Origin of the sequence: Streptomyces sp. NPDC050508 (genome assembly GCF_040655155.1) — a bacterium.
Lineage (GTDB): Bacteria > Actinomycetota > Actinomycetes > Streptomycetales > Streptomycetaceae > Streptomyces.
On record NZ_JBFAJJ010000007.1, the window covers coordinates 230,687 to 461,372 of the forward strand.

The following is a 230,686-nucleotide window of genomic DNA, read 5'->3' on the forward strand; positions in this document are numbered from 1 at the left end:
CGTATGCTCTGTTCATGACCGACAGCAGCGCGCTCGACCCCGAGGACCGCAAGATCGTCACCCTGGCCCGTTCGGCCCGGGCCCGTAATGGTGTGCCGGAGGGCGCGGCCGTACGGGATGAGACGGGGCGCACGTATGTCGCCGGGACCGTTGCCCTTGAGTCGCTGAAGTTGAGTGCGTTGCAGACGGCTGTGGCGATGGCGGTGGCTTCCGGGGCGAAGTCGTTGGAGGCGGCGGCGGTCGTGACGGAGGCGGAGTCTGCTTCGGCGGAGGACCGGGCGGCTGTACGGGATCTGGGTGGGCCGGAGACGCCAGTGCTGGTGGCTGCGCCGGACGGGGTTGTTCACCTCACGGTGACCGCCGGCTGAGGCGCTCCCCACCGACTGGCAGGAACCCTGTCCGGAAGTAACCCGTCCGGATTTCGCCCTTGCTCTCCCCGTGTCTCCCGCGCATCAATGGAACCGTAAGTTCCGACGGACCGTCAGATTCTCGCTCGCGTGGCGCACCGCACCGCGTCCGTGAGGTGTCTCTGAGGTGTTTCTCCCGTCCGTCCCCACATGGCATTCCCAGACACGGGAAGGGAACCAGACCCATGAAAGGCAAGCTGAGAAGCAAGCGAATCGGAACGGGTGCGGCATTGGCGACGGGGGTCCTCGCGGCCCTCTCGCTGGCGTTCGCGCCCAGCGCCCTCGCCGTCACTCCCCAGACGGCGACGATCACCGCGGACTGCGGCATCTTCGGCGGTGGCGCGGCCACGCTCACCGCCACGCAGGACGGCACCGCGGCCACCGTCACCATCACCTCCTCCATCACGGCGCCGCTCGCCCTGTCGCAGGACTCCATCGCTTCCACCTTCACGTTCGAGAACGCGAGCGGTGGTACGACCGTCTTCAGCGGGACGAAGAACCCGGCCATGGCGACGGGCGACGCCGTCACCGTCGGTCCGCTCGACGGGACCGTGGCCTCCGGCGACAGCCTGGAGGCGTACGGCGGGTCGCTGCAGATGACCATCTTCGGGATCGCCGTCACCTGCACGGCCACCGGACCGCAGTCACCGGGTCCGTTCGTGTTCGACTGAGAAGTCGCCCGAGAATTCCCCCCACGGGCTCAACTGGGCCGTCAGTTCCCGCTGTTGGGCGAGAACTGACGGCCCATCAGTTTGTTTCGCCGTGTCCATTGACTTCTCACGCAATCCCCACATCAATGCCCCCTGTCGGCGCAGAAGAGCCGCTGCGCCCACCGTCCTCAGGAGGGGGCCCATCCATGGCTTCGACAACCCGAAGACGCCGCTGGGCGTCGTTGCTCGGGGTGACCGCGCTCGCGGTCGCCACGGGCGGTGCGCTGGCCTGTCCGGCCGGTGCGTCCACGAACGTGGACTTTGCCACGCACTGCATCCCGCCGGCGGTCGCGGGCATCCCGCCCATCGACGGCACCACGACCGCCGCGATCACGGTGGACAACACCGCGCCGAAGGTCGGCGACACCGTCACCGTGACGTACACGGTGGTCAAGCCGGCCGCCAGCAACCCCACCGCCATCGCCCTGCCGGCCGACATCATGACGCCGACCGGGAAGGTGGTCCTCGGCGGTGCCCAGACCGGCAGCGTCACGGTGGCCGGGCCCAAGAAGAACGACCCGGTGCCGGGCAACGGCGCCTTCCCGTCCTTCTCCATGACCGGCACCTTCACGGTCACCACCCCGGGCGCGATCACCCTCTCGCCCGGCGACTACAACATCCACACCAGCTACATCCTGGAGCTGGACACCCCCTGCACGGTGACGACCCCGCCGGCGCCGGTCTCCGAGACCGTCACCGCGACCGCCACCACTCCGGTCAACACCCGTGCGATCAGCCTGGGTTCGGCCTCCGGGAACGCCGGTGCCAGTGTCACCGTGACCGGCAGCAACTTCACCCCGGGTGCCACCGTGACCCTGGCCGGGCGGTCCGGAACCGCCCAGACCGCGGACACGGCGACCGTCACGGCCAGTGCCAGTGGCGCCATCAGCGGTTCGCTCGTCGTCAATGACAAGACGACCACCGGGGTCGTGGCCTACGAAGGCAGTGCGTGGAGTACCGATCTGGGTGCCGGTCCTGCTGCCTACGTCGTCAACGACACCACGCCCGTTCCGCCGGGGAGTCAGAAGCTGACGACCACCGTCAAGGCGGGCACGCTGTCGATGTCACAGGCCGGGGACGCCGTGGGCCTCTCCGCGGTCGACTTCGGCAAGGGCGGTGCCTCCACGGGCGCCCTCAACACGGTGACGGTCCAGGACTTCCGCGGCGGACCCGCGGGCTGGTCCCTGACCGGCAAGGTCACCGACTTCACCGGTCCCGGCGCCAAGATCGGTGCCGGGGCGCTGAGTTGGACACCCGCCTGCGCCACCAAGGCGGGCAGCCCGAGCACCTGTGTCGCCGGTTCGGCGGGCACGGTGGGCAGTTCGGGAGCGACGCTCGCGTCCACGCCCGACGGCACGCTCACCGGCGGCCAGTTCACCGTCGACGCCGGACTCTCCCTGAACGTACCGGCGTTCACGCCTCCGGGCTCGTACTCCGGTGTGCTCACGCTGACGCTCACCTGACCGTCCCACTCATTTCCGGTGGCCGGGCGCTCGCACCCGCCCGACCGCCACACACCACGTCCGTGGGGGTCCGCACCCATGCGCAAGCTGTACGTCCTCCTCCTGAGCCTCTGCCTCGGCTGCTGCTTCGGTGTGCTCGCCGCGTCCTCCTCCTACGCGGCGGACAACGGCAGTTGGTCCGTGTACCCGGCCGCCTCGCAGATCGCCGCGCGGCCGTACTTCTATCTCTCCGCCGACCCCGGCCAGACCCTCCAGGACAAGGTGGTCGTCGCCAACAAGACGGCCGAGCCGCTGACTTTCCGGCTGTACGCGGCCGATGCCTACAACACCGCGCGTGACGGCGGGTTCGCGGTGCGGACCGTGAAAGAGACGATGCGTGGGGTGGGGGCGTGGGCGAAGCCCGCCAAGTCCCGGGTAACTGTGCCCGCCCACAAGACAGTTACCGTGCCGTTCACGCTGCACGTGCCCGAAGGCGCCGAACCGGGCGACCATCCGGGCGCGTTGGTCGCCCTCGACGAACGCGTCGACAAGGGCGACGGATCACTCGCCCTCGGCGTGCAACGGGCGGTCGGCGCCCGCGTCTACCTCCGGGTCAGCGGGCCGACGCTGCCCGCACTCGCCGTGGAACACGTGCATGTGTCCCATCACCAGCCGCTGGTACCGGGGTTGGGGGACAGCGCCGCGACGATCTCCTACACGCTGCACAACACCGGCAACGTCACCCTCGACCCGAAGGTGACGCTGAAGGCGCAGGGGCTGTTCGGCCGTACGTTGCTGTCGCGCGGACTGACGCGGATCCCGGCCGAGTTGCTGCCGGGGCAGAGCGTGAAGCTGAGCGAGTCGTGGAAGGGCGCGCCCCAACTCGACTGGGGCGACGTCACGTTGACCGCGAGTGCGCCGGGCACGAGGCAGTCGGCGAGCGCGTCGTTCTTCGCGCTGCCGTGGCTGGCGGCGGCGCTGCTGCTCGCGGTCGGGTTCGTCGGGGGAGTGCTGGCGGTCAGAGCGCGTCGGGGCCGCGCTCGCCCGTCCGTACCCGTACGACCGTCTCGACCGGGATCGACCACACCTTCCCGTCCCCGATCTTCCCCGTCTGCGCGGCCTTGACGATCGCGTCGATCACGGCCTCCGAGTCCGCGTCGTCGACGACGACCTCGATCCGCACCTTGGGGACGAGGTCGACGCGGTACTCGGCGCCGCGGTACACCTCGGTGTGGCCGCGCTGCCGCCCGTAGCCGCTGGCCTCGGTGACGGTCAGGCCGTGCACGCCGAGCTCCTGGAGCGCCGTCTTGACCTCGTCGAGGCGGTACGGCTTGACGATCGCGGTGATGAGCTTCATGCCTGGTTGCTGACCTTCTGAGCGGAGGTGGCGGAGGTGAGGGACGTGCCGACCGGGGCTCCGTGGCCCAGGACGCCGTGATCGTATGCGGTCTCGGCGTGCACCGTAAGGTCCAGACCCGTCTGCTCCTGCTCCTCACTCGCCCGCAGCCCCATCAGCCGGTCGAGCAGCTTGCCGATGCCGTACGTGACGAGGAACGCGTACGCCCCTACGGCGGCCACGGCCACCAGCTGCCTGCCGAGCTGGGCGAGCCCGCCGCCGTAGAGGAGGCCATCCGTCTTCCCGGTCAGTTCGGTGGTGGCGAAGACGCCGATCAGTAGGGTGCCGATGACGCCGCCGACCAGGTGGACGCCGACGACGTCGAGGGAGTCGTCGTAGTTCAGCTTGAACTTCCAGCCGACCGCGTACGAGCAGACGGCACCGGCGGCGAGGCCGACGACCAGCGCGCCGAGGAGGGAGACCGAACCGCAGGAGGGAGTGATGGCGACCAGACCGGCGACCGCGCCCGAGGCGGCGCCCAGGGTGGTGGGGTGGCCGTCGCGCTTCTGCTCCACGAAGAGCCAGCCGAGCAGGCCGGTGCAGCCCGCGGTGAGGGTGTTGAGGAAGGCCGCGGCGGCGAGGCCGTTGGCGCCGAGCGCGGAACCGGCGTTGAAGCCGAACCAGCCGAACCAGAGCAGGCCCGCGCCCAGCATGACCATGGGGAGGTTGTGCGGCCGCATGGCTTCGTGTTTGAAGCCTAGGCGGGGGCCGACCACCAGGCACAGGGCCAGTCCGGAAGCGCCCGAGGTGATCTCGACGGGGAGGCCGCCCGCGAAGTCGAGGGCGCCCAGGTGCGCCGCGATCCAGCCGCCCGGGCCCCATACCCAGTGCGCGACAGGAACGTATACGAGCAGCGCCCAGACGGGGACGAAGACCAGCCACGCCCCGAACCGGACCCGGTCCGCGACCGCGCCGCTGATCAGGGCGGCCGTGATGATCGCGAAGGTGAGCTGGAAGGTGGCGAAGAGGAGGGTGGGGACGGTGCCGTGGACGGCGTTCGGGCCGAGGCCTGCCATGCCAAGGTGCTTCACGCTGCCGATCAGGCCGCCGCCGATGTCGTCGCCGAACGCGAGGGAGTAGCCGGCGGCCAGCCAGACCACCGTGACCAGGGCGATCGACACGAAGCTCATCATCAGCATGTTGAGGACGCTCTTCGTGCGGACCATGCCGCCGTAGAAGAGGGCCAGGCCCGGGGTCATCAGCAGGACGAGGGCGGTGGCGGCGAGCAGCCAGGCGGTGTCGCCGGTGTCGATGCCTGCGGCGGCGAGGGTCACGGTCGTCTCCAACGGTGTGGGGGCTCGTCAGAGGGTCACCGGTGCTGGTTTCCGGTTGTGCACGGGGGTGTTTCCGTGACGTTTCGTTGCGGGAGGGTTTCCGAAAGCTCACGGTGGGGGGCGCGGGTGGACTGTTGTGCGGCGCGGGCTTGTGGATCAGGGACAATGGGCGCCATGAGCGTTCGTACCCCGTCATCCAAGCCGTCCGAGGCCCCCCACCGCGCCGGCTTCGCCTGCTTCGTGGGCCGCCCCAACGCGGGCAAGTCCACCCTTACGAATGCTCTGGTCGGCCAGAAGGTGGCGATCACCGCCAACCAGCCGCAGACCACGCGGCACACGGTGCGGGGTATCGTCCACCGGCCGGACGCGCAGCTGATCCTGGTGGACACGCCTGGGCTGCACAAGCCGCGCACACTGCTCGGGCAGCGGCTGAACGACATCGTGCGTACCACGTGGGCCGAGGTCGACGTCATCGGTTTCTGTCTGCCGGCGAACGAGAAGCTCGGCCCGGGTGACCGTTTCATCGCGAAGGAACTGGCGTCCATCAAGAAGACGCCGAAGATCGCGATCGTCACGAAGACCGACCTGGTCGACTCCAAGACGCTTGCCGAGCAGCTCATCGCCATCGACCAGCTCGGCAAGGAGCTGGGGTTCGAGTGGGCGGAGATCGTGCCGGTGTCGGCGGTCGCGGACCAGCAGGTGGATCTGCTTGCCGATCTGCTGATTCCGCTGCTGCCGGAGGGGCCGGCCCTTTACCCCGAGGGTGATCTCACCGACGAGCCCGAGCAGGTCATGATCGCGGAGTTGATCCGGGAGGCCGCGTTGGAGGGGGTGCGGGACGAGCTGCCGCACTCCATCGCCGTTGTGGTCGAGGAGATGCTGCCTCGCGAGGACCGGCCCGCTGATAAGCCGCTCCTTGATATCCACGCCTTCGTGTACATCGAGCGGCCCAGTCAGAAGGGCATCATCATCGGGCCGAAGGGCGCGCGGCTGAAGCAGGTCGGCATCAAGTCGCGTAAGCAGATCGAGGCGTTGCTGGGGACTCCGGTGTTCCTGGACCTGCATGTGAAGGTCGCGAAGGACTGGCAGCGGGATCCTCGGCAGTTGCGGAAGTTGGGGTTCTGAGGGCTTTTTCTCGCCCCCGCCGCCCCTACCCGTCCCATCCTTCTGGGGCTCCGCCCCAGGCCCCGCTCCTCAAACTCCCCCAGAGGGGGCACCCCCAAGGGGCTGGATTCAGCCCGTTGCGGGTCTCGGGGCCGGAGACATGTCCTGCAACCCCACCACCCGCAGCAGCTGCAGGCGTTCGTGTGACTCCGTGCCGGGGCGGGCTGTGTGGATGATGAGCAGGTGGTGGGCGTCCTGGTTCAGGAGGATCTCGCAGTCCAGCTCCAGGAGGCCGACCAGGGGGTGGCGGAAGCGCTTCGTGGAACGGCGCCGTACCGCCACCTCGTGTTCCTCCCACAGTCGCGCGAACTCCTTGCTGGACGACCGGAGTTCGGCCACCAGCGCGGCCGGCTCGGGGTCGTCGGGGCGGGCCGCGGCGACCGCCCGCAGGTTCGCGACGTGGGAGCGGGCGTGGTCCGGGATGTCCTCCGGGGGGAACAACTCCCGTGCCGTCGGGTTCAGGAAGAAACGGCGGAGCAGGTTGCGGTCCTGGGGTGGGCGGGCGAACACGTCGCCCGTCAGAGCTCTCGACATCGCGTTCTGCGCGATCATCTCGCCGCAGTCGCTCGACACGTGCGCCGGGGTGTCGTGCAGCCGGTCCAGGACCAGGAGGAGCCCCGGCCGCAGGTGCGCGGAGGTGCTTCCCCTGCGGGGCGGCTCCTCGCCGGTCAGGTGGAACAGGTGGTCGCGTTCGTCGTCCGTGAGCCGTAGCGCGCGGGCCAGTGCCGTGAGCATCTGGCGGGACGGGCGCGGGCCGCGGGCCTGTTCCAGGCGCGTGTAGTAGTCCACGGACATGCCGGTCAGCTGGGCCACCTCCTCGCGGCGCAGCCCTGGCGTACGGCGCCGGGCGCCGGGTGTGAGGCCCACGTCGGAGGGGTCCAGGCGGGCCCGGCCGCGGCGCAGGAAGTCGGCGAGTTCGGCTCGGTTCACGCATCCAGGGTGCGGCAGCCCACCCGGCTTATCCAGGGTCTGCCGATCCCCCGATCGGCAGGTCTCTCCCGGTACCGGCCCGCCCGCCCAAAGCTGGTCGGAGACGAGAGGAGCACAACATGTTGACACTGGTGACAGGCTCGACGGGGCAGGTCGGACGGCGCTTCGTACCGAGGCTGCTGGCGCAGGCCCGGCCGGGGGAGCGAGTGCGGGTCCTGGTGCGGGACGCGGCCCGCGGCGAGCGGTTCGCCGACCTGGGCGCGGAGGTCGTACTCGGCGATCTGCGGGACGAGGACGCCCTCGGCAAGGCGGTCGCCGGCGTGGACGCGGTCGTGAACGTCGCCGCGTCCTTCCGCGGCGTACCGGACGAGGAGGCCTGGGCCGTCAACCACGCGGCGGCGGTCGCCCTGGGACAGGCGGCGCTGGCCTCCGGCGTACGGCGCTTCGTCCAGGTCAGCACGGGGCTCGTGTACGGCACCGGGCGGGGCCGCCCCATGACCGAGGAGGACGAGAGCCGCCCCGGCGGCGAGATGTGGGGCGCCTACCCCGACGCGAAGGCGACGGCGGAACGGGAGTTGCTCGCCCTGGAGGGCATGGACGTCCGCGTCGCCCGACTCCCCTTCGTCTACGGCGAGGGCGACCCCCACCTCGCCAACTCCCTTCGCTGGGCCGCCCATTGGGCCTCGAACCAGCGCCTCCACATGGGCCACCACGCGGACGTCGCCCAGGGCCTCCTGCGCATCCTGCACGCCCCGGGAATCGCCGGCCGCATCTACAACATCGCCGACGACGCCCCGGTCACCGCGGTCGAACTCCACCTGCTCAACGGCGTCGAGATCCCCGCCGAACTCGCTCGACACACGGACTCCGACCCGTGGTTCGGCATCATGTCCACGGAACGCATCCGCCGCGAGCTGGGCTACCGTCCCCTGTTCCCGACGGCGTGGTCGGCACGGGACGCGGGCGTGCTCTAGCGACGGCTCACAGAGGGATGACCTTGACCCGCTGCCCGCCGCACAGCTTCGTCAGGTCGTCGACGTCCGAGGTGAGGATGGCGACGGGGCCGGGCTGGTCGAGCGCGGTGACTGCGACGGTGGCGTCGATCGCGTATTTGTGGCCGTGCAGGCCGGTGTCCTTGAGGAGTTTCGCAGCGGCTTTGGCGGTCTGGGCGGTCACGGGCTCGATCTTCACCTGGGAGAGCAGCCAGTTCAGACGAGGCATGTTCGTACCCGCATGGGTGACCTCGATGATGGTGTTGGCGCAGACGACGATGTCCGTCTTGTTCCGCTGAGCCGATTCGACGATCGAGCCGACCTTGCGGTACTCCTCGATCCAGGCGGACAGGCCTTCGAAATCCAGGACCAGGCTGGCGAGCTGTGTCACGCGGCGCGGTCCTTCGGAAGCGGGTCCCCGTGGAGCAGGGCGTCGGCCTCGGCCCGTTCCTCGTCGGTGAAGGCGCCGTGCTCCGCCTCGTAGCGGCGTACCTCCTCGGCCAGCAGGTCGTTGCGAATCTTGCGGGCGAACGCCTCGGCGACGTAACCGGAGACGTTGTCGGTGAGCTCGCGCGCAGCCTCCACGAGCTCTTCGGGCACGGTGATGGTGATCTTCTTGCTGGCCATACGTCGACCATACCGCGATATGGCATACGGCGTCCCTCGCCTCAATCCACCCCCCGAATCCGCCGCACCAGCAACGCCCCCGCCATCCCGATCACCGCCGACACCAGATACAGCACCCGGTATCCGCCCAGATACGTCACGATCGGCGCGGCGAGGGCGGGGGCCGCGACCTGGGGGAGGGCGTTGGCGACGTTGATGACGCCGAGGTCCTTGCCGCGGTCCAGGGCCTTGGGGAGTACGTCCGTCATCAGGGCGAAGTCGACCGACGTGAAGACGCCGAAGCCGATGCCCAGGACCGCCGCTGCGACGACCGCGCCCGGCCAGGTCTGCCAGCCCGCGAGGACCGCCGTCGCCACCGCCATCAGCACGCCCGACCAGAGCACGAACGGCTTGCGGCGGCCGACGCGGTCGGACCACACCCCGCCTACCACCACCGTGGCGAGGAGTGTCAGGCCGTTCACCGCCGTGAGGATCAGGACGCCCTGGTCGGGGTCGTGGTAGTGCAGGCGGTCGCGCAGGTAGTACAGGAGGTACAGCAGCACCAGCGCGTTGCTCAGGTTGATCAGGAAGCGGGTCAGCCACGCCCAGCCCAGGTCGGGATAGCGGCGCGGGCTCAGCCAGAAGCCCTTGAAGAAGCCCTGCCAGGACCACGGTGGGCGGGTCTCCGGCGGGAGTCGGAGGTCCTTGTAGCGGAGCACGTACGGCAGCACGCCCACCGCCGTGAACACCGCGCACGCCACATAGCCCGCCCCGATGCCCCCGGCCGCCGTCGCCAGGCCCGTGCCGCCGACCACGCCCAGGATCTGCGCGGCGCCCAACCAGCCGCCCACAGAGCCCCGTTGGAGCCGCGGCACCCGGTCAGGGACGGCCGCCGTGACCGCCGCGAAGGCCGCGTTCAGGGTGAGTTGGACCAGGCACCAGCCGGCCGCCATCGTCCACACCCCACCCGCGCTCGCGAGCAGCAGCAACGACAGCGCCCCGCCCGCCGACCCGGCCACGATCCACGGCGTACGGCGGCCCCACCGCGCCGTCGTACGGTCCGACAGCGCGCCGAAGAGCGGATTGGCGACCAGCGACACCAGCGCGCCCGCGCCCGTCACCCACGCGAGCATCGTCTCCTTGGACATGCCGGTGCCGGGCGCGAAGTCCTTGGCCTGGGAGGCGAGCAGGATCTGCAGGGGGCCGTACCAGCCCACCCAGATCGCCCCGTTGGCGAGCGAGAGCGCGGACGTCCAGCCCCGGCCCACGCGTTCGACGGGCTCGGCGAGGGCATCCACGGAAGAACTCCCCGTCGTCGTCATCTCTGCGCCCGGAGCATGCCCTGGAACCAGCCGTACGACGCCTTCGGAGTGCGTGTCAGCGTCTCGTAGTCGACGTGTACGAGGCCGAAGCGGCGCTCGTAGCCCTCCGCCCACTCGAAGTTGTCCAGCAGTGACCACACGAAGTACCCGCGTACGTCGACGCCCGCCTCCAACGCCCCGTGCAGCGCCCGGACATGGCCGTCGAGGTAGGTGATCCGGTCCTGGTCGTCGATGCCGTCGTAGGAGCAGCCGTTCTCGGTGATGACGACGGGCGGGAGGCGGTCGCCGTAGCGGTCGCGGAAGGTGGTGAGGAGTTCCGTCAGGCCCTCGGGGACCACCGGCCAGCCGAAGTCCGTCACCGGGACGCCCACGATCTCCCTTACGGAGAAGGGGAGTTCGGCGGGGAGGGTGAGGCCGCCGAACTCGATCTCCGCGCCTTGCGGGGCGCCCACCCTGCTCGGCGCGTAGTAGTTGACGCCGTACCAGTCGATCGGTTCGGCGATCACCTTCAGGTCGGCCTCGACGTCGCCCGGCATCAACTCGCCGAGGCCGGACGGGTATTCACCCAGGAGCAGGGGGTCGGCGAACAGGCGGTTCAGCAGCAGGTCGTAGAAGTCCGCCGCCTCGATGTCCTCCGGCTCCCGCGAGGCCGGCCAGGTCGGGCCGTGGGAGTTGGCGATCCCGATGTCGGTGGCACCGGCCGCGCGCAGGGCCCGTACCGCCAAGCCGTGGGCCAGGAGTTGGTGGTGGGCGACCGGCAGCGCGTCGAACAGGAGCGTCCTGCCCGGTGCGTGGGCACCCAGCGCGTGCCCCAACAGCGTTTGTTCCGCGGGCTCGTTGAGGGTGATCCACTTCTGCACGCGGTCGCCCAGCCGGTCGGCGACCACGGACACGTACTCCGCGAAACGCGAGGCCGTGTCCCTGTCCAGCCAGTCCTGCGTGACCGGGAGATCCCAGTGGAACAGGGTCGGGACCGGACGTACGCCCGCCGCGCACAGGTCGTCGACGAGACGGTCGTAGAAGTCCAGGCCGCCGGGGGAGTTCACCCGCGGCCAGGAGATCGAGAAGCGGTACGCGTCCACGCCCAGGTCGGCCAGGAGGGCCACGTCCTCGCGGTGGCGGTGGTAGTGGTCACAGGCCACCGCCGCCGTCGAGCCGTCCTTGATCCGGCCCGGCTCGGCCTCGAACGCGTCCCAGATGGACGGTTCGCGTTCGTCCGCCGCGCCCTCGATCTGGTGGGCCGAGGTGGAGACGCCCCAGAGGAAGCCGGCCGGGAACCGAGGTATCGGGTTGCCTGCATCAGTCGCCATGCGCCGGATCATCCGTACCGCTGGTAACGGGTGTCAACGGGCGGGCGTGAACAAGCAGTTACGCGCCTTCCTTCAACACCTTCGAGATCAACTCCCGTTGCTCGTCGGTGAGTCGGGGATCCGCGGCGTGCACCGTCTTCCCGTCCACCGTGATCTCGTAGTGGAAGCCGTCCGGGACGCCCGTCGTGCGCGTGCCCTGACCGGCGGCGACCGCCTGCTCGGCCAGGGCATGCCACTCGTGCGCGTCGGGCCGCGTCGAGGTGTCGACCTCGCCGCGGCGCTCGATACCGCCGAAACCACCTGTGCGCCGTACTCGAATACGCATGGGTCCTGTCTAGTACGGATCGCACCGGCGCGGCTACGACGTGGGGCTACGAGGTGGGCACTCCGACCTGTTCCCATGCCTTCTGTACGGCCTGGAGTTCCTCGCCGCCGTCCCCGAAGCGGGCCTTCGCGGCGGCGACCGTGAGTGTCGCGAAGTCGGTGAACAGGGCGTCCTTCTTCAGCTCGCCGCCGGTCAGGACGTCGTACCAGATCTGTCCGGCCTTCTCCCAGGCGTGCCCGCCGATCGCGTCGGCGACCAGGAAGAAGGCGTGGTTGGGGATGCCGGAGTTGAGGTGCACGCCGCCGTTGTCGCGCCCGGTCTTGACGAAGCCGTCCATCGTCGCGGGCTGCGGGTCCTTGCCGAGGGCGTCGTCGTCGTAGGCCGTGCCCGGGGCCTTCATGGAGCGCAGGGCGACGCCGGAGACGCGCGGGGCGAGCAGGCCCGCGCCGATCAGCCAGTCGGCGTCGGCGGCGGTCTGGCCGAGCGTGTACTGCTTGATGAGCGAGCCGAAGACGTCGGAGATCGACTCGTTCAGGGCACCGGACTGGCCGAAGTAGGTCAGGTTCGCGGTGTACTGCGTGACGCCGTGGGTGAGTTCGTGGCCGATGACGTCGACCGGGATGGTGAAGTCGAGGAACAGCTCGCCGTCGCCGTCGCCGAACACCATCTGCTCGCCGTTCCAGAAGGCGTTGTCGTAGTTCACGTCGAAGTGGACGGACGCGTTGAGCGGCAGGCCCTGGCCGTCGATGGAGTGGCGGTTGAAGGCGTTCAGATACAGCTCGAAGGTGGCGCCGAGACCGGCGTAGGCGCGGTTGGCGGTGGCGTCCTTGCCGGGCTCGGAGCCCTCGCCGCGGATCTTCTTTCCGGGCAGGTCCTGCTTGTGCTTGGCGTCGTAGATCGTGCGCTGCGGCTTGTCGGACGCGGCGGGCGCGGCGACGGTCGGTGCGCCGAGCACCGTGGTCAGCCGGCGGTGGGTGCGCTCGTAGGCGTCGCGCTCCAGGGTCTCGCGGGCCGGACCGGCGAGCGCGGAGTCCTCGTGCTGGGCGAGCTTGTCGAGGATGTGCGGCGGGACGATCGTGCAGAAGACGGGCTCATGGCCCCCGTGTGTCGTCATGCCCGGCACCTTGGCACTGAGTCATGCCGCTGTCACTACCGGCAACCATGATTGGCGAAATACAGGGACAATCGTCACGCGCCCGTAGCGGAGAGTGGTATATGGCGTGGCATAAGGCACTTTTTGTGCCTCTTCATTCCGTCTTGACGGGGCGATCCCGCATACTGATACGGCCCCCCGCACGGAGCATGACTCGGCTACTCTGCTGAGCATCATGCGTTTCGGGCTGCTTCTCCTTAGCTGCCGCGGCGAGGGCCTGTAGTCGTAGGCCGACCCCCTCCCCGCGGAGTCTGGCGTTGCGCCGTCGGCCGTCCTTCAGGACACCACGAGGAGCCCACGCATCATGGCAACCAGCCGCGTCAATCGCCAGCAGCCCAGTTCCATGCCGATCCACAAGTACGGCCGGTACGAGCAGGTCGACATCCCCGACCGCACCTGGCCCTCGCAGCGGATCACCATCGCCCCCCGCTGGCTCTCCACGGACCTGCGGGACGGCAACCAGGCACTGATCGACCCCATGTCACCGGCGCGCAAGCGCGCGATGTTCGACCTGCTGGTCAAGATGGGATACAAGGAGATCGAGGTCGGCTTCCCGGCCTCCGGCCAGACCGACTTCGACTTCGTGCGCTCGATCGTCGAAGAAGAGGGCGCGATCCCGGACGACGTCACGATCTCCGTGCTGACGCAGGCCCGCGAGGACCTGATCGAGCGGACCGTGGAGTCCCTGAAGGGCGCCAAGCGCGCCACGCTGCACCTCTACAACGCGACCGCGCCCGTCTTCCGCCGCGTGGTCTTCCGCGGCTCCAAGGACGACATCAAGCAGATCGCCGTCGACGGCACCCGCCTGGTGATGGAGTACGCCGAGAAGCTGCTGGGCCCCGAGACGGAGTTCGGCTACCAGTACAGCCCCGAGATCTTCACGGACACCGAGCTGGACTTCGCGCTGGAGGTCTGCGAGGCGGTCATGGACGTCTGGCAGCCCGGCCCGGGCCGCGAGATCATCCTCAACCTGCCTGCCACCGTGGAGCGTTCGACCCCGTCGACGCACGCGGACCGCTTCGAGTGGATGGGCCGCCACCTGTCCCGCCGCGAGCACGTGGTGCTCTCCATCCACCCGCACAACGACCGCGGTACGGCCGTAGCCGCCGCCGAGCTGGCCCTGATGGCCGGTGCCGACCGCGTCGAGGGCTGCCTGTTCGGCCAGGGCGAGCGCACCGGCAACGTCGACCTGGTCACGCTGGGCATGAACCTCTTCTCCCAGGGCGTCGACCCGCAGATCGACTTCTCCGACATCGACGAGATCCGTCGTACGTGGGAGTACTGCAACCAGATGGAGGTCCACCCGCGCCACCCGTACGTGGGCGACCTGGTCTACACGTCCTTCTCCGGCTCCCACCAGGACGCCATCAAGAAGGGCTTCGACGCGATGGAGGCCGACGCCGCCGCCAAGGGCGTGACGGTCGACGACATCGAGTGGGCGGTCCCGTACCTGCCGATCGACCCGAAGGACGTAGGCCGCTCCTACGAGGCCGTGATCCGCGTCAACTCGCAGTCCGGCAAGGGCGGAATCGCGTACGTCCTGAAGAACGACCACAAGCTGGATCTGCCGCGCCGGATGCAGATCGAGTTCTCCAAGCTCATTCAGGCCAAGACGGACGCCGAGGGCGGCGAGGTCACCCCGAAGGAGATCTGGGCGACCTTCGAGGACGAGTACCTGCCGAACCCGGACAACCCCTGGGGCCGTATCCAGGTGAAGACCGGCCAGTCGACCACCGACACCGACGGCGTGGACACGCTCAAGGTCGAGGCGAGCGTCGACGGCGTCGACACCGTTCTGACCGGCTCCGGCAACGGCCCGATCTCCGCGTTCTTCGACGCCCTGCAGTCCGTCGGCGTCGACGTACGGCTCCTGGACTACCAGGAGCACACGATGAGCGAGGGAGCCTCCGCGCAGGCCGCCTCGTACATCGAATGCGCGATCGACGACAAGATCCTGTGGGGAATCGGCATTGACGCGAATACGACACGTGCGTCTCTGAAGGCGGTCGTCTCGGCCGTCAACCGCGCTACCCGCTGAACCATCCTGACCGGCGGTTTACCCGTCGTCGAAGGGCCCCGCACGCCGGTCTCCGGCGGGCGGGGCTCCGTCGTTTCCCGGCCATTCCCTGTGCAGGTCACGGAGAGGTCTCGTCCGGGGTACTGACTCCGGCTCAACAATGTGGCTAACATCACGCCAGCGCGGCGATGTTGCCGCGGCGTTACGGAGGTGCGACGTGCTGCCTGAACGGGGACGAAACGGCCGAGTTGTCCATGACGGCCGTGCAGCGCGCGTGCTGGGCATCCGTACCGCGTGGACCAGCGTCGGAGACGGCGAGTTCTTCTGCCCCGGATGCGGGGGCGACCGCAACTACCAGCGGCTCACCGGACGCCGCCGCTTCACCCTGCTCGGCATGCCGGTGCTGCCACGCGGCGACACAGGGCCGGTCGTCGAGTGCGCCGCCTGCCAGGGCCACTACGGCACCGACGTCCTCGACCACCCCACCACGAGCCGCTTCTCCGCGATGCTCCGCGACGCCGTGCACACGGTCGCCCTCGCGGTCCTCGCGGCGGGCGGCACCTGCGCCCGTACGTCCCTGGAGGCCGCCGCCGGCACCGTGCGGGCCGCCGGCTTCCAGGACTGCACGGAGGACCAGCTCGGCGCCCTCGTCGAGGCCCTGGCCGCCGACACCGGCCGCGTCTTCGGCGAACCCAGCGGCGCGGGCCTCGCCATAGAACTCCACGAGGCCCTCGACCCGCTCGCCCCCCACCTCGCCCCCGCAGGCCGCGAATCGATCCTCCTCCAGGGCGCCCGCATCGCCCTCGCCGACGGCCCCTACACACCGGCGGAACGCGACGCCCTCGCGACCGTGGGCGCCGCCCTCACCATCTGCGCGGACGACGTGACACGGCTGCTGGCGGCGGCGCGGACACCGTCGTAGGCCGTGCCACTACTCCCCAGGGAGTAATACGGCCGCACGGACACCCCTGGCAGTAGTCCCGAACTCGCCCTCCCGCGCGACGACTCGCCCCTCCCGCGCCGGAAGTCTGGAGAGCGCAACCAGACATCCGCGCCGCGCCGGGAGGGGGCCCGTTCCATGGGGGCCGAACAGAGGAACAGCACAAGGCGACGAGCCATCCCCTGGATGGTGCTCGCGCTCTGGATCGGGGTGCTCGCGCTGGCCTCGCCGTTCGCGTCGAAGCTCGGCGACGTCACGCACGACCGGGTGACCGACTATCTGCCCGCGAGCGCGGACTCCACCCAAGTGGCCAAGATCCAGGAGGAGTTGCCGGGCGGCCAGACCACCGAACTGGTCCTCGTCTACCACCGGGACAGTGGACTCACGGCCGCCGACAGGTCCGAGGCCGCCCAACAGCTCGCGAAGATCGGCGCATTGCACCCGCTCGCCGCGACACCGCACGGCGTCCCGTCCGCCGACGGCACCACCCTCATGTACCCGGTCACCAGCAACTGGCCCGGCACCGACGAGAAGAAGCGCACCGCCCTCGTCGACGACATCCGCCAAGTCGCCCAGGACAAAGGCGGGTTGACGGTAGAGGTCGGCGGCCCCGGCGCGCTGGCCACCGACGCGGGCAAGGTCTTCGACTCGCTCGGCGGCCCGCTGCTCTACACGACCGTCGCCGTCGTCGCCATTCTGCTGATCATCATCTACCGCAGCCCGGTCCTGTGGCTGGTCCCGCTGGCCGTCGCCGGAGTCGGCGACTTCCTGTCCACAGGGATCGCATACGGTCTCAACCAGGCCTTCGGGACGACCATTTCGGGCCAGAGCACAGGCATCATGACGATCCTCGCCTTCGGCGCGGGCACCGACTACGCCCTGCTGCTCGTCTCCCGCTACCGCGAGGAACTACGACGCGTGGAGCGCCCCTACGACGCGATGCGCGCTGCTCTGCGCGGCTGCGGGCCCGCCGTACTCGCCTCCTCCGGCACGGTCGCAGCCGGCCTGCTGTGCCTGCTCGCCGCCGACCTCAACTCCAGCCGCGGAATGGGCCCGTTGGGGACCGTGGGCGTGCTGTCCGCACTCGTCGCGATGCTCACCCTGCTGCCCGCGCTCCTCGTCCTCCTTGGCCGCCGCGTGTTCTGGCCGCTCGTCCCGGCCTACGGCTCCACGCCCAAGGCCCGCCGGTCCCTGTTCACCGCGATGGGCAGTTCCGCCGGACGCCGACCCCTGCTCGTCCTCGTGGGCGGCGCCGCCCTGCTCGGCGCGCTCGCCCTGGGCACCCTGAACCTGCCCGGCTCCCTCAAACAGGACGACTCCTTCGTCGACCGCCCCGACTCCGTCACCGCGATGCGCATCCTCGCCGAGGCCTACCCCGAACGCTCCGCGCAGCCCATCGACGTCGTCACGCCTGCCGCCCGCGCCGACGCCACCCTCGCCGCGATCCGGGCCACCCGGGGCGTCGCGGGCGCCCAGCAGGGCCGTAGCGGACACGGCTGGACGGAGATCTCCGTCACCGCCGTAGGTGCCCCGCAGTCGGCGGCCGAGACCCGCACCATCGGCGACCTGCGGCACACGCTCAAGGGCTCCTACGTCGGCGGGCCCAGCGCCCAGCAGATCGACCTGCGGGACACCAACGCGCGGGACCGGCTCGTCGTGGTGCCGATCGTCCTCGCGTCCGTGCTGCTGATCCTGAGCGTCCTGCTGCGGTCGCTGGTCGCGCCGCTGATGCTGGTGGCCGCCGTGATCGCGGTGTGGGGCGCGGCGCTCGGCATCGGCGGGCTGGTGTTCGGGCCGCTGTTCGGATTCCAGGGGACCGACCCGGGGCTGGGGCTGCTCTCCTTCGTCTTCCTGGTGGCCCTCGGCGTCGACTACGGCATCTTCCTCATGCACCGGATGCGCGAGGAGTCGACCGGGGGCGCGGAGCCGGTCGCCGCCGCGCTGACCGCCCTGCGGACGACGGGCGGGGTCGTCGCCTCCGCCGGGCTCGTCCTCGCCGCTACCTTCGCGGTGCTGACGAACATGGGGTTGGTGCAACTCGTCGAGCTGGGCTTCGTGATCGCGGTGGGCGTGCTCCTGGACACCTTCCTCGTGCGGACGTATCTCGTGACCAGCGCGAGTGTGCTGCTGGGGCGGAAGGTGTGGTGGCCGGGGCGGCTGTCCCGGGAGCCCGAGGCCGTACGGCCGGAGCGGCAGCCGGAGCCGGTGTGAGGCCCTCGCGTCCGGTTGACGGAGGATGAACCCCGTGCGGGCAACCACGATGAGCGTCCGGCGGCAGGACGTGCTCCTCGCCGCCGGCCTCGCCGTGCTCGCGTCCGTCGTCGCCGTCACCTTCGGGAGTGGACGGCGGCCGGACGCGTTCGGCTGGACACTGCTGCTCGCCCTGCACGTCCCGCTGGCCTGGCGGCGCCGAGCCCCGCTGGCGGTGCTGGGCGTGATGATCCCGCTGATCGCGACCTTCCACGAGCACGACTACAACCACTCCGCGCCGACCGGCGCCTCCATGGTGCTGCTGTACACGGTGGCGGTCACCGGCAGCGTCCGGCGCACGGTGATCGTCGGCTGTTCGGTCATCGGGCTGATGGTGGCGCTCAAGCTCGGCGACGGCATGGCCGGGGTCGCCGAGAGCTTCCAGATCGCCGGCTGGGTCGTCTCCATGCTCGTCCTCGGCGGCTACCTCCGCGTCCACCGCCAGTTGACGGAGGCGGCCCTCGAACGCGCCGAGCGAGCCGAACGCACCCGCGAGGAGGAGGCCCGCCGCCGCGTCGCCGAGGAACGCCTGCGCATCGCCCGCGACCTGCACGACCTGCTCGCGCACAGCATCACCCTCATCGGCGTGCGGACCTCGGTGGCCGCGCACGTGCTCACCGAGGACCCCGACCGCCTCGACCGGGCCGCCGTCGCCAAGGCCCTCGACGACATCGCGGACACCTGCCGCAGCGCACGCGGGGAACTGCGTACGACGCTGGAGGTGCTCCGGGAGGACGGCCCGCCCGACGAACGCGGCCCGCTGCCCGGCCTCGACGGACTGCCCGACCTCGCCGCTACGGCCCGTGGTGCGGGCGCGAAGGTCGAACTGGCGGTGTCGGCCGACGCCGTCCCGGCCGCCGTGGGCGCCGCCGCCTACCGGATAGTCCAGGAGGCGCTCACCAACGCGGTACGGCACGGCGGGCGCGCCGACCTCAGCGTGCGGGTCGGCGTGCACGAGCGGGAAGGCGCCCTGTGCGTGGACGTCATCGACGACGGCGTGGGCAGCGGTTCCGCTCCGCCCGGCTTCGGTCTTGTCGGCATGCGGGAACGGGTGCGCAGTGTCGGTGGCACGCTGGACGCCGGGCCACGAGACGGGGAGGGCTTCGCCGTGAACGCCGTACTGCCCCTGCGGGTGCACAGCGAGGAGGGATCGCGGTGACCGCCATCCGCGTACTCCTCGCCGACGACCAGACGCTCGTACGGGCCGCGTTCGCCATGCTCGTGGAATCGGCGCGGGACATGGAGGTCGTAGGCCAGGCCGCCACCGGCCGCGAGGCCGTGGCGCTCGCCCGCACCTCACGCGCCGACCTCGTCCTGATGGACATCCGCATGCCCGACCTCGACGGCATCGAGGCCACCCGCCTCATCGCCGCCGACGAGGACCTCGCCGGGGTCAAGGTCCTCGTCCTCACCACCTACGACACCGACGAGAACGTCGTCGAAGCGCTGCGCGCCGGCGCCTCCGGATTCCTGGTCAAGGACACCCGTCCGGCCGAACTCCTCGACGCGATCCGCACGGTCGCGGCCGGAGAGGCGCTTCTGTCGCCGGGTCCTACGGCCCGGCTCATCGCCCGCTTCCTGCGCAGCCCCGCCGCGCCCGCCACCGGCGGCCCCGAATGCCTCTCCGCACGGGAACGCGGAGTGCTCGCCCTGGTCGCGCGCGGCCTCAACAACACCGAAGTGGCCGAAGCGTTGGGCCTGAGTCCGCTGACCGCGAAGACGCACGTCAGCCGCATCATGGGCAAGCTCGGGGCGCGGGACCGGGCACAGCTGGTGATCGTGGCGTACGAGTCCGGGATGGTGACACCGGGGAGGCTGTGACGGACAGACAGGTCGGCGTCGTTCCGCGAGGGGCGACCTCCGTGAGGGAGAGCGATGACCATCCTGAGCCGCACGCTTCTCGTAGCAGCAGTACTGGCCGCCCCCATCACTCTTGCCGGGCACGCGTCCGCGCGCTCCGGCTGCACGTCCTCCGTGCCCTACGTCTCCGGAGACGGCGGCTACGACACCTACCGCATCCCCGCGACCGTCACCACCGACCAGGGCACCGTCCTCGCCTTCGCCGAGGGGCGGCACAACGACGCGGGCGACACCGGCAACATCGACGTCGTCCTCAGACGCTCCACCGACGGCGGCTGCACCTGGGGTCCGCTGTCCGTGGTGGCCGCCGGGGGAGGGGACACCCGGGGCAACCCGGCACCCGTGGTCGACCCCCGCACCGGCGCGATCGTGCTGGTCACGTCCTTCAACAGCGGGGCTGTCACCGAGGGCCAGATCATGCGGGGCGAGGTCACGGCCGAGCAGAGCCGCCGGGTGTTCGTGCAGCGGAGCTGGGACGACGGGCGCACTTTTACGCTTCCGCGGGACATCACGGGGGAGGTGAAGCTGCCGAGTTGGCGCTGGTACGCGACGGGGCCCGGACATGCGGTCGCGCTGACGCGGGGTGCGCATGCGGGGCGGTTGGTGATTCCTGCCAATCACTCCGCCGCACCGAGCGCCGGGTCGAGTGACACCGGGCAGGAGGCCAAGTACTACGGCGGTCATGATCTGTACAGCGACGACGGGGGTGAGACGTGGCGGTTGGGGTTCGTGGACTCCACGTACGACGGGGTCGACAACGCGAACGAGTCGTCTGCTGCCGAACTCCCTGACGGGAGGCTGTACTTCAGCTCGCGGGATCAGCTGGGGACGAGTGCGGGGAATCGGCTCGACACGTACTCCGGTGACGGGGGTGTGAGTCTGGACCGGGCTTATGCGGTGCAGCACACGTTGGATGATGTGCCGGTGGTGGAGGGGAGCGTGCTGCAACTGGCGGGGGAGCGGGGGGCGTTGCTGTTTTCGGCGCCGTCTGTTCCCAACGTGCGGCAGGCCATGGCGATTTGGCGGAGTGGAGATGGTGGGGGGAGTTTCGTGAAGGCGGTCACGTTGTCGCGGGAGTGGGCTGGGTACTCGGACCTGGTGCAGGTGGGGCCGGACACGGTGGGGGTGCTGTACGAGACCGGGGCGACGGGGACGTACGACACGATCGAGTTCCGGCGCGTGTCGACGGCTGAGCTGGGCGGGGGCTGAGGTCCCTGGGGGCTCCGCCCCCGGACCCCCGGCCTGTGCCCACCCACCACCCGTTTACTGTCGGCCAAGAGGTGAACCTCAAAAGCGCCCGAGACGGGTGGGTGGGAAACGGGGGTCTGGGGGCGAAGCCCCCAGGCGTTCACCTGTCAACACGCAGCAAACGGGTGGGTGGGTGGGAAAAGTAGTTACAGCAACCCCGCCGCCGCCAAGAACTTCCCGACCTGACCCACCTCGTCCGCCGACAACGACACCTGCGGCTCCGCAGTCGCCGCACACTCGATCACTCCCCGCAGCTGCAGCGCAGCCTTGAACGCCCCCAACGCCGACGAGCTGCCCCCCATCCGCGAAGGATCACCCACGCCCACCAACCCGAACAACGCGCACAGCCGTTCCTGCTCAGCCCGCGCACGCGACCAGTCTCCGGCCCGGCACAGCGCGTCGAGACGGACGTACCCGTGCGGATCGACGTTGGCGAGACCAGGCACCGCCCCGTCCGCCCCGAGCGCCAGCGCGGAGTCGACGAACAGCTCCGACCCCGTCAGCACACTGAACCCGGTGATGTCCGGATGAACGCGCGCGCCGGTCACGACCGTACGGAACCCCCCGAGGTCCCCACTGGAGTCCTTGAGCCCGGCCAGAACCCCCTCGGCGGCGAGTTCGAGTACGAGGTCGGCGGGCAGCTTGGTGTGGACGGAGGCGGGGAGGTCGTAGGCAACGACGGGGACCGGCGACGCGGCGGCGATCAGGCGGTAGTGGCGGGCGATCTCGGCGGGATGGGTGCGCGTGTAGAAGGGGGCGGTGACCACCACCGCGTCCGCACCCGCGGCCGTCACCGCAGCGACATGGTCCAGTACCCGCGGTGTCGTCATGTCGATCGCCCCTGCCAGCACCGGCAGTTGACCCCCTACATGAGCCACCACCGCCTCGACGACGTACCGCCGCTGCCGGTCCGTCAGATACGCGGCCTCCGAGGTCGAGCCGAGCAGGAACAGCCCGTGCACCCCGCCCTCCACCAGATGGTCGACGAGCCTGAGCAGTGAACGGACGTCCACCTCGCGGTCCGGTGTCAGGGGCGTGCAGACGGGCGGTACGACACCGGTGAGCGGGGCGGGGAAGGTCATGAAGGCTCCATGGGGCGGCTTTGGCGAACGAGGTCGCGGGTGGACAGGTCCTCCTCTACAGGATGGTGGCAACGGTAGAAATGTCCTGGTGCCGACGCGGGTGAGAAGTCCGGCATCACAGAAGCGCACACCTCGTCCGCCTTCCAGCACCGCGTACGGAACGGGCATCCGCTCGGCGGACGCGTCGCCGACGGTACCGGCCCGACCAGCGGAATCGGATCGATGGGGTGCAACAAGCCGGGTGTCGCCGAGAAGAGGGCCCTCGTGTACGGGTGCCGCGCCCGGTCGGTGACCTCGCCGGCCGGGGTCTCCTCGACGATCCGGCCCAGGTACATGGTGATCACGCGGTCGCTCATCCGCCGTACGGTCTGGATGTCGTGGGACACGAACACCAGCGCCAGGCCCAGGCGTTCCTTCAGGTCGAGGAGCAGGTTGAGGATCTGGGCCCGGACCGACACGTCCAGCGCGCTCGTCGGCTCGTCCGCCACCACCAGGTCGGGGTCCAGCGCCAACGCCCGCGCGATCGCCACTCGTTGGCGCTGTCCGCCGGAGAGTTGTCCCGGGAGGCCGTCGGCCAGGGCGCGGGGCAGGCCCACCAGCGACATCAACTCCCGTACCCGGTCCTCGCGTTCGGCCTTCGTCCCCCGGCCGTGCACGTCCAGCGGATCCCGCAGTATCTGCCGGATCGTCAGGCGGCGGTTCAGCGCGGTCGACGGGTCCTGGAAGATCATGCCGATGCCGGTGCCCACGGCGGCCCGGCGTTCGCCGTCCGGCATCGACCACAGGTCGCGGCCCCGGAAGGACACCGTGCCGGACGTCGGCCGCTGTACGCCCACCAACACCTTGGCCAGCGTGGACTTTCCGCAGCCGGACTCGCCGACGACCCCGACCGTCTCGCCGGGTGCGATGGCGAGGTCGGCGCCGGTCAGGGCGTAGACCCGGTCGCGGGTGAACAGGCCGCCGCTGCGCGCCTTGTGGACGACATGGGCGTCCGACACATCGACGAGAGCACTCATGACACCGTCTCGCTCTCCGTCGTCACCAGGTCGATCGCCGGGTGGTGGCAGGCCGCCGTGTGGGTGCGCGGGCCGACCAGGTCCGGCGCGGTCGTACGGCAGAGGTCGCTCGCCAGCGGGCAGCGGTCCGCGAAGCGGCAGCCGGCCGGGAAGTCGGCGGGGGAGGGGACGACACCCTTGATCTGCGTCATCCGCTCGGCCGCCGATTCGAGGGACAGCACGCTGCCGAGCAGGCCGCGCGTGTAGTGGTGGGCCGGTGACTCCACCAGGTCGGCGGTCACGCCCGCCTCCACGATCTGCCCGCCGTACATCACCACCACCCGGTCGGTGACGTCGGCGATCAGTGCCAGGTCGTGCGAGACGAGGACGAGCGCGAAGCCCAACTCCTCGCGCAGGCGCAGCAGTAGCTCTATGACCTGCGCCTGCACGGTGACGTCCAGGGCGGTCGTCGGTTCGTCGGCGACGATCAGCTTGGGGTCGCGGGACAAGGCCATGGCGATCAGGACGCGTTGGCGCTGGCCGCCGGAGAGTTCGTGCGGGTAGCTCCGCAGGGTGCGGTCCGGGTCGAGGCCGACCATCGTCAGCAACTCGCCCGCACCACGGCGGCCTCCGCGCCGTATCACCTGCTTGAGCTGGGCGCGGATCGTCATCGCCGGATTCAGGGACGACAGCGCGTCCTGGTACACCATCGCCATCTCGTGGCCCAGCAGCTTGCGGCGCACCCGCATCGGCTCGCCCACCAACTGCCGCTGGTTGAAACGGACCTGGCCGCGCACCCGCGCGCCCTTCGGTTCCAGGCCCATCACCGCCAGCGCCGTCAGCGACTTGCCGCAGCCCGACTCGCCCACCAGGCCCAGGATCTCACCCGGCCGCACCTCGAAGCTGATGCCGTCGACGATGTCCACGCCGTGGTGCCGACCCTCGAAGCCGATGGCCAAGTTCTCGACCGCGAGGACTGGTTGGCCGTCCGGGTCGGGCAACGGCCGTGCGCGGGACCGGAGTCGTAGCGCCGCCTCCGTCAGGCCGGGGAGCGGGAGCACCTCGCCGCTGCCGGGCTCGGGCGCGTCGAGCGGGTCCTCGTCGTGCCGTACGTCCACCTCGCGCGGTGCCGGGGCCGCCCACGCGTCGGAGACTCCCTCGGACAGTATGTTCAGCGAGAGGACCGTGATCAGCATCAGCAGGCCGGGGAAGACCGTCGCCCACCAACCCCCGGTCAGCACCATGTTCTTGCCGTCCGCGATGACACTGCCCCAGGAAGGGTCCGGGGGGCGTACGCCCGCGCCGATGAACGACAGCGACGCCTCGAAGACGATCGCCTCGGCCACCTGCACCGTGCAGAACACCAGGATCGGGGCAGCGCAGTTGACGGCCACGTGCCGGATCACGATGTGCGGGGTGCGGGCGCCGATCACCCGCTCCGCGGTCACATAGTCCTCGCCGTACTGGTCAAGTACGTTGGCCCGTACGACCCTTGCCACCGGCGGGGTGAACAGGAACGCGATCGCGCAGATCAGCACGGTGATCCCGCCGCCGAAGACGGCCACCAGGACGGCCGCCAGCGCGATGCCGGGGAACGCCATCACCACGTCCAGGCAGCGCATCAGCGTCTCGTCGACGCCCTTGCGGGAGGTCGCGGCGACCGCGCCGATGAGCGCGCCGACGACGAGGGCCAGCGCGGTCGCCCCGAGCCCGATCGCGAGGGACCAACGGGCGCCGTACATAAGCCTGCTGAGGATGTCCCGGCCCAGGCTGTCCTGGCCCATCCAGTGGTCGGCGGAGGGGTGTCCGGTGCCGTCGACGGGGAGCTGCTGGTCGAGCGGGTCGTCGGGCGCGAGGAGCGGGGCGAACAGCGCGACCAGGACGACGACCGCCAGGAAGCACACCGCGACCTTCGACAGCAGCGGCAGCCGGCGCCGGCCGCGCAGCCGGATGCCGGGCCGGGACAGGGTCTCGGCGAGGCCCTTGCGGGAGAACCGGGAGAACCGGGAGAACCGGGAGAACTGAGTGAACATCAGGAAGCATCCCTCAGGCGCGGGTTGACCAGCAGATAGAGGATGTCGATGACGAGGTTCACGACGACGAACCCGGTCGCCGTCGTGAGCACCACGCCCTGGACGACGGCCGGGTCGCCGTTCTGCACGGCGTCGATCATCAACTTGCCCATCCCGGGGAGGGAGAAGATGGTCTCGATGACGACCGCTCCGCCGAGCAGGTATCCGACGCGCAGGCCCAGTACGGTCAGTGGGTTCATCAGCGCGTTGCGGAGCACGTTCCGGCCGACCACGACCCTCGGTGGCAGGCCGCTGCCGATCGCCGTCCGGACGTAGTCCTTGTCCAGCTCCTCGACCACCGACGTCCTTACGATGCGCGTGAGTTGGGCCGCCACCGGGAGCGAGAGGGCCAGCGCCGGGAGTGCCATCGTCTTGAGCCAGCCGGTGAGGGAGTCCGCCGGGTTGATGTAGCCGCCGGTCGGGAACCAGCCCTGGTCCACGGCCAGGTACTGGATCATCAGCAGCGCCAGCCAGAAGCCGGGCGCGGCGACCCCGGTGAGCGACACGACCCGGATGATCTGGTCCGGCAGCCGGTCACGGTAGATGGCCGCCGTCACCCCGCCCAGCAGCGACAGCACCACCGCGATCCCCAGTCCCAGGAAGGTGAGTTGAAGGGTGAGCGGCAGTGCGGTGGTGACCTGCTGGACGACCGGTGCCCGGGTCAGTGCGCTGGTGCCCATGTCGCCGTGGAGGAGTGCGCCGACGAAGTGGACGTAGCGGAGAGGCAGTGGATCGAGCAGGCCGTTCTGCTCGCGGAAGTCGTGCAGTTGTTGTGGTGTCGGGTTGGCGCCCTGGAAGAACGCGGACGCCGGGTCGACGTCCGAGAAGCGCATCACCACGAACACGAACAGCACGATGCCGAGCATCAGCGGCACGAGCAGGACGACACGGCGGGCCAGAATCCTGACGACGGTGACCATGGGCCAACTCCTGTACGGCTAGACCCACTTGGCCTGGAGGACGTTGATGCCGGGGTAGGGCTGTGCCCTTATCCCCGTGAGCTTCTTCGGGTCCCAGGCGGTCATCAGCTCGTTGTGGACGACCGGGTAGAGCACGGCCTGTTCGGCGACGATGTCGATGTAGTCCTGGATCATCGTCTTCTTCTTCGCCGCGTCCGGTTCCCGCGTCGCCTGGTCCATGTCCTTGAAGAGCTGCTTGGCGACGGAGTTCCCGGCCCAACGGGCGTAGCCCATCCAGAGGTTCCGGGGGCCGTAGTTGTAGTGCATGATCAGGTCGGCGTCGAGGCCGAACTGGTTGGGGTTGGAGGCGGCGGCGACTACTTGGTAGTCCTGCTTCTGGTCCATCTTGGTGAACACGGCCGTGGTCTCCTGCGGGGAGAGCGTCGTCCTCACGCCGATCGCGTCCCAGGACGCCTTGATGGTGGGCAGGCAGTCGACGATCCAACTCACGTTCACCGAGATGATGTTGACCTTCAGTCCGCTGACCCCGGCCGCCTTCAGCAGTGCCTTCGCCTTGTCGGGGTCGTAGTCGTAGACCGTCTTCGCGCGCCGGTAGGCCGGGTTGCCCTCGTTGAGGAAGGACGAGGACGGCTTTCCGTGCCCGCGCAGGGCCACCTGGACCATCTTGCCGGTGTCGATGGCGTAGCGGAGCGCCTGGCGTACCCGTACGTCGTCGAAGGGCTTGTGCTGGGTGTTGAACATCAGGAACAGGTTGTTCATCCCGGCCCCGCCCGCGACCGTCATCCCGCCGCTCCGCAGCCGCTGGATGTTGGCGTAGGGGATGTTGTCGGCGATCTGCGCGCCCGCGCTCGACCCGGAGATCTTGGCGACGCGCGGTGCCGCGTCGACGATCGTCAGCCAGTTCATCGTCTTGAAGGCGGGCGGACGCGGGCCGTTGTAGTCGGTGAACGCGGCGAAGGTCGTGTTGGACTTCGGGTGGTGCGCGGTCTGCCGGTACGGCCCCGAGCCGACCGCCTTGCCCTTGATCGCGTCGTCCCAGGCGCCCGGCTTGGAGAAGATGTGCTTCGGCATGATCTTCGCGAGGGTGAGGCGTGAAATCCCTTCAGGGAAAGGGAACTTGAGCACCAGCTCGACGTTCCGCGCGTCGATCTTCCGCACCTCCTTCAGCCAGCTGGCGAAGAAGCCCTGGGCGAGGGTCGCCGTCTTCGGGTCGAGGATGCGGTCGAAGACGAAGACGACGTCGTCGGCGGTGACCGGCTGCCCGTCGTGGAACTTGGCGCCCGCCCGCAGTGTGAACTTCCACGAGGTGCCGCCGGTGTCCGCGGGCAGGGCGGTCGCCAGCGCCGGGTACGGCGTGCGGGAGATCGGGTCGGTGTCGAGCAGCCCCTCGTAGATGTGATTGTTGGCCGCCATGCAGAACGCGGACGCCGTCTGGGTGGGATCCCAGCTGCCGTCGTTGCCGTAGCCGATCACCGCGGTCAGTGTCCGGTTCTTGCCGGTGCCCCCGCCGCCCGTGTCGTTCGTCGACTGCGGCCCGGACGAACAGGCCGTCAGGGACGAGGAGATCGCCGCCGCCGCGCCCAGCGCGCCGGAGTACTTCAGGAACGCCCGGCGGTGCAGCGCGGGCACGTTCCGGGTCACGTCGTCGCGCACGGTTCCTCCAGGAGGTACGACGTCCTACGTCCTGCGGTCAGCGCGACCATAAGAGCGGCCGTGGGGGTGGTCAAGGCATCGCACACGGATGGCGTAACTGCCAGAGGTTGGACCAATAGCCCGCCGGAACAGCCGATTTGACGCACCGTCCGACGGACGGGAACCCCGGTGCCGGCCTGCCCGGCGAGGTCCCGGCCGGGCCGGGCGGAATGCCCAACTCTGCCGGGAACAAGGCGGGTCCGGCGGGACACCGCACGCCTCAGACTGGACGCATGGTTACCCGCGCGGTCGTCTGGGGCACGGTGCTCTCCAGTGCCGTCGCGTCCGTCTTCGCCTTCTGGGCGCTGACGCTGCCCCGCCCCGGGCCGACGGGACCGCTGGCCTCTCCCGCCTACGTGATCACCGTGGGTGTGGTGACCCTGGCCGAGGTCCTGACCGGTGCGGTACTCGTCCTGCTGCGCCCCCGGAACGTGGTCGGATGGATCTTCCTCGGGGTGGGGGCGACCGCCTGCTGGGAGCAGGGCCTGGTCGCCTACGCGGTCCACGGGACGGTCGCCCACGCGGGCGGCGCCCTCGCCAACTCCCCCTGGCCCGGCGCGACTTCGGCCGCCGTCCTGGCCTCGGGACTCTTCGTCCCCGGCTGGGTGGCCCCGTCCACCCTCATGATGGCCTTCTACCCCGACGGGCACCTGCCGGCGCGCTGGTGGCGCTGGCCCGTGGCGGGTGCGGTCGTCGGCACCGGCACGCTGACGGTCGTGTCCCCCTTCGACCCGGACGTGCACGCCCTGATCTTCCCCGGCCGTACCGACCTGCCGATGATGCCTCCGGCCCTGTTCGACGGCCTCATGATGGGCGTGTGCCTTCCGCTGCTGGCCCTGTCCGCGCTCGCCATCTGGATCGGCACGGGCGTACGGCTGCTGCGCTCCCGCCCTCCCGAGCGCCAGTTGCTGGCCTGGCTGGTCTGCACCGAGGGGCCGACCATGATCGCGGGCTTCTGCTCCTCGGTCCTCATCCGGTCGGCGATCCCCTCCGCGATCCTGTCCTTCCTGGTACTGGTCGCGGTGGCCGTGGGAGTCCTGCGCTACCGGATGATGGGCATCGAGACCGTCCTGCGGCAGGGCCTGGTGTACGGGGTGCTGACGGCCGCCGTGATCGCGGTGTACCTGCTGGTGACCGTGCTCGTCGGTTCCGCCCTGCGCAGTCGCCCGCTGCCCGGCGTGCTGACGGCGGCCGTGGTCGCGGTCCTGCTGACCCCGGCCCGGGACCGGCTGCACCGGGCCGCGGACTGGCTCATCCACGGTGAGCGCAAGAACCCGCTGAGGGCCATCGCCCGACTCGGCGACCAGGTCGCCGTGACCGGCGAACAGGACCTCCTGCCCGCCGCGCTCGCCGCCGTCATCCGGGCCGTGCGTGCCCCGGGCGCCGTGGTCAGGACCCCCGGTGGGCAGCAGGTGTGCGCTCAGGGGACCGTGCCGGTGGGCCACGGCCCGGTGCTGCCCCTGAGGTTCGGCGGCCGTGACCTCGGCACCCTGAACGTGGCCGAACGCACCTCGGCGGCCTCGTACGACGATGCCGACCTCCAACTCCTGGCGGCACTCGCGTTACAGGTGGCCACCCTGCTGCGGGCGCTGGAACTCACCGAGGCACTGGAGACCGAACGGGACCGCGCGGTGTCGGCGACCCACGCGGAACGCGACCGGATCCGCCGGGACCTGCACGACGGTCTCGGGCCGTCCCTGTCGGGCGTCGGACTGGGCCTCCAGGCACTCGCCGACCTGCTGCCCGCCGACGAAACACCCACCGCCGGCGCGCTGTTGGGCCGGATCCGCGCGGAGGTCACCACCTCGGTCGGGGAGATCCGCCGCATCATCGACGGGCTGCGCCCCACCATCCTGGACACCCTGGGCCTCGGCGAGGCCATCCGTCAGCACGCCAAGACCGTCTCCCGCGCGGTCCCGGTCGAGGTCGACATCGCCGTCCTGCCGGCTGCCCTGCCACCAGGCCTGGAGGCCACCGCCTACCGCATAGTGACCGAGGCCCTCACGAACATGGCCCGGCACGCCGGAGCCGGTCACGCCCGGGTGTCCGTGTCGGCCACCGGCGGGCTGCTGCACATCACCGTCGCGGACGACGGCGTCGGCATCCCGGAGCAGGCCACCGCCGGCGTCGGACTGACATCCATGAGGCGTCGCGCCCAGGCGCTCGGCGGCACCTTCTCCGTCAGTTCCGTGCCAGGGGCCACCATCGTCGCCGCGACGCTGCCACTGGAGGCGATATGAACGCGAGAGACCCGGTACGGGTGGTCATCGCCGACGACCACCCCATGTTCCGCTTCGGTCTGAAGGCCGCGCTCGCCGCGACCGAGGAACTCGAAGTGGTGGGAGAGGCGGCCACCGGCGAGGAACTGCTCACCGTGGTCGGACATGTGCGGCCCGACATCGTCATCACCGACCTGGCCATGCCCGGGACCGACGGCGCGAGTGCCACGCGCGCCCTGCTCGCCCGTCACGCGGAGGTGGGCGTCCTCGTCCTGACCATGCACGAGGACGACGAGGCCCTCTTCGGCGCTCTGCGGGCAGGCGCCAAGGGATATCTCCTCAAGGGCGCCGACCGCACGGAGATCATTCGCGCCGTCCTCGCCGTGGCGGCCGGGAACGCCGTGTACGGCGAGGCCGTCGCCCGCCGCATCGTCGGCTTCTTCACCGGGGCGCACCAGCAGTACACGGCCCGGGTGTTCCCCGAACTCACCGAGCGGGAACGCCAGGTCCTCGAACTGGTCGCCACCGGACAGGGCAACCACGAGATCGCGCGGCAGCTGTGCCTCACGGAGAAGACCGTCCGCAACCACGTGTCCGCCATCATCACCAAACTCGGGGTGCGCGACCGGGCGGCGGCGGTCGCCAGGGCCCGCGACGCGGGCCTCGGATCTGCCGGATCTGCCGGATCTGCCGGATCTGCTGGCTCTCCCGGGTCTCCTGGGTAGACGGACCTCCCGGATCATCTGCCCGCTCATCTGTCCGCGAGCCGTGAGCCGCGGGCGAGGTCCCGGCACTCCCGGGCGGATCGCCCGGCCACCGGAGGACCGGTGCCTCAAGACGGCGCGCGGCAGGGCGCCCCAGGCTGGCGGTCAGACAACAGCAGACCACCGACCAAGGAGCATCCACATGGCTTCCGGAACATTCCAGTCGCTTCCCGTACCGCCTTCCGCACTCGACGGACGCATCAGCGCCGTCGTCGTCGATTCCGGCGGCGCCCCCGCCGACGTCGTCACCAAGGGGACCCCGCTGACCGTGGAGGTCGAGTGGACCGTCACCGGCTTCCTCGTTCCGCTGCTGGGCGGTTCCTGGAGCCTGAAGGTCGTCGTCGACCAGGTCGGCGGAGCCAACGACTTCTCGTTCCCGAACCCGCCCACGCTCATCCCCCTGACCGGCGGTTCCGACTACAGGCAGATCATCGCCCTGCCCGTTCTCACCGAGGGGATCTACATCGTGGCCGTCTCCCTCACCTACCTGAACCCGGCGGGCACCGCCGCGTCGCTCGGTGGCTACGTCAACGTCGGCACGGTCAACATGCTGCCCTGACGGTGCCATCGGTCCCATCGTCCGGCACCGGTCGTCGCAACCGTCACGGGGGAACGGTTCCGACGGTCGGTGCCGGTGCGCGTACGACGCGGCGCATGTCCGGGGAGCCGAGGAACAGTCGGATACAGCGCGAGGTCGTCCAGCTGATCCTCGACCGCACACTCCCGCCCGGTGCGCCGCTGCCCACCGAGGCCGAACTGATGGAAGACCTCGGCATCGTGGAGATCAGACACGGCTACGGCACCTACGTCGGCCGGGCCTCGCTGACCCCGCTCGCCGACGGCCTCATCCGTGAGGGCCGACCCGGCCGAGCGCCTCGACACGCTGATCGCCCACGTCCCCGAGTTCCAGTTCGGCGACGAGGCGAGGGACGTGATGCGATGGGCGGCGAGCGCAGTGCTGGAGAAGGCGCTACGCGAGGCACCGGACGAGTGAGACGAGATCGGATGAGTGAGATGAGAGAGGCGTGGGACGCGCGGGACGCGGGTGTCCTACGGCTGCCCTCCGGCCTCCTGTTCCGAGGCCGCGGCCTGCGCCGCCCGCTCTCGGCCGACGGCCCGCTCCCGACGTACGGCGTGTATCTGCTCGGCGGCCCACCGCCCCAACTCGCCTGGGAGACACGCTGGTTGCGCTGGCCGGACTTCCGGCTGCCCGCCGACCGCACCGAGGCCCGCACGGTCCTGACCGACGCCTGGCACCGGGCCCGCACCGAGCGCGTCGAGATCGCCTGCGCCGGCGGCCGGGGCCGCACGGGCACCGCGCTCGCCTGCCTGGCGGTCCTCGACGGCGTACCGCCGCGCGATGCGGTCGCCTACGTCCGCGCCCACTACGACCGGCACGCGGTGGAGACGCCGTGGCAGCGGCGGTACGTACGACGGTTCGGGCAGTTGTCAGACTCGGCGCGCCCGGAAGCGTAGGCCGCCGCTCTCCGGGTGCAGGTCGACCGCCACGTCCGTGAAGCCCGCCCGCTCCAGCCGGGCCGGGAGCGTTGCCGGATCGAGGGTGTTCATCGTGTCCCGGAAGTGCAGCAGCCGGAAGCGCAGACTCGGCTGACTGTCGCTGCCGGCGAAGGTGCCGCCGGGGCGCAGCACGCGGCACGTGGTGCAGCATCGTGAAACAGACGACCGAGTCGAACGCCCCGTCGGGCAGCGGCAGTTCGGCGCCGTACGTGTGGAGCACGGTGGCTCGGTCGCCCCATCGGGACTGCAGTAGACGGGCGCTGTCGGCGTCGATCTCGGCGGCGGTGAGGTGGTCGACCCGGTCGACGAGGACGCGGAGGTTGGCGCCGTAGCCCGGGCCGATCTAACTGACAGCTGCTGCCACCAACTTGGCCGTGTCCGCGACCAGTTGGTTGTCGTACGGCGCGTCGGGCAGGGTGGGCTTCGTGGTCAGGACCGCGAGGACGACCGGGTCCCCGGCCTCCGTCCAGGCGATGCCGACGTCGTTGGCGGTGCCGTAGTCGCCGCTGCCCGTCTTGTCGGCGATCGTCCAGGTCGCGGGGAGCCCGGCGCGGAAACGGGCGGCGCTCGTCGTGTTGTTGAGCAGCCAGGTGGTGAGCCGGTCGCGGTCGGGGCGGCGCAGGGCGTCGCCGAGGACGAGCCCGCGGTACAGTCCGCCGATCGCGCGCGGGCTGGTGGTGTCGGTGATCCGGTCCGGTTCGGCCGAGTTCAGTTCGGTCTCCCAGCGGTCGAGCCGGGTGACCCGGTCACCGAGGGAACGGGCGAAGCGGGTGATCGCGGTGGGGCCGCCGACCTCGCGCAGGAGCAGGTTGCCCGCGCCGTTGTCGCTGTAGCGGATCGCTACGTCGGCGAGCTGCTCGACCGTCATGCCGTCGGCCAGATGCGCCCTGGTCCGGTCGGAACCGTCGACCAGATCGGCCTCCGTGTAGTGCACGACCCGGTAGAGGACCTCGCCGTGCCGGTCCAGGTCGCGCAGGACGGCCGCGGCGGCGAGGGTCTTGAAGACCGAGCACATCGGGAAGAGTTCATCGGCGCGGTGCAGGACGGTCTTCTCCGTGCCGAGGTGGTGCGCGAACACGCCCACGCGGGCGCGGTGTTGCTCCTCCAGGACGCTCAGCTCGGTGGTGATATCGGTGCTGCGCGTGTTGTTCGTGCCGTCCGACGCCTGCGCGGTGGGGGCGCCGGTGAGGAGGGTCGCGGCGGTGGCGGCGCCGGCGGTGAGGAGGGTGCGGCGGGTGGCGTTCGTGGCCGTGGGGGTCTTCTCGGGGGCTGGGATCGCGCTCTCCTTCGCTCGGTCTCCGTCAACGATCTCTGCATTGATCGACGCGAGACCTCATACCTTGGTTGCCCCGCCGTAGACCATCGGGCGACGCCGGGCCGGGACCGGGCTCGGCACAGTGGGCGCATGGCGAACACCAAGGGGATCAACAGGGCGCAGTTCCTGACGGGGGCACTGGCACTCGGGACGGCGGGCGCACTGCTGCCGCAGGGACGGGCGGCGGCGCAGGCGACGGATGGCAGGCGCGGACTGCGCCACCGGGGCGTCGTCTACACCGTAGGCGAGGGCGAGACCCCCGCCACCGCCTGGAGCGCCCGCCGTATGCGCGCCGACCTCCGCGCGATCCGCGACGAGCTGCACGCCGACACGGTCGACGTCACCGGCGACGGCGTCGACCGCCTCACCGCGACCGCCGCCGAGGCTGCCGAACTCGGCCTGCACATCTGGCTCCAGCCCACCCTGGGCGACGTACCGGAGCGGGACATCCTCGAACACCTCGCGGAAACCGGCCGGTTCGCGGAACGCCTCCGACGTCAGGGCGCGAGCGTCGACTTCAGCGTGGGCTGCGAGTTCTGGCTGTTCGTACCCGGGATCGTGCCGGGGGCGACGGTCCTGGACCGCGTCCAGAACATCCTGAACGGCACGTTCGACCCGGCGAAGATGCAGCGCAGGCTGGACGCCTTCACCAAGAAGGCGGCGACCCTCGGCCGCTCCGTCTTCCACGGCAACCTCAGTTACGCCGCCGCCCAGGACGACGAGGTCGACTGGACCCTCTTCGACATCGTGGGCATCGACTACTACTCGTACTTCCACCAACCGGCCCACTACGTCCGGGAGTTGCACCGCTACCAACGCTGGGACAAGCCCGTGACCATCACCGAGTTCGGCACCTGCGCGTACAAGGGAGCCGAAAAGACGGCAGGCATGGGCTGGAACGTCGTCGACCACGACAGGAGCCCGGAGGAGATCAAGGGCCACCTGACCCGCAGCGAACACACCCAAGCCGCCTACCTGGTCGACCTGTTGGAGGTCTTCGAGGCGATGGGCCTGTACGGCGCGATGGCCTTCGAGTTCGTGACCCCGGACGCCCCGCACCGAGCCCACGACCCACGACACGACCTCGACATGGCGAGCTACGCGATCACCAAGACGGTCAAGGACCGCCCGGACGACCCGAGTTCGGGGTGGCACTGGGAGCCGAAGGAGGCGTTTCATGCGCTGGCGCGGCACTATGTTGTGAGGTCGCATGTCATGTGGATGCGATGTTCACCAGGCCCGAAGTAGTCCTTTTGGACTTCTCCTCTCTGGACGAACTTGAGATCCTGGTAGAGGGAGACGGCCGGGCCGTTGTCGGGATCGACGGTGAGCCTGACCTCGTGCACGTCCTCGGAGCGTAGTCGGTTCAGTATCGCCACCATCAGGCGGCGACCCAGCCCGTTGCCCCGCAGGTTCCGGGTGACACCGAGGCTGAGTATCAGACTGAGGCCGGCATCGGGCGGAGTCGCGAGGACGTACCCGTACAGGATGTGCCCGTCGTCAAGTACCAGGAAACGGTCGCCGCACAGGTCGAAGAGCTGGCGCAGGACGTAGAAGGGGTAAGGCTCCGTCGGAAACGCCTCCGCGTCGAGGCGCAGGAGTGCGGACAGGTCGTTCTCGGCGGCGGACCGGACACACAGCGGCATCCCGTCAGGATTGAGCGGCATCCGACCAGGATTGCCTGTCGTACCAGGGCTTTTCAAGGGCTGGGATCGATGCCTGGGGGCGTATTGCCGCCATGCGCCCCCCATGCATCCGTGCTTGTCGCATGGCGCGGGAAAGAGGGTCCCTCCGATCGGTGATGTTGATACCGTGGGGCATGGATTCGAGATCACCGGGGACTCCTCCGCTGCTGAACGCGGACGCACTTTGGGACGAATTCGACCCAGCGGACTACATCAGTCACAACTATTCCACAGTGCTCTCCGTCGATGCGAAGATCATCGCCATAGTCCGTGATCATTTCAGTGATCATTTCTCTCGTTATCCGGGCCGCCCGGTCCGGGGTATCGACGTGGGTGCCGGAGCCAATCTCTATCCGGCTCTCGCGATGTTGCCCTGGTGTGAGGAAATCACCCTGCTCGACCGGTCGAAGCAGAACGTGGGCTACCTCAGGAAACAATTGGACTCCTACGACGGGAACTGGGACGCGTTCTGGCATGAGCTGTGCCGGAACGACGGGTACGCCGCGTACCCCCATGATCCGAGGGCGAGGTTCAAGCGGATCGCCCGGGTCGAACCGGGTGATCTCTTTGATCTGGCGGGGCGTCGGGCACGCTGGGCTCTCGGCACCATGTTCTTCGTCGCGGAATCTCTCTCCACCTCCCACGACGAGTTCCGGCGGGCAGCGAAGTGTTTTCTTCGCTGTCTTGAGCCCGGTGCACCGTTCGCCGCCGCTTTCATGGAGCATTCCAGGGGGTATGAAGTTGGCGGTAGGAAATTTCCCGCCTGTAATGTGAGCCGGTCGCAGATTTACGACAGCCTGGCGAGCCACGCAGAAAAGCTGCAGGCGTTCCGGGTGGGCGAGCAGGACGAGGTGCGCAAGGGATACACATCGATGATCGTGGCCCACGGATTTCGGAGTGCGGAGATTTCCTGAGGGGGGAAGGCGATGCAAATCAAGCCACGTCAGCACCTGCTGGACATCTGGCAGGCGGTCGCCCGCCACTCCTTCGACGGCGGTGAGTGGACGTGGGGAAAGTGGGGCGGAGAGAGCAGCGTCGCCGACGCGGAGCGCCTGCTCTGCCTGCTGTACCCGGCGACCGAACTGCCGTCGTTCCGGCTGGACGACCCCGACACCACGTTGAGTGACGTCCAGCAGACGCTGAAGCGGGCGGGCGGACGGCTGGAGATCCCGGCCAACCTCGTCACAGCGGCGGTCGAGTTCATGCGCACCCACACCGACGACAAGAGGCCCACGTTCGCGGGCGGTTACTACTTCCAGTCCCGGGACAAGGAGCAGGACCTCACCGAGGAGCAGCGTCAACTCGGCGTCACCGACTCGTTTTCCATGTCGATCACCCTCTGTCTCGCGCTGCTTGGCTTCCTCAAGGTCTACGAGTCCAAGACCCGCCGCGCCGACATGCAGGAGACGATCGGGGAACTGAAGACCGCGACCAGCAACCGGCTCACCGCCGCCATGGTCAGCCTGCTGCGCTCGTTCACGGTCAACGTCTACGATGCCGACTCCTCCCAAGGCCAGACGCTCTGCGAACTCCTCGGCCAGGGGCAGTTGTCGCAGCGTCAGGTGCTGGAGAAGTTCCAGCGGCGGTTCAGGCCGCTGCGTGCCGCCATCATCGAGAGCTTCATCCTCGGCCTCGACGTCCAGGAGGCCCTCAAGGACGAGAGCCAGCTCTTCGAGTGCGGCTGGGCCTGGAGCCTGGTGCGGGACGCGCCCGAGGTGGCGACCGAGGAGCCCATCGGGCCGCAGCCCGTCGGCGTCGCCAACCCGGTGCCGTACCTCTATTTCACGGTGGTCGCGCTCGACGGCATCCAGGACCTCTTCTCGGACCGCACCCTGACCCTGGGCCTGCTCAATGCCGAACAGCAGAAGCTCGCTGAGGCGTTGCGGCTGCGGTGGGAGATCACCCAGCAGTACTGGTCGCGCATCGCCCGCTTCGACCGCGACCGCTGGCCGCTGGAGGACATCCCCTGGCGTACGACGGGACAGAAGCTGGAGTCCGAGTACTTCTCCCTCTCCGTCGCCGCCATTCTCGTGCACGACCTGATGCGCCGCCGGGCCACCGACGACGACCTGACCCGCACCGTCCGCGTTATGGAGCGCCTCGCCGAACGTGGCCGTATCACCAGCCGGATGACGCGCGACGACCCCATGATCCAGCTGCACAACCCCGGCGTCACCCTGCCGCTCCAGGGCGGCGGCACCATCGGCCCGCCCATGGACTGGACGATGAGCGACTTCTCGGCGCAACTGCTCAAGCGAACAGTCCAGTTGTGCACACTCTCCCGCAACCTCTCCGCGCACGACCGGCTGCTCAGGCTGGCCGAGGACATCTTCGGCCATGTGTGGCGCCGCCGGATGGGCGAGGGTGAAGGCGTCGGCCTGTGGGACAACGTGCACGCCATCTACCCGGAAACCGCCCTCACCGAGGGGGCGGTGTCCTGGAGCATCACCGAGCGGGTCACCGAGGTGATGGTCCAGGTCCACAACATGTACGCCCAGCCCCCGATCCGCAGCCTCGAACTGACGGAACTCGCAAGGGCGTTGCTCAGCGAGTCCACCCACCTCCTCGGCAACGAACAGATGGCACCCGCGCCGAACTCCGACGGAAAACGCGGCATGCAACTCAGGGGAATCGAGGTCAAGCTGCGCCGCGCCCGCGCCCTGGTCGACGAACAGCCAGGCACTGCCTACTCATTGACGCTCGACGTGTTGGGTCAGCTCGACGCACTCGCCCGCGCCCGCGAAGCCGCCTCGGTCCAAGGAGGGTGAGCCGTGCTGATCTTCGCGGCCTCCGACAAGGGAGGCACGGGCCGCTCCGTGACCAGCGCCAACCTCGCCTACCAGCGGGCACTGATGGGGGACGACGTCTGCTACCTGGACTTCGACTTCGGTTCGCCCACCGCCTCGGCCGTCTTCGACGTGCCCGAGGCCCGCCGGGCCGCCGAGGACCGCGGCCTGCACTCCTATCTCATAGGCGAGAACAGCGAACCGATCAGGTTCGACGTCTGGGCCGACACCGAACACCGGGTGCTGCGCAACCAGCCACCCGGAGCAGGCCGGCTGATCCTGATGCCGGGTGACCTCAGCGGCGGCGAGTTCGCCACCTCCGGGGACAACCTGCGCCGCTGCGTGGACCTGCTGCTGCGCCTCAACGGCGAGTTCGACCTGATCATCGTCGACCTCAGCGCCGGCCGCAGCTACGCCGTCGACATGGCCCTGGCGGTCACCGCGCAGCGGCAGATGAGCGGTGTCGACGCCCGCTGGCTGGTCTTCCACCGCTGGACCCGCCAGCATGTGGAGGCTGCCGCGAGTCTGGTCTTCGGCAAGCGAGGCATCGTCGCCGGCGGTGTCGCCCGCGGGCACGACGAGGACGCCCTGCGCGGCGCCATCCGCTTCGTCCGGGGCGCCGTACCCGATCCCGCTTCGATGCTGTGGTCGCAGGTCTCGCCCACCCAGTCGGCGTGGATGGAGGAGTGCGACGCCGAACTCAAGCAGCTCGCCTCCCACCACGGCGTCGGCTACAGCCAGGTTCTCGGCGTCGTGCCGTTCGAGCCGGTTCTGCAGTGGCGTGAGCAGCTCATCACCGATGAGGACGTGCTCGACAGTCAGATCGCTGCAGTGGAGACCTGGCAGGCGTTGCGCGACCTGGCCGCGCGGCTGACCGACGACAAGTACTGGGAGCAGGCGTGACCGAGGCCGTTTTCCGGGAGACCACCGCTGAGCCACGCACACAGTCCGTGCCCCTGGCCCACCTCTCGTTGGAGTTGGGCCACCTCTACATGGAGGACTTCGAGGCGGGCCCCGAGCGGCTGCGCGAGCACTTTGCCGAGGTACGGATCTGGGTGGACGCGGCACGCGCCTCCGCCGCCCGCCGGATCGGCGGCAAACGCCCCCGCATCAGCACCTGCTTCCTGATCGACGACTACTTCACCCGCTTCTCCACCCCCGCCGAACTCGTCCCGCTGGTCCTCGAAGAGGCCGAGAAGGCCGGGCTCGTCATCGACTACCTGGCCCGTGAGTCGGGCTGCGCGGTCGCCGACCGGATCGAGCTGGCCGAGTCCGTCATGCACCGCCTGGTGGAGTCGCCGCCACCGGGCAGCCACGGCTCGCGCCCGCCGGTCAGCCAGACCGGCTGGCTCGCCAACGGACAGCGCACCACCCCCACCCGCAGCGCCCTGGCCGAGATCATCACCTGGCAGCCGCCACGAGAGGCCGCGGCCCGCAACCACTCGGTCTTCATGGACGTCGAGTTGTGGTCCGAGACGGACCGGGGGCGCCTGTGGTCCTGCCCGTTTCTCGCGGCCGTATGGCAGTTGGCCCGCCTCGGTCTGCTACGGCACCTGGGCGAGCCCGTGCTGGTCCCGCGGCAGTGGACCGGCGGGGACCTCCCGCGCGACTGGGACCGGCTGCCGCCGCTGCTCAAACTGAACGACTCCCGGATCTCCTTCAGCGCGTACCGCACCTGCACGCTGCTGCCGAACCGGTTCCTCGCAGTCGAGGACGCGGTACGGCTCATCCTCGACCAGATAGACGTGGACTCCGGAGCGCTCGAACAGGTGGCCAAGCGGTCCGCGGGTGAAGGCGTCGCGGTACCGGAGGCGGTCGCGCAGCGCGCCACGTACGTGTTCTACGAGGAGCCCGCCAACTCCGTGTCACACGAGGGGACTTGACATGACGACCCCCGGACGGCCCGCGCGTTCGGTCCTCGCCTGCGGCGAGGTGCGCACCTGTCTGCTGCCGTCCTTCCAGGCGCTGGACGGCAGGGCCGCAGCCCAACTGCTGAGGCTGCGCGCCGACGAACACGTCCGGGTCTCGGAGCGGCCCAATCTGTACGCCCTCTCGCCCGAGGTACTGACGGGCGTGGACTGCCGGCTGCCCACCTCGAACGGCGCCAAGGTACGGGCTGTCGGCACGGTGGCCGCCCGCGCGGCACTCACCGAGGGGCGTGTCCTGCAGTCCACCGCCTACTTCAGTGCCCCGGCCGACGGCCCCGACGTGCGCCGTCCCTGGGGGCACTACCTCGTCCGGCCCGGCGTGGTCGAGCCGTTCGGGAGGCTGCCCGAACAGGCCACCGCAGAAGGCGCGTTGCGCGGGGGAGGGCGCGGCGAACTGGACCTGGGAATGATCGCCGAGGGGCTGCTGGCACAGTTGGTGCGACATCCGCTCCTCGACCACAAGGCGCCCTTCAAGTCCCGGCGCACATACCTGCGTTGGGCCGCGCGACGGACGTCCGAGGCCGAGGGTCCGTCGCTGGACCGCTTCACGTTGGCCGAGGACGGGCTGCGCACCGTCGAGCTGCGGGTGCCGGAGAGCGTTCCGGGCGCCGCAGTCGCGGGGCTGTGCGAAGACCTCGCGCTGCACGACTGGCTTCTGACGACGGTGGTCCACATGCTGGAGAACAGTCGGCTCGGTGCGGCGGACGGGCCCGCAGCGGTTTTGGTGCTGCGCCCGGCCGTCGACCATCTGCTGCATCTGTGGATGCCACGTGCGCACGTCGACCGCACGCTGAGCCCCCTGTGGGACGTGCTCGAAGGGGACCCCGGCTTCACCCGGCAGTGGCAGACCCTGGTCCGGCGCATCCGTGACCAACTGGCCGTCCAGGCCATACCGTTGTTGCACAAGGCTCTGGCGCCGCACTGACCGGAACAAGTCCAGCGAATGATCCTGCGGGGGAGAGACAGACATGGACGGAGCGTCCGGGACACCGAGTCCGGCGCCGGCGGGGGGTGTACGCATACCTCCTGTCCTGCTGAAGACACTGGTCACCTTTGTCGTGGCGACCATCGCGTACGTGATCACCAACCTGATCAACCAGTCGCAGGACGAGCTGTGGAAACTCGCCGTCTCCATCGTCATCGGCGGTGCCGCGCTCATCGTCCAGTACATGATCGACTTCGAGCGACGGCTGGCGTCGGTGGAGCGTGGCCAGCTGTTCCAGAGTGGAGACATCCGGGAGGCGCTGGCCGCGCATCACCGCGAGATGAAGGGCATGGTCCAGGAGAAGTTCCAGCAGGTCGGCGATGTGACCAAACTCTTCAGTGAGTTGGAGCGGTCGGGGATGGGCGCCGAGCAGGTGCGGCGGCTGGTCCAGAGTGCCACGCTGTTGGGGGACCAGGGCCCGGAGATCGCGAGGGCTTTCGCACGGGGCGAGATGGACCGCCTCGCCGTGTTCGTGGAGGACCTGGCCACCAAGGTCGTGAGCTGGCCGGGAGACCCCAATGAACAGCTCGTGCGCCTCACCGGCCATGCAACGGGGAGTATCGACGCCACCAGTACGTTCGAAGACGTGGCCTATTGGGACACCCCGGATGCGCAAGGCTATCTTCAGGTGCAGAAGTACGCGATCGAGCGACGCGGTGTGAAGGTGCGGCGTCTGTTCATTGTGGCAAGCACCGATGACGTCAACGAAAAGCTGCTGGGGATCCGCCACTCTCAAAGAAAATTGGGTATAGAGACGCGAGTTGCGGTTCTGTCTCAGCTGCCGCCCGGCGTCGGACTCCGCGGGCGGCGAGACTTCATGATCTTCGACGATGAACTGTACTTCGAGATGAACTCGGACGTGGCGGGGCAGGAGGCCAGAAGCGAACTGAACGCACGGAGGTCTCGGGTGACGGAGCAGATCGCACAGTTCAACCAGCTGTGGGAGGCGAGTCCGCCCGACCTTCCGAGCCTCCCCTGACGTCACACGTCCCGCCGGCCCACAACCCCCACCGCGACCACGGCCGCGACCCCCGCCCACACCGCGAACACGACCCACGCCCCCGCGACGGTCGACGGGTAGCGGTGGGCCAATGCGTAGGGCATGTGGCCGTAGTCGACCTGGACTAGGCGGCCCCAGGCGTTGAACGGCAGTGCGTTCCGGATGCAGGCCGTCCAGTGGTAGCGCTCGGTGAAGAAGGTGGGCACGAGGAGCAGGAGGCCGGTCGTCAGGACCATCGTCGTGGCGCTGTGCCGGATCAGGACGCCCATGGCCATGCCGACCAGCGCGGACACCGGAGCGAGCAGCGCCGACGCGACGACGACGCGTAGGGCGCCGGGGTGACCGATCGACAGGCCCAGGCCGCGGCCGGACAGGATCGCCTGGGTCACCGCGAAGGAGACGGACGCGACGACCGCGCCGTACGCCGTGATGACCGCCGTCACCACGGTAGCCTTCGCCGAGATCAGGGCCCGGCGGTCCGGCACGGCCGCGAACGTCGTGCGGATCAGCCCTGTCGAGTACTCGCCGACGACCGTGCCTGCGCCGACGCTCGCCGCCGTCAGGATGAGGATCATCGCGGCGCCGTTGGTGAAGGCGTCGGACAGCGCGTTGCCCGCGAAGTGGGCCCGCATCACCGTGTCGTAGCGCGGATAGTCGGCGTAGTCGGCGCGGGCCGCGTTCGCGTTGAAGGCGATCACGACGAGGGCGCTGACGCCGAGCGCCCAGTAAGTGGAGCGCAGGGAACGGAGTTTGAGCCACTCGGCGGCCAGCAGGTCGGCGAAGCGCGGGGCGGGCACAGCCATGGTCGCTGTCGTCATCGGGAGTCTCCGGCGAGGTATTCGACGCTGTCGGCGGTCAGTTCCATGAAGGCCGCCTCCAGGGAGGCGTGCTCGGTCGTCAACTCCCGGAGGAGGAAGTGGTGTTCGTGTGCCAGCTCGCCGACGCGGCCGGCGCTCACCCCGCTGACCTTCAGGGTCTCCTCGTCGTGCGGCGCCACCGTCGCGCCCTCCGACGCGAGTACGGCCGCCAGCGCGCCCGCGTTTGGTGTCCGCACCGTCACCGTCGGTGCCGTACCGCGCGCGGCGAAGGCGACGAGGCTCTCGGCGGCGATCAGCTCGCCCTTGCCGATGACGACGAGCTGGTCGGCCGTGTTCTCCATCTCGGACATCAGATGGCTGGAGACGAAGACCGTACGGCCCTCCCCGGCCAGCTTCCTGAACAGCCCCCGCACCCACAACACCCCTTCCGGATCAAGCCCGTTGAGCGGCTCGTCGAAGAGGAGGACGGGCGGGTCGCCGAGCAGGGCGGTCGCGATGCCGAGCCGCTGCTTCATGCCGAGCGAGTACCCGCCGATCCGGCGCCGGGCCGCCGCCCCGGCGAGCCCCACTTCGGTGAGCACCTCCTCCACCCGCCCGGCGGCGATCCGGTTGCTCCGGGCCAGTGCCCGCAGATGCGCCCGCGCCGACCGCCCGCCGTGCACATCACCCGCGTCGAGCAGCGCGCCGACGTGGCGCAGGCCGCGCGGATGCCGGCGGAAGTCGTGCCCGCTGACGGTGGCGGTGCCGGCGGTCGGCTCGGCAAGTCCCAGCAGCATCCGAAGAGTTGTGGTCTTGCCCGCGCCGTTCGGGCCGAGGAAGCCGGTGACATGGCCGGGCCGGACCGTGAAGGAGAGTTCGCGTACGGCGGTGGTGGGGCCGTACCTCTTCGTGAGTTCGTTGACTTCGATCACGGCACCACGGTTGCGCGGGCGGCCGGTCCGGGGCATCGCCCCGCCGGTGACACTCGTACGGTCGCGCTGTCGACCCTGGTTGTACGTCTCCGGGCGGATGACCGCGCCCGCCCCGAGCTCCTACGATCGCGACATGCCCGCCACCCCGCAGCTGCCCCTGCTCAAGCGCGTACCGCCGGGCGCCTGGGTGGGCGTGCCGTGGATCTACGGCACGCTGTTCGCGATCCGCCCGTTCCTCGGCCTCCCCTACATGCCGACGAACCCCTTTCCGCCCCTCCCCGCCGGCTGGCTGCTCATCGGACTGGGCACCGTGCTCGCCGTCCTCGGCTGCCGACTGTTGCGCCTCATGCCGCTGTCGGCGTTCGGGATGGTGGTCGCGGGGACGTACGCCGTGACGCTCGGACTGAACGGGCTCACCCTCGGACTCGTCCACTACGGGGCGATCGACATCGCCGTCGGCTGGATCGTCGCGACCTCCACCCGAAGCCGGGGCCTTGCCGCGCTGGCCCTGGCGATCGCGATCCTGCCCGCCTACGAACTCACCCGGACCGGCCTCGGCCGCCCCCTCCAACTTCCGCACAGCTTGGACCGCGGGGACTGGCAGGCCTGGGCGGCGCTCGCCCTCACGGCTGTCGTCGCCTGGCTGATCGGCAACTCCGTGCGGCAGAGCCGCGCGTACGCCGAGCGGCTCACCACCCAGGCCGCGACGCAGGCCGTCACCGCCGAACGCCTGCGTATCGCCCGGGAGATGCACGACACCGTCGCCCACAGCATCGGCATCATCGCTCTCCAGGCGGGCGCGGCGGCCCGGGTCGCCACCACCCAGCCGGAGGCCGCGCGGGAGGCGATGCGGGCCGTGGAGACCGAGGGGCGCGAGACCCTCGCCGGGCTGCGCCGCATGCTGGTCGCGCTGCGGGCGGCCGACGCGGCGCCTCTGCTGCCCGCCGGTCTCGGGGACGTCGACCGGCTCGCCGCCACGACGACGGCGGCCGGCGTGCGGGTCGACGTGCACCGGCGCGGCCAACCGCGTCAACTCCCGCCAGACATCGACCTGTCGGCGTTCCGCATCGTCCAGGAGTCCGTCACCAACGTCGTACGGCACGCGGGCACCCGGACCTGCCGGGTCACCCTCGACTACCGCGAGGACGAACTCGCCCTGGAGGTCACCGACGAGGGCCGGGGCCACGGCACCTCCACCGACACCGGGTTCGGTCTGGCCGGGATGCGCGAGCGAGTCGCCCTGTTGCAGGGGGAGTTCACGGCGGCACCGCGTCCGGAGGGCGGCTTCCGGGTGGCGGCGCGACTGCCGGTACCGGCGGAGACGGCCGCCCGATGACGGTCCGCGTTGTCCTGGCCGACGACCAGCAGCTCATCCGTACGGCACTGCGGATGGTGATGGCCGACATCGAGGACATCGAGGTCGTCGGAGAGGCGAGCACGGGCGCTGAGGCGGTACGGCTGACGTGGCAACTCGCCCCGGATGTCGTGGTGATGGACATCCGTATGCCGGGGATGGACGGCATCGAGGCGACGAGCACGATCACCGCGGGTTCCTCGGCGGCCCGGGTGGTCGTCCTCACCACCTTCGACGACGACGATTACGTCTACGGCGCGCTGCGCGCGGGCGCGTCCGGGTTCCTGGTCAAGGACATGGCCCTGGACGACATCATCGGCGCGGTACGGGTGGTGGCCGCCGGGGACGCCCTGATCGCCCCGAGCGTGACCCGGCGCCTGATCCACGACTTCGCGTCGTCCCGCCCCGAACCGGCGCGCGCACGCCGGGAGTTGACGGGCATCACAGGGCGCGAACGCGAGGTGCTGACCCTGGTCGGCTCAGGGCTGTCCAACACGGAGATCGCGGCCGAACTGTGCATCAGCGTGGCCACGGCGAAGACCTACCTGACCCGGCTCTTCACCAAACTGGACGCCAGGGACCGCGTCCAGCTGGTGATCCTTGCGTACGAGGCGGGGCTGGTCTCGGCGGGGTGAGCCGGTGGCTGGAGGGCGTTGCGCCCGGCTCCCGAACCCGTCTGCCGTGAACCGTTGGCCATGGCCAACCTCCTTGTGCCGCACCGTACTTGCGGTCGACAGACTCCTGCCGAGTGTAGGGGCGGAAGGGTGCCCCGGAGGCAGGAAGCGTGAAAGTCGAAAGGGGAGGGGAGCCAGGTGGGGGCACACTACTCGGAGGCGGAGGACACCTTGAAGGAATGGTGGTCGGTGCTGTCGGTCGCCGGAATTGTTCGGGTGCGAGGAGTGCGATGAACCCGTCGGTCGGATCGGTCGCCGTGGACACCCGTACCGGGAGAGTGGGCATCGTCATGGGGCATGAAGGTCCTTATGTCCAGCTGCGGCCGTACGGCGGTGGACGGGAGTGGGACGTCGAGCCGGCCGCCGTGCGTGACGCGACCCCGGCCGAGCGGCTGAGCGCGGCGACCGCGTATGCGAACGCTCGCAGTCGTGGTGAGGTGCCTTGAAGCGTCGTGGCGCCGCGGAGCCGTAGGGGACAATGGGCTCCATGAGTCTGTTCCGCGACGACGGCATCGTGCTGCGCACCCAGAAGCTGGGTGAGGCGGACCGGATCATCACGCTGCTCACCCGGGGTCACGGGCGGGTACGCGCCGTGGCGCGCGGGGTGCGGCGGACCAAGTCGAAGTTCGGGGCCCGGCTGGAACCCTTCTCGCATGTGGACGTGCAGTTCTTCGCGCGGGGGAGCGAACTGGTCGGGCGCGGGCTGCCGTTGTGCACACAGAGTGAGACGATCGCTCCGTACGGTGGCGGAATCGTGAGCGACTACGCGCGGTACACCGCCGGTACGGCCATGCTGGAGACGGCCGAGCGGTTCACCGATCACGAGGGCGAGCCCGCCGTACAGCAGTATCTGCTGCTCGTGGGCGGGCTGCGGACGCTGGCCGGTGGGGAGCATGCTCCGCATCTCATCCTCGACGCGTTCCTGCTGCGTTCCCTCGCCGTCAACGGCTATGCGCCAAGCTTCGACGACTGCGCGAAGTGCGGGATGCCGGGGCCGAACCGGTTCTTCTCCGTGGCGTCCGGCGGGGTCGTCTGCCCCGACTGCCGGGTGGCGGGGAGCGTCGTACCCTCACCACAGGCCCTCGAACTGCTCGGTGCGCTGCTCACAGGAGACTGGGAGACGGCGGACGCGTGCGAGGCACGGCATGTGCGGGAGGGGAGCGGGCTGGTGTCCGCCTATCTGCACTGGCATCTGGAACGCGGACTTCGTTCGCTGCGTTACGTAGAGAAGTCGTAGAAAGAGGAGACGAGAAGCACATGGCCGTACGCGGGATCCTGGGGCGCCAGCGGCGCGAGTACACGGCGCCGGAGCCGCACCCGTCGGGGGCCACCGCACCGAAGCTGCCCGGTGAGCTGATCCCGAAGCACGTGGCGATCGTCATGGACGGGAACGGGCGGTGGGCGAAGGAGCGGGGCCTGCCGCGCACCGAGGGCCACAAGGTCGGCGCCGAGCGGGTGTTGGACGTGTTGCAGGGCGGCGTCGAGATGGGCGTCGGCGCGATCTCGCTGTACGCCTTCTCCACCGAGAACTGGAAGCGGTCGCCCGACGAGGTGCGCTTCCTCATGAACTTCAACCGCGACTTCATCCGCAAGACCCGCGACACCCTCGACGAACTCGGCATCCGGGTGCGGTGGGTGGGCCGTATGCCCAAGCTGTGGCGGTCGGTGGCCAAGGAGCTCCAGATCGCCCAGGAGCAGACCAAGAACAACGACGCGCTCACCCTGTACTTCTGCATGAACTACGGAGGGCGGGCCGAAATCGCCGACGCGGCAAGGGCGTTGGCCGAGGATGTGCAGGCGGGCCGGCTCGACCCGGCCAAGGTCGACGAGAAGACCTTCGCCAAGTACATGTACTACCCGGACATGCCCGAGGTCGACCTCTTCCTGCGCCCCAGCGGCGAGCAGCGCACCTCCAACTACCTGATCTGGCAGAGCGCCTACGCCGAGATGGTCTTCCAGGACGTGCTCTGGCCGGACTTCGACCGGCGTGACCTGTGGCGCGCCTGCGTCGAATTCGCCCAGCGGGACCGGCGGTTCGGCGGCGCGGTGCCGAACGAGAAGCTGCTCGCGATGGAGCAGGCGATGCGGGGGCGGCCCGAGGAGGGCTGACCACTACGGCTGGCATCCCGGGGGCTGGGGGCGGCAGCCCCCAGGGGCGGTCACCCCGACCCACCCGCACAACACCCCGGTCAACCTGCGGCGCACTCCGCACAGGTACCGAAGATCTCCACCGTGTGCGCCACGTTCACATACCCGTGTTCCGCCGCGATCGCCTCCGCCCACTTCTCCACGGCGGGCCCTTCCACCTCCACCGCCTTGCCGCACACGCGGCACACGAGGTGGTGGTGATGGTCGCCCGTGGAGCAGCGGCGGTAGACGGACTCGCCGTCGTCGGTGCGCAGGACGTCGACCTCGCCGGCGTCGGCGAGGTTCTGGAGCGTGCGGTAGACCGTGGTCAGTCCCACCGAGTCGCCCTTGTGCTTGAGCATGTCGTGGAGTTCCTGGGCACTGCGGAACTCGTCGACCTCGTCGAGCGCCGCCGCCACGGCGGCACGCTGGCGGGTGGATCGTCCCTTTACGGGCGGACCGGCCGTCGTCACCGTTGCCTCCTCACGTCTGCACTTTGCCGAGCCATTGTGCCAGCCCGGGCTGTGCATGGTCAGACGCCGATCTCGTCGGCGGCCCCCCGTGTGGCTGGAATCGCGCATTCCACCGGGTCCCCGGCGGGTCGCGCGGCGGCTGCCGCCCGGGCCCGGCGCCGTGCCAGCGGACTGGCCAGCGCGGTGAGGGCGATGAACGCGGCGATCGTCAGGAGCACGATCGTCGCGCCGGGCGGGACGTTCTGGTAGTACGAGGTGACGGTGCCGCTGACCGTCACGAGCACGCCGAGGGTGCCGGCGATCGCGAGGGTCGCCCCGAAGCTGCGGGTGAGCTGCTGCGCGGCGGCGACCGGCACCACCATCAGCGCGGACACCAGGATCAGGCCCACGACCCGCATCGCGACGGTGACGGTCACGGCCGCCGTGACTGCCGTCAGCAGGTTCAGGGCGCGGACGGGCAGGCCGGTGACCCGGGCGAACTCCTCGTCGTGGTTCACGGCGAACAGCTGCCGCCGGAGGCCGAGGGTGACGATCACCACGAAGGCGGCCAGGATGCCGATCGCCGTCACGTCGGACTGCGAGACCGTCGAGAGGGAGCCGAAGAGGTACGAGTTCAGGTTGGCGTTGGAGCCGCCCGGCGCGAGGTTGACGAACATCACGCCGCCGGCCATGCCGCCGTAGAAGAGCATCGCGAGGGCGATGTCGCCGCGGGTCTTGCCGTACCAGCGGATCAGTTCCATGAGGACCGAGCCGAGCGCGGAGACGGCGGTGGCCATCCACACCGGGGAGGTGTTCAGCAGGAAGCCGAGGCCTACGCCGGTCATCGCGACGTGGCCGATACCGTCGCCCATCAGGGGCTGGCGGCGCTGGACCAGGTAGATGCCGATCGCGGGGGCGGTGATGCCGACGAGGACGGCGGCGATGAGCGCCCGCTGCATGAAGGCGTAGTCGAGGATGTCCATCAGCTCAGCAGTCCCGTGCGGATCGGTTCGGCGTCCGCCGAGTGCGGGTGTACGTGGTCGTGGCCGGGCAGCGCGTGCTGGCCCAGCGCGCGCGGGGGCGGGCCGTCGTGCTGGACGCAGCCGTCGCGCAGGACGACCGCGCGGTCGATCAGCGGTTCCAGCGGGCCGAGTTCGTGCAGGACGAGCAACACCGTTGCGCCTTCGGCGACTTGACGGGTCAGGGTGTCCGCGAGCACCTTCTGGCTGGCCAGGTCGACGCCCGCCATCGGCTCGTCCATGATGAGGAGTTCGGGTTCGGCGGCGAGCGCGCGGGCGATCAGCACGCGCTGGTGCTGGCCGCCGGAGAGGGCGTTGACCGAGTCTTTGGCGCGGTCTTCCATCCCGACCAGTTCCAGGGCGTGCCGTACGGCCTCGTGGTCCGCCTTGCGCAGCAGGCCGAAGCGGGTGCGGGAGAGGCGGCCGGACGTGACGATCTCGGTGACCGTGGCGGGCACGCCGCCCGCGGCCGTGGTGCGCTGCGGTACGTAGCCCACGCGCCGCCAGTCCCTGAAGGCGCGGCGCGGGGTGCCGAACAGCTCGATCTCGCCCCCGCTGAGCGGGACTTGGCCGATGACCGTGCGGATCGCGGTCGACTTGCCGGAGCCGTTGGCGCCGAGCAGCGCGACGACCTCACCGCGGTGCACGGTGAGGTCGATGCCGCGCAGGACGGGGCGCGAGCCCAGCTCGGCGCGGACTCCGCGCAGCGATATGACGGGCTCGGCCACTGTGTCCTCCGTACTGCTGTAGATCACTTGGTTCCCAGGGCCGTCTGCAGCGCCTTGAGGTTGGCCTGCTGGACCGAGAAGTAGTCCTTGCCGCGGGACTTCTTGGTGATGCCCTCGATCGGGTCGAGGACGTCCGTCTTCAGGTTCGCGTCCGCGGCGATGGTCTTCGCGGTCTTGTCGCTGACGAGCGTCTCGTAGAACACCGTGGTGACGCCGTCGGCCTTCGCCATCTTCTCAAGGTTCTTCACGCGCTCGGCACTGGGCTCCGACTCGGGGTCGAGGCCGTTGATGGCCTCCTCGGTGAGGCCGTAGCGCTCGGCGAGGTAGCCGAAGGCGGCGTGCGTGGTGATGAACACCTTGGTCTTCGTGTTCGCGAGGCCGGTCTTGAACTCGGTGTTGAGCGCGTCCAGCTTCTTGACCAGGGCCGCGGTGTTGGTCTTGTAGTCGGCCGCGTTCTTCGGGTCGGCCTTCTCGAAGGCCTTGCCGACGCCCTCGGCGACCTGGGCGTAGCGCACCGGGTCGAGCCAGATGTGGGGGTCGAGGCCGGCCAGCTCCTCGTTCTTCGAGGTGTCGTGGGTGGCCGCGTGGCCGCCGACCTCGTTGCCGTGCTTCTCCTCGGTGGTCAGGGACGCGGCGTCGATCTTCGTCTTGACCTCGGACTGGCTCACCGCGTCGTCGACGGCGGGCTGGAGTTTCTTGAGGTAGAGCACCGCGTCGGACTCCCCGAGCGCGGCGGTCTGCTGCGCGCTGATCTCCAGGTCGTGGGGTTCCTGGCCGGGCTTGGTGAGGCTGGTGACGTGGACGTGGTCCCCGCCGATCTGCTCGGCGAGGTACTGGAGTGGGTAGAACGCCGCGACGACGTCGAACTTGTCCGTGTTGGCCGCGGACGCGCTGTCGGAGCAGGCGGAGAGGGTCCCGAGACCGAGGGCGGTGGCCGCGGCGATTGCGAGCCCGGGTATTCCGGAGATGCTGTGTCGTCGTACGTTCATGACACTCATTTTCAACTGACATGGAAACCGTTGTCAACAAGCGCTGGGTGAGGAACCGATTTGATATGGGGGCGGGCGGCGCCGGTAACCTAAGTCATTCGCCGCCGTCCATTCGTCATGAAGAGAGCATCGTGGCCGCCGACAAGATCGACACCATCGTCAGCCTGAGCAAGCGCCGTGGCTTCGTATTCCCCAGTAGCGAGATCTACGGCGGCCAGCGCGCCGCTTGGGACTACGGGCCCTTGGGTGTCGAGCTCAAGGAGAACCTGAAGCGCCAGTGGTGGCGCTACATGGTGACGTCGCGCGAGGACGTGGTCGGTATCGACTCGTCCGTCATCCTGGCCCCCGAGGTCTGGGTCGCCTCCGGCCATGTCGCCACCTTCTCGGACCCGTTGACCGAGTGCACCGCGTGCCACAAGCGGTTCCGCGCGGACCACCTGGAGGAGGCGTACGAGGCCAAGCACGGCCGCGCCCCCGAGAACGGCCTCGCCGACATCAACTGCCCCAACTGCGGCAACAAGGGCCAGTTCACCGAGCCCAAGGAGTTCTCCGGCCTGCTCTCCACCCACCTGGGCCCGACGCAGGACACCGGCTCCGTCGCCTACCTGCGCCCCGAGACCGCCCAGGGCATCTTCACCAACTTCGCCCAGGTGCAGACCACTTCGCGCCGCAAGCCGCCGTTCGGCATCGCGCAGATGGGCAAGTCCTTCCGCAACGAGATCACGCCCGGCAACTTCATCTTCCGGACCCGCGAGTTCGAGCAGATGGAGATGGAGTTCTTCGTCAAGCCGGGCGAGGACGAGAAGTGGCAGGAGTACTGGATGGAGCAGCGCTGGAACTGGTACACCGGCCTGGGCCTGCGCGAGGAGAACATGCGGTGGTACGACCACCCCAAGGAGAAGCTCTCCCACTACTCCAAGCGCACCGCTGACATCGAGTACCGCTTCCAGTTCGGCGGCAACGAGTGGGGCGAGCTGGAAGGTGTCGCCAACCGCACCGACTTCGACCTGAACGCCCACTCCAAGGCCTCCGGCCAGGACCTCTCCTTCTTCGACCAGGAGGCCCAGGAGCGCTGGACGCCGTACGTCATCGAGCCGGCCGCCGGTGTCGGCCGCGCGATGCTGGCGTTCCTGCTCGACGCGTACGTCGAGGACGAAGCGCCCAACGCCAAGGGCAAGTTGGAGAAGCGCACGGTGCTGCGCCTCGACCACCGGCTCGCCCCGGTGAAGGTCGCGGTGCTCCCGCTGTCCCGGAACCCGGAGCTGTCCCCGAAGGCCAAGGGCCTCGCGGCTGCCCTCCGTCAGAACTGGAACATCGAGTTCGACGACGCGGGCGCCATCGGCCGTCGTTACCGCCGCCAGGACGAGATCGGCACGCCGTACTGCGTGACGGTCGACTTCGACACGCTTGAGGACAACGCGGTGACGGTCCGCGAGCGCGACTCCATGAAGCAGGAGCGGGTGTCCCTCGACCAGATCGAGGGCTACCTGGCCGGGCGTCTGATCGGCGCCTAGGTCTGTTTGAACCGAGAACGCCGGACGGGCTGGAAATGCCCGTCCGGCGTTGGTCATTGGTCCCCGATACCGGCGGCCCATTGGACCTGCCACGAGATCCGCGGCGCCGCCAGGCTGGCTCTCATGAGCCTCGCCTTCCTCCTCACGACCCTCGTCGTGGTCGCCACCCCCGGCACCGGTGTCATCTACACCCTGGCCGCCGGTCTCTCCCGTGGGCGCCGCGCGAGCGTCCTCGCGGCCCTCGCCTGCACGCTCGGGATCGTGCCGCACGTGCTGGCCACCGTCGTCGGGCTGGCCGCGCTGCTGAACGCCAGTGCCGCCGCCTTTCAGGTGCTCAAGTACGCCGGTGTCGCCTATCTCCTCTACATGGCATGGGCAACCGTGAAGGACAAGGCGGTGATCGACGTCGACCAGGACAGTGCACCCCTGTCCGCCGGCCGCGTGATCGTCCGGGGCGTCCTGATCAATATCCTCAACCCGAAGCTGACGATCTTCTTCTTCGCGTTCCTGCCCCAGTTCGTGAGCCCCGACGAACCCCACTCCGTCGTGCGGATGCTGGCGCTCAGCGGGGTCTTCATGCTGGCGACCTTCGTCGTCTTCGCCGCGTACGGCGTCCTCGCCGCCTCCGTCCGCAGCCACGTCACCTCTCGGCCGAGGGTGATGACATGGCTGCGGCGGAGCTTCGCGGGGTCGTTCGTGGCGCTGGGGGCGAAGCTCGCCCTCACCGCCAGGTGAGCGTCAACGCCCTTGCAGGGCCTTGACGTTGTCGCCGAACGTCCAGTTCTTCGAGCCGTCCCAGTTGATCGACCAGGTCATCAGGCCCTTGAGGGACGTGCCGTAGTGCTTCCAGGCCTGGGAGACCAGGGACGGTGACATGTAGCCGCCGCCCGCGCCCGACTGGGCGGGCAGGCCCGGTACCTGCTTGTCGTACGGCACCTTGATCGTCGTACCCTGCACGACCAGGCCCTTGTTGAGGCAGTCGGTCTGGGCGGTGAAGCCCGCGACGGTGCCCGCGGAGTACGAGTCGCCGGAACAGCCGTACATGCTGCCGTTGTAGTACTGCATGTTGAGCCACCACAGGCGGCCGTTGTCCGCGTACTTCTTCACGATCGGGAGGTACGCGCCCCAGATCGAGCCGTACGTGATGCTGCCGCCGGTGACGTAGGCGGTCTCCGGGGCCATCGTCAGGCCGAAGTTGGACGGCATCTGGGCGAGGATGCCGTCGATGATGCGGATCAAGTTGGCCTGGGACGTGGAGAGTTGGCTGATGTTTCCGCTGCCGACCAGGCCTGTCTCGATGTCGATGTCGATGCCGTCGAAGTTGTACTTCTTCAGGATCGGGACGATCGTCGACACGAACTTGTCGGCGACCGTGGACGAGCTGAGGTCGATGCCCGCGGCCGCGCCGCCGATCGACATCAGGATCGTCTGGCCGGAGGCCTTCGCCGCGCACATCTCCGCGGGCGTGGCCACCTTCACGCCCGCGTCCATGCCGTCCTCCCACAGGGCCGTTCCGTCGGAACGGATGACCGGGAAGGCCGCGTTGATCACGTTGTAACCGTGGGTGGCGATCGCGGAGTTGGTGATCGGGGTCCAACCGAAGGGCGGGTGGACGCCGTTGGCGGAGCCGTCCCAGTTCTCCCAGTAGCCCTGGAGGACCTTGCCGGCCGGGCGGGACTTCACGGCGCAGGTGTCCGCGGCGGACGCGGTGGGCGCGGTGGCGATCGAGAGGGGGACGAGGAGGGCCGCCGTCAGGGCGGCGGCGAACAGATGACGGAAACGGGGCATGCGAGGCCTCCCGGTGGGGGTGCGGTGAGGTGTCGTAGACATGACAGTGCGCGTGGTCCAGACCTTTCGTCAAGAGGTATGGACCACGTTGGTGGTCGTGGAGGTGAGAGTTGGAATGACAGATATTGAAATCTGTCATCTGTCATGTCAGGGTGGGGCGCATGACGATCCCCACGCGCACTCTCGGAACCACCGGCCCCCAGGTCTCCGCCCTCGGCCTCGGCTGCATGGGCATGTCCGCGTTGTACGGCGACGCGGACCGGGCCGAGTCCGTCGCCACCGTCCACGCCGCCCTCGAAGCGGGCGTCACCCTGCTCGACACCGGCGACTTCTACGCCATGGGCCACAACGAGATGCTGATCGGCGAAGCCCTGCGCGCCGCCCCGGCCGCCCGTCGCGAACAGGCGCTCACCAGCGTGAAGTTCGGGGCGCTGCGCGGTCCGGGCGGCGAGTGGTTCGGGTACGACGGCCGGCCCGCCGCGGTCAAGAACTTCGCCGCCTACTCCCTCCAGCGCCTCGGCGTCGACCACATCGACGTGTACCGGATCGCCCGGGTCGACCCCGACGTACCGATCGAGGAGACCGTCGGCGCGATCGCCGAACTGGTCGAGCAGGGGTACGTCCGGCACATCGGCCTCAGCGAGGTCGGCGCCGACACGATCCGCCGGGCCGCCGCGACCGCGCCGATCGCGGACCTCCAGATCGAGTACGCCATCATCACGCGCGGCATCGAGGCCGAGATCCTGCCGACCACCCGTGAACTGGGCATCTCCATCACCGCGTACGGCGTGCTGTCCCGCGGGCTGATCTCCGGCCACTTCGCGGCCGACCGGCAGCTCGCCGCCACCGACTACCGGGCGCACTCGCCGCGCTTCCAGGGCGAGAACCTCACGCACAACCTGACCCTGGTCGAGTCGCTGCGGAAGATCGCCGAGCAGAAGGGCGTCTCCGTCGCGCAGATCGCCATCGCCTGGGTGCTGGCGCAGGGCGAGGACATCGTGCCGCTGATCGGCGCCCGCACCCGGGAGCGGCTGTCGGAGTCGCTGGGCGCGCTGGACGTCGTACTGGACGCGGCGGACCTGACCGCGATCGAGGCGGCCGTGCCGGCGGACGCGGCGGCGGGAGGCCGTTACCCGACCGCCGCGATGGCCCACCTCGACAGCGAGCGCTGATCCGGCCTGCGGGTACGGTCTTCGTCATGGCAGCGAGCGAGACCCTGACCGCCGAGCGCATCCTCGAAGTGACCGAGGAGGTGCTGCGCCGCCACGGCCCGGCGAAAGCCACCGTGGTGGACGTGGCCCGCGCGCTCGGTGTCAGCCACGGCACCGTCTACCGGCACTTCCCCACGAAGGCGGCGCTCCGGGAGGCGGTCACCAAGCGCTGGCTGGACCGTACGTCGGAGCAGCTGGCCCGCGTCGTGGCGGAGGGCGGCGACCCGGAGGCCGGGGTGCGGGACTGGCTGGCGGTGTTGTTCGAGGCCAAGCGGAACAAGGCGTGCGGCGACCCCGAACTGTTCGCCACGTACTCGGTGCTCACCGACGGCACGGGCCGGCTGGTGGGCGACCACATCGCCGAACTGACCGGCCAGCTGACGGAGATCATCCGGGCGGGCGTCGGGAGCGGTGCCTTCACGGTTCCCGATCCGGCGGTCGCCGCCCGCGCGGTGTTCCAGGCCACGGGCCGCTTCCACGACCCGGCCTACGCGGACGAGTGGCAGAAGCCGGGCGTGGAGGCGGAGTTCGAGGCGGTGGTGGAGTTGCTGCTGCGGGGACTGCGGGGCTGAGGGTCGGCCCCGGTCACGTCACCTTGACGGTGACGGTCGGGGAGTAGGTCATGCCGGCCGCGATCCGCAGGTGTTCCTGGCCCTTGGTGTTGAGCTTCGCGGTGAGCGAGTAGCTGCTGCCGTTCTTGACCGTGGTGCTCCCGTTGAGCGCGTTCCACTTCCCGGCCTTCTCGTGCTGGAGCACCAGCTTGGTGCCGACCTTCAGGCCCTTGGTGCGGCCGGTGAAGGTCACCTTGTCGCCGGCCTTCACCGTGCTCTTGTCGGCCTTGACGGTGATCGAGCCCATGGCGCTCGGACTCGCTTTCGGACTCGGGGAGGCGGCGAAGGCGCTCGCCGTCCCGGCCGACATCAGGACGAGACTCAGGGCACCGGCGGCGATCGTACGAGTGCCGCGACTGCGGAGTGCGACGTTCACGGGGGACTCCTCTCGTTCGGCTGGGCGTTCGGCTGATCATGCCCATCCATGCTCACGCCGGTCGGCCGTCCGGGCGAGTCGAGAGCGTCAGCGCCCCGCCGCACACCCCCAGAACTCCCGCATCAGCCGTGTCGGTGTCGGGCTGGTCATCGCCACCTGGGTCAGCAGGACTGTCACCGAGCCCGTCGGGGGGACGACGTGGGCCGTCGTGCCGGTGCCGCCGACCCAGCCGTAGCGGCCGGGGACGTTCCAGGGGTCGACGGGGGTGACGTCGACCTGTCCGCCGTAGCCCCAGCCCTGGCCCTCCAGGAACAGGGCCGAGGCGTCGCGCTGGGCGGCGGTGAGGTGGTTGGTGGTCATGCGGCTCACGGAGGTGGGGGAGAGGACCGGGGTGCCGTCCGGTGCCGTGCCGCCGGCTGCGAGCATCCGGCCGAACGCCAGCAGGTCGTCGGCCGTCGAGACCAGGCCGCCGGCGCCCGACGGGAAGGCCGGGGGCCGGCTGAAACCGCCGTCCGGGGCGTCCGCCTGCTGCAAGGCGCCCTGCTCGCCCGGCGTGTAGGCGGTGGTGAACCGGGCCCGCTTCGACTCCGGGACCGTGAACCCCGTGTCCGTCATGCCCAGCGGCCCGAAGAACCGCTCCGCCAGGAAGTCGGGGAACGACGAGCCCGAGGCGCGGGCGACCAGGACGCCCTGGAGGTCCGAGCACGTGTTGTACAGCCACGCGGCGCCCGGCTGGCGCACCATCGGGATCCGGGACAGAGCGGCCAGCCACTCGTCGGGGCCGGGCTGAAGGTAGGGGGCGCGGCCGTCCTGCTGGAACGCGAGCAGCGCCTGGACGGCCGGCAGCGAGAAGTCGTCCGGGAAGCCCCACCCGGCCCGGAAGCTCAGCAGGTCCTCGACCGTGATCGGACGGTCCGCCGGAACCACGTCCTCGACCGGCGAGGAGGGCGTGCGGACCACCGTCGGCTTCGCCAGCTCCGGCAGCCACTCCGCCACCGGGGCGTCCAGCGCCAGGCGCCCGTCCTCCACCAGCGCCAGGACCGCCGCCGCCGTGACCGGCTTGCTGACCGAGGCGATCCGGAAGACCGAGTCACGGGTCATCGGGGCGGTGCCTTCGACGTCGGCGGAGCCGACGGCGACCACCTCGACGTCGTCGCCGCGGGCCACCAGGCCCACCGCCCCCGGCACGGTGCCGTCGTCGACGCGTCGCCGCAGGGTGTCGTGGAGAGAGCTCATCGGTCGGCCTTCCGGTCCGGGGAGTCGTATCGGATACGACTCTCCCCGCCTCGCGAACTCATCGCTCCCCGGTCAGTCGGCGGACGGATCCACCGTCGCCTGATGCGCCTCGGCCAGATGCTCCTCCGCCTTCAGCCAGGGCAGGAACTGCGCGCTCTTCTTCCAGCCGCAGGTGTCGCACTTGATCGTGCGCTGCGCGCCCTTGCGCTGCACGCGGACGACATGTTCCCGTCCGTGCTGGTCCCAGCGGCTCACTTTGCTCGTGTTGATCTGCAACATGCGCCTCGCCTCCGTTCAGGAGTCTCCGGCAAGGAGTGTGCAGCAAGACCAACATCAACAGGGCTCAATTCACGCCGAGTTGTCCAAGCTGTGAACATGTCATACGGCGTTTCCTCCGGTATGTCAGCCGATCGTGCGCGGCAGCCGCAGGCTGAGCAGCCCGGTCAGCACCACGCCCGCCAGCTGCACCAACAGGGTTGTCGCCAGGGCGTCGCGCATGCCCATGCCCGGGATCAGCGACAGGAAGAGGGTGCCGAGCGTGGCCACGCCCAGTGCCAGCGCGGACTGCTGGGTGGTGACCATCACGCCGGCGCCCACACCGGCACGGGCCGCCGGCACCTCGGACAGGATGATCCGGAAGATGATGGGCAGTTGGAGCGCCTGACCGGCACCGGCGACCGCCGCGCCCGGGAGCAGTTCGACGAACCCGAGGTGCGGCCAGGAGCGCCACACGGCCAGCACGATCAGGCCCAGGCCCACCGCCTGGATGACCGACCCCGCCGTCACGATCCGCGTGCCGTACCGGGTCACCAGTCGCGGCCCGGCGAGCGAGGCGAGGAAGAAGGTCACCGCCAGCGGGACCAGCGCGAGGCCCGCCGCGACCGGGCCGAGACCCGCGCCGCGCTGCAACGACACCGCGATCACGAACATGAACCCGCTGAAGCCCATCCCGAACGGCAGGATCATCACCAGCCCGCGCCGCAACGAGGTCAGCGCCAGCAGACTCGGCGGCACGAGCGGTGTACGGCCCTGCCGGTCCGCCCGGCGCTCCACCGCGTAGAACGCCGACGCGATCCCCGGGAACGCGGCCAGCGACAGCCACGTCCACAGCGGCCAGCCCGCCGCTCGGCCCTCGGTCAGCGGCACCAGCAGCGCCAGCAGGGACGCGGCGAGCAGGAAGGTGCCGGGCACGTCCACCGGCTCCGGGTGCTGGGAACGCGTCTCCGGTACGACCTTGGCGGCCAGGAACAGGCCGACGACGACCACCGGCACGTTCACCAGGAACACCGCGCGCCAGCCGGTACCGGCGATGTCGGCGGCGACCAGGACCCCGCCGAGGATCTGCCCTGCCACCATGGCGAGGCCGGCGGTCGCGCCGTACAGGCCCATCGCCTTGGCGCGGCGCGGGCCCTGGGTCGTGGACTGGATGGTGGCGAGGACCTGCGGGAGCATCGCCGCGGACGCCGCGCCCTGCGCGATCCGCGCCGCGACCAGCGTCCACGCGGTGGGCGCGAGCCCGCACGCCAGCGAGGTCACGCCGAACGCGGCCATCCCGCCGAGGAACAGCCGACGGCGGCCGAACAGGTCGCCGAGCCTTCCGCCGAGGACGAGCAGCACGGCGTACGCGACTCCGTAGCCGGCGACGACGAGTTCGAGGACGGCTTCGCTCGCCGAGAGGTCCTTGCCGATGGTCGGCAGGGCCACGTTCACGATGAAGAAGTCGATGAGGGGCAGCGCCGCGGCCAGCAGCACCGTGAACAGTCCGAGGCCGCTGAGCACGGGTGCCGCCGCCGGGGATTTGACGGTGCGGGAAGCGATGGTTTCGGTCACGCTGACGAGCGTGCGCCTCTCGCGAGACTGGTACCAGAGTGTCCTTATCCTGGTAGCAGGACTACCTGGCAACAGGGTCCGTGCAGCGGCAGACTGGAGCGATGACGACCATGGCACAGGAGACGGTGACAGCGACAGCGGTCGGGGTGGCGGCCGAGGTTCCGCAGACCGCGTCCACGATCCGGCGCCACGAACTCGCCGCGTTCCTGCGCCACCGCCGTGAGCACATCGCGCCCGAGCAGGTCGGTCTGCCGCGCGGCACCCGGCGCCGTACCCCCGGCCTGCGCCGCGAGGAGGTCGCGCAGCTCGCCGCGGTCGGGGTCACCTGGTACACGTGGCTCGAACAGGCCCGCGACATCCAGGTCTCCGTACAGGTCCTCGACGCCCTTGCCCGCACTCTGCTGCTCGACCCGAGCGAGCGCGCTCACCTCTTCCAGCTGGCCGACGCGACCGACCCACGGCCGGCGACGGTGTGCCCGGTCGTCACCCCCGCCCTGCGCGAGATGCTGGACCAGCTGGACCCGATCCCGGCCTGTCTGCAGAACGCCCGGTACGACATCCTCGCCTACAACCGGACCTACGGGATGCTGCTGTGCGACATGGACGCGGTGCCGCCCGAGGACCGCAACTGCATGATCCTCTCCTACACGCACGAGGACTGGCGCTCCTCGATCGTGCACCTGGAGAAGACCCAACGCCTCATGGCCGCCCGCTTCCGGGGCTCCATGGCGGGCCACCTCGCCGACCCCACCTGGAAGACACTGCTCAAGCGACTGCGCACGTCCCCCGAGTTCTGCGAGGTCTGGGACCGCCACGAGGTCGTGGGCGCCACCCCCCGCCGCAAGGAGTTCCGCAACACCCACGTAGGCCGCATCACCGTCGACCACACCGACCTGTGGCTGGGCCCGTCGACGGGCCCGAGGATGGTGACGTACGCCCCGTCGGACGAGGAGACGAGGGGGAGGCTGGAGAAGCTGTACGCAATAGCGCAGGCCAGGTAGATGTCTTTGCCTTTAGGGGCGCGGGGAACTGCGCGACCAGCCACGACGCACCCGCACACGCTCAACTACGCGCTGATCCCCGCCGCTTCGCGCACCTCAACAGACGACAACTTCTCAGCCGTACGTTCAGCAGTCCGCCGTGCCCAAGCCCCACTGGTAACCGCCCCAAGCACCAGCACAGCCACCCCGCACGCCACCAGAATCCACCACCCCGGCCGAGCAGCAGACACAAACGTCTCCTTGTACGACGACGCCACCACCCCGGAAGCCAACACCGCCCCGACGACCGCAACCCCGAGCGTCTGCCCCAACTGCCGGCTCGTGGAAGCAACGGCCGCCGCAACACCCGCCTGGGCCCGCGGCATTCCGGACACCGCCGTGTTGGTGATCGGCGCGTTCACGAACCCGAAGCCGATACCGAACAGCAAGTACCCGATGAACCGCGAGACGTTCGACGTCTCCGCCTCGAACCCGGCGAACAGCAGCGCACTCACGGTCATCGCCGCGCCCGCGATCAGCAGGGATATCCGTGGCCCCCGACTGCCGACCAGCCGCCCGGACAACGGCGCGCACAGGAACATGGGCACAGCCATCGGCAGCATCCACAGGCCGGCGTGCAGCGCGTCCAACCCGACCACGTTCTGCAGATACAGCGTGGACAGGAACAGGAAGCCGCCCAGCGAAGAGAACGCGCTGATCGCGATCACCGTCGCCCCACTGAACGGCGCCGAACGGAAGAAGCGCAGGTCGATGAGGGGTTCGTCGCGTCGCGGCTCGTACCAGAGGAGACCGGCGAGGGCGACCAGCGCGAGGATCGCGAACGGCAGGATCGCGGTGAACCCGGAGTCCGGCGCCTCGATGATCGCGTACGTCAGCGAGCCGAACAGGGCGATCACCAGCAGCTGGCCGACCGGGTCGACACGGCGGGCCTTGGGCGCGCGGGACTCGGGGATGAACCTCAGCGTGAGCAGCAGCGCGGCCACGCCCACCGGCAGGTTGATCCAGAAGATCGAGCGCCAGCCGACCGAGTCCACGAGCAGGCCGCCGATCAGTGGACCGGCGGCCATCGATATGCCGACGACCGCGCCCCACACACCGATCGCGCGGGCGCGCTCGCGCGGCTCGGTGAAGGTGTTGGTGATGATCGACATGGCGACCGGGTTCAGCATCGAGCCGCCGACCGCCTGGATCATGCGGAACCAGATCAGCGCGTCCAGATCGGGCGCGAGGGAGCAGAGCAGCGAGCCGAGACTGAAGACCACCAGGCCGACGACGAAGACCCGCTTGCGGCCGATCCGGTCGGCGGTGGAGCCCGAGAGCATCAGCAGCGAGGCCAGGACCAGGGTGTACGCGTCGATCGTCCACTGCAGACCGGAGGTCGACGCGTGCAGGTCCGTCTGCATCGCGGGCAGTGCGACGTTCAGGATGGTCACGTCCAGGCTCACGATCAGCAGGCTCATGCAGCAGATCGCGAGCACCAGCTGTCGGCGGCGGTGGCTGAGCTCGGGCATGCGAACCATCGTACGCCAAACTCGATAGTGCGGCTAACTAATTACCGATACATGATCTTTGCCCGTACGTCACAATGGAGCAATGCCCACGCCCGTGTCGCCCTTGCGGATCGGTCCGCACATCGTCTCGCCGCCCGTCGTCCTGGCCCCCATGGCCGGGATCACCAACGCGCCCTTCCGCACCCTGTGCAGGGAGTTCAGCGGCGGCAAGGGTCTGTTCGTGAGCGAGATGATCACGACCCGGGCGCTGGTCGAGCGCAACGACAAGACCATGCAGCTGATCCGCTTCGACGCGACCGAGAAGCCGCGCTCGATCCAGCTGTACGGCGTGGACCCGGCGACCGTCGGCAAGGCCGTCCGCATGATCGCGGAGGAGGGGTTCGCCGACCACATCGACCTCAACTTCGGCTGCCCCGTACCGAAGGTCACCCGCAAGGGCGGCGGCTCCGCGCTGCCGTACAAGCGGAACCTGCTGCGGGCGATCCTGAAGGAGGCCGTCAGCGGGGCCGGGGACCTGCCCGTCACCATGAAGATGCGCAAGGGCATCGACGACGACCACATCACCTTCCTCGACGCCGGCCGGATCGCCGTCGAGGAGGGCGTCACGTCCATCGCGCTGCACGGCCGCACCGCCGCCCAGCACTACGGCGGCACGGCCGACTGGGACGCCATCGCGCGCCTGAAGGAGCATGTGCCGGAGATCCCCGTGCTCGGCAACGGCGACATCTGGTCGGCGCGGGACGCGCTGCGGATGGTGCGGGAGACCGGGTGCGACGGGGTCGTGGTCGGGCGCGGGTGTCTTGGGCGTCCGTGGCTGTTCGCCGACCTTGTGGCGGCCTTCGAGGGACGTGAACAGGACGTCTTGGAGCCGTCGTTGCGCGAGGTCGCCGACGTCATGGTGCGGCACGCGACGCTGCTGGGGGAGTGGATCGGCGACGAGGCGCGGGGCGTCATCGACTTCCGTAAGCACGTCGCCTGGTATCTGAAGGGCTTCGCGGTCGGGAGCGAGATGCGCAAGCGGCTCGCGATCACGTCATCGCTTGAGGAACTCCGGTCCGGACTCGACGAGTTGGACCTCGACCAGCCCTGGCCCGTGGGCGCCGACGGGCCCCGCGGCCGTACGTCCGGCAACAACCGGGTGGTGTTGCCGGACGGCTGGCTGAAGGACCCGTACGACTGCGCGGGGATCGGCGAGGACGCGGAGCTCGACACCTCGGGCGGCTAGTTGGTCTTCGGGTGGGGCGTCGAGCCGTACGCCGTGAGGAACCTGTCGCGGAAGGCGCTCATCTTCCACACCGGGGCGTCGTGCGCGGGGCGCAGGCCGTCCGACCAGTTCCAACTGTCGATCTTCGCAAGGACCTTGGGGTCCTTGGCGACGATCGAGATCGGCACGTCACGGCTGGCGTGGTTGCCGCTGACCCGGGCGATCGGCTGGTGGTCGCCGAGGAAGACGAGCACGGTGTTGTCGTTGCCGTAGCGCTCCAGCCACTGGGTGAGGGAGTTCACCGAGTACTGGATCGACTTGCCGTACTCCTGGCGGGACTTGGTGGAGTCGGCGATGACGTCGGACGCCTTGTTGCCGGCCTTCTGGATCGCGTCGAAGATCGAACCGTTGCCCAGCTGGTCCCACGGGACGAGCTTCGGGATCGGCGCCCAGGGCTGGTGGCTGGAGGTCAGGATCAGCAGCGACATCAGTGACTTGCCGTCGGTGCGCTTCTTGCTGTGCACCTGCTTCTGGTACTGCTCCAGCGCGTACTGGTCGGGCATCGTCGACCAGCTGAACTTCGGTCCCTTGTAGCCGAGTTGGAAGGCGTTGTAGACCTTGTCGAGGCCGTAGAAGCTCTGCTCCGGCCAGCCCTTCTGGATGCCCGGCATCACGCCGACCGTGTCGAAGGCGCCGGTCTTCTTGAAGGCGTCGGTCAGGCTCAGGTGGTCGCTGGCCATCACCGTGCGGTAGCGCTGCTGGTTGTTGATCCACAGGCCCGACATGGTGGTCGAGTGGCCGAGCCAGCTGCTGCCGCCGTAGGTCGCCGAGGTCAGCCAGCCGCTCTTCGCGGCGAAGCCGGCCTTCGACAGGGCCTTGGTGTCGGCGGCGAGGGTCGAGTCGACGCCGGGCGCCATGATCGGGTCCTCGATCGCGCTACGGCCGTAGCTCTCGATGAAGGTGAAGATCATGTCCTTGCCGCGGAGGTCCGGGACGAGCTGGCTGCCCGGGGTGTTGCCGAAGGCGTCGACCTTGGCCACCTTCTCGAACGCGGCCTCGTCGCGGAGCGTGTTGCGGACGGCCACCGTGCGGAGCTTGAGGATCGCGGCGGTGTGGTCCGCGGCGAACGGCACACCGGAGACCTGGAGACCGAACGCCGAGCAGGTGATCCAGACGGTGCCGGCGACCAGCGCGCCCCGGGAGGCGTGGGCCTTGTGCGCGGCCAGCAGGTTGCCGAGCCGGACCGTGGCCAGCGCCACCAGGACGATCAGCAGCAGGACGAAGAGGATGAGGCCGACGGTGATGCCGGAGGTGGCCGGTCCGCCCAACGTGTCCTTGAGATAGCTCTGCGCGTCGCCGAACAGGCTCCAGTCCAGGATGACGTTGAAGCCCCGGCCCAGGTATTCGTTGAACCCCATGTCGAGCATGTTCAGGATCGCCACGACGGCGGCGAGGGCACCGGAGAACGCCGCCAGCACGATCCGCGGCCGGCGCGGCAGGCTGATCAGGATGACAGCCCCCATGATCGCCTCCGCCGGGAGCCGCATGAACTCGGTGGGCTTCAGGCTGTTCACCGTGGTCGGCATCTGCAGGCAGACGAGGACGAGAGCGGCGGCGAGGACGGTGACGGTCCAGGACACGACGCGAGCGCCAACGGGATGCCTCTCCCGCCAGACCTGCATACGTCGCCGCAGCCCGAGCCGGCTGCTCCAGGCGCGGGGGGTGGGGCGGGGGGTGGGGTCGGTGGCTGCGTCGGGGTCGGCTTCAGGTTCGGCTTCCGCGTCGGCGCTCGATTCGACTGCGGTTTCCGCGTCCGGGGCGGGCACGGTGGTCTCGTCGGGGGCCTTGGAGCCGGAGGTTTGGGAGTCTGCGGCTTCGGCGTGGTCAGCCGTTTCCGGCTTCGCAGCGTCGGGCGCGGAGGCGGACACGGTTTCGGGCGCGGCCTTCCCCGGGGCTTCGGGCCGCGCTTCTACGGCTCCCTCGGAGACGGCGTTCTCGGCGCGCCCGGTCTCAGCGGCGGGAGATGCGCCGTCGGCTCCGGCGCCCGTAGCGGAACCGGTCTCGGACTCGGGCTCCACGTTCGCAGGCACGTCGGCTTCCGCTTCCGTGACCCCGGCGAGGGCGGCCTCGGTGTCGTCGGCGATCCCGGAGGAACCGGTCCCGCCCCGCTTCTCCGCGCCCGCCGAAGGCTCGACCTCACCCGAGTCCGAGCCGGCCGCGGAAATCCCCGTGCCGGCAACGGAGTTGGCCTCGGTGTCGGTGTCCGCAGAACCGCCGGAGGCCTCGGCTGCCCCGGCCGTGTTCGGTGTCTTGCGTGTGCTCGTGTGCTGAGGCAACCCGAAGGTCCTTCCGTGCGAGGCCCGTGATCGGAGCGGCGGCCCCAACTGGGGAGGCAGGACCGCCGCCATTCCGTACGAGTTGCCTCATGCCCCTGTTCACGGAACTGGGCAAACACCCGGCAAACGGCTTATCACCGTTGCGTCACGCGCCCCCGACCGCCGTGAGCAGCGCCAACGGAGCCGCCGCCGACCGGGACTCCCGCACGCACGCGTGCGGGTACGGAACCGGCTCCGGGTGGGTGTCGCGGCCGTAGCCCGCGAGGACCTCCGGGAGGCGGTGGCCGGCCGCGGTCGCCGCGTCGACCAGCGCGTGCGCGACCGTACGGGCCTCGTCGTGCAGGCCGTAGCGGGCCAGGCCCAGCGTGATCAGGGCGTTGTCGTGCGGCCAGACCGAACCCCGGTGGTAGGAGAGCGGGTGGTACGCCGCCTGGCCGGAGGCGAGGGTGCGGACGCCCCAGCCCGAGAAGAAGTCCGGTTCCAGGAGTCTGCGGCCGACCAGCGCGCCGTACTCCTTGTCCAGGAGGCCGGACCAGAGCAGGTGCCCGGCGTCCGACGCCAGCGCGTCGACCTGCCGGCCCTCGCCGTCCAGCGCCAGCGCCGGGAAGGACTGGTCCCGCATCCAGAAGTCCCGCTGGAAACGGTCCCGGAGGTCGGACGCGGCCTGTTCCAGGAGCGCCGCGTACGTCTCGTCCTCCCACACCGTCCGCGCGACCCACGCCGTGCGGCGCAGCGCGTCGTACGCGTACCCCTGCGCCCCCGCCGCCATCACCGGGCCGCTGGCCCGCGTGCCGTCGGCCCCGCAGATGGCGCCGGGGGAGTCCTTCCAGTTCTGGTTGGCGAGGCCGCCCTGGTCGGCGCGGTAGACGAGATAGCCGCGCGAGGTCAGGCCGCCGTGGTCGAGCATCCAGCCGATCGCGGCACGGGCGTTGGGTTCGAGGCGGCGGGCCAGGGCTGTGTCGCCGGTCTGCTCGACATACGCGCCGAGCAGCACCAGGAACAGCGGGGTCGCGTCGACCGAGCCGTAGTAACGCCCGTACGGCACCTGCCCGAAGTGCGCCAACTCGCCGTGCCGTACCTCGTGCACGATCTTGCCGGGCTGGGACACCGACTCCGGGCCCACGGCCGTCGCCTGCGTCGCGGCGAGCGCCGGGAGCGTGGCGGCGGCGAGTTGGGGGCGGTAGGGGAGTGCGAAGAGGGAGGTGAGGAGCGCGTCCCTGCCCAGGAGGGTCAGGAACCACGGTGCCCCCGCCGCCGGTACGCGCAGTTCCTCGCCGTCCGGACCCGTCGCCGGGACCTGGAGCGAGGCCAGGTCCGACAGGCCCCGGGCGCAGGCGGCGGCCAACTCCGGCCAGCCGGTGGGGAAGGAGACGCCCTGGACGTACTCGCCCTCCAGCGCGAGGAGTTGCTCGTTCAGGGCGGCCGGTGAGCGCGGGACGCGCAGGGCGCGCTTGTCGCCGTGCGGGCGGGCCATCACCCGCAGGGCCAACTCGGCGGTGCCGTGCGGTTCGAGGTCCAGGGTCCATACGAGGCGGCGGGCGCCGGTGCCTGTCTCCTCGACGCCGTCGGGAGCGGGCTCGGCCGTGACCGTCGTACAGGACCGCCATTCGCCGCGCTGGTAGGCGAACTCCACGCCGTCGTCCAGGACTTGGCGGGAGCGGGTGGCGCCGGTCTTCGCGTAGGTGCGGTAGTCGGAGCGCAGTTCGAACTGGTCGGTGAAGTCGGCGTCCGCGGTCACCGCGAGCCGGACCGTCGTCGGCACCGGACGGTTGCTCGTTACCTTCAGCGACTCGACGAACGAGCCGTCACCGACGGCCTGTTCGCGGAAGAGCGTGTGCGCGGGCGGTTCCTGGCGGCCCCCGCGCGGGACCAGGACGCAGCGCGCCATGTCCCCGTCGGAGACCGGGGTGAGTGCCTCGGGCACCGCGCCGTCGACCGTGAGCTGCCAGCGGCTCAGGTGCCGGGCGTCCCGTACGAATAACCCGTCCGGGGAACTCCCGCCCCGGACGCCGCTGATGTCCCCGCCGTCGCCCACAGCCGCGAACGTCCCGCCGTGTACGAGCAGATGATGCCGGTCCGTCATCCCCGGTCCCCTCCCTTGACTCCGTTGGCGACCTTGACTTCTCTGTCACTCACTTCTGTGTCGCGCATGTCGAACGTGCCGAGACCCGTGGCGGACACGCCGTGCCCGGGGGGCTCGTGAAGCAGATCGAGGGTCAGTGCGGCGGTCCAGCTGAAGCCGGTCGCGCCGCACGCCTCGCCGTCGTACGGATCGACGTACTCGGCGAAGTCGGTGGTGTCGGCGGTCTCCAGGACCGCCGTCCGCAGCGCGTCCGCGCGCGCCCGCTCGCCGTGCAGCCGCAGGCCGCGCTCCAGCAGCCAGGCGGTGTTGAACCAGGCCGGTCCGCGCCAGTACCGGTGCGGATCGAAGGCCTCGCCCAACAGGTCGTAGCTGGGCGGGAGTTCAGTGCTGTCGCCGAGCCCGAAGTGCGGGCCGGACGCCGTACGGACGAGGGCGCCGGTGATGTCCCGGGGCAGGTCGGGGAGGAGGAGCGGGATGAGCCCGGAGACGCTGCGCTCGGGGATGAGGTCCCCGCCGCGCACGTCGCGGCAGAAGAACATGCCCTCCGCCGGGTCCCACAACCGCTCGATCAGCACCCCGGTCAGGCGCTCCGCGCGCGCGTGCCGTGCGGTGCCGGTCGCGCCCAACTCCCGGGCGATACGGGCCAGTGCGTGCTCGGAGGCGATGAGCAGGGCGTTGAAGGACGGGTCCTCCACCGCGAACTCGCTTGCCCCGTCGGCGTATTCGCCGTCCCGGTAGTCCGTCGCCAGGCGCACGTACCGGCCGTAGTCCAGATCCGTCGGCCGGTCCTCGGCGGCCCCGTGGTCGAGGTCGGCGCGGCGGAAGGAACGGGCCGCGGCGGGCGTGATGCGACCCAACGGGGCATCCCAACAAGGGCTGTTGTCCATACCCTGTTCCCAGGGATGCACGACGGACGCGAGCCCACCCCCACCCAAGTCCCGCCGGTGCAGCAGATAGCGGTGCCAGGCGGCCAGCCGGGGGTAGACACCGGCGAGGAAGCCACGCGCGCGGGACAGGCCCGGGTCGGCGCAGTGGACCAGCCACGCGGCCAGCGCGTGGACCGGTGGCTGCACGATGCCCGAGGTCTGTACGGTGCGCGGGGCGCCCACGGCGCGTCCTGCGGTCGAGGAGCGCCAGAAGTCGGGGCTCGGGAAGTACGCGTCGAGCGGTACGGAGGGGTTGAAGACGATGTGCGGGATACGGCCGTCGCCCCACTGGGCGGCGAGCAGCGTCTCCAGCTCCGTCTGCGCCCGCAGCGGCGAGAGGTGCCGCAGTCCGATCGCGATGAACGCGGAGTCCCAGGACCACTGGTGCGGATACAGACCGCGGGAGGGGACCGTTGAGGCACCCGTCCAGTTCCCTTCCAGTACGGCAGCCGCCCTGAGGTGCAGGGAACCTGACAAGGGCGGTGGTTCGTATACGAAGGTGCGTTCCACGGGGAGGGCTGTGAGCTGGGCAGTGCTATCCACTCGGGACTCCACGAAACACATCGTGCCGACCGGTTCGGTCATGGCTACCGTAGGGTTACGTCTATTTAACACGCAAAACTCAATATGTAATGCAGGGTTGAGAAACACAAGGGGGTGCGCATGACTGGACGAGGTCAGGCGAGCGCCGGTGATCTGCTCGAACTGGTGCGCACCGGGCGCGCCACGACCCGCGGCGCCCTCCAACAGGTGACCGGACTCTCACGCGCGACCGTCGGCCAGCGCCTGGACCGGCTCTTCCGCGCGGGCTGGCTGCGCGAGGGCGCGGGCGGTCCGGTGGACTCCCCGCTGGGCGGCAGGCCCTCGATCACCCTGGAGTTCGACGACGCCCACGCTGTAGTCCTCGCGGCGGACCTCGACACCCGCCACGCGCGCGCGTGCGTGCTCACCCTCACCGGCGAGATCCTCGCCGAGCACGGCGGCACGCTCGTCATCGAGGACGGCCCGGACGCCGTACTGGGCGAACTCGGCCGCTGGTTCGCCGAGCTGCTGGAGAAGGCCGGACATCAGCCGTCCGAGGTCTGCGGGATCGGCCTCGCGGTCCCCGGGCCCGTCGACAGCGAGACCGGCCGCGTCGTCCAGCCGCCGATCATGCCCGGCTGGGACGGCTACGACATAAGATGCCGCCTGGCCCGCGCCTTCACCGAACACACCGGCGCCCCCCGGGTCCCGGTCCTGGTCGACAACGACGCCAACCTCATGGCCTACGGCGAACAGCACACCGGACACCCCGGCTGCTCGGCCTTCGTACTGGTCAAGGTGTCGACGGGTATCGGTGCGGGGGTCGTCGTGGACGGCTCCGTGTACCGAGGTATCGACGGCGGCGCCGGGGACATCGGCCACATCCGGGTCCCGGCGGGCGCGGACGCGCTGTGCCGGTGCGGGTCCTACGGCTGTCTGGCCGCCGTGGCGAGCGGTGGCGCCGTGGCGCGACGGCTGGCCGAGACCGGGGTGCCGGCGGCGTCCGGCTCGGATGTGCGGGACCTGCTGGCGTCGGGGCACCCGGGAGCGGCCGCGTTCGCCCGGGAGGCGGGACGGCAGGTCGGGGATGTCCTGGCGACCGTCGTGACGCTGCTGAACCCCGGGGTTCTGATGATCGCGGGAGACCTGGCCGGGACCTCCTTCCTCACGGGTGTACGCGAGCTGCTGTACCAGCGGGCGCTGCCTCGCTCCACCGCTCATCTGCACGTACTGACCTCACGGCTCGGCGAACGGGCCGGGCTGGTGGGAGCGGGTGTGCTGGTCGTGGAGCACCTGTACGCGCCGGAGCGGGTCGAGGAACGGCTGCTCGCGCTGGGCATGTGACGTGCGTCGGCAAGCGGCGTCCGCGGGCATGTGACGTCCGCGGGCATGCGACGTCCGCGTTTCCGTCCCGATGCCGGTGTCCGTGGCCGTCCGGATGGTGAAATCCGGTCGGGTGTGGAAGCGTGATTCTCGCCACCTTTGATAGGGGTGGCGCTCAGGTGAGCGGATCTTGCGCGGCTGCACTTCTCCAAGGGGTGGCACTGCGTGCCACCCCTTGATCGTTCATCGATCGAAAACAGCCGAGCCGCAAGCCGCTCACGTGAGCGGAAATGTGCGCTGACGTGCCATGTTGCATTCAAGAAGTGAAAACATCCGGCGGTGTTCGCTTGCCGAGCTTTGATTTTCGATCCGCTGGCGGACTGCCGGTTACGGACGCATGACATGCAAGTGGACGTACCCAGGCGCCTTCGATCTGGGTATGTTCCTGGCCGTCAGGGCAGCCACCCGCGTCCCGAGGAGTCGAGACCCGTGTCGGAAAACAAAGAACCCCACGTAGCGAAGTTCGTCTATGACTTCACCGAGGGAAACAAGGACCTCAAGGACCTTCTCGGCGGCAAGGGTGCCAACCTCGCCGAGATGACGAACCTGGGCCTCCCCGTGCCACCCGGCTTCACCATCACCACCGAGGCGTGCAAGACCTACCTCGACAGTGGCGAGGAGCCGGCGGCACTGCGTGACGAGGTGAGTGCACACCTCGATGCGCTGGAGTCGACGATGGACAAGAAGCTGGGGCAGGCCGACAACCCCCTCCTCGTATCGGTCCGTTCCGGGGCGAAGTTCTCCATGCCCGGCATGATGGACACCGTCCTGAACATCGGCCTCTCCGACAAGTCCGTGCAGGGCCTGGCGAAGCAGGCCGGCGACGAGCGCTTCGCGTGGGACTCGTACCGCCGCCTGATCCAGATGTTCGGCAAGACCGTCCTCGGCGTCGATGGCGACCTCTTCGAGGAGGCCCTCGACAAGGCCAAGGAGGTCAAGAAGGTCACGGTCGACACCGAGCTGGACGCGGCCGACCTGAAGAAGCTGGTCACCCGGTTCAAGCGGATCGTCAAGACCGAGGCAGGACGCGACTTCCCGCAGGACCCGCGCGAGCAGATGGACCTCGCCATCCACGCGGTCTTCGACTCCTGGAACACCGACCGCGCCAAGCTCTACCGCCGCCAGGAACGCATCCCGCACGACCTCGGCACGGCGGTCAACGTCTGCTCGATGGTCTTCGGCAACCTCGGCCCGGACTCCGGCACCGGCGTCGCCTTCACCCGCGACCCCGCCAGCGGCCACCAGGGCGTCTACGGCGACTACTTGCAGAACGCGCAGGGCGAGGACGTCGTTGCCGGCATCCGGAACACCGTGCCGCTGGCGGAACTTGAGCAGATCGACAAGGCGTCGTACGACCAGCTCATGCAGATCATGAAGACCCTGGAGAACCACTACAAGGATCTCTGCGACATCGAATTCACCATCGAGCGCGGCCAGTTGTGGATGCTGCAGACGCGGGTGGGGAAGCGGACGGCGGGTGCGGCCTTCCGTATCGCGACCCAACTCGTCGACCAGGGGCTGATCGACGAGGCGGAGGCCCTCCAGCGGGTCACCGGTGCCCAGTTGGCGCAGCTGATGTTCCCGCGCTTCGACGACGAGGCGAAGGTCCAGCAGGTCGGCCGGGGCATCGCGGCCTCGCCGGGTGCGGCGGTCGGCAAGGCGGTCTTCGACTCGTACACGGCGGTGAAGTGGTCGCGTTCGGGGGAGAAGGTGATCCTGGTCCGCCGGGAGACCAACCCCGACGACCTCGACGGCATGATCGCGGCCGAGGGCATTCTCACGTCGCGCGGCGGCAAGACGTCCCACGCGGCGGTGGTGGCGCGAGGCATGGGCAAGACGTGCGTGTGCGGCGCCGAGGAACTGGAGGTCGACACCAAGCGGCGCCGGATGACGGTGCCGGGTGGTCACGTGGTCGAGGAGGGCGACGTGATCTCCATCGACGGTTCGAGCGGCAAGGTGTACCTGGGCGAGGTCCCGGTGGTTCCTTCCCCCGTCGTGGAGTACTTCGAGGGCCGGATGCACGCGGGTGCGGACGACGCCGACGAGTTGGTCGAGGCGGTCCACCGGATCATCGGATACGCGGACCGAGTACGCCGGTTGCGCGTGCGCGCCAACGCGGACAACGCCGAGGACGCGCTGCGCGCCCGCCGCTTCGGGGCGCAGGGCATCGGCCTGTGCCGTACGGAGCACATGTTCCTCGGCGACCGCCGGGAGTTGGTGGAACGGCTGATCCTGGCCGACACGGACACCGAACGCGAAGAGTCCCTCAAGGCTCTACTCCCGCTCCAGAAGGCAGACTTCGTCGAGCTGTTCAAGGCGATGGACGGACTCCCGGTCACCGTCCGCCTGTTGGACCCGCCGCTGCACGAATTCCTGCCGGACATCACGGAGTTGTCGGTCCGCGTCGCGCTCGCGGAGTCCCGCCAGGAGTCCCACGAGAACGACCTGCGCCTGCTCCAGGCGGTCCACCGCCTGCACGAGCAGAACCCGATGCTGGGGCTGCGGGGTGTGCGGTTGGGTCTGGTGATTCCGGGCTTGTTCACGATGCAGGTAAGGGCGATCGCCGAGGCCGCCGCCGAACGCAAGGCGGCGAAGGGCGACCCGCGCGCGGAGATCATGATCCCGCTCGTCGGCACGGTCCAGGAACTGGAGATCGTCCGCGAGGAGGCCGACCAGGTCATCGCCGAGGTCGAGGCGGCGACGGGCACGTCGCTGAAGCTGTCGATCGGCACGATGATCGAACTCCCGCGCGCGGCACTGACGGCGGGCCAGATCGCCGAGGCGGCGGAGTTCTTCTCGTTCGGCACGAACGACCTCACCCAGACGGTGTGGGGCTTCAGCCGCGACGACGTAGAGGCTTCGTTCTTCACGGCCTACCTGGAGAAGGGCATCTTCGGCGTCAGCCCCTTCGAGACGATCGACAGGGACGGCGTGGGTTCACTGGTGAAGCTCGCGGCGAAGGCGGGCCGCGAGACCCGTCCCGACCTCAAGCTCGGCGTCTGCGGCGAACACGGCGGCGATCCCGAGTCGGTGCACTTCTTCCACGAGGTCGGACTGGACTACGTGTCGTGCTCGCCGTTCCGGATCCCCGTGGCTCGGCTGGAGGCGGGGCGGGCGGCTTGCGTGGCGCAGGGGAGCGATCACCGCTGACAGATCTCCGGGGCAGCCGTCGGTCATCCTGACCCTCACCGACGCGGCGGTGGTTCCGGACTGAGGAAGAGGGCGGCACCCCTGTGCGGGGGGTGCCGCCCTCTTGTGCTGTCACTGGCATTCGGCGATGTGGCACTCGCAGTCGCAACGGGGCGTCAGCAGGATGCCTGCGGATCCTGGGAGGAATACGTCCCGCGTTTCGCGGCAGTCGCCATGCAGATCTTCGTAGCCAGGACGTTTGGCGAGCGCGCACTCGGCTGAAGGCGCTGAAACCTCCTTTGTCGTGCGGGGGTTCTGGACGGCGGCTGGGAGACCGGAGTTCGTCGCTACTGACACCCCTTGCCAGGAACGGGAGTTGGCTTCGGCCATGCCCGCGCTCAGGGCCTCCGCAGGGCTCGTGGGCGTCAGCCGCTCCGGCCTCGCGTCCCACTCGATGCCGCCGCCGAGTGGCCTGAGTTGCACGTACGGGCCTGTGAAGCCCATGACCTTGCCGACTCGGTTGGTGGTGGTGTCCTTCATGACGTCGCCCACCTGCGGTGTGTCCGTCATCGCGCCGACTCCGTCCGCTACTTGTATATCCAAGTTGGAATCAACTTAACGGGGCCTGCTTGGATATACAAGTTGCTCTCGGAGTCTGGGAGCCCAAGGCAGTCGAAGTTCGGGATCAGGGCACGTCGATGACGTACTGGAAGAGATGGCGGTCGCCGGGTACGCGTGAGTCCAGTACTTCGACCACTCGCCCGTCCTCCACGCAGGCGCTGCGCAGTACGCGAGCCAAGGGGACGCCGGGCGGGATACGCAGTGCGCCGACCTCCGACGGGGTGGGCATGCGGATTTCCAGGTCCTCGACGAAGCGTACGATCCGCTGGCCCACGGGTCCGGCGGGATCCTCGATGAGGGCACTCACGCCGCCGGGGATGCGTCCGGACTTCTCCACAGGGCTGTCGGCGAACAACTCCTCCGGGTAATAGCCGTCCACCAACTGCATGGGCTCGTCGTCGATGAGGAAGGCACGCCGCCGGACGATCACCGAGGCATCCGCCGACAAACCGAGCCGCTCCGCGACTTCGGCCGGCGCGGGAACCCTCTCCACCGACAGGATCTGCTGCTGCGCCCGCTGCCCCTGTGCCGCGGCCTCGGCGGTGAAGTTGCTTACGCCGGTGGAGCGTCGCTCGCGGAAGTTGGCGCCGGTCGTCTGCAATCGCACTCTGGGCGGCTGACGTACGAACACACCCCTGCCCTGCTCGCTGATCAGCAGTCCGTCGGCCTTGAGCAGGGACAACGCCTTGCGTACGGTGACCCGCGTCGTGCCGTACTCGTCCTTGAGTTCGTTCTCCGACTTCAGCTTCTCGCCCGGCGTCAGCCTGCCCGCCGCGATCGCTGCCCGCAGGTCGTCCGCGATCCGGCGGTAGGGAGGAAGATCTCGGTCCGGCATGTACGCCACCTCGGGTTCGGCTGTCCCGGCAAGGCTATGTGAAGGCCCAGCCGCTCCACTGCTCGACCCGAATCGCGACCACGGGGCCTTCGGGAGGGGAGTTCCGGTACTGGTCGTACTTGCCGCACAGCAACTCCACTGCGCGGTGTTGTTCCTGACCGTCCTCCAGTACTTCGCCGAGACCGTCGGCGCGAGCCCACCACAGTGTCGACCAGTCGTCGGCGTAGTGGTCCACGAGCAAGGTCACCGACGGGTTCTCCCTGATGTTGCGCAACCGCCTTAGATTCCAAGTGCTCTTGGGCTTGTGGTCGACCGCGAAGTACAAGGCGTCGCCCAGGACGACGAAGGTGACGGGAACCGCGTGAGGTACCCCGTGTGCGTCGGCTGTCGCCAGCCGGGCAACGGGTGACGCGGCGAAACGTTCCCGGGCGACGTGTGGCGATAGCTTCATGTGGTCCACCGTACTGAGCGGCTACGCAGGTTCAGGACTCACTCGCAGGCGACCCCGTCGCCGTCCCGGTCGAGGTGGGAGTCGTAGCCGGGGTCGCCCCGGTAGAGGGGTGTGACGCCGGCGGCGCGGGCGGCGGTGCAGTTCGTGTAATAGGTGCTGCCGCCACCGGAGTTGGTGTCGTCGGAACCAGAACCGGAGCCGCTGCCTGCAGCCGCCTCGACGGTCACCGTCTTGGTGACCTTGACGGTCTTCGTCGCGGTGACCGTGGGCGCGGGAGCCGGAGCGGCGGTCTCCGTCGCGGTCGCCGTGATGGTCATCGTCGGCTGCGGCTTGGCGGCGGCGGGCTTCGCGTCGGCTGTCGTGTCCTTCTTCGTGTCCTGGCCGGAGCCGCCGGCGCCGAGGCCTATGAGGAAGGCCAGTGCGAGGGCCGGGAGTACGTACCGCTTGCGGGCCCAGCGGGGTGCGGGCCGGTCCGGTTGGGGAGCCGGTGGTACGGGTGGCATCGCGTATGGATGGGTCATCTCGTCCCCCTGTGTCTGGTGTGGTACGGAACGTAATGCCGGGACCGGGCAGGTGAAGGAGGAGTGACCAACCTGTGATGGTCCGTGATGGTCGTGTCACTCGGCGTGCGGGGAGCGGGGCCGGTCCGGCTCTCGTACGCTCTTCGTGCACCGGGAAGCACGCGTCGACGAAGGGAGCCGCCCATGTCCGGCTGGAACGAGAAGGCCGTCTCCGACCAGCGCGGCCGGGTCGCCGTCGTCACCGGGGCCAACAGCGGGCTCGGCTACGTCACCGCGCGGGAGTTGGCCCGCAAGGGCGCCCGGGTGGTGCTCGCTTGTCGGAGCGAGGCGCGGGGGAGCGAGGCCGCCGACCGGATCGTCGCCGAAGTGCCGGGTGCCGAGGCGCAGTTCGGGCGGCTGGATCTCGGGGATCTGGCCTCCGTACGGGAGTTCGCGGCCACGTTTCCGTACGAGCGGCTCGATCTGCTCGTCAACAACGCCGGGGTCATGGCGATGCCGTACGGCACGACGGTGGACGGCTTCGAGACGCAGTTCGGGGTCAACCACCTCGGGCACTTCGCGCTCACCGGGCTGCTGCTGCCGGCGCTGCTCGACGCTCCCGACGCCCGGATCGTCACGGTCTCCAGCTTCATGCACGTACTCGCCAACATCGACATCGACGACCTCAACAGCGAGCGCCGGTACAGCCGTTGGACCGCCTACTCCCGTTCCAAGACCGCCAACCTGCTCTTCACGCACGAGCTGGCGCGGCGGCTCGCGGCGGCCGGTTCGGAGGTGGTCGCGACCGCCGCCCATCCCGGGTACGCCGCCACCAACCTCCAGACCGCCGGGCCGCAGGCGGAGGGACGCAGGTCCGCCGAGCGGCTCATGGAGGTCGGCAACCGGGTCTTCGCCCAGTCGGCGGAGGCCGGCGCGCTGCCCTCCCTCTACGCGGCCACCGCCCCCGACGTACGCCCCGATTCGTTCTTCGGCCCCCGTATCGCGATGTGGCGCGGGGCACCGGCACCGTCCTGGCGGGCACCCTGGACCCTCAACGACGCGATGGGGCAACGCCTTTGGGCTGCCTCGGAGGAGCTGACGGGAGTCGTGTACGACCAACTCAAGGCGTGAGTCGTCGAGTTGCCGGAATTCAAGCCCCTGGTCTTCACGCCGTCGCGCCGCTGTCCACCACCAGGTCGGTGCCCACCACCGACGCCGCGTCGTCCGAGGCCAAGTAGAGGACGGCGGCGGCCACTTCGGCCGTAGCGGAGATGCGGCCCAGGGGGAGCGTGGCCCGTACGCGTTCGGCGCGGTCGGCCTCCGTCTCGCCGGTGCGCAGGGACATGGGGGTGTCGGTGGCGCCGGGGCTGACCACGTTGATGCGGACGCCCTCGCGGATGTGGTCCACGGCGGCACCCTTGCTCAACACGGCTACGGCGGCCTTGGAAGCGGCGTAGGCGGCGGCCCCGGGGCTGCTCGTGTGCACGCCGAAGGTGGAGGCCACGTTGACGATCGCACCGCCGGACGGCTGGGTACGCATCTGGCGGATCTCCGCCTGGAGCGCGAGGAAGACTCCGGTGACGTTGATGTCGAGCTGTGTGCGCCAGTCCTCTTCGGTGAGATCGGCGAGGGGGCGTCCGCCCCGGAAGATCCCCGCGTTGTTGACCGCGACGTCGAGTGAGCCGTACCGGTCGACGGCTGCCTGCACCAGGGCGCGAGCGTCGGCGGCCTTCGACACATCGGCGCTCACGGCGAGGGCCTTCCCGCCCCCGCCCTCAATCAGCGCGACCGTCTCGTCGAGCGGTTCCCGACGCCGCCCCGCTACGACGACGTTCGCCCCCTCCGCCGCGAACGCGAGGGCGATCGCCCGTCCGATGCCCGAGCCCGCACCGGTGACGACGGCGGTCCTGCCGGAGAAACGGTTGCTGAGGTGGTTGCTCATGAACGGGCCTCTTTCTTGATCGATCGGTTCAATATAGGGGCGCGAGAAAACGCCGTGAGGGGGACGGAATCTCAGTCGAGCAGTGTCAACGCCTGCTCCGCCGCGTCCCGCACCCGCGCCGGATCCCCGGACGCCCGGCCGACCACCCGCAGCCCCTGCATCAGCACCAGCAGCATGCGCGCGAGGGTGAGTGGATCGCGGTCGGCGGACAGCTCGCCCTGCGCCTGGGCCCGCACCAGCGCCGAGCGCAGCACCGCCTCCAACTGGTCCCAGTTGCGCTCGACCAGCCGGGTCGCGGCCACGTCGTGCGGGGCGAGTTCGGCCGCCGTGTTGGTCACCAGGCAGCCCAGCGCCCGTAGTTGCTCGTTCGCCGCCTCGGCCGCGTACCGCCGTACGATCGCTCGCACGGGCGGCAGTGCGGGGCCCGGCTGCGACAACTCCCGCACCATCGGCGTGAGTCCGGACCGGTCGTAGCTCTCCAGCGCCTTCAGATACAGGTCGTGCTTGTTGCCGAAGGTCGCGTAGATGCTGGCCCGCCCGATGCCGAGGTGCTCGACGAGGTCGGACATCGACGTCGCCTCGTAGCCGCGCCGCCAGAACAGCTCCAGGGCTGCCCGCAGCGCGGCCTCGGGATCGAACTCCTTGGTTCTGGCCATGCCCGGCAGTCTAGGTTAATCTAGAACGATCAGTCAAGAATGCCTGTTGAGGTGCACAGGGGGCCCGCCGGTCACGCGAACTCGGGGATCAGCTCGCCCACCCGGCGGATGCTGTCCATGACCCGCTCGTGCGGGATCGCTCCCACCTGCTGGAAGCACATCAGCCGGTCGATGCCCGCGTCCGCGTACGCCCGCAGTTTCTTGCGGCAGGTGTCGGGGCTGCCGACGATCAGGGAGTCCTGCGCCATCAGCGCCTCGAACAGCTCGTCCTCGGGGACCGTCTCGCCCTGGAGGATGCGGCCGATGGCCAGTTGGGCCGCGTTGGGGACCGTGTCGACCTCGTCGCGCAGGAACGCGCCGGTGAGGCCGCCGCCGGTCGGGTCGGCCAGGATGTCCTGCTGGATCGTCATCGTCTCGACGAACGCGTCCGCCGCCTCGAAGAAGGTGAGCGCCCGCGCCGTGTACCAGGCCGCCGCGGCTGCCGCGCCGGACCGCAGTGCCTCCTCGTCGGTCTCGGCGCAGTGGACGAACGTGAAAAAGGCGATCTGGTCGTTGACGAAGGCGCCGGCGGGCTGCCCGCAGTCGGCTACGGCCTCCCGGTACAGCTCCACCAGCCGGGCCACCCGCGTCAGTGGCTCCCAGAGGGTCGTGCCCAGGACGCCCACTCCGCGCCGGCCCGCCTCCTCGAACGACGCCGGGCTGGAGGCCGCCTGCCACAGGGGCGGGTGCGGGTGCTGCAGGGGTGCGGGGACGAGTGGCTGATCGCCGGCGCCCGTCCACAGCCGGGGTATCTCCTCGAAGGCCCGCTGGGTCTGGGCGCGGGCGCCCGCCGGGTCCACGCCGAACATGCGCCACTCGGGCGCCGTGGAGCGGGTCAGGCCCAGCTCCACCCGGCCGCCGCTCAACTGGTCCAGCCAGGCGGCCCGTTCGGCGACCCGCCGCGGGTGGTTGATCTCGGCGGGTGCCAACACCGCCGCGTGGCCCAGTCGTATCCGGGACGTGCGCTGCGACAGTGCCGCCAGCAGCAGCTCCGGCGCCGAGCTGAGGCTGAACTCCGCCGCGCCGTGGTGCTCCACCTGCCACCAGCAGTCGTACCCGAACTCGTCGGCGAGTACGGCCTGTTCGACCGCCTCCGTGATCCGCCGGTGTTCGTGGTCCTCGGCCGTCCACGGTCTGGGGTCCTGGATCTCGCTGAACATGTCGAGCTTCACGTGCCGAACTGCCCTTCTCTCCGGCCGACTTGTGATGGGAAGCGCTCCCACGCGGCCGGATCAGATTGCCAGGGAAGTGTGTTACGGGCGTGACGTCCCGCTGTGAGGCTCATGTGCAGGTGGTAGTGGTTCAGGGGGAGTGGTCCCGCCGCAGTGACGCCATCAGCAGTTCGGTGAACTGTGTCGCCGACCAGGACGGCCGTCGCCCCGTCGCCGTCTGCACCTGTGCCTCGCGCTGCCGGAAGACCGGGTGGTCGACGGGGACGTACGTCACCCCCTCGGTCGCAGCGCTCTGCTCTGTGTCGCCCAGGTCTCCGACGAGCGCGAGGCCACCTCCCGCGCGTACGAACTCGTACTGCGGAGCGAGGCTGTCGCAGACCAGTGCGGGGCGGACCGTGATCCCCTCCAACTGGGCGCCGATGTCGAAGAGTTCGCGCTGGCTGGTGCCCGGTGAGGCCAGGGCGAGCGGGTAGGCGCAGAGGTCGGCGAGGCCGATGCGGTCGCGTCCGGCGAGTTCGTGACCGAGGGGGACGATGGCGGCCACCGGGACCACGACGGCGCACTCGACACGGACGTCGTGCTGCGGGCCCATCGTGTAGGTGACGGCGACGTCGGCGAGGCCCTCGACCACGCGGCGGGTCGCCTCCTGGCGGGCGACGACGTCCACCCGGAAGGCCACGTCGGGGTGGGCGCGCCGGAAGTCGGCGATCGCCCGTGGCACCAGTCGCCGCGCGAACCCCTCCGAGCAGGCGACGGCGACACTGCGCGCCTCCGCGCCCCGCCCCGTCCTCAACTCCTCGACGAGCGTGGTCGATTCGGTCTCGGTGCGGCGGGCGTGGGCCAGCAGCCGGGAGCCGGCGTCGGTCAGGATCATCCCGCGCGGATGCCGGGCGAACAGCGGGACCCCGATGCCGGACTCCAGCTTGGCGACCTGCCTGCTGATCGCCGACGGCGCGACGTTCAGGGCGTGCGCCGCCTCGGTCACCGATCCGGTGCGGGCGACCTCCAGGAAGTAGGCGAGGTTCACCGGCAGGAGTTGCATAGAGGCTCCCGTGGTCATGCAGTGCGTTGCTGAAAGTAGAACGCTTCGCGTCACAAACGGCAATGGTCGCGGGCCCGGATCCGCCCTACTCTGCTGGAACGACGAGAGCGCACCGCCCGCCCGACCGCCGCCCTCCCTGGAGAAATCTTCCCGTGATCCCTGAGAAACTGGCCCGTAAAGCCGAGGAGTTCGTCGACTCGGGCGACTTCTTCACCGAGCTGGCCACCATGGTCGCGTATGCCACGGAGAGTTCCCGCCCCGAGGGTCGCCTTGCCATTGAGGCATACCTCGACGAGTTCCTGACCCCCGCCCTGACCGCCCTCGGCTGCGAGGTCGCGCGCCACGACAACCCCGATCCGGCGGCCGGCCCCTTCCTGATCGGCACCCGCGTCGAGTCCCCCGACCTCCCGACCGTGCTCGTCTACGGCCACGCGGACGTCGTCGAGGGCCAGGCGGGCCGGTGGAGCGAGGGCCGCGACCCGTGGACGCTGACCGCCGAGGGAGACCGCTGGTACGGGCGCGGCGCCGCCGACAACAAGGGCCAGCACCTGGTCAATCTCGCCGCCCTGCGCCTACTCCTCGCCGACCAGGGCTCGTTGGGCTTCAACCTGACCTTCCTGCTGGAGTCCGGCGAGGAGATCGGCTCACCCGGACTCGCCGAATTCGCCGCGGAACACCGGGAGTTGCTGCGGGCCGACGTGCTCGTCGCCTCCGACGGACCACGCCTGGACGCCACGACACCGACGCTGTTCCTCGGCGCGCGCGGCGGCCTCCAGCTCCAACTCGCCGCCGATCTACGGCCGGACGCCTACCACTCCGGCAACTGGGGCGGCCTGCTGCGCAACCCCGCCACCACCCTCGCCGGCGCCGTCGCAACCCTGGTCGACGGCCACGGCCGTATCCGCGTACCGGAGTTGCTGCCGCCCGCGATCCCGCCGGAGGTCCGCGAGGCACTCGCCGGTGTCACCGTCGCGGCCTCGCCCGGTGATCCGGTGCCGGACGAGGGCTGGGGCGAGCCCGGAATGTCCGCCGCCGAACGGCTCTACGCCTGGAACACCCTCGAAGTCCTCGCCCTCGGCGCGGCCGACGCCGACCGGCCGGTCAACGCCATCCCGGGCAGCGCCCGCGCGGTCCTCCAACTCCGGTACGTCGTAGGCACCGACGCCGATCAGGCCGCCGAGGCCGTCGCCCGGCACCTGGTCGAGCACGAGTACCCGATGGTCGACGTCCGCGTGCTCGGCAGCTTCGCCGCGAGCCGCACCCCGCTCGACGACCCGTGGGTGCGCTGGACCCGGACCACGCTGGAGGAGGTCACAGGCGGCCCGATCGCCGTGCTGCCCAACATCGGCGGCTCCCTCCCGAATGCCGTCTTCACCGACGTCCTCGGCCTGCCGACCCTCTGGCTGCCCCACTCCTACCCCGGCTGCCTCCAACACGCCCCCGACGAACACCTGTTGGCGCCGATCGCCCGCGAGGGCCTCGTCCTGGCGGCCGGCCTGTTCCACGCGCTCGGCCGTCCGTCGGCGGACCGGCCGCTCCCCCTTTCCGTACGGCCCCGATAGTCCCCGAGTCTCGGCACCCGCGCCCCGTCCGGCACACCCCTCCCCAACACCCGCCGGAAGGACCCCCGATGACCGCTCCGTCCCCCCAGCCCACGCAGTCCACCCACCCCGACGACACCCAGGCACCGCGCCGCCCCACCGCACGACGCGCCATCGCGGTGGCCAGTATCGGCAACGCGCTCGAATTCTTCGACCTCGCCCTGTACGCGCTGATGGCCTCGTACATCGGCCGCACGTTCTTCCCCGGCGGCAACCCGGGCGTCCAACTGGTGCAGGCCTACGCCGTGTTCGGCGTGACGTATCTGATCCGGCCGCTCGGTGGCCTGCTGCTCGGCGCGTACGCGGACCGCAACGGCCGTAAGAAAGCACTGCTGTTGTCGATACGGCTGATGGTCCTCGGCACGTTGCTGCTCGCGGTGATGCCCGGTTACTCGACCCTCGGCATCGCGTCGACCCTGGGGATCGTGGTCGCGCGGCTGATCCAAGGGTTCGCCGCCGGGGGCGAGTTCGGGGCGGCCACGTCGTTCCTGGTCGAGCAGGACGAGCGGCGCAAGAGTTTCCTCGGCAGCTTCCAGTTCGCCAGCCAGGGACTGTCGACCCTCATGGCGGCAGGCTTCGCGGCGGCGCTCACGGCTCTGCTGTCCGAAGCCCAGATGACCTCGTGGGGCTGGCGCGTGCCGTTCGCGTTCGGTCTGCTGATCGGCCCGGTGGGCTATTTCGTACGCCGCTACATGGACGAATCGCCCGCACTGGCACCGGAGTTGGAGTCGGCCACCCCGAAGCCCTCGCCGATCGTGTCGGTCTTCCGGTACCACTGGGGTGGGCTGCTGATCGCCGGCGGTGCGCTGATCGTCTCGACGGCGCTGAACTTCATGCTCCAGTACCTGCCGACGTACGGCATCGGTCAACTGGGCCTGGACGCCTCGCTGTCGTTCACCGCGCTGCTCATCGCCGGGGCCGTCCTGACCTTCTTCACGCCGCTGGTGGGGTTGTTGGGCGACCGCCACGGCCGGTTGCGCATCATGATCCCGGCCGCGGTGCTGATCGGCGTGAGCGTCGTCCCGCTCTTCCTGTGGCTCAACGCCTCACCGTCCTTCCTCACGTTCGCGGTGTGCGCCACCGCCCTCGCCCTGCTCAAGGCCGTCTACTTCGGCACACTGCCGTCGGTGATGGCCGATGTCTTCCCGACCCGGGCCCGCGCGACGGGCCTGTCCTTCAGCTACAACACAACGGTCGCACTCTTCGGCGGCTTCACACCGACGATCGCCGCGGCCCTGATCGAGGCGACGGGTTCGCCGGTCGCACCGGGCTACTACCTGCTGGCCACGGCCGTGTTGAGCACCGCCGCCCTGACGACCGCACTGCGTACGCACCGGATCCGGTGACGGGGAGGGCGGGCGCGCAGGTCATCAGTGCGCCCGCACCTCATACGTCGCCACCCGCACCGACGCGTCGTCCAGGCACTCCCCGGAGACCAGATCGAACCGCTGCTTGAGCAGCGGCGACGCGACGAACGGGCGGCCCTGGTGGGTGCCGGTCAGGCCGCGGGAGAGGACCGCCGCGCCGCTGAACGGGTCGCGGTTGTCGATGCCGTAGAGGGTGCCGGAACGGTCGCGGAACAGGGCGACCTGGCGGCCGTCGGGCAGCAGGGCCGCGACCCCGCGGCCGGGGGCGAGCAGGTTCAGGTCGCAGACCGTGAACCAGCCCTCGGCGAGCTGGAGTTGGACCTTCAGGTCGGTCGTCTCGGGAGCCAGGGTCATCGCTGGGCGCTTCCTTCCAGGACGTCTGCGGTCTGCTGGGGCCGCATGCCGATGGTCAGCAGCGGCAGGTCGGGCTTGATCTGGTCGCGCTCGGGGACGAAGCCGACGACCGGGTCCGGGGTGTCGGGCGCGTTCACGAAGGACACGAACCGGGCCAGCTTCTCGGGGTCGTTGATGGTGGTGGCCCACTCGTCGCGGTATCCGGCGACATGCGCGGCCATCAGCGACTCCAACTCCCCGCAGATACCGAGCGAGTCCTCCACGACCACATCCCGTACGTGGTCCAGGCCGCCCGGAATCCGCTCCAGCCACACGCTCGTGCGCTCCAGCCGGTCGGCCGTACGGATGTAGAACATGAGGAACCGGTCGATCAGGCGCACCAGTTCGGCATCTGACAGGTCTTTCGCAAGGAGGTCCGCGTGGCGCGGAGTCGCGCCGCCGTTGCCGCCGACGTAGAGGTTCCAGCCGTTGGCGGTGGCGATGATCCCGAAGTCCTTCGACTGGGCCTCGGCGCACTCGCGGGCGCAGCCGGAGACCGCCGACTTGAGCTTGTGGGGCGACCTCAGTCCCCGGTAGCGCAGCTCCAGGTCGATCGCCATCCGGACCGAGTCCTGGACGCCGTAGCGGCACCAGGTCTGCCCCACACAGGACTTGACGGTGCGCAGGGCCTTTCCGTACGCGTGGCCCGACTCGAAGCCGGCGTCCACCAACCGGGCCCAGATCAGCGGGAGTTGCTCCACCCGCGCGCCGAAGAGGTCGATGCGCTGGCCGCCGGTGATCTTCGTGTAGAGGCCGAAGTCGCGGGCCACCTCGCCGATCACGATGAGCTTCTCGGGGGTGATCTCGCCGCCGGGGATGCGCGGCACGATCGAATAGGAGCCGTTCTTCTGCAGGTTGGCGAGGAAGTGGTCGTTGCTGTCCTGGAGGGCCGCCTGCTCGCCGTCCAGGACATAGCCGCTCGCGCCGATCGTCGGGGCGAGGGACGCGATGATCGACGCGACCGTCGGCTTGCAGATCTCGCAGCCGTCGCCACCCCGGGCGCCCTCACGGCCGTAGCGATCCAGCAGATCCTGGTAGGAGTTGACGCGCAGCGCGAGGGCGATCTCGTACAACTCCTCGCGGGTCTGCGCGAAGCAGCCGCACAGACCCTTGTCGACCTCGACGCCGTTCGCCTCCAGCTCGGCGGTGACCAGCTGGCCGAGCACCTTGACGCAACTCCCGCAGCCCGTACCGGCCTTGGTGCACTTCTTCACCTCGGGCACGCTCGTGCAGGAGTGGTCCGTCACCGCGCCGCGGATCGCGCCCTTGCTGACGTTGTGGCAGGAGCAGATGACGGCCGCGTCGGGGAGGGCGGACGGCCCGAGTTGGACGGCGCCCCCGGAGCCCGCCGGCAGCACCAACTGCTCGGGGGAGACGGGCGGTACGGACCCGGTGAACGCGCGCAGCGTGCCGTACGCGTCCGCGTCGCCGACCAGGATGCCGCCCAGCAGCTCGCCGCCCCGGCCGATCACCAGCTTCTTGTACGTCCCCGCCCGCGCGTCGGAGTAGACGACGTCGAGGCAGTCCGCGGTGACCCCGTGCGCGTCGCCGAAGGACGCCACGTCCACGCCGAGCAGCTTCAGCTTGGTCGACAAGTCCGCGCCGGTGAACGCCGATTCGTCCCGCGCGATGGTCGCGGCGGCCGTCTCCGCCTGCTCGTAACCGGGCGCCACCAGGCCGTACACCCGGCCGTCCGCCGCCAGCGCGCACTCGCCGATCGCGAACACCTGCGGGTCGGCGACCGTACGGCACTGCTCGTCGACCGCGATGCCGCCCCGCTCACCCACCGACAGACCGCAGTCACGGGCGAGTTGGTCGCGCGGGCGGACACCGGCGCTGAACACCACCATGTCCGTGGCGAGTTCGGAACCGTCCGACAGCTTCATCCCGGTGACGGCGCCGTCCGCGCCGGTCACGATCTCCTGGGTGCCCACACCCGTGTGGACGCTCAGGCCCATGTCCTCGATGGTGCGCAGGAGCGCGGCGCCGCCGCCCTCGTCGATCTGCACCGGCATCAGGCGCGGCGCGAACTCCACGATGTGGCTGGTGAGTCCGAGCCCCTTCAGCGCACCCGCGGCCTCCAGACCGAGCAGCCCGCCGCCGACCACGGCACCCGTCGGCGCACCGGTGGTCGCCTTCGCCCTCGACTTCGCGTACGCCTCGATCGCGAGCAGGTCCTCGATCGTGCGGTAGACGAAGCAGCCCTCGGCGTCCCTGCCCGGGACCGGCGGCACGAACGGATACGAGCCGGTGGCCAGGACGAGGGTGTCGTACTCAACTGTCAGTCCGGAGCGGGCGGTTACCGTTCTCGTCGCCCGGTCGATCGTCTCCGCCGGGTCGCCGACGTACAGCTCGATGCCGTGATCGGCGATGAACTCCGCGTCCGTGAGCGACAGTTCCTCGGGCGTGCGGCCCGAGAAGTACGAGGTGAGCTGGACGCGGTCGTAAGCAGGACGCGGTTCCTCGCACAGCACGACCACACGGTGCGTGGCGGTCAGGCCGCGCTCGGCGAGCGCTTCGAGGAAGCGCTGACCGACCATGCCGTGGCCGACGAGCACGATGGTGGGCGCCACACGCGGATTCGAGGTCATGCCCAGGAGCCTGCGACGCCGGTGTTACCCGATGGCATCCCACCTGTTTCCCGCGAGGAACGCTGCCCTCAGCGGGAGCGCGCGGGGGGTGTGAGGGTTCGGGGTGCGCGCCGGGGGAGGAGTGTGAGGTTCGGTTAACCGAACCCCCGGGTCCCGTGCAGGCACCATCGTGTACAGCGGGCGGCGGCGGAAAGCTGGAGACATCGGTTCACAGCAGTTCACACGAGCTGCGCCGATTCATGTGCAGGGGGATGCACCATGACCACCGCCCCGGACCCGACCTCCGTCCACGCCTGGAACCTCGTCCGCGCACCGTTCACCGCCACCACCTGGCGCCGCACGGCCTACGCACTCCTCGCCCTCCCGCTCGGCCTCGCCTGTATCCCGCTCGCCCTCCTCGGCGCCCCCACGGCCCGCTGGCAACGGGGTCTCGTCCACCGCTTCCTGGACACGGAGATCCCGGGCACCGCGCGCGCCGGCGGCCTGCCCCACGCCCTCCTCGCCACGCCCCTCAACCTGATCACGGCGTTCATCACGCTCTACGGCTGGGCGATCGTGCCCATGAACCTCGGCTGGCCGCTCCGCGCCGGCGACGACTACTCCAGCGCCTGGGGCGGGCCCACCTTCGCCGGAGCCTGGGCCTTCCACGCCGTGCTCGGCGGCATCGGCTTCCTGCTGCTGATGCCGTGGGCGGTGCGCGGCCTGACCGCCGTGCAGCTCCGTGTCGCCAGGTCGTTCCTCTCCTAGGTTGATCCCCATGCCGAGCCTCCGCTCCCGCCTCCGCACGCTCGCCGTCGCCACCTTCGGCCGCCGCGCGCTGAAGGCTGTCCTCTACGGCGTGATCGCCTTCCCGCTCGCCCTCGTCGGCTTCTTCCTAACGCTCGTCGGGCTGGCGTTCGGCGGGGCCCTGTCGGTGACCACGCTCGGCCTGTGGCTGCTGGCGGCGACCGTGCGCGGCTCGCTGGCACTGGGCGCGCTGCAACGGGGACTCGCGCGCCGGCTGCTCGGCCTGGAGATCGAACAGCCCAGCGCAGGGGATGGAGGCAAGGGGGTGCTCGGCTGGCGTCGTGGCATCCTGCTGGACCGAACCGGGTGGCGAGCCGTCGGCTGCGCCCTGTTGACACCGTTCACAGCCGTTTTCGCGTACGCAGCCGTCGTCATCGGCTACGTCTACGGCGTCCTGTTCACACTGCACCCGCTGCTCAAGCGCTGGAACTACAACACGGTTCACACCACGGACGGCACCACGCACCACAGCTCCACACACCACGTGTCACTGGAGTTCTTCGGTTACCAGCTCGACTCCTGGCCACGCTGGTTGATTCCGTTCACAGCCGGTTTGCTGTTGCTGGCCGTCGCACCCCTTCTCCTCCGTTACGCCCTCGGCCCGCACCGCGCCCTGTTGACCGTGCTGCTCGGCCCCGATGCCGCGACCCGCCGCATCCGCACCCTGGAGGAGACCCGCGCCCGAGCCGTCGACGACGCCGCCGCCACCCTCCGCCGTATCGAACGCGACCTGCACGACGGCACCCAGGCCCGCCTGGTAGCCCTGGCCATGCACCTCACCCTGATCCGCGAACTGGTCACCGCAGGCGCCGCCGCCGACCGCGTCCTCACCGCCGTCGACACCGCCCAGGGCAACGCCACCCAGGCCATCACCGACCTGCGCCACCTGGTCAAGGGCATCCACCCGCCCGTACTCGACGAGGGTCTGCACGCCGCCCTCACCACCCTCGCCGCCGACAGCGCCCTCCCCGTCACCCTCACCACCGACATCGGCACCCGCCCCACCCCGGCCGTCGAGACCATCGCCTACTTCTGCGCCGCCGAACTCCTCGCCAACGCCACGAAACACGCCCACGCCACGGCAGCCGCCGTCGACGTCACCGCCCGCGACGGCATCCTGCGCCTGCGCGTCACCGACGACGGACAGGGCGGCGCGATGATCGGCGCGGGCTCCGGACTCACCGGCCTCCTCGCCCGCGTCCGTACGGTCGACGGCACGCTGACCTGCGACAGCCCGCACGGAGGCCCTACGGTGGTCACGGTCGAACTGCCTCATACGTGAACGGAGCCGTGCCGCATGCGCGTCGTCATCGCCGAGGACTCGGCCCTCCTGCGCGACGGCCTGGTCCAGTTGCTCCAGCTACGGGACGTAGAAGTCGCCGCGGCGGTCGGCGACGCCGAGGCGCTCCTCACCGCGGTGGCAGCACACGCCCCGGACGTCGCCGTCGTCGACATCCGCCTCCCGCCCACCCAGACCGACGAGGGTGTACGGGCGGCCGTACAACTACGCGACCGGCACCCCGCGACCGGCGTCCTGCTGTTCTCGCAGTACGTCGAGACGACCCACGCGGCCCAACTCCTGGGCAATCCAGCCGGGTTCGGGTACCTCCTCAAGGAACGGGTCGTAGACATCGGGGAGTTCGTCGGCGCACTCGAACGCGTCGCGGCCGGCGGCACCGCACTCGACCCCGAGGTGGTGGCCCAACTCTTCGGCGCCGCCCGCCGATCCACCGCCCTCGACACCCTCACTCCCCGCGAGCGCGAGGTCCTCGCCCTGATGGCGGAGGGCCGCACGAACCACGCGATCGCCACCACGTTCACGGTCTCGGAACGAGCCGTGGAGAAGCACGTGGCGAACATCTTCGCGAAGCTCGACCTATCCCCCTCGGAGACGGGAAACCGCCGCGTACTCGCAGTACTCCGCTACCTCGAAGCCGGGCGCTGAGCTCAGACCGCGACGATCATCCGATCATGCCAGTGATCTCCCGCAAGGGCTCCTCGAACTCCATGGTGTCCTCGTCTCGTCGGCCTGCGGACTGATCTGCCGGCCCTGACTCAAGAAGACCCGCCCATGATCTCCTGGCGAACGAGAATCAGATCGTCACGAATTCCCACGAGGGGACGCCTGCAACGCGCGATACCCGCGTAGAGCCGCCTATCGCCCGAGGCACGTCTCCCACTCATTACTTGCCTTCCCTGCGCCTCTCTGGCCTGCCTCTTTGGAAGCGTAATGCGAGCTACCAGTTATTATCTTTACCTTGACGTGATGGAGGCCGGGCGAGAGACTCTGGATTGAATTCAAAAACTATCTGCGATCCTGAAGTTGGAACTGTTTGGCATTCAAAGAAGGAGGAGTGCCGGATTCGCCCGGAAGTGCCGTCTGCTATGTCGGCGACCAGGCGTTGGCCTGCAAAAACGCGAAAATTACTATGCTGTGGAAGGGTTCTCACGTGACTCGGCAGAGCGAATCTATCGGACGTCGGCTTCCTATTTTCGGGGTCGCAGTTCCGGGCGTCGAAGAAGAGGCAGCATTAGTGGGCGCAGGCGTTACCGCCCAAGCGCAAGGAGGAGTTGGACTCGGCCCGGGTTGGGCGGACCTGCCGAATGGCGCGTTCGGGACGGAGGACGCGGCCGATCTGATTACCTATGAGGTGCAGAAGAAGGCTGTCCCTGACGATGTGGTGGAGTTCACTCTCGCGATCAGCTACACGAGTAGTGGCTGGGCCAAGGCCATAATCATGCCGGACGGTGAAGGTAACAACTTCATAATCCAGGCGCAAGGTCGAGGTTCCTCGGCGAGTAATGGCCTTTATGTGGGTCAGACAAAGAAGGGCCAGGTCCTCACCTTCCGCAAGCCAAAGGGGTTCGGTATCTGGTACGACGTAATCCAAATAGGTTACCTTGAGGGTCTGGATCCGGGCGACCGCGTCATGTTTACCTGGCAGCATGATTGAGCCCTTTCCGGGCCGGCGGCGTCGACTGCTGGTTGGAGAGTGCTGCGCGACGGTGAAGCTCCTGGCAAGCGGGTTCTTGACCAAGATCACCCGTGTCTGCCAGGAGCTTCGTCCGCTTGTCTAAGGGCACATCTGCAAGACCGTGTTACGAGCTCTCAGGACTCTTCGATCGGGGAATGGCTCTCCCGTAATGGTGGAGAGGCCTTCGGCGCCTCAACTTCGCGCATACAAAAGGTGACTTCCGATGGACGACGCCATCGCTACCTTGGCCATGACGGGTAGCACCACCATCGTTACGGCGATGGCCACTGCGGCCTGGCAGTCAACCCGTGATGGCACGGCTCGACTGTTTCGAAGGATGGGAAGGGCCCAGCAGGAGGCGATCGAAGACCAGCTGAATGCCAATGCGGCTCGCGTAGCCCAGGCAGAAGGCCCTGCCACAGATGTACGTCAGTGTCTGGTGCCTCTATGGCGGCGGGAGTTGGCTGAGCTTCTCCAGCAACACCCCGATGCAGCAGGCGAACTCCGAGCACTGATCTCCCATGCGCAGGACGAACTACCGTCGGCGCAATACGACTACGTACAGAACATCACCGCCCACATTGGCGGAAGGGCCTTCGGCGTTCAAGACGGAGATCTCAACGTTCATTTCGGTACCGATGGCGAGTCGACCCACACGCCACCATCAACCGGGAACGCCGGTGACAGCAACGGTGCGGGGCAGTGACGTCACCATTCACTCCCGGAGAAGGGGCTGACGTACCCCGGCAGTCGGTACGGGCCGACGGCGGATACGCGTACGGCGTGATGGGCGCCGACCTCCATGTCTTCCAAGACCGCGGCCCCATCTACTACTTGGCTGAACCTCATTCGCTGGAACCGGGTGAACAGATTGATGCGGCGTCGCTGAGGAAACAGCCCAGTCTTCTGCTCAACGCCCGTTACCGTGTCGTGGATTTCGGCGGACGCGACTCCGAACTGGGCGATCTGGAAGCCTGGCGGGACGATGTCGGTCGTCGAATCGCCGCGCGATGGCTCCATGGCCCCGGCGGCCAAGGCAAGACTCGGCTTGCGGCGGAATTCGCGGCGGACAGCGGCGCGGCCGGCTGGAAGATCGTCACAGTGATCCATGGCCGTGGCGCGATCGCCCCGCAGCCTCAAAGCGTGGACTTACGCTTGGACGAGGCAAGGGGTGTGCTCCTGGTCGTGGACTATGCCGACCGATGGCCGCTGTCCCACCTGGCCTGGCTGTTCAACAACGCTCTCCTTCACCACGCCGTTCCCACCCGTCTTCTGATGGTGGCCCGCTCGGCGCAGAGTTGGATCCCTGCCCGCTCCGTCCTGCGGGAGCGGCGCGTCGCCACCGATCAGTACCTGCTCCGGCCGCTGGCCGACGGCGACGAACTCGGCGTACGCGTACAGATGTTCAACATGGCCCGTGATCGATTCGCCGCGGCTTACGGCATCGTCGATCCGACCGCGGTCACATCGCCCGTCTCGCTGAGGGGTTCCGACTTCGGTCTCATTCTGGCCCTGCACATGGCCGCTCTGGTCGCCGTCGACGCACATGCCAACGGTGAGCAAGCCCAGCTACCCCATGACATGGCAGGCTTGTCGGCTTACCTACTGGATCGGGAACGTCGGCACTGGGCCCTGCTGTATGAAAACGGCCAAAAAGAACAACTCGACTTCAAGACTCCGTCCGAGGTGATGGCGCGCGCTGTTTTCACAGCCGCTCTCACCGGCTCAATGCCTTTCTCTCAGGGCAAGGCGATCCTGCATCAGCTCGACCTGGAGATCCATCCTGACCGAATCCTGTCCGACCATGGTGCCTGCTATCCCTGCCCGGACGCGGAATCAGTTCTGGAACCGCTCTACCCCGACCGTCTCGCAGAAGATTTCCTCGCGCTCACTCTGCCCAACCATCATGTGCCCGAGCATCCGGGCGCCGTATGGGCGACCGACGTGGTCGAGATACTCACCGGTCAAGCTTTCCACGGCACTGTTCCCGTTCATATCGCTCGCGCGATCACGTTCCTGGCCGCCGCAGCCGGTCCCGGCCGTTGGGATCACGTGGCAGCTCACCTCAACAGACTGCTGGGTGCCAGTCCCGCGATGGCCATGGAAGCCGGTAGTGCCGCACTGACCTTGCTGGCCGACGTCCCCGGTATCGACACCACGGTCCTGGAAGCCATTGAAAGCCTGTTCCCCGAGGGGAAAAACGCCGACCTCGACCTCGGTATCGCCGCCGTTGTCGACCGCTTGGCCCGTCGTCGCCTCGCCATGACTCAAGACCCCCTCACGCATGCGAGGGTCCGCGATGCCCTCGCCCAGCGTCTGCACAATGCGGGGCTGCACTCCGAAGCCATCGTCGCCGCGACAAGCGCCTGGCCGGCATGGCGCTGCCTCGCACGGACCAACCCGGACCTTGAGTCGGTCTTCGCCATCTCTTTGTGCAACCTCAGCATCTATCTGCTGGCGGTGAACAGACGGCGGGATGCTCTGATGATCGCCACAAGATCGGTGGAGATACTTCGTCGATGGAAGCCCGAGATGCTCCGTCGGGAGTCGGCAAGGGGCTTGCTCGTTCACGCGCCCACCTTCGCCGCGGCATTGACAGTCCTCAGTGCTTGCCTGTTGCGGATGGGCCAGCCGTCGGAAGCCCTGATCTCGGCCACAGAAGCAGTGGTGATACGGAGACGTCTGGCCGCCGGTGACCCTACGGCCCACGAGCCTTCCCTTGCCGAATCTCTGATGAGCGTCAGTGGCATTCTCAATGAGGCGGGGCGCTGCCAAGAGGCTGTTCTGCCGGCCGAAGAGGCTGTCGGCATCCTTCGACGCCTGGCAGACGACGCGCCGAACGCCCATGAGCCGGCCCTCGCTGTCGCGCTGTCGAACCTGGGCTTCTTTCGGTGCCGGGCCAAGAGGTGGCAGGAAGCTCTGGTACCCGCCGAGGAGGCAGTCAAGAGGTTGCGGCGGCTTACGGACATCAACGCCGCGGCCTTCGAACCTGATCTCGCCCGCTCGCTCTCCTGTCTGGGCCTGGCTCTGTCAGAGGCGGAGCGCTGGCCGGAAGCCGTCGACGCACAGGTTGAAGCTCTGATCATCCGACGGCGGCTTGTTGCGGCCGATGCCGATGTCTACGCCCACGACCTCGCCGGTAACTTGACCAAGCTCAGCGTCGGCCTTGCAGACCTCGACCGCTGGGAAGAAGCCCTCCACCACTCCCTGGAAGCGGTGGCAATACGACGGCGGCTGGCTGCCGCCAACCCAAGCGCCTACGAATTTGATCTCGGCATCGCTCTGATCGGACTCGCCTACCTCCTGGGCACCAGCCGATCGGGTATGCCGTTGGCGCTTGAGGCTTTGGACGAAGCCATAGAGATCAATGAAAGGGCCGCGGAAAGTAATCCTCTCGCGGCTGGTGTCAACTTGAATTCGGGAAGAATCTTACGGACACATCTCGTCGAGAAAATCAAGGAAATCAATTCCGACGGTGATGCCGTATAGCCCATGGCGGTGCCGATGATCCGCCGGTTGCCGATGGCGACCACGCGGGCTGTTCTCCCACCACGCAGACGATGATCAGCGGTCAAGGGCTGGACACACTGCCGTCGACCAGGCACGAGATCGCTGGGGTCATGATCATGCCCGACATACCGCTGACCATGGTCGCCGTCCTCTGCCTCACGGCCCTCGCGGCCGGCTGGATCGACGCCGTGGTGGGCGGCGGGGGACTGCTCCTGCTCCCGGTACTCCTGCTCGGCCTGCCCGCCGGCACCCCGGCCGCCACCGCACTCGGCACCAACAAGGCCGTCGCGATCGTCGGCACGTCCGGGGCAGCGGTGACGTACGCCCGCAAGGCCCCGGTAGATGTCGGCCTCGCCGTACGCATCGGCCTGGCGGCCCTCACCGGCTCCTCCGCCGGCGCCTTCTTCGCGGCCGGCATGAGCACCGACGTACTCAAGCCGGTGATCATGGTCGTCCTGCTCGCAGTCGCCACCTTCGTCATCCTCCGCCCGGCCTTCGGCACGGCCCCCACCCCGGTCCCGGCCACCCGCCGCCAGATCCTCGCCGCAATCGGCCTCACCGGCCTGGGCATCGGCTTCTACGACGGGCTCGTCGGCCCCGGCACCGGCACGTTCCTGGTCCTCGCGCTCACCGCCGTACTCCACCTCGACCTGGTGACCGCCTCGGCCACCGCGAAGATCGTCAACTGCTGCACCAACGCGGGCGCCCTCGCGATGTTCGCCTGGCAGGGCACGGTCCTGTGGCAACTCGCCGCGCTGATGGCGGTGTTCAACCTCGCGGGCGGAATGCTGGGCGCACACACGGCACTGAAGCAGGGCAGCGGTTTCGTGCGGGTCGTGCTGCTGACGGTGGTCTTCGCGCTGGTGACGAACCTGGCGTACCAGCAGTGGCTGGCCTGAGAGTTGCTTCGTTCAGCGACTACCACTCAGGTGCGCGAACACCACAACGTTCCCCTGATACCCCGTCGACCGCGAGTACCCGCCCCCACACGTGATCACCCTCAACTCCGGCCGCCGCGCGGCCCCGTAGACCTTCTGATCGGGAAAGTGGCTCGCCTGATACACCTCGACCGCGTCCACCGTGAACAGCGCGACGCTCCCGTCCAGCCGGTCCAGCTCGATGGTGTTGCCCTTCTTCAGGGCGCCGAGGTCGTAGAAGACGGCGGGACCGTCGGCGTTGTCGACATGGCCCGCGACGATCGCCGTGCCGGTCTCACCGGGGGTGGTGCCGGCCTCGTACCAGCCGGCGAGGTTCTTCTTCGCGGCCGGGGGGACGTCGAGGCTGCCGGTGCTCGTCAGCTTGAGGCCCATCAGCGGGGCGTTCACATGGATGGCCGGGATACGGATGTGATCCGGCGGCGACGGCGGCAGCGCACGGGCCGCGGTGCGCGCGGTGGCCGGATCGGGCCGCCCCTCGGCGGCGGACGGCTGCGGCGGGGCGTTCGTCCCGGAGCCGCTGGTCAACAGCCACGCGCCGGTGCACAGGGCGACCACGGTGACGGCCCCTATCGCGGTGTTGCCGAAACGCATCACGCACCCCTCTCCAGAAACCAGGGACTGCCCCGCGCCCCCCTCCGGGCCACGAGGGGCGTCGGACCCGGAGGGGGAGGGGACTTGCGGTACCGGCGGACGGACAGCGGAGGGTGTCCGTCAGAACCTGTCGCCTCTCGCCCGGCGATGCAGGAGCCAGGTACCGCCCGCGGCGGCGACGGCGAGAGCCGCCACGCCGGCCGCGGTCTGCACGGGGTCGGGGCCCAAGGCGCCGCCGACCCCCGTCTTCACACTTCCGCGCGGCTGCACCTGCTGCCGCATCGAGGCCAGCGTCACCATCAGATCGCCGCTGACCTGCCGTCCGTCCGTGCACTTCGCGACGATCTCGTACGTCCCCGGCTGCGCACTCGGCGGCACCTTGAACTGCCCGATCGCATCGCCCTCGTGCGCGCTCGGCGCCAGCGTGAACGTGCCGGCGCCCACCGCGCTGGCGTCACCGGCGGCCGTACCGTCGTCGCCGCAGGCCGCCGTGTTCACGGTGACGTCGCCGCCCGGCACGGCGCTCGACGGGAACACCTCCAGGCTGCCGGTCTCGCCGCCGTACGCCGGTGCGGTCGCGAGACCCGCGGCGGCGACGGCAAGCGCGGTACCGGTCAACAGACGGGCGGTACGTCGCATCGGTGCTCCTCCGAGCTGTGGTTGGCTGCCCTTCCGAGGTAAGTGGCACCGGGCCGAGCCCGCTTCCTGAGCGCGCGTCAGAAGTGTGGTGAATGGGTGTCAGAAAGGGCTTCCGACGCGCCTTCTCGTCGCTGTTTCAGCAGGTCATAGCGGTACGACGGGCTACGGCGAAACCCGTCCCGGAGAAGAACCCGAAGAGCGCAAGCCGCGCGTGTGAACGGGTGACCGGGCACCACCGGGTGCCGCCTACAGGGATGATGCCGGTCGCCCTTGACCTCAAGAATGGTTGAGGTACCAGGCTGCCTGCATGGACACCACTACCGCTCCGCTGACCGTGACCGTCGTGATCGGCAGCAACCGCCACGGCCGCTTCGGCCCGGTCGTCGCCGACTGGCTCCTCACCCACGTCCGCGACCACCCCGACCTCACCCTCCAGGTCGTCGACGTGGCCGAGACCGACCACCTGCCCACAAGCCTCGCCCCGACCCCGGAGGCGACCGCCGCACTGGCCGGCATCACCCCGAAACTGTCCTCGGCCGACGCCTTCGTCGTCCTCACCCCCGAGTACAACCACTCCTTCCCGGCGGGCTTGAAGAACCTGATCGACTGGCACTTCACCGAGTGGCGCGCCAAGCCCGTCGCCCTCGTCTCCTACGGCGGTCTCGCGGGCGGCCTGCGTGCGGTGGAACACCTGCGCCAGGTCTTCGCCGAACTCCACGCCGTCACGGTCCGCGACACCGTCTCCTTCCACAACGCGGGCGCGTCCTTCGACGACGACGGCCGCCTCAAGGACGCCACGGCCCCGGACGCGGCGGCGAAGGCGATGCTGGACCAACTGGTGTGGTGGGGAAGGGCGTTGAAGGAGGCGCGCCAGGTGCGGCCGTTGATCTGACGCAAAAAAAGAATGCAAAAAAAGGGGGCGGCCGACGCAGGTCGGCCGCCCCCTTCACACCGTCACTGACGGCCCGGTGCGTTACCCGGGCCGGTGCGCCGGGTGGACGTGTCAGTAACCGAAGACGCCCTGGAACGTGCCGCGGTCCCAGTCGTGGTCCGTCTTGGTGGTCGAGGCGTAGACGGGGCCGACGTGGTTGATGACACCGGCGAACATCGTGTTGTCGACGTGCCCGGAGCCCTGGGAACCGGTGCCCTGGACGAGCCCGCCGTCGTCGTGGCGGAACCCGCCGTCGTCGTGGGCGAGGGCCGCGCCGGCGCCGCCGAGCAGGATGCCTACGGCGAGGACGGACGTGGTCAGGGCGGAACGCATACGCATTACTACTCCCAATGATCTTTGGAAGACGCGCCGGAAAACAGACGCATCGGTCGGTTCAACGCCACAAACGATCACTGAAAACGGCATGCCACTTCGGTGACGCCACGTGGATCACGTCCTGATTCACTCAAACGGGAACCCGCCCCACGCCAGAAGAACCGCACCGCCGGAGCATGCCTCGATCCGGTCGAACGCGACCGCCACATCACCGAGTTCGAGCAGGGCGCCCCAATTCCGGCTGTCCTACGGCGACCGACCTGGCGGGCGGGGCCTAACGCGTCAGCCGTAGCGACAGCCCGTCGAGGACGACATCGAGGCCGTAGGCGAACTTGTCGTCGCGCAGCGCCACCGGGTCGGTGATCGTGGCGGCCGACTCGGCGTAGGCACCGGCGAGATGGGCATGGTCGGCCGCGGCCTGCCGGGCGGCCGGCATCAGACGGGCGATGAACTCGGCCTCGCTCTCCCCGGACCGCGCGACCGTCGTGAGCCAGGCGGCCTCGGTCGTGCTCATCCCGATCGTGTACGACAGCACGGCGTCGATCGCGCCGCTCGGCTCGGGGAATCCGACGGCCGTGAACAGCGCGGCCAGCCGCTCGGAGAAGGACATGAGGTTGGGGCCGAGGTAGGCGAGCCCGGCCTGCCCGAGCACCGAGGACAGCCAGCGGTGCCGTAGCGCGGTCGTACGGAACGACGCGGCGGCCTCGGTGACGGCGGCGCGCCAGTCGGCGGCGTCCGCGTCCGGGACGTGGATCTCGGCGGCGACCTCGTCGACGGCCAGTTCCATCAGCTCGTCCTTGGTCGCGACATGCCGGTAGAGGGAGGTCGCGCCCGCGTTGAGGCGGGCGCCGAGCTTGCGCATGCTCAGCGCCTCGATGCCGTCGGCGTCCAGCATCGCGATCGCCTCGCGGACGATCGCGTCCCGGCTGAGCGCGGGCTGGTCGGGCGCGCGCTGCTCACGGGCCCACACGGAGGGGATGGGGTTCGGCTTCGCCGTCGTGGGCTTGGTCCTGGCGGCCATGGGGACTCCTTCGCGCGGGTCGTGCGTACGTCGTTCGCGTCCAGCGTACAGAGTTCAAGGATTGCGCACACTGTTCTGTTGTGCGTACAGTGTTCGCATCGAAGGAACGGTGTACGCAAGAAGCCGGCCGATGACGCCGACGACTCTGAAGGGAAGCCCCATGGAAACCCGAAACCCCCGGCGCTGGTGGATCCTCGTCGTGCTGTGCCTCAGCTCGCTGGTGCTGGTGGTCGACAGCATGGCGCTGACCGTGGCGGTCCCGTCGATGACCGAGAGCATCGGGGCCAGCGCCCAGGACACCCAGTGGATCCTCGACTCCTACATCCTGGTCTTCGCCGGCCTGCTGCTGACCTCCGGCAGCCTCGGTGACCGCTTCGGCCGCCGGAAGGTGATGCTGATCGGCCTCGTGCTCTTCGGGGCGGCGTCACTGGCGGCGACGTTCTGCACGAACCCCGGCGAGGTGATCGCTTCACGGGTGGCGATGGGGGTGGGCGGGGCGCTGATCATGCCGTCGACCCTCTCCATCCTCATCACGGTCTTCGACGCGGAGGAGCGCGGCAAGGCGATGGCGGCCTGGGGTTCGGTGTCGATGCTCGCGCTGGTCGGCAGCCCGGTGCTCGGCGGCGTACTGATCGACCACTTCTCGTGGCACTCCATCTTCTTCCTCAACGTGCCGGTCGTGGCGCTCGCCCTGGTGGCCGGTGTGACGCTGATGCCGGAGTCCAAGGGCCCCTGGCAGAAGCCGGATCCGCTGGGTGCGGTGCTGTCGGCGGTCGGTATGACGGCGCTGATCTGGTGGATCATCGAGATCCCGCAGCACGGCGCGTTCGCCGGCCGAGGGCTCGTCACCCTGGTCGTCGCCGTCGCGTCGCTCGCCGGATTCGTGATCTGGGAGAACGTCACGCCGACCCCGATGGTGCCCCTGGTCCTCTTCAAGCACCGCAATTTCAGCGGCGGTTCGCTCTCGCTGACCCTCGTCCAGATAGGCAACGGCGGTCTGCTGCTGGTACTCACCCAGTACCTGCAGTTCGTGCTCGGCTACTCGCCGGTCAAGGCGGGCCTGGCCTTCGTCCCGCTGGCGGTCGCGGCGCTCGTCGGCAACGCGGCCGGCGCCAAGTTCACCGCCAAGTACGGTCACCGCTACCTGATCCTGGCGGGCATGCTGGTGATGGCCTCCTCCTTCGCCCTGCTGACGACGGTCACGGCCGACACCGGCTTCACCGTCCCGGCGGTCGCCCTCGGCCTCCTGGGCCTGGGCGCGGGCCTCGCGATGCCGGCTGCGGTGGGCGCGCTCATGGGCACGATCCCGGAGGACAAGGCGGGCGTCGGCTCGGCCCTCAACGACACCATCCAGCAGGCCGGTACGGCTCTGGGCATCGCGATCCTCGGCTCCCTCCTGTCGAGCCGCTTCGCGGACGAGATGCCTTCGGGGACGTCGGACGAGGCACGGCACTCGATCGGCGGGGCGCTGGCGGCGGCCCACGGTGACGCGGCGCTGGTCCGCACGGCCCGGGAGGCGTTCACGAACTCCATGTCGACGACCTTCACCGTCAGCGCGGTCGGGGTCGTGGCGGCGGCGGTACTGGCCGCGGTGGTGATGCGGGACGGGAAGCCGGGCGCGGCGGAGACCGCGACCGCGACTGAAGAGGGGGCGCAGGAAAGGGAGTTGACCGCCTGACCTCGACTCCCTTGAAGAACAAGGCCGTTGCCCCCTGTGGGCGGCGGCCTTGTCGTGTTGCCTGCGAGGACCGAAGCCGACGGGGAGCCGTAGCATCCCCTCGCGGTCGCGTCGTCAGTTCTCCGTGCGGCGGGCCCGCTTCAGTTCGCGGTCCACGGCCCAGGCGTCGGCGACCGGTCCGAGGTGGGAGAGCTTGTCGGGGTTGACCACCGCGCGGATGGTCTGGATCTGTCCGTCGAGCACTTCGAGGACCAGGGTGTGGAGCACCTTGCCGTCGCGGTCGCGGAAGAGCGCGCCGGGCTGGCCGTTGACCTCGTGCGGCTCGAACGACACGTCGATCCGGATCAGCCAGGGGAAGACCGTGCCCAGCACCCGGGCCACGTTCTCCGCACCCATGACCGCCCTGGCCAGCTGCGGGGCCTTGCCGCCGCCGTCCCCGACGAACTGCACGTCGGCGGCCAGCAGTTCACGCAGTCCGGCCACGTCGCCGTCCTTCAGCGCGTCGAAGAACCGTGTCGCCAGCTCCTGCCGCTCCTGACGGTCCGCCGCGAACCGGGGCCGCTTGTCCGCCATGTGCCGCCGCGCCCGCACCAGCAGTTGCCGGCACGCCGACTCCGAACGCCCCACGGTGGTGGCGATCTCGTCGAAGCCGAAGGCGAACACCTCCCGCAGCACGAACACCGCCCGCTCCAGCGGGCTGAGTTGCTCCAGCAGCAGAAGGGCCGCCATCGACACCGAGTCGGCCAACTCCACCGACCGCGCCGGATCCTGGTACGGGTCGCTCAGCAACGGCTCGGGGAACCACGGCCCGACGTACTCCTCCCGCCGTACCCGCGCGGAACGCAGCACGTCGATCGAGATCCGCGTCACCGTGGCCGACAGGAACGCCTTGGTCGACGTGGGCCGGGTCGCCGAGCCGTCGTAGCGCAGCCAGGTCTCCTGGACCGCGTCCTCGGCCTCGCCCACGCTGCCCAGGATCCGATAGGCGATCGAGAACAGCAGTGGCCGCAGCTCCTCGAACTCCTCGACCTTGCTCACGCCGAACCCCGTTCCTCTGATGGCCTGTTGGTGTCCGTCCCGTTCAGTAGTCCCGCTCAGCCGAACAGGCCGGGCTCGTAGTCGCCGGCGCACGGCTGGCGGGTGATGATGTTCAGCCGGTTCACCGAGTTCATGAAGGAGACCAGGATGACCAGCGTGGTGAGCTGCTCGTCGTCGTAGTGCTTGGCGGCGTGTGCCCACACCTCGTCGCTCACCCCGCCGGCCGCGTCCGCGACCCGGGTGCCCTCCTCGGCCAGCTCCAGCGCGGCCCGCTCGGCGTCGGTGAAGACCGCGGCCTCGCGCCACGCCGCGACCAGGTTCAGCCGCACCGAGGTCTCGCCGGCCACGGCGGCCTCCTTGGTGTGCATGTCGACGCAGACCGCGCAGCCGTTGATCTGGCTGACCCGCAGCGCCACCAACTCCTGGGTCAGGGCGGGCAGTCGGGAACCCTTGAGCGACCTGCCGACCGCCATGAACTGCTTGGCGGCCTTGCCGGCGATCGGGCTGGCGAGGTAATTCAGTCGTGCGTCCATGGGTGCCCTCCGTGGGCCGTGGTCGTCAGTGGCTACATCCCCGAGACGAGATGGCCCGACCTCCTGTGACATGGACGAATGTGACCCGGCTCACTCCACCGTGATCAACGGCTTCAGCTGCGGCGTTCTGCCGACCACGGCCCGATGCGCCACCCGCGCCGAGTAGGTCGCCGTGGAGCCGGACGTGGGCGTCACGCGCACCGACCTGCCTGCCCTGGAAGGACACCGGCCCCCTACGGCATTCACCTGCCGTAGGGGGCCGTGAAGACACGGCAACCCGGGTCTCACCCCACGCCGACCGCGCTCCACGCCGCGCCCACCGCGTTGTACTCCGAACTCCCCGCCCCGTAGAGGTCCTTGGCCGCGCTGAGCGTCGCCGTCCGGGCACCGGCGTAGTTCGTCGAGGACGTCATGTAGACCGTCAACGCCCGGTACCAGATCGCCCCCAGCTTGGCCCGGCCGATGCCGCTCACCGAAGAGCCGTTGCACGTGGGTGAGTTGTAGCTCACGCCGTTGATGGTCTTCGCACCGCTGCCCTCCGCGAGGAGATACGCGAAGTGGTTCGCGACGCCCGAGGAGTAGTGGACGTCCAGGTTCCCGACCGTCGAGCTCCAACAGTCCGCGGAATTACCGTCCTTGGACGGCTTGTCCATGTACCGCAGTGCCGACCGGCCGAATCCCGAGCGGACGATCTTCTCGCCGATGAGGTAATCCCCAGGATCGGAGGAGTTGTTGGCGTACCACTCCACGAGCGTGCCCATGATGTCGGAGGTCGCCTCGTTGAGCCCGCCGGACTCGCCCGAGTACGTCAGCGCCGCCGTCTTGGACGTGACGCCGTGCGTCATCTCGTGCCCGGCGACATCCAGCGCCACCAGCGGACCGAGCTGCGTCCCGTCACCGTCGCCGTACGTCATGCAGAAGCAACTGTCGTCCCAGAAGGCGTTGTTGTAGCTGTTGCCGTAGTGGACGCGGTTGTACGAACCCTTGCCGTCGCCCGCGATGCCGTTCCGGCCGTGGACGTTCTTGTAGTAGTCCCAGGTCTCGTCGGTGCCGTACTGCGCGTCCACCGCCGCCGACGCGCGGTCCGAAGTCGCCCCGGTACCCCAGTGGTTGTCGGTGTCCGTGAACACCGTGGACGGCGCCCGGCTGATGCAGATGCCGAGGATGCACAGGTCGGTCTTGTTCGCCGCGTCACCGGTGTACGTCCCACCGCGCGTCGCGTCCGTCAACTGGTACGTCGATCCCGACAGCGTCGTCTGCAACGGCACCGTCCCGCTGTACAGCGACTTTCCATCACCCGTCGCCGTCTCCACACTGTCCCAGGCGTCGATCTGGGCACCGGTCCGGGCGTCGGTCAGCACCGTGCGGGCGACCGGGTTGCCGAGCGAGTCCTTGGCGACCGCGTTCGTACGCCAGGCCAGCTTCGGGGCGCCGTGCAGGGCGTCAACTATCAGCTGGGGCTTGGCAGTCACCCCCTTCAGCACGTCGCCGAGATTCGCCGCCCGCAACGCGTTCACGGCGAGGTCCGCCGCCTTGGGGGCGGCCACCTTCGGTGTCACCGACGACAGGGATATGGAGTTCCGGGTCGCGCGGTCGGCACTCCGATAGCTCCCGTTCGGCGCCAGATGGACCACGAAGTCGCCGCCTAGGACAGGGAGTTGACGGTACGTCCGGTCGTAGCGGACGTGCTGGGTGCCGTCCGCGTCGACGATCACGTCCCGGACCGACGTGCCCTCCGCGGCCGTCAGACCCAGGTTCGCGGCATGGGCCAGCAGCGCGGAGGCGGCGTTCGCGATCGCGCCGGCCCGGGTCGGCCGGTCGGCCGCGTGGGCGGTGGGGGAGAGAGTGGCGGCCAACAGGGTCGCGGCACCGGCCGCGATACCGGCCGTGGCGAGACGGGAACCTCGAATGTGCCGTGTCCGACTCATCGGTCTCCTCAGGAACGCAAGTGGGGGGCGTGGGGGCCGCGTTGATGTTGAATGAGATTTAAGGGGGCATGACATGCCGTGTCCAGAGCGCGTACATCGCCTGGTGTGAGGGGTGAGAATCGGTTCTGCGGGGCTTCCGTAGAGAGACCTCGGAAGGAGGAAGGAAGGAGAACGATGACGAGCCTTCCTTTCTTCGTCTACGGCACCCTCCGCCCCGGCGAGCCCAACCACGACCGGTTCCTGCGCGGTCGTACGGACTCCGAGGAACGGGCACGACTCCACGGCGCCGCCCTCTACGACGGCCCCGGCTACCCGTACGCCGTCGAGGAACCCGGCTCGGTGATCGTCGGCGAACTCGTCACCGCCCGACCCGGGGCCCACCCCCAACTCCTCATGGAACTGGACCGACTTGAGGACTACGCCCCCGGCGACCCGCACAACCTCTACGAGCGCGTCGAACGCAGGGTGACCCGCGACGCCGACGGCACGGACGTACGCGCCTGGGTGTACCTGGCCGCCCTCTCCGTGACCGCCCGCCTCCGCACCCACGGCAAGCTGATCGAGAGCGGCGACTGGCTGGGCCGCCGCTGAACGAGCCTCAGCCGCCGGAGGCCAGCGCCCGCGTCACCCCCGCCTCCTTCGGCCCGAGGAAGTGGGGATCGGGATGGAACACCGCGTCCAGCGCCGCCTTGCCCGCCGCGAACACCTCGCGGCTGCCGCCGTAGTACCAGGTCACGTCGTGCGTGTCGTCCACACCGACGCCGTACGAATCGACCTCCGCCGCGTCGCACAGCGCGACCGCCCGCCGGATGTGGAATTCCTGACTGATCAGCACGGCCTTGTCGACGCCGAAGATCTTCTTCGCGCGGACGCAGGAGTCCCAGGTGTCGAAACCGGCGTAGTCGGTCACGACCTGCCCTCGCGGCACCCCGTGCTTCGCCAGATAGGCACGCATCGCGTCCGGCTCGTCGTAGTCCTTGCGGCTGTTGTCACCGGTCACCAGGACGACCTTCACCCGGCCCTCCCGGTACAGCGTCGCCGCCGCGTCCAGCCGGTGCGCGAGATACGGCGACGGCTCGCCGTCCCACAGCCCGGCCCCGAAGACCACGGCCACATCGGTGCGCGGCGCGTCCTGAAGGGTCCGCAGCCGGTCAGCCGTGGACACCCACAACCAGGTCGCCGGAACCAGCGCGAGGACACAGCCGAGGGCAACCCCCTGCACGAGCTGCCGCCACCCGGCACGCGTGCGTGGCAGTCGCGGTCGGCGAGGTCTCGGGCGGCGCATCAGACGTGTCAACGGGGGCCCCTCCGCGTTCGGTTTCGACAGTCACAGACGCGCCGTAAGGCGCTCCGGTTCGCCGCCCGCAGTGTGACCGGCTTCACTGTGAATCCGGAAGTCGCAGGTCACGTCGCCTCACACACCCCCCGCACCCCACCGTGAACCCCCGGAAAACACCCGTCATTCCGGTGCAACGGGACGGCAACGTCCCCCCGCCACCATCACTCCATGACGGCGTCGCATCACCCTCACGACGAGTCCACGACCCTCGACAGTACGGCGCATCTCATGAACCGGATCAGCAGCCAGCTCGCCGACCAGCTCAGCCTCGTCTCCCTGAACGGCACCAGGCGCCCCGTCCCGCCCGCGCTCGTCCTGGTGGCACACGGCAGCCGCGACCCGCGCGCCCTGAGCACCGTACGAGCCCTCGTGGAACGCGTCCGCGAACTGCGCCCAGGCCTCCCCGTCCACCTGGGCCACATCGAACTCAACGAGCCCCGCCTCCCGGACACTCTCGCCCGACTGGGCACCGCGGAAGCCGTCCTGGTCCCCCTCCTCCTGGCCCGCGGCCACCACGTCAAGCAGGACATCCCCGAGATGGCCGCAACGGCCCAGGCACGCACGCGCGTGGCACCCCCTTTGGGCCCGCACCCCCTCCTCGTGGAGACCCTCTACGACCGCCTGGTGGAGGCGGGTTGGCGCACGAGGATGAACGACCAGACCCGGCGGGCGAGCGCCGTGGTCCTGGCCGCGGCAGGCTCCCGGGACCCGGACTCCAAGCTCGACACCAACCGCACGGCCCACCTCCTGGCCGACCGCCTGGGCGTCCCCGTGGTCCCCGCGTACGCCTCGGCGGCGACCCCGACGGTCCAGGCAGCCGTCCGCGCCCTTGCCGCCAGAGGCCGCCACAGGGTGGCGGTGGCATCCTGCTTCACGGCCCCCGGCCGCTTCGCCACCCAGTGCGCGGAACAGGCCCCATGGCTCGCATCGGCCCCCTTGGGAGCCCACCCGGCAATGGCCCGCTTGGTCCTCCACCGCTACGACCAGACGCTGGCGACGAGGGATGCCACGGTCCCGGAGTTGGCGTCGGCTTAAAACCAACGGAGGGGCGGGTTCCTTAAGGGGCGCGGGGAACTGCGCGACCAGCCACAACGCACCCGCACTCGCGAACGAACCGCACCCGGCAGACGCATAGGCGCCCCGCAACTCCCGAATTGTCACTACCGCCGCTTACTGTCGAAGCATGGACGGCACAGCAGCACCGCACACCTACGACCCGACGTCAGTCGACCGCTGGGCAACAGAGCCGGACAAACGCCCGGGCCGCACGGCCTTCCAACGCGACCGCGCCCGCGTACTGCACTCCGCCGCCCTACGCCGCCTCGCAGGCAAGACCCAGGTAGTCACCCCAGGAACCCGCAGCCAGGCCTGGGACGCCAGCCCCCGCACCCGCCTCACCCACTCCCTGGAGTGCGCCCAGGTGGGCCGCGAACTCGGCGCAGCCCTCGGCTGCGACCCCGACCTCGTCGAAGCGGCCTGCCTCTCCCACGACCTGGGTCATCCCCCCTTCGGCCACAACGGCGAACAGGCACTGAACGAATTCGCGGACGACTGCGGCGGCTTCGAGGGCAACGCCCAGTCTCTCAGGCTCCTCACCCGCATCGAACCGAAGCGCTTCGTAAGAAGCGACACGACAGGCGAGATGGTGAGCGTGGGCCTCAACCTCACCCGGGCCACCCTCGACGCGGCCACCAAGTACCCCTGGCCGCGCGGAGCGCACCCCACCGACCCCAAGTCCCCGAAGTTCGGCGTCTACGATGACGACAGGCCCGTCTTCGACTGGGTCCGCAAGGGCGCCCCCGGCACGCGCACGTGCTTCGAGGCCCAGGTGATGGACTGGTCGGACGACGTGGCGTACTCGGTGCACGACGTCGAGGACGGCCTGCACGCGGGCCACATCGACCCCAACTACCTGCACGCCGAACCGGAACGCGAAGAGATCTTCAGGGTGGCCATCGGCCGCTACGTCCCCGCGGACACGGCCCCCGACGAACTCGCGGAGGCGCTGGACCGGCTCCAGAACCAGCCGTGGTGGCCGCACGGCTACGACGGTTCGGCCGTCGCGCAGGCCCGCCTCAAGGACGCCACCAGCCAGCTCATCGGCCGCTTCTGCCTGGCCGCCGAGTCCGCCACGCGCGCGGCGTACGGCACCGGCCGCCTCACCCGCTACGACGCCGAGCTTGTCGTACCGCACGAGGCACGGCTGGAGTGCGCGGTCCTCAAGGCGGTCGCCGACCGGTATGTGATGCAGCGTGCGGAGCAGGCGCGCATCCGTGCCGACGAGCGCATCGTGGTCGCCGAACTCGCCGAGGTGCTCACGACGCGCGCGCCCGACGGTCTGGAGCCGCAGTTCCGCGCCCAGTTCGACGAGGCGCCCGACGACCGCGCCCGCAAGCGGGTGATCGTCGATCAGATCGCGTCACTCACAGACGCGTCGGCGCGGTCCCTTCACGCGCATCTCACATCGCTGGGGCACAGTGACGCGAAACAAGCCCGAATGTGACCCTCCGTGGCCTGATCGGGCCACACCCCCTTCCCGCATCACGCTGCGTGCGGGACGCTCGCATATGGCGGCACCATTACGAGGAGGCATCAAGTGGTCGACGCGGATCAGACGTTCGTCATCATCGGAGGAGGCCTGGCCGGCGCCAAGGCGGCCGAGACGCTCCGAGCGGAGGGCTTCACCGGCCGCGTGATACTGATCTGCGACGAACGCGACCACCCGTACGAGCGCCCGCCGCTGTCCAAGGGCTACCTCCTCGGTAAAGAGGAGCGCGACAGCGTCTTCGTACACGAACCCGCCTGGTACGCGCAGAACGACATCGAGCTGCACCTCGGCCAGACCGTCGACGCCATCGACCGTACGGCGAAGACAGTGCGCTTCGGAGACGACGGCACCCTTGTCCGCTACGACAAACTGCTCATCGTCACCGGCTCCGAGCCCCGCCGCCTCGACATCCCCGGCACGGACCTCGCGGGCGTCCACCACCTGCGCCGCCTCTCGCACGCCGAGCGCCTGAAGAACGTCCTGTCGTCCCTGGGCCGGGACAACGGCCATCTGGTGATCGCCGGTGGCGGCTGGATCGGCCTGGAGGTCGCTGCGGCGGCCCGGGAGTACGGCGCCGAGGTCACCGTCGTGGAGCCGTCGCAGACCCCGCTGCACGGGGTCCTCGGCCCCGAACTGGGCCAGATCTTCGCCGACCTGCACGCCGAGCACGGCGTCCGTTTCCACTTCGGCGCCAAGCTCACCGAGATCGTCGGCCAGGACGGCATGGTGCTGGCCGCCCGCACCGACGACGGCGAGGAGCACCCTGCGCACGACGTCCTCGCGGCCATCGGAGCGGCCCCGCGCACCGCCCTCGCCGAGGCGGCGGGCCTGGAGCTGGCCGACCGTGCGCACGGCGGCGGCATCGCGGTCGACGAACGGCTGCGCACCTCCGACCCCGACATCTACGCGGCCGGTGACGTGGCCGCCTTCCACCACGCCCTGTTCGACACCCGCCTACGGGTGGAGCACTGGGCGAACGCCCTCAACGGCGGCCCGGCGGCGGCCCGCGCGATGCTCGGCAAGGACGTCACCTACGACCGCGTGCCCTATTTCTTCTCCGACCAGTACGACATGGGGATGGAGTACTCCGGCTGGGCGCCCCCGGGCTCCTACGACGAAGTGGTGATCCGGGGAGACGCGGGCAAGCGGGAGTTCATCGCCTTCTGGCTGAAGGAGGGCCGCGTGCTGGCCGGGATGAACGTGAATGTGTGGGACGTCACAGAGCCCATCCAGCAGCTCATCCGCTCCCGCGCGCGCGTGGACACCGAGGCCCTCGCGGACCCACACGTTCCACTGGACAGCCTGGGCGTCTGAACGGTCTCGTCGTCACTGGTGTCAGTCCGGCCCCGTAGAATTCACGCGTGGCAGGACGGATCAACGACGAGGACGTGAAGGCGGTTCGGGACGCGGTCCCGATCGACGCCGTGGTGTCCGAGTACCTCCAGCTGCGCAACGCGGGCGGCGGAAACCTGAAAGGTCTCTGCCCCTTCCACGACGAGAAGTCGCCGTCCTTCCAGGTCAGCCCCAGCAAGGGTCTCTTCCACTGCTTCGGCTGCCAGGAGGGCGGCGACACCATCACGTTCGTGATGAAGGTCGACCACCTCACGTTCTCGGAGTCGGTCGAGCGCCTGGCCGCCCAGGCCGGCATCACGCTGCGGTACGAGGAGGGCGGGTACAACCCCGCCCACCAGCGCGGCGAGCGCATCCGCCTGGTCGAGGCCCACAAGGTCGCGGCCGACTTCTACGTGGAGCAGCTCGCCGTCAGCCCAGAGGCGGACACCGGCCGCAAGTTCCTCGCCGAGCGCGGCTTCGACCAGTCCGCCGCCGAGCACTTCTCCGTCGGCTACAGCCCGCAGGGCTGGGACCACCTCACCAAATACCTCCGCGGCAAGGGCTTCACCGACAAGGAGATCCTCCTCTCGGGCCTCGCCCAGGAGGGCCGCCGCGGCCCCATCGACCGCTTCCGCGGCCGCCTGATGTGGCCGATCCGCGACATCGGCGGCGAGGTCGTCGGCTTCGGCGCCCGCAAGCTCTACGAGTCGGACAACGGCCCGAAGTACCTCAACACGCCCGACACTGCGATCTACAAGAAGTCACAGGTCCTCTACGGCATCGACCTCGCCAAGAAGGACATCGCCAAGTCCAGCCGCGCGGTCGTCGTCGAGGGCTACACGGACGTCATGGCCTGCCACCTCGCCGGAGTCACCACCGCCATCGCGACCTGCGGCACGGCCTTCGGCACCGACCACATCAAGATCCTCCGCAGGCTCCTGATGGACAACGGCTCGGCGCGCGTGATCTTCACCTTCGACGGCGACGCGGCCGGCCAGAAGGCAGCCCTGCGCGCCTTCGAGGACGACCAGAAGTTCGCCGCCGAGACGTACATCGCCATCGCCCCCGACAACATGGACCCCTGCGAACTGCGCCTCGCCAAGGGCGACCAGGCGGTCGCCGACCTCGCCGAACCCCGCACCCCGCTCTTCGAGTTCGCGCTCCGCCAGATCGTCGTCCGCTACGACCTCGACACCCCCGCGGGCCGCGCCTCAGCCCTGGACGAGGCAGCCCCCATCGTCGCCCGCATCAAGAACAGCGGCGCCCAGCACGAAGTGGCCGTCCAACTCGCGGGCATGCTCGGCATCCTCGACACCCAGTTCGTGGTCAAGCGCGTTGCCCAGCTGGCCCGTTGGGCCCGCGACCGCGGCGGCAAGGGCCCGGCGCCGACCCGCGGCGCACAGGAGCAGCAGTACGGCGCCACCCCCCGCACCCCCACCGGAGGCCCCGCCCTCACCCTCCGCAACCCCGTCTTCGCCACCGAGCGCGAGCTCCTCAAACTCGCCCTCCAGCGCCCCGAGTTGGTCTCCCCGGCCTTCGACGCGTACGGCGTCGACGAGTTCACCGCCGCGCCCTACGCGGCCGTACGCGAGGCGATCATCGAGGCGGGCGGCGCCGAGTACGGCCTCCAGGACGCGCAGGACTATCTGGTCCGCGTCCGCGAGGCGGCACCGGACGACACGGTCCGCGCGATGGTCACGGAGCTGGCCGTCGAGGCGATCCTGCGCCGCACGGTCGACGAGAACTACGCGGGCGAGCAGCTGGTCACCGTCCGCCGAAGAGCCGTAGTGCGCCGTATCCACGACATCCAGGGCACGCTCACCCGCCTCGGCAGCCACGGCGACTCGGCGGAATTGGCCGCCGTACAGAACGAGTTGTGGGTACTTCAGCAGTACGACCAGGCACTCCAGGTGCACGGCGCCACAGCGCTCTGAGCGCGTAGTTACGGAACGGACTCAAAAAGTCACCGCACGCCCCTCGTGGCGGCGATGTGTCGTACTCCACACTGGGTTCCGGTGCCTGAGTCCTCGGAGCGCGGCCGATCCGTCCCCAGCGGGTCCCACACCCCCGCGGTTCCGCTCATCGAGTACGGGACGGACAGCGGCGAGGCCGCCGACTCCGCCCCCGAAGTACCGCTGCCGTACCCTCTGGCAGCGATCATCCTGGAGGTCGCCCCCGTGCAGACCCAGACCCTCGACCAGACAGAGACCAGCACGACGGACGGCGCGGAACCGGAAGCGGAGACCGATGTCCTCGCGACCGTCCCCCCGCAGAGCCGTGCCGCGCACCACCCCGAGAACGCGGAAGCGGAGAGCCCGCCCGAGCTCGAAGAACCGACGGCCGAAGCGGTGGAGCCCGCCGAGGCCCCCGAGCCCGCCGTACGGCCCCGCAGCCGGGTCGCCGACAACGGCGCTCCCTCCTCGGACCTGTTCCGCCAGTACCTGCGCGAGATCGGCCGCATCCCCCTGCTCACCGCGGCCGAGGAGGTCGACCTCGCCCGCCGCGTCGAAGCCGGCCTGTTCGCCGAGGAGAAGCTCGGCGGCGCCCCCGACCTGGACAGCCAACTCGCCCTCGACCTCGACAAGATCGTCGTCATGGGCCGGATGGCCAAGCGCCGCCTGATCGAGGCGAACCTGCGGCTCGTCGTCTCCGTCGCCAAGCGGTACGTCGGCCGCGGGCTGACCATGCTCGACCTCGTCCAGGAGGGAAACCTCGGCCTGATCAGGGCAGTCGAGAAGTTCGACTACGCCCGCGGCTACAAGTTCTCCACCTACGCCACCTGGTGGATTCGCCAGGCCATGTCCCGCGCCCTCGCCGACCAGGCCCGCACCATCCGCGTCCCGGTGCATGTCGTCGAGCTGATCAACCGGGTCGTCCGCGTCCAACGGCGGATGCTCCAGGAGCGCGGCTACGAGCCGACCCCGGAAGAGGTGGCCGACCACCTCGACCTCGCGCCCGAACGCGTCAGCGAGGTCCTGCGGCTCGCCCAGGAGCCGGTCTCGCTGCACGCGCCGGTGGGGGAGGAGGACGACGTCGCCCTCGGCGACCTGATCGAGGACGGCGACGCGACGAGTCCCGTGGAGTCGGCCGCGTTCATCCTTCTCCGGCAGCACCTGGAGGCGGTGCTGTCGACGCTCGGCGAGCGTGAGCGGAAGGTCGTACAGCTCAGGTATGGGCTGGCTGACGGGCGTCCGCGCACGCTGGAGGAGATCGGCCGGATTTTCGGGGTTACCCGGGAGCGGATCCGGCAGATCGAGTCGAAGACGCTGAACAAGCTGAGGGACCACGCTTTTGCGGATCAGCTCAGGGGTTATCTGGACTGATGCCGGGTGCGGCCCGGTGGGGGCTGGCCGCGCAGTTCCCCGCGCCCCTAAAAAGACGCCAGCCGAGGTGCCTTTAGGGGCGCGGGGAACTGCGCGACCAGCCACGACGGACCGCCAGCCGAACGACGACCGTTAGTCCACTTCCGCCACCGCCTGAGCGAACTGCGCCTTGTACAACCGCGCATACGCCCCGTCCGCCGCCAACAGCTGCGCGTGCCCGCCCTGTTCGACGATCGAGCCGTTCTCCATGACGAGGATCGTGTCCGCGTCCCGGATCGTGGAGAGCCGGTGCGCGATCACGAACGACGTACGGCCATGGGCGAGTTTGGCCATGGCCTTCTGGATCAGGACCTCCGTACGGGTGTCGACGGACGACGTCGCCTCGTCGAGGACCAGGATCGTCGGGTCGGACAGGAACGCCCGCGCGATGGTGATGAGTTGCTTCTCACCGGCGCTGACCCCCGTGCCCTCGTCGTCGATCACGGTGTCGTAGCCGTCGGGCAGCGTACGGACGAACCGGTCGGCGTGCGCCGCCCGCGCCGCCTCCTCGATCTCGCCCCGGGTGACTTCCCGGGACGCCCCGTACGCGATGTTGTCCGCGATCGAGCCGCCGAACAGCCAGGTGTCCTGGAGCACCATGCCGATGCCGGACCGGAGTTCGTCCCGGGACATCCGCGCGATGTCGACACCGTCGAGGGTGATGCGGCCCCCGGACACCTCGTAGAACCGCATGAGGAGGTTCACGAGGGTGGTCTTGCCGGCGCCCGTCGGGCCGACGATCGCGACCGTGTGGCCCGGTTCCACCGTCAGCGAGAGGTCCTCGATGAGCGGCTTGTCGGGGTCGTAGCGGAAGGAGACGTGCTCCAGGGCGACCAGGCCGCGGAGTTCCTCCGGGCGTTCGCTCGGCATCGGGTCGGGCTTCTGCTCCTCGGCGTCGAGGAGTTCGAAGATCCGTTCCGCCGAGGCGACGCCGGACTGGACGAGGTTCGCCATCGACGCGACCTGCGTCAGCGGCATCGAGAACTGGCGCGAGTACTGGACGAAGGCCTGCACGTCACCGATCGAGAGCGAGCCGGACGCCACCCGCAGACCGCCGACCACGGCCACCAGCACGTAGTTGAGGTTCGACACGAACATCATCAGCGGCTGCATGACCCCGCTGTTGAACTGCGCCTTGAAGCCCGCCTCGTAGAGCGCGTCGTTCTGCTCGGCGAAGAGCTTCGCCGACTCGTCCTGCCGCCCGAACACCTTCACCAGGTTGTGCCCGGTGTACATCTCCTCGACGTGCGCGTTGAGCTTGCCGGTCGAGCGCCACTGCTGCACGAAGTGCGGCTGCGAGCGCTTGCCGATGCGGGTGGCGACGAGGAACGACAGCGGCACGGTCACCAGCGCGACCAGGGCGAGCAGCCATGACACCCAGAACATCATCGCGAGGACGCCGATGATCGTGAGCAGCGAGTTGATGAGCTGGCCCATCGACTGCTGGAGCGTCTGCCCGATGTTGTCGATGTCGTTGGTCGCGCGAGACAGCACCTCACCGCGCTGGCGCTTGTCGAAGTACGACAGCGGGAGCCGCGACATCTTCGTCTGCACGCTCTCGCGCAGCCGGAACATGGTCCGGTTGACCGCCCTGTTGACCATCCGGGTCGCCACCGCCATCAGCAGCCCGGCCACCAGGAACGTGCCCAGCGCGAGCAGCAGCACATGCCCCACCGAGGTGAAGTCGATGCCCTTGCCCGGGGTGAAGTCCGTGCTCTTGAGCATGTCCGCCATCGAGCCCTGGCCACGGTCGCGCATCGCCTGGAGGGCCTGCGCCTTCGTCGTCCCGGCCGGCATCTGCCGCCCGATGATGCCCGCGAAGACCAGGTCGGTGGCGTTGCCGAGGATCTTCGGCCCCACCACGTTCAGCCCCACGCTGATCACCACGCACACCAGCAGGATGCCGATGGTCAGCCGCTCCGGCCTGAACTGGCCGATCAGCCGCTTGCCGGACACCTTGAAGTCCATCGAACGGGCGTCGGGGCCCGTCCCGGCCATCATCCGCCCCATGGGCCCGGCCATCAGGCAGCCTCCGCTTCTGTCAGCTGGGAGAGAACGATCTCCCGATACGTCTCGTTGTCCGCCATCAACTCGTGATGGCGGCCCGTCCCCACAACCCGACCCTCGTCGAGTACGACGATCCGGTCCGCGTCCCTGATCGTCGCCACCCGCTGCGCCACGATCACCACGGTCGCCTCGGCGGTCTCCTGCGAGAGCGCCGCCCGCAGCGCCGCGTCGGTCGCGTAGTCGAGGGCGGAGAAGGAGTCGTCGAAGAGGTAGATCTCCGGTCGCTGCACCAGTGTCCGCGCGATCGCGAGCCGCTGCCGCTGACCGCCGGAGACATTCGTGCCGCCCTGCGCGATGGGGGAGTCCAGCCCGTTCTCCAGCCCCTCGACGAAGCCCTTGGCCTGCGCCACCTCCAGCGCGTGCCACAGCTCCTCGTCGGTCGCGTCCGGGTTGCCGTAGCGAAGGTTGGTCGCGACCGTGCCCGCGAACAGGTACGGCTTCTGCGGGACCAGGCCGACCGTCTTGGCCAGCAGCACCGGGTCGATGGTCGACACGTCGACACCGTCGACGAGGACCTCGCCGTCGGTCGCGTCAACCAGCCGCGGGACCAGACTCAGAAGGGTGGACTTTCCGCTGCCGGTCGAGCCGATCACGGCCGTCGTCTCGCCCGGCCGGGCCACCAGGTCGATGGACTTCAGCACGGGTTCCTCGGCGCCCGGGTAGCAGAAGCCGACCCCGCGAACCTCCAGGTGCCCGTGCCGGCGCAGCTCGAAGACGGGGGCCACCGGCGGCACGACACTGCTCTCCGTGTCGAGGACCTCCTCGATGCGCTCGGCACAGACCTCCGCGCGCGGCACCATCATGAACATGAAGGTGGCCATCATCACGGACATCACGATCTGCATGAGATAGGCGAGGAACGCGGTCAGATCGCCGATCTGCATGCCCCCGCTGTTGATCCGGTGGGCGCCGAACCAGACGACGGCGATCGACGACAGGTTCACCGTGGTCATGACCACCGGGAACATCAGCGCGAGCAGGTTGCCGGACTTCAGCTGCATCTCGGTCAGGTCGGCGTTCGCCTTCCGGAACCGGTCCTTCTCGTACTCGTCGCGGACGAAGGCGCGGATGACACGGTTGCCGGTGATCTGCTCGCGCAGCACCCGGTTCACCGTGTCCAGGCGCACCTGCATGGCCCGGAACAGCGGGCGCAGCCGCCGCACGATGATCGTCACGCAGATCGTCAGCGTCGGCACCACCGCGATCAGCACCCCGGACAGCGGCACGTCCAGACCGAGCGCCAGCACGATGCCGCCCACGCACATGATCGGCGCCGACACCATCAGCGTGAACGTCATCAGGGCCAGCATCTGGACCTGCTGCACGTCATTGGTCGTACGGGTGATCAGCGAGGGCGCGCCGAACTGGCCGACCTCACGGGCCGAGAACGACTGCACCCGGTCGAAGATGGCACCCCGGATGTCCCGGCCGAGGGCCGCGGCGGTCCGCGCGCCGTAGTAGACGGCGCCGGTGTTGCAGACGACCTGGACCAGCGAGATCCCGATCATCAGGGCGCCGAACGACAGGATGTAACCGGTGTCACCCTTCACCACACCGTTGTCGATGATGTGCGCGTTCAGGGTGGGCAGGTAGAGGGTGGCGCAGGTCTGCAGGAACTGCAGCAGCACCAGCAGGGCGATGGGTTTCCTGTAGGGCCTGAGATAGGTCCGCAGAAGTCGTATGAGCACGCTGGGTCTCTCGGAGTCGGCGGTGAGGGGCGGGCGGTGTGCCCCTCGCCCCTATCGTCGGACACTCCACCCGCGTTACCTCAACTGATTAAGCCAACAGCAGTGCCCTACGACCCCTTATGCACCCTTGAGTGCCGAATTCGCCCCGGCGACCTCGCGTCCCTACGAGCGGAACGCGCCCGGATGGGTCTGCTCCCGTACGGACACGTACTGCTGACGCACGGCCTGCCCTACGGCCAGATCGTCACCCGGCTCGAAGACCTGGGCGACCGGTCCCTGCCAGGGCGGCGGAGTACGCGGGTCGAGCGTCCCCTGCGACACCCCGAGCGCCCAGGCGGCCTGCCGGGCGGCGCCGATCGCCGCGTAGTCGGCCGGCTGCGGTACGACGATCTGGGTCCCGAAGAGCGCGGGCGCCGCGGCCTGCACGGCGGGCAGCTCGGCGGCCGACCCGAGCAGGAAGAGCCGCCGCACCGACACTCCCCGCCCGCGCAGCACGTCCAGCGCGTCCGCGAGCCCGCACAGCATGCCCTCGAACGCGGCCCGCGCCAGATGCTCCGCCTTCATCGACTCCCGCCGCAGCCCGGCCAGGGTCCCGGCGGTGTGCGGCAGATTGGGCGTCCGCTCGCCTTCCAGATACGGCAGGAACACGAGCCCGTGCGCACCGGGCGTCGACTTCATCGCCAGCTCGGACAGACTCTCCAGGTCGGGCAGCCCGAGCAGCTCGGCGGCACCGCGCAGGGTCCGTACGGCGTTGAGTGTGGTGACGACCGGCAGGTGCATCCCGGTCGCGTCGGCCAGCGAGGTGATCATCCCGCTCTGGTCGACGAGCGCCTCGTGGTGCACGGCCATCACGGACCCGGAAGCACCGAGCGACACGACCGCGTCCCCGAACCCGATCCCGAGCCCGAAGGCCGCGGCCATGGTCTCGCCGGTCCCGGCGGAGATCAGCAGCCCCTCAGGTGTCGTACCGGCCGCGTCGGACGGGCCGATCACCTCGGGCAGCATGGCCTGGTGGCCTAGGGCCAGCTCGACGAGGTCGGGCCGGTAACCGCCGCTGGCCGCCGACCAGTAACCGGTCCCGGAAGCCCCACCACGGTCGGTGGTTCTCCTGGTCGGCCGGCCGAGAAGCTGCCACACCAGCCAGTCATGAGCCTGAAGCAGCGCGGTGGTTCGCCGTGCGTTGTCGGGCTCGGTCCTGTTCAGCCAGCGGAGCTTGGTGACGGGCTGCGCGGCCTGCGGTACGCACCCCACGGCCTGCGCCCACGCCTCGCGCCCGCCGAGCGCGTCGATCAGGTCGGCCGCCGCGACCTGCGCCCGCTTGTCACCGCCGACCATCGCGGGCCGCACGGTGTTGCCCTGCGAGTCCAGCGGCACGAGCGCGTTCTGCTGCGCGGAGACGCCGATGGCCTGCACGCCTTCGAGCAGCCCCCCGCCGGCTGCCTCGCCCAGCGACAGCAGCCAGGCCTGTGGATCGACATCGGAGGGCCGCCCGCCGCCCTCGGTCTCGGTTTCGACCGGATGCGGCGCATATCCCTGCCTGAGCACGGACCCCGTGTCCGTGTCGCAGACGACGATACGAGTGAAATCGGGCGAACTGTCCAACCCGGCGACTATCCCCATGGCGGAAATTCTGCCGTACGGCGGGAGGTGACGGCGCCGAGTCGGGACTCCCTAGGTGTTGCTGGTGCCCCAGTCGTCCTCGCCCGTGCCGTTCGCGTTGCGCTCACGCAGGGACCGTACGCGCTGCGCGACCGAGTCGGGGACCCGGTCGCCGACCTTGTCGCTGACCGCGTGGTACGCCTTGCCCGCGTACTGGCGGCCCTGCTGCGCGGCCGTCTCGGCGGTGTTCCGGACGGCAGGGTTCTGCGCGACCTGACGTGCCGACTTCTTCAGCTGCTCGTAGCGCTCGCGTCCGGCCCGCGTGCCCAGCACGTAACCCAGAGCCAGTCCGACGACGAACGTGAGCTTGTAGCGCATGACGGCCATCCTTCCCTTGCGTGGTCCCTCGCGGGTCTCCGGCGCGGCCTCGGTGCCGGGGGAACCGATTGGCGGAGCACCCCCCTGCTTGCGCTAATGTATGTGTCGCAGCGAGCGCACGCCCCCTGGCGAATACCCAGGGAGGTAGGTTCGATGCAACGAGGCATTCCCCTGTAGCTCAATTGGCAGAGCAGCCGGCTGTTAACCGGCAGGTTACTGGTTCGAGTCCAGTCGGGGGAGCTTCGGTCTTCCGTAGCTCAATTGGCAGAGCAGCCGGCTGTTAACCGGCAGGTTACTGGTTCGAGTCCAGTCGGGAGAGCGCAGTGAGGAAGCAGTGAAGAGGACCCCGTTGGGGTCCTTTTTCATGTCCCCCGGAACCGCTCGCGACGTGCCGCAGTCCTCATGGTCGTGCGAAGTCGACCATCCGAAGCAGGAGATCGTATGAGCGGCTATGCTGCGGCAGACGGCGCGTACAAATGTGCGCGACGCGCCGTAATGGGGCGGTAGCTCAGCCGGTTAGAGCAGCGGACTCATAATCCGTCGGCCGTGGGTTCGAGTCCCACCCGCCCCACCTGTGCAGGCCCCTGACCTGCGGAAACGTTCATTTTGTCCTGTCGGATCGTCAACTTTGCCTGAACGGACTGAATCCGCTGCTCGCGAGTTCGGCCTCGTTGCCGATGTCGGTAGCGCGAATGCCCCTGACCTGCACGAATGTTCCAGTTCGCAGCGGTTGAACCTGCGGTACAGGGCTCCTGTGGCTGGTTGGGCATTGGATTCTGGACGCTGGCTGGACGCGGGGAAACCGGAAGCGTTCGCTCCGGTGGCGAGTCATCCACTCTGCCCGGCGGGTAGGGGAGTGGGCGTGGTGTGGTGGCAACCGGGCTCGCCTGGATCCTGCCGTTGCCGACGTGGCCCGGTCGGCGTGGGGGAGAAACGGCCCGTACTGAAAACGGTCCCAGATCGCACCACCGAGTCGCCCCCCCCGTGTCTCACGGTTTCGGCGGGGCATGTTAGCCAAGGGGTGCCGACGTACCCCGTTCGGCTGCTCGGACTACGGAGCCGGTAGCTGACTTTGTTCCGACGCCCGTTCACCACCTACGGGAGGCGTGTTCCAGGTACGACTTTGCTTGGCGAGGGAGTGTCTCAGGTGGCGATGAAAAGGGTGGCCCACCGGGTGTTGCGGGCGGCCTGGCTGAAGATGCCGTTCTGGAGGAGAGCGCCACGATGTGTTCTCCCCGCGGCCGTGTCCTGCCATAAGCTTGACTCTGTCGGTGATCTTGGAGTGCCAAGGCTAGCTGCCCAGGGTTCGCCAGGACTTCAGCCGTCGTATCTCACGCTGGTCGAGGTAGTGCTGAAAGGCAGTCGGTCGGCGGGGCATGGGGCCTTCCTCGGTCGGCGGCAGTCCGCTGAGGCGCTCGATGTTGACGGCGATGGCGGTCAGGATGTGCTGGATGTGGGCCTTTCCCTGTCCTCGGTAGCGGCAGCGTCGCATGCCGTGTCCGTGGGCGAACTCGTTGACCGTGCCCTCTACTCCGGAGCGGACCGCGTAGCGGGTCTTCCACTCGGGCGTCTGTTGCTCGGTGCGGACGCGGAGTTGCAGGTCGCGGAGCTCTCGCGGGGGAAATCCCACGGTGCGGGCGCTGTCGGCGGTGGTGGTGCACTGGGTGCGGGCCGGGCAGGGACGGCATTGGCTCTTGGTGAACCTGGCCACGATCAGTGGGGCCGCGGTGGGTGAGGAGGTCGGGTAGGGGCCGTGCCAGCCCGCGCTGACCTGCCCCTGCGGGCAGGTGACCTGCTGACGATCGAAGTCGATATGGAAGTCGTCCCGGGCGAAGCCCTCGTTTTGGCGGTGCTGGCGGGTGGGGTTGCTCTTCAGCGGCCCTGAGACGGTGACCTGGTGTTCACGAGCGGCTTGTTCCAGGTGGGGCAGGGAGGTGTAGCCGGCGTCGACCAGGTGCTCGGCGGGCAGCAGCTCGCGGCGGGCGAGGCGGGTGTGGATGCCGGGCAGGACCTGGCTGTCGTGGGTGGTGGCCGCGGTGGTGGCCACGTCCGTGATCACGTTGGGGCCGTCGGGAGCGCAGGTCTCGGTCAGGTGAGCGGTGAACCCCTTCCAGCTGATGATGTGTCCGTGCCGTGCGTAGCGGGCCGAGGTGTCGTAGGGAGAGACGATCGCCCTCGACGAGGGCGGCAGCCCGGGTCCGCCTTCCGTCTCGGCGGTGCGCCAGCGCAGATGTCCTGCGGCGTCATGGTGATAGTTCTGCATCATGATCTGGCGCAGGCCTGGATGCGGGGACCGGATGTCCGGTCTGTTCCGTGCTGGTAGAGGTGTTCCAGGAGCCGGACGGCGTCGTTTCCGGTGGCGAGGATTCTGGTTTTGGGCTTGGTGGGGTTCTTGCCCAGGCGGACCGGTCGGCCGTAGCGGCGCCCCCAGTCCTCATCGACCAAGTCGTCGAGCAGGTGAGGGAAGCTGCCGGCGACTTCTTCGAGTGCGGCGCGGACGGCCTCGGTGATCAGCTCCAGGCGGGTCAGGTCGCGTACCGCGGCCAGAACGTGGGTGGAGTCGGTGCGCTGTGTGGTGCGCTCGCGCACCAGGCCGGCCTCTTTGAGGCGGGCCAGCGCGAGGTCAAGGAGGCGGTCAGCACGATCCCCCTCGGTGAGACGGTCGCGGAAGTCGGCCAGCACGCTGTGGTGGAAGCCGGGATCGTCCAGCTCCATGGCCATGGCGTACTTGAAGTCGATGCGGCAGCGGACCGCCTCGGCGGCTTGCCGGTCCGAGAGGCCGAGCAGGAACTGCAGCACACAGACGGTGGCCAGTTGAGCAGGTGAGAGAGCTGGCCGCCCGTCTCGTGGGTACCAGTCGGCGAAGTCCTCGTCGCACCACAGCCCGTCCAGCCGGTCGCGCACCCATATCGCCGTCGTACCACCCGGATTGCTCGCCCGCGCAACCTGCACAGTCAGAGACGGGACTTGCTCACCGGAACGAGGGTGAAGGGACAACAGACACCTCGACAACTGCATCGGTCGGCGGAACGACCCGAGCATGCCCGTCGATCATGCTGTCGCACCGGCAAACTCCAAGATCTCCGACAGAGTCAAGATAAGTAGCTGTTGTCGTTCCGATCTTGAGGGGCATGCGTCGAACGGGAGTCTCGATCGGGTGGTTGGTGCAGGCTGCGGGCATGAAGACAGGGCCTCTCGGTAGCTCGGGGTTGCGAAGCCAACCGAGATCCGGGAGACCCTGTTGCCGCAGTTGTACGTGCTCACGCCGGTGGTGTTCAACTCGGCTGCGGCGACGTGTGATTGAGTCGCTACTCAGCAGGTCTTGGGGCTCATGTGGTGCGCCGCCGTGGGTGCTCCTGTCTGTCGGGTTGGGAGCACCCACGGCGGGAGGGATCAGGGGATCTGCTGGTAGAGGGCGGTGACCTGGTTGGGGGTGAGGGTGTAGTTCCAGGCCTGGACGGTGCTGATCAGGCCTGGAAAGAAGTCGTTGTTGGTGCCGTTGTGGAGGCTGCGGCCGATGGTGAAGGCGTTGGCGGCGTTCCAGGAGGTGACACCGGTGGCGGTGGCGGCGAGGCTGCCGTTGAGGTAGAGCTGGGCGGTTTTCGTGGTGGCGTCGTAGGTGCCGACCAGGTGGGTCCAGGTGTTGGCGGTGGCCGCCGTCGTCGAGTCGGCGACTGTGAGGGCCGGGTCGGCGGTGTCGGTGTTGGCGAAGGCGAGGGCCCAGCGTGGGCTGCCGGTGTCCGCGTAGTCGTACTGGAGGTAGAAGGGGCTGTTCTGGGTGCCGTCCTGGGCGGCGACGGTGGCGTTCCTGGTGGGCAGTGAGGAGAGTTTCACCCACGCGGAAACGGAGTAGCTGCCGGCCGTGTTGAGCGCCGGCCCGCTGCTGGCGGCGTAGCCGGTGGTGCCGTCGAAGGAGAGGGTTTCGCCGCGGGTGGTGTCGTTGGTCCAGGTGGTGGTGCCGTTGAGGGTGAGGGTGTTGCTGCCGACGCCGGTGGTGTCGTTGACGGTGTAGGGGGTGTTGGTGGGGGCGGTGTCGTTGGCGATGGTGAATCCGTCGCCGTCGTCGAGGGCCCAGGTGTCGTGGGGGGAGAGGATGGCGAGGCCTTCGGCGGCGTACCCGGCGTTGGTGAGGTTGACGTGATCGCCGGTGTCGGCGGCGGCGGCGAGTTTGTCCTCGCCGTTGTCGGTGTCGGGTACGGCGAGGGCGGTGTTGAAGTCGGCGTAGTAGACGGGTGGGGTGGACCAGGGGCTGCCGAGGTCCATGTCGTCGAGCCAGTCGTTGACGTCGGTGCGGTTGGCGTCGACCGTGCTGGTGCAGGGGTCGTTGGCGGTGGCGCCGTCGCCGTTGAAGCCGTCGCAGGGGGTGAGGGAGGTCAGCGTGGTGGAGATGCCCCAGCCTTGGAGTTGTTGGACGAGGGCGGTGTAGCCGTTGGCTTCCAACTCGTCCGGGGTGCTGCCGCCGAGGAGGTCTTCGAGGCCTTCGTAGACCACGACGTTGCTGATGCCGGGTTGGTCGAGGATGTCGCGGTCGATGCGGGAGAGGGCTGAGGGGCCGCCGAGGATCTTGGAGTTGTAGAGCTGCGGGTTGTCGGTCATGAGGTCGTTGGATTCGATGCCCTCGGCGATGGTGCCGTAGGGGGTGGGGGTGGTGGGTTCGGCGCCTTCCAGGGTGTCGGAGACGCGGTTTCCGCTGGTGATGGGGGTGGTGTTGGGCTGGAAGGCGTCGATGAGTCCGTCACCGAGCACCGCTTGGGTCGGGGTGTGGCTGGTGGTGACGTCGACGTTGGTGACGAGGTCGGTGAAATAGCCCTGCAGGGTTCCGGTGCTGCTGGCGAAGGGCGTGCCGGTGGTGTCCGTGGTCTTGTCCCCGGCGCCGCTGACGGTGACGTACTGGTAGGCGTTGTTGGCGAAGGAGTGCTGGACCAGGTACGGCACGGAGTTGGTCAGCTGGTAGGAGACGAGGAGGTAGTGGTTGGCGGTGACGGGGAAGGTGAGCGGGTCGCTGTAGACGGAACCGCCCTCTGGGATGGCGACCGCCTGGCTGCCGCCGAAGGTGAGGGTGGTGGGGGTGGCGGCGGGCACGGCGGAGATGACACCGGACCCGGAGGCCTGGGCGATGGTGGCGTGGCCGATGGACAGCGGACTGGAGCCGATGGCGTTGTCGAGCTTGATGCGGACGGTGTTGCCGGAGATCGAGGCGGGCAGGGCGATACGGAAGGTCTGGTTGGAGAAGTTGGCGCCCTGGAAGTTGTACTGACCCTCGTTGGGGTTGGCCCAGGCGCCGGTCCAGCTCTGGCCGGCCGGTGCGGCGGCCGTGGTGCCCTTGGCCTCGGGGGTGCCTGTGGTGGTGTTGCGGGTGGCCATGCCGAAGATGTGCAGGGACTGGGTGTGGTAGCCGATGTGGTTGCCCACGTCGGGCAGCGTCACCGAGGCGATGGTCTTCGCCGGGTCGATGGGTGCAGAGAAGGCGTAGAGCCGGTGCGGGGTGGTGGTCTGCCCGGAGGTGTTGTTGCGGTGGGGCAGGACCACGGCGGCAATGGAGTCGGCGCTGACGGTCCAGCCGGGAACGGTCAGGTCGTATGTCGCGGTGGTGCCGTCGGTGTAGGTGATGGTGCCAGTGGCCGCGCAGGCTCCCGTCGGGTCGGTGCCCGAGAAGCAGTACGAACCGCTCACCGCGGTTCCGGCCGGGACGTAGGGCGCGGTGTCGTCGTTGGCGATGGCTCCGGGGGTGGACAGCCCCGACCAGGTGGAGGTGGCCAGGAACTCCAGCGCGTTTCCGGAGCCGTTGTAGGTGATGGTCTGGTTGGCAGCCAGAACGTTGTCCTTCTGCCCAGCTCCGTAGGCGGGCAGGGTGAAGGTCGCTCCGTCGATCGTGACTTTGCCGCTGCTGGTCCAGCCTGCGGTGGTGAGGTCGGTGGCGGAGTAGCTGTCGCCGCTGCCGTCCAGGTCGGCCTGGGCGGGGGTGGCGTCGGCGCTGATGCCGGTGTTGTTGAAGCACGCGGACAGGCTCGTGCAAGTGGTGTTCGGGTCCCCGGCGGCCAGGAACGGGTAGCCGGTGGTACCGGAGTCGTCGCCTGCGGCGTCCACGGCGTACGCCCAAAGGGTGTGCGGACCGGGGGAGTAGGGAGTGATGGTCACCGCGGCGGCGTTGCTAGTGGCGGTGACGATCTGGGAAGCGGGCGGGTTGCTGGTGGCGGGCGGTACGTCGACGGAGTAGACGAACTTCGTCGCGCTGGCCCCGCCGCTGGTGGACACATTGAAGGTGCCGGCGGTGCCGGCCGCGGCGCCTGTGACCCCGTCGTTGTCGGTGTTGGGGTAGAGGTTGTTCTTCGAGGTGACGGTGGGGGCGCTCGGCGCGGTGGGTTCGGCGACGAAGTGGCAGGTCGGGGACTGGGTGTAGGCGGTGGAGTCCTCACCGTCGGTGACCTTGACCTGCCAGTCCACGATCTGGCCGCTGGTCAGCGAGCTGATGAAGCTCGCCGGCAGGCTGTAGGCGGCGTTGGAGCCGCTGGCCAGGTTGTCGCCGCTGAGCCCGGTGTGCAGGGTGGTGGAGCCGTTGATCCAGTACTGGAAGGTCGCCTGCAACTTGTCACCGTCGGCGTCGGAGACCTTCGCCCTCAGCACGGGCGGGGTGCTGGCGATGGTCTTGCCCATGTACGGGTAGTCGGGGCCGGTGGTGTCGCAGGCCGCGTCGTCCGCGCCGGCGACCGCTGCCATCGTCGACTTGGACGGGACGGACGGCGGGATGTTGTAGAAGATCTCCAGACTGGGGTTGTGCTCGAAGCGGGAGAAGCCGCCGTCGTCGTATCCGGCCTCGGCGGAGTCCTCGCTGAGCGTGGCGGTGAAGGTGGCGGAATGACCGGCGGCGTTGTGCTTGATCGGGGTAAGCACGTTCAGGCCGTGGGTCACCGAACCGTTCGAGGGACAGTACGTCGGGTTGTAGGCACGCGCGTAGCTTGCGGAGGTGGAGTAGCTGTTGTAGCCGGGGCGGTTGCTCCAGTCGGTGCCTGATCCGATGCCTCCCGACCAGTGCAGATTGACGGTGTACGAACTGGAGCAGGACGCGGAGTAGATCTCTGTGGCGTCGACGGTCGCGGTGTTGATGTGCGCGCCGAAGAGGGTGGAGGACAGCTTCCACTGGTAGATCGCGTGTTCCTTGCCGGTGTAACAGGCGCCCTCCTGCCAGCCGTTGTAGCCGACCCCCAGGTATCCGTTGTCGGCGAGCGAGCCGGTCTGGTTGTAGAAGGACTTGCTGGGACAACCCTGTTTGACCTCGTCGAAGGCCGGGGCGGCGGGATCGTACGGGTGCCAGTTGAACGTGGGGTCGATGTAGACCGGGAACACCGTGGAGCGGGCCGTCAGCATCCGCGAGTCCGGAACGAGGGACAGTCGTGAGGCAGACACCTTCGTACCCACCGGTGCCTCACGCGCGGCCAGCCCGGGGTGCGCGGCGTCCGAGGGGTCCGCGGCGACCTTGGCCGTGCTCGCCGTACGCCCCTTCTTGGCTGCCGAAGCCGGCAGCACGGTGTTGGAGTCCCACATCATCGGGCTGGCCGCGTCCATGAGATCCCGGCCACGAGTGTCACGCAACGCGAGGTTGTCCGAATCGCCCCGGGCCAGGCGACCGCCGGTCACCTGGGTACCCAGACGGAGGGTGGCCAGCGCCGGGTTCCGGGCGGCGGCAGGGGACTTGACGACCAGCGTGTCGGTGAAGCCGCCTGCGGCGGTGGCCGAGACCACCAGGTCCACCGAAGGCAGTACGGACCGGTAGGTCGCGGAGCCACCCTTGACGACGGGAGCGGGCAGCGTGCCCGGCCAGGAGACGGCCATGCTCACGCCGCTGTAACGGGTCGTGGCCAACGGGGTGTGACCGCCACCGGAGAAGGACACCGTGCCGTACGCGGTCGCGACCGGAGACCAGGTGCCGTCGCTGTCGTGGTGCAGTGTCATGTCGACAGCGACCCAGCTGCCGTGCTGCTTGACGCGCACGGGCTCGGGGTTGGCCGACAGCTGGAATCCGCCGCCGGGACTGGCGGCCACCTGCTGGACGGGCGTTGTCAACGAGCTGACCGTGACAGCCTTCCCGGTCTTTTGGGCTGTCGCCGCAGCGGTCTCCATCGCCTCAAGCTGGGCGGCCGACGGACCATAGCCGTTCGACAGCTGAGGCAGATCCGATTGCTCGGACGTGTCGTCGGCGACCGGGGCGGAGGCGCCAGAGGAGTAGAGGGCCGCGCCCCCAGGAGTGTCGGCATACGCGGGGGTCAGGCTCGCTGTGGCGGCGAGCAGGGCAAGCGTGGCAGTGACGGCGGCTCTGCTCCGGCCGGTGGTTCTGAGTGCGCCGGGTATGCGGTGCCTTCGCATGGGGACATCCACCTCTGTCTGAGACCTGAAGATCCAGTAGTTCACGACGCTAGGAGTCCGCCGCTGTCCGTGACCAGAGGGGCACGGTGGGTGGAGGCGATCATTCCGCCCGATTGGCGGGGAAACGTTGTCATGTAGGCGACGTAAAGGTCTGGTCATGCCTGCATCGGAGGGTTCATCGAGCGTCAAGGGGTGGGTAGCGTCCGCTCGGATCGAGTGATCGTTATGGACGCAGAGGGGCGGGGCGCTGTGATTTCTGGTAGACGCCGGGGCGGCAAGGCGGCCCCGAACGGGCCGGCCCGCAAGTGCCTGGCCGAGCCGGATTGCACTGCGCGCCCCCACTGTGGCTCCCGCCGCGATGGTCTGATGCGCCGATGTCTTACAGGCAACGCTGGCCGCCGTGGCCGTTCAGTACCAGGCGCCAACCCACGCCCATGACAAGCCGGTACCAGTCTCCGCTGTCGCCTCGCACTGCCACCAGCCCGAGCCCGTGCCGGCCTATCGACCCCCGCACGTCTCATGGCCCTCCGGTGCGGCGAAGGTTGCCCTGAGCGGGGCCGGGGCGAAGGCGAAGCAGGCATCCAGTACCGCGATGTGCGCCGGATCTCTTTCGGTGCGGATCGGCCGGGCGAAGACCTCGGCGAAGCGCAGTGCCGCGTGAGGTACGGCATCGGATTCCTGGCTGCGGGTCTCAGCCGACGGGCTGGCCCAGCGGCGAATGCAAGTGGCCGTCCGGGCCCCGAAAAGATCAATTCAGCAAGCTGACGCCCTATGTGACCAGCCATCCGAAAAGTAGCGACATTTCCATGTCGCGTATCTGGCAAGAGATTCCCGAGCGGCAATTCCTGGACGGTTGTCGTGGGTGCGTTCCGTTGCGTCTTCAAGATCGACTTCATCGACTTCATCGTCATCCGAAGGAGCAAGTTCTTGCCAAGGACGACAGGTTCACGCGCCCGGACGGGCGGGCGAGCGAGACCCGTGGGCTCCCTGATACGCGGACTGACCGCCATGACGGCGGCGATCTCCGTGATCGTGGGCCTCACCAGTACGGCCGAAGCGGTCTCGAACCACCGGCAACCCGGCTTAACTCAGGTCAAGCCGGTCCCGGTGACCGCCGTACGCTCCCACTACGGCCCCGTCCGACACCTGGCCAACTCGCCCTCGCCGAAGGTGAAGTGGCCCAGCGGTACCGCTGCCTTCGCCGCCGCCGCGACGACCGCTGCGGCCCCGACGGCAACGGGCGGCACTGCCGCGAAGACGCATGCGGCATCCGGCGCACGGCTCCGGGCGGGAAGCCTCCCGGTCTGGCTGGCCCCCTCCTCCGGCCTCAGCCTCGACCATGCCTCAGTGCGCGTCCTCCCGCAGCGGACCGGGCAGTCGGCGGGTGTCGATGGAGTGCTGCTCAAGCTGTCCGGGCTGCCGAGTGGCAGCCACGGCAAGGTCGAAGTCGGCCTGGACTACCGGGACTTCACCGCCGCATTCGGCGCCGACTGGGGCTCACGACTACGATTCGTGCGGCTGCCCGACTGCGCCCTGACCACGCCGCGACTCGCCTCCTGCCGCACCCAGACTCCCGTGGCCTCTGCCAACAGCACCACGACGCAGGCCCTTTCGTCCCCGCTCACCCTCGCCAAGAACAGCGTGGTCCTGGCTGCCACCGCCGCCCCGAGCGGCGGTGGCGGTGACTTCACCGCCACCTCGCTCAAGCCCTCCGGCTCCTGGCAGGCTGGCGGCAGCACCGATGCGTTCACCTGGTCCTACCCGATCACCGGACCCAGCGTCCCCGGCGGACTGACGCCCAACCTCTCACTGGGCTACGACTCCCAGAGCGTGGACGGCCTGACCTCGTCCACCAACAACCAGGCCTCGGTCGTCGGCGACGGCTTCTCGCTGCCGAGCAACTACATCGAGCGTTCCTACGGCTCCTGCCACGACAACCCCAGCGGCACCACCCAGACCTGGGACAATTGCTGGTCGGCCGACAACCAGCTCACTCTCTCGCTCAACGGCACCACCACCACCCTGATCAAGGACGACACCACAGGGGACTACCGGGCCCAGGGCGACTCCGACGAGCGCGTCGAGCGGCTGACCGGAGCGACCAACGGCGCCCAGAGCGGCGAATACTTCCGGGTGACCACGTCGAACGGCACCCAGTACACGTTCGGCCTGAACAGGCTGCCGGGGTGGGCGTCGGGGAACACGGTCACCAACTCGGTGCTGACCGAGCCCGTCTACACCACCGACTCGACCCAGCCCTGCTACAACGCCACCTGGGCCAACTCCTGGTGCCAGCAGGGCTACCGCTGGATGCTCGACTACGTCAAGGACACCCACGGCGACGTGATGTCCTCCTTCTACACGCCGACCACCGCCTACTACGCGCGCAACCTAGGCAAGACCGCCGACACCCCCTACGTGCGCGACGCGGTGCTCGCGAAGATCCAGTACGGCCAGCGCGACGGCTCCGTGTACTCGACCAGCCCGGCCGGCCAGGTCACCTTCACCTACAACGGCCGTTGCAACACCTCCGCCACCGGGTGCGCCACCTCCACGCTGACCAGTTCCACCGCGTCCAACTGGCCGGACGTGCCGTTCGACCTGAACTGCGCCAGCGGCGCCACCTGCTCGGCCAACTCCCCGACGTTCTGGAGCGAGAACGAGCTGACGGGCGTTCAGACCCAGGCGCTGGTCGGCTCCACCGAGACGAACGTCGACTCCTGGGCGTTCACCTACTCCTTCCCCGCCACCGGGGACGCGACCACGCCCTCGCTGTGGCTGAATTCGGTGACCCGCTCCGGCCAGGACACCTCCGCCGGCGGTTCCACGTCGGCGCTCGCCATGCCGAAGGTGACCTTCTCCGGCGCGCCGTTGTCGAACCGGGTGGACGTGACCGACGGCTACCCGCCGATCACCCGTTACCGGCTCAACACCATCACCACCGAGTCCGGCGGCATCATCAGCGTCGGCTACTCGACCGCCGCCTGCAGCGGCGGCACCCCGAGCGACGCCAGCCAGAACACCTCCCTGTGCTACCCCGGTTACTGGACTCCCACCGGGCATACCAGCCCGATGCTGGACTGGTTCAACAAGTACATCGTCACCGCGGTCACCCAACAGGACCCGACCGGCGGCGGCGTCAACGACACCATCGTCACCCACTACATCCCGGTGGGTACCCCTGCCTGGCACTACGACGACAATCCGCTGACCCCCACCGCCCAGCGCACCTGGAACCAGTGGCGCGGTTACGGCGGCATGAAGGTCACCACGGGCACCGCGCCCGACCCGGTCACCGAGAGCGACTACACCTACTTCCGCGGCATGGACGGGGACACCTTGCCCGGCGGCAAGACCCGCTCGGCGACCGTCACCGACTCCCGCGGCGATCCGCCGGTGGTCGACTCGGCCCAGTACACGGGTCTGACGTACGAGGCGATCCTCTACAACGGGCTGAACAGTGGAAAGGTCGTCAACGACACGATCACCGCACCCTGGAGCAGCGACGCCACCGCTGTCCACGCGCTGTCCGGCGGGCTGCCGGCGCAGAAGGCGTTCCTGACCGGCCAGAACGCGGTCGATGTCTTCACGCCGCTGGCGTCCGGGGCCACCCGGGAGACCGAGACCGACTACACCCACGACTCCTACGGCCGGGTCACCAAGGTCGACGACAAGGGCGACGTATCCACCGCGACCGACGACCTGTGCACCACGGCGACCTACGCGGACAACACCTCCGCCCGGATCCTCGACCTGGTGGACGAGACGAAGACGGTGTCCGTCAATTGCTCGGCCACCCCGACGCTTCCGGACGACGCCGTCAGCGACAAGCGGGTCTACTACGACGGCTCCGGCACGCTGGGCGCCGCACCCACGGTCGGTGATCCCACCTCGACCCAGCAGGTCACCTCGTACAAGGGGTCCACCCCGGTCTACTCGACCATGTCGTCGCTCACCACGGACGTCTACGGCCGAACGCTGACCAGCACCGACGCCGACCAGCGGACCACCACGACCGTCTACACTCCGACCACCGGCGCCGCACCCACCACCGTCGTCTCCACGGACCCGCTGCAACAGACGCTCAGTCAGACCTACGACCCGCTGCGCGGGTTGATGCTGACGCAGACCACCGCGGCCGGCTACGTCACCAAGGCGCAGTACGACGCGCTGGGGCGGATCACCGCCGTGTTCCGGCCCGGGATCACCGCCGCCGCGAACAAGTACAGCTACACGCTCGCCGCCGACAAGCCGAGTTCCGTCGTCACGCAGACCCTGAATGACGACGGCAGCTACCGCAGCAGCGAACTGCTGATGGACGCGCTGCTTCGGCCTCGCGAAACGCAGATCGCCACCGTCGACGGCGGCCGGGACGTCACCGACACCGTCTACGACACCAACGGCTGGGTGGTCAAGACCACCGCCCCCTACTACACCACTGGCGTCCCCAGCTCCACGCTGGTGCAGGCGCAGGACGGTGACGTCCCCTCAGAAAGTGGCTTCACCTACGACGGCGCCGGACGCAAGACCGTGGCCACCGCCTATGCGCTGGGCACCGCCACCTGGAACACCACCACCGTCTTCGGCGGCAACTTCACCACCACCGTGCCCCCGAAGGGCGGCGTGGCCGAGACCACGATCACCGACGCCCGGGGACGCCAGACCGACCTGTACCAGTACCACGCGGGCGCCCAGGCCGACCCGGTCCACGACGCCGCCTCGGACTACTCGGACACGCACTCCACGTACTACCCGGACGGACACCAGGCCAGCCAGACCGACCCGGCAGGCAACACCTGGACCTGGACCTACAACCTCCTGGGCGACCAGGTCGCGGCGACCGACCCCGACTCCGGTGCCTCCTCGGCGACCTACGACAACGCAGGCCAACTGCTCACCACGACCGACGCCCGGGGCGACCAGGCCCAGTACGAGTACGACAAGGACGGCCGCAGGACCGCGGCCTACGACATCACCGGCAATGCCATCCCGTCGACCGCCAACCAGGTCGCGGCCTGGACGTACGACACGCTGAAGAAGGGGTACCTCACCTCTTCCACCTCCTACCAGCTGGGTACCACCAGCGCCTCGGTCACCAACGCGGTGCTCGCCTACACCGGCATGGGCGAGGTCGCTGCCTCGAAGACCACGCTGGCCAACCTGCCGAGCAACGTCGCGGCGCTGGCGCCGTCCGCCGGCTACACGGAGGCCTACACGTACAAACTCACCGGTACGCTGGCGAGCCAGCAGGACCCGGCGAGCGGCGGACTGCCCGCGGAATCCGTCAACTACGGCTACGACCAGTACGGTCAGGTCACCAGCGTCGGCAGCACCGGCACCGCCGCCTGGACGTACGTCTCCGCCATCGGCTACGACGAGTACGGCGACCCGCTCCAGTACTCCATGGGCCCGACCACCAGCTGGGTCGATCTGACCCTGAAGTACGACCCGCAGACCGGCCAGCCCACCGACGCGAAGACCACCGACTCCACCAGCGGCACGGTCGTCGACGACACCAGCTACACCTGGGGCAACTCGGCCGTCTCCAAGGGCGCCGGACTGCTCACCTCCACCACCGACAGCCAAAGCGGCGGCTCCGTAGTCGACACCCAGTGCTACGGCTACGATTGGGCGGCCCGCCTCACCGCGGCCTGGACCGCCACCGACAACTGCGCAGCCACACCCGCCACCGGCAGCAGCTCCACCGTCGGCGGCACCAACCCCTACTGGCAGACCTGGAGCTACGCCGCTGACGGCCAGCGCCAGACGCAGACCGACCACGACACCACCGGCAACAGCGCCGACGACACCACCACGACCTACCACTACCCGGCCCCGGGCTCCGCGACCGACCAGCCGCACACGCTCGGCAGCACCACCGCCACCGGCCCGGCAGCCTCCGCGAACACGGCGTACTACCACTACGACGACTCCGGCAACACCACCTCGATCCAGGGCGGAGCACTGGGCGACCAGACCCTGACCTGGAATCACCAGAACCGGCTGGACACCGACACCACGTCGGCCGGCGCCACCAGCTACCTTTACGGCCTCGACGGCGGCCTGGTGCTGCGCACCGACCCGACCCAGGCCACGCTCTACCTGGGCGACGAGGAACTGGTGGAGAACACCGCCACCAAGGCGGTGACCGGCACCCGCTACTACTCCGTCAACGGCACCACCGTGGCCGCCCGCTCCAGCAGCGGGAACATCCAATACCTCATCCCCAACCGCCAGGGCACCGACTACCTGTCCGTCGACTACCAGACCCAGGCGGTGACACGGCGCCAGTACCTGCCCTTCGGCGGAACCCGCGGCACGACCCCGGCCACCTGGCTCGGCGACAAGGGCTACGTCGGCGGCACAACCGACACCACCACCAGCCTGGTCAACCTCGGGATACGCGAGTACGACACGCAGACCAGCCGCTTCATCAGCCGCGACCCGCAACTGGAGGCCACCGACCCCTCACAGCTGACCGGCTACGACTACGCCGCCAACAACCCGGTGACCGGCAGCGACCCGACCGGACAGAGCTGGTTCAGCTCCCTGTCCAACGCGGTCTCCAGCTTCGCCGACACCGCCCAGCAGGTCATCGACCGGACCAACGGCCCCATGGCCGCACTCGGCTTCGGGCAGTTGCTGCTCGGCGCGGCAGCGGACGGCCTGGGCGGCGCGCTCATGCTGTCCGGCATCGGAGCGCTCGGACCGGGCGAGGCACTGATCATGGCGGGCTCCGCACTCGCCGTCTCCGGCTCCGCCACGGTGGCCACCGCCGTCGCAGCGCCCAACATCGCCTTCGCCGTGCAGAACGGTGATGGCGGCGGGGGAGGCGACGACGGGGGTGGGTCCGACGGCTCGTCCGCCGAGGATTCGGGGCGGGACGCGGACGCACAAAGGCTGCGAGAGGAGCACAAAGGCGAAGACCGGGAGCCGCAGCTCACCCTGGACAACGCCTACCGCGCGCTGGACGGTGCCCCGGAGGGAACCCGGTCCCGGATGATGCCCAAGGAAAACGAGATCCACAGAGAAGATGAGCAGTCCGAGAACCCCGACCTCGAATACCTCGACCAGCAAGGTGACATCGTCGGCTACGGCGAGGTCAAGACCATCGGGAAGCCCAGCAAGACATCATTCACCCGCCAACTCAAGGAGGCCGTCAAGCAGTTGCGCTGGCGTCAGGACGAGATGGGTGGCACGGACGTCAACGAGATCTTCATCCAGGTTCCTGACCTGGCCGATCCGCCGGAGATCAAGCAGTGGGTCCGGGACTATCAGAAAAAACGAGTACAAAACGGGAGCAGTCTGGACAAGATCCGTGGATATCACCTGCGGGTCTACAACGAAAGCGGCACCAAACTCGGAGACTTCGACCTCGGTAGTAACGCCGACGAAGGCCACGTCGAGGGGCACACCTACTATTCACCGAACGGGTACTCCTACTGAACCGCCTACGGCTGTCTGACCCCAAGATCTGATCCCCGGAACAAGGGCGGACGCGTACGGCGACGCCGCGTCCGCCCTTGTCCCTGTCCCCGAAAGGCACGTTTCTTGGCCTCAATTCTCTATCCAGTGCTCGAATCCTTTCCCGACGCCACAAGTGCGCTGGCGCGGGCGCGGGCGATCATGCGGGATCTGGCCGACTGGTCCACCAACCCCTGGCCCCAACTGGAACCGATCAAGACAGCCGAGCAGTACACGTACGCTCTTCGTTCCTTCGACACCGCCCGCATAATCGCGGACCGGGATCCCGTCGTCTTTCCCTTCCTGGACGAACTCGTGCGCCGTGACGCCATCGCGTTCGACGCGGAGCAGCCGAAGTCCTGGCTCACGGCTGACCTACGTCTCAGCCCCATCCTGGCCGACCTCTGGCCGCTACCCGAGGGCGTGATGCTCTCCCTGGACACGACCGTGCCCTTCGGTACCGCCGACACCGAGCCCGAGGACATCGCCACCGAGGAGGAACTGGACCGGATGATCTCCGTGCTCGGGCCACTGAGCTTGGACATTAGCTGGAACTGTGGATGGCGCGGCCTGGCGGAGCTCAAAGACTGCGGCATGCAACTCTGTCTGAATACCGTCTGGGGCGAAGAGGCCTCCGAACTGTCCCTCGGTGAGTTCGGTGTCTGGATTCGACTCGGCACCCGCGTCGCCTGGACGCCCGAAGGCGAAGTTTGGCGCCGGGCCTCGGGACTCCTGCTCGGTGAACCCCAGCAGGGCTGATGACTCGGACGCCCGGAGTCCTACGCCTCGGTGGAGGCGAGGCTCCCGAAGCCACTGGTGCGGGGCGGCGCGGAACATGCGCGTGAAGTAGTTGTGGTAGGGCAGGCCGTCTGGCGGGCGATCTCGGCAGCGACGCCGCCGAAGGCCGTGTCGAGAGACACACTTGCTACTCACCGAACGGGTACTCCTACTGATGCGCCTGGTGTCGCTGACTGACACCAGGCTGCAACCCGGAGCAGGGGCGGACGCATACCGTGAAGGCGCGTCCGCCCCTGGCCCTGTTCGAAAGGCACGTTTCTTGTCCTCGATGCTTTACCGAGTACGCGAGTCCATTCCCGACGCGCCGAGTGCCCTGACGCGGGCGCGGGCGATCTCGCGCGACCTGGCCGACTGGACCTCCTTCCCCACGCCCCGAATGGAGCCGGTCACCACAGCCGAGCAATACGCCTACGCCCTCTCCGCCTTCGACACCGCCCGCATCTACGGGAACCAGGCAGAACCCGGAGTCAGACCCTGCCTGGACGAACTGCGGCGCCGCACCGTCGTCACGTTCGACAACGAAGAGCCGAACTCCTCGTTCGCCGGCTACGCGATACTCCGCCCCGACCTGATCGATCTCTGGCCGCTGCCCGAGAAGCTGACTCTCACTCTGGATTCGACCTCGCCCTTCGGCGATCCCTACAGCGAGCCTGACCCCGACTGCACCGAGGAGGAACTGAATGACATGGTTCCCGTTCTCGGACCGCTGTCTCTGAACGTGGACTGGGACTGCGGCTGGCGCGGCCTGTCCGAGTCCAAGGACTGCGGTGTGCAACTCTGCCTGAACAGTGTCTGGACGCGGCAGATCGCCGTGCCGTCGCCCGGCGAGTTCGGCGTCTGGATCTCCCTCGGCAACCGCATCGCCTGGACGACCGAAGGCGAGAACTGGCGCCGCGACTGCGGACTCTCGCTGGGCGAACCCCAGCAGGGCTGGTGACTCGGACGCCCGGAGTCCTACGCCTCGGTGGAGGTGGGGCCCGCGAACCACTGGTGCGGGGGTGACGCCGAGGCGGGGCGGAACACGTGGGCGAAGCAATGGGGTCGGGCAGGCCGCCTGGTGGTCTTCCCCTGCGACCGGTAAACCGGTGCCGGCAGCCAGCCCGCCTCGGCGAGCTCAAGGGTTCCCTCTGCCAGTCTGCACGAAAGCGCCGACAGCCTGGGCGACTTCGACCTCGGCAGCAACGCCGACCGAGGCAACGTCGAGGTACATACCTGCTGTTCTGCTGAACAGGTGCTCCTGCTGAGCCGCTGGCTACTGCTGTCCGACTTCAGGCTGTAATCCGAGATAGGGGCGGATGCGTACCTTGAGGACGAGGCCGCCCCTGGTCCCGTCCGAAAGGCACGTTCCTTGCCCTCGACGCTCTACCGAGTACGCGAACCCTTTCCCGACGCGGTGAGCGCGCTTTCGCGGGCACGGGCGATCATGCGCGACCTGGCCGACTGGACGGCCGAGCCCTGGTCTCAGCTGGACAAGGTCACCACGGTCGAGCAATTCACCCACGCACTTCGCCGAGGCGATGATCTATTGGTCGATGACGCTGCTCATGACCCGCCGCCTGGCCCGGACGCACCCTGAGCGAGCGTGAACCGGCCGGGTTGCCGCTCGGCCAGCCAGCCCCGCGCGACCAGACGTTTCGCCTTCGACCGCAACGCCTCCACCTTGGCCCGCACCGCGTCCAGACCGAACATCACGGCCAACTCCTAGCAGGTCAGTGGCCCTTGACCGAGCCAGTCACGGTCCGCGAGCGCGGTGAGGATGCGCTGATAGTCCACCGACAGCACCGACCAGGCCAGCCAGCCCCTCACACCACACCGGCACGTGCGGCCTCGACCTCGCCGCAGTCGGCGCTGACAATGTCCCCTCGGCCCGGGCGTGGCTTTGCGCGGGCTCGTCCACGGGGGCCAGTACCTCACCGACCCGCGAGCAGGATATGGCCCACTCCCGCCATTCCCGCTCGGCCACGGCCAACTAGGCCTGGACGCGATCGGCTTCTTCCCTCAGCCCATCCACGCGACGGCGGGCGGCGATCTCGCGCTGTTCCAGCAGCCCCACAGCCGACGGCATCCACGACTTCCACCGGAGCGACGACACGACACGCCATCACTCCCACCGGCTCACCGGAACTATGCCTGACCAGAGAAAACGCGATCCTCAAGTCTGGAAAGACAACGGCTTCTCAGGATTTCAGTCCAGGTCGGCCTCGTCATCTGGCTGGCCGCTAGAAGAAACCAACGCGGCGGAATTGACGACAAAGCGGCGTGAGTGTGCCAAGGGAAGGCGTCCAGGCCGCATACACCAGAGAGCGACCAGCGGCGAGCTGCTTCGGAGACTGGTGGCGCGAGATGCTCAGGTGCGTCAGGTCGTCCCAAGTAGTTACCAATCAAGCTGCAATTGGAGTGGTCCACTACGGCGTATCCCTGTACAGCGAGCTTTCTGCGCAAGCCTTCCAGGCTCATGTGGTGCTGTCTCTCCTTCTTATGAAGGGTTACGTGGTTGAGGCCGCAAAACCTGTTCAGTTCAGGCTCGACGTAGTGTGACGACGTTGCTGGGGAGCGAGGAGTGTGCTGTCTTGGCATGCTCCTGGACTACTGCCGGGGCTTCCCTCAGGCCAGAGGTGATCTGTTCCATCAGGTCGGGGGCCCAGCCGCCGGTGAGGGTGGTGAAGAGGTCTGGGGTAGGCCGTTGTTCCAGGCCGCGTTCAGCCATGACGGCGAGGAGGCGTGGCCGCTCGGGTTCCAGGTCGGCCCATCCGGGTTCCTGGATCCTCCAGGTGACTCCTGTGTGGGGATCGCGGCGTGCGGAGAGCTGCTTGAAGAGGCCCGTGGCGCGGTGTTCCTCAACGAGCCCGAGGTGTTTGCCGTGCGTGATGATCGCCGCGAGTGACATTTTCCAACGCTGCTTCAGCGGCATCAAGGACGTGAGTGTGGCGGCGCCGGGCCACTCCTCGCGGAGCATGTCGGCGGGAAACAGGAACTCGTTGGCAAAGCGGTTGGCTGCATCTTCGTCCACCTCGCCTGTGGTTCCACGATGCAGGATCAGGTGGCCGGCCTCGTGGGCGATCGACCAACGCGTGCGCTCCCACGAGTTCACCGGCCGCGCGACGATCAGGGGTTGCTCGTGAAAGTCCCCACCCCATACGGAGAAGGCGTCGTGTCTGGCGTCTGGCATGTCGACGTCGGCGACGGCAACGGGTACGCCGGCGCGTTCAAGCGTGTGGATGACGTGGGGGATCGGCTCGGATTCGGGAAGGTCGAGTGCCTGACGGGTCTGCCGGGCAGCCTCTTCGGGGCTGATGTCCTGGCGCAGTGCCATCGGCAGGCGGAGAGGGGGCTGCGTCGCGTGTTCGCCGAGGGCAGCCACCAGTTCAACGATCATCTCGGCCAAGGTGGTGAGAGCGTCGATCTGCGCCACCTTGATCGACTTCTTGCTGCGGAACAGCAGAGAACCGCGGTGAATGGGCAGCCCCGGAGGCTGGGAGAAGAACTCGGCGGGAAACCTCAAGCGGGTCGCGAGAGTTCTGAGCTTGAGACGCGGCATGTCCGTGGACGTCGAGCGTTCGAGCGCGGTCCACGCCGAGGGGGACATGTCCAGCATCTGCGCGAGAGGCTTGATGGGGCTGTGGCGGATCGTCCGTGCCTGACGGACGCGATATCCGTAGACAGCGATCGTGTCAGCCACAGCAGCCCATCTCCATTGTCTATCTGTGAGGGGCTACGCCTGAGTTGGTGTATCCCCTGTTCCGTCGGCTTCCCGAGGGTGGCGCCGGTCGACCAGGTCATCGAAGTCGTCGTTCACCGCGCTCGCCGCGGTCGCAACGTTAGCGTGCTTCAAAGTGGCGAGAAGAGGCACCTCCGTCGAGGCGCAGACGGTCATCGGAGAGTGGTTGAGTTCGTCGAGGTCGTCCACGATGACAGCCCTGAAGTCGGCCATGAGGTCACTCGGGTCGATGTGCCATACAAGAACGGGGGTCAGGCCGGAGTCCAGATCGTCGCCGTCGGCGTCGAAGATCGGGGGCTGGTGGACGTCGGGAGGGCGGTACGCCGCTGCGTTGAGCACGGGCGGCTCCTTGGCCTTGCGGACGCGTATTTCGTGGCCGGTGCGCTTCTCACGGAGACACACTGAGCGGTTCGGCTTCTCCACGAGGGTGAACTTGCCTGACTCGAAGACTGGGTTGGCGACGGCGAGCAGGACGCGGTCACGCATCTCCATGGCCACCACCGCCCCCTGCACGCCCTCTGGGATTGGGCGTTTCTTCCGCTCCGCCTCCATGGCTACAGCGAGGCTCTGTTCGCAGTACTCACGCATTCGGGCCAGGTCCACCGCATTGCGCTCCACGAACGCATCGAGCCACGACTGTGGGTTCATGTGTGAAATTTTCGCGATGAACCCATATTCCGTCAACTCGGTTCTGGAAAAACTGAGTTGACGCAGGGTCAGGCTGCCGCATTCCGAGACGAGTTGCCGCAGGTCGGAACGGAGCGGTGGTCGCCAGGTATTTCCTAAAGAATCTTGTGACGCTCAACTGGACCTGTGGCCCCGAAGCGACCGGGCGTACGCGAACTGCTGATGCGCCGTGGCTAGGAGCCAGGCGGACGTCGTGGCTGCGGCCGGAATGGTGACCTCGGTGATGCGCGTGTGCGGGTGCGACTTCGGGATGGACGGCCAGCGGATCACCGGCTTCGTCTGTAATTCCGGCCCACAGGCTCTGTGGCCGCAGTTCCGTGAGTGCGTCGGGAAGTGCCTGTTCCAGGAGGTGGGCCACCCTGTCCATGACGCCTATGTGGGCAAGCCTCAGCCGGTTGCCGCAGCCCGCAATTCGGTGACCTACTTCGACTCCCCTCATGCGGCCCGGATCTGTGGCTGCGGCTGTGGGGCGCCGGTCACGCTCGGTTGGTTCCTGACCGGCCATGACCAGAAGGCCCTGCATGACCGGGCGGCCAAGATAGGTACTGTGCACCAGTTCATCGAGTGGTTCGACCGCACGTATGCCGAGGGGGAGCGGGCCATGGTGTCCCGCGTCGTCTCCATCGTTCCTCATACGAATGCCAAGAAAGCGTGTAGTGCGCATGGTGCCGGGGCGGGCTGTACGCGGCTGGTCGCGGACGTCGTGTTGAGTGACGCGGGCAGCGAGCGCGTCGAGTGGGCCGTCTGTGCCCGCTGGCTCAAGGAGAACTCCGACGCATACGCTTGGCTGCAGCGGCACCCCGTCGAAGCGGCCGAGCTGGACGCGGACTGATTCCGGTCCTGTAGCTCGGGCTCTGTGTATACGCGTTGCTCGGTGAAAGTGCTCCCAGAGGCTCCGCCCTGGCACCCTGGGGTGGAGTCTCTGCGCGTTGGAAGGGAAATCCGCTGCGCGTGGGTTCGATTCCTGTCCTTGAGCTGGCGCGATCGTCCGCTATCTCGTCGGCGCGATCTTGCCGGGCCTCATTGAGGCCGAGTTGAGGCCGCAAGGACAGGAACAGACTGACAAGTGCTGACTAGCCCCAACACGGATGACCGCATCTGACCTGCGAAAACGTCAAGGATGAGCGTTGATCGGCAAGGACCGCCAAGATCCTCAAAGGACTCATAATCCGTCGGCCGTGGGTTCGAGTCCCACCCGCCCCACCATGCTCTCCTGTGACCTGCGGAAACGTCTCATCTGGGGGCGCCGATTCAGGGCGTTGGTCCACGGGGCTGAATCCGCTGCTCGTGAGTTCGACTCCGTTGCCGTCAGCGTTGGTTGAGGTCATTGTGGCCTGCGCAGATGTATCAGCCCACGGCTGGAGGATGGCGTCGTGGGTGGGCTGTGCGAGCGTCTGGACGTCGCATTCTGGACGCTGGCTGGACGCGAGGATCCGGAAGTGGTGTCGCCCGGTGACCCCTGGGTGTCGGGAGACGGCCCTGGCCAACGCGGACTGACTGCCAGGCGGCCCGGGTCGGCCAGAAGCTCGGTACTCGTCGGTGCCGCGCGAGCTCTACTGCCTGAGGTCGATCGTGCGGGCGGTGGTTTCGAAGTCGCGGTCGTTGTGGAGGAGGGTGAGTCCCGCCTATTCCGCGGCTGCGGCCATCAGCAGGTCGACGGGGCCCGCGCTGCGGTGTTCACCCTTGGCGGTCAGCTGTTCCTGGTTGACGCGGGAGCGACGGTAGACGCCGTCGGGCATGGGGCACCAGGCGTAGTGGGCGTCGAGGGCCGTCTTCAAGCAGGTGCGGTCCGTAGCGGAGCGGGCCGAGTAGAGGACTTCCGGTTCGGTGGCGGTGTTCTGGCGGAGGAGACCGCGGGCGAGGGCGGAGGTGTCGATGAGGCAGTCCGTGACGGTCACCCGTGTGCCCCGGTGCCCCGGTGCCGCGGTCGTCGGTCTCCGCGCCCGCGCTCGTGGGGCGGTATACGCGCTTGTTCAGCAGTAGGTCGATGTCCAGAGCGCCCTCGGCCACCAGTTCGCGGGCCTCGTCGAGTGTCCGGAGGCGCCGGCAGCGGGCCGTGACTTTCCGCGGCGGGTGAAGGGCATGGCGGCGTCGGTTCTTGCGCCGGATTGCCGGCGGATCGTGGCGGTGCTGGAGTCGGAGGCCGGCCGGGAGGGCATGCGCTGCCGGCAACTGGCCGCAGTCCTGGGGCTGGAGGTCGTCCCGGCGACGTGGAGGGGCTGCGTCACCTGGTGCGTGGCTACGAGACGCTGCCGGCCAACAGCCAGGCCGGAACCGGCAGCAACGGCCGCACCACCCGCCGCTCCGCCTCCTTCATGTCGGAGCTCTCGGGATGCGGTCCGGCCCGTCCGCCGCGTTGCCGGACCTGCGCGCGAGGCAGTCACACGACAGGGACGCCGAGTTGGACTCCTCACGCGCGGACGCGAAAAACTGCGGCAACAGGGCCTCCTGGTGATCGGTTTGGTTCGCAACCCCGAACTGCCAAGAGGCCCTGCTGTCATGCGTCGGCTTTCACGCGATCACCCGATCAGGAACCCTGTTCGAACAGGTCGGCCCCGTGATCGACAAGCGGATGACGTCTCAGCACAGACAAGGATCCGTACCGTGCCCCAGGCCGATGATGTCGCCGTCCCTCAGCGCGCCGGAGTAGGCCTGTACCTCGTCCACGGCGCCATGCAGGTACTCGCCCCAGCCGTCGTCGGACCTGGCCCGGCCGATCTGGAGGGCACTGGTGCTGTGCCAGCCGTTGGGGAGGCTCGCGGTCGCCTCGGCGTTGGTGTAGCCGTCGACGTAGAGCTTGATCGTGTCGGTGGCGTCGTCGTAGACCACGGCGAGGCGGTGGCCTTGGCCCTCGCCTCCGTCCGCGCCCACGATCTGGGACACCACCTTCTCGGGGGCTCCGGCCTCGTCCTTCTCCGGCATCACCAGTTGCCAGGCGTGCGTGGACGGCTCGTAGCGCACCTCGAAGGCGTCGGTGTGCTCGCCTGCCTGCGAGAGCACGGTCATCGGGTGGGCGGGCTCGGAGTCCGCGAGGCGTACGACGACGCCGAGAGTGAAGCTGTCCCCGGTGTCCACGACGGGCCCGTCGGCAGCGGCGTACCCGCTCTCGCCGTCCAGCAGCAGATGCCCGTCACCGACGAGTGGCGGCGGCACATAGGTGCAGTCCGGGTCGATGTCCGGGATACAGGAACTGTCGGAGCCCCGGTAGATCGAAGCCCCCGCGCCGAGCCGCAGCGGCGCGCCGCCCGACTGCTCGGGGCTCACACCGTCCGTCGCGTTCTCCAGCGACCAGTGGCCGAGCAACTTCGGCTTGCGGTACGCCAGTTCGGCTGCCTCGTCCGGCACCACGACCCGGTCGTGAACCTGTACGTCACCGATGTCCCCGTGCCACTGGTCCCCATAGCCGGCAGCCCCGAGAGCGCGCCCGATCTGGAAAGCGCCGGCCGCCTCGGCGGGAGTCGCGTCGGCCGCGGTCCCGGCCTCGTGGCCGTTGACGTACAGTCGCGCCTTTCCGGTCTCGGCGTCGTACAGCCCCAGCAGATGGGCCCACTCGCCGGTCTCGGGGGCGCCGCCGGACACCTGTGCGCCGCCGATCGCGAACGACCAGGCGGGCCCGGAGTCCTGGTGGCGCAGCCCGAGGTCGAAGCCGGGTGCCCCGTCGGCATCCTGGCTGACGACGGTCATGTTCCGGTCGGTTTCGGCGGGCCGTACCCACGCGCTCACCGCGAAGGTCTTACGGATGTCGGTCGCCGGGGCGTCCGGGGTGAGAAAGGCGTGGTCGCTGCCGTCGAGGCCGACCGTGGCGGTGGCCGTGGTGCCGGTGGGCGCCGGGCCGCCGAAGGTCACGCCGGTCCCGGCACGGGCGGCGGTGCCGGTCTCGGCGGCGGCCGACTGGGAGTCCGCCGGGTCGTCCAGCTTCCAGCGGGCGACGGGAGCGCGGCCGGCCTTCACGTTGAAGTCGTAATGCGACTCCCCGCTGCTTCGGCCCGACCGGTCGATCGCGCGGACCGTCAGCGACTTGGGTCCCTCGGAGAGCGGCAGGTACGGAATGGTCACGGCCGCGCCCGGCCGTTCCGCGGAGACGGTGCCGTAAGGGCCGCCCGTGAAGCCGTACGTGTACGACACCACGTCGTCGGAAGGCGAGTCCATGGTGAAGTGGCCGTAGACGCCCACTCCGTCCACCCAGAACACGTCCTCCGGGTTGGGGTATTCGGGAGAGGTGATCGTCGCCTTCTCCGGGCTCACGTCGTCGTACACGAAGGAGCAGACCGAGCCGTCGCCCTCGTCGCTCCACGTGGAGGTCGCCTTGCCGTCGTTCGCGCGGACATGCCAGGAGACGACGGTGTTCGCCGGGATGTCGTTCGGCATCGTCCAGTACTGGCGCGACCCCGAGGAGAGAGTGACGGTGGTGTAGGTACGCTGCTGCTTCACTCCGGCCGCGTCCGTCCACCAGGCTTCGAACTCGCCACTGAGCCGGCTGTCTTCGGAGGGCTGGTTGTCCTCCTCCGGGTCGTACAGCACTGCACTGAGCCTGGGCGGCGTCGAAACGTAGGGCGTGTCGTCACCGGTCGCGCATGCCTTGCCTCCCGACTGGAGGTCTTGGACAAGCGGCTGATTCGGCGGCAGGTTGTCCACCGCGTACGCCGTCCCGGTAGCCATGGCCAACAGTGCCGCCGCACAGCTCCCCACCACCGTGCGTCTGCGTCTGCCTGTCCTTGTGAACCTGGTCAAGTGGCCCTCCCCTGTGAGTACTTGATGCTCGTGGATCACACGAGCGCCTGAAGCTAACAGAGACCACTGACAGCGCGGAAAGGGTTTCCTGGCCGACCTGTTCCAGAACTTCGGTGTCGTCGAAGCGGAACAACCAACAACGCCGGGGAGGCTCGGCAGGGGCAGGGAAGTGCGGTTGCTGTTCGTGTTCGACCATCATCTCGGAGAGCAGGTAAGGATGCCGAGGCCCTCGGCCTGAGCGGGGACGGACTGTCGTCGAACCGTCCGTGACCCCACACGGAAGAAGGCCCCCGCCTTGCGGCGGGGACCTTCGACCTCTGGGAACACCGGGCTTACCGGGCCGTGACGAACCGGCAGGGGCCTGTGGCGGTGGTGCGGGTCAGTGCAGGGCGCCGATCTCGGTTGCCGACAGCGTCCGCGGGTAGACGTGGACGTCGGTGACGGAGCCGGGGAAGGCCAGGTACGGGGTGGTGGCCGAGGCGCTGTTGACGCAGCCGCCGATGGTCAGGGGCATGGAGGAGTCGTACTGGGGGCTGAGGTTGGTGGCCGTCCCCACCAGGGTGCCGTTCTGGTAGAGGGCCATGTTGCCGGTGGTGGATTCCCCCGGGACCGGTGCCCGGAAGGTGGCGACCAGGTGGGTCCAGGTGCCGACCGGGCCGGAGTTGGTGTCCCCTTCCGCGGTGGGGAAGTCGGAGTTGTCGTCGTTGGTGGTCGTGGTCTGGAACATCCAGGCGGCGCTGGGTTTGTCGTAGGAGAGGTAGAAGGACTGGTGCTGGGTGGTGCCCTGGCAGACGGCGGCGGTCCCGAGGGCCGAGTTGATCTTCACCCAGGCGGAGACGGAGTAGTCGCCGAGGGTGTTGACCGCGCTCTGCTTGCTCTTGAGGAAGCCGGTGCTGCCGTCGAAGGCGACGCTGCCGGACAGTCCGCTCGGCGCGTCGCTGCCGTAGGTGGCGCTGCCGGTGGCGGTGACCGGGTTGAGGGAGGCGGTGTCGGTGCCGTTCGATCCGAGCTTCCACTCGTCCTCGGGCATGCCGTTGTCCCAGCCGGCCGGCACGATCACGCTGGCCGCGCCGGCCTGGCTCGCCGCCATCGCGTACGGATAGACCTGCACGTCCGAGACGGAGCCCGGGAACGCGTTGTACGGCGAGGTCGCGGCGGCGTCGTTGATGCAGCCGCCGACGGTCAGGGGCATCGACGAGTCGTACTGCGGGGTGAGGTTGGTGGCGGTCCCCATCAGGGTGCCGTTCTGGTAGATGGACATCACGCCGCTGCTGGCGTCGCCGTCCACGGGCGCGGTGTAGGTGACCAGGAGGTGGGTCCAGGTGCCCACGGCGCCGGTGTTGGTGTCCCCTTCCGCGGTGGGGAAGTCGGCGCTGTCGTCGTTGGTGGTCGTCGTCTGGAACATCCAGCCCTTGTTGCCCCGGTCGTAGCCGAGGTAGAACGCCTGGTGCTGGCTGGTTCCCTCGCAGATGGCGGTGGCCGGGTTGTCCGTGGAGTCGAGCTTCACCCAGGCGGAGACGGTGTAGTCGGCGAGGGTGTTGACCGCGGTGTGGTCGCTCTCCAGGAAGCCGGTGCTGCCGTCGAAGGAGGTGGCGGTGGCCGGGGCGTTGACCGCGTCCGGTCCGGTCGAGCCGAAGGTCGCCCCGCCGACCGCGGTGAGCGGGTTGTCCCCGCGTGCGTCGGTGCCGTCGGCGGCCGTCTCCCACTCGTTGGCGGGGGTGTCGCCGCCGGTGGCCTCCGGGACGATCAGGTTCGGCGCGATGCCGACGACCTGGGTGTTGGTGTCGTTGAGGTAGCGGGCGGCGAGGTCGGCGTAGTACGTGTTCGACGGGTTGCCGCTGAAGAGGTCCGCCGCCTTCACGGTCGACGAGGTGGCCGTGCCGTCCGTGGAGACCGCCGCCGCGAAGTCGATGACCTGGGTGGGGAAGTTGTCGAGCAGGTACTGGTTCACCAACTCACGCGCGGACTCCTGGGTCGCCGTGCCCGGATGGGCGGCGGTGAACGGTGTGATGGTGGTGAGGTAGACGGTGATGTTGGAGTTCTGAGTGACCGGCTGCCCGTTGATGTAGGTCTGTCCGTCATCGGTGTAGTACGAGTTCAACTCGGTGTTGATCGCGGTGAGTCCCTGCTCGACACCGGTGGCGCAGGTGTCGGCGGCACCGGTGCAGTTGAGCAGGTCGGTGGCACCGGTGGAGACGAGCACGGTACGCACGTTGCCCTGCGCCAGTACGTTGCGGTCCACCGGGTTGAGCGTGTTGGTCGGGCTGTCGCTGTACGTGCCCTGTGGCAGCAGGTTGTTGCTCAGGCTGTAGCTGTTGGTGCCGGCGTTGAGCACGCCGTAGTCGACCGAGGAGTCCCCGTTGGGGTCGCCCACGACGGCGCCGGTGATGGCGTCGCTCAGGTGGTGCTGACCGTCGCCGCTCGCGCTGTCGCCGTTGACGCTCTGGTCGCCGTAGAGGACCAGAGAGCCGGTGGGCGCGGAGACGGGCGTGGTGACGTCGATGCCGACCAGGTACGGCAGACCGGTGTACGTGGTCTGCGTGAACTTGCCGGCCGCGGTGTCCCCGGTGCGGTTGGCCGCGTCGCTGACCCAGACCGGGGTCTGGGCCGCGGCGTGGCCCGGCAACGCGGACACCGAGCCGTGCACCTGGAGGCTGACCAGGACCGTCGCCTGCTGATCGGCGTGCAGGGTCACCGGGTCGCTGGTGACGTCGCCGCCTGCCGGGATCGTGACCGTGGCGGCGCCGCCGAAGGCCAGCGGTACCGGTGCCGAGGCCGCGGTGGCGCCGCCCGCCGTGCCGTCCTGCAGGGCGACGGAGGCCGCGTCGAAGGTCACCGGGCTGCTGCCCATGGCGTTGGACAGGTGGACGCGGACGCCGTTGCCGTCATCGGTGCCGATGCTGATGTGGGCCGGGATGCGGAGCGTCTGGCCGTTGACGGTGGCGGTGCTGCCGCTGGAGAGCTGCACCTTGGCGGTGTCCTGGACCGAGGACCAGGTGCCGACCCAGTGCTGGGCGCTCGATCCACTGCCGGTGACGGTCAGCGGTCGCACGCCCATGCCCAGGATGTGCAGGGCAGGCTGACCGGCCTGGACGCCGTTGGTGAACAGCGGCAGGGAGATGCTGCTGATGACCGAACCCGGGCAGGTCAGCGGGACGCTGACGGCGTAGATCTTCGGGCCGGGGCTGGGGCTGGTCTGGGTGTTGTTGCTGTGGTTCTGGTGGACGAGGGTCAGCGTGGCCGCGGAGGCGGGGCCGCTCAGCCAGTCGGGCACCGTGTCCAGGGTGTACGACTGGTCGGCGGAGGCGCCGTTCGGGTCCAGGCAGTTGTTCTTGGCGTAGGTGATGGTGCCGGTGGCGCCTTTGGCCGCACCGCCGGTGGCGAAGGCCAGGAAGACCACGGCGTCACCGGTGTTCACCGGGCCGCTGCCCGGCACGGTGACGGTCTGCCCGGAGGCCAGCATGTTGTCGTAGGTGCCGGTGCCGAACTTCGGCAGCGCGATGGTCGTACCGTCGACGGTCACCGACTTGCCGCTCTGCCAGCCCGAAGTGCCGGTCAGGTCGGCGGAGTTGATGCTGTTGCCGGAGCCGTCGGCGTCGGCCGTGCTGGTCGTGGTGGTGAAGGTGCTGGTCGCGGTGTTGTTCAGGCAGCTGCCCGTGCCGTTGATCGCGCAGGTCAGCGCGGGCGCGAGGCGCAGCACGTCGAGGCCGGCCTGGTAGCCGCTGGAGCTGGGGTTCTTGCCGGTCAGGGTGAGGGTCAGGGTGTGCACGCCCTGTTTGAGGGTGAGCAGTTGACCGTTCGAGTCCTTGGGGATGCCGAGGTTGACGAACCGGGTGGTCGTGTACGAGTTGTAGGCGTCCAGGCCGCTGAGCAGGGTGGCCTGGGTGGGCTTGCCCGCGTCCAGGACCAGGTTGTGGATGCCGTAGTCCTTGGCCTTGGTCAGGTTGGCTCCGAAGCTCCAGGGGCCGTCCTTGGGGATGTCGAAGCTGAAGGTGGCGCTGTCACCGCTGACCACCTTCGAGGTGGTGCTCTTGTTGGCCAGCATGGCCTGGTAGCCGTCGGCGAACTCGTAGCCGCTGTAGGCGGGTTGGCTGATCAGCTGGCCGCCCTTGGACGTGGTGGTCGCCTTGGGCACGACAGTGGTCGTGCCGTCGGTGTTGGTCGCCGTCCAGCCGGCGATCATCTTGTCGCCGTAGGCGTACGTCGGGGTGCTGGTACCGGCGTAGAAGGCGTAGCCCGTCTGGGAGATGGACGTCGAGCCCGCCTGGTCGACGGCCTTGGCGTACAGCGTGTGCGGTCCCGCCTTGGCCGGGGGGAAAGCCGGGGAGGCGCTGCCGTTGAGGACCACGGTGCCGGTGCCGGGGCCGTTGTCCGAGGTGGCGTAGTAGACGTGGCCCGGCACGATCGTCGTGCTGGTGGTCCAGTGGGTGACGCTGGTGCTGTAGACGGTGTTGCCGAGCGTGGCGTCCAGGGCGAACAGGTAGCCGGTGATGTTGTTGGTGTGGTTGTTGCTGAGTGTGAAGGTGCCCTTGTCGCCGAAGGCGGCGCCGATCTGCTTGGCCGGGAACTGACTTGAGGTCACCGTGGGCGCGGGAGGCGCGCTGGTGTCCACTGTGAACGTCTGCGTCTTGGTCCAGACGCCCGAGCCGGGGCCCACCCAGTAGCCGGCCGCGTTCTGTGCGGTGGCCTTCCAGGTGTAGGTGCCGTCCGGCAGGCTCGACGTGGTCCAGTCGCTGCCGTTGGTGTTGTACCGGGCGCGCTTCTTCGAGTCCGTGCTGGGCCCGAAGCCCTGGTGGACCAGGGTGCCGGAGGAGTTGTAGACGTTGTACTCGATGCGCACCAGTTCGCTGCCGCCCGCCAGGTCGGGGTCGATCGCGCGCGCGGACAGCGTCGGCGTGTGGGTGGTGGTCATCGTCTTGCCCAGGCTCACGATGGACGGCTTGATGGCCGGGGTGCCGGTGCCGTTCTTGAGCTTGGGGCGGTAGCTGTAGGTCACCGACATGGTGGCGCCGCCGCCGTAGGCGAGTTGCTTCCACTGGGTGGCGTCATCCATGTTGGGCGACTGGACCATCAGCGTCATGCTCTTCCAGCCGCCGGCCGCCGCGCTCTGTGCCCGGGAGGTCACGTCGAACTCCAGCGACGGCGGGCTGACATAGGAGTTGGCGCCGTCGGTGACCGGGCAGGTACCGGCCTCGTGGCTCTTGGGGTTGGTGCCCAGCGAGCCGGTGCGCCCGCCGGGCTCATGGCCCCAGTACAGCGACGACGAACTCCACCCGGCGGGGCGGTCGGTGCCGTAGACGGCGGCCGGGGTGTCCGAGCAGGAGGCGGCGGAGAGCTCCTTCACGTACAGCGAGGCATGCGTGACCACCGCGCCTTTGATGCCGCCCGTGTTCATCTGGTAGTAGGTGCGGGCCCGTTCACCGTTGCCGGGGGAGGAGTTGTCCCACCCCTCACGGGCGTTGGTCGCCCCGGAGGTGGAGGTCGAGTTGTAGACGTTCCACCCGTTGTCGGAGATCCGCGCCCAGTCCAGCTGGGAGGGTCTGCCGCTCCACTCGGGGTCGACGTAGACCGGGTAGGCGGTGCTCTTGGCGGTGAGCAACTTCTGGTCCAGGCCCAGCAGTTGCCTGCCGTTTCGCAGACTCACCCGCACCTGGGCGCGGTGTTCGCCGACCTTGGCGGCCGCCTTCTGCTCGGCGCGGGCCAAGGAGGCCGTCGCTGTGTGGGCCGAGGACACGCCGGAGGACTTCGCGCCGGCGCTGTCCCACATCAGCGCGGTGTCACTGTGGAACACCGTCTCACCGGTGCGCTTGTCGGTGGCGCTGGCGCCGCCGTCGCGCGTGGGAGTCACCTCGACATGGGACGAGGTGGTGTTCAGCGCGAGGCTCCGCAGGCGTGGATCGGCCGCCGCCTTGCGGGACTTGACCACGAGGATCGAGGAGTAGCCGGAGGCGTCCGCGGTCAACTGCAGGTCCACCTGCGGCAGTACGTCGGGGTAGGTGGCGGTGTCCCCGGAGATCACCGGCTCGGGCAGCTTGCCCGGCCAGGAGAAGCCCAGCGCGGCACTGCCGCTGCGCATCGTGACCAGCGCACCCGAACCGCCGTCGGAGAACGCCACGTCGGTGACCGCGGCCCTGGGCGCCCAGGTTCCGTTCGCCCGCCGCACCAGCTTCGTGTCGACCGGCACCCACTTCCCGTGCCGCAGCGCGCGCTGCGGCATGGAGGAGTCGGTGCGGGTGAAGGTGCCGTCCGGGTTGGCCACCACCAGCGTTCCGGTGTCGGTGAGTTGGTCGATCGTCACCGGCTTGCCGGTGGCTTTCGCCCGTACGGACGCGGCCTCCGTGGCGTTGAGACGCCGGGCGGCGGAGGGAGAGCCGCCGCTCTTCGATGTGGCCCCGTGCGAGGTGTCGGGCGTGGCGTGCGAGGGTGCCGCCGCGGCCAGCGAGGCCGCGGTCAGGGCCGTGACGACGGCGGTGGCGATGGGTCTTGACAGTCGGCGTCTGGGCATGCCGAAGGGACTGGGATGGACGGACATGAAGGTTGGGGTCCTCCGCTTTCAGGCGGTTCCCCCCGTGGGCCCCGCGCCGGAGTGCATTCTGTGGGGCCGATGTGAGCCGGGTCCATCATCGATTGACCGCTTGGTGTCCGTTTGAAGTCCGTTTTTGACGCATGGCGGTCAAATTGGGTTCCGAGCTAGGGGATTTCTTTGCGTTCCGTGTGTATGCGCTTTGCAAGCCGTGTTGATCTCAGGCCCTAGCGTGAAGCTTCCGTGAGGGGCTTGATCAACTGCCCCTCACTTTTGGCGTGCGCTCGACTGCCTTGGACCGAAGGCCACGTGAGCGCTCACAGCAACACCCGGGGGGCGGTTTTCGTGTGCCCTGGGCCGGGAACGGGGGAGGGCTCACGATGACGCGAACAGCCGGGCTGGGGAGACGGATGAGACGGAGTGCCGGATGGCTCCGTGGCCTCAGTCTCCCGACAACAGGTGTCCTCCTGGTGAGCATGCTCATCCCCGCCGCGGACGCGATGGCTTCGCCGGATTCGCACCGGCATGTCCCCGCCCCCGCAGTGGCCAAGGACAAGCGGATTCCCTTCACCCACGCGAAGCCGAAGGCGGCTGCGGCGTCGAAGAGGTTCACCCGGTTCGATCCCGCGCATCACGCCTCGTTGCCGGGTGCGGGGAGCTCGACGGTGTCGCTGACCGTTCCGCCGACCGGCGGGCGTTCCGCGCACGCGGCGGCGGGCTCGGCGTCCCCGCGGCGGACGGTGTCGCGAGTGCGGGCGGGGTCGTCGCCGGTGCTGCTGTCGGCGGTGCGTTCGGGTACCACGGCGGGCCGGGTCCAGGTGAAGACGGTTGACCAGAAGACCGCACAGGCCGCCGGTGTGCACGGCGTGCTGTTCACCCTGCGGGGCGTGGGCGGCTCCGGCAGCGTCGGGGTCGACGTGGACGACTCGGCCTTCCGCAACGCGTTCGGCGGCGACTACGCCTCACGACTGCACCTGGTGCGGCTGCCGGCCTGCGTACTGACGACCCCCCGACTGCCACGATGCCAGTCACAGACCCCGCTGCGCACCAAGGCCGGCGCACCGTTGTCGGCCCAGGTCTCGCTGCCGGCGACGACAACGTCCAAGCCGCTTTCCGCGCACACCGCCGCGGCCTCCGACGGCACGGTGGCACTGGCCGCGACCTCGGGCACGAGCGGCTCGTCCGGCGACTACACGGCGACCAGCCTGTCGGCCGGCGGCACATGGTCCACCTCGGGCAACACCGGGGCCTTCACCTACAACTACCCGATCTCCGTGCCCGGAGCCATCGGCGGTTCGGCACCCACGCTGACCCTGAACTACAACTCGGCGACCCAGGACTCGCGTACCGAAGGCACCAACAACCAGTCCTCGTGGCTGGGTGACGGCTGGTCGAGCTCGGACAACTACATCGAGCGGACCTACAAGTCCTGCAAGGACGACTCGTCGTCGGACGCGCCCAAGAACGACGGCGACGAGTGCTGGGCCGGCCAGGTCCTGACCCTGTCGCTGGACGGGAAGTCCACCCCGATCGTCTACGACGACAGCACCAAGACGTTCCGCGCCGCGCAGGACGACTCCACCACGAAGATCGAGGACCTGACCGGCGCGACCAACGGCACCGACAACGGCGAGTACTTCAAGGTCACCGAGAACGGCATCCAGTACTACTTCGGCTGGAACCGCCTGCCGGGCTGGAGTTCGGGCAAGGAGGAGACCAAGTCGGCCTGGACGATGCCCGTCTACAAGGCCCACAGCGGAGTCTCGGACTGCCCCGCGGGTACGGACTTCGCGTCCAGCTCCTGCACCCTGGGCTACCGGTTCAACCTGGACTACGTCGTGGACCGCCACAGCAACGCGATGGCGTACTACTACGCGCCGGAGACGGGTTACTACGGCCCGAACATGAAGAACACCGCGGTGGCCTACACCCGCGGCGGGACGCTGAAGCGCATCGACTACGGCATGACCTCGTCCACGGTCTACTCGGGTACCGCGCCGGAGCAGATCCTGTTCGACGCGACGGCGGAGCGCTGCATCTCGGGCACTCCCGCGGGCAACACCTGCTCGGACTCCCAGTTCACCAAGTCCAATCCGGAGTACTGGCCGGATGTGCCGATCGACCTGAACTGCGCCAAGGACGCCACGGACTGCACCAACCACGGTCCCAGCTTCTGGTCGCGCAAGCGGCTGACCTCGATCACCACGCAGGTGCAGGTCGGCGGGGCGACCAAGCAGGTGGACCGCTACGACTTCACCCAGTCCTTCCCCGACGGCGGGGACCACGCCCCGACCCTGTGGCTGGACGGCATCAAGCACACCGGCCTGGACCTGCTCGGCGGGGCCACCGCCAGTGCCTCCACCCCGTCGGTCAGCTTCGATCCGCCGCTGCAGCTGGCGAACCGGGTCGGGACGATCCCGCAGATGCCGTTGATGTACCACGACCGGATCCAGTCGGTCACCACGGAGACCGGTGCGCAGACCACGGTGGTCTATGACACCCCGGACTGCTCCAGCGCCCCGGCAAGTGATCCGTCCGACCCCGCGGACGCGGCGGCGAAGGGGTTCGCCTCCACGAACAAGCTGCGGTGCTTCCCGGTGTACTGGACGCCGGACGGACAGCCCGCGCCGATGCTGGACTGGTTCTCCCTGCACCCGGTCAGATCGGTGTCCACCGTCGACCCGCACAACAGCTACCAGGACGGCACCGAGCCGGAGTTGCTGACGGAGTACTCCTACAAGGGGAACCCGGGCTGGCACTACGACGACAACGAGACGGTCAAGAGCAAGAACCGCACCTGGGGCCAGTTCCGCGGATTCCCGGAAGTGGACGTCACCACCGGTGACCCGAACGTCTTCCACTACACCGACGGGACCAAGGTCTACGACCAGAAGACCCTCACCAAGACCTACTACTTCCTGGGCATGAACGGCGACACCATGCCGTCGGGGACCCGCAGCGTGCCCGCGCTCACCAGCCAGGACGGCAGTGTCAGTGTCGCCGACGACAACCCGCTGGCCGGGCAGGTCTTCGAGACCGACACCTCCACCGGTGTGAACGGCGGCATCGACAAAGCCGTCGTCAACGTCCCCAAAATCATCGGCCCCACCGCCACGCGGAACCGGACCGGAGTCACGGACCTGACGGCGAACATGGTCCGCCCCGCCAGGACGCTGACCCGGCAGGCCGTCTCCTACGGCTGGCGGAAGACCGAGACCGACACCTTCTACGACACGGCCCTGGGCCGGACCACCACCGGCATGGCCGTCCAGAGCGACGACCGCGGTGAGGCGAGTGCCACCGGCAACACCACCAAGTGCACCTTCACCCGCTACCTCGACGGCACCTCCGCGACCGTGGTCGTCACCGCCGAGAAGATCGTCACCGACCAGGACTGCGACAGCTCCGGGGCCACCCCCTCCGGAAACCTGGTCTCCGACACCCGCACGTCGTACGACGGGCACGCCTTCGCCCACAACGGCGACGGTCAGTCCAACCCGGCCCTGCCGAGTGCGGGCGACGCCACCCTCGTACAGCAGGCGACGACGTCCAACGGGGCGAACGCCACCAAGTTCGTCGACCAGACCCAGAGCACGTACGACTCCTACGGCCGAGTGGTACTGGCCACCCGGACGCCCAAGTCCACCGCCCCGGACGGCAGCAGCCTGGCCCAGACGGTGGCGACCTCGTACACACCGGCCGGCGGCGCGCTCCCGACCAGTACCACCACCGCAACGCAGGCCACCCCGGGCGCGGCCTGCACGCCGGCCACCACCTCGTCCAAGGACTGCCAGGTGGCGACCTCCGCGCTGGACGCCGCCCGTGGAGTGCCCCTCGCCAAGACCGATGTCGCCGGTCTGGTCACCTCGCTGTCCTACGACGCGCTCGGCCGGCTGACCGGCGTCTGGCTGCCCAACGAGAACAAGGGGGCCGGCGCCCCCGCCAGCATGACCTACAGCTACGCGCTGTCCGCCACCGCTCCTTCGGTGGTGTCCACGAACACCTTGCTGGACAACGGCAGTTACAGCGTCAACGAGACGCTGTACGACGCCATGCTGCGCACCCTGCAGACCCAGGTGACGGCGGAGAACGGCAGCACCACGGTCTCGGACACCCAGTACGACTCGCACGGCTGGACCGTGGTCACCAACAACAGCTACGCGATCTCCGGGAACCCGGGCTCCAGCCTGGTGTCGGTCTCCCAGGTGACCATCCCCGCCACCACCGTCACCGACCACGACGCGATGGGACGTACCACCCGGAGCACGGACGAGCACGACGGGGCTCGGACCTGGAGCACCCGCACCGCCTACACGGGGGACAGGACCACCGTCATCCCGCCCACCGGCGCCGTCGCCACCACCACGGTGACCGATGCCCGCGGTCAGAACACCGAGCTCGACCAGTACACCGCGGCACCGAACGTGACCGGCAACGCGACCGACGGCTTCACCGCCACCGGCGGGACGTCCCACGCCACTCGCTACGGCTACGACGCGGCCGGCCGGCAGAACAAGGTGACCGGCCCCGACAACGCCGTGTGGTCCTTCGGCTACGACCTGCTGGGCCGCAAGACCTCCCAGGCGGACCCGGACGCCGGCACCAGCCACTACGGCTTCGACGACGCCGGGAACCTCGTCTCCACCACCGACTCACGCACCAACGAGCTGGACTTCACCTTCGACCTGCTCGGCCGCAAGCTGACCGAGACGGACAAGGCGAAGAACTTCAAGGTCGCCTCCTGGCTGTACGACACCCTGCGGATCGGCCGGCAGACCTCGTCCACCAGCTACGCGCAGGGCGTCACGGGCGGATACACGGTCGCGACGACCGGCTACACCACACTCGGCAAATCGACCGGCACGAAGATCACGCTGCCGGCGAGCGAGGCCCCACTGCCGACCAGCTACCTGACCACCTACGCCTACAGCGCCAAAGCGCAGTTGCTGGCCTCGCAGGTCGACCCGCGCACCCAGGGCCTGATCGGCGAGACCATCACCTACGGGCACGACGCGCTCGGCAACCCGACCACGACCGCGAGCAGCGCCCAGACCTACGTCGGCGGCACCGTCTACACCAACTACGGTGAGCCCTCGCAGCTCACTCTGGGGGCGTCCACCAACCCCGCCTGGATCACCTACTCCTACGACGACCAGACCCGCAGACCCACCGAGCGGCTCATCTCGCGTACGCAGGCGCCGGGGCCGCAGGTGGACGACACCAAGTACACCTACGACGCCGCCGGCAACCCGCTGTCCGCCGCCGACCAACAGTCCGAGACCGGCAACACGGCCACGGACACCCAGTGCTACCAGTACGACGCACTGGCCCGGCTGTCCCAGGCCTGGACCACGCAGGCCGCCTGCCCGGCACAGGGCACCGACCCCACCGCCGCGACCGTCGGCGGCACGGCCGGGTCGTACTGGCAGTCCTACAGCTACGACGCCATCGGTGACCGCACCCAGGTGGTCGACCACTCCACCACTGGCGGGGCGGACGTCACCACCGGCTACGCCGACGGCTGCACCACCGGTTGCAATGCCACCGGAGCCCAGCCGCACACCCTCACCAGGACCACCGGCGGAAGCAACCCGGCCGACTTCGTCTACGACGCCGCGGGCAACCTGCTCACTCGCACTCCCACCGGCGCCGGCGCGGGCCAGAACCTGACCTGGGACGACGAAGGCCATCTGGCCCAGGTCGACACCACCGGAAGCAGCCCCACCACCACCAAATACGTCTACGACGCCGACGGCAATCAGCTGATACGCCGCGACCCCGGGAAGACCACGCTGTTCGCGGGCGACACCGAGATCGTCGTCAACACCGGCGTCACTCCGAACGTCCTGCTCGGCGCCGTACGCACCTACTCGCACGGTGGCGCCGGCAGCGCGGTGGCGGTCCGCTCCAGCCTGCCCGGCGGAGGCACCGACTACCTCTTCGACGACGAGCACGGCACCGGCACGACGGCCATGGACACCACCACCCAGAAGGTGTCCCGTCAGCAGTACACGCCGTACGGGCAACAGCGGGCCAACGCCAACGACACGGCGTGGCCCGACCCCACCCACTCGTACCTCGGCAAGTCCCAGGAAGCCGCCACCGGTTACACCGACGTCGGCGTCCGCAAGTACGACCCGGCGCTGGGAGGTTTCATCAGCGTCGACCCCAAGTTCGAGGCCACCAACCCGCAGGAGCTCGGCGGCTACGCCTACGCCGGTGACAATCCCGTCACCAACGCCGATCCCAGTGGCCAGATGTACCCGGCGGACATGGGCCCCGGGCCGTCCTACCGCCCGCCGACGGACGCGACGGACTGGCTCTTCCGCGGCTCCACCGTCGGCTTCGGCGGCTCGGACAACATCCAGTCCAGCGGATGGACGCCGACCTCGTCGGACCCGGGTGTCTCCACCCACTTCGCCACCCAGGCCGCGAACGACTGGCACGCGCAGGGCGTGGTTCACATCCTGAACCGGCAGGACCTCACCGACCTGGAGGTGATGGACGACTACTACCTCTCGCTCCCGCACGAGAGCGAGGTGCCGGTCGAGGCGTCCGCCAGCACGCTCGCCGGCCGGGCCCGGGTGACGATCCCTGTCGAGCAGGCGCGGAGCATCCTCACCAAGATGGGGATCGACGTCGATCCGTCCACCCGGCTCGACGACCTGAACAGCAACCTCAAGTCGACCCCCAAGCTGACCCCCGCTCAGATCGAGGAGTTCGCCAAGACCGCAGGGGCCACGGGCGGTTCGGGCAGCGGCGCCGCCTCGACCGCGAGCAAGCTGGCGGACTCGGCGGGCGGCGACGCGGGCTTCATCACGGTCGGCGGCGCCCTGAAGGGCAGCCTGTTCGTCGGCGCGGTGGCGCTCTCCGCCTACGACGTCGCCAAGGCACCGCCGGCCCAGAGGCTCCACACTGCCACCCGGGACGCCGCGGGCCTCGCGGGCGGCCTCGCGGGCGCTGCCTACGGCGCGGAGGTGGGTGCGTCGATCGGCTCGGCCTTTCCCGGTGTGGGTACCGTCGTGGGCGGCGTCGTCGGGGGTGTCGTCGGAGGCATCATCGGCAGCGGTGCGGCGTCCGACGTGGCCGACAAGGTCATGAATTGGTTCTGACCACGGATGGAGGCATCCGCAGCATGAGTAGCACCGAACCCGTGGGACTCCTTGAGGTGGTACTTGAGTACGAGCGCCCCTCGGCACACCGGGTGGTCTGTCACGCCCGTTGCATCAGCCTGGAGCGGGGGGTCTTCGTCGGTGAGTCGGTGCTCCCGGTCGACAGCCCCCCGGGTGACCGGACTTCCCCGGCCCGAGTGGTCCGGATGCACCGACCGCCGTACGGAGAGTTCACCGAGCTGCCCTCCGGCTGGAGCGCGCTCGTCGAACTCGATGGCACAGACCTGTCCTGGGTGCAGCCCGGAACGAAGTGCCGGGTGGTTCCCGCGGCAACCGGCACGGAGCTGGGACAGACCGGCTGAGCACCGCCGCCTCGGCGGCAGCCGACCAGAATCTGTGCCGGCGTGATGAGCCCGAGGCTGAGGATCTCCCTTCCTGGATCCTCAGCCTCGGCCCGGACGGAGCCTCTGCGCACAGTCCGCCGGAAGGGAAATCCGCTGCGCGAGAGTTCGATCCCGTCCTTGAGCTGCCGTGATCGTTCCCTCTACCTTCGGCCCGATGCCAACCCGGCCTCATTGAGGCCGGGTTGAGGCCACATAATCCGTCGGCCTCCACAGGCGTGGCCGGACGTGCGTGACCCTGGCAGTGTCGAGGAGATCCGTGAGGCGTTCGGGTCTCGCTGCTGGGTGGTGCCCCAGCGATGGAACGGCCTACGGCACTCCTTTCGTCACGGTGGTGAGGGCGGGTTCGATGCCCGGCGGTGCGCGGTCGAGACGCTGTCGGAGAAGGCGGCGAACGCCGTGATCGTGCTGGAAATCCTGACCAGGATGATCCTGTCGGCCCTCGCTCAGAAGATCGCCGAGGGCGGACAGGGCCGTCTGGCGGAACGGCAGGCGGTCTGATGCCCGGGCGAGGAGAACGCAGGTCCCGGTAGGCGGCGAAGTCGCGTGAGCGGGGCAGGCAGGTGTCCCGGATCGGGACGCGTGAGCTGATCTACATCAATCCCGAGGGCACGGCCATGCGGCGCGTGATCCGCCCGGAGAACTACCGGTGCTCGCGGTTGGTCGTCCAGCCGGCGCACACCACTGCCCCGCCGACTCGCCACGGCCTCACTTGGCGAATCCTTTCGGCGACCCGTCAACCGTTGGCTCAGACGGGAAGTTCGGTGATGCCGAGGGCGAAGTCCAAGTTCCCCACGCCGTGGTTGGCGAGGCCCACCGTGACCACGCCCGCTCCTTCCAGCCAGTGCGCCATCTTCAGGCCGCCGACGTCCAGCGGGCGCAGCCCGAGGCTCTCGACGAACGCCTCCACACTTGCCTTGGCCTGCGCACTGTCGCCGGCGATGAAGACGTCGGGCCGCCCCTTCTCCAGGACCTGACGGAAGACGGTGTTGAACGCCTTCACCACGCTGGCGCTTGCCGGGGCGGCCTTGGCGACCTCCTGCGCGATCGAGGTCTCCTCGCGGTGGGCCAGCCCGTCGAACGTGGAGTTGAAGGGATTGCTGATGTCGACGATGACCTTGCCCGCGAGAGCGTCTCCGTACTGGGCGACGGCCGGCACGACACCGTCGTACAACAGGGCCACGATGACGATGTCCCCGGCCGGGGCGGTGCCCCATTCTCCCGTCGTGGTGCCGCCGCCGAGAGCCTTGGCCAGGTCGGTGGCCTTGGACTGATCGCGGCCCATGACCTCGACGGTGTTGCCGCCCGCTGTCGCCCGCGCGCCGATGGTGCGGGCCATGTTCCCGGTGCCGATGATGCTGATGTTGCTCATGAGATGTCCTGCCCTGGTTGTGGGTTGGTCGGTTCAGATGGCGGTGGTGCCGCCGTCGGCGACGAGTTCCATGCCGTTGACGTAGCTGGAGTCGTCGGAGGCGAGGAAGAGGGCGGCGGTGGCGATCTCGTCGGGGCTGCCCATCCGGCCGCGGGGGATGAGGGACTCGAACTGGCGCTTGGTGGCCTCGTCGAAGAGTTCTGCCTGCTTGGCGGTGGCGACCTGACCGGGGGTCAGGACGTTGACGCGGATACGGCGGTCCTTGAGCTCGATGAGCCAGATTCGGGCCCAGGCCTGCTGGACGGCCTTGCTGCCGGCGTAGACGCTCCAGCCGGGGAAGGCGCCGAGGGAGGCGTTGGAGCCGGTCATGAGGATGGAGCCGCCGTCGTTGAAGAGCGGGAGGGCCTTCTGGACGGTGAACAGGGTGCCGCGGGCGTTGAGCCCGAACCAGGTGTCGAACTGGGCCTCGGTGATCTCGCCGAGCGGGGCGGGCGCGCCCCCTCCGGCGCTGGCCCACAGGACGTCGAGGCTTCCCTTCTCCCGCTTGACGGTGTCGTACAGGCGGTCCAGGTCGTCCAGGTCGGCGGCGTCGCCCTGGACGCCGGTGACGTTGCGGCCGATCTGCTTCACGGCCTCGTCCAGGGCGTCTTGGCGGCGGCCGGTGATGAAGACGTGCGCTCCCTCGTCGACGAACAGCTTCGCGCCTGCCAGCGCCATGCCGGTGGTGGCGCCGGTGATGACCGCTACCTTGCCGTCGAGCTTTCCCATAGTCGTTCCCTTGGGTCGGTGGTGCCGTGTCTACCTGGGGTGACGGCATTAAGTACACCGCCCTGTGTGCTTACGCTACGGGGCGGGTAGCTGGGACGCAACTATGTACACCGGTCGTTACCCGACGGGGGTACGATGGGGCCATGACGGAGTTGGAGAAGGGCCCCACGGGCCGCCGCCGCGGCCGGGGCGCCCGCGAGCGCATCCTCAGTGCGTCCCAGCAACTGTTCCGCGAGCAGGGCATCAACCGCACCGGCATGGATCAGCTGTGCGCGGCGGCCGAGGTGTCCAAGCGCACGGCCTACCAGCACTTCGGCGGCAAGGACGAACTCGTCGCCGAGTACCTGCGCCGGTTCGACCCCTCTGTGCTGTCCGGCGTGTTCGACCGCACCGACCTCACGCCCCGCGAACGGCTCCTCGCCGCCTTCGACATCCCCGCCACCACCCCCCTGTGCCCCTACATCGCCGCCGCCGTCGAACTCCACGACCCCGAGCACCCCGCGTCCCAGTACGCACGCGACTACAAGAAAGCCGTCGCCGCGCGGCTCGCCGACACCGCCCGCGAAGCCGGCGCCGCCGACCCCGAACAGCTCGGCGAGCAGCTCGCGTTGCTCATCGACGGCGCCGCCGCCCGCACCCGGGTCCTCAACGCCGACGCCTTCCCCACCGCCGCCGCCATCGCCGCCGTCCTCATCGACAACGCCATCCCCGCCACAGCCGGCGATGACCGACGACGGGACGAAGTGTCGAGTTGACGTGGCGCATCGCGGCCGGGCTGGACGCGTTACCGGTCACGCGGCTGCACCGGCCGGCACGCGATCCAGCCGCCCGGCACCTGGCAGGCGGCCAACTCGTCCGGCTGGAACCCGCCGTCGGGTTCTGGATCCCAGGGACCGACTCCCGACGCTACGAACGGCGGACCGTCGGTGGACGGCTCCGCTCCGACGACAGGGCGATCAGGTGAACGGGGTCGGCCGAACTGCTCAAGCGTGCCTCGCGGCGGCATCGCCTCCGAGCTGCCACATCTCGTAGTTCCCGCACTCTGCCGTGATCTCGGCCGCCGACCGAGCCGCAGTGACGAAGTCGTCCACTACCGGCGAGGTGTGCGATGCCGCCACCGCGAGGCACACCTGGTCGGGCGCCAGTTCCGGGATGGGCACGTAGACGACGTCCGGATGCGAGTAGAACACGGACGCCGAACGGGCCAGGAAGGAGATGCCCCGTCCGGCCGCGACATGCTCAAGCGTCTCGTCCACCCCGCGCACCGGGTACCCGGCATTGGGGTGCGGGCGCCTGGTGGGCTGCGTGCTCGGGTCACCGTGCCAGACCAGCGGTTCGCCGGCCAGTTCGGCCTCGGTGACCTCCTCCTTGCCGGCCAACCGGTGTCCGGCGGGCAGGACCGCCACCCGCGGCTCGGCGTACAGCGGGGTGACGCGCAGGCCGGCCTCCTCGATGGGCAGCCGCACATAGCCGACGTCGATGCGGCCGTCGAGCAGCATCGCAGCCTGGTCGTCCCCTTCGATCCGCTGCACGTCCACGACCACGTCCGGGTGTCGGTCCTCGAATGCCCGCGCCGCCGGGGTGACCGGGATGCCGGCCCGGAAACCGACCATCAGCCGCCGCTTGCCGCCGGCGACCGCGGACACCCGGCGGCGGACCGCGTGGGTCGTGGCGAGCAGCGGACCTGCGTCGGCCAGCAGTTGCCGGCCCGCGTCTGTCAGCTCTACGCCGTGGCGATCCCTGGTGAACAGCGAGGCGCCGAGATCCTGCTCAAGCGCGCGGATCTGCCGGCTGAGTACCGGCTGCGCGATATGGAGCTCATCGGCGGCTCGGCCGAAATGCAGTCGGTCGGCCACGGCGACGAAGTAACGCAGTTTGCGCAGATCCAGATCCAGATCCATTGCATCTCCCGGCCTGGTGATGCCTTCAGGGTATCACCACAGCTTCAAGAGGTCTTGGACACCGACTCGGACCCGATGGCAGCCTGAAAGCAGGCGCTTAAGGGCGCCAGAATTCGACCCAAGAATTCGACCGAATAATTCGGCACTGGAAGTTGACGGCAGGGCCAAAGCCCGGAAAGCAGGAACACCGATGAGCGGCATCAGCATTGTCGGACCGGGAAACATGGCCCGTGCTTTGGCCGGCCGGGCGCTCGCCGGTGGCAACGCCGTCGAGATCATCGGCCGCGACCCGGCAAAGGCCAAGGAATTGGCCGCCACGCTCGACGGCGCCACAGTCGGGACGGCCGGGGCCGCCCCGACCGGGGACATCGTGATCCTCGCCGCGCCGTACGCCGGCGCGGCGGCGGTGGTGAGGGAGTACGGGGACGCACTGCGCGGCAAGATCATCGTTGACGTCACCAACCCCGTAACCCCCGACCTGCAGGGCTTCGTCGTCCCCGACGGCAGTTCCGGCGCACAGGAGATCGCCAAGGCGGCTCCCGGCGACGCGCATGTCGTCAAGGCGTTCAACACTGTGTTCTCCCACGTTCTGGCGGCCGGCCCGTCCGAGGGCCGCCCTCTGGACGTGTTCATCGCCGGCGACGACGCGCAGGCGAAGGCACGCGTCTCGGCGTTCGTCGAGAGCCTGGGGCTGCGCCCCTGGGACACCGGGGAGCTGTCCATGGCGCGGGCGCTGGAGAACGTCGGCCTGCTGGAGTTGGGCCTCATGAACCACTCCGTCAAGCACGCCAATTTCTCCCTCGGCATCACCCTTCTCGGCTGAGCGCACCCCTATCACCACCTTTTCGTGCCGCATTACGCCATTTCACTTACGGCACGAAAAACCCCTGCACCTATCCTTATAAGGACAGTCAAATGCGCGTTTTCGTCGCTGGTGGGACCGGCCATTCCGGTTCGTACATCATCCCCGAGCTCATCGCCGCCGGACACGAGGTCACCGGCCTGGCCCGGTCGGACGCTTCCGCGGCGGCCCTGTCCGCGCTCGGCGCGAAGGTGCGTCGCGGCGACCTCCAGGATCTCGACGGGCTCAAGGAGGCAGCCGCGGACTCCGACGGCGTCATCCACGTCGCGCACAGGCAGGATCTGCTGCCCTCCGGCGGGCTCGACGCCGTGGCCGCCGCGGAGCTCCCGATCATGCTCGCGTACGGCGAGGCGCTCGCGGGAACCGGAAAGCCGCTGGTCACGGCGGGAAGCATCGGCTCGCCCGGGAACCTGGGCCGGCCGGCCACCGAGGAGGACCCGGCCCTCCCCGCCGGCGAGGAGCACAAGGGCACCCTGCGGGTCCGCAACATCGTGGAAAGGGCCGTTGTCGACCTCGCCGAGCAGGGGGTGCGGTCTTCGGTGGTGCGGATCGCCACCATCGCGCACGGCACGACCGATCGGGTCGGCTTCCTCCCCACGCTGATCGCGCTCGCGAAGGAGAAGGGGTTCGTCGGCTACCACGGCGACGGCGCGAACCTGTGGAACGCCGTGCACATCCGCGATGCCGCCACCCTGTTCCGCCTGGCGCTGGAGAAGGGGCCGGCCGGCACGTACTGGCACGCGGTCGAGGACGGGGGCATACCGTTCCGCGACATCGCCGAGGCCATCGCCGGCCGCCTGGGCCTGCCCGCCGTGAGCGTTCCCCACGATGCCCTGATGACGCCGGGGTACTTCGGGTTCCTCACGAATATCGTCACGCAGAGCTACCCGGCGTCCAACCTCATCACCCGCCGGACCCTCGGCTGGGAACCCGCCGGGCCCGGCCTGTTCGCCGATATGGACAACGGCCATTACTTCCCCGCCGGCTGACGGCAGGAACCCGGATCGCAACGAGCCCGGCAACCGGCAAGTTCGGCTCTTCTTAAGGACGTTGAGATATGACGACTGTGGGATTCATCGGAAGCGGAAGCATCGGCAGGACCATCGCGCGACTCGCTGTCGGGGCCGGGCACCAGGTGGTGCTCAGCAACTCGCGCGGTCCCGAAACGCTTGTGGACACGGTCGCGGAACTGGGGCCGCGGGCGTCCGCGGCGACGAGCGAAGAGGCCGCGGCGGCCGGTGGCATTGTCGTGGTCACGGTGCCGGTCAGCGCCTTCCCCCACATGCCCGCCGCGCCACTGGCCGGGAAGACGGTCATCGACACCTGCAACTACGGCCCCGAGCGTGACGGGCACATCCCTGAGCTCGACGACAAGTCCCTCACGTCGAGCGAGCTGCTTCTGCGGTACGTCCCGGACGCCCTGCTCGTAAAGGCGTTCAACAACATCTTCTTCAAGCACCTGCTGTCACTCGCACGCCCGGCAGGGGCGGCCGACCGCTCCTACCTGCCGATCGCCGGTGACTCCGCACCGGCGAAGGCGGCGGTGACCGAATTCATCGACTCCATCGGCTACGGCGTGGTGGACGCGGGAACGCTGGCCGACGGCTGGCGGCAGGCGACGGGCACGCCGGTGTGGGGAACACCGTACGGGCCGTACTCGAACGAGAAGGGCCGGCCGGTCGGCGAGGACGCCATCCGCGCGGCACTGGCCAACGCAATGCGGTAACCGCCAATTATCCCCTGCGTCTCGTCGCCCGGAGTCAGGTTCGACGTCGCCGGGTCAGGTCACGGACTGCTCCCTGGGCGGCCAACTGCCCGCGCAGATTCGACGTTGCTGGGGAGTGAGGCCCGTGGCGCGGTGCTCTTCGATGAGTCCGAGGCCATGCGGCTCATGGGTGTCACGACGAAGAAGGAGACCGTCAACACGGCCCTTCGGGACTACGTGGCGCGGATCAAGAGGCTTCAGGCTGCGGAGAAGCTGGCCGCGCGAGGTGCGCGTGGCGAATTCGAGCAGGCCGCAGCGGCGCATGACGCTGAGAAGCGTGCGCGACGCGAGGCCCTCGGGTGATCACGTATCTGGTGGACACCTCGGCGCTGTGGCACCTGTTCCGCACCCCGGGTGCACTGCGTCCCTGGGAAGGACACATCGCCGCCGGAGTGTTCCACCTCTGCGAGCCGACACGTGCAGAGTTTCTGTACTCGGCAACCAGCCCGTCCCATCGGGACGAGCTGGCGGAGGAACTGGACGCACTCTGCCTGCTCGCACCCGTTCCGAAGAACGCCTGGCGCCATCGATCTGCCGACGTCGCGACAATGGCCGGAGTCCTCAAGGGAGTTCAGCAGCGAGACGTACGAGTAGGGCGCAACCTTCCGGTGTTCTGGCGTGTCCATGTAGCGTGCTGACGATACGTAGAACATGGCGAACAGCGGCGGCCGCCGCATTCGTGACCGCCGCTATGGCGGTCACGACCCCGGCCGCGCACGCCGCCTCAACGACGCTCGTCCTGGACGCCCAGGAGAACTACTACCTCCCCACCGGGGGTGAGGGCCCGAACCTGGACCTCGGCATCACCGCCTCGGGCGGGGACGCCCATGACGTCTCGGTCGCGGTCGACGCGTCGTCCCTCGCCGGGAAGGCGACGATGGTGGTCACGGGGGACTGCGTGAGCACCGGCACCCTGAAGCTGAGGTGCGACGTCGGCCCGTTGTCGGGCAAGGAGTCGATCGACCCGTTCCTCCTGAAGCCCACCGCGGCCGCCAAGGCGGGCGACACCGGTGCCATCACCTACACCGCCACCGCCTCCGACGCGGCCACCGTGACAGGGAAGACGGACGTCCTGGTCGGCGGGCCGAAGCTCGTCGCCCGGCCCTACCCGGCGCTGACGGGCATCGCGCCCGGCGCCGTCTTCGAGCGCACCCCGGCCTTCGCCGACACCGGCACAGCCCCCGCCGACAAGGGCGTCATGCTGCTGGTGCAGGACTCGGAAGGCGTCGCTCTCGCCCGTGACCACTCCAACTGCCACTACTCGGACCAGGCCGAGACCGGCGCCTGGTGCCGGTTCGACACCCCGGTCGCGCCCGGCGCGGCCTACGAGACGGACGCGCCGCTGCGCTACACCGCCGCCAAGGACACGATGTACGGCTACAACACCTACGTCGTGTGGCCGGTCGGCGGCAGCGCGCCCGACTCCTTCGACCCGGCCGACTTCCCCGGCACCGGCACCGGCGCGCCGCTCGGCCTGAAGTCCGTCGCCTCCGGCTCCGGATTCACCGGCTCCGGGTACGGCACCTTCGCCACCACCCAGCACGCCGACTACCAGGCGCTCGGTGACACGGTCGAGGGCAAGGTCGGCGAGACGGTGAGCATCACGCTGGGCGTGCGGAACAACGGGCCGGGCCGGATGAACTTCCGCTGGATGGACGCCGACAACTCCGGCACGTTCGTGGTGACCCCGCCCGCCGGCACCACCATCACCGGCGCCCCCGGCCCCGGCGAACAGGGCGACCCCGGGCCGCTGTGGAGCTGCACACCCGGCAAGGCCGGCGCGAAGAGCTACACCTGCGACATCGCCAACACCGACTTCGGGCCGGGCGACTTGGTGACCCAGGAGTTCACGGTGCGGATCGACCGGGTCGTCCCCGGCGCGACCGGCAGCGTACGGGCGGTGGAGAACCCCGAGTACCCCAACCGTGACGACGACGCGTCGAACGACACCACGGCGATCGCGGTGAAGGCCACCGGCTCGGCTACGTCCAGCCCGTCGCCCAGCACCTCCGCGTCCCCGTCGGCCACGGCCACCCCGAGCCCGTCCGGCTCCGGGACGGGAACCAGCGGCGGGACGACGACCGGCGGCGGGCTCGCCGCCACGGGCACGGACGGAGTCCTGCTGCGGGCGGGCACCGCCGTCCTGCTGGTGGCGGGCGGCGCGCTGGTGTTCCTGACGGCGCGGAGGCGGAGGACGCAGGGCGGCCGCTGACGCGTTCCGTCGCCTCGCGCACCGCGTTTCGGCGACGAGTCCGCCAACAGCCGTGACACGGAGAGAAGTTGGGCGTTTCGGTGGCCGGATATCCGCGGCCGGGAGCCTGCTCGTCCCATACTGGGGTGGTGCTGGCCTCACTGCGGTTGACGTACCGGGAACCGCTGTGCCCGGACAACCTGTTCGGGCATCTCGCGGCCACGGCGGTGCCGGGGGTGGAGGAGTGGCGCGACGGTGCGTACCGGCGCACGCTGCGGCTGCCCGGCGGGTACGGGATCGTCTCGCTGCGGCCCATGGACGGCCATGTCGGCTGCGAACTCGTCCTCACCGATCGCCGTGACCTGCCCGTCGCGCGGGAGCAGTGCCGCCGGATGCTCGACCTCGACGCCGATCCGGAGACCATCGACGGACACCTCCGCGAGGACCCCGTACTCGCGCCGCTCGTCGCGCGGCAGCCGGGGCGCCGGGTGCCGGGTACGAACGACCCAGCCGAGTTCGCCGTACGGGCCGTTCTCGGACAGCAGGTCTCCACCGCGGCCGCGCGCACGCTCGCGGGGCGGCTCGCGGCGGCGTACGGCGAGCCGGTCGACGATCCGCACGGCGGTCTCACCCGGCTGTTCCCCGAGCCGGCCGCGCTGGTGGGGCTGGATCCGGACACGCTCGCCATGCCGCGTGCGCGCCGTGACACCCTCGTCGGCCTGATCGCCGCGCTCGCGTCCGGGGACGTCGATCTCACGCCCGGCGGTGACACGGAGCGGGCCCGGGCGGCGCTCGCCGCGCTGCCCGGGGTCGGGCCGTGGACGGTCGGGATGATCGCGATGCGGGCGCTGGGCGATCCGGACGCGTTCGTCGCCACCGACCTCGGTGTCCGGCTCGCCGCGCAGGGGCTGGGGCTGCCCGTCACGCCCGCCGCGCTGATCCGCCGGGCGCGGGCCTGGCAGCCGTGGCGTGCCTACGCCGTGCAGTACCTGTGGGCCTTCGACGACCACCCCGTCAACCACATGCCCGGCTGAGATTCCCGCTGCGATGCCGCACAGGAAACAGCACAGGAGGAGGAACCCATGGAAATCGTCGACGACTTCGGACTGCCGGTGGCATCGATCCGGCCCGAGGACCTGGAGGAGGATCTCGCTCCCTGGACCGGGCTGGACCGCTCGGTGGCCGTCGTACGGATGATGAATCCGCCGCCGGAGACCTGGGAGGAACTGGCCCGCCGCGGGTTCGTCCGAAAACCGGCCACTCTCACCTGGCTGGCCCGGCTCGGGGCGAGCGAGGACTCCTTTCTCGCCGGAATTCCGCACAAGAGCCGTCAGTACGTCCACCGGGCGCGGCGGCGGATGGTGGCGGAGGGCGTCCGGGAGGTCGTGGAGGACCGGGTGTCGGCGGAGCATCTCGACCCGTTCCTGGATCTGTACGAGGACCGGATCGCCGCGATGCGGTACGGCGTGGCGTTCGCACGGCGGTTCCGTACGACGATCCTGGAGGGTCCGGAGAAGTACTTCGGGGTGTTCCTGTACCGCGCGGACGAGCTGATCGGCGGGTGTCTGGCTCTCGAATGCCCGGACGAGAGCGCGATCCGGATCCGCTGGTCCGCCGTCACCGAGCCCGCCCGGCGGGCCGGTTACCCACGGGCCCTGTACTGCACCGCCATGCAGCAGGCCCGGGAGAAGGGGTACGAGTGGGCGACCCTCGGCGACGACCCGAACCTCTACGGCCATCTGGCGCAGCCGGGCCTGTTCACCTTCAAGAGCCGCATGGGCTTCGAGGCCGTGGCCTCCCAGGACTTCGCCGACCCCGGCGCGTGGGACGAGGCCGACCTGGTGCTGTCCCTGGACAAGCTGTCGGACCCGGCGCTCATGCTGGAGTACGCCGACGGGACCGGGCTCGGGACCGGCCGCTCGGCACGTCATCTCCTGCGGGCCCGGCTGGTCGTCGGCTCCCCCGTCGACGTGCAGCAGTTCTCCGCGGAGTTCCTGTCGGGGACGGTCGTCGGGCCGGTGGTCGGGGGCTGAGCGGGGTGTCCGCCGTCAGCCGTGCGACACCGGGCATCTGCGGGCCGGCGGCCGGGTGCCGAGGCGGGGGTCCGGTCGGGGGCTGATGCCCTCGGCCCGCAGCCGGGCGGCCTCGTCGAGGTGGAAGTCGGGCCTGGGGCGGCTGTCGTCGTAGTAGCGGTGGAAGACGGCGGTGAGGGCGCCGGACATCGGTGGCACGATCCACGACCAGTCCGCGGGGCAGGACCGGCCCGCCAGTTCCTCCCTGGCCAGGTGCTTCAGGAACCGCTCGGATTCCGTGTGGTGGTCGCTGATCGTGACGCCGGCGTGGTCGAAGGAGTGCAGGACGGCCCGGTTGACCTCCACCAGTGCCTGGTCGCGCCAGAGGGTGCGGTCGCTGGAGGTGTCCAGGCCGAGGCGACGGCCCACCTCGGGCAGGATGTCGTAGCGGTCGGTGTCGCACAGGTTGCGGACGCCGATCTCGGTGCCCATGTACCAGCCGTTGAAGGGCGCCGCCGGGTAGGAGAGACCGCCGATGCGCAGCCGCATGTGGGAGATGGCGGGCACCGCGTACCAGCGCAGGCCGAGGTCGGCGAACCAGTCCAGGGCGGGGTGGACGAGCGGGACTTCCAGGACGTCCTCGCCCGGGATCTCGAACACGCGCAGGCCCTGTTCCCTGGTCTCGATGACGAGGGGGAGCACGTCGAAGGGTCCGCCGGGAGGCTGCCAGCCCAGTCGGGCGGCGAGTTCGGCGAGGCCGAAGCCGTGCGGGTCTCCGGTGTAGCCGCCCTCGAACCTGAGGTGGCCCGCGTACCGGACGAGCTGTTCGTTCCAGATCAGTACGGGCGGCCCGGCGGCGTCGTCCGGGCCGAAGACGGTGATGACCGGCCGGATCCGGCCGCCGTTGGTGGCGGTCCGCAGATGGGCGACGCACTCGGCGGCCACCTCGGCGGCGTCCGTGACGTCCCTGCGGTCGCGCACCTGGAGGCTCTGCCAGTAGAGCCGGCCGATGCAGCGGGCGGAGTTCCGCCAGGCCACGCGTGCGCCGAAGGCGAGTTCCTCGGGAGTGTGCCGGTACGTTCCGGTCTCGTCCAGCTGCCGGCGTACCTCGGCAAGGCGCGGATACAGCAGGTCGCCGCGGCCGGTCTCCTGGTGGTACTGGCGGAGAAACGCCTCCGCCTCGGCGAGATCGACCACCCAGTTCCCGGAGCGCACCCCGCCTCCCCCCTGACGGATTGTCATCGGACTTCCTCACTGCGGCCCTTCGGCCGAGGGTAGGGAACATCCCGGAGCAGGTTCGATCGAGCGATCATTCTAATTGCTGAGGTCCTCCGCGGCCATGGCGCGCCCCGCTCCGGATCACCATGTCCGATTCCCGCCAGACGCGGCGACGGAAGTAGGGCAAGAATGTCGGGGTGCTGGATTTTGAGACCTACTACCGGGCCATGGCCAGCAGAGACTCCCGGTTCGACGGGACCTTTTACGTGGCGGTCACCACGACGGGCATCTACTGCCGCCCCGTGTGCGGCTCACGCACACCCAAGCCGGAGAACGTGCGCTTCTTCCGTATCGCCGCGGCGGCCGAGGCGGCCGGCTTCCGGGCCTGCCGCCGCTGCCGCCCCGAGGTTCACCCCTCCTCACCCGAGTGGAACGTGCGCGGCGACCTGGTGGCCCGCGCGCTGCGGCTCATCGCGCGCGGTGCCGTGGACGAGATCGGTGTGGCGGGCGTCGCCGCACAACTCGCCGTGAGCGAACGCCATCTGCACCGCCAACTCGTCGCGGAGGTCGGGGTCGGCCCGCTCGCCCTGGCCCTGAACCGCCGCAACCAGGTGGCGCGGCTGCTGATCGAGTCCAGCGCGCTGCCGCTGCTGGACGTCGCCTTCGCCGCCGGGTACTCCAGCATCCGCCAGTTCAACGACGGATTCCGCGCCGCCTTCGGCTGTTCGCCGCGGGAACTGCGCCGCACGGGGCGGGCGCCGGCGAACGGACAGGGCGCGGTGCCGCCCGGGACGGGTGCCGACGGGGCACCGGGGGCGCAGGCCGACCCGCAGGTGGAACCGCTGGTGCTCCGGCTGCGCTACCGCCCGCCGCTCGCGGCGGCCGCCCTGCTCTCCTGGTTCCGGGGCATGGCCCTGTCCGGCGTGGAGGATGTCGGGGACCGTCGGCTGCGCCGGACCCTGCGACTGCCGCGCGGCGGTGGCCGGGCGGAGGTGGACTTCACCGGTGCCCGGTCGGACCGGGACGCGAAGCACCAGCAGGTCACCGTGCGGCTGTGGCTGTCGGACCTGCGGGACGTCACCGCCGCGGTACGGCGCTGCCGCGACCTCCTCGATCTCGACTCCGACCCCGCCGCGGTGACCGCGGCGCTCGGCTCGGACCGCCGGCTGGGTCCGCTGGTCCGGGCGACGCCCGGCCTGCGCGTGCCGGGCTGCGCGGACGGCTTCGAGCTGGCGGTCCGGCTGCTCGCCGAGCAGTACCTGCCGCCCGACCGGGCCCGGCAGCTGTGCGGATGGCTCGTGGCCCACTACGGCGAAACCCTCATCCTGCCCGACGGCGTCCCCGCACCCCTGTTCCCCTCTCCCGCGACGCTGGCCGAGGCCGACCTGGCAGGAACCCTCGCGGAGACGCTGGAACGGACACCGGCCGAGGTGGACGCGGGCTGGCCGACGGCGGGCCCGGGCGAGCTTCGCCGGGCAGCGGTGGCCGCGTGTGCCGCCGTACGCGCGCTGGCCGGAGCCGTGGCCGACGAGAAGCTGTCCCTGGAGCGGGACGCGGACCGGGAGGCGGCCGTCGCCGCGCTGCTGGGCCTGCCCGGTGTCGAGCCGTGGACCGTCCAGCGGATCGCGATGCACGTCCTGGGCGATCCCGACGCCTTCGACGCGGGCGATCCCGCGGTCCACGCGGCGATCCGGGCCCTGCCCGGGGCGCTCGGCTCACTCCCGGGCCTCCCGGACCTGTCCCGTGACCTGGACGGCTCGGCGCACCGCTGGCGCCCCTGGCGCTCCTACGCCGTCATGTACCTGTCCTGCGCGGGTCGGCCGTCGACCCGCTAGGTCCTGTCGTCACATTCCCGTCGTCGCCCGTCGCGAGGCAGACGGGAATGTGACGACAGGACCTACCTCCCCGCCCCCTTCGAAAGGCATGCTCAAGATGGACACCGCGACGGTGCCGACCCCGCTCGGCCCGTTCAGCATGATCACCCTGGATCGCGGCATCATCGCCGCCGGGTTCACCGACGACCCGACGACGCTGCTGGCGGAACTGCCCCAGCCGTACCGGGACGGCTCGCCGCGCGTCCGCGCCACGCCGGAGCCGTACGCGTCGGCCGTGCGGGCCTATTTCGACGGGGCCGTGGAGGCGCTGGACGACCTGCCCGTCGTCCAGTTCGGCAGCGACTTCCGGCTGGCCGCCTGGCAGGAGATGCGCCGCGTCGAGCCGGGTACGTCCGTCAGCTACCTGGAACTGGCGGAGCGGGCGGGCAAGCCCGGCGCGGCGCGGGCGGCGGGCGCCTCCTGCGCGTACAACCTGGTGCCGCTGATCGTCCCCTGCCACCGGATCCGCCGCACCGACGGGAGCCTGGGCGGCTACTACTACGGCCTGGACGTCAAACGCTGGCTGCTCGCCCACGAGAGCGGTGAACTGCTGCCGCTCGCCCCGCCGCCGGTCGCCCGCGCCAGGGCCGCCGCGACGGGGCAGGAGGGCCAGGCCCGATGAGGGTGTATCTGCGGCTGCTGGGATCCGGAGACTTCGGCCGGGTCTGGTTCGGCGCGGCGGTGTCGCTGCTGGGCGACGGGATGACGCTGCTCGCCCTGTCCTGGCTGGTCCTCAACGAAGGCGGCACCGCCCAACTCGGCCTGCTCGGCGTGTGCTTCACCGCTCCCGTGGTGCTGGGCGGGCTCGCCGTCGGGCCGCTGCTCGACCGGTTCGACAAGCGCACCGTGCTGATCACGGACAGCGTGTTCCGCGCGCTGTGCGTGGCGTCGGTGCCGCTCGCCGCGGCTCTGGGCGACGTACCGACGGCACTTCCGTTCGTCGTCGCCGCGGTCTACGGCCTGCTGAAGATGGTCCCGCTTGCCGGGTTCCCGGCGGCGATCCCCCAGCTGGTCGACGAGCCCGACCTGGACACCGCGAACGCCCTGGAGTCGCTCAGCTTCAGCGTGGCCACCGTGGTGGGCCCGGCGCTGGCCGGTGTGCTCGTCGGCGCGATGGGCGCGCCGAACGTGCTGCTGATCGACGCCGTCAGCTACCTGGTCTTCGCGGCGGCCGTGGCGACCGTACGACGGCCGCTGAAACCGCCCGTGAAACGGGCCGCCGACGGCCCGGGCGGGCCCAGGACGAAGACGTCGGTGCGCGTGGTGGCCCGGGACCGGGTGATCGTGGTGACCACGGCCGCGTTCATGGCGTTCAACATCGCCGACGGCATGCTGCTGCTGGTCGTCGGCCCGTGGCTGGCCAAGAACGAGCTGGGCGGGGCGTCCGCGCTCGGCGCGCTGATGGCGTCGCTCGCGGCGGGCGAGTTCGTGGGGGCGTCGCTGGCCGGTGCCCGCGCCGGCCGGGGATCGGTGCGCCGGATCGGCTGGTGCCAGGCGGGCGCGGCGCTGGGCTTCCTCGGCGTCCTGGCCGTGTCCCAGCCCGTGGTGGTCGGGATCGGATACTTCTGCGTGGGTGTGCTGAGCGCGCCGATGACGGTGTGGGCGCAGTCCCTGCGGATGCGCCGGATCCCGCCCGAGATGCACGGCCGGGCCTTCGCCGCGCTGCGCACCCTGATGCAGGGCACCTCCCCGGTGGGCTCGGCCATCGCCGCACCGCTGCTGCTGCACGGCGGGATCGGCTGGACGGCGGCGGTGATGGTCGCGCTGGCCGGGCTGCCCGGGCTGTGGCTGCTGCGGTACTCGGATCAGGAGGAGACACCTCCGGCCGGGACACCGGCCCCCGAGGAGCGCACCGAGGTCGGCTGAGCGGTCGCCCGTACCGCGGGCGGGTGGCCCAGGAAGCCGCGTACGGCGAACTCCCAGCCGTACGCGCCCGCCATCGGGAAGACCACGATGTCCCCGACACGCAGCCGGTCCGCGGTGATGCCTCTGGCCAGGATGTCCTCCGGGGTGCACAGCGGGCCCGCCAGGGACACCAGGGTGTTCCGCAGCTCCGGGCGAGGACAGGAGTACGGCCAGTGAGCGACGGGCAGCACGGCCGCCTCCACCGCCACCTCCAGCAGGGCGGGCAGCATGAAGTGGTTGATGCCGCCGGCCAGGACGGCGAACCACTCGCCGCCCGTCCGCTTGAGGTCGGTCACCTGGGCCGCGTAGTAACCGCACTCCGCGACCAGCCAGCGGCCCGGTTCGAACACGACCCGCACCCCGGGCGGCGGCGCGGCGGCGGAGAGCCGGCCGGCGAAGCGGTCCAGGTCGAAGGGGGCCCCGCCGTGCGGCGGCACGCCCAGCCCGCCACCCACGTCGACCACGCGCAGTTCGATGCCGTGCTCCGCAGCCGCCTCGGCCGCCCAGCGCAGCCGCGAGAGCACGTGGTCGGCGTGCCGGTCGGCGTCGAGGTTCCCGGACACCACGTGGAAGTGGTAGCCGACCGGGTCCACGCCCGGCAGCCGCCGGGCCGTGGCGACGGCCGCCGCCAGCCGGTCCTCCCCGATGCCGAACTGGGTGGCCCGTCCGTCCATCCGCAGCGCGCCGTCGAGCGGGCCGGTCGCGGAGTTCACCCGGAGCACCACCGGCATCCGGCGCCCCGCGCGCCGGGCGACGGCATCAAGGCGGTGCAGCTCCAACTCGCTCTCGATACTGATGAATTCGGCACCCGCCCGGACCGCGGCGGCCAGCAGCCGGTCGCTCTTGCCGGGCCCGGTGACGATCAGCCGGGTTGCACCGCCGCCCGCCGCCAGCGCCGCCTCCGCCTCCTGCGCCGAGGCGACGTCCATTCCGTCCACGGCCGGGGCGAGGGCCGCGAGCACCGGCGGGAAGGAGTTCGCCTTCACCGCGTAGTAGACCTCCGCCCAGCCGGGCAGCCGGTCGCGCAGCTCCGCGGCCCGCCGGCGTGCCACGCCCGGCTGGTAGACGTACGCGCACACCGGCTCGTCGGCCCCGGCCGCGAGCAGCTCGCGCACCCGCCCGGCCACCGCCTCCGGCACCGCCCCCGCGGGCAGCGCCGGACGCGGCACACCGGCCGACCACTGCTGGGCCGGCCACGGCACCGGCAGTGCCGCGGCCCGGTCCTCCTGCGTCTGTCCGGTCATCAGACGTACGACTCCAGGGTTCCCCTGCGCCGGACGTCCAGGGTGGCGCAGTGGAACGAACCGCCGAAGACCGTGTAGTGCTCGAAGGAGCACGGCACGGGCTCGAAGCCCCAGCTCTCGAACGCCTTCATCAGCGGCGTCTGGGACCGCTCCACCACCACGTGCTCCGGGTCGAGCATCAGCACGTTCACGCTGCTCCACCGGCTCATCAGGCCGCGCTCCATGACCGGCGTGATCACCGGGTCCGGCGGAATGAGCACGTCCCAGGACCGCAGCGCCTCCGGGAGGGAGTCCGGGTCCAGGAACTCGGGGTTGACCAGGACCTTGCCCGGTGCGAGCGGCAGCAGGGAGGTGTCGATGTGCATCGCCCTGGGATAGCGGGAGACGATCTCGTGCACGCGGTACTCCGGGCCGAGATGCCGTCGCAGCCACTCGACGCCCAGCCGGTTGGTGACATGGCTGCGCTCCATGAACAGGTCCCGGCCGCAGCGCATGATGTCCGCCGCGTCGAAGACCGGCTCCGCCTCCGTGACGAAGAAGTCCATGTCCTCGGACCAGGGCGGCACTTCGTACCCCGGACGGTACTGGTCGTCCGTCAGCCGGGGTTTCGGAGCCGCCGTCCAGCGGGCGCCGCCCCGGAAGTACTCGGTGAGCAGGTTCCGGTAGGGCCACACCTCGAAGTACCGGTTGCGGTCGGCCATCGGCACCTCGATCATCTCGTCCCCGACGACGAGCAGCAGGTCGCGCGGGTTGGCCACCGACATGCCGTTCGGCACCGACCAGCCCGGGGTGGCGAACGGGCGGGAGAAGTCCGGCGGGTCGGGGCGGCGCACGGTGACGTGCGCCGCCTCCAGGATGCCGATGAACTCCGCCAGGCCCTCCTGCGCCTTCTCCACCACGTCCGGTGGCACCGGCACGCCCCGGGTGCCGGGCGTGCCGGCGATCCGCTCCCACGAGGCGGGTGGCACGGTGATCCGGTCGAGCTCGTCCCACGCCGAGGTCATGGCCCCGTCGACCCGGCCGACGACGACCTCCTCCAGGGGATCCCATTCGTTGAACGTCGACACCACGCCGTTCACAAGCATCGCTTCCTTCCGGTCGTCGGTTGTGGCGTCAACGCGTCATGCAGGTCTGGTCGTCGCCCTGGTAGACGATCTCCCCGCGCAGCACCTTGCGGTAGAAGGCCCAGTACGACGGCTCGACGGTCTCGATCTTCTCCTCGATGGAGTCGTGCAACCGCGGCACGTTCACCATGGGAACGCCCTGGTGGTAGTGGTGCGCGGTGTGCAGGTTGTTGTAGTTGGTGATCCACTGGACGAGCCGGGAGGCCCGCACGGTCCGGGTGTTGGACAGGACGTTGGGATCGGTCTGGGTGTTCAGCCCGAAGTGCTCCGGCAGTTCGATCAGGAAGTGGACGGCCTCGCTCACCAGCAGGACCGGCAGCAGCCAGGCCCACACGAAGAACCAGCTCCCGGTCAGCACGCTCACCGCGACCGCGCCCACGACCAGGGCCAGCAGCACCCGGTACTCGTTCTGGACGGCCCGCGTGGCCCGCGGCCGGTCCACGCCGGGTATCGGGCGCCGGAACACGCCGCGGCCGAGGTTGCGTCCGACGTCCGCGTACCGGCCGAGGTGGAACGCGGCGAAGGCGAACCCGTGCACGCTGTCCAGGCCGCGGAAGCGGTAGTTGAAGAACTCAAGGTTCTTCTCCGTGCCCAGATACGCGTGGTGCCTGAGGTGCTCGTACTTGTAGTGGGAGAAGGCGCTGAACATGAACATCCCGCCGACGAACCCCCACAGCCGGTTGGCCCACCGGGAGCGGAACGCGTGCTCGTGCAGGCACTCGTGCTGCAGCTCCACGAGGTAGGCGTACACCACGCCGAGCACCGGGACGCAGACGGCGATCGTCGCCGGGCCGGGCAGTTCGAGCAGGGCCGTGTAGCAGACGACGATGACGCCGAAGGAGACGGCGATCTTCGTCGCGAAGCGGCCCGGACGGCGTTCGAAGTACGTCATCGGCAGTCCGCGCCGGGTGTCGGTGCCGCGCACCGGGGCGAGCAGGACGTCATGGAAGCCGTCCAGGTTGAGTGGTTCGTCGTCCCGCGGGGCCGTGGATGGCATGGCGGATCCTCTCTCGTCGGCTGTCTGGATACGTGCGTGGTGCGGCCGGAGCGTCAGGGAGCGAGCGTCCGGCCCGCGTTCAGCGAGGTGCCCAGGGTCGGGGCGAGCCGGTAGCGCGCCCGCCCGATGGGGTCGCGGCCGAGTCCGGGCCGTCGTGGCCCGTGGCGTGCCTCGGCCGCGGCAAGCAGTTCCGCCGGGGCGCCGCGCAGCCGCAGCGGTCCGGTGCCGCGCCCCGTTCCGGTGCTGTCGCGGACGCGGTAGGCGGCGGTCCAGTCGAGGACTCCGCCGGCCGTACGGGCCCGCGGGACCAGGGAGTCGACGACCAGGGCCCGCGCCGGCGGTGCCGTGACGGGCAGCTGTCCGGTGTCGGCGTCCGGCCGGTCGCCGGCCGCGAACTCGCCGAACGTGCCGTGCGGTACGAGCCACAGCGCCGGATCGCCGAGCAACTCGCAGACCTGGTCGAGGTCGGCGCGGGTACGGCCGCCCGTCACCTCGGGCGGCAGCAGCGGCAGGGACAGGTCGTGGGGCGGGTACGGGGACTCGGCCGGGGGAGCCGCCGGGTCGTCCGGTGCGGGACCGCCCCGCGCCTCATGGACCGCGGCGGTCAGTGCCAGCAGGGCGGACGGGCCGAACAGGACGGGGTCCTCGGCGCGGATCTCGTCCGGGTCCGCGGCCCGCACCCAGGGCAGTGCGTCCTCGGGGGCGGTCCCGTCCCCCAGGTGAAGTACGTGGTCGCCGTCCCGGACCAGGAGGTAGGCACGGTCGCGGGTGAGCACCGTACGGCCGTCGCACTCGATCTCGGTGGCGGTGCGGCCCGCCTCGACGAGCAGGCCGCCCTCGCGCAGCACGGGGCGGGCCTTCTCCGCCAGGACGCGCCAGACGGTGTGCGCGCGTCCGGCCTGGTCCGCTTCCTCCCTGCCCGGGGGGTCCGCGGCGAGCCGCCATTCCCCGGGTTCGCCGGACTCCGCCCGCAGGGCGAGGTCGGTGCGTGACTCCCGGCCGGTGGGTGAGACGCGTACGGCGGTGTGGCGGCGGACCACCCGGATCGCCGTCATGACGTGCACCGCAGCGCGGAGAACCGGATGGCAGGCGCGCACGTTCCGACGTCGAACAGCATCTGGCGGTCCTTTCCGCACAGGGCGTTGTCCGTGAACTCGCCGCGGTCGCCGAGCTCGACGATCCGGGTCAGCACGTCGGCCCGCTCCCGGACGCGGCCCGTCACGTAGTTCCCGGTACGGCGACCGGAGCGGATCACCTCGCCGAGCACCAGCCGGGCCTCGACGGTGTCGCCGAACCGGATGCCGTCGGCCAGCCGGTGGACGAACAGGCCGTGGCCGACGTTCTCCACCAACTCGTCCACCGCGGTGCCGCCCGGTCGGCAGATCAGGTTGGACATACGCGGCAGCGGGCGCTGGAGCACCGACGCGGCACGCCCGTTGGCGGTGGGCATCGCTCCGGCGCGCGCGGCGCTGGCGGCGCTGTGCAACTGCCGTACGAGGACGCCGTCCACGACGATCCGCTGCCGGCCCAGCGCGGTGATGCCGTCGTCGTCCCTGTCGTAGTGGGCGGGGCCGCCCTCGGCGAGCGGATCGTCGTCCAGGCAGACCAGCTCGCCGGCCACCCGGCAGCGCAGGCGGTGGCTGAGCACCGGCGTGCCGTCGGCGGCGCCCTCCGCGAAGTGACCGGCGGCCTCGTGCAGCAGGACACCGGCCGCCTGCGGCGACAGGACGGCGGGCGGGGCGCCCGTCTCCAGCGCCTCCGCCCGGTCCACCGCCGCCAGCAGCCGACCGATCGTGTCGAGCCAGGCCGGTTCGGGCAGCCGGGCGGCGCCCGGGCCGCGTCCGCTGCGGCCGACCGGGACGGTACGGCCGCCGCGGGTGCGGAGGTCTCCCGTGAGCGACCAGACCCGGCGCCGCTGCGGCATCGGATCGCCCGTGCCCGGCCCGGCGACGACCCGGACCGACGACATCTGCGTGTAGTGCAGACGGCTCCCCCGACCGAAGCGGGTGCGCAGCGCGGCCAGGGCCGCCGCGGCCCCGCCGGGATCGTCCAGTGGCTCGGGGTCCGGCAGCGGCAGCCGCCAGGGCGCGGGCGGTGGACCGGAGAAGATCCGCACGTCCGCGCCGGCCCGCTCCAGGCGTCCGCCGTGGAAGTCCGTCCGGTGGGCGCGGCCCCCACCGCCGTCGGCCGACAGGACCGCGCCGAGGGCCCGTTCGACGCGCACCACCTCCGCGGCCGTCACGTCAGCGCGCCTCCGCCTTCTTGCGCGGGACCAGGACGGGAGCGTCCAGCGCCTGCGGGGCCGGGCGGGGCGGCGTCCCTGTGCCGTTCGCGGGAGCCGGGCCCTCCAACGCCTTGACGCCCGCCGGGCCCTCCAGCAGCAGACCCATGCCGGCCAGGGAGCGGAGCAGCCCGAGGCCGTGGTCGAGCGTCCGCTGCGGATCCCGCTCGGCGGCGGACGCGGGGAACGCCTCGGCGATGAGCTCCCGGGCCGTGCGCCGGCCGTCGGCGCGCTCCAGGAAGGTGCGGGCCGCCCGCCCCAGCTGGATGGTCTCGATCTTGTCCGCGGCACTCTTGCGCGTCACGACGTACGCGCCGCCGTCCGAGGCCGCCCGGACGGTCTCGCCGCGCAGCAACTCCTGGAGGTCGTACGGGAACTCCGCGCCGAGGAAGTCCCCGGGCCGCAGCGCGGACTCGGGGCCCACGGTGGACGCGGCAGGGCGGGGACCGGGGGCCGGGAGACTCGCGGCGTCCAGTCGCATCATCTCGTACCGCACCAGCGCGGCGACGGGACTGTCCTCGATGCCCAGCCGGGCGGTCTCCTCCTGGGCGAAGACCAGCAGGTCACGGGGCTCGCACTGGTGGCGGTAGCGGGTGCCGGGCGAGTGCTGGTCGTTGTAGCGCTCGATCCAGGCGACCCAGCGTTCGAACCAGGTGAGCGGCGAGTCGTAGTGGGCGAGCAGCTGGGGCCACAGCGAGGCCAGGACGACGACATGCCCGGAGAGCTCCTCGGCCGCGTCGATCAGGGCCTCGTTGATGTCCGGGCTGGCGAAGCGGTAGTCGGTGCAGAACAGGTCCTTGTGCTCCCTGCGGTACTGCTGGATCTGCGCCATCCGGGACTCCGTCACCGGGGCGTCGTAGTACTCGGCCGGCCGGTTGAGGGTCTTCTCGTACTGGCGGTACATGGGCGACTGGGCCAGCGGAACCAGCGTGAACAGCTGACTGCGGCCCTCGCCCTCCTGGAGGAACTCGAAGAACCGGGTGAGCGTGTCGTTGAGTGTCTCGCGGGTCTCGGTGGGATAGCCGACGATGAAGCCGGCCACGGGACGGACCCCTGCCGCCTTGGTGGCCTTGACGACCTTGAGGCACTGGTCGAGGTCGAGGTTCTTCTTGATCCACCGCTGCATCTTCGGCGAGCCGCTCTCGATGCCGTAGTAGATCTCCTCGCAGCCCGCGGCGCCCATCTTCTGGAGCAGTTCGGCGTCGATGACGTCGGTACGGGTGCTGCACCCCCAGGTGACGCCGACGTCGCGGGCGATCATCTCGTCGCAGAACCGATGCGTCCAGTTGCGGTCGCAGGTGAAGATGTCGTGGGAGAAGTTGACGCTCGTCCGGCCGAACGCGTCCCGTACGTACTCCATCTGCCGGACGATGTCGTCGATCGGCCGCATCCGGAACCGCCGCTCCCAGAACGGCGCGGTGGCACAGAACGAGCACTTGAAGGGGCAGCCGCGACCCACGTCCAGATACAGGTTGGCGTCGGTCGTCATGTCGAAGGCGTAGTAGGCGGGCCACGGCAGATCGGCCATGTCCTTCACCAGCGGCCGGTCGGAGTTGACCACCGACTCGCCCTTGCGGCGGTACGTCACTCCCTGCACGTCGGCCGGGTCGTGGCCCGCGTGCAGGGTGCTGAGCAGCTCGCTGAAGGTCAGTTCACCCTCGCCCCGCACGATGAAGTCGGCCCACGGGAACCGGTCGAGGAACTCGGCGCTGATCGGCGTCACGGCCGGTCCGCCGAGGCAGACCAGGGTGTCCGGGGAGCGCCGTTTGACGGCCTGGCCGATGAGCACGGTGTGCGAGAGGGAGTCCGCGTCGGTCATCAGACCGACCAGGGAGTCGCCCGCGGCCAGTACCGAGGCGGCGATGTCGTCGTAGAGCGCGTCGGTGTTCGGAATGGTGCCGTCCACGAGGAGCCGGTTGACCTCGACGACATTGATGTCGGCGGGGACGCCCGCGGTGTCGGCCGACGCCTTGAGGGAGAGCAGCCCGACCGGCACGAACGTCTGCATGGGCATCGGGTCGCCGGGCCCGGTGTGCAGTGACATGCCGCCGTGGTTGAGGTGCAGGCTGCTGATCAGACCGACCTTCATGATGTCGACCGCCCGGGCTCGGAAGCGGTGACGTCGGGCTGCGGTCGCCGCAGTTCGACCAGCGGTTCGGACATGATGCGCTCGCGGAACAGCTCCTCCCGGCGGATGATGCTCTGCCGCTGGAACTCGGTGGTGCCGCAGCCGTCGTAGCTGCCGTTGAGGATGCTGGACTGGCTCGGGCAGCGGCCGGTGCAGAAGTACTTGTCGTCGTTGATCGGGCAACCGGAGCAGGTGTCCTTGTAGTTGTCCCAGGTGATCTTGCGGATGAGCCAGTCTTCGTCGTTCCAGATCTCGGCGAACGGTGTCATCTGTACGTTTCCGCCGGCGAGCACCTTGTTGCCCGCGCAGGTGCTGCACGGGAACACGTCCCCCGACGAGCTGATGTAGCACACCCCGCGGCCGCTCATGCAACGGCGCGTGGCGAAGACCATGGTGTAGAGGAAGTCCAGGACCTTGCCCGCGCACAGGCCGAGGGTCTCGTCCTTCTGCCGGGCCCACTCCTCCTCCTCGATCCAGAAACGCGCCGTGTTCTCCACGTCGTGCACGGTGCTGGCGAGATCGCGGTGCAGGGCTCCGCGGCCCATCGGGATGAAGGGCACGCTGCGCAGGCTGATGTCGTTGTCCCGCGCCCAGTTCAGGATGATCGGCAGGTCGTCCACGTTCTGGTGGGTGGTGGTGGTCATGACGCTGGTGTTGAAGCCGCGGTCGCGCAGCTCGGCCAGCCGACGGGTGACGTAGTCGAACTCGCCCTCGTTGCGGTACTTCCCCTCTCCGTGCAGGCCGTCGATGCTCATGCTGACGATGACGTCGTCCCGCGGGAGCCGTTCGATGATGGCCTCGGTCAGGGTGGTGCCGTTCGTGGGGATCCCGACGACGAACCCGAGGTCGTAGGCGCGCTGCACGATATCGCTGAAATCGGGGTGAATGGTGGGCTCGCCGCCCGTGATGATGAGCGAGAAGACACCCATCTCGGCCCATTCGTCGAGCAGTTCCATGATCCGCTCGGTGGGCAGTTCGGTACTGCGGGCCTTTCCGCCTTCGACGAAGCAGTGCGGGCAGCGGAGATTGCAGGTCCGGGTTATCTCAAGCCACACCATCGCGGGTGCCCGGAAGCGGAATCCGGTGCTCACGGAGAGGCGGTCGATGAGGTGATTCGCGCAGCGCTCGGGGGGTTCTCCCGCGCGCAAAAGGGGCTCCACCCCCTCGTCGTACATGGCCATCGATCCGTCCGGGAAAGCGGCCAGCCAGCCGAATTCCTCCCGCCGGTAACGGATGAGCGGCCGGGCTTTCTCCGGGAGTCGTCGGGCGTATTCGGGCGTGCAGGTCACGATGTTCTGCAACAACGTACCCCTCCAGGATCCAGGACTTTCAGAAATCCATAACGTGTGCTCTGGCAACGCGGTGCCGGCCTGCGTGAACAAGACGAACGGAAACGTGTCAGGGCGGATCTGGGACGACGGCAGGGCGTGCGGGGTGCTGGGACCCGTACGGGACGGGCCCCAGCGGTGCCGGAACATCCGGCCTGGAGTGCCTTACTTCGGAGTGCCGACGGTGCTGGCCGTGGTGGCCGTGCGCTCCTCGATGATCGCGATCTCCTCAAGCGCCCGCTCCGCCGTGTCGGGCACGGCCGGCATCTCCTGGGGGGAGATGTGCAGGTGCGCGATGCGCAGCGCCCCGCTGGGGCCCCGGGTCACCACGAGGGTCTCGCGCAGGTACTGCTGCTCGTCGCCGAGGGCGACGCGGGAGTGCAGGCTGACCAGCGCGGCGTCCCCCATGATGCGGATCTCGGGGGACAGGAGCTGGCTGCGACGGGGGGTGCCCGGCGTCAGCGCGAACACCCGCTGGAACTCCTCGCGGCTGTCGATGCGGTTCGGGGACGACTGGACGAAGAACGTCGCGTCGGCCGCGAACAGCTTGAAATAGTCGGGGCTGCTGTTCTCGTAGGTGGTCTGGTACTCGCCGAGAAGCTGATCGACAGCTTCCCGGGTGATGGTGTCCGTGTCGACGGACGCCATGAAATCAACGGTCATTCGGAGAACTCCCTCTGACTCGTTCCGCCTTGACTGCACGCGAAAACACGAGCAGCCGAAGAGCCCGAATGGACAGTTCCGTTGGAGCATCAATGCCGAGATGGCGAGCAGCCGGGCTCGTACTTGCCCGATATGCCAACAATGGCCTACAGAAAGCCCAGAAACCTACCCCCGGCGGAACGCAACGGTCCGATTTGAGCTCTTGTGGTCCCTGATTGAAGGCCGATAGCCGTAGGCCTGTCAACGCCCCGGGTGTCCCGTTGTGGACCGGATCTTTCGATCAATTAGGACTCCGCGGCCCGCGACTGGCGGAATTCGGACCGGAAGTAGCGGCATTCAGACCGAATGCGCAGTCCGAATATCGCCGCCCCGCGCGACGGCGTCCGCCCGTCCCGCGACGCGGCTCCCCGTCTCGCCGCGCCGGAACCGTGCCGAGTGTCGTGCCCGACCAGCGCCGGGCGATACGCCTCCTCCGATGCCTCCGCTCGTCCCGGCACGCTTGTGGCCGACGACCCGGTACGGCAGCATCAGCCGCCGAGATCCGGCCACGGCCACATGTTTCGGAACCGTGCCGCAGCGGGCCCGTGAGATTCCAGCCGAACTAACCAATTTTTAACCTGGACGGCACACCGTCCACTTGATCGAATGCACGACCGAGCCGGCTTCGGCTTGCCCTGTGCGCGGTGCTCACTGCCGACGGTGGCCAACTCCCGGGCGGCCGGGCACTGTTCACGCACCGACCGCCCCCGGCTGCCGTGCCGCTGCTCATCCCGCAGACCGGGTTTCTGCCGCCCGACGACCCGTGGGTGATCGGCGTGGCGCAGGCCGTTCCGTGCGAACTCGTCGCGAACGGCGGGGTGTTGCGTCACCTGGCCGGGCGGAACGTCCCCCCGGACGGGTTCACCGGTGGCCAAGGGCCCGTCCTGGCTTGCTCGTTCCGGCTCGCGGACGCCCCGCACCCGCTTCACCGCACTGGGGAGTCCACCGCGGTCGTCGCCCGCTCGCACCTCGCCGAACTCGTGGTCCGGAGCACCACGCGACTGACGGCCAACCTCCTTACCGATCCCACCGATTGCGCCGCACCGGTCGAGCAACCTGCCCCGGAGCCATCGGCGGACCTCGCGGAGTGAACGCCCGCCGGGGCGTACCCGTACCCCCTGCCATGACGCACCGGACACAGCAGCCGTATCGAGGACACACCGCCCGTCTGCGCCGCGGCGCCGCAATCGCCCTGTTCCCGCTGGCCGTTGCGTGCGGCGGGGGAGAGGACGATGCCGCGGCGGACCGTAAGAAGGTGGCGGCGGTGACCGCCGCGCCCGAGGCCGGGGTCGTGGCGCCGGCGAAGGTCGAGGTGATCGCCGGGCTGACCGGCTGCACGGCCGAGATCCGGGTCGAGGCGCAGGAGTTGCGCGAGGGGCAGTGCCGTACGAAGCAGGGGGAGTACCGGATCACCACCTTCCCCGAGGAGCGGTTCAAGGTGACCTGGCTCGACACCGCCGCTGTCTACGGCGGCAAGTACCTCGTCGGCACCCGCTGGGTGGTCAGCGCGCCGCCGGAGCTGCTGGCGGGGTTCCGTTCCCGGCTCGGCGGGAGCGTGGAGGACCTGGGCGGTGTCGGGCCCTCGGCCTCGGCGCCCTGAGTCAGCCGTCCGCTTGGAGGTGGGCCAGTACCTCCTCCAGGGGCAGGTCGAAGCGGTCCTTGTCGGGCGTCCACCTGCGCAGTACCGTCGCCGCGCCCTCCGCCAGGGCCGGCGGCAGGCCCGCCGTGCGCAGGGTGTCCGCGATCTCCTCCAGCTCCGGCGCCCAGCGCCACGCGCGGGCGGCGACGCTGGGCAGCTGGTCCGTCTCCGCGAGGATGTTGGACGTCAACGAGCTTGCCTCCCGGGCCAGTTCGGCGGCCACGCCGTGGCTCGCGGCGAGGGCGTGCGACACGGCGGCCAGGGCGCGGGCGGACTTCTGGTAGGAGGCGTAGGCCATCTTCAGCGCCGACGCGGCACCGACCTCGGCGTCGAGGGGGCGGGCCAGGACCCGCGTGTCCTGGAACACCGCCGCCACCCGGGCGACCGTCTTCCCGTCGCCGCTCAGGTAGAGGCGCGGGGCGCTGTCCGGGCCGGGCGGGCCGCCGACGATCGAGCCGTCGAGCAGGAGGACGCCGCGTGCGGCGCAGGCGGCGGCGATGCGGTGGGTGCGGTCCGGGCTGATGGCGTTGGCCTCGACGTACACGCCTCGGAAGGGGTGCGTGAGGACCTCGTGCGCCACGTCCTCCGCCGCGTGCGGCGGGCAGACCGACAGGACGAAGTCGCTTACGGCCAGGGCGGATTCGAGGGACTCGGCGGCTTCCAGGCCGGCCTCCCGGGCGCGTTCGAGGCTGGCGGGGCCGCGGCCGGTGGGGACGTACAGCACCCGGGCTCCCGTACGGGTCGCCTGGCCGCCGACTTTCGCGCCCATGGCGCCGGGATGCAGAAGCGTCAACGTGGTCATGGGGTTCACGTTACGAGGGGCCGTCACCGGCCGGGCGCGCGATGCCGACAACCAAGCACGGGCCATGACTTCCCCTCCGGCAGGCCCGCGGTATTGAAACATTCAACAAAGGGATCTTCGCGACAGGCAAAGGCTCTACCCGCATAGATGATCCCGGTGCTGTCATGCTCACGACCGCCCGGAATTCCTGCCGGGCACCGCTCCGGGAGATCCCCCCATGCCCCGAATATCCCGCTCAGTGGTCACCACCCTCTCCTCCCTCGCCCTCGCCGCCGCCGGCCTCACGTTCGCAGCCGGCACCGCCCACGCGCAGAGCTGCAGCCAGGCCTACCTCCCCCTCCCCGACCCCACCTGTCAGCCCGGTGCCTTCAACGCGGACGTCACCCAGTCCACCATCGACACCACGATCTGCGTCTCCGGGTGGACCGCGACCGTCCGGCCGTCCAGCTCGTACACCACCGCGCTGAAGAAGACGCAGATCGTCGAGTACGGCTACACCGACACCAGCACCTCGGACTACGAGGAGGACCACTTCGTCCCCCTCGAACTCGGCGGCTCCCCCAAGAGTGCGCTGAACCTCTGGCCCGAGCCGGAGTACGGCACCAAGACCGCCGCCAACAAGGACACCGTCGAGAACAAGCTCAAGAAGGCCGTCTGCGCCGGCACCGTCACCCTCTCCGACGCCCAGGACGCGATCGTCACCGACTGGACGACCGCACTGGCCGACCTCGGTCTGAGCTGATCACCCTCACCCACCACAGGGGCCGGTCTCCTCCTTCGGGAGTAGCCGGCCCTTTCCGGCTCCCCCTCGGGACGCAGGCCAAGTGCCTCCGCGAGGGCGATGTTCTTGAGCATCGCGAGGACGAGTGTGGGGCATAGGAGAGGGGCATAGGAGATATGAGCCTCGGGAGGGCGCCATGAACCGACAGATCCGCGTTCGCGTCAGTCGCCGGCCCGCTACGCCCCGCGACGACACCATCGACCGCAGGACGCCTTCGGGGCGACTCCTGCCGTACTGAACCCGTAGGGCTCCCGGCTACAGGGGCGACTGCCAACTGACCGCCGTACCACCCACGTTGTCGTCGCTGTCGCCGTCCACCGTCAGACGTACGACGTCCCGGCCGTCCGACAGGGGCCTCGTCACGTCGACCGTGATCTCCAGGCGGGAGACGCCGGGGCGGCGGGACGCGGTGGTGAGGGCGCGGCGGAGCGCGGTGAGGAGTGGGGTCGCCACCTGGTCGGGGACGAGGGCGTCCACCGGGCCCTTGAAGTGGGTGGAGGGCTGGAAGCCCAGGAGTGCGGAGGCGGCGGCCGTTTCGCGAAGTACCTTGCCGCGCAGGGTGGTTGGGGCCTCGGCCGGTGGCTGTTGCAGGGCGAAGATCGCCGTGCGGACCTCCTGGATGGTCGACTGGAGTTCGTCGACGGCGCGGCCGAGGAGCTCATGGGCCTCGTCGCTCTCGTCGGTTCTGCGCTGCGTGGACTCCAGCATCATGCCGGTGGCGAACAGCCGTTGGACCACCAGGTCGTGCAGGTCGCGGGCGATGCGGTCGCGGTCCTCGTAGACCGCGAGGCGTTCGCGGCTGTGCTGGGCGTCGGCCAGCACCAGGGCGAGGGCGGCCTGGGAGGCGAACTGCGTTGCCAGCAGGCGTTCTACGGACGTGTAGGGGCGGTCGCCCGGGCGGCGCGGGAGGGCGAGGGTGCCGATGAGACGGCCGTCCGCCTGGAGGGGGAGCATCATGCTGGGGCCGAACCGGTGCCGTACATGCGTCGTCATGCGCGGGTCGGTCGCCGAGTCGTCGATGAACACCGGTTCGCCGCCCAGGAGTTGGACCAGGACGGGGCTGCCGGGCTCGATGGTCGTACCGACGATGTCGCCCGGGTCCTCGTAGGTGGAGGCGGTGACGATCTCCATGCCGCCCGCCGCCGTACGTTGCAGGATCACGCCCGCGGCGGCGTCGGCGAGCGCCCGGGCGCCCTCCGCGACCGTCACCAGCGCGTCGGCCGCCCGCTCGCCGGTGAGCAGGGCGGTGGTGATGGCCGCCGCGCCCTCGATCCAGCGTTCGCGCTGCCGGGCCGTCTCGTACAGGCGGGCGTTGCCGATCGCGATGCCGGCCTGGGCGGCGAGGACGTGCAGGAGCTGCTCGTCCTCGGCGGTGAAGGGGGCGTCGTGCCGCTTGCCGGCGAGGTGGAGGTGGCCGAACACCTCGTCGTGGACGTGGATCGGCACGCTGAGCACCCCCGGAGGCGGCGGCTCGGCTCCGCCGGTGCGGATCTCGGTGAGGCCGTCCTGCCCGGGGTCCGTCGTGCCGAGTGCCGCGTACCGTGCGCCGGTCAGCTCGGCGGCGCCGTCCACGATGTGCTGGAGGGTGGTGCGCAGTTCGAGCTCGGAACCGACGCTCAGGACGGCTTCGAGGAGGCGGGAGAGGTCGGGGGCGCCGTCACGCGGGTCGGCCGGGTCCGGGCTCAGGTGGTGGCCAGCGGGTCCAGGACCAGCGGCTCGATCTTGCCCTCCAGCATGTAGCCCAGGCCCTGTACGGCACACACGTCCGGCCGCTCGGCGATGTGCACCGGCATGCCGGTCGCCGCGCGGAGCATCTGGTCGAGGCCGGGGAGCAGGGCGCTGCCGCCGACCATCATGATGCCGCGGTCGGCGAGGTCGGCCACCAGGTCGGGCGGGCAGTTGCGCAGCACCCGGCCGATGCCGTCGAGCACGGCGGTCAGCGGGGTCTCGATCGCGTCCCGTACGGCCGCGGTGTTGACCCGCACGGAACGGGCCAGCCCGGTGGCCACGTCCCGCCCGTGGATCTCGGTGGTGGACGGGCCCTGCGGGGTGAGTCCGTTGCCGGAGAGGGCGAGCTGGAGCGGGCGTACGGACTGGCTCGGCAGCATCAACTCGTGCTCGTGGCGCAGGTGTTGCACGATCGCGTGGTCCACGGCCTCGCCGCCCACCGGGATGCGTTCGGCGGTGACGATCGAGCCGAGCGAGAGGACGGCGACCTGGGTCGCGGCGGCCCCGCACACCATGATCATGGTGGCCTCGGGCCGCTCGACGGGCAGTCCGCAGCCCACGGCGGCGGCGATCAGGGTGTCGACCAGTTCCACGCGGCGCGCGCCGAGCCCGACCAGCGTCTCGATCGCGGCCCGCTGGGCCAGCGGATCGGCGTCGTGCGGGGTGCAGGCCGCGGCCCGCAGTCGGGGTTTGCGGCGCAGGGCGCGGCGCACCTTGTCGCCGATCAGGTGCCGCAGCATGCGCTGCGCCATCTCGATGTCGACGACCGTGCCGCCGGACACGGGCCGGACGACCCGGATGTAGTCGGGCGTACGGCCCGTCATCTTCTCCGCGAACTCTCCTACGGCGATCAGCGCGCCGGTCCGGGTGTTCACGGCGGCGGCGGACGGCTGGTCGACGACGAGGCCGGCGCCCTTGACGTAGACACGGGTGCGGGCCGCTCCCAGGTCGACGGCGAAATGGCAGCGTCGCAACTGCTCCAGACTGACGGTCATGGCAGGTTCTCCCGAGAGCGGACCGGGGCTTCGCCTGGTGGCGGGCCTCTTTCGCATCGTGCGGGGGTGGGGGAGCGGGCGCGCCTTGTGGTGGGCCGGGCGGGGTGCGGCTGAATGGGGGTATTTGTCTGTTATGCCCGAGTTAAAGAACAAGTAAGGGGCAAGGGAGGGTGCTCTCGTGACGCCGCGTCGGCGGAGCCCGGAGGTTCAGGCCGGCCCCGTCCGGATCACCCCCAGCTCCGCCAAGTCCTGCGGCCGGATGCGGAGTTGATCGGCCGTTGCCTCCGTGTCCTCCGGCGCGCGCTTCAGGATCGCGGCGGCCGGCTCCGGGGCGATCACCGAGAAGTAGCTGTCCGGCGTGGCCCAGGTGTGGCCGGGTGCGGCCAGTGCCAGTGCGCCGCCGGAGCCGCCCTCACCGATCAGGAGAGTGGTCAGCGGAGTGCGGGCGGACGCCACCGCGCCGAACAGGTCCGCGATGGCGGCGCCCGCACCCTGCCGTTCCGCCTCGGCGTCGTTCGCCGCACCCGGGGTGTCCACCAGCGTCAGTACCGGGATACCGAGCCGGTCCGCGAGCCGGATCAGGCGGGCCGCGGTGCGGTAGCCGGCGGGGCGGGTCGCCGTCCCGGCCTGCGCGGCGTAGGCGACCGTCCGGCCCTCGTGCTCGCCGAATCCGCACAGCATGCCCACGTCGGTGCCGCCGCACCGGTCGCCGCTGATCGCGAGCCGGTGGGTGAAGTAGGTGTCCAAGTAGCGGTCGGCGCGCGGGCGTTGGGGCGAGCGGGCGCGCTGTACCGCCTCCCATCCGGTGGCCGGGAGGCCGACCGAGGCGTGCTGCATGGCCTCCTGCGGATCGGCCGGGCCGTGCTGAGTCGACCGGGCGTGGTGCGCGGTCGCCGGCGGGTCGGTCGCGCCGAGGGCGGGTGACACGCTCTCCCGCCCGGTCCCCGGGAGGCCTGCCTCGGGATGCCGGGCCGGTCGGGAGTCCCGCACCGTGTCTCGCGCGGTCACCGTTGGATCGGCCGCACCGAAGCCGGCTGCCGCGTCCTCTCCTGGGGACGCCGGGGGACTGTCCGTCGCAGGCCGGTCCGGTCCGGCGTGGTGTGCGGTCGGTGCCGGGTCGTCCGTGCCGGAGGTGGGCGCCGTGTCCTCCCGTCCGGCTGTCGGCAGAGCCGCCGGCACCGGCGCCTGCCCCGCCCACGGCGTGGTCAGCAGCCGCAGCCACCTCCCCAGCGTCTCCTTCAGCTCCTCCGGCCGTACGACCGCGTCGGCCGCGCCCGCCGCCACCTGGGCCTCGGCCGTGTACGCCGTCGGGTCCGCGTCGGGCGGTCGGACCCGGGAGCCCGCGAAGCCGACCTGGGCGCCGGGGAGCGCCAGGATCACATCGGCGCCCGCGCCCAGCGTGGCCCAGCCGCCGCCCGTGGTCGGGTCGCGCAGCACCGCGAGCTGCGGCAGCCCGGCCTCCCTCGTGAGTGCCGACTGGCGTGCCACGCGCTGGAGTTGGGTGAGGGCGACCATGCCCTCCTGCATCCGGCTGCCGCCGGTGGCGACCAACGGCACGACCGGCAGCCGGTGTTCACGGGCGTACGTGTACGCCGCCTCAAGACGGTCCCCGGTGCGTTCGCCGAGCGAGCCGCCCAGGAAGCCGAACTCGAAGGCGATCAGCACCGCTCGGGTGCCCGCCACCGTCGCCGTGCCGCAGACCACCGACTCCGACTCGCCGGTGCGGTCGGCGGCGCGGGCGCGCGAGGCGTCGTAGCCCTGCCAGGCGAGGGGGCCGTCGGGCTTGGACTCCCTTGCCGGGTACGGGAGTTCGGTGAAGGTGGTGTCGTCCGTGACGAGGGTCAGGGTCTGGCGCGCGGACAGGCGTTCAGTCATGAGTCAGGGCTCGCTTCAGGATCTTCCCCATGTCGTTGCGCGGGAGAGCGGAGAGGAGGTGGACGACGCGGGGGCGCTTGTGCGGGGCGAGGCGGCTCGCCACATGGTTCGCCAACTCGGCCAGTTCCGGCGGGGACTGGGGGTCCGTCGGCACGATCCAGGCCACGACCCGTTCGCCCAGGTCGGGGTCCGGTTCGCCGGTGACGGCGGCCTCGCGTACCCCGGGGTGTTCGAGGAGGGCGTTCTCGATCTCGCCCGCGCCGATCTTGTAACCCCCGCTCTTGATCAGGTCGGTGGCCTTGCGGCCGACGATCCTGATGTAACCGTCCGGGTCGCGTACGGCCATGTCGCCGGTGCGGAACCAGCCGTCGGCGGTGAAGGCGGAGGCCGTCGCGTCGGGCCGGTTGAGGTACTCGGTGAAGAGGTTCGGGCCACGCACCTGGATCTCGCCCACGCTCTCACCGTCGTAGGAGGGGAGGGGTGTGCCGTCCTCCTCCACGAGCCGCAACTCCACGCCGGGCAGCGGGACTCCGACGGTTCCGGCGCGCGGCTCGCCGTCCGCCCGCACGCTCGTGTTCATCAGGGTCTCCGTCATGCCGTAGCGCTCGATGACGCGGCGGCCGGTCGCCGACGTGATGCGTTCGTGGTCGTGGACCGGCAGGGCGGCCGAGCCGGAGACCAACAGGCGTGCGCGGCTCAGGGACTTGGCGAGTTCGGGGTCGTCGGGGAGGGTCTCGGCGATGCGGTGGTACATCGTCGGCACGCCGAACACCATGGTCGCGCCGTCGTTCAACTCACGTGCCACGCCCTCCGTGCTGAACCTGCCGAGGTGCCGCACCGAGCCGCCGCGCCGCAGCGGGCCCAGGATGCCCAGCACCAGGCCGTGCACATGGAACAGCGGCAGCCCGTGCACGAGTACGTCGTCGCCGGTCCACTGCCAGGCGTCGGCGAGCGCGTCCAGGGTCGCGGCGACGGCCCGGCGCGGGATGACGGCGCCCTTGGGCGGGCCGGTGGTACCGGAGGTGTAGACGACGAGGGCGGGGTCCTCGTCGCCCGGCGAGACGGCCGGACCCTCGCCCCCGACACTCCGCACCTCGACGTCGACGCGCTCCAACGTCCGTAGGGAGGGCGGGAGTTCGTCGCCAGGAGCCGCCAGTACCAGCGTCGGCGCGCTGTCCGCCAGGATGTGCCCCAGCTCCTTGTCGCCCGACTTCGGGTTGAGCGGCACCGCGGCCACCCCGGCCCGCAGTGCCGCCACCACGGCGACCGCGGTCTCCAGTGAGTTGGTGGCCCACACGGCGACCCGGTCGCTGCCCGTGCACCGGGCCGCGAGGGCGTCCGCCGCCGCGCCCAGCTCCGCGTACGTCAGGGACCGGTCACCGAATCGGAGAGCGGGCTGCTCGCCCGGGTTCGTCAGGGCCGGGAAGAGGGTGGACACGCGGCGCACTCCTTAGCCGTCGGGGCAACGGTCCCCAGGTGCAGGGGACACCCCCGTTCCTACACCACGTCCGCCACCACACAGCTGACGTTGTCAGGACCCCCGGCCTCGTTCGCCGCGTCGACCAGGGACCGTACCGCCTCCTCCGGGTCCGGGTTCGCGGTGAGGAGTTCACGGATCCGGTGCTCCGGGACGACCGCGGTCAGGCCGTCCGAGCACAGGAGATAACGGTCACCGCGGCGGGAGTCGTGAAGTTTCAGATCGGGGGTGCCGATCGTCAACGCCTTGAGCAGCATGGTGCGTTGAGGGTGGGAGCCGGCCTCCTCCGGCGTCAGCCGCCCCTCGTCGATCAGCGACTGGACGACCGAGTGGTCATGGGTGATCCGGAACAGCCCGCCGTCGCGCAGCAGATACGCGCGCGAGTCCCCGATGTGCACGAGAGCCAGCTTCGAGCCCGTCCACAGCAGCGCGGTCAGGGTCGTGCCGTTCTCGGCCGGATCGGCCACGTCACGGACCGCGTCGGTGGCGCCCCGTACCGCCTCCTCCAGGAGGTTGAGCACATTGCCCGCCGGCACCTCCTCGGTGTCCAGGAAACGCAGCGCCTCCACCGCCGCGCCGCTCACGGGCGCACCCTCCGGGCCGAACCCGTCGGCGACCGCGAGCAGCCGGGTGCCCGCGTACGCGGTGTCCTGGTTGGAAGGGCGGACCAGACCGCGGTCCGAATGGGCGGCGTAACGCAGTTCCAGCATGGTGGTGTCCTTTCCCGGTACGACCCCTGCGGCCCCTACGGCCGTGAGGTGGTCGACGAGGAACCCGGCGAGGTCCCGCCGCACCGCCGTCTCCGTCTCGACCCGGGCCCAGAAGGCACGGATCTCGCGGGCGGCGGCGGCCGGTTCGAGGGCGCACACCTCACGGATCCCGGCCAGCGGCATGCCCAGCCGCCGCAGCCACGCGACCAGCCGCGCCCGCTCCAGCTGTTCGACCGCGTAGTACCGGTATCCGCTGTCGGGGTCCACGCGCGCCGGCCGCAGCAGCTCCAGCTCGTCGTACAGCCGCAGCGCCTTCGGCGACAGCCTGCTCGCCCGCGCGAAGGTCCCGATCGTCAGCATGTTTCCCGTTCCGCTCATGCGCGCCTCGACCTCTTCCGGTTCCGTCACCGATGCTGGGGCTTCACCAAAGGGGAAGGTCAATCCGGTTGCCGTGGTTGCGGGGCAGCCGGTTAACCTGCGGATCTGTCCACAGTCCGCACCCGGATGGAGACCCCGTGCCCCGTATCGCGCTCGCCACCTACGATCCCGGACCCAAGCCCAGCAAGGACCGTGACCTTCCGGTGCTGGTGGAGGCGTTGCGGGCGGCCGGGGCCGAGGCCGTCGCCGTGCCGTGGGACGACGAGGGGACCGACTGGGGCGCCTACGACCTCGTGCTCATCCGGTCGACCTGGGACTACAGCTGGCGGGCGGCCGAGTTCGTGGCCTGGGCCGAACGGACCGGGAAGCTCACCCGGCTCGCCAACCCCGTGCAGGTCGTGCGGTGGAACACCGACAAGCGGTACCTCGGCGACCTCGCGGCGGCCGGAGTGCCCGTCGTCCCGACCAGCTATCTCGCCCCCGGCGACCCGGCCGACCTCCCCGCCGACCACGAGTACGTCGTCAAGCCGACCTCCGGCGCGGGCGCCCGCTTCGCCGCCCGCTACACGCCCGACGAGCACGAGACGGCCGTACGACAGCTGGAGCGCATGCATGCGGAGGGGCTCACCGCGATGGTGCAGCCGTACCTGACGAATGTGGACGTCAGCGGGGAACGGGCGCTGCAGTTCTTCGGCGGGCGGTTCCTGCACGCATCCCGGAAGGGGGCCGTGCTGGCGCGCGGGACGGCGTACGACGACGACAAGGTGTCCCACCCGAACCTGGAGCCGTGGACGGCGACCGAGGCCGAACTCTCCGTCGCCGAGCGGGCGTTGGCCGCCGTACCGGATGCGCCGGAGCTGCTGTACGCGCGCGTGGACCTCGTGGACGGGCCGGACGGGGAGCCATGTGTGATGGAGCTGGAGCTGGTCGAGCCGAATCTCTTTCTGGATCTGCATCCGGAGTCGTCGCTGGCCGCGGTGGTCGAGGCGATTCTGGGGGCGGCCGCTAGTCGTTGACCGCCGTCCGCTGGAGCAGGCCCCAGGTGAACTCGGCGGCGCACCGGTGTCGTATGCCCTGGGCGTCCGGGGCGGTGAAGGCGAGGCCCCAGCGGGTGGGGGCCGTGCCCTCCAGGGGGCGGGCCGGGGCGAAGGCGCGGGCTACCTCGTCGACCGTGCAGGACCAGGGGGTCAGGTCGTCGAGGGTGTGGAGGGGCGGGGGTGTGGCGCCCGGGGCGCGGACCAGCCATTCGTTCCACACGGCGCCGTTCGGGGCGGTGAGCACCTCGAAGCGGAGGCCGGGCCAGAGGGGGACCGGCCACTGCCAGGCCTCGCAGTCCAGGTCGCCGATCCTGCGCTTGGTGGTCGACTCGGGGGTGCCGAGGATCGAGCGGTAGCGGGAGGCGGCGGCCCGACCGCGCGGGGAGTGCAGCATGGCCTGCCAACGCTTGTTGGCCTCGCGCATGTCGGCGATCGAGACGCCCAGCTCATGACGGGCGTCCTCGACCAGGTCCGGGTTGTGGTCCGCCATGCGGCGCAGCAGGACCAGTTGGAAGTCGAGGGGGCTGAAGGGGCGGGCTGGGCGGGCTGGGCGGTTCGCTTCGGGCATGCGATCCATCGTCGCGCACGGCACTGACACCGGGGGTGCGGCCGTCGGGGAGGAAGAGGACCGAGTTGACGTAACGGGGCCCGCGGGCGAAGGGCAGGACCCGGCGCAGCAGGCCCTGGGAGACCACGTACGACGTGCGGGCCTGATGCTCCTCCAGGGGGAAGGTCGCCAGCCGGACCCAGTCCCTGTTCCTGCTCCTGCTCCTGTTCCTGTCCGGGAGGACCCAGCCCTCGTAGCCGAGCAGCGACAGGTAGGTCACCACCGGGGCGATCGGCTGGATGCGGGACTCCAGTTCGACGAAGAGCGCCGGGCGGTCGCGCGTCAGGAGGCCGGTCGCGCCGTGCAGGACCGCCAGCTCGTTGCCGTCGACGTCGATCTTGATGAAGCCGACGTCGCGGAGGTTCAGGCCGTCGAGGGTGACGCACTGGACGTGTACGGCGCGGGCGTGGATGTCCCGGCGGACCAGCGAGGACACACCCCGGTCGCCCTCGTCGTCCGGCGGCAGCCACAGGCGGGCGGTGCCGGGGCGGTCGGAGGCGGCGGCCGGGATCACCCGGGCGTGCGCGGGGGCGGCAGCGGCGAGCAGTCGCGCCAGGTGGGGGACCGGCTCTACGGTCACCACTTCGCGCGCGTGTCTCCAGAGGCGGTGGGTCCAGGGGCCGTACCAGCCGCCGACGTCGACCGCCGTGCCGCAGTCGGGCGGCAACAGGTCGGCCAGGCGCGCCAGTTCGGGTTCGAAGCGGGGGTAGACGGCGCGGGCGGTGGCGGCGACCAGACGGGTGGGGAGGAGGGGGGCGAGGCGGGCGGTGAGGGTGCGGGGGGTGGAGGTCTTGGGGATCATGGGGCCATCCGCTTGAGGAGTTCCTCGTGTTCGCCGTCGTCGGTCACTTGCTCTCCGGACGCGGGCAGCAGCTGCGGGATGCCGTCGACGATGGGGTAACGGCGGCGCAGGCGCGGGTTGTACAGGGCGTCCGTGGGGAGCAGGTGCAGCGGGCCCTTGTCGAGCGGGCAGGCCAGGATCTTCAGCAGGGGGTCGTCCGGGTTCATGGGGGAGTCAACTCCTTGGCCTCGGCCGGTGGTTGGGGCGCGTTGTCGTGCTTCGGCATGGTCAGCAGGACGGTGACCGCCAGGGCTGTGCCCCCGATGCGCAGGGCCAGTCGCAGCGGGTCGTGCGGCAGGGCCTCGCCGAACGCGAGCGTGCCGAGTACCGCCGTGAACAGGCTCGTCACCGTCGTACAGACCGGCACGATCAGCGAGGCCCGGCAACGCTGCAGCGCCGCCTGGGACATGACCAGGCCGAACGCGCCCGTGAAGAGCAGGAGATACGGGTACGGGGACCTGAGCAGGGCAACTACCGCTCCGCCCAGGTCACTTGTCGTCAGATAGCTCGACACCCCCTTGATGGCGAGCGAGCTGACCCCGTACAACAGGCCCACCGCCACGCCGTATTCGACGCCCGTGGTGGGCAGCCGGTGCCGGTGCGTGGCGCCGCGCTCGGTGGACCGGTACAGCCAGACGCCGGCGGCCAGCGAGGGCACGCAGACCAGCAGGATCAGCGGGTACGGCGCGTTCCGGCTGACGTGGTCCGAGCCCTGCTTCAGCGACAGCACCACCATGAGGAGTGCGGCGAGGATCGCCGCCAGCGCGTACCGTTCGCGGCCGGAGGTCTCCTCGCCGAGCATGCGGGCGGACAGCAGTACGAGCAGGACCAGGCCGGACACGAAGATGCCCTGCGCGGCGGCGATCGGCAGCGTCCGGTACACGGCGAGCTGCGCACCGAACCCGGAGGCCAGCGCCAGGGACCCCCCGATCCACAAGGGGCTGCCCAGCACCAGCCGCAGCAGCCTTGCCGGTTGACGGACCGTCACCTCGGGCAGCGTCGCGAGCGCACGTTTCTCCAGGACGAAGCCGGTGCTGTACAGGACGTTCGCCAACAGGGCCGCAGCCACCCCCCACCACACGGCCGCGCCCCCTACGTCTTCCGCGCGTGCAACAGCAGGATCGACGCCAACGGCGGTCTGGCGCACGCCAGTCGGTCGAGCGGGCGGAGTACTCGTGGCACGCCGTGGAAGGGCGCGCCCTTGAGTCCTACGACCTGGAAGCCCGCCGCCGTCACGAACTCCCGTAGCGCGCGCGGGGTGTAGAGCCGCAGATGTCCTACGACCTCCTTGCCCGGGCGGCCGTGGATCGCGCGCAGGCTCACCTCCGAGAACACGGGCTGGACGCCGGCGAGCAGCAGGGCGCGGTTGTACCAGGCGGCCAAGTTCGGTGTGGACAGCATGAGATGGCCTTCCGGGCGCAGGACGCGGCGGATCTCGGCGAGGGCCGTGTCCGGGTCGACGAGGTGCTCGATCACTTCGCTGAACAGGACGGCGTCGGCGGCGGCCGAGTGGAGGGGCAGTGCGGTGAGTTCGCCTCGGACCGTGTACGGGAGGTGGGCGCGGGCGCGGGTCAGGGCGTCCTGGGACCAGTCGACGCCGACGACGCGGTGGCCGGTGAGGAGGGGTGCGGCGGTGGCCGCCGCGCTGCCGTCGCCGCAGCCGATGTCGACGATCGTGCGGGTCCGTCCGGTCGGCGGGCCCAGTGCGGCGGCCAGGATGCGGGCCTGGCGGAGACTGCGGGAGGGGCCGGAGGCGACCGGGACGGCTGGGTTCTCGTAGAAGTCGCGGAGGCCGTGCGCAGCCGCCGGGCGGTTCGGGGTGGAGGTGGAGGTGGAGGTCGGCGTCATGTGGGGTGTTCCTCCGTCGCGTGCAGGTAGTGCTCGAAGAGGTCGCGGAGGTGGGCGCCGTCGCCGTGGCTGAGGAGGGTGCGGGACCAGCGCAGGGCCACGTGCAGCTTTCCCGCCGTGGAGGCGGTCGTCACGGTGAGGCCGCGGGGCATGCGGGCCGGGGCGGAGAACCAGACGGCGTGCGCTTGGCCCGCCGGGTCGCCGAAGTCCAGGGTGTACGGGATGCGGCCGATGTTGCTGAGGAGTGTGGTCGAGGTCCAGGGGGCGGCTGCCCTGCGTAGGCCTCGGGTGAGGGTGGCTCGCCAGGTTACGGGGACGACCGGCGCCGTCAACAGGGCTGCTCCGTGGCCCAGTTGGGGGCGGGGGAGGGCCTTGAGGGCGCGGGTGCGGTCCGCTGTGCGGTGGAGCAGTTCGCCCATGTGGTGGTCGGGGGCGTTGGCCAACTCCCCGGGGGCGAAGGTGACTTCCACGAGTCTCGTGCCGTTGCCTATGGGCATGTCCGTGCCTCGGGGGCGGTCGTCCACGGGCATCGTGATGCGCATCGGGCGGGGGTGTGCGCCGTGTTCGCGGTTCCAGTGGGCGATCATCAGGGCCGTGGTGACCATGAGTTGGTCGTTCACGGTGTAGGGGGAGCCCTTGGGGCGGCGCGGGACGGGGAGTTCGGTGAGGAGGAGGCCGTTGCCGCCGGGGGAGGGGTCGGGGGTGCCGGGGGCGACTCGGGCGGGTGGGGTCCATACGGACGGGGCATCCGCGGGGGGTTCGGGGGTGTCCGGGGGGCGGGTCGGTGGGGCGGTCGGGGTGTTGTCCTTGCCGCCATAGCGCTCCGCTGCGGTGGCGAGGATGCGGAGGCAGGCGGGGCCGTCCAGGGCGGTGTGGTTGACGGTGAGGACGAGGGCGGTTCCCGTGCCGGGGGCTGAACCGGTGTTTTGGGGGAGGGCGATTGCTTCCAGGCGGACTGGTGGGGATGCGGTCAGGGGTGGGGAGTGGGTGAGGGAACGGGTGCGGGCCTGTTTGAGGGCGTCTCGGGTGGGGGGCGTGAAGGTGAGCACCTCTACGTCCGGGGTGTCGGTCAGTTCCCATTCGTAGCGGCGGCGGTACCAGGGGCCGGGGGCCTCGCGCATGAGGATGCGGGGGTGGAGGTGCAGGGCCTCGGTGAATGCGGTGCGGAGCCGTTCCGGGTCTACGGGGCCCGGGAGGTGGACCTCGATGTGGACGGTTTCCGGTTCGGCGGACTGGTGGCAGTGGCGGGCGATTTCGTCGACTGTGGGGAAGGGGATGCGGGTGGGGGTGTCGTCGGGGTGGGTGGGGTGGTCGAGTGCGGTCATGCCGGTTCGTCCCTTGGGTGCGGGTCGGTGGGGGCGGGGCGCGCAGTTCCCCGCGCCCCTGGTGGGGGCGCGCCGTGGGGTGGCGGGTCGTTGCCGGCTTCCGGTCCGGTGGGGGTTGAGCGCGCAGTTCCCCGCGCCCCTGGCGGGGTGGCGCCGTGGGGCGGCGGGTTGTTGCCGTGCTCCGGTCCGGTGGGGGCTGGTCGCGCAGTTCCCCGCGCCCCTGTCGGGGCGCTGCCTTTGGGCTGTGCTGGGATTGTTCGGCTTGATTCCGCTGGGCCGGGGGGCTCGCCCAGGGGGCTTGTGCCTCGTTCTCTGTGGGGGAGGGGTGGGGCTGTTGCTGGTGTCGGATCGGGCCACTCTCGTACGCTCACCAAAGCTGCGAACAGGCCGATCAGGGTGAGGAGTTGGGCCGTGTGGCTGAATGCGCCCTCGCCTGCGGCCACCGGGGCGCCGGCGCCTGTTGCTGCCGTGATTCCTGCCCCTGTCAGGGTGATGAACGCGATCGGTACGAGTAGTGCGTGTCGGCGGTGTGCGAGCAGGGCCAGTGCTGGGACCAGGAGTGCGAACCAACCCGCGATGACCACGCCGACCAGCGTCAGCGTCACCGTGCCGAGCCACAGGCCGGGCGGGGGTGGGGGTGGTTGTGGCTCGTCGGGGTTCGGGTCGTGGCGGCGCCAGAGCACCAGGGCCAGGAGGACGGCCAGTGCGGCCCCGCTGCCGATGAGGCCGGCCTCGTAGGTCGTCGCCGGGCCGTAGGAGAGCTTGATCGTGCCGCCCGCGCCTGCCGGGACGCGCCAGCCCTGTTGCCAGCCGTCGAGGCGGACCGACGTCAACTCCTTGCCGTTCAGGGTGGCTTTCCAGCCGGTGTTGTAGTTCTCGTACGTCGTGAAGTAGGACGCCGTGCCCGAGCCGACCGTCACCTCGCGGCGGTCGCCGAGCCAGTCCACGACCCGCAGCTCCCGACCACTGTCCGTCGCCGATGTGACACTTCCCCGGGTGAGTGTCACATTCGTCAGGGTCAGGGGTCCCGCGTCGCCCGCCTCCACTCGGTGGGTTCCTGATGTCAGCTCCAACGCCGCGTCGGCCCGCCCCTGCTGACAGAGCGTCACCTCCACGGGGCGGCGTTCGGTCAGGTCCCGTACCGTCCCCGTCACGCTCGTCGAGTACAGCTCACCGTCCACCGCCACCACCGGGCCTTTCCCGCAGGCCAGCGTGAACGTGCGGGTGGGGTCCGGCTGTGGGGTGCGGTACTGGTCGAGGGCCGGGATGTACGCCTCGGTCAGGCCCACCGGGAGTTGGAGGTTCTCGTCGGCCACCGGGTTGTGGAGGGTGAGCGGGGCCGTTTTCGTGATCGTGATGTCCAGGCGGTCCGTGGTGATCGGGTCGAAACGGACCACGCCGTTCTCGTCGACACCGGCGATCGTCGCGCCGTCGGGTGAGGTGATGTCCACCTCGGTGGCGCGCGTCGACAGGCCGCCCGCCGGCGCCAACACCACTTCCCCTACCGCCTGTTTGCCGCTCCACGTCAGGTGGATCGTCGGACGGTCGCCCGCGATCCAGCCCGTCGTCAGGTCTCCGTCCGTCAGGTTGCGGGCCGACAGGCCCACCCCCAGCGCCGCCGTGGAGTCCGCCGTCGCCGTGATGCGATGCTGCTGGGCGGGCGCCACCTCGTAGAGGAGCTTGTCCAACTCCTCGCCGGGGATGGCCACCGCGTCCGCCTTCATCTCGTACGTTCCCGCCGTCGCCGTCGAGAACGTGCGGTGCAGGCCCGCCTCGGTACCCGTCGGGGAGAGGCCGGTCGGGTCGGCCGAGCGGTGCAGGGAGATGATCTCGGCGGCTGCGTCGGAGGCGTTCGCGTCGGTGGGCAGCTTCAGGAGCCGGGTCACCTGTACGTGCGGCAGGGCGATCTCGGAGAAGCCCGCGCCGGTGAGGCCGGTACGGCGCGCCACCGAGTCGACGATCGTCAGCTTCATCCAACTCGTCGCGCCGGAGGGTGATTTGATCGTCTGGGGCATGCCGTTCGGCTGGAGGTAGCTGGTCGCTGTTCCCTTCGCCGTCTGCACCTTCACCTCCGTGGCCGCCGCCCTCACGCTCTCCTGCGGGAGCGGAGTGACCTTGAACGAACTCGGCATGTCGTACGACCCGCCCGCGAAGCCGATCCGCAGCCACTGCCCGTTCGGTGAGCCCGCCGCGCCCTCCGCCCATGCGGTGTCGGGGTTGCCGTCGAAGGCGTTCACCGGGTCGAACTGCGGGAGATAGAACAGCCAGTTGCCGCTGGAGGACGCCGTCACCGAGCGGGCGCCGCGCAGCTCCGCCACCGTCTGGTGGGCGATGCCCTTCGTCGGCAGGATCTGTTTCGGCTTATTGCCGGCGTCCTGGACGGCGTCCGGCGCGTTGCGTTCGTCGGGGGTGTACGTGTACGACGTGTTGGCGTCGACCAGGCCGAACCGGGTGTCCGCGCGGCGCAGTCCGTCGCCGAGTATCTGGAGGGACGGGGAGCCCAGGCCCGGGTGGTTGTCGCCCGTCAACACCGTTGCCCTGCCCCGGAGTTCGGTGGCCAGGGGGAGGAGGGACTCCGGGCCGCCGGAGACCACGGCCGTGTCGGCGGCCGGTGTCAGGCCGGCCTGGCCGGGGCGGATCACGTCCTTGCTCGTCGGCTCGTAGATCTCCACCGCCCGCTGTCGCGGATAGAGGCCCTCCACCTGGAGCGGGGTGTCGTTCGCTATCCGGCCGCCGGTCATGACCGGGCCGAGGCCCGTCACCCGCTGGTAGCCGGACTGCTCCAGGGTGCGTTTGACGGTGGTGGTCGGGACGTAGCCGATCTGGTCGGGGTCGAGGTCGTTGCGGACGACGACGTAGTAGACCCCTGCCCGGCTCAAGTAGTCCGCCAGGCCCGGGACTTCGCCGCCGCTCGCCAGTGCCTGCTCGACCGCGTCCATCGCGCGCCGGTTGCCGGGGGTGCCCATCGGGACGTAATCCCGTTCCGCCCAGCGGGAGTTGGCCAGGACGTCGAGGGGCTCGTCGATGGGGGAGCCCCAGGTGTAGATGCCGTGCGCGGTCGCGGGGACGACCAGGGCGCGGGAGTCGGGGGAGTACTTCTGCAGCCAGTCCGCCGTGGACTGCCAGTACTTGGGGAGCTGCTGGAACGAACCCGGGTTCAGGATCGACCCGTTGAGATACGGCCACGCCAGGCCGGGGAGGACGAGGATCGCCGCGATCAGCGGAGCGAGTCGGCGGCCCCGGATCGGGCGGGCTCCGCGTGTCTCGGCGGCCACGCCCACCAGGTGGGCCAGGCCCAGGACGAGTGCGAGGGCCAGGCCCGCCTGGAACTTGTAGATGTTGCGGAAGGGGACGAGCGGGCCGTTCAGCCAGTCCTGCACCAGCCCGTGGAAGGGCGCCCCGAACGAGCCGCCGTACCCGGCGAACAGGATCAGCGCGACCGACACAGCGATCAGCACCAGCCAGCGCCGCTCCGGCATGTCCCGGCGGGCCAGTCCCGCGAGGCCGAGCCCTGCCGCGAGTGCCGAACAGACGATCACGATCACCGACGAGGCGACCGTCCAGCCGGCCGGTATCCAGGCCTCCCCGAGATGCAGGTAGGCGACCCAGTCACCGGCACCGCGCAGGCCCTCCGTCGCCGACATGGTGTCGGTCGTGGTCTGCGAAGTCTCCACGTAGGGAAGGAAGTTCTCCCCGTAGACGCCGAGCATCAGCAGCGGGATCCACCACCACGCCGTCGCAAGGATCACCCCCGGCACCCACCAGGCGAGCAGCTTGCGCTGCCGTGGCCCCGGTGGGCGGGACAGCAGATACAGGCCCACCGGGAGCAGAGACGCGAGGGTCGCCGCCGCGTTGACGCCACCCATGAACGGGACGATCAACGCCGACCGTAGGGCCGCGATCCGGGCCGTATAGCGCTCGTTGGTGAGTGGCAGCAGGACCCAGGGAAGGAAGGCTCCCGGGAGCGCGGCGGCGGATGTCGACCCCACGACGATCGTGAACACCGGCCACAACGCGTACGTCACGGCGGCGAGCAGCCGGGACGCGGGGCTGCCGACGCGCAGCCGCTCGGCCAGCCGCAGCGCGCCCCAGAAGGCGACCGACACGACCAGCGACAACCACAGCCGTTCCGCCAGCCAGACCGGCAGGTGCACGGCGTGGGCCAGCCAGTAGAACGGGAGCATCGGCCAGAGGTAGCCGGCGTACTGGTCCTGGATGCCGCCGAAGGAACCCCGGTCGTGCCACAACTGGCCCAGGTCGGAAAGGAATTGACCCGGGTCGACGGTGACGCCGAGCTTGGTGTCGAAGGTCTGCCGGCCCGGGTGCACGGCGAGGAACAGCACGAACACCACGGCCCAGAACCCCAGCAGCCAACGCCACGACCGAGGGCCCTCCGGTGGCCCCGCCAGGGTCGTACGGGTGGGATCGGCCGCCGGGGGCGGGGCCTGGACCGTGGTCGCCGTCATCGTGGACACCGCCGGAGGATGAGGAGGAGGTTCCAGGTGGCCAACTCCCTTATCCCGGGCGCCTTGACGACGGCTCGGTCGAGGAAGGGCCAGTAGCGGGAGCGCGCCGCGACGACCGTGACGTCGTCGCGGGCGCGGACCTGCCGCAGGGTGGCGCCGATGTGCACGGCGAACAGGTTCTCGCCGAGGGTGTGCTTGGCGGCCTTGCCGGTACGCCGCCGGTAGCGGGCGCGGGCCCGTTCGGCGCCGAGGTAGTGCCAGGGCGCCCACTCGTGACCGCCCCACGGGGACAGCCAGTTGGTGAACGACACGTAGATCAGCCCACCGGGCCGCGTCACCCGCGTCAGCTCACTGAGAAACGTCTGCGGATCGGCCACATGCTCAAGGACGTTGGAGGAAAAGGTCACATCCGCGACGCCGGTCGCCAACGGCAGCAGATACCCGTCGGCGATCACCGTCCCGTCGGGCGGTTTCTCCCCCAACTCCCGTACGTCAGGCTCGAAAAGGTAGGCATGGGCCCCACGCCGCCGAAACTCCTCGGTGAAGTACCCGCTGCCGCCACCGACGTCCACGACTGTGCGTCCGGTGACGGGACCGTCGTAGGCCTCGACTTGATCGGCAGCGTCGCGGGCGAGCAGCGAGTAGCAGAACTCCGGTTCGTCCTGTTCATGCAGGAAGGCGCGAAAGAGGGCAAGGGAGCGACGGAGAGACGGATCCTTGAAACCCCGGCGAGGTTCGAAGGGGCGCGGGGCTGTATCGATATGCGGCTCCGCCGCGGGGCGCGACCAGCCACGACGAACCCGCACCCACTTCACGACCCCCAGCCCTTCACCGCCTCGCCGGCCACCGCTCGAAACTGTCTGACTGTCCGATCCCAGCGATAACGCGCAGCCCGATCACGAGCCGACTTCCCCATCAGCTCACGGCGATGGGAGGACAGAGCCAACGCACACCAGGCCGCCGCGAAGGAAGACTCCCCACGCGCCAGCACACCCGTCTCCCCGTCAACGACCGAGTCACGCAACCCCGGCACGTCGAACGCGATCGCCGGAGTTTCCCGAGCCGCAGCCTCCGTCACGACCAAGCCCCACCCCTCCAACGCGGAGGGATGCAGCAACAGCCAGGCCGAGCAAAGGAGTTCGTGTTTCTCCGCCTCCGAGACATGGCCCGTGAACTCCACCCCGGCCCCCGCGAGCCGCTCCAGTGACTCCCGTTCAGGCCCGTCACCGACGATCAGAAGCCGCCCGCCGACCACGGGACGTACCCGCTCCCACAGCCGCAGCAGCAGATCGATCCGCTTGTACTCGACCAGCCGTCCCACCGCCACGAACAGCGGCTCCGGCGAGCGGTCGGCACGAGGGCCCGGCTCCTCGACTCCGTTGTGGACGACCCGAATCCGGTCCCGCTCGACCCCGATCCCGCGCAGCGCGTGCGCGGTCGAGGGAGAGACCGCGACCAGCAGGCCGCGATGCTGCGCCCCGGTCAGCGCCCAGTGTTCGAGTCTTCGGCCGATCCTCGCGGCCGGTGCCATCGGGCCGCCGAACCGCATCTTCCACAGGTCCGTGTGGACATGGTTGACCAGGCACATGGTCGGGCCGCGATGCCACATGGGAGCGAAGTAGGGCATGCCGTTGCACACCTCGACCAGCAGGTCGCAGTCGCCGATCTGCCGGGTGAACGCCGTACGGGCGCGCAGGAAGTGGCCGTAGGCACCGCCTGCCGACACGACTCTGTAGTCGTGGTAGGACGCGGGGCCGCCGCACAACAGGGTTACCTGGTGGCCGAGTTGAGTGAGGCCGTCGGCCAGTCGGTCCACGAGGAGTTCGGAGCCGCCGGCCGAGGGGTTGTCGAGATCGCGGTGCGCGAGGAAAACGATTCGGCGCGGTTGCGGCACAAGCGCCGGGGGGTGCTGCGCGACGGAGGGGAACTCGGCGCGCAGCGAGTAGGGCACGTGCTGGGGCATGGGTGCTCCAACTCGTCTCAGGGTGCGGAACTCAGCGGGAGTGGGGGCGGGATGGACGGTGGACGCGGTGCGGAGTTCTGTGGGTGGGCTGTGCCGGGGTGGGGTGGACAGTTTTCGCCCAGGCGTTCCTGACGGCTACTCACCCGCATGACAATTTCCGGGGTTATTAGAACTGACGTCACGTCACATCGTGGGTGGATACCCGGGTGAAGTAGCGGATTCCGGGCGCCGACGGCCTCGTAGCACCAAGACGCCACCCGCCACGGCGAGGACGAATCCGGCCACTGCCGTACCGATCGGCAACGACTGTCCCACCAGGCGTAGTTGGCCACTTTCCTGCTTCGCCAGTTTCACCTGTTCCTGCTGGGTGGCCGTGGTGAACGCGAGCTTGTCGGCGTCCAGGAGGAGCACCGCGTCGTATGCGTGGCCGGGGGCGCGCAGGGTGCGGCGGGGGCCGGTCTGGGCGTAGATCACCCGGCCGGTGCGCTGGTCGACGACCAGCTCGATGCCGTGGTTGGAGTACCACTCCTCGGCCAGTATCTGGGGGGAGCCCGGCTGGTCGACGAGGCTGCCGGGTACCAGGCGGGTGCCGATCTTCGTGGGCGGGACCGTGCCCTTGAAGACGTAACCCGAGTAACCCTGCACCTTCTTGGTCCCCGAGTAACGCAAAGTAACCGTCGCGCCAAGGGAGTTGTCCCACCACTGGTACGGCTGTTTCCGCACGTCGAACGGGAACTTCAGGAAGGCGTCGCCCTCGAAGTACGGGTTCTCGTGGCAGCAGTGCACCGGCTTGTTGGTCTTACGGTCCGTGACCCAGCGGTTGGGGAAGAACTCCAGCGCGTCGTGCGGATCGGCGGCCGGCAGGGACTTGTCGGTGTCGACGGTCGTGGTGACGTCCCAGACCGCGTCCCCGCTCTTCTCGCTGTCCGCGACATCGCCGCGCACCTGCTGGGTGACGGTGATCCGCCGGTCGTCCACGGTCCGCAGCTCACCGGTGTCGAAGTAGCTGCCGGTGCCCCGGTAGACGGCGGTCGTGTCGATATTGATCGGGGTCACGGCGGCCCGCGGCTCGACGTACCACGCCAGCAGCGGCGCCAGGACCAGCAGAAACGTGCCAAGTCCCAGCAGGATCAAGGAAAATGGAGAGGCTGTACGGCGCATCCGGGCACTCCAGTGAAAGTTGGTGACGGAGTTCGGGCCGCTCTTGGGCCGGGAACCGTAGGCGCCCCTTGACGGAGTGTCAATGTCTGCCGACACTGGGGCCGATGGGCAGGGGTGTGGCACAGACTCCGTACAGAGAGGCTGACCCCGCGATGTCCAGACTGCTCGCCGCTCTGCTCACCATGGCCCTCGCCGCCGCCCTCGCCGTGGGCGCCGCGCTCGGCATCGTCGCGCTGCTCGACGCCCGGCCCGACCAGCCGAACACGCCACTGATCACCTACGAGCAAGCGGGCCAGGGGAGTTGACCCCATGGCCGCTCGACCGGCGACCGCCCGGGCAGCGACCGTCCGCCCGGCGACCGTGACGGCGCGCTCGGTATGGCTCGACGTACCGCGCCTCCAGGTGCGCGAGTTCGCGGCCATCGCCATGGCCGAGGCGCCCGCGCTCGCCGAGGAGATCCTGCACGAGATCCGCCGCGAGCACCCCCAACTGCCCCTGGTCCTCGACGAGTCGGGCGAACCCATGGCCCTGGTCGGCATCCGGCGCGCCATCGAGGTCTTCGTCCAGCACCTGGAGACCGCCGAGGGCCGCCCGACCGTACCGCCGGGCGTCTTCCAGGAGTTCGGGCGCGGCGAGGGCCTGCACGGCCGCACCCTCGACTCGCTCCAGGCGATCTACCGCATGGGCGTACGGCTCGCCTGGCGCCGCTTCGCCGAGATCGGCCAGCGCGTCGACATCCCGCCGCCCGCGATGTACGAACTCGTCGACGCGGGCTACGAGTACCTCGACGGACTGGTCGACCAGTCCGTGCGCGGCTACGCGGAGGCCGCCGCCAGACAGGCGGGCGAACGGCTCCGCCTCCAGCGCCGCCTGATGGAACTCCTCCTCGCCGAGCACCACCGCGGCGACCCGGCCGAGGCCCTCTCCGAACGGGCCGCCCGCATCGGCTGGCCGCTGCCCGACAAGGTCGCCGTCGGCGTCCTGCTGCGCCCGGCCCGCGAGGCGGTCGCCCCCGCCGTGGGGCAGGAGGTCCTGCTCGACATGGAGTACGACCAGCCCCGCATGGTCGTCCCCGAACCGGACGCCGCCGGCCGCCCCGAACTCCTGCACCGGGCGCTGACCGGCTGGGCGGGCGCGATCGGGCCCCCGGTGCCGCTGGCCGACGCGGTGAAGTCGGCGCGCTGGGCCGAGGCCGCCGTAGGACTGATGGAGCGGGGGCTGCTGCCCGGCGGGGGTGTCCTGTACTGCACCGAGCACACCGAGGCCCTCGTCCTGCTGCAGCCCGAGGAGCTGATCGACGATCTCGCGCTGCGGTGTCTGGCGCCGCTGGCGCACTGTGGGCCCACGCACGGGCGGCGGCTCGCCGAGACCCTGCTGGCCTGGCTGGAGACGCGGGGCGGGGCGCCGGAGGTGGCCGCGCGGCTCGGCGTGCACCCGCAGACCGTGCGCTATCGCCTCCGGCAGATCCGCGAACTGTGGGGCGACGAGATCGACCACCCGGACCGCCGGTTCCAGCTCGAACTGGTCCTGCGCGCACAGCGGTTGCGCGGTGAACTGGGCGGCCCCAGAGCACGTAGGTAGACGGAGAGTCACCCGACCATTGCCCGTGCAACCCTCTATGGCTAGCCTGTGTTCGTCATCCCGATCGTCAGTTGAAATTTCGAACACGACACCTAGAAGGGGGCCGGTTGTGGGACGCCTCGTACCTGCCGTGACCCGGGCTCTCGACATTCTTGAGCTCTTCCTCGACGGGGACGGGACGCTCTCCGCCCCCGACATCGTGCGCAAGCTGCAACTGCCGCGCACCACCGTGCACGAACTGGTCACCACCCTCGCCGCCCGCTCGTACATCGTGCCCGTGCCCGGACAACCCGGACGCTACCGGCTGGGTGTCCGTCCATACCAGCTCGGGAGCCGGTACGCCGAGCAGCTCGACCTCGCCGCCGAGGGCCAGCAGGTCGCCCGATCCGTCGCCGAGACCTGCGACGAGACCGTGCACGTGGCCATCCTCGAAGGCACCGACGTCATCTACATCGCCAAGGTCGACTCCACGCACGCGGTGCGCATGGTGTCGGCGGCCGGGCGCCGGCTGCCCGCCCACTGCACATCCGTGGGCAAGATGCTGCTGGCCTCCCTCCCCGAGCCGGAGCTCAGCGCCCGCATCCCCGCCGACGTCTCGCTGGTCGCGATGACGCCCAACAGCATCACCGAGCCGGGCGCCCTCCGCGAGGCCCTCGCCGGGATCCGGGAGCGCGGGGTCGCGGTCGAGAGCCGCGAGTCGAATCCGGACGTGTCCTGTGTCGCGGCGCCGGTCCGGGACCGTACCGGGCAGGTCGTCGCCGCGCTCTCCATCTCCGTCCCCATGATCCGCTGGAGCGACGAGCGCCTGGCCGAGCTGGAGCAGCTCGCCGCGAAGGGCGCCGCCGAACTGTCGGAGCGGCTCGGACACCGGAGCGTGGGATGACGTACGAGGTGGCGGTACGGGCCGAGGCGACGCTCGGCGAGGGGCCGACGTGGGACGCGGCGGCCGGGCGGTTGATCTGGATCGACATCCTCGGGTCCCGGGTGCATACGTACGACCCCTCGTCCGGGGTTCGTACGGTGCGGGTGACCGATCAGCACGTCGGTGCGGCCAAGCCCCGGGTCGGCGGGGGGCTGGTCCTCAATCTCCGGGACGGGGTCGGGCTCGTCGATCCCGACGGGGAGTTTCGGTGGTTGCATCGGGAGCCTGTTGCCGGGCGGCGGGCCAATGACGCGGCCGTCGCGCCCGACGGTGCGTTGTGGGTCGGCACGATGCGGTACGACGAGGCGGCCTGCGGTGGCACCTTGTCCCGTGTCACCGGGGACGGGTCGGTCGAGCTGGTCCTCGACGACGTCGCGGTGAGCAACGGGACCGGGTGGAGTCCGGACGGGCGGCTGATGTACTACATCGACTCGCCCACGCGTCGGATCGACGTCTTCGAGTACGCGGACGGGCGGGTGACCAAGCGGCGGCGCTTCGCTGATGTGGAGGTCGGTGCGGGGTTCCCTGACGGGCTCACCGTTGATGCCGATGGGTGTGTGTGGGTGGCGTTGTGGGACGGGGGTGCGGTGCGGAGGTATACGCCGGACGGGGAGTTGGACCGGGTGGTCGAGCTGCCCGTGCCTCTTGTCACTGCGTGCGCTTTCGGGGGGGCGGATCTGACTGACTTGTACGTGACGACTGCTCGGGTGGGGCTTGATTCGCCGCATCCTGTTGCTGGGTCGCTGTTGGTTGTGCCGGGGGTGGGGAAGGGGTTGGCGCAGCCTGCATTTGCGGGGTGAGGGGCGGTTCTTTGGGTGCGGGCCGGTGGGGGCTGGGCGCGCAGTTCCCCGCGCCCCTAAAGGAACCTCAGTCCCCTGTACCTGCCAAGGCCGCCAGTGTTTTTCGTTCCGCCGGTGTTAGTGGTGGGCCGGAAAGGGGAGGCAGGAGTGGGCCGTTGAGGGCTGCCAATAGCGTGCCGGGGTGCATCAGAGTTGATGCGTCCGCCTCCATGCTCGTCACCGCCGCCAAGGCCGCCGCCGCAGCGTAGGAACCCGTCGCCGACTTCAACAGGCGGCGGGAGTAACGCGTGATCAGGCGGTCCGCCGTTGTGGGGGCGGGGCCCTTGGTGTTGGGGTACCAGACGTCCTGGCCCACCGCCATCGCCCAGGCGCCCTCGACCGGGACCGCCACCCCGCGCTGGACCTTGGCGGCCAGGCCGGGGGCGGTGAAGCCCTCGTGGTCCAGTTCGCGGGAGAGGACCTGGGCGCCGAGTGCTGCCACCGACATGCCTTGTCCGTAGGCCGGGTTGAAGGTGGCGAGGGCGTCGCCGAGGACGACGAGGCCGTCGGGCCAGTTGCGGGCCTTCTCCAGATAGCGGCGGACGTTCTTGCTGCTGTGGCTGGTGTGGACGTCCGTCAGGGGTTCGGCGCCGGAGACGAGGCGGCCGAGGATGGGGTCCGGCAGGTCGAGGATGTACTGGAGGAAGCCGTCGGGGTCGGCGGGCGGTTCGGCGCCCCGGGTGCCGGCGAGGCTGACCATCCAGCGGTCGCCCTCGATGGGCAGGACCATTCCGGCGCGGCCGGGCAGGGACAGGTACGGGTTGGCCTGAAGGATCGTGAGGGGGAAGTGCTCGGCGCCGGCCGGTCTGCGGTAGATCCGGGTGGCGTTGACGAGGCCGGAGTCGACGGTCCGTTCGTCGATGCCGGTCACCCCGAGTTTCTCCAGCCAGTGCAGTACGCGTGAGCCGCGGCCACTGGCGTCGACCACGAAGTCGGCCTCAAGGTCCGTCTCTCCGGCGTCTGTTGAGATGCGGACGCCGGTGATGCCGTGGAGGTCGCCGAGCAGTTCCAGGCCCTGGGCCGTGCGGATCTCGGTCTTGGTGTTCGCCAGTACCGCTTCGCGCACCACCCAGTCCAGCAGCGCCCGGCTGCAGGTGAGCATCCGGGGTCCCTCGTGCCGCCAGCGGCGCAGCCAGCCCTCGGGAGTCAGCGCCACCATGCCAGAGTTGAGGGATATCTCATGGGCGCCCGCGGCGAGCAGCCGCTCGCGGACGCTCACGCCGGGCACGAGGTCCTCCATCGCGGCCAGCCCGCCGGACATCAGCAGATGGGCGTGGCGTCCCTGCGGGAGACCCTTGCGGTGCTCCGGTCCGTCGGGCAGCTCGTCCCGGTCCAGCACGATCACCTCGTCCGCGTGGGCGGACAGGGCGGCGGCGGCCAGCAGGCCGGCCAGTCCGGCACCGACGACGACAGCTCTCCGCGGCATGGGGCTCCTCAAGTCGGCCAGAAAACAGGGGTGTTCGGGCACACGTACGTCAACGCTGAGTGGCCCTTACCGTACCCTCCGGTACGGCGGCGGTGAGCCGTGACCGGGCGAGTGCCCGCGCCAGCTCGACCAGCCCGCAGGTGTCGGAGACCTCCGTGGCGTAGAGCCGGTAGGTGCTCGGTGTGCCGAAGGGCTCCTCGCGGGCGGCGGCGCGGCGGGCGGCGTCGGCCACCATGGCCGCCTCGGCCACCACCCGGGCCTCGTGCGCGGAGTGGCCCGCGTGCAGGGCGGCGTACCGGGTGCGCTCGCGGACCCGGTCGTCGAAGTACGGGGCCAGCGCCAACAGGCCGTCGTGGATGGACACTTCGCGCCAGTGCAGCCGCATCCGGGGGAGCTGCCAGAGTGCGCTGGGCGGCTTCGGGGCGAGGGACGCGAACCGGACCTCCGACCATAACGGGCCCAGCCCGCGCAGGTCGTCGAGGTCCTGCCAGTGCGCGCGGGCGGCGGGCAGCAGCCGCGGCAGGGCGAAGCCCGCGGAACAGGTCAGGGCGGCCAGCGAGGCCATCGGCGGGGCGATACCGGTGGAGAGGAAGTCCAGGTCGTGGCCGGTCCAACGGGCCACCACCGCCGTGTACTTGACGAGCTGGAAGCCGACCACGTCCAGCAGTGTGCCGATGAGGATGAGGTGCAGCCCGGCTCTGAGCAGGCCGGTGACCTCCCGGGCCCAGGTGACGCACACGCTGCACATCGCGAGGGTGGCCGCGCTGTGTCCGAGCAGGTAGAGCACGATCATCTCGCGCATGTAGGGCGTGTTCGCGTAGTACGTGTCGAGGTCGGTGAGCCGCTCGGTGCTCGCGTCGGCCAGCGTGAACAGCACGACGATGGCGACGATCAGCGCGCCGTAGGCGGCCATGCTGCGCAGGACCATGCGGCGGATCCGGGCGGGGGAACCGCCCCGCCAGTGGATCAGCAGGACGAGCAGGGAGCAGCTGTACGCGGAGATCATGCCGTAGGTGAGGGGGGCGCCGAAGTTCGCGATGCCGGTGAGGCCGTTGACCGCGCTCAGGGTCGGCGGTGCCGCGCAGACGAGGCCCAGGGAGCCGAGGAGGATCGCCGCGCAGGTGGACCTGGTCAGCGGGTCGCGCGGCACGCTCAGGGGGCGGCGCAGCACGACGGTGCAGGACAGCCCGAAGACGGCGGCGGCCAGGTACACCATGAGGCTCATGCCCGCGAACTCCCTTCCGTCGTGCCGGTGCGCACCCGGGCGGCGGCGACGAGCGGGGACAGCGCCAGCGCGTCGGCGATGTGCACGAGGAGGGCGGTGCCGGGGGCCCGGTCGGGGAGCCGGCCCGGTTCGTCGACGGGTGCCAGGTGCGGGTCCCGGCCGCGCTCCTCGACGACGGCCGCGGCGACGGCCGCCGCCCACGCGGTCGCCTCGGCGCGCTCCGGGTCGTCCGTGGTCCGCGCCGCGGCCTCCAACGTCCGCTCGTACAGGGCCCGGTCGAAGAAGGCGTCCAGGTGGCCGAGCGCGTTGTGGATGCTGGTCTGCCGCCACACCAGCCGGGTGGCGGGGGAGGACCAGCGCGGCCGGGGCAGCCGTAGCGCGCGGCGGGTGAGGAGTTCGTCCAGTTCGCGTTCCAGCGGTTCGAGCCGGGCGTACGTCCGCCGGGCCTGCCACCGCTGGGTCAGCCGGGGTCCGGCCAGCGGGATCAGCACACCGATGACGATCAGGACCGCGCCCAGTCCCGCGAAGGCCGGTGACACGGTCGTGCCGAGCTTCGTCCAGTCCCGCCCGTTCCACCGCGCGATCACCGCGGCGAACTTGGTCAGGCTGTACCCGGCGCCGAACAGCGAGCCCACGCCCAGCGTGACCAGCCCCGCGCGGAGCCAGCCGCGCACCTGCCGCGCCCAGCGCAGCGACGACACCGTGGTGACGCTGACGGCGGCGAGGTGCCCGGACAGGTACAGCACGATCATCTCGGAGGTGAACGGCGTGTTCGCGTAGTAGGTGTCCAGGTCGGTGCGGCGCTCCACCGGGGTGTGGCCCAGCGTGAACATCACGGCGATGCCGACGAGGACGAGGGCGTACGCCACGATCCAGCGGCGGGCGGTGCGGTGGACGTGCGGTCCGCCCCGCCAGTAGACGATCAGGACCTGGGAGGAGGCGCTGTACGCGGTGATCGACGCGTAGGTGAGGGGCGCGGCCAGGTTCGGGATGCCGCTGAGGTGGTTGATCGCGCCGACGGTGGGCGGCGCCCCGAGGAAGAAGCAGGCCCCGGCCAGGCCGAGGAGCACACAGATGACACGGAGATAGGGGTCGCGCCAGTGGCGTATGAGATCCGGCGCCTTCACCAGCATGCCCAGCCACAGCAGGCCGCAGCTGAGGTAGTTGATCAGGCCGCTCATTTTCTCGTTCCGCGGTAGTTGAGGGCGGCTCCGATGCGCCCGGCGACCCCTTCGTGCGTACCGCCGTCGGCTACGGCGCTGTCGTGCGCGGAGTCCGCCGTGGCCGCGGACTCCAGCCAGGGCCGCAGCCGTCCGCTCATCAACATGCCGAAGCGGTCCGCCTCTTGTTCGTCGGCGAGGCTGAAGTCGGTGCGGGCGGCGACCGGTCGGGGGCCGCGCTCGGCGGTCAGCGTGGGGCCGGGCCGGGTGGTGCGCCGGTGCATGTGCCACACCTCGTGGCTGAAGATCACGATCTGGTGCCAGGCGGCGGCCCGCTTGTCGATCACGATGACGTCGTACGTGTCGCCCTCCAGCCACAGCCCGCTGGCGGTGTGCGGCGGGAACACCTCGCGGCGCACGACGACTTCACGCCCCCGCCAGCGGGTGACGGAGTCGACCAGCGCGTCGAACAGGGCCTCGGGGTCGGCGGGGACCGGGACGCGCATGGGGTCGATGAGGGCGCCGGCGAGCCGCCGCATCTCCTTCTTCGTGCGCACCGCTGCAATATGCCAGGACATACGCCGACTCAGCCACCTCACCGTTGCACAGCCGGTCCGAGGTTACGCGCCCACAACTGCCGACGTCATGTCATTCGGTGGCCGTTGTGGGACCGGGAACGACCGCTGTGTCCGGAAATCGACCCCGTGAATGAACGTTGCACTGTGCTCAACCCATTGACGCGGAAGCGCTTCGATTTTACGGTCCCGTTCGAAGTTACGAGCGACATACGGTATTTCGAACATGATAGGACTCCTACAGTAAGGGCAGGGAATGGGACTACCTGACCTGAATCGCAGGCACCTACTCACCACGGCGGGCGGCCTCGCGGTCGCCGGAAGCTTCGGTTTCGCGGCCCTCGGCACCGGCGCGGACGCCCTCGCGGCGGGCGCCAACACCCGCGTGACGTACTGGAACCTCTTCAGCGGCGGCGACGGCGGCAACATGGTCGCGATGGTCGACGCCTTCCAGAAGGCCACCCCGGACATCGCCGTCAAGGCCTCCACACTCACCTGGGGCGGCCCCTACTACACGAAGCTCGCCATGGCCGCCGCCGGCAGCCGCGCACCCGACCTCGCCGTCATGCACCAGGGCCGCGTACCCGGCTTCGCACCCGGCCGCCTCCTCGACCCCTGGGACATGGACCTCCTCACCAAGTACGGCGTGAAAGAAGCCGACTTCAACCCGGTGCTGTGGCAGCGCGGCATCGTCGACGGCAAGCTCTACGCCCTGCCCCTCGACATCCACGTCCAGCTGAACTTCTACCGCACCGACGTGTGCAAGAAGGCCGGACTCCTCGACGCCGACGGCAAGTTGCCCTCCGCCACCTCCGCCGACGACTGGTTCCGCATCCTCAAGTCGGCCAGGAAACAACTGAAGTCGGGTGTCCAGACCCTCGGCCTGCACGCCAACGACCAGAACTTCTCCTGGTGGTTCTTCGTCGCCTTCTACCAGCAACTGGCCGGAACGTATTTCAACGACGCCCGCACCGACGTCACCTTCGACACCCAAAAGGCCACCCAGGTACTGGAGTTCCTCCGCCAACACGTCACCGACGGCTACGCGATCGTCGGCGAGGCCGACGCCGAGGCCTTCCTCGCCGGATCACCCTTCACCTGGGAGGGCGACTGGTCGGTGCCGTACTACAGCGGCGCGAAGGTCGCCTACGGCGCCCAGCCGCTCCCGCCCGTCTTCGGCACCCCCGCCACCCACGCCGAGTCCCACTCCTTCGTCCTGCCCCACCGGTCCGACCGCGGCGGCGCCGCCAACGAGGGCGCCCACCGACTCGCCGCCCACCTCGTCACCCACGCCACCGCCTGGGCGGGCGGCGGCCATGTCCCCGCCTACCTCCCCACCTTCAAGGACCCGGCCTACCTCAAGCTCACCCCGCAGGACGAGTACTCCAGGCCCGCCATGGAGCACCCCGCCACCGAACCCCACATCTGGTTCGCCGGCTCCACCGGCATCCTCGCCCAGCACATCGGCCCCATCATCGCCGCCTCCAACCTCGGCTCCACCAAGCCGGATTCGGCGGCCCGCAGGATGAAGTCGGCCCTGGAACAACTCCTCGCGATGAAGAACCCGATGGACGGCCACACCGCCGCCCAGGAACTGACGGGAGCCGGAGCATGACCGCCACCGCCGCACCCGCCACCACCCTGCGCCCCCGCACGACCACCGCCACCGACTCCGCACGCGTCCGCTGGGGCCGCCGCTTCCAGCACGGCGGCTGGTTCGTCGCCCCGTTCTTCGTCCTCTACGGCCTCTTCGTCGTCGTCCCGGTCGTCCGCGGCCTCTACCTCAGCCTCACCGACGCCAACATCTCCGGCGACCACACCACCTTCGTCGGCCTCGCCAACTACCGCGAGGCCCTGAGCGACGACCTCGTCTGGTCCTCGCTGTGGCACAGCGCCAAGTTCACGCTGTGGGTCGTACCGATGATCGTCGTGGCCGCCCTGCTGATGGCGCTGATCGCCCACCACACCGTCCACTTCAAATGGCTGTGGCGCCTGTGCTTCTTCGCGCCCTTCCTCCTCCCCTCGGCGGTCGTCGGCAACCTGTGGTGGTGGCTGTTCCAGCCCACCAACGGCATGGTCAACCACGTCCTGGGCCTCCAGACCCCGTGGCTCGCCCAGAAGTCCACGGCCATGCTCGCCGTCGTCATCGCCACCCTGTGGTGGACGGTCGGCTTCAGCTTCCTCCTCTACCTGGCCGCCCTCCAGAACATCCCCCAACACCTCTACGAAGCAGCCGAGTTGGACGGAGCGGGCCCCTTCCAACGCCTGATCCACATCACCGTGCCCAACCTGCGCAACATCACCGGCCTGGTCCTCGCACTCCAGATCCTCGCCTCGCTCCAGGTCTTCGACCAGGCAGTCGTCATGTACCAATTCGGCCCCGGCCCCGAGGAATCGACCCGCACCTTCGTCCAGTACACCCTCGAACAGGGCTTCACCAGCTACCGAGTCGGCTACGCCTCCGCGATCTCCTTCATCCTCTTCCTCATCATCGCGACCGTCGCCCTCGGCCGGATGTGGCTGCTCCGCCGACGCGAGGAGGACGCCCGATGACAACCCCAACTCCCGTACGCCACAAGCCGCGCAGCACCTGGACCCCGGCGCAGATCGCCCTGACGGCGGTCGCCGCAGCCCTCTCCCTCATCTGGCTCTCCCCGCTGGTCTGGGCCCTGTCGACGTCCCTCAAAACACCGACGGAATCGGTGGCGTCCCCGCACTGGATCCCCAACCACTTCACCCTGGAGTCCTGGAAGGGCGTCATCGACGCCGGCAACATCCCCAACTGGTTCGTGAACTCCGTCGTGGTCTCGGTCTGCGTCACCGTGATCGTGCTCCTGGTCGCCTCACTCGCGGCCTACGGCTTCGCCCGCACCGAGTTCCGCGGCAAGAGCACCCTGATGGCGCTCACGATGGCGGGCCTGATGTTCTCCCCGGCGATCCTGGGCGTACCGCTGTTCACGACGGTCCAGTCGCTCGGGATGGTCGACACGTACTGGGGCATGATCCTCCCGCAGTGCGCCCCCGCGGCCATGGTCTACATCCTCTACAAGTTCTTCCAGTCGCTGCCGAAGGAGCTGGAGGAGGCCGCGTTCATCGACGGCGCCGGCCGCTGGCGGATCTTCTTCACGATCGTCCTGCCCCTGTCGAAACCGTCCCTCTCGGCGGTCAGCATCTTCACCTTCATCGCCTCCTGGAACAACTTCATCTGGCCGTACATGGTGACCAACAACCCCGACCTGATGACCATGCCCAACGGCATCGCCACCGTGCAGAACGCCTTCGGCATCGTCTGGCCCCAGCTCATGGCGGGCGGCCTCATCGCGGGCCTCCCGCTGATCATCGTGTTCGTCTTCTTCCAGAGCCAGATCGTGCGAGGCGTAGCCCACACGGGCCTGGCAGGCCAGTAACTCACCGATGGAGGTACTGAGTTGAAGCGCATGAGAGTGGCGGCCCTGCTCGCCGCCGCGACGATCGCCCTCCTCCCCACCACGGCCGGGGCCGACGTCACCTACCCCGACCCGCAGCCCATCACCGGCCAGCAGATCATCCACGACCCCACCGTCATGCACCTCAAGTCCGGCGGCTACGTGGCCTATTCGACCGGCGGGGTGATCGGCGCCCGCACCTCCAAGGACCGGGTCCAGTGGGACGACGCGGGCAACGCCTTCGCGGCGCCCCCGAGTTGGTGGTACGACTACAACTCGACCGGCGACCCCTGGGCCCCCGACCTCTCCTACCGGGACGGCCGCTACTGGCTCTACTACGCGGTCTCCTCCTGGGGCACCAACCACTCCGCGATCGGCGTGGCGACGTCCCCCACCGGCCTCCCCGGCACCTGGACCGACCACGCCAAGGCGTTCACCTCGGAGACCACGGACGCCTGGAACGCCATAGACCCGGCCATCGTCCAGGCCGACGGCAGACTCTGGATGGCGTTCGGCTCGTACTGGACGGGCATCCGCATGGTCGAACTCAACCCGGCGACAGGCAAGGCGATCCCAGGCGCAACAGTCGCCCAGCTGGCAACCCGCCCGGACGCCCCGTACGCGGTGGAGGGCGCGTACATCGTCCACCACGGCAGCTACTACTACCTCTTCGCCTCTTACGACGCGTGCTGCGCCGGCGTGAACTCCACCTACAAGATCCGGGTCGGCAGGGCGACGACGGTGACGGGCCCGTACGCGGACAGCACAGGCAAGCCAATGCTGGCGGGCGGCGGAGACCTGCTCCTGGCAACCCACGGCCGCTACATAGGCCCGGGCGGAGAATCCATCTTCCAAGACAAAGGTAAGGATGTCTTGGCATACCACTATTACGACGGAGAGGATTCAGGCACCCCCAAGCTCGGGCTGAACACCCTCAGCTGGACAAACACCGGCTGGCCAAAGCTGTTTTAGGGGCGCGGGGCTGTATCGATATGCGGCTCCGCCGCGTGAGCGCGACCAGCCCCCACAAAGCCGCAGACAAAACTCAACCCAGAAGGGCCCGCATGCGCACCGCCCGCTTCACCCTCGACCCCGCCTTCACGATCGGCGAAGTCAACCCCCGCCTCTTCGGCTCCTTCGTGGAACACCTCGGCCGCTGCGTCTACACCGGCATCTTCGAACCGGACCACCCCACCGCGGACGCGGAAGGCCTCCGCCAGGACGTCCTGGACCTGGTCAGAGAACTCGGCGTCACCACCATCCGCTACCCCGGCGGCAACTTCGTCTCCGGCTACAAGTGGGAGGACTCGGTAGGCCCAGCCGAGGACCGTCCCCGCCGCCTGGACCTGGCCTGGCGCTCGACGGAGTCCAACCGCTTCGGCCTCTCCGAGTACATCGCGTTCCTGAAGAAGCTCGGCCCGCAGGCGGAGCCGATGATGGCGATCAACCTCGGCACGCGCGGAGTCGCCGAGGCCCTGGAACTCCAGGAGTACGCCAACCACCCCTCCGGCACCACCCTCTCCGAGCAGCGCATCGCGCACGGCGACAAGAACCCCTTCGGCATCAACGTCTGGTGTCTCGGCAACGAGATGGACGGCCCCTGGCAGACGGGCCACAAGACCGCCGAGGAGTACGGCAGACTCGCCGCCGAGACGGCCCGCGCGATGCGCCAGATCGACGCCGGTGTCGAACTCGTCGCCTGCGGCTCCTCCTCCCAGGCCATGCCGACCTTCGCCGAGTGGGAGTCGACGGTCCTCCAGGAGACGTACGACCTGGTCGACTACATCTCGCTGCACGCCTACTACCAGCCGACCGACGGCGACCTCGACTCGTTCATCGCCTCGGCCGTCGACATGGAGTCCTTCATCGAGAACGTGGTCGCGACCGCCGACCACGTGGGCGCCCGCCTCAAGTCGAAGAAGAAGATCAACCTCTCCTTCGACGAGTGGAACGTCTGGTACACGTCGGACTGGGAGGAGCAGGCGAAGAACGCCGACCCGGCCGAGTGGCCGGAGGCGCCGCGTCTGCTGGAGGACCACTACAGCGTCATGGACGCGGTGGTCTTCGGCTCGCTCATGATCGCCCTGCTCCGGCACGCCGACCGTGTCACCGTCGCGTGCCTCGCCCAGCTCGTCAACGTGATCGCGCCGATCATGACCGAGCCGGGCGGCCCGGCCTGGCGGCAGACGACGTTCTTCCCGTTCGCGCAGGCGTCGCAGTACGGCCGCGGCCAGGTCCTCGACGTCCGCGTCGACTCCCCGACGCACGAGACACAGAAGTTCGGCGAGGCCGACCTGCTGCACGCCACCGCGGTGCGCGGCGAGGACGGCTCGGTCACGGTGTTCGCCGTCAACCGCAGCCGCACCGAGTCGCTCCCGCTCCAAGTGGGCCTGAACGGCCTGGACCTGACGTCGGTCGTCGAGCACAGCGCCCTCGCGGACGCCGACCCGGACGCCCGCAACACACTGGACGACCCGGAGCGGGTGGCCCCGCACATGGTCGAGGGCACCACACTCCAGGACGGCACCCTGACCGCCGTACTGGAGCCGCTGTCCTGGAACATGATCAGGATCAGCTGAACCCCATGGGTGTCAGCGGCCGGGGGAGGCCACCGGCGAGACCGGTACTCCTCCGGCCGCGCTCCCCAGCAGCGTCAGCCGTACGTCCTTCGGGCCCGCCGGTGTGGTGCCGTCGGACAGGACGGCCAGGGCGAGTGTGTTGGTGCCACGTGTGCGGAGGATCCCGTTCGGCAGGGCGAAGGTGTGTTGCGGGCCCACGTCGTTGATGTACTGGCCCATGTTCCAGCCGTTGAGGAAGATCTGGACGCGGTAGGCGCGCGCCGGGTCGTCGTCGAGGACGAGGCCGATCGAGGCGTCGATGCCGGTGTCCACGGCGAGCTTGAAGCTGGTCCGGTACCAGGCCACGCCCTGCCGCTTGTCGGCGCGGGGAAGGGTGACGGCCTCCCAGCCACCATCCGCGTACCCCGGCAGATGCCAGCCCTCCCGCTCGCCGTACAGCCCACCGTTGTTCTGCGGCCCGCGCACGGGATCGGGCGTAGTCTCACCCTGGAGTCGCCAACTCACCTTCGGCGAGGCGCCCTTGAAGGTCGCCGCCGTCAGGCCCCGGGCCACCTTGTGGGTGTCGAGGGCCTTGCCGTCCTGGTCGTGCTGCATCCGCCGCACCAGCACGGACAGGACGTGTGAACCGGCCGCGCGGAGATCCTTCGCCTTCTCCGGGACCGCGAGCGTCGCCTTCGCCGTCCAACTGCCCTGCCGCACACTGCTGGTGGTCGGCACCGGCATCCGGTGGGTGCCGAGCGGTTCGCCGTCGAGCCAGGCCATCAGCAGCCCCTGCGTGCCGGTGCTGTAGGCGAGGGTCACCGACTCCAGGGCGTCGGCCGTGCCGGTCGTGAACCGGCCCCGGTACCAGACGTCCCCGTAGTGGAAGCCGTAGTCGTCCGCGAAGAGCAGCGGCTGCCCGGAGGGAATGGCCGTGGTGCTGAACGTCGAAGTCCGGTTCGCCGCCGTCCACTTGGAGTCGTCGAAGGCGACCGCGGCCTCCGGGTTCTCCACCTTGCGCCGCCAGCCGCCGAGTGCGGGGAGCGGTACCGCGGGCACCCCCGGCAGCAGCGCGTCCGGGTTCGAGCGCAGGCTGCCCGCGTTGGTGACGGTCGCGGGCACGGGCTGCCCGTTCCAGGTGACGTCGGTGATGCCGCGCGGGCTCCACACCTCCAGGCCGGTCTCGCCGATGGTGTCGCCGGTGAGGTGGGCGGTCGTGCCTCTGAGCGTGGCCTCGCGCAGCAGTGCCGGGCCGTAGACCAGTGCGGTGCCCGAACCTGTCTCGTACGGCCACAGGCGTACGGAGGTCTCCTCGTCGGCGAAGAGCAGTACGAGGGAGTTGTCGACGCCGCCGGCCTGGACGAGGACCCGGGTCAGGCCGCCGATGCCGAGCGGGACGGTGATGTGCAGGAGGCCGCGGTCCCACACCCAGGCTGCCTGCGCGTCGAGCCGGGTCACCACCGGCTCCTCCGGGCACTCGACCACGGTGTGGGTCATCTCGCCGCGCTTCCCGGCGAACACGGCGATGTCCTGCCGGCCGGCGGTGAGGAACATCATCGGCGTGGCCGTCGAGTACCTCAACTTGCGCCCGCCGAGGGCGAGTTGGGTGACGAGGAGGCGGGCGTCCTGGGCGGGGACGGTGACCTCGATGTCGTCGGTCGTGGTCGGCAGCGTCGAGGAGACGTCCTCCATGCTGTCGTTGCGCAGGACGTAGACGTGGGAGCCGGTGTCGGCGTTGGTGAGGTGGTAGGCCTTCAGGCCCTCCACCGCGACGTCCGCCGCCCGGTCCAGCTTGGCGAAGTCGGGCACGGTCCGCAGCAGATGGCCGAGTTGGTGCATCGGGACGAGCTTCGCGGTCGGGTTGCGGCCCTCGTCGAAGGCGGCGCCGTAGTCGTACGACGTGTAGACGACCGGCGCCGGCAGCCAGCCCCACGAGGTGCCGCCGAACGTCATGTAGACGTTGTGGAGGGTGAGTCCGTTGGCGAGGTTGGTGAGGTAGAAGCGCCGTTCGTACGCCGCGTCACGTGTCCGGCGCGACTCCGCGTACCCCTTGCCGTCGAACCAGGACCCGCCCCACGGATCGAACCAGCCACCGCCGAACTCCGGTACGAAACCAGGGGTCTTGGGGCTGGCGGTCGCCCCGCCCTTCGCCCCGCCGATCCCGAAGTGGCCCCAGTCCGGCGGGGGTTGGGTCGGCGTCGGATAGCCGTCGAAGCCGTACAGCCAACCGCCCGTGTCGCCACCGGTGTCGAAGGAGCCGGGGGTCCAATAGCCGTTGCGGCCCTTGTCGTTGTGGAACAGGGGGACGTCGATGCCGTCGGCGCGCACCTTCTTGTACAGGTGGGACATGTAGGCGGCGCCGGACGGCTGGGTGGTCTGGGCGTCGTACTCGTTCTCGATCTGGTAGAGCAGGACCGTGCCCGTGCCCTGGGTGAACAGGTGCTTGGAGACGATGGAGTTGACCTGCGTCAGCCACTCGTCGACGTGCGAGAGGTAGGTCGGATCGGCCGTCCTGGCGGTGCCCTTGGTGGCGGTCAGCCAGCCGGGGAAGCCGCCCGCGTCGATCTCCGCGTTGATGTACGGACCGGGGCGCAGGATGACGTAGAGGCCGGTCTCGGCGGCCATGCGCAGGAACAGGTCGAGGTCGCGGACGCCCGTGAAGTCGTAGTGGCCCTGGGCGGGGGAGTGGTAGTTCCACGAGACGTAGATGCTGACGGCGTTGTAGCCGAAGGCGCGCATCTTCTGCAGGACGTCGCGCCACAGGGACGGGCTGGGCAGCCGGAAGGGGTGCATCTCGCCCGACCACAGGACCAGGCGTCTGCCGTCGACGAGCAGGGAGTAGCGGTCGTAGCCGATCGTGTGCGGCTGCCCGTCCGCGCCCGGTGGGGCGGGCGGCGGGCCGGTCGGCACGACGTGCGCGGCGTACGCGTCGGGGGAGGCGGCGCTGCCACCGCCCAGCGCGAGTCCGAGCGCGGCAGTGCCCGCGAGGGTGCTGAAGGTACGCCTGCTCAGCTCCACTGGAAGCTCCTCCCGGGTCCGGACCGTCGGCGGCACGTGCGAAGCCATTTTCCGTGGTGATCCCAGGAGGCCGTCGTGCGGGGCCATTCTCTACGCCAGAACGGACCACAATGGACGCATGAGGATCTCGGCACGGGCGGATTACGCGGTACGGGCGGTACTGGAGCTGGCCGTACGGGGTGACGACGGCCCCCTGAAGGACGGTCCGGTGAAGGCCGAGACCATCGCCGGCGCGCAGGACATCCCGCACAAATTCCTGGAGGGAATCCTCGGCGACCTCCGGCGCGCCGGGATCGTCGACAGCCGGCGGGGCGGGGGCGGCGGCTACCGGCTGGCGCGCGACGCCACCGCGATCACCGTGGCGGACGTCATACGCGCCGTGGACGGCCCGATCGTGTCGGTACGCGGCGAACGGCCCACCGGCCTTGCCTACACTGGCTCCGCCGAACCCCTCCTCCCCCTGTGGATCGCGCTGCGCGCCAACGTCCGTAAGATCCTGGAGGGCGTCACGCTCGCGGACATCGCGGCGGACGAACTGCCGGAGCCGGTACGGCGGTTGGCGGCGGAACCGGCGGCCTGGGAGAACCCGTGACGATGCGGAGTGCCTGCGCGGCGGTGGTGGCTGTCTGCGCGGCTCTCGCCGGCTGTTCCTCCCCGGTACCGGCCAGTGACGCCAGTCCCGGGGATCCGTTCACCCGGACCTTCGCGGAGGGCCGGCGTCCCGCTGTCGCGGATCTTGCCGGGACCTCGTTGGAGGGGAGTGCCGTCCGGCTGTCGGACTACCGGGGCGAGGTCGTGCTGATCAACGCCTGGGCCTCCTGGTGCGGCCCCTGCCGGGCGGAGGCGCCCGAGCTGCGGTTGGTCCAGGAGACGTGGGGCGGGCGTGGGCTGCGGGTGCTGGGGCTCGACAACGACAGCAGCCGTGCCGCCGGGCTCGCGTTCCAGAAGGACCACCACCTGAGCTATCCGTCGCTGCACGATCCGTCGGGGAAGCAGGCCCTGCGGCTGCCGCGCGGGCTGGTGAACACGCAGGTGATGCCGTACACGATCGTCGTCGACCCGGAGGGGAAGGTGGCGGCGACTCGGATCGGAGCGGTGACGCGGAACCAGCTCGCGAAGATCGTCGAGCCGCTGCTGCCGAAGTAGTCGTCCTCATTCGTGTCTCAGGCTGCGTTCAGATTGACCCCCTAGCGTCACCTCCCGTTCATCCCTACCGGATCGGTGGGAAAGCCAGGGACGACGGGACGCACCACATGCGCACGCTGATACTGCTCGCCCTCGCGGGCCTGGGAGCCCAGCTCGTGGACGGCAGCCTCGGTATGGCCTACGGGGTCACCTCGACGACGCTGCTGCTGGCCATGGGCACGAATCCGGCCGCCGCCTCGGCCACGGTCCACCTCTCCGAGATCGGTACGACGCTGATGTCCGGGGCCTCGCACTGGCGCTTCGGGAACGTGGACTGGAAGGTCGTCGCGAAGATCGGCGTACCGGGCGCGGTCGGTTCGTTCCTGGGTGCGACGGTGCTGTCGAAGCTCTCGACGGAGGTCGCGGAGCCGGTGATGTCGCTGGTCCTGCTCGGGCTCGGTGTCTATGTCATGTCGCGGTTCACCTTCAAGGGCCTGCCGAAGGGGCAGCTCGGCAAGCCGCTGCGGAAGCGGTTCCTGACGCCGCTCGGCCTGGTCGCCGGGTTCCTGGACGCGACCGGCGGGGGCGGCTGGGGGCCCGTCGGTACGCCCGCGCTGCTGGCCAGCGGGCGGATGGAACCGCGCAAGGTGATCGGGTCGATCGACACGAGCGAGTTCCTGGTGGCGGTGGCCGCGAGTCTCGGTTTCCTGTTCTCGCTCGGCTCGCAGGGCCTGAAGTGGACCTGGGTGATCGCGTTCCTGCTGGGTGGTGTGGTCGCCGCGCCGGTCGCCGCCTGGCTGGTGCGGCTGGTGCCGCCGCGGGTGCTGGGCTCGGCGGTCGGCGGGATCATCGTCGTGACCAACGTCCGTACGCTCCTGAAGAGCGACTGGATCGGTGCGGCGGGCGGTGCGTCGAGTGCGCTGAGCACTCCGGTGTACGTCGTCCTGTACGTGACATGGGCTGCCGCCCTGGCGTACTCGGTCCGCGCCCATCGCCGGGAGAGGGCGCTGGAGGCGCGGACCGAGTCCGAGTCCGCCGAAGGGCGGCAGCCTGTCGGTGTGTGATCGGCGATCCCCGATCAGTGCTTCCTGGTCATCCGCCTCCTGATCATGTGCTTCCTGGTCAACTCGTGCTGACGCCCACGGTGAGCGTGGCCGTGTATCCGTCGGACACACTGGAGCCCAGCGCGGTCAGCGTGAGCAGGCCGGACGCGGCGCCGCCGTCGTCGTAGACGGTGTCGTCGGCGAGGGCCGTCTCGGCGGTGGTGTTGTCCGAGTACGGCGAACTCGCCTGCACCTCCTCGTTGACGTCGGCGTCGAAGAACAGCTGGCCGGTGTGGACGAGCGTGCCGCCGGTGTACGTGCCGTCGGCGAGCGTCACGTCCGTGTGCACCCGCATATGGACGTGGACGGCGCGGGAGACGTAGTGCCCCGGCCAGATGGAGATGAGAGCCGCCTCGCCGTCGGAGTCGGTGAGGACACCGCCGCGCAGGAACGTGCCGTCGTCGTCCTCCGTGTGGCCGTTCTTGCCGACGAACCCGGAGTACTCGCCGAGCGCGTCGCAGTGCCACAGCTCGACGAGGGCGTCGGCGAGCGGCGCGCAGTCGTTGTCCTGGTCGACGACGGTGAAGGTGTACTGGACCTCGACGCCTTCCTTGGACTCCCTGATGTCCTCGCGGATCAGGGCTCCGTCGAGCGAGTACGGGCCTTCGGTGACCTCGGCGGTGAGGGTGCAGACGCTGCTCGTGGCCGACGCGGACGCGTCGGTGGTGACGGTGGTCGTCGATGTCCCGGTGGTGGTCGAGGTGGTGTCGGCCGAGGCGAGTCCGGCTGCCGCGAGGCCGCCCGCCAGGGCCACCGTGCCGCCGCCGATCAGGACGCGGCGACGCTGGACGCCCTTGTCCCGGCGATGCCGGGCGGGCGGTTGAACGTGCTGCTCGTCGTGCTCTCGTTTTCCCGTCATGGCAGTGAAGCTAGGGCCGCACCTGAAGGATTCCTTAATGTGCGGCTGTGAAGGGCCTGGGGACGGATCGGTCAACTCCCCGTTATTTCAACAGAGTTCATACACTGTGGAGAAGGTGTGAAAGGCGCATCTGTGAATGGCCTGAGTTCGCCCTGACCGCCTCCTGTGCGGCTACCTACGATGCGAGCGCGCCGTCGGTCTTCACAGGAACTTCATTGTTTCTTCAAAGACTTGGGGCGCAGCCACCCCCCAACACAAGGAGAAACCATGCCTGGTGGGCTCCTCCTGAGCGGCGCTCTCGCCGCTCTTGTCACCACCGTGCTGCCCGCGCAGCACTCGTCCTCGCCCGTGTTCGACGACCCGCCCCCGGACAAGATCGTCATCAACGTCGCCACGGTGAACGGCTCGGGCTGCCCGCAGGGCACGACGGCGGTCGCCGTCTCCGAGGACAACACCGCCTTCACGGTGACCTACAGCGCGTACCTCGCCCAGGTCGGCGGCAACTCCGACCCCACGGCGTTCCGCAAGAACTGCCAGCTCAACCTGGTCGTCCACGTCCCGCAGGGCTTCACGTACGCCATCGCGAGCGCCGACTACCGGGGCTTCGCCTCGCTCCAGCCCGGCGCGAGCGGTGCGCAGAAGGCCTCGTACTACTTCCAGGGCTCGTCGAACACCGCGAGCAAGAACCACCCCTTCAGCGGTCCCTACGACGACAACTGGCAGGCGAACGACACCACGGACATCGCCCAACTGGTCTGGGCGCCCTGTGGAGTTCAGCGCAACTTCAACATCAACACGGAGCTGCGGGTCAGCGCCGGCACGTCGGCGCCCGGCGCGGTCAGCTTCATGACGATGGACTCGACGGACGGCGACATCAGCACCGTGTACCACATGGCGTGGGAGCACTGCCCGGGCTCCTGACGTGCGGTGCCGTGAGGTGACATGAGGAAGGGGTGGCCCGTCTCGCACCGCGGGCCACCCCTTCGGATCAGCTCTGGGCGACGCCCAGCGTCAGGGTGCCCGTGTAACCGGACGAGGTCGAACTGCCCAGCGCCGTAAGGGTCATGAGGCCGGACGCGGCGCCACCGTCGTCGTAGATCGAGTCCTGGGCGAGGGTGGTGCGGGTGACCGTGTTGGTCGAGTACGGGGAGACCTTGGCGACGGCCGTGGTGATGGTCTCGTCGATGAAGAGCTGGCCCGTGTGGAGTTCGCTGCCGCCGGTGAACGAGCCGTCCGAGGTGAGCGTGACGCCGGTGTGCACCTTGACGTGGATGTGCACGCAGCGGCCCCGGTACCAACCCGGGTAGATCGTGGTGATGTTGGCCAGGCCGCCGGCGTTCGTCAGGACACCGCCGCGCAGGAAGGTGCCGTCGTCCGGCTCGCTGTGGCCGTTGTTGCCGACGTAGCCCGAGTACTCGCCGAGCGCGTCGCAGTGCCAGATCTCGACGAGCGCGTTGGGAATGACGGCGCAGGTGCTGTCGTTCACGACGGTGAGGGCGAGTTTGAGCGGGATGCCGGCCTTGCCTTCGGTGACGTCGGTGCGGACGAGGGCGCCGTCGAGGTAGTAGGGGCCTTCGGTCATCTCCTTCGTGAGGGTGCAGACTGCCGCCGCGGCGGCGGGAGTCGCGTCCGCCGTGGTGGTTGTGGGGGTTTGGGGAGCGGCGGCGCCCACGGCCAGTACGGCGGCCGTGGTGCCGGTGGCGATCAGGACGGTACGGCGCCCGACCGGGGTGGGGGTGGCTCCGGTGTTGTCTGTCATGGACACGGCACCCTAGGAGCGGAAACTGTCGCCCGGCTGTGCGAACGGTAAAGTGACGGTCCGTCAAGTTAATTGCGAGACACGTGAGTTACGACGGCTGCTGACGGCGCCCGCCCTCCGTGAGCTCGGCGAGCTCGGCCAGTGTTGCCGCGATGCCCGGCAGGAGGTCGGCCGGAATGTGGTCGAGGACCCGGCGCCGGGCACTGGCGAGGTGGGAGGGCTGCGCCGCGTGCATGGCGCGCAGCCCGGCATCGGTGAGGACGGCCTCGCTGCCGCGCGCGTCCTGGCCGTGGCGTTCCTTGCGCACCAGGTCGTGACGGGACAGGCCGTCGATGATGCGCGTGACGCGCGGCGGGGTGACGCCGGAGGCGGCGGCGAGCGCGGACATGCGCATACGCCGGTCGGGCGCCTCGCTCAGCAGCAGCAGGACGGCGAACTCGGTCATGGTCACGCCGGTGCGGGACATGTCCTGCTCCAGGGTGCGCGGCAGGGAGTGGACGAGACGCCCGAGGCTCTGCCACAGCAGCAGCTCGTCGGCGGTGAGCGGATCGGCGGCGGGAGTGTTGTCCATGCGACCACTGTATTTGACTAGTTAAGCAAGTGGGTGCAATGGTTGCTTAACTAATTAAGTAAGAGGTGACCGTATGACCCTCAAGGCACCCGCACCGGACGGCTTCACGCACGCCGTCGCCGATGTCGACGGCGTCCGACTCCACTACGTCGTGGGCGGATCAGGCCCCGCCGTGGTCCTCGTCCACGGCTGGCCGTTCAGCTGGATCGAGTGGCGGGCGCTGCTGCCCCTGCTCGCGGCACGCGGCTTCACGGTCGTCGCGCCCGACCTGCGCGGATCCGGCGACTCACAGATCCCGCCCGGCCACTGGACCAAGCGCGAGGAGGCCGAGGACCTGCACCGCCTGCTGCGGCACCTGGGCCACGACCGGGCCTTCGTGGTCGGCACCGACGTCGGCACGATGACCGCGCACGCGTGGGCCCAGGCCCGTCCCGACGACGTGGCCCGACTGGTGCTCAGCGAGGCGTTCCTGCCCGGCTACGGCCTGGAGGAGCACATGAACCCCGCCACCGGCGGCTCGTGGCACTTCGGTTTCCACGCGCAGAGCGACCTGGCCGCGATGCTCACCGCCGGCAAGGAGGAGCAGTACCTGTCCGGCTTCTGGTCGATGATGACCGGCGGCGGCATCACCGCCACCGACCGCGCCGACCTCCTCCGCACCTACACCCGCCCCGACGCGATGCGCGGCGGCTTCGAGCACTACGCCACCCTCGTCGAGGACGGGCGGACGGCCCGCGCAGGCGACCGCCTGACCATGCCCGTCCTCGTCCTGAACGGCGAACACGGCCTGCCCCAGGACGTGTTGCTCAAGGGCGCCCGCGCAGCCGCCGATGACGTGCGTCACGACACCGTCCCCGGGGCCGCGCACACCTTCGCGGCCGACAACCCGGCTTGGACGGCCGACCGGCTAGCCCGGTTCTTCGCCCCAACTTCCGCCGCCTGAGCCCAGTACTTGATCCCGTCACCTGACCCG

General features: G+C 69.7%; 188 protein-coding genes, 3 tRNA genes and 4 pseudogenes. 95 read left to right on the forward strand and 100 right to left on the reverse strand.

Translation table 11 applies throughout. The annotated features are described in order from the left end of the window. Window positions 1-14: 14 nt before the first annotated feature. The 4 genes from AB0I69_RS21960 to AB0I69_RS21975 all read left to right on the forward strand — a co-directional run bounded on the left by AB0I69_RS21960 (window position 15) and on the right by AB0I69_RS21975 (window position 3,684). Window positions 15-368, forward strand: a complete 354-nt coding sequence (locus tag AB0I69_RS21960; protein WP_363097305.1) for a cytidine deaminase — start codon at window positions 15-17, stop codon at window positions 366-368. 224 nt (window positions 369-592) lie between these two features. Beyond that, window positions 593-1,078: a hypothetical protein gene (locus AB0I69_RS21965; protein ID WP_363097306.1), complete on the forward strand. Its 486-nt coding sequence runs from the start codon at window positions 593-595 to the stop codon at window positions 1,076-1,078. Between the two features lie 185 nt (window positions 1,079-1,263). Beyond that, complete coding sequence (locus AB0I69_RS21970) at window positions 1,264-2,580, forward strand: beta-xylosidase (protein WP_363097307.1); 1,317 nt, start codon at window positions 1,264-1,266, stop codon at window positions 2,578-2,580. Window positions 2,581-2,658: 78 nt separating this feature from the next. After that, window positions 2,659-3,684: a DUF916 domain-containing protein gene (locus AB0I69_RS21975; RefSeq protein ID WP_363097308.1), complete on the forward strand. Its 1,026-nt coding sequence runs from the start codon at window positions 2,659-2,661 to the stop codon at window positions 3,682-3,684. Here the strand turns inward: AB0I69_RS21975 and AB0I69_RS21980 are convergent. After that, window positions 3,578-3,916, reverse strand: a complete 339-nt coding sequence (locus AB0I69_RS21980; RefSeq protein WP_328683430.1) for a P-II family nitrogen regulator — start codon at window positions 3,914-3,916, stop codon at window positions 3,578-3,580. The two genes, AB0I69_RS21975 and AB0I69_RS21980, sit on opposite strands and share 107 nt — an antisense overlap. After that, a complete protein-coding gene (locus tag AB0I69_RS21985; RefSeq protein ID WP_363097309.1) occupies window positions 3,913-5,229 on the reverse strand; it encodes an ammonium transporter in 1,317 nt (438 codons plus the stop codon). Before AB0I69_RS21985 ends, AB0I69_RS21980 begins: the two co-directional genes overlap by 4 nt. 165 nt (window positions 5,230-5,394) lie before the next feature. On the opposite strand from AB0I69_RS21985, the gene era reads away from it, so the two are divergent. Then, the gene (era, locus tag AB0I69_RS21990; protein ID WP_199811129.1) at window positions 5,395-6,354 is read left to right on the forward strand and encodes a GTPase Era; all 960 of its coding nucleotides are present in this window, start codon (window positions 5,395-5,397) and stop codon (window positions 6,352-6,354) included. A 108-nt stretch (window positions 6,355-6,462) separates the two neighbouring features. On the opposite strand, the gene AB0I69_RS21995 is transcribed toward era, so the two are convergent. Further along, the gene (locus tag AB0I69_RS21995; RefSeq protein ID WP_363097310.1) at window positions 6,463-7,323 is read right to left on the reverse strand and encodes a helix-turn-helix transcriptional regulator; all 861 of its coding nucleotides are present in this window, start codon (window positions 7,321-7,323) and stop codon (window positions 6,463-6,465) included. Window positions 7,324-7,442: 119 nt separating this feature from the next. On the opposite strand from AB0I69_RS21995, the gene AB0I69_RS22000 reads away from it, so the two are divergent. Next, window positions 7,443-8,297, forward strand: coding sequence for an NAD-dependent epimerase/dehydratase family protein (locus tag AB0I69_RS22000; RefSeq protein ID WP_363097311.1), 855 nt, complete (start codon window positions 7,443-7,445; stop codon window positions 8,295-8,297). Between the two features lie 7 nt (window positions 8,298-8,304). On the opposite strand, the gene AB0I69_RS22005 is transcribed toward AB0I69_RS22000, so the two are convergent. From AB0I69_RS22005 to AB0I69_RS22030, 6 genes are read right to left on the reverse strand one after another with little or no spacing between them, the layout of a single operon-like run. Continuing rightward, window positions 8,305-8,706 carry a DNA-binding protein gene (locus tag AB0I69_RS22005; protein WP_363097312.1) on the reverse strand — a complete coding sequence of 134 codons (402 nt, stop codon included), beginning with the start codon at window positions 8,704-8,706 and terminating at the stop codon, window positions 8,305-8,307. Continuing rightward, the gene (locus AB0I69_RS22010; RefSeq protein ID WP_363097313.1) at window positions 8,703-8,942 is read right to left on the reverse strand and encodes a type II toxin-antitoxin system CcdA family antitoxin; all 240 of its coding nucleotides are present in this window, start codon (window positions 8,940-8,942) and stop codon (window positions 8,703-8,705) included. Before AB0I69_RS22010 ends, AB0I69_RS22005 begins: the two co-directional genes overlap by 4 nt. 41 nt (window positions 8,943-8,983) lie before the next feature. Next, window positions 8,984-10,243, reverse strand: coding sequence for an MFS transporter (locus AB0I69_RS22015; RefSeq protein ID WP_363097314.1), 1,260 nt, complete (start codon window positions 10,241-10,243; stop codon window positions 8,984-8,986). Next, entirely contained in the window at window positions 10,240-11,553 is a 1,314-nt protein-coding gene (locus tag AB0I69_RS22020; RefSeq protein ID WP_363097315.1) for a GH1 family beta-glucosidase, read from the reverse strand. The genes AB0I69_RS22015 and AB0I69_RS22020 overlap by 4 nt, the downstream gene beginning before the upstream one ends. A 58-nt stretch (window positions 11,554-11,611) precedes the next feature. After that, on the reverse strand, window positions 11,612-11,878 hold the full coding sequence (locus AB0I69_RS22025) for a protealysin inhibitor emfourin (protein ID WP_363097316.1): 267 nt from the start codon (window positions 11,876-11,878) through the stop codon (window positions 11,612-11,614). A 46-nt stretch (window positions 11,879-11,924) separates the two neighbouring features. Next, window positions 11,925-12,992, reverse strand: coding sequence for a M4 family metallopeptidase (locus AB0I69_RS22030; protein WP_363097317.1), 1,068 nt, complete (start codon window positions 12,990-12,992; stop codon window positions 11,925-11,927). Between the two features lie 343 nt (window positions 12,993-13,335). Here AB0I69_RS22030 and leuA point away from each other — a divergent pair, with 343 nt between their 5' ends. The 6 genes from leuA (at window position 13,336) to AB0I69_RS22060 (ending at window position 21,307) form a co-directional block, all read left to right on the forward strand. Then, a complete protein-coding gene (gene leuA / locus AB0I69_RS22035) occupies window positions 13,336-15,069 on the forward strand; it encodes a 2-isopropylmalate synthase (protein WP_363097318.1) in 1,734 nt (577 codons plus the stop codon). 196 nt (window positions 15,070-15,265) lie between these two features. Continuing rightward, complete coding sequence (locus AB0I69_RS22040; RefSeq protein WP_363097319.1) at window positions 15,266-15,970, forward strand: TerB family tellurite resistance protein; 705 nt, start codon at window positions 15,266-15,268, stop codon at window positions 15,968-15,970. A 156-nt stretch (window positions 15,971-16,126) separates the two neighbouring features. Continuing rightward, on the forward strand, window positions 16,127-18,199 hold the full coding sequence (locus AB0I69_RS22045; RefSeq protein WP_363097320.1) for an MMPL family transporter: 2,073 nt from the start codon (window positions 16,127-16,129) through the stop codon (window positions 18,197-18,199). A 49-nt stretch (window positions 18,200-18,248) separates the two neighbouring features. Further along, on the forward strand, window positions 18,249-19,397 hold the full coding sequence (locus AB0I69_RS22050) for a histidine kinase (RefSeq protein WP_363097511.1): 1,149 nt from the start codon (window positions 18,249-18,251) through the stop codon (window positions 19,395-19,397). Then, on the forward strand, window positions 19,394-20,059 hold the full coding sequence (locus tag AB0I69_RS22055; RefSeq protein WP_363097321.1) for a response regulator transcription factor: 666 nt from the start codon (window positions 19,394-19,396) through the stop codon (window positions 20,057-20,059). Before AB0I69_RS22050 ends, AB0I69_RS22055 begins: the two co-directional genes overlap by 4 nt. A 54-nt stretch (window positions 20,060-20,113) precedes the next feature. Next, entirely contained in the window at window positions 20,114-21,307 is a 1,194-nt protein-coding gene (locus AB0I69_RS22060) for a sialidase family protein (protein ID WP_363097322.1), read from the forward strand. Window positions 21,308-21,492: 185 nt separating this feature from the next. On the opposite strand, the gene AB0I69_RS22065 is transcribed toward AB0I69_RS22060, so the two are convergent. The 5 genes from AB0I69_RS22065 to AB0I69_RS22085 are packed head-to-tail and all read right to left on the reverse strand — an operon-like array spanning window position 21,493 to window position 28,068. Continuing rightward, complete coding sequence (locus tag AB0I69_RS22065; RefSeq protein WP_363097323.1) at window positions 21,493-22,428, reverse strand: dihydrodipicolinate synthase family protein; 936 nt, start codon at window positions 22,426-22,428, stop codon at window positions 21,493-21,495. After that, a complete protein-coding gene (locus AB0I69_RS22070; RefSeq protein WP_363097324.1) occupies window positions 22,425-23,444 on the reverse strand; it encodes an ABC transporter ATP-binding protein in 1,020 nt (339 codons plus the stop codon). The genes AB0I69_RS22065 and AB0I69_RS22070 overlap by 4 nt, the downstream gene beginning before the upstream one ends. Next, a complete protein-coding gene (locus tag AB0I69_RS22075; protein ID WP_363097325.1) occupies window positions 23,441-25,456 on the reverse strand; it encodes a dipeptide/oligopeptide/nickel ABC transporter permease/ATP-binding protein in 2,016 nt (671 codons plus the stop codon). Before AB0I69_RS22075 ends, AB0I69_RS22070 begins: the two co-directional genes overlap by 4 nt. Next, the gene (locus AB0I69_RS22080) at window positions 25,456-26,415 is read right to left on the reverse strand and encodes an ABC transporter permease (protein ID WP_363097326.1); all 960 of its coding nucleotides are present in this window, start codon (window positions 26,413-26,415) and stop codon (window positions 25,456-25,458) included. Before AB0I69_RS22080 ends, AB0I69_RS22075 begins: the two co-directional genes overlap by 1 nt. Before the next feature lie 18 nt (window positions 26,416-26,433). Continuing rightward, on the reverse strand, window positions 26,434-28,068 hold the full coding sequence (locus AB0I69_RS22085) for an ABC transporter substrate-binding protein (RefSeq protein WP_363097327.1): 1,635 nt from the start codon (window positions 28,066-28,068) through the stop codon (window positions 26,434-26,436). 272 nt (window positions 28,069-28,340) lie between these two features. Between AB0I69_RS22085 and AB0I69_RS22090 the strand changes: the two genes are divergently transcribed. From AB0I69_RS22090 to AB0I69_RS22110, 5 genes are all read left to right on the forward strand, one after another. Beyond that, window positions 28,341-30,347 (forward strand): sensor histidine kinase, encoded by a 2,007-nt coding sequence (locus AB0I69_RS22090; RefSeq protein ID WP_363097328.1) that lies wholly within the window; start codon window positions 28,341-28,343, stop codon window positions 30,345-30,347. Continuing rightward, window positions 30,344-31,051 (forward strand): response regulator transcription factor, encoded by a 708-nt coding sequence (locus AB0I69_RS22095; RefSeq protein ID WP_363097329.1) that lies wholly within the window; start codon window positions 30,344-30,346, stop codon window positions 31,049-31,051. Before AB0I69_RS22090 ends, AB0I69_RS22095 begins: the two co-directional genes overlap by 4 nt. A 181-nt stretch (window positions 31,052-31,232) precedes the next feature. After that, entirely contained in the window at window positions 31,233-31,649 is a 417-nt protein-coding gene (locus AB0I69_RS22100) for a hypothetical protein (RefSeq protein WP_363097330.1), read from the forward strand. Window positions 31,650-31,940: 291 nt separating this feature from the next. Further along, complete coding sequence (locus AB0I69_RS22105; protein ID WP_363097331.1) at window positions 31,941-32,084, forward strand: hypothetical protein; 144 nt, start codon at window positions 31,941-31,943, stop codon at window positions 32,082-32,084. 20 nt (window positions 32,085-32,104) lie between these two features. Beyond that, window positions 32,105-32,566 carry a protein phosphatase gene (locus tag AB0I69_RS22110; RefSeq protein ID WP_363097512.1) on the forward strand — a complete coding sequence of 154 codons (462 nt, stop codon included), beginning with the start codon at window positions 32,105-32,107 and terminating at the stop codon, window positions 32,564-32,566. On the opposite strand, the gene AB0I69_RS22115 is transcribed toward AB0I69_RS22110, so the two are convergent. The 3 genes and pseudogenes from AB0I69_RS22115 to bla form a co-directional block, all read right to left on the reverse strand. Continuing rightward, window positions 32,540-32,740 carry a hypothetical protein gene (locus AB0I69_RS22115; protein WP_363097332.1) on the reverse strand — a complete coding sequence of 67 codons (201 nt, stop codon included), beginning with the start codon at window positions 32,738-32,740 and terminating at the stop codon, window positions 32,540-32,542. The two genes, AB0I69_RS22110 and AB0I69_RS22115, sit on opposite strands and share 27 nt — an antisense overlap. A gap of 31 nt (window positions 32,741-32,771) precedes the next feature. Next, window positions 32,772-32,951, reverse strand: a pseudogene (locus AB0I69_RS22120) (methyltransferase domain-containing protein); the annotation flags it as partial. After that, on the reverse strand, window positions 32,952-33,884 hold the full coding sequence (bla, locus tag AB0I69_RS22125) for a class A beta-lactamase (RefSeq protein ID WP_363097513.1): 933 nt from the start codon (window positions 33,882-33,884) through the stop codon (window positions 32,952-32,954). 129 nt (window positions 33,885-34,013) lie between these two features. On the opposite strand from bla, the gene AB0I69_RS22130 reads away from it, so the two are divergent. Beyond that, window positions 34,014-35,171: an abortive phage infection protein gene (locus AB0I69_RS22130; protein WP_363097333.1), complete on the forward strand. Its 1,158-nt coding sequence runs from the start codon at window positions 34,014-34,016 to the stop codon at window positions 35,169-35,171. Here the strand turns inward: AB0I69_RS22130 and AB0I69_RS22135 are convergent. After that, window positions 35,117-35,590, reverse strand: a complete 474-nt coding sequence (locus AB0I69_RS22135) for an N-acetyltransferase (RefSeq protein ID WP_363097334.1) — start codon at window positions 35,588-35,590, stop codon at window positions 35,117-35,119. The genes AB0I69_RS22130 and AB0I69_RS22135 overlap by 55 nt on opposite strands. Before the next feature lie 152 nt (window positions 35,591-35,742). On the opposite strand from AB0I69_RS22135, the gene AB0I69_RS22140 reads away from it, so the two are divergent. The 6 genes from AB0I69_RS22140 (at window position 35,743) to AB0I69_RS22165 (ending at window position 42,286) form a co-directional block, all read left to right on the forward strand. Continuing rightward, window positions 35,743-36,522 carry an SCO2525 family SAM-dependent methyltransferase gene (locus tag AB0I69_RS22140; protein WP_363097335.1) on the forward strand — a complete coding sequence of 260 codons (780 nt, stop codon included), beginning with the start codon at window positions 35,743-35,745 and terminating at the stop codon, window positions 36,520-36,522. A gap of 12 nt (window positions 36,523-36,534) precedes the next feature. Continuing rightward, complete coding sequence (locus AB0I69_RS22145) at window positions 36,535-38,376, forward strand: SCO2524 family protein (protein WP_363097336.1); 1,842 nt, start codon at window positions 36,535-36,537, stop codon at window positions 38,374-38,376. A gap of 3 nt (window positions 38,377-38,379) precedes the next feature. Beyond that, window positions 38,380-39,297 carry an SCO2523 family variant P-loop protein gene (locus tag AB0I69_RS22150; protein ID WP_363097337.1) on the forward strand — a complete coding sequence of 306 codons (918 nt, stop codon included), beginning with the start codon at window positions 38,380-38,382 and terminating at the stop codon, window positions 39,295-39,297. After that, entirely contained in the window at window positions 39,294-40,277 is a 984-nt protein-coding gene (locus AB0I69_RS22155; RefSeq protein WP_363097338.1) for an SCO2522 family protein, read from the forward strand. Before AB0I69_RS22150 ends, AB0I69_RS22155 begins: the two co-directional genes overlap by 4 nt. Before the next feature lies 1 nt (window position 40,278). Next, window positions 40,279-41,247, forward strand: a complete 969-nt coding sequence (locus AB0I69_RS22160) for an SCO2521 family protein (protein ID WP_363097339.1) — start codon at window positions 40,279-40,281, stop codon at window positions 41,245-41,247. A 151-nt stretch (window positions 41,248-41,398) separates the two neighbouring features. Continuing rightward, a complete protein-coding gene (locus AB0I69_RS22165; RefSeq protein WP_363097340.1) occupies window positions 41,399-42,286 on the forward strand; it encodes a DUF6879 family protein in 888 nt (295 codons plus the stop codon). A gap of 2 nt (window positions 42,287-42,288) precedes the next feature. Here the strand turns inward: AB0I69_RS22165 and AB0I69_RS22170 are convergent, their stop codons facing one another. Both AB0I69_RS22170 and AB0I69_RS22175 read right to left on the reverse strand, forming a co-directional pair. After that, window positions 42,289-43,125 carry an ABC transporter permease gene (locus AB0I69_RS22170; protein WP_363097341.1) on the reverse strand — a complete coding sequence of 279 codons (837 nt, stop codon included), beginning with the start codon at window positions 43,123-43,125 and terminating at the stop codon, window positions 42,289-42,291. Beyond that, window positions 43,122-44,036, reverse strand: a complete 915-nt coding sequence (locus AB0I69_RS22175; protein WP_363097342.1) for an ATP-binding cassette domain-containing protein — start codon at window positions 44,034-44,036, stop codon at window positions 43,122-43,124. The genes AB0I69_RS22170 and AB0I69_RS22175 overlap by 4 nt, the downstream gene beginning before the upstream one ends. Window positions 44,037-44,169: 133 nt before the next feature. Between AB0I69_RS22175 and AB0I69_RS22180 the strand changes: the two genes are divergently transcribed. The 5 genes from AB0I69_RS22180 to AB0I69_RS22200 all read left to right on the forward strand — a co-directional run bounded on the left by AB0I69_RS22180 (window position 44,170) and on the right by AB0I69_RS22200 (window position 48,173). Continuing rightward, complete coding sequence (locus AB0I69_RS22180) at window positions 44,170-45,372, forward strand: sensor histidine kinase (protein ID WP_363097343.1); 1,203 nt, start codon at window positions 44,170-44,172, stop codon at window positions 45,370-45,372. After that, window positions 45,369-46,025, forward strand: a complete 657-nt coding sequence (locus AB0I69_RS22185) for a response regulator transcription factor (RefSeq protein WP_363097344.1) — start codon at window positions 45,369-45,371, stop codon at window positions 46,023-46,025. Before AB0I69_RS22180 ends, AB0I69_RS22185 begins: the two co-directional genes overlap by 4 nt. 269 nt (window positions 46,026-46,294) lie before the next feature. Beyond that, window positions 46,295-46,510 carry a hypothetical protein gene (locus AB0I69_RS22190; protein ID WP_363097345.1) on the forward strand — a complete coding sequence of 72 codons (216 nt, stop codon included), beginning with the start codon at window positions 46,295-46,297 and terminating at the stop codon, window positions 46,508-46,510. 41 nt (window positions 46,511-46,551) lie between these two features. Beyond that, window positions 46,552-47,301: a DNA repair protein RecO gene (gene recO, locus AB0I69_RS22195; RefSeq protein ID WP_363097346.1), complete on the forward strand. Its 750-nt coding sequence runs from the start codon at window positions 46,552-46,554 to the stop codon at window positions 47,299-47,301. A gap of 20 nt (window positions 47,302-47,321) precedes the next feature. Beyond that, on the forward strand, window positions 47,322-48,173 hold the full coding sequence (locus AB0I69_RS22200) for an isoprenyl transferase (RefSeq protein WP_363097347.1): 852 nt from the start codon (window positions 47,322-47,324) through the stop codon (window positions 48,171-48,173). A gap of 80 nt (window positions 48,174-48,253) precedes the next feature. On the opposite strand, the gene AB0I69_RS22205 is transcribed toward AB0I69_RS22200, so the two are convergent. The 4 genes from AB0I69_RS22205 to AB0I69_RS22220 are packed head-to-tail and all read right to left on the reverse strand — an operon-like array spanning window position 48,254 to window position 51,379. Further along, window positions 48,254-48,664 carry a transcriptional repressor gene (locus AB0I69_RS22205; protein WP_363097348.1) on the reverse strand — a complete coding sequence of 137 codons (411 nt, stop codon included), beginning with the start codon at window positions 48,662-48,664 and terminating at the stop codon, window positions 48,254-48,256. Window positions 48,665-48,723: 59 nt separating this feature from the next. Next, window positions 48,724-49,626: a metal ABC transporter permease gene (locus AB0I69_RS22210; protein ID WP_363097349.1), complete on the reverse strand. Its 903-nt coding sequence runs from the start codon at window positions 49,624-49,626 to the stop codon at window positions 48,724-48,726. Then, the gene (locus AB0I69_RS22215) at window positions 49,626-50,390 is read right to left on the reverse strand and encodes a metal ABC transporter ATP-binding protein (RefSeq protein WP_363097350.1); all 765 of its coding nucleotides are present in this window, start codon (window positions 50,388-50,390) and stop codon (window positions 49,626-49,628) included. Before AB0I69_RS22215 ends, AB0I69_RS22210 begins: the two co-directional genes overlap by 1 nt. Before the next feature lie 23 nt (window positions 50,391-50,413). Further along, on the reverse strand, window positions 50,414-51,379 hold the full coding sequence (locus AB0I69_RS22220) for a metal ABC transporter substrate-binding protein (RefSeq protein ID WP_363097351.1): 966 nt from the start codon (window positions 51,377-51,379) through the stop codon (window positions 50,414-50,416). 131 nt (window positions 51,380-51,510) lie between these two features. On the opposite strand from AB0I69_RS22220, the gene AB0I69_RS22225 reads away from it, so the two are divergent. Both AB0I69_RS22225 and AB0I69_RS22230 read left to right on the forward strand, forming a co-directional pair. After that, window positions 51,511-52,893, forward strand: coding sequence for a glycine--tRNA ligase (locus AB0I69_RS22225; protein ID WP_363097352.1), 1,383 nt, complete (start codon window positions 51,511-51,513; stop codon window positions 52,891-52,893). Window positions 52,894-53,016: 123 nt separating this feature from the next. Next, entirely contained in the window at window positions 53,017-53,628 is a 612-nt protein-coding gene (locus AB0I69_RS22230) for a LysE family translocator (RefSeq protein WP_363097353.1), read from the forward strand. 3 nt (window positions 53,629-53,631) lie between these two features. Here AB0I69_RS22230 and AB0I69_RS22235 read toward each other — a convergent pair whose 3' ends face one another. After that, window positions 53,632-54,681, reverse strand: a complete 1,050-nt coding sequence (locus AB0I69_RS22235; RefSeq protein ID WP_363097354.1) for a chitinase — start codon at window positions 54,679-54,681, stop codon at window positions 53,632-53,634. Window positions 54,682-54,842: 161 nt separating this feature from the next. Between AB0I69_RS22235 and AB0I69_RS22240 the strand changes: the two genes are divergently transcribed. After that, window positions 54,843-55,853, forward strand: a complete 1,011-nt coding sequence (locus tag AB0I69_RS22240; protein WP_363097355.1) for an aldo/keto reductase — start codon at window positions 54,843-54,845, stop codon at window positions 55,851-55,853. A 26-nt stretch (window positions 55,854-55,879) separates the two neighbouring features. Then, a complete protein-coding gene (locus AB0I69_RS22245) occupies window positions 55,880-56,464 on the forward strand; it encodes a TetR family transcriptional regulator (protein WP_363097356.1) in 585 nt (194 codons plus the stop codon). Between the two features lie 13 nt (window positions 56,465-56,477). Here AB0I69_RS22245 and AB0I69_RS22250 read toward each other — a convergent pair whose 3' ends face one another. The 4 genes from AB0I69_RS22250 to AB0I69_RS22265 all read right to left on the reverse strand — a co-directional run bounded on the left by AB0I69_RS22250 (window position 56,478) and on the right by AB0I69_RS22265 (window position 59,945). Continuing rightward, window positions 56,478-56,879 (reverse strand): hypothetical protein, encoded by a 402-nt coding sequence (locus tag AB0I69_RS22250; RefSeq protein WP_363097357.1) that lies wholly within the window; start codon window positions 56,877-56,879, stop codon window positions 56,478-56,480. Window positions 56,880-56,966: 87 nt separating this feature from the next. Continuing rightward, on the reverse strand, window positions 56,967-58,115 hold the full coding sequence (locus tag AB0I69_RS22255) for a serine hydrolase domain-containing protein (RefSeq protein WP_363097358.1): 1,149 nt from the start codon (window positions 58,113-58,115) through the stop codon (window positions 56,967-56,969). A 72-nt stretch (window positions 58,116-58,187) separates the two neighbouring features. Beyond that, complete coding sequence (locus tag AB0I69_RS22260; RefSeq protein WP_363097359.1) at window positions 58,188-58,394, reverse strand: hypothetical protein; 207 nt, start codon at window positions 58,392-58,394, stop codon at window positions 58,188-58,190. A gap of 123 nt (window positions 58,395-58,517) precedes the next feature. Beyond that, a complete protein-coding gene (locus AB0I69_RS22265) occupies window positions 58,518-59,945 on the reverse strand; it encodes an MFS transporter (RefSeq protein ID WP_363097360.1) in 1,428 nt (475 codons plus the stop codon). A gap of 101 nt (window positions 59,946-60,046) precedes the next feature. Between AB0I69_RS22265 and AB0I69_RS22270 the strand changes: the two genes are divergently transcribed. Further along, window positions 60,047-60,946, forward strand: a complete 900-nt coding sequence (locus AB0I69_RS22270; RefSeq protein WP_363097361.1) for a helix-turn-helix transcriptional regulator — start codon at window positions 60,047-60,049, stop codon at window positions 60,944-60,946. Between the two features lie 65 nt (window positions 60,947-61,011). On the opposite strand, the gene AB0I69_RS22275 is transcribed toward AB0I69_RS22270, so the two are convergent. Further along, window positions 61,012-62,457 (reverse strand): MFS transporter, encoded by a 1,446-nt coding sequence (locus AB0I69_RS22275; RefSeq protein WP_363097362.1) that lies wholly within the window; start codon window positions 62,455-62,457, stop codon window positions 61,012-61,014. Window positions 62,458-62,539: 82 nt separating this feature from the next. Here AB0I69_RS22275 and dusB point away from each other — a divergent pair, with 82 nt between their 5' ends. Next, window positions 62,540-63,682 (forward strand): tRNA dihydrouridine synthase DusB, encoded by a 1,143-nt coding sequence (gene dusB, locus AB0I69_RS22280; protein WP_363097363.1) that lies wholly within the window; start codon window positions 62,540-62,542, stop codon window positions 63,680-63,682. On the opposite strand, the gene AB0I69_RS22285 is transcribed toward dusB, so the two are convergent. From AB0I69_RS22285 to AB0I69_RS22295, 3 genes are all read right to left on the reverse strand, one after another. Continuing rightward, window positions 63,679-65,343 carry a sulfatase-like hydrolase/transferase gene (locus AB0I69_RS22285; RefSeq protein WP_363097514.1) on the reverse strand — a complete coding sequence of 555 codons (1,665 nt, stop codon included), beginning with the start codon at window positions 65,341-65,343 and terminating at the stop codon, window positions 63,679-63,681. The genes dusB and AB0I69_RS22285 overlap by 4 nt on opposite strands. A gap of 799 nt (window positions 65,344-66,142) precedes the next feature. After that, on the reverse strand, window positions 66,143-68,080 hold the full coding sequence (locus AB0I69_RS22290; RefSeq protein WP_363097364.1) for a glycogen debranching N-terminal domain-containing protein: 1,938 nt from the start codon (window positions 68,078-68,080) through the stop codon (window positions 66,143-66,145). Next, window positions 68,077-69,591 carry a hypothetical protein gene (locus AB0I69_RS22295; RefSeq protein WP_363097365.1) on the reverse strand — a complete coding sequence of 505 codons (1,515 nt, stop codon included), beginning with the start codon at window positions 69,589-69,591 and terminating at the stop codon, window positions 68,077-68,079. The genes AB0I69_RS22290 and AB0I69_RS22295 overlap by 4 nt, the downstream gene beginning before the upstream one ends. A gap of 78 nt (window positions 69,592-69,669) precedes the next feature. Between AB0I69_RS22295 and AB0I69_RS22300 the strand changes: the two genes are divergently transcribed. Continuing rightward, window positions 69,670-70,872, forward strand: a complete 1,203-nt coding sequence (locus AB0I69_RS22300; protein WP_363097366.1) for an ROK family protein — start codon at window positions 69,670-69,672, stop codon at window positions 70,870-70,872. 468 nt (window positions 70,873-71,340) lie between these two features. Next, window positions 71,341-74,061 (forward strand): pyruvate, phosphate dikinase, encoded by a 2,721-nt coding sequence (gene ppdK, locus AB0I69_RS22305; RefSeq protein ID WP_363097367.1) that lies wholly within the window; start codon window positions 71,341-71,343, stop codon window positions 74,059-74,061. Between the two features lie 111 nt (window positions 74,062-74,172). On the opposite strand, the gene AB0I69_RS22310 is transcribed toward ppdK, so the two are convergent. From AB0I69_RS22310 to AB0I69_RS22325, 4 genes are all read right to left on the reverse strand, one after another. Continuing rightward, the gene (locus AB0I69_RS22310) at window positions 74,173-74,610 is read right to left on the reverse strand and encodes a hypothetical protein (RefSeq protein ID WP_363097368.1); all 438 of its coding nucleotides are present in this window, start codon (window positions 74,608-74,610) and stop codon (window positions 74,173-74,175) included. A gap of 115 nt (window positions 74,611-74,725) precedes the next feature. Continuing rightward, window positions 74,726-75,496 (reverse strand): GntR family transcriptional regulator, encoded by a 771-nt coding sequence (locus AB0I69_RS22315; RefSeq protein WP_363097369.1) that lies wholly within the window; start codon window positions 75,494-75,496, stop codon window positions 74,726-74,728. Window positions 75,497-75,530: 34 nt separating this feature from the next. Beyond that, entirely contained in the window at window positions 75,531-75,947 is a 417-nt protein-coding gene (locus AB0I69_RS22320; RefSeq protein ID WP_363097370.1) for a TIGR03668 family PPOX class F420-dependent oxidoreductase, read from the reverse strand. A gap of 38 nt (window positions 75,948-75,985) precedes the next feature. Next, window positions 75,986-76,468, reverse strand: coding sequence for an excalibur calcium-binding domain-containing protein (locus AB0I69_RS22325; RefSeq protein WP_363097371.1), 483 nt, complete (start codon window positions 76,466-76,468; stop codon window positions 75,986-75,988). Between the two features lie 183 nt (window positions 76,469-76,651). Here AB0I69_RS22325 and AB0I69_RS22330 point away from each other — a divergent pair, with 183 nt between their 5' ends. Beyond that, window positions 76,652-77,578, forward strand: a complete 927-nt coding sequence (locus AB0I69_RS22330) for an oxidoreductase (RefSeq protein ID WP_363097372.1) — start codon at window positions 76,652-76,654, stop codon at window positions 77,576-77,578. A gap of 34 nt (window positions 77,579-77,612) precedes the next feature. On the opposite strand, the gene AB0I69_RS22335 is transcribed toward AB0I69_RS22330, so the two are convergent. The 4 genes from AB0I69_RS22335 to AB0I69_RS22350 all read right to left on the reverse strand — a co-directional run bounded on the left by AB0I69_RS22335 (window position 77,613) and on the right by AB0I69_RS22350 (window position 81,298). After that, complete coding sequence (locus AB0I69_RS22335; protein WP_363097373.1) at window positions 77,613-78,389, reverse strand: glucose 1-dehydrogenase; 777 nt, start codon at window positions 78,387-78,389, stop codon at window positions 77,613-77,615. A gap of 71 nt (window positions 78,390-78,460) precedes the next feature. Beyond that, window positions 78,461-79,045: a TetR/AcrR family transcriptional regulator gene (locus AB0I69_RS22340; protein ID WP_363097374.1), complete on the reverse strand. Its 585-nt coding sequence runs from the start codon at window positions 79,043-79,045 to the stop codon at window positions 78,461-78,463. Window positions 79,046-79,116: 71 nt separating this feature from the next. After that, window positions 79,117-80,256 carry an LLM class flavin-dependent oxidoreductase gene (locus tag AB0I69_RS22345; RefSeq protein ID WP_363097375.1) on the reverse strand — a complete coding sequence of 380 codons (1,140 nt, stop codon included), beginning with the start codon at window positions 80,254-80,256 and terminating at the stop codon, window positions 79,117-79,119. A 130-nt stretch (window positions 80,257-80,386) separates the two neighbouring features. Continuing rightward, window positions 80,387-81,298, reverse strand: coding sequence for a LysR family transcriptional regulator (locus tag AB0I69_RS22350; protein ID WP_363097376.1), 912 nt, complete (start codon window positions 81,296-81,298; stop codon window positions 80,387-80,389). Window positions 81,299-81,450: 152 nt separating this feature from the next. On the opposite strand from AB0I69_RS22350, the gene AB0I69_RS22355 reads away from it, so the two are divergent. Beyond that, on the forward strand, window positions 81,451-82,860 hold the full coding sequence (locus tag AB0I69_RS22355; RefSeq protein ID WP_363097377.1) for a M20 family metallopeptidase: 1,410 nt from the start codon (window positions 81,451-81,453) through the stop codon (window positions 82,858-82,860). A gap of 68 nt (window positions 82,861-82,928) precedes the next feature. Beyond that, the gene (locus AB0I69_RS22360; RefSeq protein WP_363097378.1) at window positions 82,929-84,245 is read left to right on the forward strand and encodes an MFS transporter; all 1,317 of its coding nucleotides are present in this window, start codon (window positions 82,929-82,931) and stop codon (window positions 84,243-84,245) included. Between the two features lie 24 nt (window positions 84,246-84,269). On the opposite strand, the gene nirD is transcribed toward AB0I69_RS22360, so the two are convergent. Together nirD and nirB are read right to left on the reverse strand one after the other, a co-directional pair. Then, window positions 84,270-84,620: a nitrite reductase small subunit NirD gene (gene nirD / locus AB0I69_RS22365; protein ID WP_363097379.1), complete on the reverse strand. Its 351-nt coding sequence runs from the start codon at window positions 84,618-84,620 to the stop codon at window positions 84,270-84,272. Further along, window positions 84,617-87,250, reverse strand: a complete 2,634-nt coding sequence (nirB, locus tag AB0I69_RS22370; protein ID WP_363097380.1) for a nitrite reductase large subunit NirB — start codon at window positions 87,248-87,250, stop codon at window positions 84,617-84,619. Before nirB ends, nirD begins: the two co-directional genes overlap by 4 nt. A gap of 258 nt (window positions 87,251-87,508) precedes the next feature. Here nirB and AB0I69_RS22375 point away from each other — a divergent pair, with 258 nt between their 5' ends. The 7 genes from AB0I69_RS22375 (at window position 87,509) to AB0I69_RS22405 (ending at window position 95,420) form a co-directional block, all read left to right on the forward strand. After that, the gene (locus tag AB0I69_RS22375) at window positions 87,509-87,997 is read left to right on the forward strand and encodes a hypothetical protein (RefSeq protein WP_363097381.1); all 489 of its coding nucleotides are present in this window, start codon (window positions 87,509-87,511) and stop codon (window positions 87,995-87,997) included. A gap of 10 nt (window positions 87,998-88,007) precedes the next feature. Beyond that, a complete protein-coding gene (locus AB0I69_RS22380) occupies window positions 88,008-89,318 on the forward strand; it encodes a sensor domain-containing protein (RefSeq protein ID WP_363097382.1) in 1,311 nt (436 codons plus the stop codon). A 15-nt stretch (window positions 89,319-89,333) separates the two neighbouring features. Next, a complete protein-coding gene (locus AB0I69_RS22385) occupies window positions 89,334-89,981 on the forward strand; it encodes a response regulator transcription factor (protein ID WP_363097383.1) in 648 nt (215 codons plus the stop codon). A 409-nt stretch (window positions 89,982-90,390) separates the two neighbouring features. Next, window positions 90,391-90,990 carry a hypothetical protein gene (locus tag AB0I69_RS22390; protein ID WP_363097384.1) on the forward strand — a complete coding sequence of 200 codons (600 nt, stop codon included), beginning with the start codon at window positions 90,391-90,393 and terminating at the stop codon, window positions 90,988-90,990. A gap of 244 nt (window positions 90,991-91,234) precedes the next feature. Further along, window positions 91,235-91,717, forward strand: coding sequence for a hypothetical protein (locus AB0I69_RS22395; RefSeq protein ID WP_363097385.1), 483 nt, complete (start codon window positions 91,235-91,237; stop codon window positions 91,715-91,717). An 80-nt stretch (window positions 91,718-91,797) separates the two neighbouring features. Then, a complete protein-coding gene (locus AB0I69_RS22400; RefSeq protein WP_363097515.1) occupies window positions 91,798-94,500 on the forward strand; it encodes a tetratricopeptide repeat protein in 2,703 nt (900 codons plus the stop codon). A 137-nt stretch (window positions 94,501-94,637) separates the two neighbouring features. Further along, the gene (locus AB0I69_RS22405; RefSeq protein ID WP_363097386.1) at window positions 94,638-95,420 is read left to right on the forward strand and encodes a TSUP family transporter; all 783 of its coding nucleotides are present in this window, start codon (window positions 94,638-94,640) and stop codon (window positions 95,418-95,420) included. A 12-nt stretch (window positions 95,421-95,432) separates the two neighbouring features. On the opposite strand, the gene AB0I69_RS22410 is transcribed toward AB0I69_RS22405, so the two are convergent. Together AB0I69_RS22410 and AB0I69_RS22415 are read right to left on the reverse strand one after the other, a co-directional pair. After that, entirely contained in the window at window positions 95,433-96,050 is a 618-nt protein-coding gene (locus AB0I69_RS22410) for a class F sortase (protein WP_363097387.1), read from the reverse strand. Window positions 96,051-96,170: 120 nt separating this feature from the next. Then, complete coding sequence (locus AB0I69_RS22415) at window positions 96,171-96,689, reverse strand: hypothetical protein (RefSeq protein WP_363097388.1); 519 nt, start codon at window positions 96,687-96,689, stop codon at window positions 96,171-96,173. Between the two features lie 307 nt (window positions 96,690-96,996). Here AB0I69_RS22415 and AB0I69_RS22420 point away from each other — a divergent pair, with 307 nt between their 5' ends. Next, a complete protein-coding gene (locus AB0I69_RS22420) occupies window positions 96,997-97,581 on the forward strand; it encodes an NAD(P)H-dependent oxidoreductase (protein WP_363097389.1) in 585 nt (194 codons plus the stop codon). 111 nt (window positions 97,582-97,692) lie between these two features. Here AB0I69_RS22420 and AB0I69_RS22425 read toward each other — a convergent pair whose 3' ends face one another. Further along, window positions 97,693-97,959 carry a hypothetical protein gene (locus AB0I69_RS22425; protein ID WP_363097390.1) on the reverse strand — a complete coding sequence of 89 codons (267 nt, stop codon included), beginning with the start codon at window positions 97,957-97,959 and terminating at the stop codon, window positions 97,693-97,695. Window positions 97,960-98,230: 271 nt separating this feature from the next. Further along, the gene (locus AB0I69_RS22430) at window positions 98,231-98,977 is read right to left on the reverse strand and encodes a TetR/AcrR family transcriptional regulator C-terminal domain-containing protein (protein WP_363097391.1); all 747 of its coding nucleotides are present in this window, start codon (window positions 98,975-98,977) and stop codon (window positions 98,231-98,233) included. 160 nt (window positions 98,978-99,137) lie between these two features. Between AB0I69_RS22430 and AB0I69_RS22435 the strand changes: the two genes are divergently transcribed. Beyond that, complete coding sequence (locus tag AB0I69_RS22435; RefSeq protein ID WP_363097392.1) at window positions 99,138-100,655, forward strand: MFS transporter; 1,518 nt, start codon at window positions 99,138-99,140, stop codon at window positions 100,653-100,655. A 114-nt stretch (window positions 100,656-100,769) separates the two neighbouring features. Here AB0I69_RS22435 and AB0I69_RS22440 read toward each other — a convergent pair whose 3' ends face one another. The 3 genes from AB0I69_RS22440 to AB0I69_RS22450 form a co-directional block, all read right to left on the reverse strand. Further along, on the reverse strand, window positions 100,770-101,693 hold the full coding sequence (locus tag AB0I69_RS22440) for an RNA polymerase sigma-70 factor (protein ID WP_363097393.1): 924 nt from the start codon (window positions 101,691-101,693) through the stop codon (window positions 100,770-100,772). Window positions 101,694-101,749: 56 nt separating this feature from the next. Then, window positions 101,750-102,226: a carboxymuconolactone decarboxylase family protein gene (locus AB0I69_RS22445; RefSeq protein ID WP_363097394.1), complete on the reverse strand. Its 477-nt coding sequence runs from the start codon at window positions 102,224-102,226 to the stop codon at window positions 101,750-101,752. 284 nt (window positions 102,227-102,510) lie between these two features. Then, window positions 102,511-104,154 (reverse strand): M4 family metallopeptidase, encoded by a 1,644-nt coding sequence (locus AB0I69_RS22450; protein WP_363097395.1) that lies wholly within the window; start codon window positions 104,152-104,154, stop codon window positions 102,511-102,513. Window positions 104,155-104,328: 174 nt separating this feature from the next. On the opposite strand from AB0I69_RS22450, the gene AB0I69_RS22455 reads away from it, so the two are divergent. Beyond that, entirely contained in the window at window positions 104,329-104,745 is a 417-nt protein-coding gene (locus tag AB0I69_RS22455; RefSeq protein ID WP_363097396.1) for a gamma-glutamylcyclotransferase family protein, read from the forward strand. A gap of 7 nt (window positions 104,746-104,752) precedes the next feature. Here AB0I69_RS22455 and AB0I69_RS22460 read toward each other — a convergent pair whose 3' ends face one another. Continuing rightward, a complete protein-coding gene (locus AB0I69_RS22460; protein ID WP_363097516.1) occupies window positions 104,753-105,439 on the reverse strand; it encodes an ElyC/SanA/YdcF family protein in 687 nt (228 codons plus the stop codon). A gap of 222 nt (window positions 105,440-105,661) precedes the next feature. Here AB0I69_RS22460 and AB0I69_RS22465 point away from each other — a divergent pair, with 222 nt between their 5' ends. The 5 genes from AB0I69_RS22465 (at window position 105,662) to AB0I69_RS22485 (ending at window position 112,696) form a co-directional block, all read left to right on the forward strand. Further along, window positions 105,662-106,528 carry a sirohydrochlorin chelatase gene (locus AB0I69_RS22465; protein ID WP_363097397.1) on the forward strand — a complete coding sequence of 289 codons (867 nt, stop codon included), beginning with the start codon at window positions 105,662-105,664 and terminating at the stop codon, window positions 106,526-106,528. Between the two features lie 148 nt (window positions 106,529-106,676). After that, window positions 106,677-107,996 carry a deoxyguanosinetriphosphate triphosphohydrolase gene (locus tag AB0I69_RS22470; RefSeq protein ID WP_363097398.1) on the forward strand — a complete coding sequence of 440 codons (1,320 nt, stop codon included), beginning with the start codon at window positions 106,677-106,679 and terminating at the stop codon, window positions 107,994-107,996. Window positions 107,997-108,089: 93 nt separating this feature from the next. Then, window positions 108,090-109,355, forward strand: coding sequence for an FAD-dependent oxidoreductase (locus tag AB0I69_RS22475; RefSeq protein WP_363097399.1), 1,266 nt, complete (start codon window positions 108,090-108,092; stop codon window positions 109,353-109,355). A gap of 47 nt (window positions 109,356-109,402) precedes the next feature. Continuing rightward, window positions 109,403-111,307 carry a DNA primase gene (dnaG, locus tag AB0I69_RS22480; RefSeq protein WP_363097400.1) on the forward strand — a complete coding sequence of 635 codons (1,905 nt, stop codon included), beginning with the start codon at window positions 109,403-109,405 and terminating at the stop codon, window positions 111,305-111,307. Window positions 111,308-111,388: 81 nt separating this feature from the next. Then, complete coding sequence (locus AB0I69_RS22485; RefSeq protein ID WP_363097401.1) at window positions 111,389-112,696, forward strand: sigma-70 family RNA polymerase sigma factor; 1,308 nt, start codon at window positions 111,389-111,391, stop codon at window positions 112,694-112,696. A gap of 132 nt (window positions 112,697-112,828) precedes the next feature. On the opposite strand, the gene AB0I69_RS22490 is transcribed toward AB0I69_RS22485, so the two are convergent. The 4 genes from AB0I69_RS22490 to AB0I69_RS22505 all read right to left on the reverse strand — a co-directional run bounded on the left by AB0I69_RS22490 (window position 112,829) and on the right by AB0I69_RS22505 (window position 118,467). After that, window positions 112,829-114,757: an ABC transporter ATP-binding protein gene (locus tag AB0I69_RS22490; protein ID WP_363097402.1), complete on the reverse strand. Its 1,929-nt coding sequence runs from the start codon at window positions 114,755-114,757 to the stop codon at window positions 112,829-112,831. Continuing rightward, a complete protein-coding gene (locus AB0I69_RS22495) occupies window positions 114,757-116,490 on the reverse strand; it encodes an ABC transporter ATP-binding protein (protein WP_363097403.1) in 1,734 nt (577 codons plus the stop codon). Before AB0I69_RS22495 ends, AB0I69_RS22490 begins: the two co-directional genes overlap by 1 nt. 162 nt (window positions 116,491-116,652) lie before the next feature. Continuing rightward, the gene (locus tag AB0I69_RS22500; RefSeq protein WP_363097404.1) at window positions 116,653-118,110 is read right to left on the reverse strand and encodes an FGGY family carbohydrate kinase; all 1,458 of its coding nucleotides are present in this window, start codon (window positions 118,108-118,110) and stop codon (window positions 116,653-116,655) included. A gap of 51 nt (window positions 118,111-118,161) precedes the next feature. Further along, window positions 118,162-118,467 carry a hypothetical protein gene (locus AB0I69_RS22505; RefSeq protein ID WP_020684218.1) on the reverse strand — a complete coding sequence of 102 codons (306 nt, stop codon included), beginning with the start codon at window positions 118,465-118,467 and terminating at the stop codon, window positions 118,162-118,164. A 167-nt stretch (window positions 118,468-118,634) separates the two neighbouring features. Here AB0I69_RS22505 and AB0I69_RS22510 point away from each other — a divergent pair. The 3 genes from AB0I69_RS22510 (at window position 118,635) to AB0I69_RS22520 (ending at window position 119,038) form a co-directional block, all read left to right on the forward strand. After that, window positions 118,635-118,707: transfer RNA gene (locus AB0I69_RS22510), tRNA-Asn, on the forward strand. A 6-nt stretch (window positions 118,708-118,713) separates the two neighbouring features. Then, window positions 118,714-118,786: transfer RNA gene (locus AB0I69_RS22515), tRNA-Asn, on the forward strand. 178 nt (window positions 118,787-118,964) lie between these two features. Next, window positions 118,965-119,038, forward strand: a tRNA-Ile gene (locus AB0I69_RS22520). Between the two features lie 720 nt (window positions 119,039-119,758). Here AB0I69_RS22520 and AB0I69_RS22525 read toward each other — a convergent pair. The 3 genes from AB0I69_RS22525 to AB0I69_RS22535 all read right to left on the reverse strand — a co-directional run bounded on the left by AB0I69_RS22525 (window position 119,759) and on the right by AB0I69_RS22535 (window position 126,828). Beyond that, the gene (locus AB0I69_RS22525) at window positions 119,759-120,733 is read right to left on the reverse strand and encodes a transposase (protein WP_363097405.1); all 975 of its coding nucleotides are present in this window, start codon (window positions 120,731-120,733) and stop codon (window positions 119,759-119,761) included. Further along, complete coding sequence (locus AB0I69_RS22530) at window positions 120,730-121,419, reverse strand: transposase (protein ID WP_363097406.1); 690 nt, start codon at window positions 121,417-121,419, stop codon at window positions 120,730-120,732. The genes AB0I69_RS22525 and AB0I69_RS22530 overlap by 4 nt, the downstream gene beginning before the upstream one ends. A gap of 441 nt (window positions 121,420-121,860) precedes the next feature. Continuing rightward, window positions 121,861-126,828, reverse strand: a complete 4,968-nt coding sequence (locus AB0I69_RS22535) for a LamG-like jellyroll fold domain-containing protein (RefSeq protein ID WP_363097407.1) — start codon at window positions 126,826-126,828, stop codon at window positions 121,861-121,863. Between the two features lie 978 nt (window positions 126,829-127,806). On the opposite strand from AB0I69_RS22535, the gene AB0I69_RS22540 reads away from it, so the two are divergent. The 3 genes from AB0I69_RS22540 to AB0I69_RS22550 all read left to right on the forward strand — a co-directional run bounded on the left by AB0I69_RS22540 (window position 127,807) and on the right by AB0I69_RS22550 (window position 136,027). Continuing rightward, window positions 127,807-134,274 carry an RHS repeat-associated core domain-containing protein gene (locus tag AB0I69_RS22540; protein WP_363097408.1) on the forward strand — a complete coding sequence of 2,156 codons (6,468 nt, stop codon included), beginning with the start codon at window positions 127,807-127,809 and terminating at the stop codon, window positions 134,272-134,274. A 126-nt stretch (window positions 134,275-134,400) separates the two neighbouring features. Further along, complete coding sequence (locus tag AB0I69_RS22545) at window positions 134,401-135,051, forward strand: hypothetical protein (protein WP_363097409.1); 651 nt, start codon at window positions 134,401-134,403, stop codon at window positions 135,049-135,051. 307 nt (window positions 135,052-135,358) lie between these two features. Next, on the forward strand, window positions 135,359-136,027 hold the full coding sequence (locus AB0I69_RS22550; protein ID WP_363097410.1) for a hypothetical protein: 669 nt from the start codon (window positions 135,359-135,361) through the stop codon (window positions 136,025-136,027). A gap of 605 nt (window positions 136,028-136,632) precedes the next feature. Here AB0I69_RS22550 and AB0I69_RS22555 read toward each other — a convergent pair. The 3 genes and pseudogenes from AB0I69_RS22555 to AB0I69_RS22565 all read right to left on the reverse strand — a co-directional run bounded on the left by AB0I69_RS22555 (window position 136,633) and on the right by AB0I69_RS22565 (window position 139,456). Continuing rightward, window positions 136,633-137,059, reverse strand: a pseudogene (locus AB0I69_RS22555) (hypothetical protein). Window positions 137,060-137,608: 549 nt separating this feature from the next. Beyond that, a complete protein-coding gene (locus tag AB0I69_RS22560; RefSeq protein WP_363097411.1) occupies window positions 137,609-138,769 on the reverse strand; it encodes an ImmA/IrrE family metallo-endopeptidase in 1,161 nt (386 codons plus the stop codon). 33 nt (window positions 138,770-138,802) lie between these two features. Next, window positions 138,803-139,456 (reverse strand): hypothetical protein, encoded by a 654-nt coding sequence (locus tag AB0I69_RS22565; RefSeq protein ID WP_363097412.1) that lies wholly within the window; start codon window positions 139,454-139,456, stop codon window positions 138,803-138,805. A 232-nt stretch (window positions 139,457-139,688) separates the two neighbouring features. Here AB0I69_RS22565 and AB0I69_RS22570 point away from each other — a divergent pair, with 232 nt between their 5' ends. Further along, complete coding sequence (locus AB0I69_RS22570) at window positions 139,689-140,327, forward strand: hypothetical protein (RefSeq protein ID WP_363097413.1); 639 nt, start codon at window positions 139,689-139,691, stop codon at window positions 140,325-140,327. Between the two features lie 796 nt (window positions 140,328-141,123). Here the strand turns inward: AB0I69_RS22570 and AB0I69_RS22575 are convergent. The 3 genes and pseudogenes from AB0I69_RS22575 to AB0I69_RS22585 form a co-directional block, all read right to left on the reverse strand. After that, a pseudogene (locus AB0I69_RS22575) lies at window positions 141,124-141,393 on the reverse strand (VapC toxin family PIN domain ribonuclease); the annotation flags it as partial. A gap of 682 nt (window positions 141,394-142,075) precedes the next feature. Next, window positions 142,076-144,154, reverse strand: coding sequence for a LamG domain-containing protein (locus tag AB0I69_RS22580; RefSeq protein ID WP_363097414.1), 2,079 nt, complete (start codon window positions 144,152-144,154; stop codon window positions 142,076-142,078). Window positions 144,155-144,605: 451 nt separating this feature from the next. Then, on the reverse strand, window positions 144,606-150,758 hold the full coding sequence (locus tag AB0I69_RS22585; protein WP_363097415.1) for a LamG-like jellyroll fold domain-containing protein: 6,153 nt from the start codon (window positions 150,756-150,758) through the stop codon (window positions 144,606-144,608). 467 nt (window positions 150,759-151,225) lie between these two features. Here AB0I69_RS22585 and AB0I69_RS22590 point away from each other — a divergent pair, with 467 nt between their 5' ends. From AB0I69_RS22590 to AB0I69_RS22600, 3 genes are all read left to right on the forward strand, one after another. Further along, the gene (locus AB0I69_RS22590) at window positions 151,226-157,861 is read left to right on the forward strand and encodes an RHS repeat-associated core domain-containing protein (RefSeq protein ID WP_363097517.1); all 6,636 of its coding nucleotides are present in this window, start codon (window positions 151,226-151,228) and stop codon (window positions 157,859-157,861) included. 23 nt (window positions 157,862-157,884) lie between these two features. After that, window positions 157,885-158,223, forward strand: coding sequence for a hypothetical protein (locus tag AB0I69_RS22595; RefSeq protein ID WP_363097416.1), 339 nt, complete (start codon window positions 157,885-157,887; stop codon window positions 158,221-158,223). Window positions 158,224-158,490: 267 nt separating this feature from the next. Next, window positions 158,491-158,763 carry a hypothetical protein gene (locus AB0I69_RS22600; RefSeq protein WP_363097417.1) on the forward strand — a complete coding sequence of 91 codons (273 nt, stop codon included), beginning with the start codon at window positions 158,491-158,493 and terminating at the stop codon, window positions 158,761-158,763. Window positions 158,764-159,010: 247 nt separating this feature from the next. Here AB0I69_RS22600 and AB0I69_RS22605 read toward each other — a convergent pair whose 3' ends face one another. Together AB0I69_RS22605 and AB0I69_RS22610 are read right to left on the reverse strand one after the other, a co-directional pair. Continuing rightward, window positions 159,011-159,634, reverse strand: a complete 624-nt coding sequence (locus tag AB0I69_RS22605) for an NAD(P)-binding domain-containing protein (protein ID WP_363097418.1) — start codon at window positions 159,632-159,634, stop codon at window positions 159,011-159,013. A 33-nt stretch (window positions 159,635-159,667) separates the two neighbouring features. Then, window positions 159,668-160,402 carry an SDR family oxidoreductase gene (locus AB0I69_RS22610; RefSeq protein WP_363097419.1) on the reverse strand — a complete coding sequence of 245 codons (735 nt, stop codon included), beginning with the start codon at window positions 160,400-160,402 and terminating at the stop codon, window positions 159,668-159,670. A gap of 143 nt (window positions 160,403-160,545) precedes the next feature. Between AB0I69_RS22610 and AB0I69_RS22615 the strand changes: the two genes are divergently transcribed. Then, window positions 160,546-161,157 (forward strand): TetR family transcriptional regulator, encoded by a 612-nt coding sequence (locus tag AB0I69_RS22615; RefSeq protein ID WP_363097420.1) that lies wholly within the window; start codon window positions 160,546-160,548, stop codon window positions 161,155-161,157. A 228-nt stretch (window positions 161,158-161,385) separates the two neighbouring features. Here AB0I69_RS22615 and AB0I69_RS22620 read toward each other — a convergent pair whose 3' ends face one another. After that, the gene (locus tag AB0I69_RS22620) at window positions 161,386-162,297 is read right to left on the reverse strand and encodes a LysR substrate-binding domain-containing protein (protein ID WP_363097518.1); all 912 of its coding nucleotides are present in this window, start codon (window positions 162,295-162,297) and stop codon (window positions 161,386-161,388) included. A 196-nt stretch (window positions 162,298-162,493) separates the two neighbouring features. Here AB0I69_RS22620 and AB0I69_RS22625 point away from each other — a divergent pair, with 196 nt between their 5' ends. From AB0I69_RS22625 to AB0I69_RS22660, 8 genes and pseudogenes are all read left to right on the forward strand, one after another. Then, the gene (locus tag AB0I69_RS22625) at window positions 162,494-163,126 is read left to right on the forward strand and encodes an NAD(P)-binding domain-containing protein (RefSeq protein ID WP_363097421.1); all 633 of its coding nucleotides are present in this window, start codon (window positions 162,494-162,496) and stop codon (window positions 163,124-163,126) included. Between the two features lie 92 nt (window positions 163,127-163,218). Continuing rightward, complete coding sequence (locus AB0I69_RS22630) at window positions 163,219-164,154, forward strand: SDR family oxidoreductase (RefSeq protein WP_363097422.1); 936 nt, start codon at window positions 163,219-163,221, stop codon at window positions 164,152-164,154. A 77-nt stretch (window positions 164,155-164,231) separates the two neighbouring features. After that, on the forward strand, window positions 164,232-164,891 hold the full coding sequence (locus AB0I69_RS22635) for an NAD(P)-binding domain-containing protein (protein WP_363097519.1): 660 nt from the start codon (window positions 164,232-164,234) through the stop codon (window positions 164,889-164,891). A gap of 156 nt (window positions 164,892-165,047) precedes the next feature. Then, window positions 165,048-165,233 (forward strand): type II toxin-antitoxin system VapB family antitoxin, encoded by a 186-nt coding sequence (locus tag AB0I69_RS22640; protein WP_363097520.1) that lies wholly within the window; start codon window positions 165,048-165,050, stop codon window positions 165,231-165,233. Next, entirely contained in the window at window positions 165,230-165,568 is a 339-nt protein-coding gene (locus AB0I69_RS22645; RefSeq protein WP_363097423.1) for a PIN domain-containing protein, read from the forward strand. The genes AB0I69_RS22640 and AB0I69_RS22645 overlap by 4 nt, the downstream gene beginning before the upstream one ends. A 53-nt stretch (window positions 165,569-165,621) precedes the next feature. Continuing rightward, window positions 165,622-167,142, forward strand: a complete 1,521-nt coding sequence (locus AB0I69_RS22650) for a hypothetical protein (RefSeq protein ID WP_363097424.1) — start codon at window positions 165,622-165,624, stop codon at window positions 167,140-167,142. Window positions 167,143-167,264: 122 nt separating this feature from the next. Then, window positions 167,265-168,155: pseudogene (locus AB0I69_RS22655) on the forward strand (AlkA N-terminal domain-containing protein); the annotation flags it as partial. Window positions 168,156-168,203: 48 nt separating this feature from the next. Continuing rightward, complete coding sequence (locus tag AB0I69_RS22660) at window positions 168,204-169,154, forward strand: GNAT family N-acetyltransferase (RefSeq protein WP_363097425.1); 951 nt, start codon at window positions 168,204-168,206, stop codon at window positions 169,152-169,154. Between the two features lie 15 nt (window positions 169,155-169,169). On the opposite strand, the gene AB0I69_RS22665 is transcribed toward AB0I69_RS22660, so the two are convergent. Then, complete coding sequence (locus AB0I69_RS22665) at window positions 169,170-170,375, reverse strand: nitric oxide synthase oxygenase (RefSeq protein ID WP_363097426.1); 1,206 nt, start codon at window positions 170,373-170,375, stop codon at window positions 169,170-169,172. Window positions 170,376-170,578: 203 nt separating this feature from the next. Between AB0I69_RS22665 and AB0I69_RS22670 the strand changes: the two genes are divergently transcribed. The 3 genes from AB0I69_RS22670 (at window position 170,579) to AB0I69_RS22680 (ending at window position 174,091) form a co-directional block, all read left to right on the forward strand. Beyond that, window positions 170,579-172,186, forward strand: a complete 1,608-nt coding sequence (locus AB0I69_RS22670; RefSeq protein WP_363097427.1) for an AlkA N-terminal domain-containing protein — start codon at window positions 170,579-170,581, stop codon at window positions 172,184-172,186. A 97-nt stretch (window positions 172,187-172,283) separates the two neighbouring features. After that, on the forward strand, window positions 172,284-172,847 hold the full coding sequence (locus AB0I69_RS22675) for a methylated-DNA--[protein]-cysteine S-methyltransferase (protein ID WP_363097428.1): 564 nt from the start codon (window positions 172,284-172,286) through the stop codon (window positions 172,845-172,847). Then, window positions 172,844-174,091, forward strand: coding sequence for an MFS transporter (locus AB0I69_RS22680; RefSeq protein WP_363097429.1), 1,248 nt, complete (start codon window positions 172,844-172,846; stop codon window positions 174,089-174,091). The genes AB0I69_RS22675 and AB0I69_RS22680 overlap by 4 nt, the downstream gene beginning before the upstream one ends. On the opposite strand, the gene AB0I69_RS22685 is transcribed toward AB0I69_RS22680, so the two are convergent. The 8 genes from AB0I69_RS22685 to AB0I69_RS22720 all read right to left on the reverse strand — a co-directional run bounded on the left by AB0I69_RS22685 (window position 174,031) and on the right by AB0I69_RS22720 (window position 183,895). Further along, complete coding sequence (locus AB0I69_RS22685; protein WP_363097430.1) at window positions 174,031-175,374, reverse strand: alanine racemase; 1,344 nt, start codon at window positions 175,372-175,374, stop codon at window positions 174,031-174,033. The two genes, AB0I69_RS22680 and AB0I69_RS22685, sit on opposite strands and share 61 nt — an antisense overlap. After that, window positions 175,374-176,459: an amidinotransferase gene (locus AB0I69_RS22690; protein WP_363097431.1), complete on the reverse strand. Its 1,086-nt coding sequence runs from the start codon at window positions 176,457-176,459 to the stop codon at window positions 175,374-175,376. Before AB0I69_RS22690 ends, AB0I69_RS22685 begins: the two co-directional genes overlap by 1 nt. Before the next feature lie 28 nt (window positions 176,460-176,487). After that, window positions 176,488-177,495, reverse strand: coding sequence for a fatty acid desaturase (locus AB0I69_RS22695; RefSeq protein WP_363097432.1), 1,008 nt, complete (start codon window positions 177,493-177,495; stop codon window positions 176,488-176,490). Between the two features lie 53 nt (window positions 177,496-177,548). Beyond that, window positions 177,549-178,550 (reverse strand): hypothetical protein, encoded by a 1,002-nt coding sequence (locus AB0I69_RS22700; protein WP_363097433.1) that lies wholly within the window; start codon window positions 178,548-178,550, stop codon window positions 177,549-177,551. After that, window positions 178,547-179,737, reverse strand: coding sequence for a metallopeptidase TldD-related protein (locus tag AB0I69_RS22705; protein ID WP_363097434.1), 1,191 nt, complete (start codon window positions 179,735-179,737; stop codon window positions 178,547-178,549). The genes AB0I69_RS22700 and AB0I69_RS22705 overlap by 4 nt, the downstream gene beginning before the upstream one ends. A gap of 1 nt (window position 179,738) precedes the next feature. Continuing rightward, window positions 179,739-181,865 (reverse strand): radical SAM protein, encoded by a 2,127-nt coding sequence (locus AB0I69_RS22710; protein WP_363097435.1) that lies wholly within the window; start codon window positions 181,863-181,865, stop codon window positions 179,739-179,741. Continuing rightward, window positions 181,862-183,205 carry a radical SAM protein gene (locus AB0I69_RS22715; RefSeq protein WP_363097436.1) on the reverse strand — a complete coding sequence of 448 codons (1,344 nt, stop codon included), beginning with the start codon at window positions 183,203-183,205 and terminating at the stop codon, window positions 181,862-181,864. Before AB0I69_RS22715 ends, AB0I69_RS22710 begins: the two co-directional genes overlap by 4 nt. 192 nt (window positions 183,206-183,397) lie before the next feature. Then, on the reverse strand, window positions 183,398-183,895 hold the full coding sequence (locus tag AB0I69_RS22720; RefSeq protein ID WP_363097437.1) for a nuclear transport factor 2 family protein: 498 nt from the start codon (window positions 183,893-183,895) through the stop codon (window positions 183,398-183,400). A 683-nt stretch (window positions 183,896-184,578) separates the two neighbouring features. On the opposite strand from AB0I69_RS22720, the gene AB0I69_RS22725 reads away from it, so the two are divergent. Together AB0I69_RS22725 and AB0I69_RS22730 are read left to right on the forward strand one after the other, a co-directional pair. After that, entirely contained in the window at window positions 184,579-185,025 is a 447-nt protein-coding gene (locus tag AB0I69_RS22725) for a hypothetical protein (protein ID WP_363097438.1), read from the forward strand. 32 nt (window positions 185,026-185,057) lie between these two features. Then, on the forward strand, window positions 185,058-185,534 hold the full coding sequence (locus AB0I69_RS22730) for a hypothetical protein (RefSeq protein WP_363097439.1): 477 nt from the start codon (window positions 185,058-185,060) through the stop codon (window positions 185,532-185,534). A 1-nt stretch (window position 185,535) separates the two neighbouring features. Here the strand turns inward: AB0I69_RS22730 and AB0I69_RS22735 are convergent, their stop codons facing one another. Continuing rightward, window positions 185,536-186,375, reverse strand: a complete 840-nt coding sequence (locus tag AB0I69_RS22735; protein ID WP_363097440.1) for a DUF1932 domain-containing protein — start codon at window positions 186,373-186,375, stop codon at window positions 185,536-185,538. 217 nt (window positions 186,376-186,592) lie between these two features. On the opposite strand from AB0I69_RS22735, the gene AB0I69_RS22740 reads away from it, so the two are divergent. Beyond that, entirely contained in the window at window positions 186,593-187,117 is a 525-nt protein-coding gene (locus AB0I69_RS22740) for a hypothetical protein (protein ID WP_363097441.1), read from the forward strand. Window positions 187,118-187,411: 294 nt separating this feature from the next. On the opposite strand, the gene AB0I69_RS22745 is transcribed toward AB0I69_RS22740, so the two are convergent. The 5 genes from AB0I69_RS22745 to AB0I69_RS22765 all read right to left on the reverse strand — a co-directional run bounded on the left by AB0I69_RS22745 (window position 187,412) and on the right by AB0I69_RS22765 (window position 194,319). Continuing rightward, on the reverse strand, window positions 187,412-188,776 hold the full coding sequence (locus AB0I69_RS22745) for a GAF domain-containing protein (protein WP_363097521.1): 1,365 nt from the start codon (window positions 188,774-188,776) through the stop codon (window positions 187,412-187,414). A 62-nt stretch (window positions 188,777-188,838) separates the two neighbouring features. Further along, the gene (locus AB0I69_RS22750; RefSeq protein WP_363097442.1) at window positions 188,839-189,879 is read right to left on the reverse strand and encodes a rod shape-determining protein; all 1,041 of its coding nucleotides are present in this window, start codon (window positions 189,877-189,879) and stop codon (window positions 188,839-188,841) included. Window positions 189,880-190,086: 207 nt separating this feature from the next. Next, window positions 190,087-191,754, reverse strand: a complete 1,668-nt coding sequence (locus AB0I69_RS22755; RefSeq protein ID WP_363097443.1) for a carboxyl transferase domain-containing protein — start codon at window positions 191,752-191,754, stop codon at window positions 190,087-190,089. Next, window positions 191,747-193,192, reverse strand: a complete 1,446-nt coding sequence (locus AB0I69_RS22760) for an acyl-CoA synthetase (protein WP_363097444.1) — start codon at window positions 193,190-193,192, stop codon at window positions 191,747-191,749. The genes AB0I69_RS22755 and AB0I69_RS22760 overlap by 8 nt, the downstream gene beginning before the upstream one ends. A 59-nt stretch (window positions 193,193-193,251) precedes the next feature. Beyond that, entirely contained in the window at window positions 193,252-194,319 is a 1,068-nt protein-coding gene (locus AB0I69_RS22765) for a MerR family transcriptional regulator (protein WP_363097445.1), read from the reverse strand. A 137-nt stretch (window positions 194,320-194,456) separates the two neighbouring features. Between AB0I69_RS22765 and AB0I69_RS22770 the strand changes: the two genes are divergently transcribed. Next, window positions 194,457-195,335 (forward strand): hypothetical protein, encoded by an 879-nt coding sequence (locus AB0I69_RS22770; RefSeq protein ID WP_363097446.1) that lies wholly within the window; start codon window positions 194,457-194,459, stop codon window positions 195,333-195,335. Here the strand turns inward: AB0I69_RS22770 and AB0I69_RS22775 are convergent. The 10 genes from AB0I69_RS22775 to AB0I69_RS22820 all read right to left on the reverse strand — a co-directional run bounded on the left by AB0I69_RS22775 (window position 195,325) and on the right by AB0I69_RS22820 (window position 207,567). Then, window positions 195,325-195,846, reverse strand: coding sequence for a hypothetical protein (locus AB0I69_RS22775; protein ID WP_363097447.1), 522 nt, complete (start codon window positions 195,844-195,846; stop codon window positions 195,325-195,327). The genes AB0I69_RS22770 and AB0I69_RS22775 overlap by 11 nt on opposite strands. Beyond that, window positions 195,803-196,765, reverse strand: coding sequence for an FkbM family methyltransferase (locus tag AB0I69_RS22780; RefSeq protein ID WP_363097448.1), 963 nt, complete (start codon window positions 196,763-196,765; stop codon window positions 195,803-195,805). The genes AB0I69_RS22775 and AB0I69_RS22780 overlap by 44 nt, the downstream gene beginning before the upstream one ends. Next, window positions 196,762-196,971 carry a Trm112 family protein gene (locus tag AB0I69_RS22785; RefSeq protein WP_363097449.1) on the reverse strand — a complete coding sequence of 70 codons (210 nt, stop codon included), beginning with the start codon at window positions 196,969-196,971 and terminating at the stop codon, window positions 196,762-196,764. Before AB0I69_RS22785 ends, AB0I69_RS22780 begins: the two co-directional genes overlap by 4 nt. Beyond that, window positions 196,968-197,873 (reverse strand): hypothetical protein, encoded by a 906-nt coding sequence (locus AB0I69_RS22790; RefSeq protein WP_363097450.1) that lies wholly within the window; start codon window positions 197,871-197,873, stop codon window positions 196,968-196,970. The genes AB0I69_RS22785 and AB0I69_RS22790 overlap by 4 nt, the downstream gene beginning before the upstream one ends. Before the next feature lie 23 nt (window positions 197,874-197,896). Continuing rightward, a complete protein-coding gene (locus tag AB0I69_RS22795) occupies window positions 197,897-198,652 on the reverse strand; it encodes a methyltransferase domain-containing protein (protein WP_363097451.1) in 756 nt (251 codons plus the stop codon). Continuing rightward, window positions 198,649-199,977, reverse strand: coding sequence for a condensation protein (locus AB0I69_RS22800; RefSeq protein ID WP_363097452.1), 1,329 nt, complete (start codon window positions 199,975-199,977; stop codon window positions 198,649-198,651). The genes AB0I69_RS22795 and AB0I69_RS22800 overlap by 4 nt, the downstream gene beginning before the upstream one ends. Continuing rightward, window positions 199,974-204,443, reverse strand: a complete 4,470-nt coding sequence (locus tag AB0I69_RS22805; RefSeq protein WP_363097522.1) for an alpha-(1->3)-arabinofuranosyltransferase family protein — start codon at window positions 204,441-204,443, stop codon at window positions 199,974-199,976. The genes AB0I69_RS22800 and AB0I69_RS22805 overlap by 4 nt, the downstream gene beginning before the upstream one ends. Continuing rightward, window positions 204,440-205,204 (reverse strand): class I SAM-dependent methyltransferase, encoded by a 765-nt coding sequence (locus tag AB0I69_RS22810; protein ID WP_363097523.1) that lies wholly within the window; start codon window positions 205,202-205,204, stop codon window positions 204,440-204,442. The genes AB0I69_RS22805 and AB0I69_RS22810 overlap by 4 nt, the downstream gene beginning before the upstream one ends. Before the next feature lie 50 nt (window positions 205,205-205,254). Further along, the gene (locus AB0I69_RS22815) at window positions 205,255-206,406 is read right to left on the reverse strand and encodes a glycosyltransferase family 4 protein (protein ID WP_363097453.1); all 1,152 of its coding nucleotides are present in this window, start codon (window positions 206,404-206,406) and stop codon (window positions 205,255-205,257) included. A gap of 183 nt (window positions 206,407-206,589) precedes the next feature. Beyond that, window positions 206,590-207,567, reverse strand: coding sequence for a DUF3068 domain-containing protein (locus tag AB0I69_RS22820; protein ID WP_363097454.1), 978 nt, complete (start codon window positions 207,565-207,567; stop codon window positions 206,590-206,592). 152 nt (window positions 207,568-207,719) lie between these two features. On the opposite strand from AB0I69_RS22820, the gene AB0I69_RS22825 reads away from it, so the two are divergent. The 4 genes from AB0I69_RS22825 (at window position 207,720) to AB0I69_RS22840 (ending at window position 210,870) form a co-directional block, all read left to right on the forward strand. After that, window positions 207,720-207,872, forward strand: a complete 153-nt coding sequence (locus AB0I69_RS22825; RefSeq protein WP_363097455.1) for a hypothetical protein — start codon at window positions 207,720-207,722, stop codon at window positions 207,870-207,872. Between the two features lie 4 nt (window positions 207,873-207,876). After that, window positions 207,877-209,148, forward strand: a complete 1,272-nt coding sequence (locus tag AB0I69_RS22830; protein WP_363097456.1) for a helix-turn-helix domain-containing protein — start codon at window positions 207,877-207,879, stop codon at window positions 209,146-209,148. 109 nt (window positions 209,149-209,257) lie between these two features. Beyond that, on the forward strand, window positions 209,258-210,031 hold the full coding sequence (locus AB0I69_RS22835) for an IclR family transcriptional regulator (protein WP_363097457.1): 774 nt from the start codon (window positions 209,258-209,260) through the stop codon (window positions 210,029-210,031). Continuing rightward, window positions 210,028-210,870, forward strand: a complete 843-nt coding sequence (locus AB0I69_RS22840) for an SMP-30/gluconolactonase/LRE family protein (RefSeq protein WP_363097458.1) — start codon at window positions 210,028-210,030, stop codon at window positions 210,868-210,870. Before AB0I69_RS22835 ends, AB0I69_RS22840 begins: the two co-directional genes overlap by 4 nt. A 67-nt stretch (window positions 210,871-210,937) precedes the next feature. Here AB0I69_RS22840 and AB0I69_RS22845 read toward each other — a convergent pair whose 3' ends face one another. Genes AB0I69_RS22845 through AB0I69_RS22860 form a run of 4 tightly spaced genes read right to left on the reverse strand, consistent with a single transcriptional unit; the run spans window position 210,938 to window position 215,277 of the window. Next, on the reverse strand, window positions 210,938-212,335 hold the full coding sequence (locus tag AB0I69_RS22845) for an FAD-dependent monooxygenase (RefSeq protein WP_363097459.1): 1,398 nt from the start codon (window positions 212,333-212,335) through the stop codon (window positions 210,938-210,940). A gap of 49 nt (window positions 212,336-212,384) precedes the next feature. After that, window positions 212,385-213,560, reverse strand: coding sequence for an MAB_1171c family putative transporter (locus AB0I69_RS22850; RefSeq protein WP_363097460.1), 1,176 nt, complete (start codon window positions 213,558-213,560; stop codon window positions 212,385-212,387). Beyond that, the gene (locus AB0I69_RS22855; RefSeq protein ID WP_363097461.1) at window positions 213,557-214,741 is read right to left on the reverse strand and encodes an MAB_1171c family putative transporter; all 1,185 of its coding nucleotides are present in this window, start codon (window positions 214,739-214,741) and stop codon (window positions 213,557-213,559) included. Before AB0I69_RS22855 ends, AB0I69_RS22850 begins: the two co-directional genes overlap by 4 nt. Continuing rightward, window positions 214,738-215,277 (reverse strand): toxin, encoded by a 540-nt coding sequence (locus AB0I69_RS22860; RefSeq protein ID WP_363097462.1) that lies wholly within the window; start codon window positions 215,275-215,277, stop codon window positions 214,738-214,740. Before AB0I69_RS22860 ends, AB0I69_RS22855 begins: the two co-directional genes overlap by 4 nt. A gap of 274 nt (window positions 215,278-215,551) precedes the next feature. On the opposite strand from AB0I69_RS22860, the gene AB0I69_RS22865 reads away from it, so the two are divergent. From AB0I69_RS22865 to AB0I69_RS22885, 5 genes are all read left to right on the forward strand, one after another. Then, entirely contained in the window at window positions 215,552-216,910 is a 1,359-nt protein-coding gene (locus AB0I69_RS22865) for an extracellular solute-binding protein (RefSeq protein ID WP_363097463.1), read from the forward strand. Further along, entirely contained in the window at window positions 216,907-217,848 is a 942-nt protein-coding gene (locus AB0I69_RS22870; protein WP_363097464.1) for a sugar ABC transporter permease, read from the forward strand. Before AB0I69_RS22865 ends, AB0I69_RS22870 begins: the two co-directional genes overlap by 4 nt. Then, on the forward strand, window positions 217,845-218,702 hold the full coding sequence (locus tag AB0I69_RS22875) for a carbohydrate ABC transporter permease (RefSeq protein ID WP_363097465.1): 858 nt from the start codon (window positions 217,845-217,847) through the stop codon (window positions 218,700-218,702). The genes AB0I69_RS22870 and AB0I69_RS22875 overlap by 4 nt, the downstream gene beginning before the upstream one ends. A 30-nt stretch (window positions 218,703-218,732) precedes the next feature. Further along, complete coding sequence (locus tag AB0I69_RS22880) at window positions 218,733-219,692, forward strand: arabinan endo-1,5-alpha-L-arabinosidase (protein ID WP_363097524.1); 960 nt, start codon at window positions 218,733-218,735, stop codon at window positions 219,690-219,692. Between the two features lie 92 nt (window positions 219,693-219,784). Further along, window positions 219,785-221,299, forward strand: coding sequence for an alpha-N-arabinofuranosidase (locus tag AB0I69_RS22885; protein ID WP_363097466.1), 1,515 nt, complete (start codon window positions 219,785-219,787; stop codon window positions 221,297-221,299). Window positions 221,300-221,311: 12 nt separating this feature from the next. Here AB0I69_RS22885 and AB0I69_RS22890 read toward each other — a convergent pair whose 3' ends face one another. After that, on the reverse strand, window positions 221,312-224,296 hold the full coding sequence (locus tag AB0I69_RS22890) for a beta-galactosidase (protein WP_363097467.1): 2,985 nt from the start codon (window positions 224,294-224,296) through the stop codon (window positions 221,312-221,314). 118 nt (window positions 224,297-224,414) lie between these two features. Between AB0I69_RS22890 and AB0I69_RS22895 the strand changes: the two genes are divergently transcribed. The 3 genes from AB0I69_RS22895 (at window position 224,415) to AB0I69_RS22905 (ending at window position 226,485) form a co-directional block, all read left to right on the forward strand. Beyond that, the gene (locus tag AB0I69_RS22895; protein ID WP_363097468.1) at window positions 224,415-224,888 is read left to right on the forward strand and encodes an Rrf2 family transcriptional regulator; all 474 of its coding nucleotides are present in this window, start codon (window positions 224,415-224,417) and stop codon (window positions 224,886-224,888) included. A 2-nt stretch (window positions 224,889-224,890) separates the two neighbouring features. Further along, on the forward strand, window positions 224,891-225,442 hold the full coding sequence (locus AB0I69_RS22900) for a TlpA disulfide reductase family protein (RefSeq protein WP_363097525.1): 552 nt from the start codon (window positions 224,891-224,893) through the stop codon (window positions 225,440-225,442). A gap of 107 nt (window positions 225,443-225,549) precedes the next feature. After that, window positions 225,550-226,485, forward strand: coding sequence for a sulfite exporter TauE/SafE family protein (locus tag AB0I69_RS22905; protein ID WP_363097469.1), 936 nt, complete (start codon window positions 225,550-225,552; stop codon window positions 226,483-226,485). A gap of 58 nt (window positions 226,486-226,543) precedes the next feature. On the opposite strand, the gene AB0I69_RS22910 is transcribed toward AB0I69_RS22905, so the two are convergent. Continuing rightward, window positions 226,544-227,383, reverse strand: a complete 840-nt coding sequence (locus AB0I69_RS22910; RefSeq protein WP_363097470.1) for an intradiol ring-cleavage dioxygenase — start codon at window positions 227,381-227,383, stop codon at window positions 226,544-226,546. 267 nt (window positions 227,384-227,650) lie between these two features. On the opposite strand from AB0I69_RS22910, the gene AB0I69_RS22915 reads away from it, so the two are divergent. After that, on the forward strand, window positions 227,651-228,304 hold the full coding sequence (locus AB0I69_RS22915) for a DUF4360 domain-containing protein (protein ID WP_363097471.1): 654 nt from the start codon (window positions 227,651-227,653) through the stop codon (window positions 228,302-228,304). A gap of 67 nt (window positions 228,305-228,371) precedes the next feature. Here the strand turns inward: AB0I69_RS22915 and AB0I69_RS22920 are convergent, their stop codons facing one another. After that, the gene (locus AB0I69_RS22920) at window positions 228,372-229,142 is read right to left on the reverse strand and encodes an intradiol ring-cleavage dioxygenase (protein WP_363097472.1); all 771 of its coding nucleotides are present in this window, start codon (window positions 229,140-229,142) and stop codon (window positions 228,372-228,374) included. 88 nt (window positions 229,143-229,230) lie between these two features. Further along, window positions 229,231-229,713 carry a MarR family transcriptional regulator gene (locus AB0I69_RS22925; protein ID WP_363097473.1) on the reverse strand — a complete coding sequence of 161 codons (483 nt, stop codon included), beginning with the start codon at window positions 229,711-229,713 and terminating at the stop codon, window positions 229,231-229,233. A 73-nt stretch (window positions 229,714-229,786) separates the two neighbouring features. Between AB0I69_RS22925 and AB0I69_RS22930 the strand changes: the two genes are divergently transcribed. After that, entirely contained in the window at window positions 229,787-230,656 is an 870-nt protein-coding gene (locus AB0I69_RS22930) for an alpha/beta hydrolase (protein WP_363097474.1), read from the forward strand. Window positions 230,657-230,686: the final 30 nt, after the last annotated feature.

Excerpts from the sequence above, each read along its gene's own strand:
- AB0I69_RS22200 (WP_363097347.1), top strand. The coding sequence starts at position 47,322 with ATGGCCGTACGCGGGATCCTGGGGCGCCAGCGGCGCGAGTACACGGCG.
- AB0I69_RS22220 (WP_363097351.1), bottom strand. The coding sequence starts at position 51,379 with ATGAACGTACGACGACACAGCATCTCCGGAATACCCGGGCTCGCAATC.
- AB0I69_RS22870 (WP_363097464.1), top strand. The coding sequence starts at position 216,907 with ATGACCGCCACCGCCGCACCCGCCACCACCCTGCGCCCCCGCACGACC.
- AB0I69_RS22395 (WP_363097385.1), top strand. The coding sequence starts at position 91,235 with ATGGACGACGCCATCGCTACCTTGGCCATGACGGGTAGCACCACCATC.
- AB0I69_RS22815 (WP_363097453.1), bottom strand. The coding sequence starts at position 206,406 with ATGCCCCAGCACGTGCCCTACTCGCTGCGCGCCGAGTTCCCCTCCGTC.
- AB0I69_RS22050 (WP_363097511.1), top strand. The coding sequence starts at position 18,249 with ATGAGCGTCCGGCGGCAGGACGTGCTCCTCGCCGCCGGCCTCGCCGTG.
- AB0I69_RS22270 (WP_363097361.1), top strand. The coding sequence starts at position 60,047 with ATGACGACCATGGCACAGGAGACGGTGACAGCGACAGCGGTCGGGGTG.
- AB0I69_RS22800 (WP_363097452.1), bottom strand. The coding sequence starts at position 199,977 with ATGACCGCACTCGACCACCCCACCCACCCCGACGACACCCCCACCCGC.
- AB0I69_RS22435 (WP_363097392.1), top strand. The coding sequence starts at position 99,138 with ATGGAAACCCGAAACCCCCGGCGCTGGTGGATCCTCGTCGTGCTGTGC.
- AB0I69_RS22695 (WP_363097432.1), bottom strand. The coding sequence starts at position 177,495 with ATGCCATCCACGGCCCCGCGGGACGACGAACCACTCAACCTGGACGGC.
- AB0I69_RS22590 (WP_363097517.1), top strand. The coding sequence starts at position 151,226 with ATGCTCATCCCCGCCGCGGACGCGATGGCTTCGCCGGATTCGCACCGG.
- AB0I69_RS22060 (WP_363097322.1), top strand. The coding sequence starts at position 20,114 with ATGACCATCCTGAGCCGCACGCTTCTCGTAGCAGCAGTACTGGCCGCC.
- AB0I69_RS22820 (WP_363097454.1), bottom strand. The coding sequence starts at position 207,567 with ATGCGCCGTACAGCCTCTCCATTTTCCTTGATCCTGCTGGGACTTGGC.
- AB0I69_RS22785 (WP_363097449.1), bottom strand. The coding sequence starts at position 196,971 with ATGAACCCGGACGACCCCCTGCTGAAGATCCTGGCCTGCCCGCTCGAC.
- AB0I69_RS22565 (WP_363097412.1), bottom strand. The coding sequence starts at position 139,456 with ATGAACCCACAGTCGTGGCTCGATGCGTTCGTGGAGCGCAATGCGGTG.
- AB0I69_RS22730 (WP_363097439.1), top strand. The coding sequence starts at position 185,058 with ATGACGCACCGGACACAGCAGCCGTATCGAGGACACACCGCCCGTCTG.
- AB0I69_RS22460 (WP_363097516.1), bottom strand. The coding sequence starts at position 105,439 with ATGCGCCGCCCGAGACCTCGCCGACCGCGACTGCCACGCACGCGTGCC.
- AB0I69_RS22845 (WP_363097459.1), bottom strand. The coding sequence starts at position 212,335 with ATGCCGCGGAGAGCTGTCGTCGTCGGTGCCGGACTGGCCGGCCTGCTG.
- AB0I69_RS22500 (WP_363097404.1), bottom strand. The coding sequence starts at position 118,110 with ATGGGGATAGTCGCCGGGTTGGACAGTTCGCCCGATTTCACTCGTATC.
- AB0I69_RS22900 (WP_363097525.1), top strand. The coding sequence starts at position 224,891 with ATGCGGAGTGCCTGCGCGGCGGTGGTGGCTGTCTGCGCGGCTCTCGCC.
- AB0I69_RS22320 (WP_363097370.1), bottom strand. The coding sequence starts at position 75,947 with ATGAAGCTATCGCCACACGTCGCCCGGGAACGTTTCGCCGCGTCACCC.
- AB0I69_RS22430 (WP_363097391.1), bottom strand. The coding sequence starts at position 98,977 with ATGGCCGCCAGGACCAAGCCCACGACGGCGAAGCCGAACCCCATCCCC.
- AB0I69_RS22525 (WP_363097405.1), bottom strand. The coding sequence starts at position 120,733 with ATGATGCAGAACTATCACCATGACGCCGCAGGACATCTGCGCTGGCGC.
- AB0I69_RS22235 (WP_363097354.1), bottom strand. The coding sequence starts at position 54,681 with ATGCCCCGTTTCCGTCATCTGTTCGCCGCCGCCCTGACGGCGGCCCTC.
- AB0I69_RS22455 (WP_363097396.1), top strand. The coding sequence starts at position 104,329 with ATGACGAGCCTTCCTTTCTTCGTCTACGGCACCCTCCGCCCCGGCGAG.
- AB0I69_RS22450 (WP_363097395.1), bottom strand. The coding sequence starts at position 104,154 with ATGAGTCGGACACGGCACATTCGAGGTTCCCGTCTCGCCACGGCCGGT.
- AB0I69_RS22755 (WP_363097443.1), bottom strand. The coding sequence starts at position 191,754 with ATGACTGAACGCCTGTCCGCGCGCCAGACCCTGACCCTCGTCACGGAC.
- AB0I69_RS22185 (WP_363097344.1), top strand. The coding sequence starts at position 45,369 with ATGACGGTCCGCGTTGTCCTGGCCGACGACCAGCAGCTCATCCGTACG.
- AB0I69_RS22865 (WP_363097463.1), top strand. The coding sequence starts at position 215,552 with ATGGGACTACCTGACCTGAATCGCAGGCACCTACTCACCACGGCGGGC.
- AB0I69_RS22240 (WP_363097355.1), top strand. The coding sequence starts at position 54,843 with ATGACGATCCCCACGCGCACTCTCGGAACCACCGGCCCCCAGGTCTCC.
- AB0I69_RS22805 (WP_363097522.1), bottom strand. The coding sequence starts at position 204,443 with ATGACGGCGACCACGGTCCAGGCCCCGCCCCCGGCGGCCGATCCCACC.
- AB0I69_RS22400 (WP_363097515.1), top strand. The coding sequence starts at position 91,798 with ATGGGCGCCGACCTCCATGTCTTCCAAGACCGCGGCCCCATCTACTAC.
- AB0I69_RS22290 (WP_363097364.1), bottom strand. The coding sequence starts at position 68,080 with ATGACGGACCGGCATCATCTGCTCGTACACGGCGGGACGTTCGCGGCT.
- AB0I69_RS22255 (WP_363097358.1), bottom strand. The coding sequence starts at position 58,115 with ATGAGCTCTCTCCACGACACCCTGCGGCGACGCGTCGACGACGGCACC.
- AB0I69_RS22330 (WP_363097372.1), top strand. The coding sequence starts at position 76,652 with ATGTCCGGCTGGAACGAGAAGGCCGTCTCCGACCAGCGCGGCCGGGTC.
- AB0I69_RS22505 (WP_020684218.1), bottom strand. The coding sequence starts at position 118,467 with ATGCGCTACAAGCTCACGTTCGTCGTCGGACTGGCTCTGGGTTACGTG.
- AB0I69_RS21970 (WP_363097307.1), top strand. The coding sequence starts at position 1,264 with ATGGCTTCGACAACCCGAAGACGCCGCTGGGCGTCGTTGCTCGGGGTG.
- AB0I69_RS21980 (WP_328683430.1), bottom strand. The coding sequence starts at position 3,916 with ATGAAGCTCATCACCGCGATCGTCAAGCCGTACCGCCTCGACGAGGTC.
- AB0I69_RS22070 (WP_363097324.1), bottom strand. The coding sequence starts at position 23,444 with ATGAGTGCTCTCGTCGATGTGTCGGACGCCCATGTCGTCCACAAGGCG.
- AB0I69_RS22690 (WP_363097431.1), bottom strand. The coding sequence starts at position 176,459 with ATGCTTGTGAACGGCGTGGTGTCGACGTTCAACGAATGGGATCCCCTG.
- AB0I69_RS22470 (WP_363097398.1), top strand. The coding sequence starts at position 106,677 with ATGGACGGCACAGCAGCACCGCACACCTACGACCCGACGTCAGTCGAC.
- AB0I69_RS22020 (WP_363097315.1), bottom strand. The coding sequence starts at position 11,553 with ATGGCGACTGATGCAGGCAACCCGATACCTCGGTTCCCGGCCGGCTTC.
- AB0I69_RS22750 (WP_363097442.1), bottom strand. The coding sequence starts at position 189,879 with ATGACCGTCAGTCTGGAGCAGTTGCGACGCTGCCATTTCGCCGTCGAC.
- AB0I69_RS22170 (WP_363097341.1), bottom strand. The coding sequence starts at position 43,125 with ATGACGACAGCGACCATGGCTGTGCCCGCCCCGCGCTTCGCCGACCTG.
- AB0I69_RS22490 (WP_363097402.1), bottom strand. The coding sequence starts at position 114,757 with ATGGCCGGGCCCATGGGGCGGATGATGGCCGGGACGGGCCCCGACGCC.
- AB0I69_RS22285 (WP_363097514.1), bottom strand. The coding sequence starts at position 65,343 with ATGCAGGTCTGGCGGGAGAGGCATCCCGTTGGCGCTCGCGTCGTGTCC.
- AB0I69_RS22710 (WP_363097435.1), bottom strand. The coding sequence starts at position 181,865 with ATGAAGGTCGGTCTGATCAGCAGCCTGCACCTCAACCACGGCGGCATG.
- dusB (WP_363097363.1), top strand. The coding sequence starts at position 62,540 with ATGCCCACGCCCGTGTCGCCCTTGCGGATCGGTCCGCACATCGTCTCG.
- era (WP_199811129.1), top strand. The coding sequence starts at position 5,395 with ATGGGCGCCATGAGCGTTCGTACCCCGTCATCCAAGCCGTCCGAGGCC.
- AB0I69_RS22735 (WP_363097440.1), bottom strand. The coding sequence starts at position 186,375 with ATGACCACGTTGACGCTTCTGCATCCCGGCGCCATGGGCGCGAAAGTC.
- AB0I69_RS22420 (WP_363097389.1), top strand. The coding sequence starts at position 96,997 with ATGGACACCACTACCGCTCCGCTGACCGTGACCGTCGTGATCGGCAGC.
- AB0I69_RS22795 (WP_363097451.1), bottom strand. The coding sequence starts at position 198,652 with ATGACGCCGACCTCCACCTCCACCTCCACCCCGAACCGCCCGGCGGCT.
- AB0I69_RS22335 (WP_363097373.1), bottom strand. The coding sequence starts at position 78,389 with ATGAGCAACCACCTCAGCAACCGTTTCTCCGGCAGGACCGCCGTCGTC.
- AB0I69_RS22850 (WP_363097460.1), bottom strand. The coding sequence starts at position 213,560 with ATGAGCCTCATGGTGTACCTGGCCGCCGCCGTCTTCGGGCTGTCCTGC.
- AB0I69_RS22180 (WP_363097343.1), top strand. The coding sequence starts at position 44,170 with ATGCCCGCCACCCCGCAGCTGCCCCTGCTCAAGCGCGTACCGCCGGGC.
- AB0I69_RS22535 (WP_363097407.1), bottom strand. The coding sequence starts at position 126,828 with ATGCGAAGGCACCGCATACCCGGCGCACTCAGAACCACCGGCCGGAGC.
- AB0I69_RS22415 (WP_363097388.1), bottom strand. The coding sequence starts at position 96,689 with ATGCGACGTACCGCCCGTCTGTTGACCGGTACCGCGCTTGCCGTCGCC.
- AB0I69_RS22720 (WP_363097437.1), bottom strand. The coding sequence starts at position 183,895 with ATGACCGTTGATTTCATGGCGTCCGTCGACACGGACACCATCACCCGG.
- AB0I69_RS22245 (WP_363097356.1), top strand. The coding sequence starts at position 55,880 with ATGGCAGCGAGCGAGACCCTGACCGCCGAGCGCATCCTCGAAGTGACC.
- AB0I69_RS22275 (WP_363097362.1), bottom strand. The coding sequence starts at position 62,457 with ATGCCCGAGCTCAGCCACCGCCGCCGACAGCTGGTGCTCGCGATCTGC.
- AB0I69_RS22640 (WP_363097520.1), top strand. The coding sequence starts at position 165,048 with ATGCGGCTCATGGGTGTCACGACGAAGAAGGAGACCGTCAACACGGCC.
- AB0I69_RS22905 (WP_363097469.1), top strand. The coding sequence starts at position 225,550 with ATGCGCACGCTGATACTGCTCGCCCTCGCGGGCCTGGGAGCCCAGCTC.
- AB0I69_RS22920 (WP_363097472.1), bottom strand. The coding sequence starts at position 229,142 with ATGACAGACAACACCGGAGCCACCCCCACCCCGGTCGGGCGCCGTACC.
- AB0I69_RS22340 (WP_363097374.1), bottom strand. The coding sequence starts at position 79,045 with ATGGCCAGAACCAAGGAGTTCGATCCCGAGGCCGCGCTGCGGGCAGCC.
- AB0I69_RS22875 (WP_363097465.1), top strand. The coding sequence starts at position 217,845 with ATGACAACCCCAACTCCCGTACGCCACAAGCCGCGCAGCACCTGGACC.
- AB0I69_RS22425 (WP_363097390.1), bottom strand. The coding sequence starts at position 97,959 with ATGCGTATGCGTTCCGCCCTGACCACGTCCGTCCTCGCCGTAGGCATC.
- AB0I69_RS22260 (WP_363097359.1), bottom strand. The coding sequence starts at position 58,394 with ATGTTGCAGATCAACACGAGCAAAGTGAGCCGCTGGGACCAGCACGGA.
- AB0I69_RS22075 (WP_363097325.1), bottom strand. The coding sequence starts at position 25,456 with ATGTTCACTCAGTTCTCCCGGTTCTCCCGGTTCTCCCGGTTCTCCCGC.
- AB0I69_RS22765 (WP_363097445.1), bottom strand. The coding sequence starts at position 194,319 with ATGAGCGGAACGGGAAACATGCTGACGATCGGGACCTTCGCGCGGGCG.
- AB0I69_RS22300 (WP_363097366.1), top strand. The coding sequence starts at position 69,670 with ATGACTGGACGAGGTCAGGCGAGCGCCGGTGATCTGCTCGAACTGGTG.
- AB0I69_RS22030 (WP_363097317.1), bottom strand. The coding sequence starts at position 12,992 with ATGACGACACACGGGGGCCATGAGCCCGTCTTCTGCACGATCGTCCCG.
- AB0I69_RS22775 (WP_363097447.1), bottom strand. The coding sequence starts at position 195,846 with ATGGCGGACCACAACCCGGACCTGGTCGAGGACGCCCGTCATGAGCTG.
- AB0I69_RS22625 (WP_363097421.1), top strand. The coding sequence starts at position 162,494 with ATGAGCGGCATCAGCATTGTCGGACCGGGAAACATGGCCCGTGCTTTG.
- AB0I69_RS22325 (WP_363097371.1), bottom strand. The coding sequence starts at position 76,468 with ATGACCCATCCATACGCGATGCCACCCGTACCACCGGCTCCCCAACCG.
- AB0I69_RS22000 (WP_363097311.1), top strand. The coding sequence starts at position 7,443 with ATGTTGACACTGGTGACAGGCTCGACGGGGCAGGTCGGACGGCGCTTC.
- AB0I69_RS22015 (WP_363097314.1), bottom strand. The coding sequence starts at position 10,243 with ATGACGACGACGGGGAGTTCTTCCGTGGATGCCCTCGCCGAGCCCGTC.
- nirD (WP_363097379.1), bottom strand. The coding sequence starts at position 84,620 with ATGACCCTGGCTCCCGAGACGACCGACCTGAAGGTCCAACTCCAGCTC.
- AB0I69_RS22660 (WP_363097425.1), top strand. The coding sequence starts at position 168,204 with ATGGAAATCGTCGACGACTTCGGACTGCCGGTGGCATCGATCCGGCCC.
- AB0I69_RS22740 (WP_363097441.1), top strand. The coding sequence starts at position 186,593 with ATGCCCCGAATATCCCGCTCAGTGGTCACCACCCTCTCCTCCCTCGCC.
- AB0I69_RS22405 (WP_363097386.1), top strand. The coding sequence starts at position 94,638 with ATGCCCGACATACCGCTGACCATGGTCGCCGTCCTCTGCCTCACGGCC.
- AB0I69_RS22885 (WP_363097466.1), top strand. The coding sequence starts at position 219,785 with ATGCGCACCGCCCGCTTCACCCTCGACCCCGCCTTCACGATCGGCGAA.
- AB0I69_RS22295 (WP_363097365.1), bottom strand. The coding sequence starts at position 69,591 with ATGACCGAACCGGTCGGCACGATGTGTTTCGTGGAGTCCCGAGTGGAT.
- AB0I69_RS22130 (WP_363097333.1), top strand. The coding sequence starts at position 34,014 with ATGGCGAACACCAAGGGGATCAACAGGGCGCAGTTCCTGACGGGGGCA.
- AB0I69_RS21975 (WP_363097308.1), top strand. The coding sequence starts at position 2,659 with ATGCGCAAGCTGTACGTCCTCCTCCTGAGCCTCTGCCTCGGCTGCTGC.
- AB0I69_RS22855 (WP_363097461.1), bottom strand. The coding sequence starts at position 214,741 with ATGAGCGGCCTGATCAACTACCTCAGCTGCGGCCTGCTGTGGCTGGGC.
- AB0I69_RS22145 (WP_363097336.1), top strand. The coding sequence starts at position 36,535 with ATGCAAATCAAGCCACGTCAGCACCTGCTGGACATCTGGCAGGCGGTC.
- AB0I69_RS22465 (WP_363097397.1), top strand. The coding sequence starts at position 105,662 with ATGACGGCGTCGCATCACCCTCACGACGAGTCCACGACCCTCGACAGT.
- AB0I69_RS22650 (WP_363097424.1), top strand. The coding sequence starts at position 165,622 with ATGGCGGTCACGACCCCGGCCGCGCACGCCGCCTCAACGACGCTCGTC.
- AB0I69_RS22140 (WP_363097335.1), top strand. The coding sequence starts at position 35,743 with ATGGATTCGAGATCACCGGGGACTCCTCCGCTGCTGAACGCGGACGCA.
- AB0I69_RS22630 (WP_363097422.1), top strand. The coding sequence starts at position 163,219 with ATGCGCGTTTTCGTCGCTGGTGGGACCGGCCATTCCGGTTCGTACATC.
- AB0I69_RS22350 (WP_363097376.1), bottom strand. The coding sequence starts at position 81,298 with ATGCAACTCCTGCCGGTGAACCTCGCCTACTTCCTGGAGGTCGCCCGC.
- AB0I69_RS22445 (WP_363097394.1), bottom strand. The coding sequence starts at position 102,226 with ATGGACGCACGACTGAATTACCTCGCCAGCCCGATCGCCGGCAAGGCC.
- AB0I69_RS22780 (WP_363097448.1), bottom strand. The coding sequence starts at position 196,765 with ATGATCCCCAAGACCTCCACCCCCCGCACCCTCACCGCCCGCCTCGCC.
- AB0I69_RS22100 (WP_363097330.1), top strand. The coding sequence starts at position 31,233 with ATGGCTTCCGGAACATTCCAGTCGCTTCCCGTACCGCCTTCCGCACTC.
- AB0I69_RS22385 (WP_363097383.1), top strand. The coding sequence starts at position 89,334 with ATGCGCGTCGTCATCGCCGAGGACTCGGCCCTCCTGCGCGACGGCCTG.
- AB0I69_RS22685 (WP_363097430.1), bottom strand. The coding sequence starts at position 175,374 with ATGACCGGACAGACGCAGGAGGACCGGGCCGCGGCACTGCCGGTGCCG.
- AB0I69_RS22360 (WP_363097378.1), top strand. The coding sequence starts at position 82,929 with ATGACCGCTCCGTCCCCCCAGCCCACGCAGTCCACCCACCCCGACGAC.
- AB0I69_RS22065 (WP_363097323.1), bottom strand. The coding sequence starts at position 22,428 with ATGACCTTCCCCGCCCCGCTCACCGGTGTCGTACCGCCCGTCTGCACG.
- AB0I69_RS22580 (WP_363097414.1), bottom strand. The coding sequence starts at position 144,154 with ATGGCTACCGGGACGGCGTACGCGGTGGACAACCTGCCGCCGAATCAG.
- leuA (WP_363097318.1), top strand. The coding sequence starts at position 13,336 with ATGGCAACCAGCCGCGTCAATCGCCAGCAGCCCAGTTCCATGCCGATC.
- AB0I69_RS22315 (WP_363097369.1), bottom strand. The coding sequence starts at position 75,496 with ATGCCGGACCGAGATCTTCCTCCCTACCGCCGGATCGCGGACGACCTG.
- AB0I69_RS22830 (WP_363097456.1), top strand. The coding sequence starts at position 207,877 with ATGGCCGCTCGACCGGCGACCGCCCGGGCAGCGACCGTCCGCCCGGCG.
- AB0I69_RS22930 (WP_363097474.1), top strand. The coding sequence starts at position 229,787 with ATGACCCTCAAGGCACCCGCACCGGACGGCTTCACGCACGCCGTCGCC.
- AB0I69_RS22090 (WP_363097328.1), top strand. The coding sequence starts at position 28,341 with ATGGTTACCCGCGCGGTCGTCTGGGGCACGGTGCTCTCCAGTGCCGTC.
- AB0I69_RS22375 (WP_363097381.1), top strand. The coding sequence starts at position 87,509 with ATGACCACCGCCCCGGACCCGACCTCCGTCCACGCCTGGAACCTCGTC.
- AB0I69_RS21960 (WP_363097305.1), top strand. The coding sequence starts at position 15 with ATGACCGACAGCAGCGCGCTCGACCCCGAGGACCGCAAGATCGTCACC.
- AB0I69_RS22840 (WP_363097458.1), top strand. The coding sequence starts at position 210,028 with ATGACGTACGAGGTGGCGGTACGGGCCGAGGCGACGCTCGGCGAGGGG.
- AB0I69_RS22080 (WP_363097326.1), bottom strand. The coding sequence starts at position 26,415 with ATGGTCACCGTCGTCAGGATTCTGGCCCGCCGTGTCGTCCTGCTCGTG.
- AB0I69_RS22585 (WP_363097415.1), bottom strand. The coding sequence starts at position 150,758 with ATGTCCGTCCATCCCAGTCCCTTCGGCATGCCCAGACGCCGACTGTCA.
- AB0I69_RS21965 (WP_363097306.1), top strand. The coding sequence starts at position 593 with ATGAAAGGCAAGCTGAGAAGCAAGCGAATCGGAACGGGTGCGGCATTG.
- AB0I69_RS22310 (WP_363097368.1), bottom strand. The coding sequence starts at position 74,610 with ATGACGGACACACCGCAGGTGGGCGACGTCATGAAGGACACCACCACC.
- AB0I69_RS22190 (WP_363097345.1), top strand. The coding sequence starts at position 46,295 with ATGAACCCGTCGGTCGGATCGGTCGCCGTGGACACCCGTACCGGGAGA.
- AB0I69_RS22110 (WP_363097512.1), top strand. The coding sequence starts at position 32,105 with ATGAGAGAGGCGTGGGACGCGCGGGACGCGGGTGTCCTACGGCTGCCC.
- AB0I69_RS22910 (WP_363097470.1), bottom strand. The coding sequence starts at position 227,383 with ATGACGGGAAAACGAGAGCACGACGAGCAGCACGTTCAACCGCCCGCC.
- AB0I69_RS22925 (WP_363097473.1), bottom strand. The coding sequence starts at position 229,713 with ATGGACAACACTCCCGCCGCCGATCCGCTCACCGCCGACGAGCTGCTG.
- AB0I69_RS22410 (WP_363097387.1), bottom strand. The coding sequence starts at position 96,050 with ATGCGTTTCGGCAACACCGCGATAGGGGCCGTCACCGTGGTCGCCCTG.
- AB0I69_RS22610 (WP_363097419.1), bottom strand. The coding sequence starts at position 160,402 with ATGGGAAAGCTCGACGGCAAGGTAGCGGTCATCACCGGCGCCACCACC.
- AB0I69_RS22605 (WP_363097418.1), bottom strand. The coding sequence starts at position 159,634 with ATGAGCAACATCAGCATCATCGGCACCGGGAACATGGCCCGCACCATC.
- AB0I69_RS22135 (WP_363097334.1), bottom strand. The coding sequence starts at position 35,590 with ATGCCGCTCAATCCTGACGGGATGCCGCTGTGTGTCCGGTCCGCCGCC.
- AB0I69_RS22665 (WP_363097426.1), bottom strand. The coding sequence starts at position 170,375 with ATGACAATCCGTCAGGGGGGAGGCGGGGTGCGCTCCGGGAACTGGGTG.
- AB0I69_RS22160 (WP_363097339.1), top strand. The coding sequence starts at position 40,279 with ATGACGACCCCCGGACGGCCCGCGCGTTCGGTCCTCGCCTGCGGCGAG.
- AB0I69_RS22675 (WP_363097428.1), top strand. The coding sequence starts at position 172,284 with ATGGACACCGCGACGGTGCCGACCCCGCTCGGCCCGTTCAGCATGATC.
- AB0I69_RS22680 (WP_363097429.1), top strand. The coding sequence starts at position 172,844 with ATGAGGGTGTATCTGCGGCTGCTGGGATCCGGAGACTTCGGCCGGGTC.
- AB0I69_RS22895 (WP_363097468.1), top strand. The coding sequence starts at position 224,415 with ATGAGGATCTCGGCACGGGCGGATTACGCGGTACGGGCGGTACTGGAG.
- AB0I69_RS22615 (WP_363097420.1), top strand. The coding sequence starts at position 160,546 with ATGACGGAGTTGGAGAAGGGCCCCACGGGCCGCCGCCGCGGCCGGGGC.
- AB0I69_RS22700 (WP_363097433.1), bottom strand. The coding sequence starts at position 178,550 with ATGACGGCGATCCGGGTGGTCCGCCGCCACACCGCCGTACGCGTCTCA.
- AB0I69_RS22010 (WP_363097313.1), bottom strand. The coding sequence starts at position 8,942 with ATGGCCAGCAAGAAGATCACCATCACCGTGCCCGAAGAGCTCGTGGAG.
- nirB (WP_363097380.1), bottom strand. The coding sequence starts at position 87,250 with ATGACCTCGAATCCGCGTGTGGCGCCCACCATCGTGCTCGTCGGCCAC.
- AB0I69_RS22550 (WP_363097410.1), top strand. The coding sequence starts at position 135,359 with ATGCTTTACCGAGTACGCGAGTCCATTCCCGACGCGCCGAGTGCCCTG.
- AB0I69_RS22595 (WP_363097416.1), top strand. The coding sequence starts at position 157,885 with ATGAGTAGCACCGAACCCGTGGGACTCCTTGAGGTGGTACTTGAGTAC.
- recO (WP_363097346.1), top strand. The coding sequence starts at position 46,552 with ATGAGTCTGTTCCGCGACGACGGCATCGTGCTGCGCACCCAGAAGCTG.
- AB0I69_RS22095 (WP_363097329.1), top strand. The coding sequence starts at position 30,344 with ATGAACGCGAGAGACCCGGTACGGGTGGTCATCGCCGACGACCACCCC.
- AB0I69_RS22025 (WP_363097316.1), bottom strand. The coding sequence starts at position 11,878 with ATGCGTATTCGAGTACGGCGCACAGGTGGTTTCGGCGGTATCGAGCGC.
- AB0I69_RS22915 (WP_363097471.1), top strand. The coding sequence starts at position 227,651 with ATGCCTGGTGGGCTCCTCCTGAGCGGCGCTCTCGCCGCTCTTGTCACC.
- AB0I69_RS22825 (WP_363097455.1), top strand. The coding sequence starts at position 207,720 with ATGTCCAGACTGCTCGCCGCTCTGCTCACCATGGCCCTCGCCGCCGCC.
- AB0I69_RS22880 (WP_363097524.1), top strand. The coding sequence starts at position 218,733 with ATGAGAGTGGCGGCCCTGCTCGCCGCCGCGACGATCGCCCTCCTCCCC.
- AB0I69_RS22670 (WP_363097427.1), top strand. The coding sequence starts at position 170,579 with ATGGCCAGCAGAGACTCCCGGTTCGACGGGACCTTTTACGTGGCGGTC.
- AB0I69_RS22380 (WP_363097382.1), top strand. The coding sequence starts at position 88,008 with ATGCCGAGCCTCCGCTCCCGCCTCCGCACGCTCGCCGTCGCCACCTTC.
- AB0I69_RS22210 (WP_363097349.1), bottom strand. The coding sequence starts at position 49,626 with ATGGACATCCTCGACTACGCCTTCATGCAGCGGGCGCTCATCGCCGCC.
- AB0I69_RS22045 (WP_363097320.1), top strand. The coding sequence starts at position 16,127 with ATGGGGGCCGAACAGAGGAACAGCACAAGGCGACGAGCCATCCCCTGG.
- AB0I69_RS22230 (WP_363097353.1), top strand. The coding sequence starts at position 53,017 with ATGAGCCTCGCCTTCCTCCTCACGACCCTCGTCGTGGTCGCCACCCCC.